Origin of the sequence: Sphingosinicella flava, from assembly GCF_016025255.1 — a bacterium.
GTDB lineage: Bacteria > Pseudomonadota > Alphaproteobacteria > Sphingomonadales > Sphingomonadaceae > Allosphingosinicella > Allosphingosinicella flava.
This window is the reverse complement of sequence record NZ_CP065592.1, coordinates 1,738,992-1,960,049: the sequence shown is the minus strand read 5'-3', so window position 1 is coordinate 1,960,049 and position 221,058 is coordinate 1,738,992. Positions and strand designations below refer to the sequence as shown.

The 221,058-nt window shown below is 64.7% G+C and carries 237 protein-coding genes, 2 tRNA genes, 1 pseudogene and 1 riboswitch (1 of these 241 cut by a window edge); of the genes and pseudogenes, 122 read left to right on the top strand and 118 right to left on the bottom strand.

Going from position 1 to position 221,058, the window contains the following annotated elements; all coding sequences use genetic code 11:
* On the bottom strand, positions 1–1,677 hold the 5' portion of the coding sequence (gene thrS, locus IC614_RS10055) for a threonine--tRNA ligase (protein WP_200971254.1). The gene continues 324 nt to the left of window position 1, outside the view; 1,677 of the gene's 2,001 nt are visible here — the first part of the coding sequence; the start codon lies at positions 1,675–1,677; its stop codon lies off the left edge, out of view.
* Positions 1,678–1,810: 133 nt separating this feature from the next.
* Between thrS and IC614_RS10050 the strand changes: the two genes are divergently transcribed.
* From IC614_RS10050 to IC614_RS10030, 5 genes are all read left to right on the top strand, one after another.
* A complete protein-coding gene (locus tag IC614_RS10050) occupies positions 1,811–2,917 on the top strand; it encodes a YjgN family protein (protein ID WP_200971253.1) in 1,107 nt (368 codons plus the stop codon).
* Position 2,918: 1 nt separating this feature from the next.
* Positions 2,919–3,980 carry a M48 family metallopeptidase gene (locus tag IC614_RS10045; RefSeq protein WP_200971251.1) on the top strand — a complete coding sequence of 354 codons (1,062 nt, stop codon included), beginning with the start codon at positions 2,919–2,921 and terminating at the stop codon, positions 3,978–3,980.
* Positions 3,981–4,077: 97 nt separating this feature from the next.
* Positions 4,078–5,394, top strand: coding sequence for a dicarboxylate/amino acid:cation symporter (locus IC614_RS10040; protein WP_200971249.1), 1,317 nt, complete (start codon positions 4,078–4,080; stop codon positions 5,392–5,394).
* A 109-nt stretch (positions 5,395–5,503) separates the two neighbouring features.
* Positions 5,504–6,241, top strand: coding sequence for an alpha/beta hydrolase (locus IC614_RS10035; protein WP_200971248.1), 738 nt, complete (start codon positions 5,504–5,506; stop codon positions 6,239–6,241).
* Positions 6,238–6,984 (top strand): tetratricopeptide repeat protein, encoded by a 747-nt coding sequence (locus tag IC614_RS10030; protein ID WP_200971246.1) that lies wholly within the window; start codon positions 6,238–6,240, stop codon positions 6,982–6,984. The genes IC614_RS10035 and IC614_RS10030 overlap by 4 nt, the downstream gene beginning before the upstream one ends.
* On the opposite strand, the gene IC614_RS10025 is transcribed toward IC614_RS10030, so the two are convergent.
* Entirely contained in the window at positions 6,972–7,679 is a 708-nt protein-coding gene (locus IC614_RS10025) for an SIMPL domain-containing protein (RefSeq protein WP_200971244.1), read from the bottom strand. The two genes, IC614_RS10030 and IC614_RS10025, sit on opposite strands and share 13 nt — an antisense overlap.
* Positions 7,680–7,768: 89 nt before the next feature.
* Between IC614_RS10025 and IC614_RS10020 the strand changes: the two genes are divergently transcribed.
* The 3 genes from IC614_RS10020 to IC614_RS10010 are packed head-to-tail and all read left to right on the top strand — an operon-like array spanning position 7,769 to position 9,320.
* Positions 7,769–8,182 carry a VOC family protein gene (locus tag IC614_RS10020; protein ID WP_200971242.1) on the top strand — a complete coding sequence of 138 codons (414 nt, stop codon included), beginning with the start codon at positions 7,769–7,771 and terminating at the stop codon, positions 8,180–8,182.
* Entirely contained in the window at positions 8,176–8,904 is a 729-nt protein-coding gene (gloB, locus tag IC614_RS10015) for a hydroxyacylglutathione hydrolase (RefSeq protein ID WP_200971240.1), read from the top strand. The genes IC614_RS10020 and gloB overlap by 7 nt, the downstream gene beginning before the upstream one ends.
* Before the next feature lie 14 nt (positions 8,905–8,918).
* Positions 8,919–9,320: a hypothetical protein gene (locus tag IC614_RS10010; protein ID WP_200971238.1), complete on the top strand. Its 402-nt coding sequence runs from the start codon at positions 8,919–8,921 to the stop codon at positions 9,318–9,320.
* 48 nt (positions 9,321–9,368) lie between these two features.
* Here IC614_RS10010 and IC614_RS10005 read toward each other — a convergent pair whose 3' ends face one another.
* From IC614_RS10005 to IC614_RS09995, 3 genes are all read right to left on the bottom strand, one after another.
* Positions 9,369–11,156 carry an AMP-dependent synthetase/ligase gene (locus tag IC614_RS10005; protein ID WP_200971236.1) on the bottom strand — a complete coding sequence of 596 codons (1,788 nt, stop codon included), beginning with the start codon at positions 11,154–11,156 and terminating at the stop codon, positions 9,369–9,371.
* A 60-nt stretch (positions 11,157–11,216) separates the two neighbouring features.
* Positions 11,217–12,884, bottom strand: a complete 1,668-nt coding sequence (ggt, locus tag IC614_RS10000) for a gamma-glutamyltransferase (protein WP_200973192.1) — start codon at positions 12,882–12,884, stop codon at positions 11,217–11,219.
* 102 nt (positions 12,885–12,986) lie between these two features.
* Complete coding sequence (locus IC614_RS09995) at positions 12,987–14,015, bottom strand: quinone-dependent dihydroorotate dehydrogenase (RefSeq protein ID WP_200971234.1); 1,029 nt, start codon at positions 14,013–14,015, stop codon at positions 12,987–12,989.
* Between the two features lie 85 nt (positions 14,016–14,100).
* On the opposite strand from IC614_RS09995, the gene IC614_RS09990 reads away from it, so the two are divergent.
* Positions 14,101–15,927 (top strand): DUF885 domain-containing protein, encoded by a 1,827-nt coding sequence (locus IC614_RS09990; protein ID WP_200971232.1) that lies wholly within the window; start codon positions 14,101–14,103, stop codon positions 15,925–15,927.
* Here IC614_RS09990 and IC614_RS09985 read toward each other — a convergent pair.
* Positions 15,924–16,379, bottom strand: a complete 456-nt coding sequence (locus IC614_RS09985) for a hypothetical protein (RefSeq protein WP_200971230.1) — start codon at positions 16,377–16,379, stop codon at positions 15,924–15,926. The genes IC614_RS09990 and IC614_RS09985 overlap by 4 nt on opposite strands.
* 179 nt (positions 16,380–16,558) lie before the next feature.
* Between IC614_RS09985 and IC614_RS09980 the strand changes: the two genes are divergently transcribed.
* The 8 genes from IC614_RS09980 (at position 16,559) to IC614_RS09950 (ending at position 23,274) form a co-directional block, all read left to right on the top strand.
* Complete coding sequence (locus IC614_RS09980) at positions 16,559–16,972, top strand: RrF2 family transcriptional regulator (protein ID WP_200971228.1); 414 nt, start codon at positions 16,559–16,561, stop codon at positions 16,970–16,972.
* On the top strand, positions 16,969–18,441 hold the full coding sequence (sufB, locus tag IC614_RS09975) for a Fe-S cluster assembly protein SufB (RefSeq protein ID WP_200971226.1): 1,473 nt from the start codon (positions 16,969–16,971) through the stop codon (positions 18,439–18,441). Before IC614_RS09980 ends, sufB begins: the two co-directional genes overlap by 4 nt.
* Before the next feature lie 327 nt (positions 18,442–18,768).
* Positions 18,769–19,596 (top strand): Fe-S cluster assembly ATPase SufC, encoded by an 828-nt coding sequence (sufC, locus tag IC614_RS09970; protein ID WP_200973191.1) that lies wholly within the window; start codon positions 18,769–18,771, stop codon positions 19,594–19,596.
* A 197-nt stretch (positions 19,597–19,793) separates the two neighbouring features.
* On the top strand, positions 19,794–19,925 hold the full coding sequence (locus tag IC614_RS12415; protein WP_264175496.1) for a hypothetical protein: 132 nt from the start codon (positions 19,794–19,796) through the stop codon (positions 19,923–19,925).
* Positions 19,925–21,133 (top strand): SufB/SufD family protein, encoded by a 1,209-nt coding sequence (locus IC614_RS09965; RefSeq protein WP_200971224.1) that lies wholly within the window; start codon positions 19,925–19,927, stop codon positions 21,131–21,133. The genes IC614_RS12415 and IC614_RS09965 overlap by 1 nt, the downstream gene beginning before the upstream one ends.
* Positions 21,133–22,383, top strand: coding sequence for a cysteine desulfurase (locus IC614_RS09960; RefSeq protein WP_200971222.1), 1,251 nt, complete (start codon positions 21,133–21,135; stop codon positions 22,381–22,383). The genes IC614_RS09965 and IC614_RS09960 overlap by 1 nt, the downstream gene beginning before the upstream one ends.
* Positions 22,380–22,847, top strand: a complete 468-nt coding sequence (locus IC614_RS09955; RefSeq protein WP_200971220.1) for an SUF system Fe-S cluster assembly protein — start codon at positions 22,380–22,382, stop codon at positions 22,845–22,847. Before IC614_RS09960 ends, IC614_RS09955 begins: the two co-directional genes overlap by 4 nt.
* Positions 22,848–22,920: 73 nt before the next feature.
* Entirely contained in the window at positions 22,921–23,274 is a 354-nt protein-coding gene (locus tag IC614_RS09950) for a HesB/IscA family protein (protein ID WP_200971218.1), read from the top strand.
* On the opposite strand, the gene IC614_RS09945 is transcribed toward IC614_RS09950, so the two are convergent.
* Positions 23,275–25,563, bottom strand: a complete 2,289-nt coding sequence (locus tag IC614_RS09945) for a S8 family peptidase (protein WP_207791112.1) — start codon at positions 25,561–25,563, stop codon at positions 23,275–23,277.
* A gap of 158 nt (positions 25,564–25,721) precedes the next feature.
* On the opposite strand from IC614_RS09945, the gene IC614_RS09940 reads away from it, so the two are divergent.
* Genes IC614_RS09940 through IC614_RS09930 form a run of 3 tightly spaced genes read left to right on the top strand, consistent with a single transcriptional unit; the run spans position 25,722 to position 28,020 of the window.
* Positions 25,722–26,396 carry a pyrimidine 5'-nucleotidase gene (locus IC614_RS09940; protein WP_200971214.1) on the top strand — a complete coding sequence of 225 codons (675 nt, stop codon included), beginning with the start codon at positions 25,722–25,724 and terminating at the stop codon, positions 26,394–26,396.
* On the top strand, positions 26,393–27,220 hold the full coding sequence (dapD, locus tag IC614_RS09935) for a 2,3,4,5-tetrahydropyridine-2,6-dicarboxylate N-succinyltransferase (RefSeq protein ID WP_200971212.1): 828 nt from the start codon (positions 26,393–26,395) through the stop codon (positions 27,218–27,220). Before IC614_RS09940 ends, dapD begins: the two co-directional genes overlap by 4 nt.
* Complete coding sequence (locus IC614_RS09930) at positions 27,217–28,020, top strand: hypothetical protein (protein ID WP_200971210.1); 804 nt, start codon at positions 27,217–27,219, stop codon at positions 28,018–28,020. The genes dapD and IC614_RS09930 overlap by 4 nt, the downstream gene beginning before the upstream one ends.
* 37 nt (positions 28,021–28,057) lie before the next feature.
* On the opposite strand, the gene IC614_RS09925 is transcribed toward IC614_RS09930, so the two are convergent.
* Complete coding sequence (locus IC614_RS09925; RefSeq protein ID WP_226372631.1) at positions 28,058–28,609, bottom strand: TlpA family protein disulfide reductase; 552 nt, start codon at positions 28,607–28,609, stop codon at positions 28,058–28,060.
* A 16-nt stretch (positions 28,610–28,625) separates the two neighbouring features.
* On the opposite strand from IC614_RS09925, the gene argH reads away from it, so the two are divergent.
* From argH to IC614_RS09895, 6 genes are all read left to right on the top strand, one after another.
* A complete protein-coding gene (gene argH, locus IC614_RS09920; RefSeq protein ID WP_200971206.1) occupies positions 28,626–30,002 on the top strand; it encodes an argininosuccinate lyase in 1,377 nt (458 codons plus the stop codon).
* Complete coding sequence (locus IC614_RS09915) at positions 29,999–30,232, top strand: hypothetical protein (RefSeq protein WP_200971204.1); 234 nt, start codon at positions 29,999–30,001, stop codon at positions 30,230–30,232. The genes argH and IC614_RS09915 overlap by 4 nt, the downstream gene beginning before the upstream one ends.
* Before the next feature lie 21 nt (positions 30,233–30,253).
* Positions 30,254–31,114 carry a UTP--glucose-1-phosphate uridylyltransferase gene (locus IC614_RS09910; RefSeq protein ID WP_200971202.1) on the top strand — a complete coding sequence of 287 codons (861 nt, stop codon included), beginning with the start codon at positions 30,254–30,256 and terminating at the stop codon, positions 31,112–31,114.
* Positions 31,115–31,118: 4 nt separating this feature from the next.
* Complete coding sequence (locus IC614_RS09905) at positions 31,119–32,075, top strand: CorA family divalent cation transporter (protein WP_200971201.1); 957 nt, start codon at positions 31,119–31,121, stop codon at positions 32,073–32,075.
* Positions 32,076–32,164: 89 nt separating this feature from the next.
* Complete coding sequence (locus IC614_RS09900) at positions 32,165–33,382, top strand: SAM-dependent methyltransferase (protein WP_200973190.1); 1,218 nt, start codon at positions 32,165–32,167, stop codon at positions 33,380–33,382.
* A 68-nt stretch (positions 33,383–33,450) separates the two neighbouring features.
* Complete coding sequence (locus tag IC614_RS09895; RefSeq protein WP_200971199.1) at positions 33,451–34,671, top strand: argininosuccinate synthase; 1,221 nt, start codon at positions 33,451–33,453, stop codon at positions 34,669–34,671.
* Here the strand turns inward: IC614_RS09895 and IC614_RS09890 are convergent.
* Positions 34,625–35,839 (bottom strand): glycosyltransferase family 87 protein, encoded by a 1,215-nt coding sequence (locus IC614_RS09890; RefSeq protein ID WP_200971197.1) that lies wholly within the window; start codon positions 35,837–35,839, stop codon positions 34,625–34,627. The genes IC614_RS09895 and IC614_RS09890 overlap by 47 nt on opposite strands.
* Positions 35,840–36,010: 171 nt before the next feature.
* Between IC614_RS09890 and IC614_RS09885 the strand changes: the two genes are divergently transcribed.
* Both IC614_RS09885 and IC614_RS09880 read left to right on the top strand, forming a co-directional pair.
* Positions 36,011–37,597, top strand: a complete 1,587-nt coding sequence (locus tag IC614_RS09885; protein WP_207791111.1) for a hypothetical protein — start codon at positions 36,011–36,013, stop codon at positions 37,595–37,597.
* Positions 37,594–38,619 carry a glycosyltransferase family 2 protein gene (locus IC614_RS09880; RefSeq protein ID WP_200971193.1) on the top strand — a complete coding sequence of 342 codons (1,026 nt, stop codon included), beginning with the start codon at positions 37,594–37,596 and terminating at the stop codon, positions 38,617–38,619. Before IC614_RS09885 ends, IC614_RS09880 begins: the two co-directional genes overlap by 4 nt.
* Here IC614_RS09880 and IC614_RS09875 read toward each other — a convergent pair.
* Together IC614_RS09875 and IC614_RS09870 are read right to left on the bottom strand one after the other, a co-directional pair.
* Complete coding sequence (locus IC614_RS09875; RefSeq protein ID WP_200971191.1) at positions 38,553–39,281, bottom strand: class I SAM-dependent methyltransferase; 729 nt, start codon at positions 39,279–39,281, stop codon at positions 38,553–38,555. The genes IC614_RS09880 and IC614_RS09875 overlap by 67 nt on opposite strands.
* Positions 39,281–39,694 (bottom strand): GtrA family protein, encoded by a 414-nt coding sequence (locus IC614_RS09870; RefSeq protein ID WP_200971189.1) that lies wholly within the window; start codon positions 39,692–39,694, stop codon positions 39,281–39,283. Before IC614_RS09870 ends, IC614_RS09875 begins: the two co-directional genes overlap by 1 nt.
* 77 nt (positions 39,695–39,771) lie before the next feature.
* On the opposite strand from IC614_RS09870, the gene IC614_RS09865 reads away from it, so the two are divergent.
* Positions 39,772–41,553, top strand: coding sequence for an AcrB/AcrD/AcrF family protein (locus IC614_RS09865; RefSeq protein WP_200971187.1), 1,782 nt, complete (start codon positions 39,772–39,774; stop codon positions 41,551–41,553).
* On the opposite strand, the gene IC614_RS09860 is transcribed toward IC614_RS09865, so the two are convergent.
* From IC614_RS09860 to gluQRS, 8 genes are all read right to left on the bottom strand, one after another.
* Positions 41,537–42,160 carry a MarC family protein gene (locus IC614_RS09860; protein ID WP_200971185.1) on the bottom strand — a complete coding sequence of 208 codons (624 nt, stop codon included), beginning with the start codon at positions 42,158–42,160 and terminating at the stop codon, positions 41,537–41,539. The two genes, IC614_RS09865 and IC614_RS09860, sit on opposite strands and share 17 nt — an antisense overlap.
* A complete protein-coding gene (folD, locus tag IC614_RS09855; RefSeq protein WP_200971183.1) occupies positions 42,157–43,044 on the bottom strand; it encodes a bifunctional methylenetetrahydrofolate dehydrogenase/methenyltetrahydrofolate cyclohydrolase FolD in 888 nt (295 codons plus the stop codon). Before folD ends, IC614_RS09860 begins: the two co-directional genes overlap by 4 nt.
* A gap of 4 nt (positions 43,045–43,048) precedes the next feature.
* A complete protein-coding gene (locus tag IC614_RS09850; protein WP_200971181.1) occupies positions 43,049–43,342 on the bottom strand; it encodes a YggT family protein in 294 nt (97 codons plus the stop codon).
* A 223-nt stretch (positions 43,343–43,565) separates the two neighbouring features.
* Positions 43,566–44,534: an L-histidine N(alpha)-methyltransferase gene (gene egtD / locus IC614_RS09845; RefSeq protein ID WP_200971179.1), complete on the bottom strand. Its 969-nt coding sequence runs from the start codon at positions 44,532–44,534 to the stop codon at positions 43,566–43,568.
* Positions 44,531–45,841 (bottom strand): ergothioneine biosynthesis protein EgtB, encoded by a 1,311-nt coding sequence (gene egtB / locus IC614_RS09840; protein ID WP_200971177.1) that lies wholly within the window; start codon positions 45,839–45,841, stop codon positions 44,531–44,533. Before egtB ends, egtD begins: the two co-directional genes overlap by 4 nt.
* An 86-nt stretch (positions 45,842–45,927) precedes the next feature.
* Positions 45,928–46,488: a cob(I)yrinic acid a,c-diamide adenosyltransferase gene (locus IC614_RS09835; RefSeq protein WP_200971175.1), complete on the bottom strand. Its 561-nt coding sequence runs from the start codon at positions 46,486–46,488 to the stop codon at positions 45,928–45,930.
* A gap of 8 nt (positions 46,489–46,496) precedes the next feature.
* Positions 46,497–46,694, bottom strand: a complete 198-nt coding sequence (locus IC614_RS09830) for an HIG1 domain-containing protein (RefSeq protein ID WP_200971173.1) — start codon at positions 46,692–46,694, stop codon at positions 46,497–46,499.
* A 114-nt stretch (positions 46,695–46,808) separates the two neighbouring features.
* Positions 46,809–47,675 (bottom strand): tRNA glutamyl-Q(34) synthetase GluQRS, encoded by an 867-nt coding sequence (gene gluQRS, locus IC614_RS09825; RefSeq protein ID WP_200971171.1) that lies wholly within the window; start codon positions 47,673–47,675, stop codon positions 46,809–46,811.
* 195 nt (positions 47,676–47,870) lie between these two features.
* Between gluQRS and IC614_RS09820 the strand changes: the two genes are divergently transcribed.
* Complete coding sequence (locus IC614_RS09820; RefSeq protein ID WP_200971169.1) at positions 47,871–48,437, top strand: HNH endonuclease; 567 nt, start codon at positions 47,871–47,873, stop codon at positions 48,435–48,437.
* Here IC614_RS09820 and IC614_RS09815 read toward each other — a convergent pair.
* From IC614_RS09815 to IC614_RS09795, 5 genes are all read right to left on the bottom strand, one after another.
* Positions 48,434–48,718 (bottom strand): HNH endonuclease, encoded by a 285-nt coding sequence (locus IC614_RS09815; protein WP_200971167.1) that lies wholly within the window; start codon positions 48,716–48,718, stop codon positions 48,434–48,436. The two genes, IC614_RS09820 and IC614_RS09815, sit on opposite strands and share 4 nt — an antisense overlap.
* Positions 48,715–49,071 (bottom strand): response regulator, encoded by a 357-nt coding sequence (locus IC614_RS09810; RefSeq protein WP_200971165.1) that lies wholly within the window; start codon positions 49,069–49,071, stop codon positions 48,715–48,717. Before IC614_RS09810 ends, IC614_RS09815 begins: the two co-directional genes overlap by 4 nt.
* Entirely contained in the window at positions 49,061–51,031 is a 1,971-nt protein-coding gene (locus IC614_RS09805; RefSeq protein ID WP_200971163.1) for a PAS domain-containing sensor histidine kinase, read from the bottom strand. Before IC614_RS09805 ends, IC614_RS09810 begins: the two co-directional genes overlap by 11 nt.
* 85 nt (positions 51,032–51,116) lie before the next feature.
* A complete protein-coding gene (gene rlmN, locus IC614_RS09800; protein ID WP_226372630.1) occupies positions 51,117–52,313 on the bottom strand; it encodes a 23S rRNA (adenine(2503)-C(2))-methyltransferase RlmN in 1,197 nt (398 codons plus the stop codon).
* 31 nt (positions 52,314–52,344) lie between these two features.
* Complete coding sequence (locus IC614_RS09795; RefSeq protein ID WP_200971161.1) at positions 52,345–52,824, bottom strand: hypothetical protein; 480 nt, start codon at positions 52,822–52,824, stop codon at positions 52,345–52,347.
* A 138-nt stretch (positions 52,825–52,962) separates the two neighbouring features.
* Here IC614_RS09795 and IC614_RS09790 point away from each other — a divergent pair, with 138 nt between their 5' ends.
* The 4 genes from IC614_RS09790 (at position 52,963) to gyrB (ending at position 59,073) form a co-directional block, all read left to right on the top strand.
* A complete protein-coding gene (locus IC614_RS09790; protein ID WP_200971160.1) occupies positions 52,963–53,643 on the top strand; it encodes an outer membrane protein in 681 nt (226 codons plus the stop codon).
* 147 nt (positions 53,644–53,790) lie between these two features.
* Positions 53,791–54,903: a DNA polymerase III subunit beta gene (gene dnaN, locus IC614_RS09785; protein ID WP_200971159.1), complete on the top strand. Its 1,113-nt coding sequence runs from the start codon at positions 53,791–53,793 to the stop codon at positions 54,901–54,903.
* 134 nt (positions 54,904–55,037) lie between these two features.
* The gene (locus tag IC614_RS09780; RefSeq protein ID WP_200971158.1) at positions 55,038–56,228 is read left to right on the top strand and encodes a DNA replication/repair protein RecF; all 1,191 of its coding nucleotides are present in this window, start codon (positions 55,038–55,040) and stop codon (positions 56,226–56,228) included.
* Between the two features lie 376 nt (positions 56,229–56,604).
* Positions 56,605–59,073, top strand: coding sequence for a DNA topoisomerase (ATP-hydrolyzing) subunit B (gyrB, locus tag IC614_RS09775; protein ID WP_200971157.1), 2,469 nt, complete (start codon positions 56,605–56,607; stop codon positions 59,071–59,073).
* Positions 59,074–59,106: 33 nt separating this feature from the next.
* On the opposite strand, the gene IC614_RS09770 is transcribed toward gyrB, so the two are convergent.
* From IC614_RS09770 to IC614_RS09740, 7 genes are all read right to left on the bottom strand, one after another.
* Complete coding sequence (locus IC614_RS09770) at positions 59,107–59,931, bottom strand: TraB/GumN family protein (RefSeq protein ID WP_200971156.1); 825 nt, start codon at positions 59,929–59,931, stop codon at positions 59,107–59,109.
* Positions 59,932–59,966: 35 nt separating this feature from the next.
* Positions 59,967–61,460 (bottom strand): RNA polymerase factor sigma-54, encoded by a 1,494-nt coding sequence (rpoN, locus tag IC614_RS09765; protein WP_200971155.1) that lies wholly within the window; start codon positions 61,458–61,460, stop codon positions 59,967–59,969.
* A 2-nt stretch (positions 61,461–61,462) separates the two neighbouring features.
* Positions 61,463–62,242: an LPS export ABC transporter ATP-binding protein gene (gene lptB, locus IC614_RS09760; protein ID WP_200973188.1), complete on the bottom strand. Its 780-nt coding sequence runs from the start codon at positions 62,240–62,242 to the stop codon at positions 61,463–61,465.
* A 110-nt stretch (positions 62,243–62,352) separates the two neighbouring features.
* Positions 62,353–62,886, bottom strand: coding sequence for an LptA/OstA family protein (locus tag IC614_RS09755; RefSeq protein WP_200971153.1), 534 nt, complete (start codon positions 62,884–62,886; stop codon positions 62,353–62,355).
* Between the two features lie 5 nt (positions 62,887–62,891).
* Complete coding sequence (gene lptC, locus IC614_RS09750) at positions 62,892–63,530, bottom strand: LPS export ABC transporter periplasmic protein LptC (RefSeq protein ID WP_200971151.1); 639 nt, start codon at positions 63,528–63,530, stop codon at positions 62,892–62,894.
* On the bottom strand, positions 63,523–64,143 hold the full coding sequence (locus IC614_RS09745) for a ribonuclease D (RefSeq protein ID WP_200971149.1): 621 nt from the start codon (positions 64,141–64,143) through the stop codon (positions 63,523–63,525). The genes lptC and IC614_RS09745 overlap by 8 nt, the downstream gene beginning before the upstream one ends.
* A gap of 31 nt (positions 64,144–64,174) precedes the next feature.
* Entirely contained in the window at positions 64,175–64,975 is an 801-nt protein-coding gene (locus tag IC614_RS09740) for a TerC family protein (protein WP_200971147.1), read from the bottom strand.
* Between the two features lie 220 nt (positions 64,976–65,195).
* Between IC614_RS09740 and IC614_RS12450 the strand changes: the two genes are divergently transcribed.
* Together IC614_RS12450 and IC614_RS09730 are read left to right on the top strand one after the other, a co-directional pair.
* Positions 65,196–65,957, top strand: coding sequence for a cold-shock protein (locus tag IC614_RS12450; RefSeq protein ID WP_200971145.1), 762 nt, complete (start codon positions 65,196–65,198; stop codon positions 65,955–65,957).
* A gap of 56 nt (positions 65,958–66,013) precedes the next feature.
* Positions 66,014–66,340, top strand: coding sequence for a hypothetical protein (locus tag IC614_RS09730; RefSeq protein WP_200971143.1), 327 nt, complete (start codon positions 66,014–66,016; stop codon positions 66,338–66,340).
* Positions 66,341–66,469: 129 nt separating this feature from the next.
* Here the strand turns inward: IC614_RS09730 and IC614_RS09725 are convergent, their stop codons facing one another.
* The 4 genes from IC614_RS09725 to IC614_RS09710 form a co-directional block, all read right to left on the bottom strand.
* Positions 66,470–67,246 (bottom strand): methyltransferase domain-containing protein, encoded by a 777-nt coding sequence (locus tag IC614_RS09725; protein WP_200971141.1) that lies wholly within the window; start codon positions 67,244–67,246, stop codon positions 66,470–66,472.
* 5 nt (positions 67,247–67,251) lie between these two features.
* The gene (locus tag IC614_RS09720) at positions 67,252–67,974 is read right to left on the bottom strand and encodes a hypothetical protein (RefSeq protein ID WP_207791110.1); all 723 of its coding nucleotides are present in this window, start codon (positions 67,972–67,974) and stop codon (positions 67,252–67,254) included.
* A gap of 64 nt (positions 67,975–68,038) precedes the next feature.
* Positions 68,039–69,637, bottom strand: coding sequence for a cisplatin damage response ATP-dependent DNA ligase (locus IC614_RS09715; protein ID WP_200971137.1), 1,599 nt, complete (start codon positions 69,635–69,637; stop codon positions 68,039–68,041).
* Positions 69,638–69,818: 181 nt separating this feature from the next.
* A complete protein-coding gene (locus IC614_RS09710; protein ID WP_200971136.1) occupies positions 69,819–70,844 on the bottom strand; it encodes an apurinic/apyrimidinic endonuclease family protein in 1,026 nt (341 codons plus the stop codon).
* 152 nt (positions 70,845–70,996) lie between these two features.
* Between IC614_RS09710 and rpmG the strand changes: the two genes are divergently transcribed.
* A complete protein-coding gene (rpmG, locus tag IC614_RS09705) occupies positions 70,997–71,164 on the top strand; it encodes a 50S ribosomal protein L33 (protein WP_106640541.1) in 168 nt (55 codons plus the stop codon).
* A 78-nt stretch (positions 71,165–71,242) separates the two neighbouring features.
* Here the strand turns inward: rpmG and IC614_RS09700 are convergent.
* Positions 71,243–71,602: pseudogene (locus IC614_RS09700) on the bottom strand (response regulator); the annotation flags it as partial.
* Positions 71,603–71,649: 47 nt separating this feature from the next.
* On the opposite strand from IC614_RS09700, the gene IC614_RS09695 reads away from it, so the two are divergent.
* From IC614_RS09695 to IC614_RS09670, 6 genes are all read left to right on the top strand, one after another.
* Entirely contained in the window at positions 71,650–71,916 is a 267-nt protein-coding gene (locus IC614_RS09695) for a DUF3572 domain-containing protein (RefSeq protein ID WP_404829126.1), read from the top strand.
* Positions 71,913–72,530 (top strand): HAD family hydrolase, encoded by a 618-nt coding sequence (locus tag IC614_RS09690; RefSeq protein ID WP_200971133.1) that lies wholly within the window; start codon positions 71,913–71,915, stop codon positions 72,528–72,530. Before IC614_RS09695 ends, IC614_RS09690 begins: the two co-directional genes overlap by 4 nt.
* Before the next feature lie 102 nt (positions 72,531–72,632).
* On the top strand, positions 72,633–73,559 hold the full coding sequence (locus IC614_RS09685; protein ID WP_200971132.1) for a retroviral-like aspartic protease family protein: 927 nt from the start codon (positions 72,633–72,635) through the stop codon (positions 73,557–73,559).
* A 50-nt stretch (positions 73,560–73,609) separates the two neighbouring features.
* Positions 73,610–74,074: a RidA family protein gene (locus IC614_RS09680; protein WP_200971131.1), complete on the top strand. Its 465-nt coding sequence runs from the start codon at positions 73,610–73,612 to the stop codon at positions 74,072–74,074.
* Complete coding sequence (locus tag IC614_RS09675) at positions 74,046–74,777, top strand: glycerophosphodiester phosphodiesterase family protein (RefSeq protein WP_200971130.1); 732 nt, start codon at positions 74,046–74,048, stop codon at positions 74,775–74,777. Before IC614_RS09680 ends, IC614_RS09675 begins: the two co-directional genes overlap by 29 nt.
* Complete coding sequence (locus IC614_RS09670) at positions 74,774–75,910, top strand: GNAT family N-acetyltransferase (RefSeq protein ID WP_200971128.1); 1,137 nt, start codon at positions 74,774–74,776, stop codon at positions 75,908–75,910. Before IC614_RS09675 ends, IC614_RS09670 begins: the two co-directional genes overlap by 4 nt.
* Before the next feature lie 5 nt (positions 75,911–75,915).
* Here IC614_RS09670 and IC614_RS09665 read toward each other — a convergent pair whose 3' ends face one another.
* Both IC614_RS09665 and panC read right to left on the bottom strand, forming a co-directional pair.
* Entirely contained in the window at positions 75,916–76,221 is a 306-nt protein-coding gene (locus IC614_RS09665) for a sel1 repeat family protein (RefSeq protein WP_200971126.1), read from the bottom strand.
* A 67-nt stretch (positions 76,222–76,288) separates the two neighbouring features.
* Positions 76,289–77,149, bottom strand: a complete 861-nt coding sequence (panC, locus tag IC614_RS09660) for a pantoate--beta-alanine ligase (protein ID WP_200971124.1) — start codon at positions 77,147–77,149, stop codon at positions 76,289–76,291.
* A gap of 94 nt (positions 77,150–77,243) precedes the next feature.
* Here panC and IC614_RS09655 point away from each other — a divergent pair, with 94 nt between their 5' ends.
* The 4 genes from IC614_RS09655 to IC614_RS09640 are packed head-to-tail and all read left to right on the top strand — an operon-like array spanning position 77,244 to position 80,312.
* Complete coding sequence (locus tag IC614_RS09655; protein WP_200971122.1) at positions 77,244–78,044, top strand: division plane positioning ATPase MipZ; 801 nt, start codon at positions 77,244–77,246, stop codon at positions 78,042–78,044.
* A gap of 3 nt (positions 78,045–78,047) precedes the next feature.
* Entirely contained in the window at positions 78,048–78,452 is a 405-nt protein-coding gene (locus IC614_RS09650) for a hypothetical protein (RefSeq protein ID WP_200971120.1), read from the top strand.
* Positions 78,453–78,480: 28 nt separating this feature from the next.
* Positions 78,481–79,869, top strand: coding sequence for a phosphoglucomutase/phosphomannomutase PgmG (gene pgmG / locus IC614_RS09645; RefSeq protein ID WP_200971118.1), 1,389 nt, complete (start codon positions 78,481–78,483; stop codon positions 79,867–79,869).
* Positions 79,869–80,312 (top strand): hypothetical protein, encoded by a 444-nt coding sequence (locus IC614_RS09640; protein WP_200971116.1) that lies wholly within the window; start codon positions 79,869–79,871, stop codon positions 80,310–80,312. Before pgmG ends, IC614_RS09640 begins: the two co-directional genes overlap by 1 nt.
* Here IC614_RS09640 and IC614_RS09635 read toward each other — a convergent pair.
* A complete protein-coding gene (locus IC614_RS09635) occupies positions 80,309–81,307 on the bottom strand; it encodes a ligase-associated DNA damage response exonuclease (RefSeq protein ID WP_200971114.1) in 999 nt (332 codons plus the stop codon). The two genes, IC614_RS09640 and IC614_RS09635, sit on opposite strands and share 4 nt — an antisense overlap.
* A gap of 68 nt (positions 81,308–81,375) precedes the next feature.
* Here IC614_RS09635 and IC614_RS09630 point away from each other — a divergent pair, with 68 nt between their 5' ends.
* Positions 81,376–81,561, top strand: a complete 186-nt coding sequence (locus IC614_RS09630; protein WP_200971112.1) for a hypothetical protein — start codon at positions 81,376–81,378, stop codon at positions 81,559–81,561.
* Positions 81,562–83,991, top strand: a complete 2,430-nt coding sequence (locus IC614_RS09625; protein ID WP_200971111.1) for a ligase-associated DNA damage response DEXH box helicase — start codon at positions 81,562–81,564, stop codon at positions 83,989–83,991.
* Here the strand turns inward: IC614_RS09625 and IC614_RS09620 are convergent.
* Positions 83,988–84,911 carry a DUF1349 domain-containing protein gene (locus IC614_RS09620; RefSeq protein ID WP_207791109.1) on the bottom strand — a complete coding sequence of 308 codons (924 nt, stop codon included), beginning with the start codon at positions 84,909–84,911 and terminating at the stop codon, positions 83,988–83,990. The two genes, IC614_RS09625 and IC614_RS09620, sit on opposite strands and share 4 nt — an antisense overlap.
* A gap of 197 nt (positions 84,912–85,108) precedes the next feature.
* Between IC614_RS09620 and IC614_RS09615 the strand changes: the two genes are divergently transcribed.
* The 3 genes from IC614_RS09615 (at position 85,109) to pdeM (ending at position 86,641) form a co-directional block, all read left to right on the top strand.
* Complete coding sequence (locus tag IC614_RS09615) at positions 85,109–85,591, top strand: Hsp20 family protein (RefSeq protein WP_404829124.1); 483 nt, start codon at positions 85,109–85,111, stop codon at positions 85,589–85,591.
* A 185-nt stretch (positions 85,592–85,776) separates the two neighbouring features.
* Positions 85,777–85,938 carry a hypothetical protein gene (locus tag IC614_RS09610; RefSeq protein WP_200971107.1) on the top strand — a complete coding sequence of 54 codons (162 nt, stop codon included), beginning with the start codon at positions 85,777–85,779 and terminating at the stop codon, positions 85,936–85,938.
* A 40-nt stretch (positions 85,939–85,978) separates the two neighbouring features.
* Positions 85,979–86,641, top strand: coding sequence for a ligase-associated DNA damage response endonuclease PdeM (pdeM, locus tag IC614_RS09605; protein ID WP_200971105.1), 663 nt, complete (start codon positions 85,979–85,981; stop codon positions 86,639–86,641).
* Here pdeM and IC614_RS12445 read toward each other — a convergent pair.
* On the bottom strand, positions 86,638–87,243 hold the full coding sequence (locus IC614_RS12445; protein ID WP_200971104.1) for an aminotransferase class IV: 606 nt from the start codon (positions 87,241–87,243) through the stop codon (positions 86,638–86,640). The two genes, pdeM and IC614_RS12445, sit on opposite strands and share 4 nt — an antisense overlap.
* Entirely contained in the window at positions 87,236–88,390 is a 1,155-nt protein-coding gene (gene pabB, locus IC614_RS09595; protein ID WP_200973186.1) for an aminodeoxychorismate synthase component I, read from the bottom strand. The genes IC614_RS12445 and pabB overlap by 8 nt, the downstream gene beginning before the upstream one ends.
* 81 nt (positions 88,391–88,471) lie before the next feature.
* On the opposite strand from pabB, the gene IC614_RS09590 reads away from it, so the two are divergent.
* Genes IC614_RS09590 through IC614_RS09580 form a run of 3 tightly spaced genes read left to right on the top strand, consistent with a single transcriptional unit; the run spans position 88,472 to position 91,067 of the window.
* Entirely contained in the window at positions 88,472–89,851 is a 1,380-nt protein-coding gene (locus IC614_RS09590; RefSeq protein ID WP_318962558.1) for an L-serine ammonia-lyase, read from the top strand.
* A gap of 46 nt (positions 89,852–89,897) precedes the next feature.
* A complete protein-coding gene (locus IC614_RS09585; RefSeq protein ID WP_200971102.1) occupies positions 89,898–90,557 on the top strand; it encodes an MBL fold metallo-hydrolase in 660 nt (219 codons plus the stop codon).
* Between the two features lie 57 nt (positions 90,558–90,614).
* Positions 90,615–91,067, top strand: a complete 453-nt coding sequence (locus IC614_RS09580; RefSeq protein WP_200971101.1) for a hypothetical protein — start codon at positions 90,615–90,617, stop codon at positions 91,065–91,067.
* Positions 91,068–91,095: 28 nt separating this feature from the next.
* On the opposite strand, the gene IC614_RS09575 is transcribed toward IC614_RS09580, so the two are convergent.
* The 3 genes from IC614_RS09575 to IC614_RS09565 are packed head-to-tail and all read right to left on the bottom strand — an operon-like array spanning position 91,096 to position 94,311.
* Positions 91,096–91,893, bottom strand: coding sequence for a tryptophan 2,3-dioxygenase (locus tag IC614_RS09575; RefSeq protein WP_200971100.1), 798 nt, complete (start codon positions 91,891–91,893; stop codon positions 91,096–91,098).
* On the bottom strand, positions 91,893–93,980 hold the full coding sequence (locus tag IC614_RS09570; RefSeq protein ID WP_200971099.1) for a RelA/SpoT family protein: 2,088 nt from the start codon (positions 93,978–93,980) through the stop codon (positions 91,893–91,895). The genes IC614_RS09575 and IC614_RS09570 overlap by 1 nt, the downstream gene beginning before the upstream one ends.
* Before the next feature lie 46 nt (positions 93,981–94,026).
* Positions 94,027–94,311, bottom strand: a complete 285-nt coding sequence (locus tag IC614_RS09565; RefSeq protein WP_200971098.1) for a CC_3452 family protein — start codon at positions 94,309–94,311, stop codon at positions 94,027–94,029.
* 106 nt (positions 94,312–94,417) lie between these two features.
* On the opposite strand from IC614_RS09565, the gene IC614_RS09560 reads away from it, so the two are divergent.
* A complete protein-coding gene (locus tag IC614_RS09560) occupies positions 94,418–94,894 on the top strand; it encodes a winged helix-turn-helix transcriptional regulator (RefSeq protein ID WP_226372629.1) in 477 nt (158 codons plus the stop codon).
* Between the two features lie 112 nt (positions 94,895–95,006).
* Here IC614_RS09560 and IC614_RS12285 read toward each other — a convergent pair whose 3' ends face one another.
* Positions 95,007–95,243 (bottom strand): hypothetical protein, encoded by a 237-nt coding sequence (locus tag IC614_RS12285; protein ID WP_207791108.1) that lies wholly within the window; start codon positions 95,241–95,243, stop codon positions 95,007–95,009.
* A 227-nt stretch (positions 95,244–95,470) separates the two neighbouring features.
* Here IC614_RS12285 and IC614_RS09550 point away from each other — a divergent pair, with 227 nt between their 5' ends.
* From IC614_RS09550 to IC614_RS09530, 5 genes are all read left to right on the top strand, one after another.
* Positions 95,471–96,814, top strand: coding sequence for a glycosyl transferase family protein (locus IC614_RS09550; protein ID WP_200971096.1), 1,344 nt, complete (start codon positions 95,471–95,473; stop codon positions 96,812–96,814).
* 407 nt (positions 96,815–97,221) lie between these two features.
* Positions 97,222–97,809 carry a hypothetical protein gene (locus IC614_RS09545; protein ID WP_200971095.1) on the top strand — a complete coding sequence of 196 codons (588 nt, stop codon included), beginning with the start codon at positions 97,222–97,224 and terminating at the stop codon, positions 97,807–97,809.
* Between the two features lie 64 nt (positions 97,810–97,873).
* The gene (locus tag IC614_RS09540; RefSeq protein ID WP_200971094.1) at positions 97,874–98,785 is read left to right on the top strand and encodes a sulfite exporter TauE/SafE family protein; all 912 of its coding nucleotides are present in this window, start codon (positions 97,874–97,876) and stop codon (positions 98,783–98,785) included.
* A 44-nt stretch (positions 98,786–98,829) separates the two neighbouring features.
* Complete coding sequence (locus IC614_RS09535; RefSeq protein ID WP_200971093.1) at positions 98,830–99,543, top strand: TIGR02186 family protein; 714 nt, start codon at positions 98,830–98,832, stop codon at positions 99,541–99,543.
* A gap of 100 nt (positions 99,544–99,643) precedes the next feature.
* On the top strand, positions 99,644–101,311 hold the full coding sequence (locus IC614_RS09530; protein WP_200973184.1) for an ATP-binding protein: 1,668 nt from the start codon (positions 99,644–99,646) through the stop codon (positions 101,309–101,311).
* A 99-nt stretch (positions 101,312–101,410) separates the two neighbouring features.
* Here the strand turns inward: IC614_RS09530 and IC614_RS09525 are convergent, their stop codons facing one another.
* Positions 101,411–102,913 (bottom strand): M23 family metallopeptidase, encoded by a 1,503-nt coding sequence (locus tag IC614_RS09525; RefSeq protein ID WP_200971092.1) that lies wholly within the window; start codon positions 102,911–102,913, stop codon positions 101,411–101,413.
* A 211-nt stretch (positions 102,914–103,124) separates the two neighbouring features.
* Here IC614_RS09525 and IC614_RS09520 point away from each other — a divergent pair, with 211 nt between their 5' ends.
* The 5 genes from IC614_RS09520 to IC614_RS09500 all read left to right on the top strand — a co-directional run bounded on the left by IC614_RS09520 (position 103,125) and on the right by IC614_RS09500 (position 107,547).
* The gene (locus IC614_RS09520; RefSeq protein WP_200971091.1) at positions 103,125–105,641 is read left to right on the top strand and encodes a helicase-related protein; all 2,517 of its coding nucleotides are present in this window, start codon (positions 103,125–103,127) and stop codon (positions 105,639–105,641) included.
* On the top strand, positions 105,634–105,939 hold the full coding sequence (locus tag IC614_RS09515) for an RNA-binding S4 domain-containing protein (RefSeq protein ID WP_226372628.1): 306 nt from the start codon (positions 105,634–105,636) through the stop codon (positions 105,937–105,939). Before IC614_RS09520 ends, IC614_RS09515 begins: the two co-directional genes overlap by 8 nt.
* 27 nt (positions 105,940–105,966) lie before the next feature.
* Complete coding sequence (fdxA, locus tag IC614_RS09510) at positions 105,967–106,305, top strand: ferredoxin FdxA (protein ID WP_200971090.1); 339 nt, start codon at positions 105,967–105,969, stop codon at positions 106,303–106,305.
* Between the two features lie 47 nt (positions 106,306–106,352).
* A complete protein-coding gene (locus tag IC614_RS09505; RefSeq protein ID WP_200971089.1) occupies positions 106,353–106,751 on the top strand; it encodes a DoxX family protein in 399 nt (132 codons plus the stop codon).
* 259 nt (positions 106,752–107,010) lie between these two features.
* Positions 107,011–107,547 carry a CarD family transcriptional regulator gene (locus IC614_RS09500; RefSeq protein ID WP_200971088.1) on the top strand — a complete coding sequence of 179 codons (537 nt, stop codon included), beginning with the start codon at positions 107,011–107,013 and terminating at the stop codon, positions 107,545–107,547.
* Between the two features lie 64 nt (positions 107,548–107,611).
* On the opposite strand, the gene IC614_RS09495 is transcribed toward IC614_RS09500, so the two are convergent.
* Genes IC614_RS09495 through ftsE form a run of 4 tightly spaced genes read right to left on the bottom strand, consistent with a single transcriptional unit; the run spans position 107,612 to position 110,425 of the window.
* Positions 107,612–108,316, bottom strand: a complete 705-nt coding sequence (locus IC614_RS09495) for a lysophospholipid acyltransferase family protein (protein ID WP_200971087.1) — start codon at positions 108,314–108,316, stop codon at positions 107,612–107,614.
* Positions 108,316–108,846, bottom strand: coding sequence for a YdcF family protein (locus tag IC614_RS09490; protein ID WP_200971086.1), 531 nt, complete (start codon positions 108,844–108,846; stop codon positions 108,316–108,318). Before IC614_RS09490 ends, IC614_RS09495 begins: the two co-directional genes overlap by 1 nt.
* Entirely contained in the window at positions 108,843–109,718 is an 876-nt protein-coding gene (locus tag IC614_RS09485) for a cell division protein FtsX (protein WP_200971085.1), read from the bottom strand. The genes IC614_RS09490 and IC614_RS09485 overlap by 4 nt, the downstream gene beginning before the upstream one ends.
* Positions 109,715–110,425, bottom strand: coding sequence for a cell division ATP-binding protein FtsE (ftsE, locus tag IC614_RS09480; RefSeq protein ID WP_226372627.1), 711 nt, complete (start codon positions 110,423–110,425; stop codon positions 109,715–109,717). The genes IC614_RS09485 and ftsE overlap by 4 nt, the downstream gene beginning before the upstream one ends.
* A 165-nt stretch (positions 110,426–110,590) precedes the next feature.
* Here ftsE and IC614_RS09475 point away from each other — a divergent pair, with 165 nt between their 5' ends.
* From IC614_RS09475 to IC614_RS09460, 4 genes are all read left to right on the top strand, one after another.
* Entirely contained in the window at positions 110,591–111,313 is a 723-nt protein-coding gene (locus IC614_RS09475) for an MJ0042-type zinc finger domain-containing protein (RefSeq protein ID WP_200971083.1), read from the top strand.
* 28 nt (positions 111,314–111,341) lie between these two features.
* On the top strand, positions 111,342–112,445 hold the full coding sequence (locus tag IC614_RS09470) for a 6-phosphofructokinase (RefSeq protein ID WP_200971082.1): 1,104 nt from the start codon (positions 111,342–111,344) through the stop codon (positions 112,443–112,445).
* 103 nt (positions 112,446–112,548) lie between these two features.
* Positions 112,549–112,635: transfer RNA gene (locus IC614_RS09465), tRNA-Leu, on the top strand.
* Positions 112,636–112,752: 117 nt separating this feature from the next.
* Positions 112,753–114,864, top strand: a complete 2,112-nt coding sequence (locus IC614_RS09460; protein WP_200971081.1) for a transglycosylase domain-containing protein — start codon at positions 112,753–112,755, stop codon at positions 114,862–114,864.
* Positions 114,865–114,868: 4 nt separating this feature from the next.
* On the opposite strand, the gene IC614_RS09455 is transcribed toward IC614_RS09460, so the two are convergent.
* The 3 genes from IC614_RS09455 to IC614_RS09445 are packed head-to-tail and all read right to left on the bottom strand — an operon-like array spanning position 114,869 to position 116,566.
* The gene (locus IC614_RS09455) at positions 114,869–115,528 is read right to left on the bottom strand and encodes a M48 family metallopeptidase (RefSeq protein WP_226372626.1); all 660 of its coding nucleotides are present in this window, start codon (positions 115,526–115,528) and stop codon (positions 114,869–114,871) included.
* A 28-nt stretch (positions 115,529–115,556) separates the two neighbouring features.
* Positions 115,557–115,988, bottom strand: a complete 432-nt coding sequence (locus IC614_RS09450) for a YcgN family cysteine cluster protein (protein ID WP_200971079.1) — start codon at positions 115,986–115,988, stop codon at positions 115,557–115,559.
* Entirely contained in the window at positions 115,985–116,566 is a 582-nt protein-coding gene (locus IC614_RS09445) for an SCO family protein (protein ID WP_226372625.1), read from the bottom strand. Before IC614_RS09445 ends, IC614_RS09450 begins: the two co-directional genes overlap by 4 nt.
* Positions 116,567–116,649: 83 nt before the next feature.
* Between IC614_RS09445 and IC614_RS09440 the strand changes: the two genes are divergently transcribed.
* Positions 116,650–117,249 (top strand): ankyrin repeat domain-containing protein, encoded by a 600-nt coding sequence (locus tag IC614_RS09440; RefSeq protein WP_200971077.1) that lies wholly within the window; start codon positions 116,650–116,652, stop codon positions 117,247–117,249.
* A 9-nt stretch (positions 117,250–117,258) separates the two neighbouring features.
* On the opposite strand, the gene IC614_RS09435 is transcribed toward IC614_RS09440, so the two are convergent.
* The 11 genes from IC614_RS09435 to IC614_RS09385 all read right to left on the bottom strand — a co-directional run bounded on the left by IC614_RS09435 (position 117,259) and on the right by IC614_RS09385 (position 124,166).
* Entirely contained in the window at positions 117,259–117,744 is a 486-nt protein-coding gene (locus IC614_RS09435; protein ID WP_200971076.1) for an MmcB family DNA repair protein, read from the bottom strand.
* 105 nt (positions 117,745–117,849) lie between these two features.
* The gene (locus IC614_RS09430; protein ID WP_200971075.1) at positions 117,850–118,479 is read right to left on the bottom strand and encodes a cell wall hydrolase; all 630 of its coding nucleotides are present in this window, start codon (positions 118,477–118,479) and stop codon (positions 117,850–117,852) included.
* Between the two features lie 238 nt (positions 118,480–118,717).
* A complete protein-coding gene (locus IC614_RS09425; RefSeq protein WP_200971074.1) occupies positions 118,718–119,059 on the bottom strand; it encodes a DUF1491 family protein in 342 nt (113 codons plus the stop codon).
* Positions 119,056–119,517 (bottom strand): PaaI family thioesterase, encoded by a 462-nt coding sequence (locus tag IC614_RS09420; protein ID WP_226372624.1) that lies wholly within the window; start codon positions 119,515–119,517, stop codon positions 119,056–119,058. The genes IC614_RS09425 and IC614_RS09420 overlap by 4 nt, the downstream gene beginning before the upstream one ends.
* On the bottom strand, positions 119,507–119,971 hold the full coding sequence (locus tag IC614_RS09415; RefSeq protein WP_200971072.1) for a PTS sugar transporter subunit IIA: 465 nt from the start codon (positions 119,969–119,971) through the stop codon (positions 119,507–119,509). Before IC614_RS09415 ends, IC614_RS09420 begins: the two co-directional genes overlap by 11 nt.
* A 67-nt stretch (positions 119,972–120,038) precedes the next feature.
* Positions 120,039–120,608, bottom strand: a complete 570-nt coding sequence (gene hpf, locus IC614_RS09410; protein WP_200971071.1) for a ribosome hibernation-promoting factor, HPF/YfiA family — start codon at positions 120,606–120,608, stop codon at positions 120,039–120,041.
* A gap of 47 nt (positions 120,609–120,655) precedes the next feature.
* Entirely contained in the window at positions 120,656–121,369 is a 714-nt protein-coding gene (dnaQ, locus tag IC614_RS09405) for a DNA polymerase III subunit epsilon (RefSeq protein ID WP_200971070.1), read from the bottom strand.
* A gap of 7 nt (positions 121,370–121,376) precedes the next feature.
* Positions 121,377–121,970: a dephospho-CoA kinase gene (gene coaE / locus IC614_RS09400; protein WP_200971069.1), complete on the bottom strand. Its 594-nt coding sequence runs from the start codon at positions 121,968–121,970 to the stop codon at positions 121,377–121,379.
* Positions 121,967–122,767 (bottom strand): shikimate dehydrogenase family protein, encoded by an 801-nt coding sequence (locus IC614_RS09395; RefSeq protein WP_200971068.1) that lies wholly within the window; start codon positions 122,765–122,767, stop codon positions 121,967–121,969. The genes coaE and IC614_RS09395 overlap by 4 nt, the downstream gene beginning before the upstream one ends.
* Positions 122,764–123,348: a Maf family protein gene (locus IC614_RS09390; RefSeq protein WP_200971067.1), complete on the bottom strand. Its 585-nt coding sequence runs from the start codon at positions 123,346–123,348 to the stop codon at positions 122,764–122,766. The genes IC614_RS09395 and IC614_RS09390 overlap by 4 nt, the downstream gene beginning before the upstream one ends.
* On the bottom strand, positions 123,345–124,166 hold the full coding sequence (locus IC614_RS09385) for a pyruvate, water dikinase regulatory protein (protein ID WP_200971066.1): 822 nt from the start codon (positions 124,164–124,166) through the stop codon (positions 123,345–123,347). The genes IC614_RS09390 and IC614_RS09385 overlap by 4 nt, the downstream gene beginning before the upstream one ends.
* Before the next feature lie 322 nt (positions 124,167–124,488).
* Here IC614_RS09385 and hemE point away from each other — a divergent pair, with 322 nt between their 5' ends.
* The 10 genes from hemE (at position 124,489) to IC614_RS09335 (ending at position 133,931) form a co-directional block, all read left to right on the top strand.
* Complete coding sequence (hemE, locus tag IC614_RS09380; RefSeq protein WP_200971065.1) at positions 124,489–125,514, top strand: uroporphyrinogen decarboxylase; 1,026 nt, start codon at positions 124,489–124,491, stop codon at positions 125,512–125,514.
* A 32-nt stretch (positions 125,515–125,546) separates the two neighbouring features.
* Positions 125,547–125,972: a CopD family protein gene (locus IC614_RS09375; RefSeq protein WP_200973182.1), complete on the top strand. Its 426-nt coding sequence runs from the start codon at positions 125,547–125,549 to the stop codon at positions 125,970–125,972.
* 143 nt (positions 125,973–126,115) lie between these two features.
* A complete protein-coding gene (rho, locus tag IC614_RS09370) occupies positions 126,116–127,372 on the top strand; it encodes a transcription termination factor Rho (protein ID WP_200971064.1) in 1,257 nt (418 codons plus the stop codon).
* A 25-nt stretch (positions 127,373–127,397) separates the two neighbouring features.
* Positions 127,398–128,111, top strand: a complete 714-nt coding sequence (locus IC614_RS09365) for a TerC family protein (RefSeq protein WP_200971063.1) — start codon at positions 127,398–127,400, stop codon at positions 128,109–128,111.
* Between the two features lie 107 nt (positions 128,112–128,218).
* Positions 128,219–128,449, top strand: coding sequence for a DUF6489 family protein (locus IC614_RS09360; protein WP_200971062.1), 231 nt, complete (start codon positions 128,219–128,221; stop codon positions 128,447–128,449).
* The gene (gene mnmE, locus IC614_RS09355) at positions 128,446–129,735 is read left to right on the top strand and encodes a tRNA uridine-5-carboxymethylaminomethyl(34) synthesis GTPase MnmE (RefSeq protein WP_200971061.1); all 1,290 of its coding nucleotides are present in this window, start codon (positions 128,446–128,448) and stop codon (positions 129,733–129,735) included. Before IC614_RS09360 ends, mnmE begins: the two co-directional genes overlap by 4 nt.
* Positions 129,736–129,788: 53 nt before the next feature.
* Positions 129,789–131,636, top strand: coding sequence for a tRNA uridine-5-carboxymethylaminomethyl(34) synthesis enzyme MnmG (gene mnmG / locus IC614_RS09350; RefSeq protein ID WP_200971060.1), 1,848 nt, complete (start codon positions 129,789–129,791; stop codon positions 131,634–131,636).
* The gene (rsmG, locus tag IC614_RS09345) at positions 131,636–132,265 is read left to right on the top strand and encodes a 16S rRNA (guanine(527)-N(7))-methyltransferase RsmG (protein WP_200971059.1); all 630 of its coding nucleotides are present in this window, start codon (positions 131,636–131,638) and stop codon (positions 132,263–132,265) included. The genes mnmG and rsmG overlap by 1 nt, the downstream gene beginning before the upstream one ends.
* A complete protein-coding gene (locus IC614_RS09340; protein WP_200971058.1) occupies positions 132,262–133,044 on the top strand; it encodes a ParA family protein in 783 nt (260 codons plus the stop codon). Before rsmG ends, IC614_RS09340 begins: the two co-directional genes overlap by 4 nt.
* Positions 133,041–133,931, top strand: coding sequence for a ParB/RepB/Spo0J family partition protein (locus IC614_RS09335; RefSeq protein ID WP_200971057.1), 891 nt, complete (start codon positions 133,041–133,043; stop codon positions 133,929–133,931). Before IC614_RS09340 ends, IC614_RS09335 begins: the two co-directional genes overlap by 4 nt.
* Before the next feature lie 4 nt (positions 133,932–133,935).
* Here the strand turns inward: IC614_RS09335 and holA are convergent, their stop codons facing one another.
* From holA to IC614_RS09315, 4 genes are read right to left on the bottom strand one after another with little or no spacing between them, the layout of a single operon-like run.
* The gene (gene holA / locus IC614_RS09330; protein WP_200971056.1) at positions 133,936–134,961 is read right to left on the bottom strand and encodes a DNA polymerase III subunit delta; all 1,026 of its coding nucleotides are present in this window, start codon (positions 134,959–134,961) and stop codon (positions 133,936–133,938) included.
* The gene (lptE, locus tag IC614_RS09325; RefSeq protein ID WP_200971055.1) at positions 134,958–135,449 is read right to left on the bottom strand and encodes an LPS assembly lipoprotein LptE; all 492 of its coding nucleotides are present in this window, start codon (positions 135,447–135,449) and stop codon (positions 134,958–134,960) included. The genes holA and lptE overlap by 4 nt, the downstream gene beginning before the upstream one ends.
* Positions 135,446–137,962: a leucine--tRNA ligase gene (leuS, locus tag IC614_RS09320; protein ID WP_200971054.1), complete on the bottom strand. Its 2,517-nt coding sequence runs from the start codon at positions 137,960–137,962 to the stop codon at positions 135,446–135,448. Before leuS ends, lptE begins: the two co-directional genes overlap by 4 nt.
* A gap of 23 nt (positions 137,963–137,985) precedes the next feature.
* Positions 137,986–138,459, bottom strand: a complete 474-nt coding sequence (locus IC614_RS09315; RefSeq protein ID WP_200971053.1) for a DUF3576 domain-containing protein — start codon at positions 138,457–138,459, stop codon at positions 137,986–137,988.
* 220 nt (positions 138,460–138,679) lie between these two features.
* On the opposite strand from IC614_RS09315, the gene IC614_RS09310 reads away from it, so the two are divergent.
* Positions 138,680–139,402 (top strand): hypothetical protein, encoded by a 723-nt coding sequence (locus IC614_RS09310; protein WP_226372623.1) that lies wholly within the window; start codon positions 138,680–138,682, stop codon positions 139,400–139,402.
* Positions 139,403–139,576: 174 nt separating this feature from the next.
* Here IC614_RS09310 and IC614_RS09305 read toward each other — a convergent pair whose 3' ends face one another.
* Positions 139,577–140,125 (bottom strand): thiamine phosphate synthase, encoded by a 549-nt coding sequence (locus IC614_RS09305; protein ID WP_200971052.1) that lies wholly within the window; start codon positions 140,123–140,125, stop codon positions 139,577–139,579.
* Between the two features lie 23 nt (positions 140,126–140,148).
* Here IC614_RS09305 and IC614_RS09300 point away from each other — a divergent pair, with 23 nt between their 5' ends.
* Complete coding sequence (locus tag IC614_RS09300; protein ID WP_200971051.1) at positions 140,149–140,817, top strand: YggS family pyridoxal phosphate-dependent enzyme; 669 nt, start codon at positions 140,149–140,151, stop codon at positions 140,815–140,817.
* Here IC614_RS09300 and ribA read toward each other — a convergent pair.
* From ribA to IC614_RS09285, 4 genes are all read right to left on the bottom strand, one after another.
* Entirely contained in the window at positions 140,814–141,902 is a 1,089-nt protein-coding gene (gene ribA / locus IC614_RS09295) for a GTP cyclohydrolase II (RefSeq protein ID WP_226372622.1), read from the bottom strand. The two genes, IC614_RS09300 and ribA, sit on opposite strands and share 4 nt — an antisense overlap.
* A complete protein-coding gene (locus IC614_RS12360) occupies positions 141,899–142,693 on the bottom strand; it encodes an exodeoxyribonuclease III (protein WP_226372775.1) in 795 nt (264 codons plus the stop codon). The genes ribA and IC614_RS12360 overlap by 4 nt, the downstream gene beginning before the upstream one ends.
* 212 nt (positions 142,694–142,905) lie before the next feature.
* Entirely contained in the window at positions 142,906–143,520 is a 615-nt protein-coding gene (locus IC614_RS09290; RefSeq protein ID WP_200971049.1) for a LolA family protein, read from the bottom strand.
* Positions 143,521–143,598: 78 nt separating this feature from the next.
* The gene (locus IC614_RS09285) at positions 143,599–145,905 is read right to left on the bottom strand and encodes a DNA translocase FtsK (protein WP_200971048.1); all 2,307 of its coding nucleotides are present in this window, start codon (positions 145,903–145,905) and stop codon (positions 143,599–143,601) included.
* 104 nt (positions 145,906–146,009) lie between these two features.
* On the opposite strand from IC614_RS09285, the gene IC614_RS09280 reads away from it, so the two are divergent.
* A complete protein-coding gene (locus IC614_RS09280; protein WP_200971047.1) occupies positions 146,010–147,218 on the top strand; it encodes an FAD-dependent monooxygenase in 1,209 nt (402 codons plus the stop codon).
* 14 nt (positions 147,219–147,232) lie between these two features.
* Here IC614_RS09280 and IC614_RS09275 read toward each other — a convergent pair whose 3' ends face one another.
* A complete protein-coding gene (locus tag IC614_RS09275) occupies positions 147,233–147,868 on the bottom strand; it encodes an LON peptidase substrate-binding domain-containing protein (RefSeq protein ID WP_200971046.1) in 636 nt (211 codons plus the stop codon).
* Positions 147,865–148,776 carry a tetratricopeptide repeat protein gene (locus IC614_RS09270; RefSeq protein WP_200971045.1) on the bottom strand — a complete coding sequence of 304 codons (912 nt, stop codon included), beginning with the start codon at positions 148,774–148,776 and terminating at the stop codon, positions 147,865–147,867. Before IC614_RS09270 ends, IC614_RS09275 begins: the two co-directional genes overlap by 4 nt.
* A 163-nt stretch (positions 148,777–148,939) precedes the next feature.
* On the opposite strand from IC614_RS09270, the gene IC614_RS09265 reads away from it, so the two are divergent.
* Both IC614_RS09265 and IC614_RS09260 read left to right on the top strand, forming a co-directional pair.
* Positions 148,940–149,014: transfer RNA gene (locus IC614_RS09265), tRNA-Gly, on the top strand.
* 15 nt (positions 149,015–149,029) lie between these two features.
* The gene (locus tag IC614_RS09260; RefSeq protein WP_226372621.1) at positions 149,030–150,328 is read left to right on the top strand and encodes a hypothetical protein; all 1,299 of its coding nucleotides are present in this window, start codon (positions 149,030–149,032) and stop codon (positions 150,326–150,328) included.
* Between the two features lie 9 nt (positions 150,329–150,337).
* Here the strand turns inward: IC614_RS09260 and IC614_RS09255 are convergent, their stop codons facing one another.
* A complete protein-coding gene (locus IC614_RS09255; protein WP_200971044.1) occupies positions 150,338–150,763 on the bottom strand; it encodes a DUF2141 domain-containing protein in 426 nt (141 codons plus the stop codon).
* Positions 150,729–151,484 (bottom strand): sterol desaturase family protein, encoded by a 756-nt coding sequence (locus IC614_RS09250; protein WP_200971043.1) that lies wholly within the window; start codon positions 151,482–151,484, stop codon positions 150,729–150,731. The genes IC614_RS09255 and IC614_RS09250 overlap by 35 nt, the downstream gene beginning before the upstream one ends.
* Positions 151,485–151,555: 71 nt before the next feature.
* On the opposite strand from IC614_RS09250, the gene IC614_RS09245 reads away from it, so the two are divergent.
* The 4 genes from IC614_RS09245 to IC614_RS09230 are packed head-to-tail and all read left to right on the top strand — an operon-like array spanning position 151,556 to position 155,684.
* The gene (locus tag IC614_RS09245) at positions 151,556–152,140 is read left to right on the top strand and encodes a hypothetical protein (protein WP_226372620.1); all 585 of its coding nucleotides are present in this window, start codon (positions 151,556–151,558) and stop codon (positions 152,138–152,140) included.
* Position 152,141: 1 nt separating this feature from the next.
* Positions 152,142–153,278, top strand: coding sequence for a lycopene beta-cyclase CrtY (crtY, locus tag IC614_RS09240; RefSeq protein WP_200971042.1), 1,137 nt, complete (start codon positions 152,142–152,144; stop codon positions 153,276–153,278).
* A 2-nt stretch (positions 153,279–153,280) separates the two neighbouring features.
* The gene (locus tag IC614_RS09235; protein WP_200973178.1) at positions 153,281–154,753 is read left to right on the top strand and encodes a phytoene desaturase; all 1,473 of its coding nucleotides are present in this window, start codon (positions 153,281–153,283) and stop codon (positions 154,751–154,753) included.
* Positions 154,737–155,684 (top strand): phytoene/squalene synthase family protein, encoded by a 948-nt coding sequence (locus IC614_RS09230; RefSeq protein WP_200971041.1) that lies wholly within the window; start codon positions 154,737–154,739, stop codon positions 155,682–155,684. The genes IC614_RS09235 and IC614_RS09230 overlap by 17 nt, the downstream gene beginning before the upstream one ends.
* Here IC614_RS09230 and IC614_RS09225 read toward each other — a convergent pair.
* Genes IC614_RS09225 through hemC form a run of 4 tightly spaced genes read right to left on the bottom strand, consistent with a single transcriptional unit; the run spans position 155,681 to position 158,688 of the window.
* Positions 155,681–156,181 carry a sterol desaturase family protein gene (locus IC614_RS09225; RefSeq protein ID WP_200971040.1) on the bottom strand — a complete coding sequence of 167 codons (501 nt, stop codon included), beginning with the start codon at positions 156,179–156,181 and terminating at the stop codon, positions 155,681–155,683. The genes IC614_RS09230 and IC614_RS09225 overlap by 4 nt on opposite strands.
* A 31-nt stretch (positions 156,182–156,212) precedes the next feature.
* Positions 156,213–157,088, bottom strand: coding sequence for a hypothetical protein (locus IC614_RS09220; RefSeq protein ID WP_200971039.1), 876 nt, complete (start codon positions 157,086–157,088; stop codon positions 156,213–156,215).
* Positions 157,088–157,783 carry a uroporphyrinogen-III synthase gene (locus IC614_RS09215; RefSeq protein WP_200971038.1) on the bottom strand — a complete coding sequence of 232 codons (696 nt, stop codon included), beginning with the start codon at positions 157,781–157,783 and terminating at the stop codon, positions 157,088–157,090. Before IC614_RS09215 ends, IC614_RS09220 begins: the two co-directional genes overlap by 1 nt.
* Complete coding sequence (gene hemC, locus IC614_RS09210) at positions 157,780–158,688, bottom strand: hydroxymethylbilane synthase (RefSeq protein ID WP_200971037.1); 909 nt, start codon at positions 158,686–158,688, stop codon at positions 157,780–157,782. The genes IC614_RS09215 and hemC overlap by 4 nt, the downstream gene beginning before the upstream one ends.
* A gap of 43 nt (positions 158,689–158,731) precedes the next feature.
* Here hemC and tsaD point away from each other — a divergent pair, with 43 nt between their 5' ends.
* Together tsaD and IC614_RS09200 are read left to right on the top strand one after the other, a co-directional pair.
* Positions 158,732–159,766 carry a tRNA (adenosine(37)-N6)-threonylcarbamoyltransferase complex transferase subunit TsaD gene (gene tsaD / locus IC614_RS09205; RefSeq protein WP_200971036.1) on the top strand — a complete coding sequence of 345 codons (1,035 nt, stop codon included), beginning with the start codon at positions 158,732–158,734 and terminating at the stop codon, positions 159,764–159,766.
* On the top strand, positions 159,763–160,743 hold the full coding sequence (locus IC614_RS09200; protein ID WP_200971035.1) for an NAD(P)H-dependent glycerol-3-phosphate dehydrogenase: 981 nt from the start codon (positions 159,763–159,765) through the stop codon (positions 160,741–160,743). Before tsaD ends, IC614_RS09200 begins: the two co-directional genes overlap by 4 nt.
* On the opposite strand, the gene IC614_RS09195 is transcribed toward IC614_RS09200, so the two are convergent.
* Positions 160,740–160,973: a hypothetical protein gene (locus IC614_RS09195; protein ID WP_200971034.1), complete on the bottom strand. Its 234-nt coding sequence runs from the start codon at positions 160,971–160,973 to the stop codon at positions 160,740–160,742. The two genes, IC614_RS09200 and IC614_RS09195, sit on opposite strands and share 4 nt — an antisense overlap.
* A gap of 120 nt (positions 160,974–161,093) precedes the next feature.
* Positions 161,094–161,264: a DUF1674 domain-containing protein gene (locus tag IC614_RS09190; RefSeq protein WP_200971033.1), complete on the bottom strand. Its 171-nt coding sequence runs from the start codon at positions 161,262–161,264 to the stop codon at positions 161,094–161,096.
* A 68-nt stretch (positions 161,265–161,332) separates the two neighbouring features.
* Here IC614_RS09190 and IC614_RS09185 point away from each other — a divergent pair, with 68 nt between their 5' ends.
* The 3 genes from IC614_RS09185 to IC614_RS09175 are packed head-to-tail and all read left to right on the top strand — an operon-like array spanning position 161,333 to position 164,019.
* Positions 161,333–162,259, top strand: coding sequence for a M48 family metalloprotease (locus IC614_RS09185; RefSeq protein WP_200971032.1), 927 nt, complete (start codon positions 161,333–161,335; stop codon positions 162,257–162,259).
* Positions 162,223–163,614, top strand: a complete 1,392-nt coding sequence (locus tag IC614_RS09180) for an RsmB/NOP family class I SAM-dependent RNA methyltransferase (protein WP_404829152.1) — start codon at positions 162,223–162,225, stop codon at positions 163,612–163,614. The genes IC614_RS09185 and IC614_RS09180 overlap by 37 nt, the downstream gene beginning before the upstream one ends.
* 51 nt (positions 163,615–163,665) lie before the next feature.
* A complete protein-coding gene (locus IC614_RS09175; protein ID WP_226372619.1) occupies positions 163,666–164,019 on the top strand; it encodes a gamma-glutamylcyclotransferase family protein in 354 nt (117 codons plus the stop codon).
* 10 nt (positions 164,020–164,029) lie between these two features.
* Here the strand turns inward: IC614_RS09175 and IC614_RS09170 are convergent, their stop codons facing one another.
* Entirely contained in the window at positions 164,030–164,476 is a 447-nt protein-coding gene (locus tag IC614_RS09170; protein ID WP_200971031.1) for a GNAT family N-acetyltransferase, read from the bottom strand.
* Between the two features lie 323 nt (positions 164,477–164,799).
* On the opposite strand from IC614_RS09170, the gene rpe reads away from it, so the two are divergent.
* Together rpe and purH are read left to right on the top strand one after the other, a co-directional pair.
* Complete coding sequence (rpe, locus tag IC614_RS09165; protein ID WP_200971030.1) at positions 164,800–165,459, top strand: ribulose-phosphate 3-epimerase; 660 nt, start codon at positions 164,800–164,802, stop codon at positions 165,457–165,459.
* 23 nt (positions 165,460–165,482) lie between these two features.
* Positions 165,483–167,072 (top strand): bifunctional phosphoribosylaminoimidazolecarboxamide formyltransferase/IMP cyclohydrolase, encoded by a 1,590-nt coding sequence (gene purH, locus IC614_RS09160; protein ID WP_200971029.1) that lies wholly within the window; start codon positions 165,483–165,485, stop codon positions 167,070–167,072.
* A gap of 7 nt (positions 167,073–167,079) precedes the next feature.
* On the opposite strand, the gene IC614_RS09155 is transcribed toward purH, so the two are convergent.
* Genes IC614_RS09155 through IC614_RS09140 form a run of 4 tightly spaced genes read right to left on the bottom strand, consistent with a single transcriptional unit; the run spans position 167,080 to position 173,973 of the window.
* The gene (locus IC614_RS09155; protein ID WP_200971028.1) at positions 167,080–168,654 is read right to left on the bottom strand and encodes a lipopolysaccharide biosynthesis protein; all 1,575 of its coding nucleotides are present in this window, start codon (positions 168,652–168,654) and stop codon (positions 167,080–167,082) included.
* A complete protein-coding gene (polA, locus tag IC614_RS09150) occupies positions 168,651–171,425 on the bottom strand; it encodes a DNA polymerase I (RefSeq protein WP_200971027.1) in 2,775 nt (924 codons plus the stop codon). The genes IC614_RS09155 and polA overlap by 4 nt, the downstream gene beginning before the upstream one ends.
* Before the next feature lie 9 nt (positions 171,426–171,434).
* Positions 171,435–173,051: an L-aspartate oxidase gene (gene nadB, locus IC614_RS09145; RefSeq protein ID WP_200971026.1), complete on the bottom strand. Its 1,617-nt coding sequence runs from the start codon at positions 173,049–173,051 to the stop codon at positions 171,435–171,437.
* Positions 173,044–173,973, bottom strand: a complete 930-nt coding sequence (locus tag IC614_RS09140) for an ABC transporter ATP-binding protein (protein ID WP_200971025.1) — start codon at positions 173,971–173,973, stop codon at positions 173,044–173,046. The genes nadB and IC614_RS09140 overlap by 8 nt, the downstream gene beginning before the upstream one ends.
* Before the next feature lie 81 nt (positions 173,974–174,054).
* Between IC614_RS09140 and IC614_RS09135 the strand changes: the two genes are divergently transcribed.
* The 3 genes from IC614_RS09135 to IC614_RS09125 all read left to right on the top strand — a co-directional run bounded on the left by IC614_RS09135 (position 174,055) and on the right by IC614_RS09125 (position 176,331).
* Complete coding sequence (locus IC614_RS09135; RefSeq protein WP_200971024.1) at positions 174,055–174,258, top strand: zinc-finger domain-containing protein; 204 nt, start codon at positions 174,055–174,057, stop codon at positions 174,256–174,258.
* 112 nt (positions 174,259–174,370) lie between these two features.
* Positions 174,371–175,798 carry a metalloprotease TldD gene (gene tldD, locus IC614_RS09130; protein WP_200971023.1) on the top strand — a complete coding sequence of 476 codons (1,428 nt, stop codon included), beginning with the start codon at positions 174,371–174,373 and terminating at the stop codon, positions 175,796–175,798.
* Positions 175,798–176,331 (top strand): DUF924 family protein, encoded by a 534-nt coding sequence (locus IC614_RS09125; protein WP_200973175.1) that lies wholly within the window; start codon positions 175,798–175,800, stop codon positions 176,329–176,331. The genes tldD and IC614_RS09125 overlap by 1 nt, the downstream gene beginning before the upstream one ends.
* Here IC614_RS09125 and IC614_RS09120 read toward each other — a convergent pair.
* The 4 genes from IC614_RS09120 to IC614_RS09100 all read right to left on the bottom strand — a co-directional run bounded on the left by IC614_RS09120 (position 176,315) and on the right by IC614_RS09100 (position 182,829).
* Positions 176,315–176,728: a TIGR01244 family sulfur transferase gene (locus tag IC614_RS09120; RefSeq protein WP_200971022.1), complete on the bottom strand. Its 414-nt coding sequence runs from the start codon at positions 176,726–176,728 to the stop codon at positions 176,315–176,317. The genes IC614_RS09125 and IC614_RS09120 overlap by 17 nt on opposite strands.
* Entirely contained in the window at positions 176,725–178,488 is a 1,764-nt protein-coding gene (gene recQ / locus IC614_RS09115) for a DNA helicase RecQ (RefSeq protein ID WP_200971021.1), read from the bottom strand. Before recQ ends, IC614_RS09120 begins: the two co-directional genes overlap by 4 nt.
* A gap of 90 nt (positions 178,489–178,578) precedes the next feature.
* Complete coding sequence (locus tag IC614_RS09110; protein WP_200971020.1) at positions 178,579–180,396, bottom strand: ABCB family ABC transporter ATP-binding protein/permease; 1,818 nt, start codon at positions 180,394–180,396, stop codon at positions 178,579–178,581.
* Positions 180,397–180,801: 405 nt separating this feature from the next.
* Positions 180,802–182,829, bottom strand: coding sequence for a TonB-dependent receptor plug domain-containing protein (locus IC614_RS09100; protein ID WP_200971018.1), 2,028 nt, complete (start codon positions 182,827–182,829; stop codon positions 180,802–180,804).
* A 290-nt stretch (positions 182,830–183,119) separates the two neighbouring features.
* Between IC614_RS09100 and IC614_RS09095 the strand changes: the two genes are divergently transcribed.
* The 3 genes from IC614_RS09095 (at position 183,120) to IC614_RS09085 (ending at position 184,803) form a co-directional block, all read left to right on the top strand.
* Entirely contained in the window at positions 183,120–183,977 is an 858-nt protein-coding gene (locus tag IC614_RS09095) for an SDR family oxidoreductase (protein ID WP_200971017.1), read from the top strand.
* 69 nt (positions 183,978–184,046) lie between these two features.
* Entirely contained in the window at positions 184,047–184,487 is a 441-nt protein-coding gene (locus IC614_RS09090) for a hypothetical protein (protein ID WP_200971016.1), read from the top strand.
* Positions 184,465–184,803 (top strand): DUF962 domain-containing protein, encoded by a 339-nt coding sequence (locus IC614_RS09085; protein ID WP_200971015.1) that lies wholly within the window; start codon positions 184,465–184,467, stop codon positions 184,801–184,803. The genes IC614_RS09090 and IC614_RS09085 overlap by 23 nt, the downstream gene beginning before the upstream one ends.
* Before the next feature lie 6 nt (positions 184,804–184,809).
* On the opposite strand, the gene IC614_RS09080 is transcribed toward IC614_RS09085, so the two are convergent.
* Complete coding sequence (locus IC614_RS09080; protein ID WP_200971014.1) at positions 184,810–185,562, bottom strand: DUF72 domain-containing protein; 753 nt, start codon at positions 185,560–185,562, stop codon at positions 184,810–184,812.
* Between the two features lie 68 nt (positions 185,563–185,630).
* Between IC614_RS09080 and IC614_RS09075 the strand changes: the two genes are divergently transcribed.
* Positions 185,631–186,161: a peroxiredoxin gene (locus IC614_RS09075; protein ID WP_200971013.1), complete on the top strand. Its 531-nt coding sequence runs from the start codon at positions 185,631–185,633 to the stop codon at positions 186,159–186,161.
* A gap of 22 nt (positions 186,162–186,183) precedes the next feature.
* On the opposite strand, the gene IC614_RS09070 is transcribed toward IC614_RS09075, so the two are convergent.
* Entirely contained in the window at positions 186,184–186,801 is a 618-nt protein-coding gene (locus IC614_RS09070) for a YbhB/YbcL family Raf kinase inhibitor-like protein (RefSeq protein WP_200971012.1), read from the bottom strand.
* A 98-nt stretch (positions 186,802–186,899) separates the two neighbouring features.
* Here IC614_RS09070 and IC614_RS09065 point away from each other — a divergent pair, with 98 nt between their 5' ends.
* From IC614_RS09065 to IC614_RS09055, 3 genes are all read left to right on the top strand, one after another.
* Positions 186,900–187,892, top strand: coding sequence for a cation diffusion facilitator family transporter (locus IC614_RS09065; protein WP_200971011.1), 993 nt, complete (start codon positions 186,900–186,902; stop codon positions 187,890–187,892).
* Positions 187,893–187,907: 15 nt separating this feature from the next.
* Positions 187,908–188,606, top strand: coding sequence for a uracil-DNA glycosylase (ung, locus tag IC614_RS09060; protein WP_200971010.1), 699 nt, complete (start codon positions 187,908–187,910; stop codon positions 188,604–188,606).
* Between the two features lie 61 nt (positions 188,607–188,667).
* Positions 188,668–189,102, top strand: coding sequence for a pyridoxamine 5'-phosphate oxidase family protein (locus IC614_RS09055; RefSeq protein ID WP_200971009.1), 435 nt, complete (start codon positions 188,668–188,670; stop codon positions 189,100–189,102).
* A gap of 82 nt (positions 189,103–189,184) precedes the next feature.
* Here IC614_RS09055 and IC614_RS09050 read toward each other — a convergent pair whose 3' ends face one another.
* Positions 189,185–190,063: a hypothetical protein gene (locus IC614_RS09050; protein WP_200971008.1), complete on the bottom strand. Its 879-nt coding sequence runs from the start codon at positions 190,061–190,063 to the stop codon at positions 189,185–189,187.
* A gap of 177 nt (positions 190,064–190,240) precedes the next feature.
* Here IC614_RS09050 and IC614_RS09045 point away from each other — a divergent pair, with 177 nt between their 5' ends.
* Positions 190,241–190,927: a hypothetical protein gene (locus tag IC614_RS09045; protein ID WP_200971007.1), complete on the top strand. Its 687-nt coding sequence runs from the start codon at positions 190,241–190,243 to the stop codon at positions 190,925–190,927.
* Between the two features lie 61 nt (positions 190,928–190,988).
* On the opposite strand, the gene IC614_RS09040 is transcribed toward IC614_RS09045, so the two are convergent.
* Genes IC614_RS09040 through IC614_RS09025 form a run of 4 tightly spaced genes read right to left on the bottom strand, consistent with a single transcriptional unit; the run spans position 190,989 to position 192,865 of the window.
* Positions 190,989–191,336 carry a GFA family protein gene (locus IC614_RS09040; protein ID WP_200971006.1) on the bottom strand — a complete coding sequence of 116 codons (348 nt, stop codon included), beginning with the start codon at positions 191,334–191,336 and terminating at the stop codon, positions 190,989–190,991.
* 17 nt (positions 191,337–191,353) lie between these two features.
* Complete coding sequence (locus IC614_RS09035) at positions 191,354–191,752, bottom strand: DUF1801 domain-containing protein (RefSeq protein WP_200971005.1); 399 nt, start codon at positions 191,750–191,752, stop codon at positions 191,354–191,356.
* Positions 191,749–192,348, bottom strand: coding sequence for a hypothetical protein (locus IC614_RS09030; protein WP_200971004.1), 600 nt, complete (start codon positions 192,346–192,348; stop codon positions 191,749–191,751). Before IC614_RS09030 ends, IC614_RS09035 begins: the two co-directional genes overlap by 4 nt.
* A gap of 58 nt (positions 192,349–192,406) precedes the next feature.
* Positions 192,407–192,865: a hypothetical protein gene (locus IC614_RS09025; protein WP_200971003.1), complete on the bottom strand. Its 459-nt coding sequence runs from the start codon at positions 192,863–192,865 to the stop codon at positions 192,407–192,409.
* 219 nt (positions 192,866–193,084) lie between these two features.
* Here IC614_RS09025 and IC614_RS09020 point away from each other — a divergent pair, with 219 nt between their 5' ends.
* Positions 193,085–194,143, top strand: coding sequence for a DNA-methyltransferase (locus IC614_RS09020; protein WP_226372618.1), 1,059 nt, complete (start codon positions 193,085–193,087; stop codon positions 194,141–194,143).
* On the opposite strand, the gene IC614_RS09015 is transcribed toward IC614_RS09020, so the two are convergent.
* From IC614_RS09015 to IC614_RS09000, 4 genes are all read right to left on the bottom strand, one after another.
* Positions 194,136–195,053: a HindIII family type II restriction endonuclease gene (locus IC614_RS09015; RefSeq protein WP_200971002.1), complete on the bottom strand. Its 918-nt coding sequence runs from the start codon at positions 195,051–195,053 to the stop codon at positions 194,136–194,138. The genes IC614_RS09020 and IC614_RS09015 overlap by 8 nt on opposite strands.
* A 93-nt stretch (positions 195,054–195,146) precedes the next feature.
* The gene (locus IC614_RS09010; protein WP_200971001.1) at positions 195,147–195,359 is read right to left on the bottom strand and encodes a DUF4287 domain-containing protein; all 213 of its coding nucleotides are present in this window, start codon (positions 195,357–195,359) and stop codon (positions 195,147–195,149) included.
* 53 nt (positions 195,360–195,412) lie between these two features.
* Positions 195,413–195,976 (bottom strand): lysozyme inhibitor LprI family protein, encoded by a 564-nt coding sequence (locus tag IC614_RS09005; RefSeq protein WP_200971000.1) that lies wholly within the window; start codon positions 195,974–195,976, stop codon positions 195,413–195,415.
* A gap of 116 nt (positions 195,977–196,092) precedes the next feature.
* Positions 196,093–196,506 (bottom strand): HindIII family type II restriction endonuclease, encoded by a 414-nt coding sequence (locus tag IC614_RS09000; protein ID WP_200970999.1) that lies wholly within the window; start codon positions 196,504–196,506, stop codon positions 196,093–196,095.
* Positions 196,507–196,771: 265 nt separating this feature from the next.
* On the opposite strand from IC614_RS09000, the gene IC614_RS08995 reads away from it, so the two are divergent.
* Complete coding sequence (locus IC614_RS08995) at positions 196,772–197,560, top strand: DUF4241 domain-containing protein (protein ID WP_200970998.1); 789 nt, start codon at positions 196,772–196,774, stop codon at positions 197,558–197,560.
* Positions 197,561–197,589: 29 nt separating this feature from the next.
* On the opposite strand, the gene thiC is transcribed toward IC614_RS08995, so the two are convergent.
* The 6 genes from thiC to bla form a co-directional block, all read right to left on the bottom strand.
* Positions 197,590–199,455: a phosphomethylpyrimidine synthase ThiC gene (gene thiC, locus IC614_RS08990; protein ID WP_200970997.1), complete on the bottom strand. Its 1,866-nt coding sequence runs from the start codon at positions 199,453–199,455 to the stop codon at positions 197,590–197,592.
* A 50-nt stretch (positions 199,456–199,505) separates the two neighbouring features.
* Positions 199,506–199,613: riboswitch (TPP riboswitch) on the bottom strand.
* A 40-nt stretch (positions 199,614–199,653) separates the two neighbouring features.
* The gene (locus tag IC614_RS08985) at positions 199,654–200,388 is read right to left on the bottom strand and encodes an endonuclease III domain-containing protein (protein WP_200970996.1); all 735 of its coding nucleotides are present in this window, start codon (positions 200,386–200,388) and stop codon (positions 199,654–199,656) included.
* Positions 200,389–200,469: 81 nt separating this feature from the next.
* Complete coding sequence (locus tag IC614_RS08980; RefSeq protein ID WP_200970995.1) at positions 200,470–201,444, bottom strand: YsnF/AvaK domain-containing protein; 975 nt, start codon at positions 201,442–201,444, stop codon at positions 200,470–200,472.
* A 43-nt stretch (positions 201,445–201,487) separates the two neighbouring features.
* The gene (locus IC614_RS08975) at positions 201,488–201,856 is read right to left on the bottom strand and encodes a YsnF/AvaK domain-containing protein (RefSeq protein WP_200970994.1); all 369 of its coding nucleotides are present in this window, start codon (positions 201,854–201,856) and stop codon (positions 201,488–201,490) included.
* Between the two features lie 132 nt (positions 201,857–201,988).
* Positions 201,989–203,074, bottom strand: a complete 1,086-nt coding sequence (gene dinB, locus IC614_RS08970) for a DNA polymerase IV (protein WP_226372617.1) — start codon at positions 203,072–203,074, stop codon at positions 201,989–201,991.
* A gap of 223 nt (positions 203,075–203,297) precedes the next feature.
* Complete coding sequence (gene bla, locus IC614_RS08965; protein ID WP_200970993.1) at positions 203,298–204,179, bottom strand: class A beta-lactamase; 882 nt, start codon at positions 204,177–204,179, stop codon at positions 203,298–203,300.
* 97 nt (positions 204,180–204,276) lie between these two features.
* Between bla and IC614_RS08960 the strand changes: the two genes are divergently transcribed.
* The 4 genes from IC614_RS08960 to IC614_RS08945 all read left to right on the top strand — a co-directional run bounded on the left by IC614_RS08960 (position 204,277) and on the right by IC614_RS08945 (position 208,235).
* Positions 204,277–205,149: a LysR family transcriptional regulator gene (locus IC614_RS08960; protein WP_200970992.1), complete on the top strand. Its 873-nt coding sequence runs from the start codon at positions 204,277–204,279 to the stop codon at positions 205,147–205,149.
* Positions 205,150–205,252: 103 nt separating this feature from the next.
* Entirely contained in the window at positions 205,253–206,452 is a 1,200-nt protein-coding gene (gene sucC, locus IC614_RS08955; RefSeq protein WP_200970991.1) for an ADP-forming succinate--CoA ligase subunit beta, read from the top strand.
* Positions 206,453–206,559: 107 nt separating this feature from the next.
* Positions 206,560–207,309: an electron transfer flavoprotein subunit beta/FixA family protein gene (locus tag IC614_RS08950; RefSeq protein ID WP_200970990.1), complete on the top strand. Its 750-nt coding sequence runs from the start codon at positions 206,560–206,562 to the stop codon at positions 207,307–207,309.
* On the top strand, positions 207,306–208,235 hold the full coding sequence (locus tag IC614_RS08945; protein ID WP_200970989.1) for an electron transfer flavoprotein subunit alpha/FixB family protein: 930 nt from the start codon (positions 207,306–207,308) through the stop codon (positions 208,233–208,235). The genes IC614_RS08950 and IC614_RS08945 overlap by 4 nt, the downstream gene beginning before the upstream one ends.
* Before the next feature lie 37 nt (positions 208,236–208,272).
* On the opposite strand, the gene IC614_RS08940 is transcribed toward IC614_RS08945, so the two are convergent.
* The 3 genes from IC614_RS08940 to IC614_RS08930 form a co-directional block, all read right to left on the bottom strand.
* A complete protein-coding gene (locus tag IC614_RS08940; RefSeq protein ID WP_200970988.1) occupies positions 208,273–209,562 on the bottom strand; it encodes a hypothetical protein in 1,290 nt (429 codons plus the stop codon).
* A complete protein-coding gene (gene nhaA, locus IC614_RS08935) occupies positions 209,559–210,800 on the bottom strand; it encodes a Na+/H+ antiporter NhaA (RefSeq protein ID WP_200970987.1) in 1,242 nt (413 codons plus the stop codon). The genes IC614_RS08940 and nhaA overlap by 4 nt, the downstream gene beginning before the upstream one ends.
* Positions 210,801–211,015: 215 nt before the next feature.
* Entirely contained in the window at positions 211,016–211,288 is a 273-nt protein-coding gene (locus IC614_RS08930; RefSeq protein ID WP_226372616.1) for a hypothetical protein, read from the bottom strand.
* A gap of 183 nt (positions 211,289–211,471) precedes the next feature.
* Here IC614_RS08930 and rpmB point away from each other — a divergent pair, with 183 nt between their 5' ends.
* Positions 211,472–211,762 carry a 50S ribosomal protein L28 gene (rpmB, locus tag IC614_RS08925; RefSeq protein ID WP_200970985.1) on the top strand — a complete coding sequence of 97 codons (291 nt, stop codon included), beginning with the start codon at positions 211,472–211,474 and terminating at the stop codon, positions 211,760–211,762.
* A 16-nt stretch (positions 211,763–211,778) separates the two neighbouring features.
* Here the strand turns inward: rpmB and IC614_RS08920 are convergent, their stop codons facing one another.
* The gene (locus IC614_RS08920; protein ID WP_200970984.1) at positions 211,779–212,759 is read right to left on the bottom strand and encodes an esterase-like activity of phytase family protein; all 981 of its coding nucleotides are present in this window, start codon (positions 212,757–212,759) and stop codon (positions 211,779–211,781) included.
* Positions 212,760–212,869: 110 nt separating this feature from the next.
* Here IC614_RS08920 and IC614_RS08915 point away from each other — a divergent pair, with 110 nt between their 5' ends.
* Positions 212,870–213,247, top strand: coding sequence for a glycine zipper 2TM domain-containing protein (locus IC614_RS08915; RefSeq protein WP_200970983.1), 378 nt, complete (start codon positions 212,870–212,872; stop codon positions 213,245–213,247).
* 218 nt (positions 213,248–213,465) lie between these two features.
* Here IC614_RS08915 and cobT read toward each other — a convergent pair whose 3' ends face one another.
* The 3 genes from cobT to IC614_RS08900 all read right to left on the bottom strand — a co-directional run bounded on the left by cobT (position 213,466) and on the right by IC614_RS08900 (position 217,126).
* A complete protein-coding gene (gene cobT / locus IC614_RS08910; protein ID WP_200970982.1) occupies positions 213,466–215,298 on the bottom strand; it encodes a cobaltochelatase subunit CobT in 1,833 nt (610 codons plus the stop codon).
* 70 nt (positions 215,299–215,368) lie between these two features.
* Complete coding sequence (gene cobS / locus IC614_RS08905) at positions 215,369–216,376, bottom strand: cobaltochelatase subunit CobS (RefSeq protein ID WP_200970981.1); 1,008 nt, start codon at positions 216,374–216,376, stop codon at positions 215,369–215,371.
* A 63-nt stretch (positions 216,377–216,439) separates the two neighbouring features.
* Entirely contained in the window at positions 216,440–217,126 is a 687-nt protein-coding gene (locus IC614_RS08900; RefSeq protein WP_200970980.1) for a winged helix-turn-helix transcriptional regulator, read from the bottom strand.
* A gap of 67 nt (positions 217,127–217,193) precedes the next feature.
* Between IC614_RS08900 and IC614_RS08895 the strand changes: the two genes are divergently transcribed.
* Genes IC614_RS08895 through IC614_RS08875 form a run of 5 tightly spaced genes read left to right on the top strand, consistent with a single transcriptional unit; the run spans position 217,194 to position 219,988 of the window.
* On the top strand, positions 217,194–217,622 hold the full coding sequence (locus IC614_RS08895; RefSeq protein ID WP_200970979.1) for a VOC family protein: 429 nt from the start codon (positions 217,194–217,196) through the stop codon (positions 217,620–217,622).
* 25 nt (positions 217,623–217,647) lie between these two features.
* Positions 217,648–218,382, top strand: a complete 735-nt coding sequence (locus IC614_RS12475) for a DUF1428 domain-containing protein (RefSeq protein ID WP_200970978.1) — start codon at positions 217,648–217,650, stop codon at positions 218,380–218,382.
* On the top strand, positions 218,379–218,858 hold the full coding sequence (locus IC614_RS08885; RefSeq protein WP_200970977.1) for a VOC family protein: 480 nt from the start codon (positions 218,379–218,381) through the stop codon (positions 218,856–218,858). The genes IC614_RS12475 and IC614_RS08885 overlap by 4 nt, the downstream gene beginning before the upstream one ends.
* A complete protein-coding gene (locus IC614_RS08880; protein ID WP_200970976.1) occupies positions 218,848–219,507 on the top strand; it encodes a glutathione S-transferase family protein in 660 nt (219 codons plus the stop codon). The genes IC614_RS08885 and IC614_RS08880 overlap by 11 nt, the downstream gene beginning before the upstream one ends.
* A gap of 16 nt (positions 219,508–219,523) precedes the next feature.
* Positions 219,524–219,988, top strand: a complete 465-nt coding sequence (locus IC614_RS08875) for an SRPBCC family protein (RefSeq protein ID WP_200970975.1) — start codon at positions 219,524–219,526, stop codon at positions 219,986–219,988.
* Between the two features lie 128 nt (positions 219,989–220,116).
* On the opposite strand, the gene IC614_RS08870 is transcribed toward IC614_RS08875, so the two are convergent.
* Positions 220,117–220,662: a J domain-containing protein gene (locus IC614_RS08870; protein ID WP_200973172.1), complete on the bottom strand. Its 546-nt coding sequence runs from the start codon at positions 220,660–220,662 to the stop codon at positions 220,117–220,119.
* A gap of 85 nt (positions 220,663–220,747) precedes the next feature.
* Between IC614_RS08870 and IC614_RS08865 the strand changes: the two genes are divergently transcribed.
* Positions 220,748–221,032 (top strand): BolA family protein, encoded by a 285-nt coding sequence (locus IC614_RS08865; RefSeq protein WP_200970974.1) that lies wholly within the window; start codon positions 220,748–220,750, stop codon positions 221,030–221,032.
* The last annotated feature ends 26 nt before the right edge of the window (positions 221,033–221,058 follow it).

Below are 221,058 nucleotides of genomic sequence, written 5' to 3'. Positions count from 1 at the left end.
GAAACGCCCGGCATGATGCTCGATGAGGATGCCGATGAACCGCTCGAACGTGCCGAGAATGGCGCGGTGTAGCATGACCGGACGGTGGCGCTGGCCGTCCTCGCCGACATAGCTCGCGTCGAGCCGTTCCGGCAGCACCGTGTCCGTCTGCAGCGTGCCGCACTGCCAGGTCCGGCCGATCGCGTCGGTCAGGTGGAATTCGAGTTTCGGCGCGTAGAAGGCGCCTTCGCCCGGCAGTTCCTCCCATCCGAATTCAGGCGTCGCGCGCCCGGTCGCCGCGACCGCGTCGCGCAAGCTCTGCTCGGCCCAATCCCACATTTCGTCCGACCCGAACCTTTTTTCGGGCCGCAGCGCCAGCTTGATCGCATAGCTTTCGAAGCCGAGATCCCGATAGACCGCGTCGAGCAGGTCGCAAAAGGCGCGCACTTCCTCGACCAGCTGATCCTGCCGGCAGAAGATATGCGCATCGTCCTGCGTGAATTGCCGCACCCGCATGATACCGTGCAGCGCGCCATGCGCTTCGTTCCTGTGGCAGCAGCCGAATTCGGCGAGGCGCATCGGCAGATCGCGATAGGATGTGATGCCCTGGCGGAAGACCTGGACGTGGGCCGGGCAGTTCATGGGCTTGAGCGCCATCCACGACGCCTCGCCCGAAATCACCGGTCCTTCTTCATCGGTATTGGGCACTTCGTCCGGCACCACGAACATATTCTCGCGATATTTGCCCCAGTGACCGGATTGCTCCCACAGCCGCGCGTCCATCAGCTGCGGCGTCTTGATCTCCTGATAGCCCGCCGCATCCAATCTGCGGCGCATATAGGCTTCGAGGCTCCGCCAGATCACCCAGCCCTTGGGGTGCCAGAAGACCGATCCCTGCGCTTCGGGCTGGAGATGGAAAAGGTCCATTTCCTGCCCGATCTTGCGGTGATCGCGCTTCGCCGCTTCCTCGAGCCGGTGAAGGTGCGCGTCCAATTGCTTCTTGTTGAGCCACGCCGTGCCGTAGATGCGCGAGAGCATCGCATTCTTCTGGTCGCCGCGCCAATAAGCGCCCGACACGCGCGTCAACTTGAACGCCTGCGGATCCAATTTGCCGGTCGAGGCGAGATGCGGCCCCCGGCACATGTCCATCCATTTGTCGCCCGACCAATAGACGGTCAGCTCCTCGCCCTCCGGCAGCTCCGCCGCCCATTCGGCCTTGAACGTCTCGCCCTGGGCCTTGAAGCGGGCGATCAGGTCGTCGCGTGTCCACACTTCGCGGCGCAGCGGCTGGTCGGCCCGGATGATCCGCCGCATCTCTTCCTCGATGGCGGGCAGGTCTTCGTCGGTGAACGGCCGGCCCTTGTGCGCGAAATCGTAATAGAAGCCGTCGTCGGTCGCCGGACCGAAGGTGATCTGCGTCCCCGGATACAAATTCTGCACCGCCTCGGCGAGGATATGGGCGAAATCGTGCCGGGCGAGTTCCAGCGCGTCCACCTCGTCGCGGCTCGTCACCAGCGCGAGATCGGAATCGCCTTCGAACGGCCGCATGATGTCGCGCAGCTCGCCGTTCACCCGCGCCGCGATCGCCGCCTTGGCGAGGCCCGGCCCGATCGCCGCCGCGACGTCTCCCGGCGTGGTGCCCGGCGCCACTTCGCGGACGGAACCGTCGGGAAGGGCGATCTTGAACATCTCGGACATGGGAAACCTTGGCGCTTTCATGCGGGAAAAGGGAATGGCCCTGCCATAAATGGGGGCGGAACGCTGTCAAGGAAGCTCTTGCCATCGCCGCCGATGCGGATCAGGCTGCCCGGACCATTTGGGGGGATGAGGAATGAACAGCGCCGAAGGGCAAATCGACGCCGCGAGCGACCGCCCCGTTTCGAGCTTCGCGTTCACGGGCACCTGGCGGGAATTCCTGCCGATCGCGCTCACCAATCTGGCGCTGACGATCGTCACGCTCGGCATCTACCGTTTCTGGGCCAAGGCGCGGGAGCGGCGCTATTTGTGGAGCCGCACCCGCTTCATCGACGACACTTTCGAATGGACCGGCACCGGCAAGGAAATGTTCGTCGGCTTCCTGATCGTGATGGCCGCCTTCCTGCCCGGCATCCTGGTCCTGAATGTCTTCGTGGAGGCGATGGTCCTGCGCGGCGAATGGCTGCTGGGCGGTGCGATCACCGCCTTCATCTATATCGGCCTGCTCTACCTCTTCAACGTCGCCCGTTTTCGGGCGCTCCGCTATCAGCTGAGCCGCACCTATTGGCACGGCATACGCGGCGGCAGCGCCGATCCGGGTTGGCGTTACGGATTGTCCGCGATGTGGCGTTACGGCGTCGGCATCGCGGCGATGGGCCTGCTGCTGCCCTGGTCGATGGCGAGCTTGTGGAACGCACGCTGGAACCGGATGAGCTTTGGCTCGCACCCCTTTACGGCCGACGCCCTCTTCGAGCCGCTGATGAAGCGCTGGATGCTCGTCTATTTCCTGCCGCTCGGCGTCTTTCTCGTGCTGACGATCGCCGGAGGCCTGGTCGCGGGAACGGCGGCGCTGGAGGGTTCGCCGGAGTCCGCCGTGCTTGGCCTTCTCATGCTGATGATCCCGGCCTTCGTCCTCACCTACGTCCTCTTCCTGATCCTCGGCCTCGCTTATTATGCCCTTCTCTACCGGATATGTGCGGGAGCAACGTCGGTCGCGGGCATCGACTTCCATTTCAACGCCCGCACCTGGGATTGGGTGAAGCTGATTCTCGGCAATATCGGCCTGGTGATCGTGACCTTGGGGGTCGGCATCATGTTCCTGTCCTACCGCAATTACAGCTTTCTCGTCCGGCATATGGAGGCTTACGGCCTGATCGACCTCGACCTTCTGAGCCAGTCGGCCATGCAGGCGCCGGGCGATGCGGAGGGCCTGGCCGACGCCTTCGATTTCGGCTCCTTCTAGGATGCAGGACGGCTGGCTCTACGACGGTCGGGTCGCCGTCCGCCGTGCTGCGCGGCTGGAGGAAAGCGGCCATGGCTGGCGGCTCGTCCTCACCGATACCGGTGATGCCGAGGCCCTCGATCCGTCGGCCCTTCGCGCGATTGAGAGCCGGGCCGATGCCGATGTCTATGGGCTGGATGGCCGTCCGGGCTGGCGCCTGGGCCTTGCAAAGCCCATCGATCCGGCCCTCGCCGCGCACCTCCCCGCATTGCGCGTCTATGGCGGCTGGATCGACCGGATCGGCCTGCCCAGGGCGCTGGCCGCCGGTCTTGCCGTCTCGGCGGCGGTCCTGTTTCTTGCCAACCGCCTGCCGGACCTCCTCGCGCCGATGGTGCCGTTTGCCTGGGAACAGCGCTTCGGCACATTGCTGCTCGGCGATCTCGACGCCAATATGTGCGCGACGCCGGAAGGGCAGCGGGCGCTCGACAGGCTCGCCGCGCGGCTCTCCCCCGATGCGGGGCGCTACAAGGTGCGCGTCGCCGACCTCTCCATGGTGAACGCCGTCGCGCTGCCCGGCGGCAACATCGTCATTTTCAAGGATCTCCTGATCGAGGCGCAGGGTCCGGACGAAGTCGCCGGTGTGCTCGGCCATGAAATGGCGCATGTCGAAAAACGCCACGTCACCGCGGCGATGATCCGCCATTTCGGCTTCAACCTGCTCCTCTCTTCGGTCGGCGGCAATACCGGCGGCAACGTCCAGGCCGTGCTGGAAACAGGCTATAGCCGGGATGCGGAAGGCGAGGCGGACGAGGGGGCGCTCCTCGCCCTGCGCCGCGCCGGCATTTCGCCCGCCGGAACCGCGGCCTTTTTCGAGCGGCTTGCCAAGGACGATGCGCGCCTTGGCCGGGCCGCCGACGCCCTCGCTTATCTTTCGACCCATCCCGCCCCCGGCAGCCGCCGCGCACGCTTTGCGGCGGCCGTCGAAAAAGGGCGGCATTACACGCCTGTCCTGAGCGCGGAGGAATGGCTGGCCCTGCAGGACATTTGCCAGCCGCCACCCAAAGGCCAGGCCGAAAAATCCTGAGCCGCGCATGGCCGGACGCTGCGGCGGGGAACGTTGCGCTTGACCTCCGGCCCGCAATCGCTTTCTTGGCCGCATAAAGATATTCAAGGGGCTGCCGGTGGCAAAGCGTTTAACCTATTATATCCTGGCGGGCCTCATGCTCGGCATCATCGTCGGCTGGGCGATCAATGCCGGCGTCGGCGGCGGAACGCCGGAAGGCCAGGCGCTGCTCAAGGACATCGCCGGTTATTTCTCCATCGTCACGACGCTTTTCCTGCGCCTCATCAAGATGATCATCGCGCCGCTCGTCTTCGCGACGCTCGTCACCGGCATCGCGCATATGGGCGACACGGCGGCACTGGGGCGCGTCGGCTTCCGCGCGGTCGGCTGGTTCATCTGCGCCAGCCTCGTCTCGCTCAGCCTCGGCCTCATCCTCGTCAATCTGTTCCAGCCGGGCGTCGGCCTCAACTTCCCGATTCCGGATGCGAGCGCGGCGAGCGGGGTCGAACGCGCCGCCTTCAACCTCAAGGATTTCATCACCCACCTTGTCCCCGCTTCGATGATCGAGGCGATGGCGACGAACGAGATCCTGCAGATCGTCGTCTTCTCGCTCTTCGTCGGCGTGGCGCTGACCGCCGTCGGCGAGAAGGCGGCGCCGATCGTCAAGGCGACCGAGGCTTTGGTCCACGTCATGCTGCAGATCACCGATTATGTGATGCGCGTGGCGCCGGTCGCCGTCTTCGCGGCCGTCGCGGGTACGATCGCCGAACGCGGCCCGGCCATCCTCGGCACCTTCGGCTATTTCATGGGCAGCTTCTATGTCGGCCTGGCGTTGCTCTGGATGCTGCTGATCGCCGTCTGCTTCCTGATCGTCGGCCCGCGCACAAGATTGCTCGTCCGCTACATCCGCGATCCGCTGATCCTCGCTTTCTCGACCGCCTCGTCGGAGGCCGCCTATCCGCGCACGCTCGAGGCGCTGGACCGTTTCGGCGTGCCGCCGCGCATCGCCAGCTTCGTGCTGCCGCTCGGTTATTCGTTCAACCTCGACGGGTCGATGATGTACATGACCTTCGCGACGATCTTCATCGCGCAGGCCTATGGCATCGATTTGAGCCTGGGGCAGGAAATCACGATGCTCCTCGTCCTCATGGTGACGTCGAAGGGGATTGCGGGCGTGCCGCGCGCCAGCCTCGTCATCATCGCCGCGACCCTCGCCTTCTTCGATATTCCCGAGGCCGGACTGCTGCTCATCATCGCGGTCGACCATTTCCTCGACATGGGCCGTTCGGCGACCAATGTCGTCGGCAATGCGGTGGCGAGCGCAGTGGTCGCCAAGTGGGAAGGCCATCTCGACCCCCTCGAACCGGCCGAGATCGTGCCGCCCAAGGCGCCGTCGCACATGCCGCCGCCGGTGGGCGACGAAAGCCTGCGCTGATGACCTCCTCCCCCGTCATTCCCGCGAAGGCGGGAATCCAGACGATGGTGGGAGCAGTCGCCAGCGCCGCTCTGGATTCCCGCTTTCGCGGGAATAACTGGGAAAAGGTATGACGGATCTGCAATTTCTCGATTCCAAAGAGCGCCGCCTCGCCTACCGCCATCGGGCGGGGACGGGCCCGACGCTCGTCTTTCTTCCCGGCTACATGTCGGACATGGAGGGAACGAAGGCGCTGGCGCTCGACGCCTGGGCGGCGGAAACGGGGCGCGCCTTCCTGCGCTTCGACTATGGCGGTTGCGGAGGAAGCGGCGGCGCGTTCGAGGATCAGTCGCTGCACGATTGGTGGGACGACGCCCTGCTGATGATCGACGAAATCGCGAAGGGCCCGGTCGTCCTCGTCGGCTCGTCGATGGGCGGGTGGTTGATGCTGCTGGCGGCGCTCGCCCGGCCCGGATTGGTCAAGGGCCTCGTCGGGATCGCCGCGGCGCCCGATTTCACCGATTGGGGGTTTTCGGACGGAGACAAGGCGACGATCCGCGGCATGGGCCGGATCGAGGAAGCTTCGCCTTATAGCGATCCGCCCATCCTCACCACGCGCGCCTTCTGGGAAAGCGGTGAGAAGCTGCATGTGCTGGACGCGCCGATCGCGATCGATTGTCCGATCCGCCTTCTCCACGGCTTGAAGGACGATGACGTGCCTTGGGCGGTGTCCCTCAATCTCATGGAGCGGCTGCGTTCATCCGACGTGCAGACCCTGCTGATAAAGGATGGCGATCATCGCCTGTCCCGGGACTCGGATATCGCTCTTTTGATCCGGACGGTAAGCGGGCTGCTGGAGGCCCTGTGATCCTTTCCCTTCTGACCGCCGCTCTCCTGCAAACGGCGGCCGTGCCGGCGCCGGACGGCGCTTACAAGAACTGCCTCGCAGAGGTCCGCTCCGCGCCCGCCAAGGCGGTGGAAACGGCGAGCGACTGGCGTGTGAAGGGTGGCGGCCTCCCCGCCCGCCAATGCCTGGGGCTCGCCTATGTCGCGCTGGAGCGGTGGCAGGATGCCGCCGTCGCCTACGAACAGGCGGCGCGTGAAGCGGAAGGAACGAAGACTCCGGCGGCCGCCGATTTCTGGACGCAATCCGGCAATGCCTGGCTGGCGATGAACGACGCCGTTCGTGCCCGCGCCGCTTTCGACGCGGCCTTGAAAATCGAAGGTACGGCACCCGAACTTACGGGCGAAATCCATCTCGACCGCGCCCGGGCGGGCGTCGCGCTCGGCGACATGTCCGGCGCGCGAGCCGATATCGATGCAGGCCTGAAACTGGTGCCGGGCGATCCCTTCGCCTGGTATCTGTCGGCGGCGCTCGCGCTGCGCGAAAATGCCTTGTCCCGCGCCGAAGCGGATATCGCCAAGGCGCTGGCGCTCGCACCCGATGATGCGGACGTGCTGCTGCAGGCCGGAACCATCGCCGGCAAGGCGGGCAAATCCGACGAAGCGCGCGGCTTCTACGAGCGCGCCGCGAAGGCCGATCCCAATTCGGAAGCGGGACGCGCGGCCAGCGCTGCTCTTGCGGACGGCGCGCCGCCTCAATCCAGATAGAAGTCGATGGTCGTGACGACCCTCACCTTCTGGAAAGGCGAGCCGCCGCCGCTTTCGCTTTCGTCGCCATCGCGGGCGCCGACCGAAAAATAACCCTGCGTCGCTTGCTTGATGGCGCCGACCTCCGCGCCGGAATCCTTGGCGAACTGCTCGGCGGCGCGGCGGGCGTCCTTGGTCGATTCCGCGATCATCGCGGGCTTGACGTCATTCAATTTGGTGAAGCTGTACACCATGCCCGATCCTTCCTGCACCGCCACGCCTGCGCGGATCAGGTCGGCCTGCCGCGCATAAGCGGCGCGCGCTTTCATGACGTCATTGGTGCGGAGTTGAAGGCTGCGGGTGACGGTGATGCGGTTCTCGCCCCGGTCATTGTCGAAATACTGGCTGACCCCGACGCTGGCCGTGCTGATCTCATTATCCTTGAAACCGGAACGGCGGAAGAAATCGGCGATGATGCGCGTGTCCTGGTCGCTCGCGGCCTGGACGGCGGCGAGATCGGTTCCCTGCGCGGAATAGGATATGGTCCAAGTCGCGAGATCGGCAGTGACGTCGCGCTCGGCGAGACCCCGCATCGTCACCGACCGGTCGGCGAGGCGCGAGCGCCTGAGCCCATCGCCCAGCAGATATCCGCCGAGCACGATGCCGAGAGCCAGAAGAGCCGCGGCGATCAATGCCGTACTGCGATCCTGAGTCATGCAAGCTCCTTCCCTGCTGGAACCCGGTCGTTCATCCCCCATATACAGCATCGACCCGCTTTCGCGCAGCTGAACGTTCCGGAGCCAATATGAAATATCTGCACACCATGATTCGCGTGTCCGATCCCCAGGCGACGATCCGCTTCTTCGAGCTTCTGGGCCTCAAGGAAGTGCGCCGGATGGAGAATGAAAAGGCGCGTTACACCCTGATCTTCCTCGCCGCGCCCGGGGACGAACAGGCGCAGGTCGAGCTCACCCACAATTGGGACGAGCAAGGCTATGACGGCGGCCGCAACTTCGGCCACCTCGCCTACCGGGTTGAAAATATCTACGACACCTGCCAGCGGCTGATGGACGCGGGCTACACGATCAACCGCCCGCCGCGCGACGGGCACATGGCTTTCGTCCGCACGCCCGACAACATCTCGATCGAATTGCTGCAGGACGGCTATCTTGAGCCCGCCGAGCCGTGGGCGTCGATGCCGAATACCGGCACATGGTAGACATCGTCCGCATTCCAGCCCTGTCGGACAATTATATCTGGCTAATGCACGATCCGGTGTCCGGAGAAACGGTGGTCATCGATCCCGCCGTTGCCGATCCGGTTATGGAGGAAGCGGCGGCGCGCGGCTGGCGGATCACCCAGATCTGGAACACGCACTGGCACCCCGACCACACCGGCGGCAACGAAGCGATCAAGTCCGCGACGGGCTGCACGGTCACCGGTCCCGCCGCCGAAGCGCATCGCATCCCGACGCTCGACCGGCAAGTGCGGGAGGGCGACACCGTTTCTATCGGCGCCATCGGCGCGCAGGTGATGGACGTTCCCGCCCATACCGCCGGACATATCGCCTATCATTTGCCGTCGGAAGGGATCGTCTTCGTCGGCGACACCTTGTTCGCCATGGGCTGCGGGCGCTTGTTCGAAGGCACGGCGGAGCAGATGCACGCCAATCTCCAGCGTCTGGCGCAGTTGCCGCCGGAAACGGCCGTCTACTGCGCGCACGAATATACGTTGTCGAACGGCCGCTTCGCCTTGAGCGTGGAGCCGGACAACAAGGCGCTTGCGGCGCGTATGGCGGATGTCGAACGTGCGCGAGCGGTGGGCGAAGCGACGGTGCCAACCACCATCGCTCTCGAACGCGCGACCAACCCGTTCATGCGCGCCAAATCGGCGGATGCGCTTGCGGAACGGCGCGCGGCAAAGGATCGTTTCACCGGTTAGGAAAGGAATTGCCCATGCGTGCCCTCCTCATTCCAATCGCCGCTCTTACCGCCGCTTGCTCGACCTATCCGGACGCGCCGCCCAACGCTGCCACCGATTCCGAATTGGCCACCGAACTGGCCGGACGCGCGGCCGAAGTCCCGCGCAGCTGCGTCAGCCAGCGCGACCTGCGGAGCAATCGCACCGTCGACAATGGCGCGGCGATCCTCTTTTCAGGCCCGGGGGACCGGATCTACGTCAACCGGCCCCCGGCCGGATGCCCGTTCCTGGATTCCGGACGAACTTTGGTGGCGAAATCGACCACGGGCCAATTGTGCCGGGGCGATATCGTCGACGTGGTCGATCTCACCTCCGGCATGCATTACGGCAGCTGCGGCCTCGGGGAATTCGTTCCCTACCGTAAGGCAGTTCAGTAAGACGCCGCTCTCTTCCGTCACCCGACGAAGGCCGGATGACAGGAAATTTCACCGCTTGTACAAAGCGTCGAGCCGCGGGCCGTAAATGTCCTTCAGCACATGCCGCCGGATCTTGAGCGTCGTCGTCATCTGCTCGTTCGCGGTGGTGAAGGGCTCATCGGCAATGATGAAGCTCCTGACCTTTTCGATCACCGACAACTCCGCGCTCACCCGGTTGACCGCCGCTCCCACCGCTTTCACGAAGTCAGGATCGGTCCTGAGCGTCGCCAAATCGTTCGGCTTGCCGTTGGCCTTGGCCCATTCGGCCATCCATTCGGCGTCCGGCATGACCAGGCCGACCAGATAGGGGCGGCGGTCGCCGACCACCATCGCCTGCGCGATTTCGGGCTGGAGGGTCAGCATGCCCTCGACGCGCTGGGGCGCGACATTGTCGCCCTTGTCGAGAACGATGATGTCCTTCTTGCGGTCGGTGATGACGATGCGGCCCTTGTCGTCGAAATGGCCGACATCGCCCGTGTGCAGCCAGCCATCGACAATGGTCGACGCGGTATGCGCTTCGTTGCGCCAATAGCCTTTCATGACGAGCTCGCCGCGCACCAATATTTCGCCATCCTCGGCGATCCGCACGTCCGTGTTCCTGACCGGCGGCCCGACCGTGTCCATCTTGAGGCCGACCTTGGGCCGGTTCGCGCTGATCACCGGCCCCGCTTCGGTCTGGCCATAGCCTTGAAGCAGGGTGAGGCCGATCGAGTGGAAGAAGATGCCGACATCGGGATTGAGGGGGGCGCCGCCCGAAATCATCGCCTTCATCCGCCCGCCGAACTTGGCGAAGATCTTCGGGCGAAAGGTGCGGTCGAGAATGAAGTCCATCGGCCGGTCCTTCAGCGGCACCTTCCCGGCATAATCCTTGGCGCCGATCTCCATCGCGCGCTTCAGCAGATATTGGGTCGCCTTGCCCTGCTTCTCGATCGTCTTGAGGATGCGGGCGCGCAGCACTTCGAACAGGCGGGGCAGCACCATCATGATGGTGGGACGCACCTCCTCGATATTGGCGGCGAGCTTTTCCAGGCTTTCGGCATAATAGATCTGCCCGCCCAGCCCCATCGGGAACATCTGGCCGCCGCTATGTTCATAAGCGTGGCTGGCGGGGAGGAAGGAGAGGAACACTTCGTCGTCCCAGCCGAAGTCTTCGGAGATGATCTCCGCCGCGCCTTCGCAATTGTGGAGGATCGCGCCGTGATGCTGCATCACGCCGCGCGGCGCGCCGCCGGTGCCCGATGTGTAGATGATGCAGGCCAGGTCGTCGCGGGTCAGGGCCTCCGCCGCTTTCGCGCAGGCCGCGACGTCGGCGCTGCCCGCCGCGACGAGGGCGTCCCAATCGTGGAAGCGCAGGTTCGACGCCTGGTTGCGGATCGGCTCCATGCCGATGATGTGCTCGCAGCCTGAACGAACGGCGGCGGGGAGCAGGGTCTTGGCGAGTTTCTCGCTCGACACGAAGATCGCCCGCGCGCCGCTATCGTCGATGATATGCTGGTGATCGCGCGTCGTGTTGGTGATGTAGGTCGGCACGGACACGCAGCCCGCCGCCATGATGGCGAGGTCCGCGATCAGCCATTCGGGCCGGTTTTCCGACACGATCATCACCCGGTCGCCGGGCTGCAAACCCAATGCCTTCAGGCTCGACGCGATGGCGGCGACGCTCGCGGCGGCCGTCGCCCAGGTCGTCGCCTGCCACGTCCCGTTCCTCTTCGCCCACAGAAAAGGCGCATCGCCCTTTTCCCGCGCGCGGGTGAAGAACATGGTGACGAGATTGTTGAAATGTTCGAGCTGGCGCATCTCTCTCCCCCAGCGCGGCTTTCCCGCGTCTGTCCGTGACGTTCCTATGCCGCTCTGGCGTCACTCGGCAAGGGCATTGCCTTCGCTGCGCGGATCGGCGGCGCCGCGCCAGGCGCCGTCCACATATTCGACGGCATTGACCTTCGAACCGAGATCGCTCGCGGTGACCAGCCCGTCATAACGTGTCATCTCACCCTGCATCGCGGCCAGGAAGGTGCCCTTTTCCACCAAGGTCGCGTCCCCGCCGAAATAGATGTTGGGGAGCGCGATCGCCTCCGCCACCGGAAGACCGAAGTCGATCCAGCCGATCAGCGTCTTCGCCACATGCATGATGATGCGCGGCCCGCCCGCCGATCCCAGCGCCAACACCGGCTTGCCGCTCGCGTCGTAGACGATGGTCGGGGACATGGAGGAGCGCGGGCGCTTGTTCGCCTCCACCCGGTTGGCGACCGGCGCGCCGTCCTTCTCCGGAGCGAAGCTGAAATCGGTCAATTCGTTGTTGAGAATGAAGCCGCCCGCGACGAGCTGGCTGCCGAAAATGCCCTCGACGGTCGACGTCATGCTCGCGACGTTCCCGCGTCCGTCGACCGCGACGAAATGGGTGGTGCTCGGCACCTCGCCGGACATGGCGGCGGTCCGCGGCGCGGCGCCTGGCGGCATGCCCGCCTCGTAACGGCCGAGGGGGCGGGCCGGCGAGATACCGGCGGACCGTTTCGCGAGATAGGCTTTGTCGATCAGCCCGGCGACCGGAACGTCGACGAAATCGCGGTCGCCCACCCAGGTGTCGCGGTCGGCATAAGCGAGCTTCATCGCCTCGGCGATCAAGTGCCAGGCGCGCGGATCGTCCTTGCCCATGGCCTTCATGTCGAACCGCTCGAGCATTCCCAATATTCCCAGCACCGTCGTCGCGCCGGACGAGGGCGGGCCCATGCCGCAGACCTTATAGGCGCGATAGGCCATGCAGACCGGCGGCCGCTCCTTCGCCTCATAAGCGGCAAGGTCGGCGCGCGTCATGTCCGCCGCATTGCGCTTCGATCCCTGCACGGCGTTAACAATGGCGTCCGCTACAGGCCCTTTGTAAAAACCATCCGGCCCCTCGGCGGCGATCCGGCGCAGGGTCGCGGCGAGCGCCGGGTTCCTGACCGTTTCGCCGGCCGCGAGCGGCTTGCCGTCCCTCCAATAAATCGCCTGGCTTTCCGGGAAATCCTTCCACGTCGGCGCGACCATGGCGAGATAGCCCGCCGTCGACTTGCTGACCGCGAAACCATCTTCCGCCAGCTTGATCGCCGGATCGAACAGGCGCGCCCAGGGCAGCCTGCCCCATTTGGCGTGGGTCTGCGCCATCAGGGCGATATTGCCGGGCACGCCGACCGACAGGCCGCCGGGCACGACCTGCATGAATGGACGCGGCTTGCCGTCCGCGCCCAAGAAACGCTCCGGTGTCGCGGCGGCAGGCGCTTTCTCCCGCCCGTCGATCGTCTGCGTCCGCCCGGTCGCGGCATCGTGATGGATCAGGAATCCGCCGCCGCCGATGCCGGAGGATTGCGGCTCCACCACGGTCAGCGCCAGCATCATCGCCATGGCGGCGTCGGCGGCGCTGCCCCCGTCGCGCAGGATCTGCTGCCCCGCCGCCGTCGCGCGCGAATCGGCCGAGGAAACGACGCCCTGCGCGCTGGTTGCCACCGGCATGACGAAAAGGGCGAAGAGCAGGAGGAAGCGGTTCAGCATAGCGCGTGACATAAGGCCAAATGTGCTCCTGCGAAAGCAGGAGCCTAGTCGTTCATGCCGCACCGCTGGGCTCCTGCTTTCGCAGGAGCACAAGAAGCTGGATTAAGCGTCCGCGCCCACAGCCTCGGCGAGCGTCGCGAAACCGTCGCGCCGCACTAGGGCACGCAGCTCCCGCACAATCCGCCGCGCGAGCCCGGGCCCTTCATAAACCATGGCCGAATAGATTTGCACCAGGCTCGCCCCGGCGCGGATGCGGGCATAGGCGTCGGCCCCGCTCTCGATCCCGCCTGCCGCGATCAGCGGAATCGCGCCGCCGGCCGCGCTGCGAAAATCGCGCAAGGCCTCCAGCGCGATGCACTTCAGCGGGGCGCCCGACAGTCCGCCTTGCTCCCGGCAGTGGAGCGAATGGAGATGCGGCCGCGCGAGCGTAGTGTTGGAAACGATCAGCGCGTCCATCTTCCGCGCGGTCGCGACCGCCACGATGTCGCCGATCTCGCTCCTGCGCAGGTCGGGCGCGAGCTTCAGGAAGACCGGCGGCCCGCCTGCTCCCCGCGCCTCCGCAACCGCCGCGAGCAATTCGTCGAGCGCGCCTTTGTCCTGCAACGCGCGCAGCCCCGGCGTGTTGGGGGAGGAGATATTGACGGTCAGGTAGCTGGCGAACGGCGCCATCTCCCGTGCACCCCGGGCATAATCGGCGATCCGGTCGGCGCTGTCCTTGTTCGCTCCGATATTGACGCCGACGATCCCGGGCCCGCGCCCGGCAAGCCGCTTCTTGGCCGCGTCCAGTCCAGCATTGTTGAAGCCCATCCGGTTGATCACCGCCCGATCCTCGACCAGCCGGAACAGGCGCGGCCTCGGATTGCCGCCCTGCGCGCGCGGGGTCAGCGTGCCGACTTCCGCGAAGCCGAAGCCGAGACGCAGCGCCTGGCCGAACACCTCGGCATTCTTGTCGAAACCCGGCGCGAGGCCGACGGGGTTGGGAAAATGCAGCCCCGCGACATCGGTAGCCAGAACCGGATCCTCGTCCGGCACTCCAGGCCGCAGCCTCTTCAACGCGGCGATGGTGAGGCCGTGCGCCCGCTCGGCGTCGAGGCGGAACAGCAAGGGACGGATCAGCGGATAAAGCGCCATGCCCCCGCCTATGGCAGTCATGGATGCACTGGTCAAAAGCCGCGAAGCCGTTACGGTGCGGCATCTATTCCTTGCGGAGACTATAATGCTGCGTTCCCTGCTTCTCGCTTCCACGCTACTTCTCTCGGCCCCCGCCATCGCCGCAGCGGCGCCTCAAGCCCCGGCTCCGGCCGCTGCGCCCGCGAAAAATGCCGGTCTCGCCGCTCTCTTCGAAGCGTACGATCAGGCCCAGCTCGCTTTGTCGCCCATTTCCAAATCCTATCGCGCGATCCGCGACGGCGATTATGGCAAGTGGGACGAGATCGGCGCCGCCGCCGATGAACGAAGCCGCGCGCTCGACCTCAAGACCCTTGCCGACCTGCGCGCCCGCTTTCCACGCGCTTCGCTGTCGCCCGAGGATCAGCTGAGCGTCGATATTTTCGAAAACCGCATCGCGCGGAGCGAGTCGCTCTGGCCCTATCGCGACTATGGCTATGTCTTCGACCAGATGAACGGCGCGCAAAGCGAAGGCCCCGCCTTCCTCATCAACATCCACCGCGTCGACAATCTCGCCGAGGCCGAGGCCTATGTATCGCGCCTCAGGACGCTGGACACCTATCTCGATCAGGCCATGGCGGAGGCGAAGGAGCGGGCGGCGCTCGGCGTGCTGCCGCCCAAATGGGTCTTCCCTTATGTGATCAGCGACGCGCGGAACGTCATCTCCGGCGCGCCCTTCGACACTGGCGCGGACAATGACGTCTTCGCCGACTTCAAGACGAAGGTCGGCAAGCTCGCCATCGCGGAGGGCGAAAAGGCGCGCCTGATCGAGGAGGCGCGCAAGGCGCTCGTCGAAGACGTGAAGCCCGCTTACGAACGCCTCATCGCGCTGATGCAGGAGCAGGAGAAGCAGGCCGGGACCGACGATGGCATCTGGCGGTTCAAGGACGGCGCCGGGCAATATGCGGCGCTGCTGCGCTCCTACACCACCACCAACCTCAATGCCGATCAAATTCACCAGCTCGGCCTCGACCAGGTCGACCGCATCCACAACGAGATGCGCGGGATCATGCGCCAAGTCGGCTTCACCGGCACCTTGCAGCAATTTTTCGAAAAGATGCGGACCGATCCGCAATTCTATTTCCCGAACACCGATGCCGGGCGCCAGCAATATCTGGACAAGACGCAAACCTTCAACACGGAGATGGAAAAGCTGCTTCCCGGCTATTTTGGCACCACGCCCAAATCCTCGTTGCAGGTGAAGCGGGTCGAGCCGTTCCGCGAGAAATCGGCGGGCAAAGCCTTTTACGACAGACCGGCGCCGGACGGCTCGCGCCCCGGCATCTATTACGTCAACCTCTACAACATGGCCGACATGCCGTGGACCGAGATCGAGGCGCTCTTCTATCACGAAGGCATTCCGGGCCACCACCTCCAGCTCGCCGTGCAGACGGAGCTTGGCGACAGCGTGCCGCCCTTCCGCCGGTTCGGCGGCTTCACTGCTTATTCCGAAGGCTGGGGCCTTTATGCCGAGCGGCTCGGCAAGGACATGGGTCAGTATAAGGATCCCTATAGCGATTTCGGCCGCTTGCAGCTGGAGCTGCACCGCGCCATCCGCCTCGTCGTCGATTCCGGCATCCACCACAAACGCTGGACCCGCGAACAGGCGATCAAATATGTCGAGGACAATAGCGCCGACGCCAAGGGCGGCATCGTCAAGGCGATCGAACGCTACATCGTCTATCCGGGCCAGGCGACGGCCTATATGGTCGGCAAATTGAAGATCGAAGAATTGCGCACCCGCGCGCAGCAGGCTTTGGGCGACAAGTTCGACATCAAGGAATTCCACGACGCCGTCCTGCTCTCCGGCCCGGTCCCGCTCGACCTTCTGGAACGGAATGTCGACCAGTGGATCGCGCGGAAGAAAGCGGCCTAGCCCTCCCAGTCCAGAACGAAATCCCGCAATGCCCGCGCATCGTGCAGGGCATTGTGGGGCACCTTGCTGTTCCGCGCGGTGCTGAAGCCGGGAGTGCGCAGCAGCTCGAACTTCAAATGATAGACGTCCGCGATGTCGCCGGGCCCGGTGACGAGGAGCTGGCAGAAAAGCGCGATATCCTCCGGCCAATCCGCGACGATCAGCGTGTCGTGATCGTGGGCCAAATAGCGTGCCACCTCATGCGGAGCCGATTCCCGCGTGGTGCGCCCGCCGGGGAAATCGTCGGGAATCATGTCGAGATAGGGGACGACGTGGCGCTCCACCCACTCATGCACCGTCTCCGGCAGCGGCAGGACGAGATACAATTCCTCGCCCCCATTCTCCGGCACGAGAGCGAGGCTGATCAATTCGCCGCCCGTGCCGTTATATTCGGTGTCGAGGAAATAGCGCATGGGGGGCTCATTAACCCGCCTCCCCCAAAAGCAACACCGTCATTCCAGCGAAAGCTGGAATCTCACTGCCTTCGTCACGGAAGATTCCGGCTTTCGCTGGAATGACGCAAAGGGGCGGTTGATTTCCTCGACTTCCGAGGCCACATGCCAATCGGAACGAATCAGTCCGATTATAAAAGATGCGCCTCACTTCCCTCGCCGATTATGCCGTCGTGATGATGGCCGCAGCCGCCCGCCATGGCGCGGGCGCGCGCCTCAACGCGACCCTGCTCGCGGAGGAAACGGGCGTGCCGCTCCCCACTGCGCAGAAACTGGTCGGGCGGCTGGCAAGCGCGGGTCTGCTCGCCTCGGCGCGTGGCGCTGGCGGCGGCTTTCAGCTTCTGAAAACCGCCAGCGAAATCAGCCTCGCGGATATTATCGAAGCGGTGGAAGGGCCGATCGCGATGACCGCCTGTGCCGAAACGGCGCGCTTAGAGTGCGCGCTGGAGAGCAGCTGCCAAGTGAAACCCCATATGAGCGCCGTTTCGGGCGCGGTGCGCGGCGCGCTCGCAAGCGTCAGCCTCGCCACTCTCAGCCAAGGTGAAGTAGCGTGACCGACGTGCGTAACCGCGATGCCCAGGAAGCCGCCGACCGCGCCTCCACCTATGAATGGGGCTTCTCCTCAGACATCGAACAGGAGTTCGCGCCCAAGGGCCTGAACGAGGACACCGTCCGCTTCATCTCCGCCAAGAAGGGCGAGCCGGAATGGATGCTCGAATGGCGCCTCAAGGCCTATCGCGCCTGGCTGGAGATGGAGGAAGTGAGCTGGGCGAAGCTCGACATTCCGGCCATCGATTTCCAGGACGCTTATTATTACGCCGAACCCAAGGCGAAGGAGAAATTGGGCTCGCTTGATGAGGTCGATCCCGAAATCCTCCGCGTCTACGAAAAGCTCGGCATCCCGATCGAGGAGCAGAAGGTGCTGGCCGGCGTCGAAGGCGCGCGCAAGGTCGCCGTGGACGCCGTGTTCGACAGCGTCTCGGTTGCGACCACCTTCCGCGAGGAATTGAAGAAGGCCGGCGTCATCTTCCTCTCCATCTCCGAAGCGATCCGCGAATATCCCGATCTGGTGCGGAAATATCTCGGCAGCGTCGTCCCGCAGCGCGACAATTATTTCGCCTGTTTGAACAGCGCGGTCTTCTCCGACGGCACCTTCGTCTACATTCCCGAAGGCGTCCGCTGCCCGATGGAGCTTAGCACCTATTTCCGCATCAACGCGGAAAATACCGGCCAGTTCGAGCGCACGCTCATTGTCGCCGACAAGGGCAGCTACGTCTCCTATCTCGAAGGCTGCACCGCTCCCATGCGCGACGAAAACCAGCTCCACGCCGCCGTGGTCGAGTTGGTCGCGCTCGACGATGCCGAGATCAAATACAGCACCGTCCAGAATTGGTATCCGGGCGACTCGGAAGGCAAAGGCGGCATCTACAATTTCGTCACCAAGCGCGCACTCTGCTCGGGCGACCGTTCGAAGGTCAGCTGGACGCAGGTCGAAACCGGCTCCGCCATCACCTGGAAATATCCGTCCTGCATTTTGAAGGGCGAGGGCAGCGTCGGCGAATTCTACTCGGTCGCGCTGACGAACAACATGCAGCAGGCCGATACCGGCACCAAGATGATCCACATCGGCAGGAACAGCCGCTCGACCATCGTGTCGAAGGGGATCAGCGCGGGGAAGTCCAACAACACCTATCGCGGCCTCGTCCGAGTGAATGCGGGCGCCGAGAACGTCCGCAACTTCACGCAATGCGACAGCCTGCTGCTCGGCGACCAATGCGGCGCCCACACCGTCCCCTATATCGAGGTGAAGAATCCCTCGGCGCAGATCGAGCATGAGGCGACCACCTCCAAGATAAGCGACGATCAGCTCTTCTACGCCATGCAGCGCGGCCTGAACCAGGAAGACGCCGTCGCCCTCATCGTCAACGGCTTCGCCAAGGAAGTCCTCCAGCAGCTCCCGATGGAATTCGCGGTGGAAGCGCAGAAGCTGCTGGGGATCAGTTTGGAGGGGAGTGTCGGGTGAAGTTCGAGGATGTGCCTCGAGGACAGGATTATTGGTATGCCCGAAATACAGCTTCTGAGATACTACGGAGCACCCTTTGTGGCTGCTACAATTGCCATAATGTGTTTCCACCGGCTCAGATTGACGAATGGTGCACCCTGGAAATCGATGATCCTCGTGCTGACGCGGACGGGTTCAGCGAAGTGCCTTTAAATGACGATTCGGAAGCCTATTGCCCCCTTTGCGGTACACCCTTTGTTTTGGGCAATGCACTCGGGTGGCCGGTAGCCGATCTGGAGTTTTTGAAGAAGGTTCGATTCAGCGTCGGATCATCGTGGAATTGGAATGATGCTCAAAATTGAAAACCTCCACGCCGAAGTTGACGGCAAGCAGATCCTGAACGGCCTCAGCCTCGAGGTGAAGGCGGGCGAGGTCCACGCGATCATGGGCCCCAATGGCGCGGGCAAGTCGACGCTCGGCTATGTGCTCGGCGGCCGGCCCGGTTATGAGGTGACGGAAGGCTCCGTTCTCTTCCGCCCTCGTCATTGCGAGGAGCGGAGCGACGCGGCAATCCATGGCGCCGAAGATGGATTGCTTCGCTCCGCTCGCAATGACGATGGATGGATAAACCTGCTCGCCCTCGATCCCGACGCGCGCGCCGCCGCCGGCCTGTTCCTCGGCTTCCAATATCCGGTCGAGATCCCCGGCGTGTCGAACGTCCAGTTCCTGCGCACCGCGCTCAATGCCCAGCGCCGCGCGCGGGGCGAGGAGGAGATCAGCGCAGGCGATTTCCTCCGCCTCTCGCGCGAGCAAGCGGGGGCGCTGGACCTCAGCATGGATATGCTGAAGCGCCCGGTGAATGTCGGCTTTTCGGGCGGCGAGAAGAAACGGAACGAGATGGTCCAGATGGGCATACTCGACCCCACATTCGCCGTATTGGACGAAACCGACAGCGGCCTCGACATCGACGCGCTGCGTGTCGTCGGCGAAGGCATCAACCGCATCATGCGCAAGGCCGACAAGGCCGTGCTCCTCATCACCCACTATCAACGCCTGCTCGACATCGTCGCGCCCGATTTCGTCCACGTCCTCGCGGGCGGCCGCATCGTCAAATCGGGCGGCCCCGAACTCGCGCTGGAGCTGGAACGCGAAGGCTATGGAGCAATCGCGGCGTGAAGCTCACCTTGTCCCTTGATGCATTAAAGCCCTCCCCCTTGATGGGGGAGGGTTGGGTGGGGGTGATGCTGGGGAAGGTCACTGCCTTACGCCAACCATCACCCCTCCCCAACCCCTCCCCATCAAGGGGAGGGGCTATGGGGCACTCGACACTTACGACTTTCCTACAGACCCCTGTTCGTGCTTGGCCTTCAACCATGCAGACCTTGTCGAACCTGCTGTTCCGGAGCGCCCTCCACGCCCCGGCTGCAGGCAAGGCCGGAAAACATCGCCACAGCATCATTTTCATCAACTTCCCCTCGAAGCGCATTTGGGCGGAGGCGCTCTGATGCTGCTCGATCTCCCCTCGAATCGGCTCGAAGGCTGGCGCTGGAGCGACCTGTCAGCGCTACCCGATATTGCCGCTAGGAGGCCGGGCGGCGCGACACCCGGCGATCTTCCATGGATCGCCTGTGACGGTGAAGGCCCGCGCCTCGTCTTTATCGACGGCAGGCTGGACGAAAGCCGCAGCACCCTCGGCCCGCTCACCATCGGTCCGGTCGAAGCGCGTGCCGACGATCATCCCCTCGCCCGCCTCACTGGACAGCAAGGCTGGTCATTGCGCCTCGGCCGGGATCACGCCCCGGCCGGGATCATCCAGGTCATCCACGTCTCGACCGGCGCCGCCGACCATCTCCCCGCCGAAATCGCGCTCGACGCGGATGCTCAGGCGAGCATCGTCGAAACCTATGTCGGCAGCGGCTGGACCAACCGCCTCACCGGCATCCGCCTCGCGAAGAGCGCCCGCCTGATGCTGAGCCGCCGTCTGATCGGCGAAAGCGGCTTCGTCAGCCTCACCGACCGTGCCACGCTTGGGGAAGGCGCCAGCCTCGTCTCCGTCACGCTCGCGGCGGGTGGCGCGGACACGCGCCTCGACGGCCACATCGACCTACAGGGCGAGGAAGGTTTCGCAGAAGCGGGCGGCGCCCTGCTCGCGCGCGGCAAACAGCGTCACGACGCCAACCTCGTCCTCCGCCACAGTGCGCCGCACGGCATGAGCCGCCAGGTCTGGCGCTCGGTCGCGGACGACCAGGCCACCTGCTCGGTCGCGGCCCGCGTCGAAGTGGCGCGCGGGGCACAGAAGACGGATGGCGAGCAATCCCTGCGCGGCCTCCTCCTCCAGCGTTCGGCGACGATCAACGCCAAGCCGGAACTCGAAATCTTCGCCGATGACGTCAAATGCGCCCATGGCGCGACGGTCGGCGAGCTGGACCGCAACGCCCTCTTCTACCTCGCCAGCCGCGGCGTGCCGCTTGAGGAAGCCAAAGCCCTCCTCACCCAGGCCTTCGTCGCCGACGCCATCGACCGGATCGGCGAGGAAAAGGTGCGCGATGCCTTCCACGCCGACGCGATGAAATGGCTTTCCCTAAAAGCCCTCCCCCTTGATGGGGGAGGGTTGGGTGGGGGTGATGTTTCCGGAAATACTCAGCCCTCCGACGTAGATCACCCCCACCCGGCCTCCCCCATCAAGGGGGAGGGGAAGGAAGGGCCGCGCTGATGAACGTGCCAACGCCCCTCGACTTCGCTCCGGACGAACGTCTTTCTGTAGCGGAATGTCCCCTCGACGTGGTCACCGACTTCCCGGCGATTCCGGAAGGCTGGCACTATCTCGACACCGCCGTCAGCGCGCAGAAGCCGAAGCCGGTGATCGAAGCGATCGACCGCGCCTATGCGCAGACCTATGCCTCCGTGCATCGCGGCGTCTACACGCGCTCGGCCGACATGACGGTCGCCTATGAAAAAGCCCGCGAACGGGTCGCCCGCTTCATCAACGCGAAGAGCCCCTCCGAAATCGTCTTCGTGCGCGGTGCGACGGAGGGCATCAACCTCGTCGCGCAAAGCTGGGGCGGCATCACGCTGAAGCCCGGCGACCGCATCCTCCTTTCCGTGCTGGAGCATCATTCCAACATCGTCCCCTGGCAGATGATCGCCGAGAAAACCGGCGCCGAGATCGACGTCGCGCCGCTCACTGCGGACGGCCGCATCGATCTCGACGCCGCCGAGGCCATGTTGACGGAGCGGCACAAGATCATCGCTTTCGCCCATGTCTCGAACGTCCTCGGCTCGATCCTCGACGCCAGGCGCGCGGCGCGGATCGCGCACAAGGTCGGCGCCAAATTGCTCCTCGACGGTTGCCAGGCCGTGCCGCGCCTGCCGGTCGATGTTCAGAACCTCGACTGCGACTTCTACGTCTTTTCCGGTCACAAGCTTTATGGCCCGACCGGCATCGGTGTCCTCTGGGCGCGCAGCGAACTGCTTGAGGCGATGCCCCCGATGCTAGGCGGTGGCGCGATGATCGACCGCGTGACCTTCGAAAAGACGACTTATGCCCCGCCGCCAATGCGGTTTGAGGCAGGCACGCCGCACATCGTGGGCGCGCTGGGGCTGGAAGCCGCGATCGACTATGTCGACGGCATCGGCCTTGAAGCCATTCACGCTCATGAAGCGGCCCTCGTCGCCCAGGCCCGCGAGGCGCTGTCCCGCATCAACAGCGTCCGTCTGCTCGGGCCGGAGGACAGTGCCGGCATCGTCAGCTTCGTGATGGAGGGGGTTCATCCCCACGATATCGGCACCATATTGGACGAGGCCCAGGTGGCGATCCGCGCCGGGCATCATTGCGCCCAGCCTTTGATGGATCAACTCGGTGTGCCCGCCACCGCCCGCGCCAGCTTCGGCGTCTATAACGGCCCGCAAGATGTCGAGGCGCTGGTGCAGGGCATCGAACGCGTAGCGAGAATTTTCGGATGAACCAGGAACGGAAGATTGAAGTCGAAGAGGTGACGGAAGCCGCGAAGCCGCCCAAGGCGCGCGTCGACGATGCGCCGCGCGAAGGCTTCGAGCGCAAGCGCGATTATCTCGCCGGCTTCCTCGCGCAGAAGCCGCAGGAGGAGCTGCCGACCGACCCCGGCGGGGATCTCTATGAAGCGGTGATCGACGCGCTGAAGGAAATCTACGATCCGGAAATCCCGGTGAACATCTACGATCTCGGCCTCATTTATGACGTCCAGATCGGCGCGGACAATCACGCCAAGGTGCTGATGACGCTGACGACGCCGCACTGCCCGGTCGCGGAATCCATGCCCGGCGAAGTGGAACTCCGCGTCGGCTCCGTCCCCGGCATCGGCCATGCCGAAGTCGAGCTCGTCTGGGATCCGCCCTGGGATCCGCAGAAGATGTCGGATGAAGCGAAACTCGAATTGGGGATGCTGTAATGGTGCAAGGCACTCTGGCGCCCCTTCCCCTTAAAGTCCCTCCCATCGAGGGGGAGGGCTTATCGGAGATCTCATGACCACCGTCACCCGCACTTGCCCCGCAGCCCTGACGCTGACGCCCGCCGCCGAGCAGCGCATCGCCGACCTGATGGCCCGCGCGCCCGAAGGCGCCGTCGGCGTCAAGCTCTCCACCCCGCGCCGCGGCTGCTCGGGCCTCGCTTATTCGGTCGACTACGTGACCACGGCCGATCCCTTCGACGAGCGGATCGACACGCCGGGCGGCACCCTGTTCGTGGACGGCGCCTCGATCCTTTATCTGATCGGCAGCCGCATGGACTGGAAGGAAGACGATTTCGCCGCGGGCTTCGTCTTCGACAATCCCAACGCCAAGGGCAGCTGCGGCTGCGGCGAGAGCTTTACCGTCTGATCACATCCCCAGGGTAAAGCGGATCGCCGCGCCGACATCGGCGCTCGCCGCCTGGATGTGCCCCGGCTGCATCCGGTAGAAGGCATTGGCGCTGAGGTGCCCGCCAAAGGTCGGCAAGCCGTAAGCCGCTTCGAAATCCAGTTCCCGTCCGGTCGGCGCGAGATTGAAGAACTGCCGTTCGTAGCCGACCGCGCCGGTCTTGTAGTCGTAGGAAACGGGCACATTCATCCCGAACCCGCCGACGCGCACCCGCAGCGGCTGCATGATCCGGAAGGCGAGGCTGTCGCCGCGCGCCCAATTGCTCCGCCGCGCCAGATCGAACGAGAAAGCGTCGCTCACCAGCGCGCCGCTGTCGGCAAGCGCGCCGGACACATTCATCCGCGTCCAGCCGCGCCGGTAATTGACGGCGGCGTTCCAGCCCGCGCCGACCGGATAGGCCGTGCCGATGTCGAGGAAATGCGTCTTCGCCCCGTTCGCGCCGAAGGCCGCGCCGAACCGGCCGCCGAGCACCGTGTCGCTTTCCTGCAGCTGAGACAGGCCGGCGGAAACGCTGGCCGGCCCGATCCGCCGGTCCACGGTGACGGCGGTCATCCGGTATTTCGAATCCGGAAGACCGAAGGAGGGGCCGGATTGATAGACCTGCCCGGCTTCGTTCGTCGCCGTGACACCGAAACCGGCGACATTCTGCCGGACGCCGAAACTGTTGGCGCCCTGGCCGTAAAAGCCGGTGCGTGTCATCGGATCGTGGGCGACAAGGAAGGCATTCTGCTCCGCGCCGGACAGCCGCCGCTGCAAGGCACGCCCGCTTTCCGAAAAGCCGAAGGCCGCCGCCGTCCTTGGCGTCACCTGGGCGATCGCCATACCGGCCACCGCCTTTGCCTCACGGCTGTCTGCATAAGTGAGCCCCGTTTGCGCGAGACCGACCTGCGCCTTGCCGGTAAAATCCCGCTCGACGGTCAGAGATACGGAAACCGGACCAGCCGACACCGCGCGCGTCCGGGTATTGCCTGAAAAGGCGCTTGAAAGCGGGCGCTCGGCCGGAATGCGAGACAAGGTCCGCGCGAGGTTCACAGCATAAGCGCGCGAATAGCCGTCGAGAATTATCACGCCCTTCATGGCCTGGCTGGCGTCGCCCATCGCGCCCGACGTCTGCCCGTTTGATGTCGTCGACACGGGGACGGCGCTGCCCGCCACCGTGGTCGTGCCCTGGGGCTGGAAAGCGCGCGCGATGTTGAGAATGCCCCGGCCGTAGACCGCATCCTGCCCGGCGGCTCCGGCATCGTCAGCCGTCTTCAGCAAAAGCTGGACGATCTGCGCGCCGGTCAGGTTCGGAAAGGCGCTGGCGAGGAGCGCGGCTGCACCGCTGATGACCGGTGCCGAAAAGGAAGTGCCGTTCCAATAATAGAGACCGCCATTTTCATCGGGAGCCAAGACGCGGCTGCCGAGTGCCGTCAAATAATGCTGCGCGCCCGTGCCCGCCTTGTTTGAAAAAGTGGAAAGCTGTCCCGTCGCATCGTGCGCGCCTGCTATAATGAGCAGCCCGTTGCCGTAGGCGGCGGATTGTAGAGCGAAGCCGCTTGGATTGGCCGTGCTTTCATTGCCCGCCGACATCACCACCACGATCCCGGCCGCCGTGGCGCGGCTGACGGCAGACAGCACGCTGCTTCCCGCGCCCTCGCCGCCCAGCGAGATGTTGATGACTCGCGCGCCGTTCTGGCGGGCAACATCGATCGCCCGCGCGATGTCGTTATCGTAATGCTTGCAGCCATCGTCCGCCGAACAATCGTTCGGGTTGGAGGTGTTGAGCGAAAGGATCGTCGATTCGAAGGCGACGCCCATGATGCCGCTGTCGTTGCGATTGGAGGCGATGACTCCGGACACCGCCGTGCCATGTCCTTCCGTGTCGCTGACGCCGCGGCTGGCGACCATGTCGCGGCTCGCGCTGTCGATGCGTCCGGCGAATTCGGGCAGGTTCGGGTTGATGCCGCTGTCGACGACGGCGACCTTCACGCCCTGGCCGCGCCCACCCGCATTATAAGCCGCAAGGGCGCCCGCGGAACTCGCGCCGTTCGAACGGCGATATTCCGACGTGTCGTAATTGACCGACGCTGGAGGGGGCGGAGGGGGTGGGGGCGGCGGAGGCGGCGGAGGCGGCGGATTGACCAGGGGCGGCGCGGGAAGAGGCGCGGGGCGCGCGCTGCCGCTATTCCCGCCGCCGCAAGCGGCGAGCGCCGCCGACAAAGCCGCCACCGAAAGGGCGTATGCCAATCTTCTGCCGCGATTGCTCATGCTGTAACCCGCTCTAAAAGAAAGACTTATTTGCCAATCGCCGATGAATTGAACATGAAGGATGAAGCTGCCTTACCTCGTCAGAAGTAAAGGTCCGGTTTAACGCCCCTTCCGTTTCCGCGCTTTCGTCTTCCGGGGCCCTCTCTTAAGAAAGGGCGATGCACGCCGATCTTGCCCATATCGACACCTGGATTTTCGATCTCGACAACAGCCTCTATCCGGCCTCAGCCAACCTGTTCTCGCTGATCGATATTCGCATGGGCGAATATATCGAACGCCTCCTGAGCTGCGATTCGGCCGAGGCGCGGCGGGTACAGAAGCGGCATTTCCTCGAACACGGCACGACTCTCGCGGGACTGATGGCGACCCACGGCGTCGATCCGCACGACTTCCTCGACTATGTCCACGACATCGACCTCGCCCGGATTTCCGCCGATCCGGCGCTGGTCAGGGCGATCGACCGGCTGCCGGGGCGCAAATATATCTTCACCAATGCGTCGGCCGACTATGCCGCCCGCGTTCTCGAAAGATTGGGCCTCGCCAATCTTTGGGACGGGATGCACGACATCCATGCCATGGACTATGTGCCAAAGCCTCATCCCGCTTCCTATGCCGCGCTGTGCGAAGCGCACGCTATCGATCCTTCCCGCGCCTTGTTCGTCGAGGACATGGCCCGCAATTTGAAACCGGCCAAGGCGCTCGGCATGACGACGGTGTGGATCGACAATGGCTCGGAAAGCGGCGGGCACGATGCCGATCCGGCCTTTATCGATTACCGGATCGCGGATATCGGCGTCTGGCTAACCGAAATCCTGGGGGACAAGAGACGATGACGAGCGCGCTGCAAGGGACGATCGAACAGGCCTGGGACGCGCGCGAGGGCATTTCGCTCACCACCACCGGGGCGGTGCGCGACGCGGTGAACGAGGCGCTCGCCCTACTCGACAGCGGCACGGCCCGCGTCGCCGAGCCGGACGGCGGGGGCGGCTGGACGGTCAACCAATGGCTGAAAAAGGCCGTTCTCCTCTCCTTCCGTCTCAACGACAACGCCCTGGTCGATGGCGGCGCGGCGGGCGCTCCGGCCTTCGACAAGGTGCCGTCCAAATTCTCCGGTTGGGACGAAGCCGCCTTCCGCGCCGCCGGTTTCCGTGCGGTTCCGGGCGCCGCCGTCCGCCGCGGCGCGTTCATCGGCAAAGGTGCGATCCTGATGCCGAGCTTCGTCAATATCGGCGCCTATGTCGGCGAAGGCACGATGGTCGACACTTGGGCGACAGTCGGCAGCTGCGCGCAGATCGGCAAGAACGTCCACCTCTCCGGCGGCGCGGGGATCGGCGGCGTCCTCGAACCGCTCCAGGCCAATCCGGTGGTGATCGAGGATGGCTGCTTCATCGGCGCCCGCGCGGAGGTGGCCGAAGGGGTCATCGTCCGCGAAGGCGCGGTCTTGTCGATGGGCGTCTATCTCGGCGCTTCCACCAAGATCGTCGACCGCGCGAGCGGCGAAATCTTCCGGGGCGAGGTGCCGCCTTACGCCGTGGTGGTGCCCGGCGCGCTCCCCGATCCGAACGGCGGCCCGTCTCTCTATTGCGCGGTCATCGTCAAGCGCGTCGACGCCCAGACCCGTGCCAAGACCGGCATCAACGAATTGCTGCGCGATTGAGTTTTCAGCCTAGCCTCGTTCCCATCCCTCTCTTTCTCGAGCGGCTCCGCCTTGGAGCAGGACGCCGCACGCTCGCCATCGGCTTGGCCCTTCTGGTCGAAGCGCTCCTGCTCCTCCTTTTGCTCTCGCTCGGCGCGGACAAGCAGCCCGGCCGGGAAAAGGAGAGCATGACGGTCATCGACCTCGGCGCCTCAGAAGCCCTGAAAGCCTCCGAGCCGAGCAGTCCTGAACGCGTGCAACAGGCGGATAAGCGGCCTGTCCCGCAGCAGACGGAAGATAAGCCTGTGCCCGTGCAGACTGCCGAGCCAACGTCCCCCATCGAAGCAAAGCCCGCACCGGTCGCTCCGCCTATCATCCCTCTGACACCGAACGAGCGGTTGCCATCTCCCGATATTCCCCGGAATGCCATCCAGCCGGCGCCGGCGCGCCGTCAGGTCTATGGCCCGCCGGACAAAGGCGGCTCCCCCCTTCTCCGCGACAGCGAACGGGTGGGGACGGCGCCCAATGGCGAGCCGCTTTATGCGGCGGCCTGGTATCGTAGGCCTCGTCCCGACCAGTTGCGCGGCTATTTGTCGACGGCCGACGGGCCGGGTTGGGGCCTGATCGCGTGCCGCACCGCGCCGGATTATCGGGTCGAGGATTGCGTCGGGCTCGACGAATATCCACGAGGATCGCAGATCACGCGCGCCGTCCTGGCCGCAGCCTGGGAGTTCAAGGTGCTGCCTCCGCGCCTGGGCGGCAAGCCGCTGGTGGGCAGCTGGGTCCGGATCAGGATCGATTACGGCATCGAGCGGCGTTAGCCCCGCCTGATCGAGCGCAGCCCTGACGCGAAACGGCCTAGCGCGCCTCGGCGATCAGGCTTGCCGCTTCCGCGCCGGACCAATCCTTCTCGCCGACCATCCGCCACACTTCCTTGCCTTCGGCATCATAGAGAATGGTGGTCGGCAGGGTCGAGGCGCCGAGCGCCGTCATCAACGCCGCGTCGGGATCGAGATGCGAGTCCAAAGCCTTGAGCGCCCGCTTGGCAAGAAAGGCGTCGACCGCTTCGCGCCCGCCCATGTCCTGGCTGACGAGCACCACCGGCACCGTACCCGCCGCGGCCAGCACGTCGAGCGTCGGCAGCTCCGCGATGCACGGCGCGCACCAGGTCGCCCATAGATTGACCAGCACCGGCTTGCCCTTGAAGGCGGCGAGAGTCACGGGCTCGCCGTCCGGATCCTGGAACGCCGCGTCCGGCGCCGCCTTCCCCTTATGCGATCGATCGATCCCAGCCGCCTGAGATGGCGCCGTTTCCGCCGCATTGCCTTGCGGCTCCGGCGCCTTTTCCGTATCGCACGCGCTGAGCGCAAGGGCGCCAAAGCCAAGGAGGAAAGTAATCGAAAGCCGCACGGGCAACTCCAATGCAATGTGGGGCGGGCGCTTCGCCGAAGGGCCCTCCGCTGTGATGCGTGAGATAAATGCCTCCATCCCCTTCGACAAGCGCTTGTGGCGGCAGGACATCGCTGCCTCCAAGGCCCATGTCGCCATGCTCGGCGCGCAGAAGATCGTCGGCATGGACGATGTGCATGCGATCCGCGACGGCCTCGACCGCATCGCCGCCGAATATGAAGCGAACGGCGTAGCCGAGGACTTGGCGCTCGAGGATATCCACATGCATGTGGAAAGCCGCCTCAAGGAACTGATCGGCCCCCCCGCCGGGCGCCTCCACACCGCCCGCTCCCGCAACGACCAGGTCGCCACCGATTTCCGCCTGTGGGTGCGCGACGCCATCGACGCGGTGGACGCCGGGCTCCTCGCCTTCCAGCGCGCCCTCCTCGCGCGCGCGGAGGAGCATGCCGACACCGTCATGCCCGGCTTCACCCATCTTCAGGTGGCGCAGCCGGTGACGCTCGGCCATCATTTGATGGCCTATGTCGAAATGATCCGGCGCGACCGCTCCCGCTTTGCCGACGCGCGGGCGCGGATGAACGAAAGCCCGCTCGGCGCCGCCGCGCTCGCCGGAACCAGCTTCCCGCTCGACCGGCAAGCCACCGCCGCGGCGCTCGGCTTCGACCGGCCGATGGCGAACAGCCTCGACGCCGTGTCCGACCGCGATTTCGCGCTCGATTATCTGATGGCCGCGGCGGGGTGCGCGCTCCATCTCTCCCGCCTTGCCGAAGAATTCATCATCTGGGCGAGCCAGCCCTTCGGCTTCGTCGCCCTCCCCGACGCTTATTCGACCGGCTCGTCGATCATGCCGCAAAAGCGCAATCCCGACGCCGCCGAACTGGTGCGCGGCCATTCGGGCCGCATCACGGGCTGCCTCACCAGCCTCATGATGACGATGAAGGGCCTTCCGCTCGCTTATTCGAAGGACATGCAGGACGACAAGCCGCCGGTCTTCGAAGCGCATGACCTGCTCGCCCTGTCCATCGCGGCGATGACCGGGATGGTCGAAACCGCGGCCTTCCGCCCCGATCGGATGCGCGCGGCGGCGGCGGCGGGCTTTTCGACCGCGACCGACCTTGCCGACTGGCTGGTCCGCGCCGCGAACGTGCCGTTCCGCGAAGCGCATGAGATTACCGGCAAGGCGGTTCGCGCCGCCGAGGAAAAAGGCTGCTTTCTCTGGGAGCTCGACCTTGCCCTGCTGCAGGCGATCGATCCGCGCATCGACGCATCCGTGTTCGACGTGCTGAGCGTCGAGGCCTCGGTCGGGAGCCGCACCAGCTTCGGTGGCACCGCGCCGTCGGGGGTCCGCGCCCGCATCGCCGATGCCCGCGCCGCTTTGGGAGACAGCGCATGAGAGCCGCGATCCTGATCCTTCCGCTCCTCCTCGCCGCTTGCGGTCAGCGCGAGGCGCTGCGCCCGGCGCCGGGCGAAAGCCTGCCGCCCGCCCCGCTCGGCGCGGCCGAACCGCCCTCGCCCTCGGAACTTCTCGAGCAGCCGACCATTGCACGCCCGCAACGGACGGAAGAAGCGCTCACCCGCTCGGAGGAGCGTGAAACCGACCGGTTCGATCTACCGCCCACCTGACATTACAGTCCTGGAGTCCTGATGAAACCCGTTCGCAAGGCAGTCTTTCCGGTCGCCGGCCTCGGCACCCGCTTCCTTCCCGCCACCAAGGCCTTCGCCAAGGAAATGCTGCCCATCGTCGACCGCCCGCTCATCCAATATGCGGTGGACGAAGCGCGCGAGGCCGGGATCGAGCAGATGATCTTCGTCACCGGCCGCGGCAAGGGCGCGCTCGAGGATCATTTCGACATCGCCTTCGAGCTCGAAACGACGATGGCCGCACGCGGCAAGTCGCTCGACGCGCTGTCGCCCACCCGCGTTCCTTATGGCGGCGTCGTGTCGGTGCGCCAGCAAGAGCCTTTGGGCCTCGGCCACGCCGTCTGGTGCGCCCGCGACATTGTCGGCGACGAGCCCTTCGCCGTCATCCTTCCCGACGATCTGATGTGGGGGCAACCCGGCTGCCTTGCCGAGATGATGGAGGCCTATAACCGCTTCGGCGGCAACATCATCTGCGTCGAGGACGTCGCCCGCGAGCGCACCGCGAGCTACGGCATCATCACGCCCGGAGCGCGTGACGGCAATGCCACCGAAATCACCGGCCTGGTCGAAAAGCCGAAGCCGGAAGAGGCGCCGTCCACCTTGGGCGTCATCGGCCGCTACATCCTTCAGCCGGAAGTGATGAAGGTGCTCGACAATCCGGTGAAGGGCGCGGGCGGCGAGATCCAGCTGACCGACGCGATGGCCGCCCTCATCGGCACCCAGCCCTTCCACGGCGTCACCGTCGCCGCCAAGCGCTACGATTGCGGCGACAAGGCCGGATTTGTCACGGCCAATATCGCCTTGGCGCTGGAGCGGGACGATGTCGGCCCCGCAGTCCGCGCCTTCATCGCGGGCATTGGTTAGAACGATGCGTTGCGTCGCTTTTCTCGCCGGCGACGGCCCGGCCCGCCGGATTGGCCGCGAGGAAGCCGCCGCTTATCGTGGCCCCGGCTTCGTCTGGCTGCACGCCGAGAACGGCGTCGACGAGGAAGTGCAATTGCTGGCGGGCGAGGAGGATATGCCCGACGTCGCGGCGAGCGCTCTCGTCGCCACCGAAACCCGGCCGCGCTGCGACCGGATCAGCGATGGCGCTCTCGTCAACCTGCGCGGCCTCGCCGAGGCAGGCGTTGAAAGCACCGACCGGCTCGTCTCGATTCGGTTCTGGGTCCGCCACGGCAAGATCACATCGGTCTGCCGCCGGCCGATGGCCGCGACCGCCACGGTGGTGAAAGAAATGGAGGCGGGCAGCATCCTCGATCCGGGAGACCTCGTCGCCGCCTTCGCCCGCACGATCAGCCGGGAACTCGATCCCCAGGTGGCCGATCTCGGCGACCAGCTCGACGATTGCGAGACGGAGCTGGAGACGCGGAGCATTTACCGCTTGCGCGCGCGAATCGCCGGAATCCGGGTCGAGGCCATTGCCTATCGCCGCTTCGTCGCGCCCGATCGCGACGCGCTTGTGAGCCTCGCCGCGATGGGCTTCGACTGGTTGGCGGAAGAAGATCAGCTCCACATCCGCGACGCCGCGGATCGCTTCGCCCGCATGGCGGAGGAGTTGGAGGCGGTGCGCGAGCGTGCCGCTCTCCTCCATGAACAATTGACCGACCTGCGCGCCGAGCAGCTCGACACGCGTTCGCTCATCATCGCCATCGTTGCGCTCATCTTCCTGCCTTTGACCTTCGTTACCGGTCTCCTTGGCATGAACGTGCGGGGCATTCCCTATGCGCAAGAGCCATGGGCCTTCTGGGGGGTGGTTGCCTTCTGCACCGCCATTGGCCTCGTCATCGCCGCTTATTTCGCACGGCTTCACTGGTTCAGGCGCTAAACCCGTATTTTCGCTGCCTTCGCAATGATCTATTCTGCACGCCGCGCAGCATGCGCATCCTTTCGCAAGGGGAGGTCATGATGGGTCCGATGCGGTTGATGGACAGGATGCTCGACCGGATCGTCCGACAAGGCGAGCTGACGGTCACCGGCGCGGATGGATCGACCCGCCGTTACGGCAGCGCAGACCCGTCACGTGCGCCCGTCGCCATCCGTTTCACCGACGCTCGCGTGCCCTTCGACATCGTCCGCGATCCCCGTCTCGGCGCGGGCGAAGCCTATATGAACGGCCGGCTGGTGATGGAGAGGGGCGAAATCCTCGACCTTCTGGATCTCGTTCGAAGCAACGGCCCGTGGGACCGAGGCAGTGGGCAGAGCGGCCTGCGCGAACGTGCAGGCGGGTTTTTGTCACGCCTCCACCACCTCAACTGGCAACGCCGTTCGAAACGCAATGTCGCGCATCATTACGACCTGTCCGATCGGCTCTACGATCTCTTCCTCGACGCCGACCGCCAATATAGCTGCGCCTATTTCACCGATCCGGCGAACGACCTCGATACCGCGCAGGCCGACAAGAAGGCGCATATCGCCGCGAAGCTCCACCTGAAGCCGGGGCAGAAAGTGCTCGACATCGGCTGCGGCTGGGGCGGCATGGCGCTCTATCTCAACCGGGTGGCCGATGTGGACGTGCTTGGCATCACCCTCTCGGAAGAACAGTTGAAGGTCGCCCGCCGGCGTGCCGAGGAAGCCGGGGCCGGGGATCGCGTACAATTCGAACTGGTCGACTATCGCGCTGTCACCGGCCGTTTCGACCGCATCGTATCGGTCGGCATGTTCGAACATGTCGGCCCGCCGCATTACCGGACCTTCTTCAGGAAATGCCGGGAGCTTCTGGCCGAAGACGGCGTGATGCTGCTTCACACGATCGGGCGGATGGGGGGACCGGGCGTCACCGATGCCTGGACGGCGAAATATATCTTCCCCGGCGGCTACAACCCCGCTTTGTCCGAAATCGTCGCGGCGAGCGAACGGGAGAAGATGATCGTCGCCGACGTCGAAACCCTGCGCCTCCATTATGCCCTGACGCTCGCGCATTGGTATCGCCGCGTCACCGAGCGGCGGGAGGAGATCGTGGCGCTCTACGACGACCGTTTCTTTCGGATGTGGCAATTCTATCTCGCCGGAGCCATCGTCGCCTTCCGCCACGGCGGGCTGGTCAATTACCAGCTTCAATATATCCGCCGCCGCGACGCTTTGCCTCTCACCCGCGACTATATCGCCGAGGCCGAACGGGCGCTCCGCGCCTGATCCACGTTAAATGCTTGAACACCGGCCCCGCCCTTGGCATTGCGCCGCGACTCTTTGAAAGGCGGGCGATGGCGCAGAATGTGAGCAAGGTGGTCTTGGCCTTTTCGGGTGGCCTCGACACGAGCGTTATTCTGAAATGGCTGAAGGAAACCTACGGTTGCGAGGTCGTGACCTTCACCGCCGACCTCGGACAGGGCGAGGAGCTGGAGCCCGCCCGCCGGAAGGCCGAGCTGATGGGCGTTCGCCCCGAGCACATCTTCATCGACGACCTCAGGGAGGAATTTGTCCGCGACTACGTCTTCCCGATGATGCGCGCCAACGCGCTTTACGAGGGCCTCTATCTCCTCGGCACCTCCATCGCCCGCCCCCTCATCGCCAAGCGCCAGATCGAGATAGCCCGTCAGGTCGGCGCCGATGCGGTCAGCCACGGCGCGACCGGCAAGGGCAACGATCAAGTCCGTTTCGAGCTCGGCTATTACGCGCTCGCCCCCGACATTAAGGTGATCGCCCCGTGGCGGGAATGGGATTTGACGTCCCGCACCAAGCTCATCGAATATGCCGAAGCGCACCAGATTCCGGTGCCCCGGGACAAGCGCGGCGAAGCGCCCTTCTCGACCGACGCCAACCTTCTCCACACCTCGTCGGAAGGCAAGGTGCTCGAGGATCCGTGGCAGGAGGTGCCGGACTATGTCTATTCGCGCACGGACCATCTCGAAGCCGCGCCGGACCAGGCCGATTATATCACGATCGACTTCGAGCGCGGCGATGCCGTGGCCGTCGACGGCGAAGGCCTGTCGCCCGCCGCCCTGCTTGCGAAGCTGAACGACCTTGGCCGCACCCACGCCATCGGCCGCCTCGATCTCGTCGAGAACCGTTTCGTCGGCATGAAGTCGCGCGGCATGTACGAGACGCCGGGCGGCACCATCCTCCACGCCGCCCATCGCGCGATCGAGGGGATCACCCTCGACCGCGGCGCCGCACATCTGAAGGACGAGCTTATGCCGCGTTATGCCGAGCTCATCTACAACGGCTTCTGGTTCTCGCCGGAACGCGAGATGTTGCAGGCCGCGATCGACCACAGCCAGCAAAAGGTGTCGGGCACCGTCCGCCTGAAACTCTACAAGGGCGGCGCGCACATTGTCGGCCGCAAATCCCCGAACAGCCTCTATTCGGAAAAGGTCGTCACCTTCGAAGACGACCAAGGCGCCTACGACCAGCGCGACGCCGAAGGCTTCATCAAGCTCAACGCCCTGCGCCTGCGACTGCTGGCACGGCGTGAGGCAAGGTAAAAGGGGCCGTTTTTACCAGCAAAGCGACAAATTGCATCGCGATGATTATTGGCGCTAGGGGTATATCGCACCGCCCAAGGAAGATCGTGATGAGCGGCAAAACGAATCCCAAGTAACCGGCCGCCCTCTGCCAAGGCCGGTCGTCTTGATGCATTTGAGTCAGCATGAGTGCGGCAGCGACATTCATGATCGTCATGTCGTAGATGAAGGCATAGGGCAGTACGAGGAAGGTGGCGCATGCCGTTGCGAAGCCTGCCCGTTCTGTATCCTTCGGCAAGAAGCGCAGAATTGCGGCGAACGCTCCCGCCGATACTATGGCTTGAATGGTCCAGATCAACGGCGCGGGAAGCTCCATCAGGAACAGGATCGGTGCGACTGTCGGCATCATCGTGACGAAGAAGGCCTTGATATCGTCCACCAATGAGGCCTGAAAAGAAGAGGTTCTGGTCACGTAAATGACCCAAGGTTCGATTCCGAAACAGACAATCGATATGGCAATGGCCGCTGCCACGGTCAGACCCGCATACACGAACGGAATCCAAGCACGCCGCCTTGCAAGGACAAAGGGCATCAGAATTGCCAGATGCGGTTTAACGATCATGAAGCCGACGAGCATGCCGGCGGTTCGCGGGCGGCTGTCAAGCATTCGCCAGGCACCTAGCCAAAGTGCTCCGAACAGAAATCCATAATGTCCGGCCCAGATATTGATGATCGACGCGGGAAGCAAAAGCGTTACCCATGCCGGCAATCCCGCTGTCTTCATGTAAGGACGCGCCGCCCATATGAAGGCTGCACCAGTCGCCCCAGTCCAAAGGATATACGATAGGATATAGGGGATTAACCCGAACAGCCAAACATAAAGGAACGACACTGGCGAGTAGGAATAATTATGTTCGCGGATTGCCCCTTCGAACAACCCAGTTTGGTAGGCTCGATAGCTCTCAATATCATAAATGATTGCAAGCTTATCTTCGATAAGAAGACGGCCTGCGGTAAACACATTGGCGAAATCGCGCCCCAGGATAACATCGCGCCCAACAGATAGGCTGAACTCCTTGAAGACGTTGTGGAGATCGTGATGAATGAAGACGAGAAGGGTCAAAAATATTGCAACGACCCAAAAAGCCGGGGACGCTCTTTCCTCCTTTTCTACTACCAATTCCGACATACTCTCCCCTTAAACACGCTGTTATATCGCCCTCAATCCAATGCCCGCTCCTAAATGGGCATGGTTTACAAAACCTTGACCACGGCTTGCAAATTTTACGGCAAACGTCATGCTTGGCCTGTTAGCATCTGCTGTTGCTCATTTCCGCTCCTCGAATGATATGCATCCTGGATGATCGCACAGGCTTCCTTTCCACGTTCGGGTCCAGAACGCCCGTTTTGGAAACACCCATGGCTAATCGCTGCACTCATTCTCTTGAGCGGGCTGCCTCTGCTGCTTCCGGAAATTCCGCCTTTGACCGATCTGCCGGGGCATATGGGCCGCTATCATGTGCAGATGGAATTGCCTCACTCGGCGACTCTCGCTCGTTACTACACTTTTGATTGGAGCTTGATCGGTAACCTCGGCGTCGACCTGCTTATCGTGCCCCTCAGCCATATATTCGGCAACGAGTTGGCTTCCAAATCGATCATTCTGTCCATTCCGGTACTTACAGCCGTCGGATTGCTGTGGGTGGCGCATGAGGTTCATGGGGAAATACCGCCCACGGCCTTTTTCGCTCTTCCTTTCGCTTTCAACTTCCCCTTTGCCTTCGGCTTCGTGAACTTCGCCTTGTCCATGGGCCTCGGCCTACTTGCCTTCGCCTTATGGCTGAGACTGGCGCGGCTTGGTCGCCTGAAATTGCGGGCAGCCCTCTTCGTTCCGTTGTCCATCGTCATCTGGGTCACCCATACCTTCGGATGGGGCACCTTGGGCGTTATGGCGTTTTCGGCCGAATTGGTGCGGCAGTGGGATATGCGGCGCGGCTTTTTCCGTGCCGGATGGACAGCCGGGCTTCACTGCTTATCACTGGCGCCTCCGATTCTCCTGATGTTGCTCTGGCGAAGCGGGGAGCATGTAACCGGCCAAACGGCGGATTGGTTCAATTGGACGCTCAAATGGCGCTGGGTGGAGATGGCGCTACGCGATCGCTGGTATTATTTCGACGTCGGCGCGCTTGTGGTCGTGGCCCTGCTGCTGGTAATTGCTGTTTTCCATCGGCGGCTCACTTATTCACGCAACCTCCTAGCCTCGGCGATTTTCCTGAGCCTGGTCTATATACTGCTGCCCCGCATCGTATTCGGATCCAATTATGCAGATATGCGGCTGGTTCCCTATGTGATGGCAGTTGCCACCCTTGCGGTTCGTTTCCGCCAAGGGGCTTCACGCCGCCTTGCAACTCTGCTCGCCGTCATGGGCCTCTCGTTTTTCGGCGCTCGCACCATTGGGTCGACAATCAGCTTCGCTCTTTTCGACAAGGAGTATGACCGCAATCTCGCGGCTCTCGATCACTTACCGCACGATGCCCGCCTCGTTTCCTTCGTCGGAACCACTTGCGTCAAACCTTGGGCGATGAGCCGCCTTGAACATCTGCCCGGTATCGCCTTGGTTCGACGGAATGCTTTTTCCAACGACCAATGGTCCATGCCCGGCGCGCAGCTCCTGCAGGCCACGTATCCCGATGGTGTTGGCTTCCGGCGCGATCCATCCCAACAAGTTGTCAGTCGGCGCTGCCGGTTCGAACAATGGCGGACGATGAATGAAGCTCTCGCCCAATTCCCGCGCCGAGCCTTTGATTATGTCTGGCTGATCAATCCGCCGCCCTATGACCCGGCACTGACGCGAGGACTCCAGCCAATCTGGCGCAATGGGTCGAGCGTGTTGTATCGGGTCGCGGACCGCACGCCGCCAGGGGCGTCTCCCAAGGAAGGCCAATGACCGGACCGCAGCTATCGATCGTCATCCCCTGCTTCAACGAGGAGGCTTGCCTGCCCGAGCTTCATCGTCGCGTCACAATGGCTGCACGGACGGCGGTGGTGGGGGAGGATTACGAACTCGTCCTCGTGAACGATGGCTCGCGCGACGGCAGCTGGCCGGTCATGCAGCGGCTTGCGGCAGGCGACCCCCGCCTGCTCGCCGTCAACCTGTCGCGCAATCATGGTCACCAGCTCGCCCTGACCGCAGGCCTCGATCTGTGTTCGGGCGAGAAGATTCTCATCATCGACGCCGATCTGCAGGATCCGCCGGAGCTGTTGGGCGATATGCTCGCCGCCATGGAGAGCCAGGAGGCCGACGTCGTCTATGCCGTCCGCCGCGCCCGGGCTGGAGAGACGGCGTTCAAGAAGGCGACCGCCTCCCTTTTCTACCGTCTCCTCGCCCGGCTCACCGATGTCGAAATTCCTCTCGACACGGGCGACTTCCGCCTGATGAGCCGCCGCGCGCTCGACGCCTTGCTCAGCATGCCCGAACAGGCGCGCTTCATTCGGGGCATGGTGGCGTGGATCGGCTTCCGGCAGGTGCCCTTCCTCTATGACCGGCGGGAACGGCATGCCGGGCACAGCAAATATCCCCTGTCCAAGATGCTCGCCTTCGCCTTCGACGCGATCACCGGCTTCTCGACCGCGCCCTTGCGCTGGGCCAGCCATTTCGGCCTCGCCTTGGTGGCAGTGTCCTTCCTGCTCGTCCTCTATATCGCTTATGGCTGGCTGGCCGGAAACGCGATCCAGGGCTGGACGTCGATGATGCTGGTCGTCGTCGTGCTGGGCGCGGTGCAGATGTTCGTGCTCGGCATGATCGGCGAATATCTCGGCCGTCTCTATATCGAGACGAAGCGCCGCCCGCTCTATATCGTCGCCGACGTGGCGGGCCGGGCGGGCGGGCGCCAGTCGCTCGGCTATGTCGCCGAAACCACCGCCACGATCGACACGCCGGGCGGGAAGGGCAGCCGCCCGACCGCATAGGCCTCCAGCCCGAACACGGCGTCGAAGAAGCGGTTGATGGGCGCGGGCGGCAAGGCGTCGTCGCTCCCTTCCTTGCCGGTCAGCCGGTCCTTCACCCGCGCGACGGCGGCGAGCGGGAAAAGGATCGAATTGAACCAGCTCATCATCTCGATCTTCAACCCCGCCTCCTGGATCGCGGCCTTGAGCGCGCCTTTCGTGTAGCGCCGATGGTGGTGGTTCGCGACGTCGTGCGCGCTCCACATCCAGGGGTGGGCGGGCACGGTAAGGAGCAACTTGCCCCCCGGCTTCAACCGCTTCGCCAGCGACCGCAACGCGGCACGGTCGTCTTCGACATGCTCCAGCACATCGAGCAAGGCGACAAGATCGTAGGCCCCCTCGGCAACCCCCTCGAGCGTGGGAAGCGGCGCGCTGCCGACCGCCTGGCCGAGCCTCTTTTCGGCGACGGCGCGCGCATCGGCATCGATCTCCACCGCGTCCACGGTCCCGAACTGGCGGAGCATCAGCACATTGTGCCCGGTGCCGCAGCCCACCTCCAGGATGCGCGCTTCCTTCGGTGGCCCTATCCGCCGCGCGATCAGGCTGGCGAGGACGCGGCGGCGGGCGCGATACCACCAATGCACCTCGTCGAGCTCCGCCATGCGGTCGTAAATGACGCGTTCCATCAGGCGAAGACCCAATGACGGTTCAAGGAAAAGGTAACGAGCGGCGTCACGAACAGCATCGGGATGGTCGGCCACCAATCGGGTCCGCCCAAGGGTCCGGTCAGCACCCAGACGAACAGGCTGTTCAAGGCCAGGCTCACCATCGACACGATGAAGAAGCGGCCGGTCGTCCGCACCGCATTGTCGCGGCGCCCATGCCCCCTGAAGCTGAAGCGGCTGTGGAGGACGTAGCCGGTCGTCACCGCCACCGCATAGGCCAGCACATTAGCAACGAAGGGCAGCACATCGAATTGCATCGCGGCGAGCAGATAAACGCCGATGCCGAGCAGGGTTACGAACCCGCCGGTCATACCGAACCGGATGAACTGCATCAGCAATGCCTGAGCTTCGCTGTCTTTTCGGGTGATATCCATTCTTCCGTCGCGCATTGCCCTTTACCCTTCAGCGACTAATGGCCCTATAGGCACTTGGGAAGAGCAAAGGGGCTGCGATGGCGGATGGGATCGAAGGCTGGGCGGGGCGGCACTGGCGCTGGCTGACGGCTCTTGCCTTCATCTTGGTGGCGGCCTGGCTCCTCTATCAGCGCTGGGCGCTCATCCAGGGATTCGCGCCGGTCGACACCGACGATCACATGCGGATCATGCAGGTGCGCGCCTGGCTCGCCGGGCAGGGCTGGTTCGACCTGCGCCAATATCGGATGGACCCGCCTTACGGCGCCAATATCCACTGGTCGCGCATACCCGACCTGCCGATCGCCGGCCTCATCCTGCTGCTGAAGCCCTTTTTCGGCGGGGCGATGGCGGAAAAAGCGGCGCTGTCGCTTGCCCCGTTCTTGCCGATGGCCGTCACGATGACTGCCATCGCCATCCTGGCGCGGCGCCTGTTGTCGCCACCCGCCTTCGCGCTCGGCATCGCCATCCTGTTCTGCGCCGCTTCCGTGCGCGGCATGTGGATGCCCTTGCGCGTCGATCACCATGGCTGGCAGCTCGCCTTTCTCAGCCTCGTCATGCTCGGCCTGGCCGACGATCGGCGGGCGCGGGGCGGGCTGACGGTCGGCATCGCCACCGCCCTGTCGCTCGCGGTCGGCCTTGAAATGCTGCTCTACCTCGCCCTCGCCGGCGCCGCGATCGGCCTGATGTGGGTGCGCGACGGCGGCGAGGCGCGGCGGCTCGCCGCTTATGGCGCCAGCCTCGCGACGGGGACGGCGCTCGGCTATCTGCTGTTCGCGTCCCATGCCAACCGGTTGCCGGTCTGCGACGCGCTTTCGCCGGTCTGGCTGTCGGCGATGAGCGCGGCGGGCGCCCTGTCCGTCCTGCTCGGGCTGTTCGTGCGCGGCGGGGCCCTGCAAAGGCTCGGCCTTGCCGCGCTTGGCGGGGCCGCGCTCGCCGCGGGCTTCGCGCTCGCCTGGCCGGACTGCCTGGGCCGGTTGGAGGGCGTGCCGCCGGAACTGCAGCGCCTGTGGCTCGACAATGTGAAGGAGGCGCGGCCGGTCTACACCCACAACCTTCAGACCATCGTCATGATGACGACCCTGCCCCTGATGGGCCTCATCGGCTACGCGATGATGCTGTGGCGGACGCGGCGGGATGGGCGGCGCCTGACACGCTGGGCGGCGCTGGCCGCACTCGCCCTCGTCGCCGCGGCGCTGCTGCTCTGGCAGACCCGCGCGGCGGCGGCGGCCCAGCTGCTCGCCGTGCCCGGCGCGGCGGCCTTGGCCTGGATCCTGGTGCCGCTCCTCCGCCGCCGCGCAAGCGTGGCGGTCCGGCTGGCCGGCGTCGCCCTGCTGTTCGCCCTGATCACCGGCGTGGGGCCGCAATGGATCGCATCCCGCTTCGCCGAAAAGCCGGGGCCCATGCGCCGCGCCGTTGGTGCCGCCAACACCCGTTGTCCCTCCATCGCCGCGCTAAGACCCATCGCGCGGCAGCCGAGGGGCTATGTGCTGACCTTCGTCGACCTTGGGCCCCGCCTCATCACGATGACCCATCACGATGCGGTCGCGGGCCCCTATCACCGCAATGCGGAGGCCATTCTCGACGTCCAGCGCGCCTTTCGCGGAAGCGCGGCGAATGCCCGGGCCACCGTCGCCCGGCGCGGCATCGATTATGTGCTGATCTGCCCCAACCTTTCCGAATCGACCATCTACAAGAACCAGGCGCCGAAGGGATTCTACGCCCAGCTCGCGGCGGGCGAGGTGCCGGGGTGGCTGCAGCCCGTTCCGCTGCCGAAGGACAATCCTTACAAGATGTGGCGGGTGGTCAAACCTGGAAGCTGACCGAAATGCCGTCGATCACGAACTGGGCGGCGAGCGCGGCGAGGATGACGCCAAGGATGCGGGTGATCATCGCCTCGACCTTCTGGCCGACGAGCCGCATCAGCGGCCCGGCGAGCAGCAGCGCGACGAGCGTCAGCACCAGAATCGCCGCCAGGGCGCCCAGCACGATAGCCGATTCCTGCGGGCCGTCCGAGCGCGCCATGAGCAGCATGATCGAAGCAATGGAACCGGGTCCGGCGATCATCGGGATCGCCATCGGGAAGACGGAAATATCCTCCGCTTCCGGCGTGGCGCTGATTTCCTGGGCGCGGCTTTCGCGGCGCTGGGTGCGCTTTTCGAACACCATTTCGAGTGCGATCAGGAACAGCATGATCCCGCCCGCAATGCGAAAGGCGGCGAGGCTGATGCCGAGCGCACCGAGCAATTTTTCGCCGAGCAGCCCGAAGAACAGAAGGATGCCCGCCGCGATGGACACCGACCGGATCGCCATGGCGCGGCGATGCGCGGGCGCCGTTCCGTTCGTCAGGCTGGCGAAGATCGGCGCGCAGCCCGGCGGATCGATGATCACGAAAAAGGTGACGAAGGCCGAGACGAAGAGGTCGATCACAATCCCTCCGGCGCCCCTAGGCCGGCGCGGCGGGACGCGGCGACGAGCGTGTTGCGGAGGAGGACGGCGATGGTCATCGGACCGACGCCGCCCGGCACCGGCGTGATCGCGCCCGCGACCGCCGCCGCGCCCGCATAATCGACGTCGCCGACGAGGCGGCTCTTGCCCTCTTCGCCCGGCACGCGGTTGATGCCGACGTCGATCACCGTGGCGCCGGGTTTCAGCCAGTCGCCCTTCACCATTTCCGGGCGCCCGACGGCGGCGACGACGATGTCGCCCCGCCGCACGACGGAGGACAGGTCACGGGTGCGGCTGTGGGCGATCGTGACGGTGCAGCTTTCCTGGAGGAGCAATTGCGCCATCGGCTTGCCGACGATGTTCGACCGGCCGATCACCACCGCCTCGAGGCCGGAGAGGTCGCCGAGGCGGTCCTTCAGCAGCATCAGGCAGCCGAGGGGCGTGCAGGGCACGAGCGCCTCTTCGCCAACGGCGAGCTTGCCGGAATTGATGACATGGAAGCCGTCCACATCCTTGGCCGGATCGATGGCGGCGATCACCGCTTTTTCGTCCATATGCCTGGGCAGCGGGAGTTGAACGAGGATGCCGTCCACCGCCTCGTCGGCATTGAGGCGCTCGACGAGTGCGATCAGGGCGTCCTGCGCGGCAGTGGCGGGCAGGCGATGCTCGAAACTCTCCATGCCGGCGGCGACTGTCGCCTTGTGCTTCGAGCGGACATAGACCTGGCTTGCCGGATCCTCGCCGACCAGCACGACGGCGAGGCCCGGCGCGCGGCCGGTCTGTTCGCGGAAGGCCGCAACGGCCGCGCCGACCTTGCCCCGCAGGGTATCGGCGAACGCCTTGCCGTCGATGACCGCCGCGCCCATCGGATCAGTAGGCGATGTCGAAGAGGAGGCCGCGCAGCAGGATGCGGATCGCGGCGATGATCAGCAGCACGACGAGCGGCGAGAAATCGATGCCGCCGAAGTCGGGCAGCAGGCGCCGCACCGGCCGGTAGAGCGGCTCGGTGATCCGGTCGAGCGCGGTCAGGAACTGGGCGACGAAGCCGTTGCCGGTGTTCACCACGTTGAAGGCGACGAGCCAGCTGAGGATCGCCTGGATGATGATGATCCAGGTGAGGACGGTCAGCAGCAGGTTGATGATATCGTAGATCGCGAACAGCATGGTTTCTCCGCCCCTAAGGTTCGTTACGCATGTAGCCATCCGCCGGTGAAGGGGCAATGGCGCCCGCCCGCTTCGAGGCGAAGTTGATGAAATTGAGGGCGTGGCGCGTTTTCACGACATGCAATCTTGCGCTGTCAACGGCGGCTTCGCGACGGGAATGAGCGGTCATCCCCCGCTGATGACAGATCGATGCCGAGTAGGAAAATGTTTCCGCTCCTGCGGATCACGGCGCGAAGCGGGGCGGTTCGGCTTCGGCGAGGAGGAGGGCGAATTGGTCCTTTTCGTCCGTATATTCGGCGCGCACGCCCCATCCGGCGGCGTGGAGGAGCAGGCGCGCGTCGCGGGGGCCATATTTGTGGCTGTTCTCCGTGTGGATCGTCTCGCCCTTCGTCATCGCAAAGGGCCGGCCTTCGACGGTGAAGTCGACATCCTCCAGCGCTTCGAGATGCATCTCGATCCGCGCCTTGCCGTCGTTCCACAGCGCGCGGTGGCGGAAGGCGCCGACCGGAATCGTGCCTTTGAGCTCGCGATTGATGCGGTGGAGAAGGTTGAGGTTGAACGCGGCCGTCACGCCTTGCGCATCGTCATAGGCCGGAATGAGGATCGATACGTCCTTGATCCGGTCCATGCCGATCAGCAGGAAGGCGCCGTCGCCAAGCGTGTCCTTCATCGCGCGGAGCAGGTCGACGGCGGTGCGCGGCACCATGTTGCCGATGGTGGAGCCGGGAAAGAAGCCGAGCTTGGGAAGGGTCGCGACGTCCCGCGGAAGCTGGATCGGCTTCATGAAATCGGCTTCCACGGGATGGATGGGGAGCGCCGGAAACGCTTCCTGCAAGCTCGCCGCCGCATCGCGGAGGAAGTCGCCCGAAATGTCGATCGGCACATACGCCGCCGGGTGGACGCAGTTCAGCAGGATCGGCGTCTTGGTCGAGGAACCGGAGCCGAATTCGATCACCGCGCCGCCCGTGCCCGTCACCGCCGCGATGTCCGGGCAATGGCGCTTCAGCAAAGCGACTTCCGTCCGTGTCGGATAATATTCGGGAAGCCCGGTGATCCTTTCGAACCATTCCGATCCGGCGCGGTCATAGAGCCAGCGCGCGGGCACCGCTCTGACCGGCGCCGCAAGGCCCGCCAGCACGTCGGCGCGGAATGCCGGATCGGCGTCGACCGAGGCGCGGGCCGCGTCCATCATAGGCTTTTCGCGAGGCGCAGGCCGGAAAACATCCAGCGCTGGTGGGGATAGAAGAAATTGCGGTAGCTGGCCCGGCTGTGGCCGCGCGGCGTGGCGCAGCTCGCGCCTTTCAGCACGAACTGCCCGCACATGAACTTGCCGTTATATTCGCCGACCGTGCCTTCGGCGGGCTTGAAGCCCGGATAGGGGAGATAGGCGCTCATCGTCCATTCCCAGACGTCGCCGAACATCTGGCGCAAGCCGGAGCCCGTGGCGGCCAGCGGCCGGACGGGCCCTGCGGCGTCGAGCTGATTGCCAGCGCCCGGATCGAGGGTCGCGGCCGCCGCTTCCCATTCCCCTTCGGTCGGCAGGCGGGCGCCCGCCCAGCGCGCATAAGCGTCCGCCTCGTAATAAGAAATGTGGCAGACCGGCTCGGCGGGATCGACGGGCTGCAGCCCGTCGAGGCCGAAGCGCTGCCAGCCCCCTGCCCCCTCCCGCCAGTAAAGCGGCGCGGCTGCCCCTTCCGCCTGGACCCATGCCCAGCCGTCGGACAGCCAATATTCGGAGCGCGCATAGCCCCCGTCGGCCATGAAATCCTGCCACTCGCCATTCGTCACCAGCCGGTCGGCGAGAGCGTGGTGCGCGAGCAAGAGCGGATGGCGCGGCCCTTCGCAATCGAAGGCGAAGCCGCGCCCGTCATGGCCGATATGGGCGAGGCCGCTCCGCCCCTCGATCCAGTTGATGTGCTCCGGCGAAGGCCGGAGCCCAGCGGCGCCGTCTTGTGAGACTGGGTTCCGGCCTTCGCCGGAACACTGTGGAGATGCCGGCCACATCGCCGGCGCCAGCGGATTTTCAGCGAAGGCCGCCTTCATGTCCATCAGCATCAATTCCTGATGCTGCTGCTCGTGATGGATGCCGAGCTCAACGAGTATCAGGGCCTCGGAAGGGAGATCAGGGAGCGCACCGGCGAGCGCGGCATCGACATGGTCGCGATAGGCCAGCACTTCGTCCAGCGCCGGGCGGCTCAGCATGCCCCGGCGCGGGCGGGCATGGCGGTCGCCCTCGCCATTATAATAGCTGTTGAACAGAAACGGCCACCGCGCGTCGAACACGCGATAGCCAGGCACATGGTCGCGCAGCACGAAGGTTTCGAAGAACCAGGTCGTGTGGGCGAGATGCCATTTGGCGGGCGACGCGTCCGGCATCGGCTGGATCGTCGCGTCGGCATCCGACAAGGGCGCGGCAATGGCGCTGGAGAGGGCGCGGGTGGCGCCGAAATCGCCGCTCAGCCGGTCGTTTTCGAAATGCGTGCGCGGATGGGTCGCCATGGCCGTCCTTCAGCCATTCCTAGTCGCACGAAAGACGCGCGGGCAGCCCGAATGTTCCGGACCCGTTTCGGAAGCGAAGCGTTCGTTCAGCGGGTGGCCCCGGGGCGCCAGAGGATCTCGCCGCCCGACCCCGTCGCCGCGGCGCGGGCCATCACGAACAGATGATCGGACAGGCGGTTGAGATAGGTGAGCGCGGCGGGATTGACGTCCCCGGCGGCGATCCCGTCGCGTTCCGCCCGGCGGACGATGGCGCGGGCGAGGTGAAGCGCCGCCGCGCCGCCGCTTCCGCCCGGCAGGATGAAACTGCGCAAGGGCTCAAGACCTTCGTTCATCGCGTCGATCTCGCGTTCCAGCCGCTCGACCTGGGAAGGGGTGATGCGCAACGTCATCCCGGACGGCGCAAAATCCGGGCCGGGCGTGGCGAGATCGGCGCCGAGGTCGAACAATTCGTTCTGGATGAGGCGCAGGCTGTCGCGCATCGGCCCGTCGGCCACCGCCTCGATCGCGACTCCGATGGCGCTGTTCGCTTCGTCGACCGCGCCGATCGCCGCCACCAGCGGGCTCGCCTTCGAAATGCGGGAGCCGTCGGCGAGGCCGGTGTCCCCGGCGTCGCCGGTGCGCGTGTAGATCCTGTTGAGCTTGACCAAGCGGCCGCTCAGCCCCGCGCCATCATCAGGAACAGGATGACGAGGATGATCGCCACCGCCTGGTACATGACGCGCTTGCGCATCAGGCCCTGGCTGCGCTGCCCGGTCAGATCCTTGCCCTGCGCCATGCCGATGACGCCGCGCACCAGCACGGCCAATGTCGCGAGCGCGACGAGGATGATGAGGATGAGAAGGAAGGTGTCCATGGCCTTTCTCTAAAGCCAGATTGAAAGGTTGAGAAGAAGGGTTGTGCTCCGGCGAAGGCCGGAGCCCGTTCATACAGGCGGTGCCGCTGGGCTCCGGCCTTCGCCGGAGCACAATCAAGCAGTGCAATATCCAGCAGGCAACCGCCCGGCGCGCAGGTCCGCGACGAGCGCGCCGGGATCAGCGCCCGCATCGCGCAACCCGGCAAGCGTCGGCGCGCCGCTGCGCTTGGCGAGACGGCGGCCTTCCCCGTCGGTCAGCAGATCGTGGTGGCGATAATGCGGCGTCGGCAATCCGAGCAAGGCCTGGAGCAGGCGATGGATATCGGTCGCGGCATAAAGATCGCGGCCGCGCACGACATCGGTGACGCCCTGCGCCGCGTCGTCGATCGTGACCGCGAGGTGATAAGAGGTCGGCGCATCCTTGCGGGCGAGGACGACATCCCCGAACGCCTCCGGCTCGGCCGGAACCTCGGTGTCGCCATCTTCCCAGTAAAGCGGGCCGGTGCGCGCGAGAGCGGATGTGACGTCAAGACGCCACGCATGGGGCCCCGCGGCGCACCGGCGCTGCCGCGTTTCCGGCGATAGGTTTCGGCAGGTGCCCGGATAAAGCGGCCCGTCCGGACCGTGCGGCGCGGCGGCGCTGGCCGCGATCTCGGCGGCGATCTCCGAACGGGTGCAGAAGCAGGGATAGAGGAGCCCCATCGCCTTCAACCGCTCCAGCGCTTCGGCATAAACCGGCAGGCGGCGGGATTGGAAGGTGACCTCACCGTCCCAGGATAGGCCCAGCCAGCGCAAATCTTCGATGATGCCCGCGACATATTCGGGCCGCGCCCGGCCGGGATCGATATCCTCGATGCGGAGCAGGAAGCGGCCGCCGCGCTGCCGGGCATAATCATGCGCCAGGACGCATGAATAAGCGTGGCCGAGGTGCAGCCGCCCGGTCGGGCTCGGCGCGAAGCGGGTGGTGACGGGTATCGGCATGCGTGAAATCACCCCTTGACCGCGAATCGCCGCTGGTGTGTCATGCGCCCGTCACCTTTCGTGGCGAAGAAGGTGGCGAACAGGAGAGGAAGGCTGCCCAAGGCCCATTCTCCCGCTATCTGAGTGCGACAGGTCCGGGGGCCGGCGTTTCGGGAGATCGTTCTTCCTTGCGAAACGGGAGCTTGTTGTCCGGCCATGTACCATCCCGATCTCATCCGACATCCCGAAGCCTGCCCAGCTTTGGTGCTGAACGCCGATTATACGCCGCTCAGTTATTATCCCTTGAGCCTGTGGCCGTGGCAGACCGCGGTCAAGGCGGTGTTCCTCGAACGGGTCGATATCGTTTCGTCCTACGAGCGGGAAGTGCACAGCCCGACCCGGGCGATGAAGATCCCCTCGGTGATCGCGCTCCGCCAATATGTGAAGCCGTCCGAATTTCCCGCTTTTACGCGGTTCAACCTGTTCCTGCGCGACCGCTTCTCCTGCCAATATTGCGGGACGTCCCGGGATCTCACCTTCGACCATGTCGTGCCGCGCGCTTATGGGGGGCGCACGACCTGGGAAAATGTCGTCGCCGCCTGCGCGCCGTGCAATTTGCGCAAGGGCGGGCGCACGCCGGCGGAAGCGCACATGCACCTCTATCGCACGCCGGTGCGGCCGACGAGCTGGCAATTGCAGGATCACGGCCGTCGCTTCCCGCCCAATTATCTGCATCAAAGCTGGCGCGACTATCTCTATTGGGACGTCGAGCTGGAAGCCTAGACTTTCCTGCGCCGCGTCGGCGCGTGGAAATCCGGATCCTTGTTCGCGACCCAGCGGATGAAGGCGGCGATATCGGGATGGGCGCGGAGCGCTTCGGGGGTGGCATAGCTGCGTTCCAGCGCCTTGTTGTCGAGCGTGGCGTGGATGACGCGGTGGCAGATCGGGTGGACCGCCGCCGTTTCGCGCCCGCCCCGGCTCTTGGGCACCGGATGATGCCACTCCACCCGTTGCCCGAGCGGGCGTCTGCACAAAAAGCAAAGCGGCGCGCCCGTTTCCGTCATTGCGCCGTCAGGTCGCGGATCGCCTCCTGCAGGTCGCGGGCGCGGAACGGCTTTTGAAGGACCGGCACCGATCCATATTCGTCGCGCACGCCCTTGCGGCCGTAACCGGTCGCGAAAATATAGGGGATGCCGCGCGATTCCAGGATGTCGGCGATCGGGAAGGACAAGTCGCCCGCGAGGTTGACGTCGAGCATCGCGAAGTCGATCGCCTCTTCCCGGGCCAGCTGGAGTCCGGCGTCGAGGCGGCTCGCGATCGCCGCGATCTCGTGCCCGCTTTCGACCAGCATGTCCTCGATATTCATCGCCACCAGCATCTCATCTTCGACGATGAGGATCCTGAGCTTATCGGCCATTCCTTTCCCCTTCCCGGGCGAGCACGGCGCTCAGCGGCGCTTCGATCGTGCATATGAGGCCATCCGGGTTAAATTCCAATTGCGCCCTGCCGTTGAGGTCGCCCGCCAGGCCGCGCTCGATGAGGCGCGACCCGAAGCCGCGCGCGGCCGGGCGCGAGACCGGCGGCCCGTCCCGTTCGCGCCATTCGATGCGGATCATGTCCCCTTCGATCCGCCACCGGACGTCGACATGGCCCTGCTCCGTGGACAATGCGCCATATTTCACCGCATTGGTCGACAATTCGTGGCAGGCGAGCGCCAGGGCAAGCGCAGCGCGGGGCGTGAGCCACAACGGCTCGCCGTCCAGACGGAAACGGCCTTTCTCGCTCGACAGATGGGCGAGCGAATCCGCGACCACCCGCCAGATGGGCGCGCCTTCCCAATTCTGCTCGGTCAGCAGATTGTGCGCGCGGGACAGCGCCAGGAGCCGCGCCTCGAACCGGCTGCGCGCTTCGGGAAGCGGCAGATCGCCCTTCAGGGTCTGGGACGCGATGGCCTGAACCGTCGCCAGCGTGTTCTTCACCCGGTGGTTGAGCTCGTTGATGAGCAGGCTTTGATGCTCTTCCGCCCGGTGGCGGGCATCGACATCCTCCATGACCCCGTACCACAGGCAAGGCTTCCCATCGGCTCCGTAACGCGGATAGGCGCGCGAACGTACCCAGCGATAGCCCTTGTCCCGCATGCGCACCCGATGCTCCATATCGAACGGCCTGGACGTGCGGAGCGATTCATCCCGCGCCGCAAAAGTAGGCTCGCGATCGTCCGGATGCATGGCAAGAGCCCAGTCATCGTTGAGCCCCGACGTTCCCGTCCACTCCACCCAGCGCCCCGACATGCGGTTGATCGGGCCGCCATCGGGAAGAGCGGTCCAGAACGCATAGGGACTAAGTTCGATGGCGTGCCGGTAATGATCTTCGTTTTCGCGCAAGGATTGTTCGGACCTCGCCCGTTCCACCGCATCCCAAGTCCGTTCCGCCGTATCGCGGGCGATCGCGACGTCGGATCCCTTCCAGAGGCGGGGCACGATGTCCTGAACATAAAGTGCGGCATGCATGACGCCTTGCCGGACGAGCGGCACGACGATGGCCGACGCGACGCCGATTTTCCGGAGCGCGACGGCGAAAGGCATGCCGCCATGCGGCTGGGCGGAAAGATCGTTGACCGTCAATATGTTGCCTGCGTCGAGCCAGGCCCGCGCTTCCGTTCCGAAGGCGTCGACCGGCAGCCCCTGGCCCGCGAAGCTCTGGATGGACGCATCGCGCGTCCAGTCGCCGTTGACGAGGAAGGCCTGCCGATCGTCATTGACCTCGGCATAGCCGCTGCGCGCCACGCCGAGCGCGGTGCCGAGCATGCGGGCGGCGATCGATTTCACTTCTCCGGGATCCATGCTCTCCCGCAGCGCATCGGCGAGGGTCACCTGATAGGACAATCTCTTTTCGGCGATCACGGTGCGGGTCACGTCATTGCCCTGGCTGAGCACACCGAGAACCCGGTCATTGTCCCCGATCAGCGGGGTCAAGCTGTACGTCCAATAGGTTTCGCGCACGGCGCCGTTGCGGACCAGCGGGATCAGGGCTTCGGTGGCGGAAAGGCCTTCGCCCGTGTCGCAGACCTGGTCGAATTGCGGACCGACTTCGGCCCAAATCTCGGCCCAGACCTCTCTGGCCGGCCGCCCTAGGGCCCAAGGATGACGGTCTCCGGCCATGGGAAGCCAGGCGTCATTATAGATCAGCCGGAGCTCGCGTCCCCAATAGACCGCGGTCGGCATGCTGGAATGTTCGCACAAATTGACGGCGAAGCGCAGCGGTTCGGGCCAGGCTTCGCGCGGTCCGAGCGGCGTCGATGCCCAATCGAACAGCCGGATTCTCTCCCGCATGCCACCCGGCGTATCGGCGACCTGGGGGGAAGCGGTGCGTGTCATGGTAGTCCCAAATTCGCGTTTCTCTCCAAGACCTAATACGGGCGCCGGGGGAGCGGAAGCGCGATTTAACAAATTCGGCGATCGTTCAGCCCAACGCCGCCAATTTCTCCTCCGCCAGCTTGTCGAGTTCGGCCCGGCTCTTCTTTTCCGCCGCCGATTTCAATTGCCCGCAGGCCGCCATGATGTCGCGGCCGCGCGGGCGGCGGATCGGGGCGCTGATCCCGCCTTCGAACACGATGTCGGAAAAACGCTGGACGCGCTCGTCCGACGAACATTCATAGGGCGCGCCCGGCCACGGATTGAATGGAATGAGGTTCACCTTCGCCGGCAATTTATACTTCTTGATCAGGCGGACGAGTTCGCGGGCATCCTCGTCGCTGTCATTCTTGTCCTTCAGCATCACATATTCGAACGTGATGCGGCGGGCATTGTTGGCGCCCGGATAATCGGCGCAGGCCTGGAGCAGCTCCTCGATGCCATATTTGCGGTTCAAGGGCACGATCTCGTCGCGCACTTCCTTGGTTACCGCATGCAGCGAGACGGCGAGGTTGACGCCGATCTCGGCGCCCGCTTTCTCCATCATCGGCACGACGCCGGAGGTGGACAGCGTGATGCGGCGGCGCGAGAGGCCGAGGCCGTCGCCGTCCATGACGATCTTCAATGCATCGCGGACATTGTCGAAATTGTAGAGCGGCTCACCCATCCCCATCATCACGATGTTGCTGAGCATGCGCCCTTCCGGCTGGCTCGGCCATTCGCCGAGCGCGTCGCGGGCGAGCATCACCTGGCCGACAATCTCGCCGGGCGTCAGGTTGCGGACGAGGCGCATCGTGCCGGTGTGGCAGAAACGGCAATTCAATGTGCAGCCGACCTGGCTCGACACGCAGAGCGTGCCGCGATCGGCGTCGGGAATGAACACCATCTCGAAATCATGGCCGTCGTCGGTCTTCAGCAGCCATTTGCGGGTGCCGTCGGTCGACACCTGCTGAACCACGGTATTCGGACGGCCGACCTTGAAGCGTTCGGCGAGCCAGGCGCGCTGCGGCTTGGCGATGTCGCTCATCGCGTCGAAATCCGTCGCGCCGCGATTGTAGATCTGGTGCCAGAGCTGCTTGGCGCGCAGCTTCGCCTGCCGTTCGTCGAGCCCGGCGTCGAGGAGCGCGGCGCGGATCGCGTCGCGCGACAGGCCCAACAGGTCCATGCGCGCGTCGTCGCTCGCCACTTCCGGGCGCGGAACGGGAACGGGGTCGATATGCCCCGGAATGGCCATTGCTGCTGTCATATGGCGCCCATGTAGGGGAAATGCGGCGATTTTACCAGCGCGCGCAGGCGAGCGCGGCGGCGTCGACCGCGGACGGGAAGCCGGCGAGCGCATAATCGTCGCGCAGGCGGGCGCCGCGCACCGACCTTGAAACGACCGTCATCGCGCTCGCGGTGCGCATCGCGGCGACGATGGCCGCACTCGCGCGGGGATCGGCGGGGACCGCGTCCCGTCCCCGCGCGACGAATTGAAAGCGCCGGTCGCCGACAGCCAACAGGATCGCCGAGCCCGGGCGCGGATCGGCGCGCAGGGAGAGGCTGAAGCGGGCGCGATTGCCCGCATCGGGCCAGAAGGCGACATAGGCCGCGCCGCCCGAGCCCTGCCGCCCGGCGGGCTCCGCCGCCGCGAAGCAACGCCTCGGCCGATCGTCGCGAAAGGCGCCCCAGCCGTGAAACTGGCCGATCGCCTGCCGCCCGTTGGGCGCCGCAGCGGCAAGACACGGTAAAATCAGGAGAAACAACAAGCGGCGCATGCGCGCGCCATCATGAAGAATAAGTGGCGATCATGCCACAAATAATCTCGTTTATCCTACGTTCATGAAACTTTTCATGGCGTTAGGCGCTGGACCGCCCGTTGCATCAAGGCAAAATGACCAATGGAGTTTGTGATCATGCGTACTATCGTTCTTGCCGCTCTTCTTGCCGGCACGGCCGCGACGCCCGCTTTTGCCCAGAACGGCGCGGCTTTTACAGGACCGCGCGTCGAGGGGATCGTCGGCTACGACAGCCTCAAATCCGGTAACGACGACGGCGACGGCGTGGACACCAGCGACGACGAGGGCGATGAATCGATCGACGGCGTCGCTTACGGCATCGGCGTCGGCTACGATTTCGACCTGGGCGGCGTGGTCGCCGGTGTCGAGGCCGAATATATGGATTCGTCCGCCAATCAGGAGGCCGATGAAACCACGCCGGACGGCCTCGGCTTTACCAGCCGGGTCGAGGCGGGCCGCGACATCTATGTCGGCGGGCGCATCGGCTTTCCCGTGACGCCGTCCACTCTGCTCTACGTCAAGGGCGGCTATACCAATACCAGCATCGAGGCCGGATACGAAACCGACAGCGATTCCTTTGAATTCGACACCAATGTCGATGGCTATCGCCTCGGCGCTGGCGTCGAGCAGAAATTCGGCACCAATCTCTACGGCAAGCTGGAATATCGTTATTCCAACTATACCAACATCGACTTCGACGACGATTTCGACCTCGACGACTTTGAATCGGAAGATGTCGGCGGCCCGATCGACCTCGACCGTCACCAGGTGGTCGCATCGATCGGCATGCGCTTCTGATCCTTCCCGGATCGCCACGGGCAAAGCGTTTGGGGCCGGGACGCCTGACGTCCCGGCCCCAGTTTTTTGCGCGCTAGCCTCTAGCGATAGTCCCAGTTCTGGCTATAACCCGGCGGACCGGCGTTTCATGCGGAATAGGGGTTATCAATGAAAGCGACGATCGAACGGGCCACGCTCCTCAAAAGCCTCGGCCACGTGCAGTCCGTGGTGGAGCGCAGGAACACCATCCCCATTCTGTCGAACGTGCTGATCGAAGCGTCCGAAGGCGGCGGCATCCGCCTGATGGCGACCGACCTTGATCTGCAGATCAACGAGACGGTCGAGGCCAATGTCCAGCAAGCGGGCGCGACCACCGTGTCGGCGCACACCCTGTTCGACATCGCCCGCAAGCTGCCGGAAGGCGCCCAGGTCGAGCTGACCGCGAGCGAGGGCAAGATGCAGGTCGTCGCCGGGCGCGCCCGCTTCAACCTCGCCACCTTGCCGCGCGACGATTTCCCGGTCATCGCCGAAGGCGATCTCCCCTGCGCCTTCGAGCTTCCGGCCGCCACCCTGCGGCAGATCGTCGACAAGACCCGCTTCGCCATTTCGACCGAAGAGACGCGCTATTACCTGAACGGCATCTTCATCCACGTGTCGGACGAAGCGCAGCCGGTCTTGAAGGCGGCGGCGACCGACGGCCACCGCCTTGCCCGCGTCACCGTGCCCCGTCCGGAAGGCGCGGCGGGCATGCCGGACGTCATCATTCCGCGCAAATGCGTGGCCGAACTTCGCAAGCTCCTCGACGAGGTCGACGGCACCGTGCAGATTTCGCTGTCGGAATCGAAGATCCGTTTCGGCCTCGGCAATGCCGTGCTGACCTCCAAGCTCATCGACGGCACCTTCCCGGATTACAGCCGCGTCATCCCGACCGCGAACGACAAGTTGCTGAAGATCGACCCCAAGAGCTTCATGGAAGGCGTCGACCGCGTCGCCACCATCGCCAGCGAAAAAACCCGCGCGGTGAAGCTCGCGCTCGACCGGGACAAGATCACCCTGTCCGTCACCAGCCCGGAAAATGGCACCGCCGCCGAAGAGGTGCCGGGCGATTACAATGCCGCGGGGTTCGAGATCGGGTTCAACGCCCGCTACCTGCTCGACATCCTCGGCCAGATCGAGGGCGACACGGTGGAGGTCCACCTCGCCGACGCCGCCGCGCCGACCCTGCTGCGCGAGAATGACAAGGCTCCGGCGCTCTACGTGCTGATGCCGATGCGGGTGTAAGCCCCACCGTCATTCCCGCGCAGGCGGGAATCCAGTCGCTGCCCGGGCAGGCAGCGGCCCCTCCCGGACACCCGCCTTCGCGGGAGTGACGGCAGGCATTGCTCGAGCATCCGGCAGGCGCGTAAGAGGCGGGAGTGCACCTCTCCCGCCTGTCCCTCACCGATTTCCGCTCTTATGCCGATGCCGTCCTGTCGCCGGGCCCGGGTCTGGTCGTGCTGACCGGCGAGAATGGCGCGGGGAAGACCAATATCCTTGAGGCCGTATCGCTCCTCACCCCCGGACGTGGACTGCGCGGTGCCAGCCTTTCGGAAATGGCGCGGCAGAAGGGTGCCGGAGGCTTTAGCGTGGCGGCGCGTCTTTCTTCTCCCCTCCCTTTCAAGGGAGGGGATCAAGGTGTGGGTGCGAGCCTCGCAGAGGCGAGCCCTACGATGTCGACCAGCCCCACCCCCAGCCCCTCCCCTGACGGAAAGGGGGGTGTCGAAATCGGCACGGGCACCCTCGCCACCGCCCCCGAACGCCGCCAGGTCCGCATCAACGGCGCTACCGCCTCCGCGGCCGCGCTCGGTGAATGGCTCTCCGTCCTCTGGCTCACGCCCGCGATGGACCGGCTGTTCACCGAAGGCGCGTCGGGGCGGCGGCGCTTCTTCGACCGGCTGGTGCTGGCGCTCGAGCCGTCTCACGCCACCCATGCCGCCCGCTACGAGGCGGCGATGCGGGCGCGGAACAAGCTGCTGGCCGAACCCGAAACGGCCGATCCCGCCTGGCTCGGGGCGCTGGAAGCCGGGATGGCCGAACATGGCGCGCGCATCGCCGAGGCGCGGGAACGGGCGCTTGCCTGGCTCGGGGAAAGGCTGGCCGCGCAAGCCGAAGGGCCGTTCGCGCGCGCCGGGCTCGCCTTGGGCGGCTGGCGCCCCGCCGACGATGCGGAGGGGGCGCTCCGGGCCGAACTCAAGGCCGGACGCGGGCGCGACGCGGCGGCCGGACGAACCCTTGCCGGGCCGCACCGCACGGACCTCCTCGTCACCCATCTCGCCAAGGGGCAGGCGGCGGAGGCCTGCTCGACCGGCGAGCAGAAGGCGCTCCTCCTCGCCATCGTCCTCGCCCATGCCGATCTCGTCGCCGACCATGCGGACCGGCGGCCGATCCTCCTCCTCGACGAAGTGACCGCCCACCTCGACCCCTCCCGCCGCGCGGCCCTGTTCGACCGGCTCGAAAGCGCGGGCGGACAAGTGTGGATGACGGGAACGGAGCGGGCGCTGTTCGATAGCGTCGGCGCCGGGGCGACGTGGCTGACGGTGGAAAACGGCGCGATACGGGAGAGCTGATCACCGCACCCGCTGACACGCTTCAACTGCTTTAGCCGCCCCGTTCCCCCCTAACCGTCATTCCGGCGAAAGCCGGAATCTCCCTTCCTTCAGAGCTCAAGAGCAGAGAGATTCCGGCTTTCGCCGAAATGACGCAGCATGTGTTGACGCGCAAAGCGAGGACGGGCGGCCACTTTCCATTTTCCTACACGGCCACCTTTTGCCATGCTCCCCGCCATGCCCAGCGCCTTGCCGCTTCGAAACCGGTGGAAATTGTCAAAGTTGATGGGAGCGGCGTGCGAAGGGCTAAATCCGGTCAACTTCCGCCCTGGTATTGGCCGTTGCGAATCGGCCGTTTTTCCTTGGGTTCCCCCCTGCGCCTCGCTATATCCTCGTCATGGCAACTTCTCCTTCTGAAAACAGCTACGGCGCGGACTCGATCAAGGTTCTGAAAGGCCTCGACGCGGTCCGCAAACGGCCGGGCATGTATATTGGCGACACGGACGACGGATCGGGCCTTCACCACATGGTGTTCGAGGTTTCCGACAATTCGATCGACGAGGCGCTGGCCGGCCATTGCGACCTGGTGAAGATCCAATTGAACGCCGACGGATCGGTGACGGTCGAGGACAATGGCCGCGGCATCCCGACCGGCATCCATGCCGAGGAAGGTGTGTCGGCGGCCGAGGTCATCATGACCCAGCTTCATGCCGGCGGTAAGTTCGAGAACACGTCCGACGACAATGCCTATAAGGTGTCCGGCGGCCTCCACGGAGTCGGCGTTTCGGTGGTGAACGCGCTGTCGGAATGGCTGGAGCTCACCATCTGGCGCGATGGCGAGGAACATTGGATGCGCTTCCGCCACGGCGATGCCGAAGCGCCCTTGAAGGTCGTCGGCCCCGCGCCGGAAGGAAAGAAGGGCACCCAGGTCAAGTTCCTGCCCTCGCCCGCCACGTTCAAGATCGTCGAATTCGATTTCGACAAGCTCGAACATCGTTACCGCGAACTCGCCTTCCTCAATTCCGGCGTCCGCCTGCTCCTCACCGACGCGCGGCACGAGGATGTGAAGGAGGTTGAGCTCTTCTACGAAGGTGGGATCGCGGCCTTCGTCCGCTATCTCGACCGCACCAAGACGGCGCTCATCCCCGAGCCGATTTCCGTCACCGGCCAGCGCGACGATATCGGCATCGACGTCGCGCTCGAATGGAATGACAGCTATTACGAGCAGGTTCTCTGCTTCACCAACAACATCCCGCAGCGCGACGGCGGCACCCATCTCGCGGCCTTCCGCGCCGCGTTGACCCGCACCCTCAACGCTTATGCCGACAAGAGCGGCATGATGAAGAAGGAGAAGGTGAGCCTCACCGGCGAGGACATGCGCGAAGGCCTGACCGCCATCGTGTCGGTGAAGCTGCCCGATCCCAAATTCGGGTCGCAGACCAAAGACAAGCTGGTTTCATCGGAAGTACGCCAGCCGCTCGAAAGCCTGATGGCCGACAAGCTCGCCGAATGGCTGGAGGAAAATCCCGCCCACGCCCGCACGATCATCCAGAAGATCATCGATGCCGCCGCCGCCCGCGAAGCCGCCCGCAAGGCGCGCGAGGCGAGCCGCAAGAGCGTGATGGGCATCGCCTCGCTCCCCGGCAAGCTCGCCGACTGCCAGGAAAAGGATCCCGCCAAGTGCGAGCTGTTCCTGGTCGAGGGCGACTCGGCAGGCGGATCGGCCAAGCAGGGCCGCAACCGCGAGGTGCAGGCGATCCTGCCCTTGAAGGGCAAGATCCTGAACGTCGAACGCGCGCGCTTCGACCGCATGCTGTCGTCCAAGGAGGTCGGCACGCTCATCCAGGCGATGGGCACCGGCATCGGCCGCGACGATTTCAACATCGAGAAACTGCGCTACCACAAGATCGTCATCATGACCGACGCCGACGTGGACGGCGCGCATATCCGGACGCTCTTGCTCACCTTCTTCTACCGGCAGATGCCGGAGATTATCGAGCGCGGGCATCTCTACATCGCCCAGCCCCCGCTCTACAAAGTCGCGCGCGGACGGTCGGAAGTGTATCTGAAGGACGACGCCAAGCTCGACGATTATCTCGTCGAGGCGGGCACCGAAGCGATGGTGCTGGGAACGGCGGAAGGTCAGCGCTCTGGCCAGGATCTGCGCACGCTCGCCGATCACGCCCGCCGCATGCGCACCCTGATGCGCTACGTGCCGCGCCGCTACGACCCGGCGATCATCGAGGCTTTGGCCCTCGCCGGCGCGCTCGATCCAGAGCTGAAGGACCGCGACCGCGAGGCCGCGATCCAGCGGGCCGCGGCGTGGCTCGACGGCGGCGACGCGGAAGGCAAATGGACGGGCGGTGCCACGGAAGAGGGCAATTATGCGCTCAACCGCCTGTGGCGCGGCGTCACCGACCATCATGTGATCGACCACAAATTCCTCGTTTCGGCCGAAGCGCGCAAGCTGCACGGCCTGGCTTCGGAACAGGCCGAGACCTACGCCAAGGCTTCGCGCCTCATCTCGGTCCGCGCCGCGAGCGCGAGCGAGGGCGAAGAGGGTGAGGAAGCGGCGGCGCCCGCCAAAGGCACGCACGTCACGCGGCCGTCCGAGCTGCTCGACGCGATCCTCGCGGCGGGCCGCAAGGGCCTGTCGATCCAGCGCTACAAGGGCCTTGGCGAGATGAACGCCGATCAGTTGTGGGAAACCACGCTCGACCCGTCCAACCGCTCGCTCCTGCAGGTCGAAGTCGCCCAGGCCGATGTCGCCGACGAAATCTTCACCCGCCTGATGGGCGACGTGGTGGAGCCGCGCCGCGACTTCATCCAGGAAAACGCGCTGAACGTCGCCAATCTCGACGTATAAGAAAGCGGATCGGCCCTGAGCTCCTCAGCCGCCTCACTTGCTCAATGCGGGCAAGGAGGCGGTATATTGCCCGCCGGTCGAATACAGGCCGTCAAATCCGCCGCGCAACGCCGGATCGAGCACGATCCCGCGTGGACGCACGGCTTCGCGCACCGCCATATCATAAGCCTTGCAGCCATTGGCCTCGCCGCCCGGCGACTGGCATCCCCAATATTGACCGCCGGGACGGGCAAAAGCGAGGGAGACGGTTTCACGCGGCGGAAGTATGCCGCCCGCCGCGAGGAAAGGCGGATTTTGGGAGGTCCATCCCTCCTTATCGGCATGGCCCGTGCCGGTCAGGGCCACGACCAGGCTTCCCGGAACCTTCCTTTGCGCGGCGGTGAGAAGCTCCGCCATGCCAGCCTCCCTCTCCTTGGAAATGAGCGGCTGGGGGATCTTGTCGAAGGCCACCGCCGACACTTTATATCCGCGGCTCGCCAGGAGGCGCGCCCTGTCGATGAGCGCCAGCACGGCATGAGTTACGCGCGCATCCTCCGCCGCATGCCAGGCGGGAGCGACAAGAAGGGCGGTGCGCGCGGCCTCCCCGCCGTCGGAAGACAGATAGGCGTCCAGATAGGGTTGGTTGGCGGGCGGGAATTCGAGCCCCAGGATGAGCGGACGCCCGGCCTTCGCGCCCGCGCACAGGGCATCGGCCGCCACCGCCGGCATCTCGGCCGTGCCATGATATTCGCCGATCAGCAGATAGTTGAAATCAGGCCGGTCGAGCAGCTGCTCGATCCCCGGCAAGGCGCCGCAGCTTGGCGGCAGGCCCGCCGGAATACCCGCGCCCATCAACGCGGCCAACATGGACAACATCATCTTCCCCTCCCTTGCGCGTAGCGCTTAGACTCCACTTATCTCTCGCCCTCAAGAGCGCGTTGGCGCCGCCGCTGCACCGACGAACCGATGCCGAGCGCTTCGCGATATTTGGCGACGGTACGGCGCGCAATATCAAAGCCTCTCGCCTTGAGGAGGTCGACAAGCTGGTCGTCGGACAGGATTTTGCCGCCTTCGCCCGCGATCAGGGTCTTGATATGGCTTTTCACCGCCTCGGCCGAAACGGCGTCGCCGCCGTCGGCGCTCTGGATGCCGCTGGTGAAGAAATATTTGAGTTCGAACAATCCGCGCTCGCAGGACAGATATTTGTTCGACGTGACCCGGCTGATCGTCGATTCGTGCATGCCGACCGCTTCGGCGATGGTGCGCAGGGTGAGCGGACGGAGATGGGCGACGCCGCGAAGGAAGAAATTTTCCTGCTGCTTCACGATCTCCGTCGCGACGCGCGTGATGGTGCGGGCGCGCTGGTCGAGCGCCTTCATCAGCCAGTTGGCGCTCGCCAGGCATTCCGACAGCCATGCCTTCGACTTCTTGTCCTGCGCGCCGCCGGAGAGTTCGGCATAATAAGTGCGATTGACGAGGAGGCGGGGCAGGGTGGCGCCGTTGAGCTCGACCGACCAACCCGCGCCCCTGCGCGAAACGAGGACGTCCGGCACGACCGCCTCGACGCGGCTGCCGCCCTCGAACCGGCAACCCGGTTTGGGATCATAGGCGCGCAATTCCCGAATCATGTCGGTCAGATCCTCGTCGTCGACGCCGCAAATGCGTTTCAGGGCGCTTAAATTGCCCTTGGCGAGATAGTTGAGATTGTCGATCAGCCGCGCCATGGCGGGATCGTAGCGGTCCGCATCCTTGGCCTGCAGCGCGAGACACTCCGACAGGCTGCGCGCGGCAACCCCGGCGGGATCGAAGGTCTGCACGGCCGCCAGCACCCGCTCCACCTCCGCCTTCGGCACACCGAGGCGGTCGGCAATGTCGAGAAGCGAGACGGTCAGGTAGCCGGTTTCGTCGATCTGCTCGATGATTGCGGCTGCGATCATCAAATCGGCGCCGGACAAAGCCGCGCCCGCTTGAGAGAGGAGATGGTCGTGGAGTGACGCTTCATCGCTCGCGAAACTGTCGAAATCCGGAGCGTCCACAGAGCCGCCAAGGCTGGTGCCGGTCAGGCCGAGGCCGCCGTCCGTTCCGCCCATTGCGTCGGCGGCGCTGTCCTGGTGGAGATTTTCGTTCGACACGTCGATGTCGAGCGCGCCGGCACCATCGCCCGCGCCGAGATGGTCGATGCTGTCGGGTTCCGGCACTTCTTCATATTCGTCGCGGACCGGCGCCTCGACGCGGTCGCGGACCTCTTGTCCTCCGGATTCGAGAAGCGGATTGCGCTCCAGCTCCTCGGCGATGAACGTTTCGATCTCGAGGTTGGAGAGCGCCAGCAGCCGGATCGCCTGCTGGAGCTGCGGCGTCATCACCAGCGACTGGCTTTGACGCAGGTCCAGGCGGGGACCGAGCGCCATCGCTACAGCTCGAAACTTTCGCCCAGATAGAGGCGGCGGACCTCTTCGTTGCGAACCAGTTCGTCCGGGCTGCCGGCGAACAGCACCTTGCCGCCATAGATGATGCAGGCGCGGTCGACGATGTCGAGCGTTTCTCGGACATTATGGTCGGTGATGAGCACGCCAATGTCGCGTTTCTTGAGTTCGCCGACAAGGTCTCGGATGTCGGAGATGGAGATGGGATCGATGCCCGCGAACGGCTCATCGAGCAGCATGATCGAGGGTTCGGCCGCGAGCGCGCGGGCAATCTCGCAGCGGCGCCGTTCGCCGCCCGACAAGGCCATGGCGGAAGCATCGCGCAGGCGCTGCAAGCCGAATTCGTCGAGCAATTGTTCCAGGCGCGCGGCCCGCGTGACCTTATCCGGTTCCGCGACCTCCAGCACCGCCATGATGTTCTGCGACACCGTCATGCCCCGGAAGATCGACGTTTCCTGGGGCAGATAGCCGAGGCCGAGTATCGCGCGGCGATACATGGGGAGGCCGGTAATGTCGCGCCCGTCGAGAAGGATGCGGCCGCTGTCGGGCTTCACCAGGCCCATGACGGAATAGAAACAGGTCGTCTTGCCCGCGCCATTGGGGCCGAGCAAGCCGACCACTTCGCCGCGGTCCACGCCCAGCGACACGTCCTTCAGCACCACTTTCTTGTCATAGGCCTTGGCGATGGAAAGAACCGAAAGGCCACCCTCCAGCGCGCCGACCGCGGTTTCCGGCTCAGGCCGTTCGATGGGTGTGACGTCGTTCATCATGCTTGTCCGTTCAGCGGAATCTAGGAGAATGGGCGCGACGCCTCAACTGGCAAGATTCCTGCATGCATATCGCGCCACGGCCGTGACGATCCGGCCACAACGCCTTATCAGTCTTTCCGCTGCGGCACGGTGAAAGTGCCGGTCACGCGTCCGCCTTGCGTCGACGTGCCTGGCCTTGCGGCGGCGCTGCCGTCCATCACGGCGCGGCCGCTGTTCAAATCAATGACCAGCCGGCCGCCATTCACGTTGGATTGGCCGCGGGTCAGCGTGACGTTGCCGATCAGGGTGATGATGCGGGCATTGAGGTCGTAAATGGCGAACTGGCCACGCGCGGTTTCGGACGGGCTGCGCAAGGTAACGCCGCCGCTCGCGTCCAGCCGTTCGATCTGAATGCCGCCCGCGCTCGAATAAGCGACGGTGAGGCGGGCGGCGGAAAGGGTCAGATCGGCCTGGCGGACGAGGACGTTGCCGGAAAAGATCGCGCGGTCGGCGCGGTCCTGCACCTCGATCCGGTCGGCGGCGACATCGACCGGCGCGTTGGTGTCGTGATTGCCGAGCGCGGACGCGCCGCCCTGCCCCTGCGCGGTCCCGGCGACGAGGGCGAGGAAGGGGAGGAGGGCGGCGATCCGAAGGCTTTTCATGGCGTTCATCTGGCGGCCCCCTGTTCGATATGCAAGCGCGCGCGGCCGGCCAGGGTGACGGTGCGGCTGCCGAGGTCCGCGCTCATCGTGTCGGCGCTGAACGATCCAAGCGGCATTTCGCCCGACACGCCATTGTCCCCGTGCATCGTGCGGGTGTCGAGATCGACCTGGACGTCGCGGGTTTCGAGCCGGTAGCCGTCCGCGGCGGCGAAGCGGACCGGGCCGTTCACCGCGACCGTTTCCTCCTCAAGATTGTAGCGGGCCTTGGACGCGGTGAGCGTCGCCGGGCCGTTTTCCAGAAGCATGCGCGCGGCCATGCCGTTGATGTCGACGATCGGATCGGCCGAAGTCGCCTGAATGGCCGAATCCGCACCGATGACGAAAGGACGGCCCTTGCTGTCCTGCCCGCGATATTGGGCGGAAAGGACGCGCATCCGCTCCTCCGCGACGGCGACTTCATTCTTATCGAGAAGGAAGCTGAATTCCTCGCCCCGGGTCAGTGGCGCGAGGGCGAGATAGGCGACGAGCATGCCGATCAGGGTCGGCAGCGCGATCTTCAAGATGCCCACGAAACGATCGTGCGCACTGCCGGGCACCGCCCAGTGGCGCTTCACCGTCCGTTCGCGGGTTGCCGCCTCAGACATGGGCGAAGATGTCCACCTCCGGCCACCCGGCAAGGTCGAGCAAGGCCCGGTGCGGCAGGAAGTCGAAGCAGGCCTGGGCGAGACCGGCGCGGCCTTCGCGGACCAAGCGTTCGTCCAGCTTCTCCTTCAGCTTATGAAGATAGCGCACGTCAGACGCGGCATACTCTTTCTGCGCGTCGGACAGTTCCGGCGCGCCCCAGTCCGAGGATTGCTGCTGCTTGGAAATCTCCTCGCCGAGCAATTCGCGCACGATCTCCTTAAGGCCGTGACGGTCGGTATAGGTGCGGATCAGGCGCGAAGCGGTCTTGGTGCAATAGACCGGCGCGGCCATGACGCCGAGATAAGCGTAGATGGACGCGAGATCGAAGCGCGCGAAGTGATAGAGCTTCAGCCGGCTCATGTCGGACAGCACGGCCTTCAGGTTCGGCGCGGCGAAATCGCTGCCCGCGCGGAAGCGGACGAGATGCTCGTCGCCCCCGCCGTCGGAAATCTGGACGACGCAGAGCCGGTCGCGGCCGGGCTGCAGGCCCATCGTCTCGGTATCAACGGCGACGGACGCGCCGGGGGCGAATAGGCCCGCCGGCAGATCTTCTTCATGGAAATGAACGGTCATGCGCCCCGCATAGGCGCAAGTGCCTGACTCCTCAATGACCGGCAGGCGTTTCCGCCGCCGCGCCGCGCGCCTTGCGGCGCCGGGCGACGATGTTGAGAATCTCCACACCAGCCGAGAAAGCCATGGCGGTGTAGATATAACCCTTGGGCACATGGACGCCGAAACCGTCGGCGATCAGCACCGCGCCGATCATCAACAGGAAGCCCAGGGCCAGCATCACTACCGTCGGATTCTTGTTGATGAAGTTGGCCAGCGGATTTGAGGCGAGCAGCATGACGACGACCGCGGTGATCACCGCGACGACCATGATCGGCAGATGTTCGGTCATGCCGACCGCGGTCAGGATCGAATCGATCGAGAAGACGAGATCGAGAACCAGGATCTGGGCGATCGCCGCGCCGAAGCTCAAGGTCGACTTGGCGGTGTCGAACACGTCCGCATTGGGATGGGGATCGACATTGTGATGAATTTCCTTGGTCGCTTTCCAGACCAGGAACAGGCCGCCCGCGATCAGAATGAGATCGCGCCATGAAAATTGCGTTTCGAACGTCGGCTCGCCATGCGCGCCTGGGGCACCGGTGATGCCGAGGTCGAAGACGGGGGCGGTGAGGCCGACCAGCCAGGCAATGCCGGACAGGAGGACGAGGCGCATGACGAGCGCGAGGCCGATGCCGAGGCGGCGCGCCTTCTGCCGCTCCGCTTCGGGCAGCTTGTTGGACAGGATCGAGATGAAGATGAGATTGTCGATGCCGAGCACCACTTCCATCACGATCAACGTGGCGAGCGCGGCCCAAGCGGCCGGATCGGCGAGAAGGGCGGGGATCGAGTCCATGATGCGAGGCTCCCTGGAATGAATTTTCGCCCAGATGCACGAACATGAGCGGCGAGGCTAGAGTGGATTCCCACACGTGAGCGAAACCGACTCGCGGCTGTGGATAATTTGGGTTATGGGAGTCGCGGGTGCGTCTTCACAGCGCGCCGGACCGATTGCGTGACGAGCCCCCCGCGCAAGGGTTTCAAATGGATCTAGGGCGCAAGAAAGTTTTGACTGCATGGGTTTTGACAGGGGTCGTCGCGGCGGACGCGGCAGCAAAGACAAGCGTGACAGCTTTGGTGACGAAAATTACGGCGGCTACAACGATCGCGGCAGCGGCGGCTTCGGCGGTGACCGTGGCGGCTTCGGCGGCGGTGGCGGATATGGCGACCGTGGCGGCGGATTTGGCGGTGGCGGCGGCGGTTTTCGCAGCGGCGGCGGTGGCGGCTTCGGCGGCCCGCGCGGCGGCGGCATGCCCCCCCAGGTTGTCGGCGAAGGCAAGGGCGTCGTAAAATTCTTTAACGGCCAGAAGGGCTTTGGCTTCATCGTCCGTGACGATGGCGGCGAAGACGTCTTCGTCCACATTTCGGCGGTCGAGCAGGCGGGCCTCACCGGCCTTGCCGAAGGTCAGCCGCTTTCCTTCACTCTCGTCGACCGTGGCGGCAAGGTGTCGGCCACCGACCTTAGCATCGAAGGCGATCCGCTTCCGGTGCCGGAACGCGCACCGCGCGAAGATCGCGGCGGTTTCGGCGGCGACCGTGGCGGTCCGCAGCGGCAGCTGACCGGCGAAAAGGCGTCCGGAACGGTCAAGTTCTTCAATGCGATGAAGGGCTTCGGTTTCATCAGCCGCGACGATGGCCAGCCGGACGCATTCGTGCACATCTCGGCGGTCGAACGCGCGGGCATGGTGTCCTTGAACGAGGGCGACCGGCTTGAGTTCGAACTGGAGGTCGACCGTCGCGGCAAGACCGCGGCCGTCAACCTTCAGCCGCTGCAATAAGAAGCGTGGGCCCGGCCTGGCGCCGGGCCCATCTTTTCCGGGGATAGGGGGATATCATGATTCTGACTTCGCTCGCGCTCATTGCTGCGCAGCCGGCCCTGGATGATGCGGCCTTGAGGCATGATGTCCGTTGCATGGCCGCGCTCAGCGCCGCCGCGGCCGCTGCCGAAGAGGCCGAGATGAAGAACAACATCACCCTCATCACCACCTATTTCATCGGCCGCGTCGACGGCCGCGCGCCCCAGGCCGATTTGGCGGCTCTGGTCGAGAGCGAGGCCAAGGCCTTGGAAACGGGTGACATGGAAGCCGTCATCACCGAATGCGCCGGTGTAGTCGAAAAGCGCATGGGCGAGATCGAAAAGCTCGGCCAGGACAAGTCTTAGCTCTTTAAGCGCCAATAAAGCAGGTCTTGACCCTCCGCTGCAATCGCTGGGCTCAACAGCTCCATTTGTTCCTTACTGTAAGCAACACTGTGAAGCTGGGCGCATTAAGGCGAGCCCCTAGCAATCCTGTCACCCCTTAGTGCCCAAGACCTTGAACTTATTGTAAAATAAGGTCGCGCCCGGTTGACCAAGGTGCGTCAAATATTCTTTTTCAAAATGTTGGGCTCCGGCAACGCCAAGCACCTCTTCCAAAGCTGGTGCAGCGAGACGAATACGTTGTTCAATAATCGCTTTCTCCGCATCCAAATCGGCGCCTTGGAAAGAATGCGCCTCCACGGACCATTTGATGTTTTGGAACCCTGCCTCGTGTAGAATCGACGGCAATTCACGCCCGATATAAAGATTGACCGGCAAGGCTTTGAGAAGGGATTGCCGCATTTGGTTCAGTTCCGGGCTGATCGGAAACAGGTTGAACATGAGCCCATCAAAATCCACCGCCAGCAATTTTCCGCCCGGCTTCAGCACTCGCAGAACTTCTCGCGCACAGGCGACTGGATTCTTCAGATGCTCGAATACGTAACGCGCAACAGCCCATTCATAACGATTGGCGTCCGTCGCGATGTTTTCGAGCGGCGACAAGAAAAAATGCACCGCGTTTTCCGCTGGCAAGAGCGCTTTGGCCTGGGCCAGACGCTGTTCTGAACCATCACATCCTTCAATCGTGGCATGGGGAAACTTGCGCTGCAATTCCCTCGAAAGAAGGCCGCTTCCGCATCCAAGGTCGATCAAGGCCTCGCCAGGTAAAAGATTGATGTCCCTCACTTCTCCCTGCATGTCATAGGCGGAAAGCAGGGCTTGCTGCTCAAGGCGTCGCGCTTCGTCGGGATGTTCAAGTACATAAGACATGCCACTTATTCCTGTTCCAAGGAAAGCCTTTGGCGCCAAAGGCTTTCATGCTCGTTGGCTAGAGACTGGGCTGTTGCCGAATGCTCTTGCAAATGCATCAATATGACTGGCTCTCCAGCCAGATTGCCAAGAGGGAATGGCGGCAATGGGCCTTCTTCATCTGTTAGAAGCTCATATCCTGCGGACGCCTCGATCCGCTCGGTTTTCAGTCGGGGCACGCCCAAAGCAATGCAACCGTCGAAGGCATGATCCTGTGCAAAACGCGCATGCATGCCGATGGCGATCTGGACCAGATGTCGCGCCGCGTCACGATCGGCCCGGACGTCCGGACGGCTTGTCCAGCTACCAATATAGCCGACACGCTTTCCTTTCCGCTCATAATCGCTGAGAAGCTGTCGCAACCGTTTTTCATGCCGGCTCGCGCAGGCCGATTTTGCGGCGGCAAGTGGCGGAAAATCTATTTTATAATGTGAACAAAGATCAGACGTGACCCATTTATACCCCATGAGAAGGGAGAGATCACCATCCTCTTCTTCCTGCGCAATGAGGACATGGGAAGCAATGAAATCAGTTGTGTCCACGGCTAAAGCGGTGGGCGGATATTCGCTGCTATAACCCTGAAGTTTCAAATCCACGATCTTAAGAAATATGTTCCGCACCGAGGAACAATGCCACTGGGCACTAGCATTTTTGATTGTAATGATTTTTAGGCGGTCGTTCTTTATCACGGAAGAATGCTAGCGACTTTCCGCTTGAATTGACAAGGGTCGTTTTGAAACCGTTTCAATTGCGTCAGGTCACCATCCTCCGGAGCGTTTCGATCCGGTCGGCCTCATGCGCCGGCTTGTCGCGGCGGATGCGCGCGATGCGCGGGAAGCGCATGGCGAGGCCGGATTTGTGGCGGCGGCTGTCGTGGATGGAATCGAACGCCACTTCGAGAACCAGGGTCTTTTCCACTTCGCGGACCGGCCCGAAACGCTGAACGGTATTGTTGCGGACGAACCGGTCGAGCCATTTCAATTCCTCATCCGTGAAACCCGAATAGGCCTTGCCGACCGGCAGCAATTCCCCCTCTTCGGTCCAGCAACCAAAGGTGTAATCCGAATAGAAGGATGAACGCTTCCCGCTGCCGCGCTGGGCGTACATCATGACGCAATCGGCGGTGAGCGGGTCGCGCTTCCATTTATACCAATGGCCGACGCGGCGCCCGGGAATATAGGGCCCGTCCCTGCGCTTTAGCATGACGCCTTCGATCGCGGCGTCCCGCGCGCCGTCGCGCAAGGTTTCGAGCGCTTCGAAACTCTCCGCTTCGATCACCGTCGAAAGGTCGAACCGGCCCGGATCGAGCCGCGCCACGAACGCTTCCAGGCGCGCCCGCCTTTGCGTCCAGGGCAAGGCCCGCAGATCTTCGGCGCCATCCATCAGCAGGTCGTAGAGACGAACGAAGGCGGGATAGTCGGCGATCATCTTGGCCGACACGATCTTGCGGCCCAGACGCTGCTGGAGGGCATTGAAGCTCGCCGCCGCGCCGCCATGCTCTTCTGCGCCCTGCGCCTCTCCCTTCACCAGCAATTCGCCGTCCACCGCGCCCTCCGCATCGAAGGCGTCGGCCACTTCCGGAAAGCTCCGCGTGATGTCGTCGCCCGCGCGGCTGTAGAGCCTGGTCTCGCCTGCGACACGAACGATCTGGACCCGAATGCCGTCCCATTTCCATTCGGCGGCATAATCGTCGAGCGAGACGCGCAAATCCTCCAGCGGATGGGCGAGCATGAAGGGCCGGAAGACCGGCACGTCGGCCAAAGTGGGCCGCTCGCCCTTGCCCTCCGCCCAGTCGAAGAGCCTATCGTAAGGCGGCGCGATCCCGTGCCAGACTTCCTCCACCGCATCGACGTCGAGCGCGAAGGCCTGGGCGAGAGCGAGCTTGGCGAGGCGGGCCGACACGCCGATGCGCAGGCCCCCGGTCGCGAGCTTCAAGAGCGCGAATCGCCCGCTGGCGTCGAGATGATCGAGCATCGCGGCGAGCGCGCCCGGCGCCTCGGCCCGGCCGAGCTTCATCAGCCGCTCGACGACCAAGGAGATGCGGAGCGTGCCGTCGTCGATGTCGTCGGGCTGATCGATCCGCTTGGGCCAGAGCAGCGACACGGTCTCGGCCATGTCGCCGACATAATCCCGGCTCATCGAAAGAAGCACGGGATCGACCCGTTCCTCGGCGATGGCGCGGATGACGGCAGGCTTCACGCCGGGAATGTCGATCTCTCCGGTCAGCGCGGCCAGCGCCCAACCCCGGTCCGGATCGGGCGTTTCCTTCAGATAATCGCCGATCAGCTTCACCTTCGCATTGCGCGAACGCGTGTAGACGAGGGCGTCGAGGAGCTTTGAAAAATCGCGCATCGGCAACGTAACGAGCGGAACGCTGCGCCGGGTTCCAACGGCAATGGAACAGGAGCAGCGGCGCCGGGTTACAGGATCATCACAATGGAGTGCGGATCATGTTGCGTGCGATCGGGTGCGTGGTTGTCGCCATCGTCGTCCTCGGCCTGTTGCTGGTCTTTGGTGTGCTGGACATCATCTTCTAGGCATTCGCGGTTTTCCGGACGTGATCGGCAAGCTGGGCGCTTGCCAGATTCTTCGCCTTTGCTTCGACTTCCACGTCGCACCAGACAAGGTGGCGCGCGACGAGATCGTTGACCGCCAGGTTCCACATCATGTCGCTATGGCCCCTGAGCTTGGCGGCCTTCAGGCCTTCCGCGCTCAACGCGAGAAAATCGGGCCGCTCCTCCGCCCCGACATGCGGTACCAGCACCTCTCTCGATACGGAGATATGGGCGGCCGGACGAACGCCGCGCCAGGACGCCTTGACCCCCTCGACCCGCGAGTCTTCGGGCTCGAGATATTCCCCTTGCGACCGGATCCAATGATGATGGAAATCGACGACGATGGCGACCTCCTCGGCGAGGCGGAGAAGATCGTCCAGTCCGAAGCTCATCTCGTCATTTTCGAGGGTGACGAGATCGCGCGCGGCCGCGGGAAGCTGGGAGAGGCCATGACGGATGCCCTCGACCCCCAGCGCCCCCGATCCGCCATGGATGTTCACATGGGCGCCCCAGGGATGCCAGCCGCCGCCATAGCCCAGCATCTCCATGATCGCGACATGGTCCATCAGGTCGGTAATCGCGTTGGCAAGGGCATCGGGACGGCTGGTGGCGAGGATCGTATGATGGCCGGGATGCATGGACAGGCGGATGCCGTTCGTGCGCGCATAATCCCCGGCCGCTTTGAGGCGCCCTTCGATAAGCGCCATCAAATCCCTGTCGTAGAATGGCGCGATGTCGGGATGGGAAAAGCCGGGGAAGATGCCGCTCAGGATCCGGAACATATGTTCGAGCGGCGGCAGCCCGGCGACGAAGCGGAGTTGGCCGTCGAGCGCGTCGAGATTGTGCGCCACGATGTCCGCCAGCCGGTCATAAGCGTCGGCGGGCGATTGGCGCTTCAGCCAGGAGATCGTCGTGGTCCGCATGTTCATGCGCTTTTCTTGGGCCGCATCGCCCGTCGGCGACTGAAAGGTGCAGCAGAAACCGATTCGCGCGTTGTCAGCCATGCCTTTCTCCTCGACCTGCAAGAACCCCGGACCGGGGGATCGGATGCCTCCCCTTGACAGAAGCGGAGCGGATCGGCAAAGGCTCACCCCGATTGGAGCGGCGGCGACGCCGCTTTTATTTTTCAAACCCTTTGAAGTGAGAAGAGGCTGCCATGGCCAAGCCAGCAACCGTCAAGATCAAGCTCGTCAGCTCGGCCGACACGGGCTTCTTCTACGTGACGAAGAAGAATCCGCGCAACATCACCGAGAAGATGACCTTCCGCAAATACGACCCAGTCGCGCGCAAGCATGTTGAATTCAAGGAAGCGAAGATCAAGTAAGCGGCTTCCCGCTCACCGCGATTCGCTTTGAACCCCGGCATTGCCGGGGTTCTGCATTTTGAGATCCGGCGAGTCGTCGAGCAGCGCTTCGACCGCCTTCACGAATTTCACCACCGAAATCGGCTTCGACACATAGCCTTCGGCACCCGCGTCGCGAATCCGCTCCTCGTCTCCCTTCGCCGCATAAGCGGTAACCGCCATGATCGGAATGGCTTTCAGGTCCGCGTCGGCCTTCAACTCCTCGATGATCGATAGGCCGCTGATATAGGGCATCTGGATATCCATGACGATGAGGTCGGGGCGGAATTCGCGCGCCCGTCCGACCGCGTCGCGCCCGTCGCGCACCGGCTCCGGCGCATAGTCATGCGCGCGCAGAAGGTCGCAAAAGAGCTTCAGATTAAGTTCGTTGTCCTCGACAACGAGGATTTTTTGTCCCACGCGACATGACCTCGTACAGGGAGTGCACTTTCTACGTTATGCCGACCATGGACGCCAGTAGTGAAGATTTCGCAACCGTTTATGCCCTGTCGGCGCTCGCCTGGATCCTGGCTGAGGACAGCCGCGCCCAGCGCCTGATCGCGCTGACCGGCCTGACGCCGGACGATCTGCGCCTGCGCCTGTCCAATCCCGCTGTCCTCGCGGCGGTGCTCGGCTTCCTCGAAGCGCATGAGCCCGACCTCATCGCCTGCGCCGCGGCGACGGGCGTCACGCCCGCCGATCTCGTCGCCGCACGGCGGAGCCTGGAGGGGTGAGCCGCCCGCTCCTCATTTCCGACTGCGACGAAGTGCTGCTCCACATGGTCGGCCATTTCGCCGACTGGCTGCGCGAGGATCACGGCCTCACCTTCTGCCTCGACACGCCCGGCTTCGTCGAGGCTGTGACCGATACCAACGGACGCCCCGTCCCCGCCGAAACGGTCTGGCCATTGCTCGACGGCTTCTTCGACGCGCAGATGCACCGGCAGAATGTCGTGCCCGGCGCCGCCGAAGCGCTCCAGGCGATCGGCGCGGTCGCGGACATCGTCATTCTCACCAATATCGGCGACCAATATCATGCGAACCGGGTCGAGCAGCTGGACCGCTTCGGCATCCGCCACCGCGTCCTCTGCAATCGCGGCGGCAAGGGACGGCCCGTGGCGGAGCTGATCGCGGACATGGCGCCGGGCCCCGTCGTGTTCGTGGACGACCTACCGGTCCATCACGAATCGGTCGCCAAACATGCGCCTGAAGTATGGCGGCTGCACATGATCGCCGAACCGCGCATTGCCACGCACGTGCCGCCCGCGCCGCATGCCCATGCGCGAATTGATTCTTGGGAAGAGGCGCTGCCCTGGATCCTGATGCGCCTCGAACGATTACCCATGTAATTAATCTTCTGGACAGCTTTGCCCCGGCACAATGACCCCGCATGTTCCGATCGTTTGAAGGGGAGATTTCAAATGGAAGCGCGTTACTTCCGCCATACAAAAATGACTTTGGCGGTAGCCATCAGTGTCGTGGCTTTCTCGCCAGCGCCCGCCGAACAAAAAGGACCAGCGATCCAATCCACTCCGCTTACCATGCCGCGCCGTCACCCAATGGCGGACGTGCTTTTGAATGGCAACGTCCCGTTGCGCTTCGTCGTCGACACCGCCGCGGGCGCAACGGTGGTGGACCGAAACATCGCGGAAAGCCTTGGCCTGATGTCCGGCGGCATGCGCCAGGAGGAAGTCCACGGCGCCAACGGCAGCGCCAGCCACAATTTGGTCAAGGTCAATCGCGTGACTTTGGCGGGGATGAGCCGTGAGAATGTCGATGCCGTCATTGTCGACATGGAGCGCGTTGCTCCCGGCGCCGATGGCATTATCGGCAATGACGTGCTCCGCCATTATGGCGTGCTGTTCGACATGCCGAACCAGAAACTTGTGCTGTCCAGCATGGAAGAGCCAGCGGCCACGGCGAAGGAATGCGCACCCAATGCGCGGCCGGGCCGCATGCCCGGCATGGCCGGATTCGCGCTTCTCGACGGAGAGCTGATCGGAGATGCCGGAAGCTCCGGCAAGGCGAGCGCGACGATGATTGTGGATACGGGTGCCGCACAGACGGTTCTCAACTGGCATGCGGCCCGTGCTCTCGGCCTGACGCCCCAAGATCCCCGGGTCCGCAAGCGCGAGAATGGCACCCGTGGCCTAGCGGCGGGCGCAGCAGGCATCGAAACCTATCTCTACACTTTGGGCGGAATGAGATTGCCGGGCTGGACCGTGCCGCCGTTAGAGGTGCGAATCGCCGACCTGCCGGTTTTCAAGGCCACGCAGCTCGACGCGGAACCCGCAATTATCCTGGGCGCGGATGTCTTGAAACAAAGAGCCTTTACGATCAGCCGGGGCGCGGGAAGAACCTGCTTCTTGGCTGCATGATCCGGGACTGGCTTGACCCCAGGGCGCCTTGGGTGCTTACGAGTCAAGCCATGACCAGCATCTCATCCCGCCTCGCCGACCTCGGCATTGTCCTTCCCGAAGCCGCCGCGCCCGTCGCGGCTTATGTTCCCGCCGTCGAAGCGGGCGGGCTTCTCCACATTTCAGGGCAGCTGCCGTTCGACGACGGCCAGTTGATGACCGGGCGCCTGGGCGAGGATCGCGACGTGGATTTCGGCCAGAAGGCGGCGATGCGTTGCGGCGTGATGCTGCTCGCGCAAATGCAGAAGGCGCTTGGCTCGCTCGACCGGGTGGAGCGGATCGTGAAGCTCGGCGTGTTCGTCAGCAGCGCGGGCCATTTCACCGATCAGCCCAAGGTCGCCAACGGCGCTTCGGAGCTGATGGAAAGGGTGTTCGGCGAGGCTGGCCGCCATGCGCGCAGCGCTGTCGGCGTGCCCGTCCTGCCATTGGGTGCCGCCGTCGAGATCGATGCGATCGTCGCGATCCGCCAGGACTAAGGCGCTCGGGCGGCATCCCTTTGCCCATCGCGGGCTGCACGGGGAAGGCCGCATCGAGAATAGCCGCGCGGCGTTCCTGGCCGCCATCGCGGCAGGACATGGGATCGAGCTCGACGTCCAGCTCAGCGGCGATGACGCGGCCATGGTGTTCCACGATGCGCGGCTGGACCGTTTGACGGATGACAAAGGCGCGTTGCTGGACCGCGATGCCGCCACCCTGGCCGCAGTCAGGATCAAGGGCACGGACGAAGGCATCCCGACACTTGCCGAAATCCTCGCTTTGATCGGGGGGCAAGTCCCCGTCCTCATTGAAATAAAGGCGCCGCGCCGCACGATTGGGCCGCTTTGCCGTGCCGTGGCTGGCGCATTGGACACATATCCGGGCAAGGCGGGAATCATGTCGTTCAACCCCGGGGTCGCCCGCTGGTTCGCGCGGGAACGGCCGGAGACGCTCCGCGGTCTCGTCGTCACGGAAGAGCATAAGCAAGGGCTGCGCGGCCGGATCGAAAGGACGCTGTCGCTGGCCTGGGCCAAGCCCGACTTTCTCGCCTATGACATACGCGACCTCCCCTCGCGTTTCGCGGCGGCGGCGCGGCGGTGCGGGCTTCCGGTCTTCACATGGACGGTGCGCAGCCCGGCGGCGCTGGAGATTGCGGCGGCGCACGCCGACCAGATCATCTACGAACTGCCTGTCCGGCCATGAATGAAAAGAGCATCGTCGCACGGATCGCGAATGGCGTTTCCACCCTCGATCCCGCCCAATGGGACGCGGTCGCGGGCGCGGACAATCCTTTCCTCAGCCACGCCTTCCTGTCGGCACTGGAAGAATCGGGCAGTGTCGGCGCGCGGACGGGCTGGCAGCCGGCGCCGATTGTCATCGATGGTCCGGACAGGCGCATCGCGGCCGCCTTGCCCGCTTACGCCAAGAGCCACAGCCAGGGCGAATATGTCTTCGATCACGCCTGGGCCGACGCCTATGAGCGGGCGGGCGGCGATTATTATCCCAAGCTGCAGATCGCGGTGCCGTTCACGCCGGTTCCGGGCCGGCGATTGCTGACGCAGAATCCCGCGCTGATCCCGGCCCTTATCGCCGGGGCCGAATCCTTGGCGAAGGGCAGCGGCCTTTCCTCCGTCCACGCCACCTTCATCGACGAAGGGGAGGTTGCGGCGTTCGAGGCGGCGGGCTGGCTGATCCGCGTCGACCGGCAATTTCATTGGCACAATGACGGCTTTGGCGATTTCGACGATTTCCTCGCCACTCTCGCTTCTCGCAAGCGCAAGGCAATTCGCAAAGAACGGGCGGCGGCGCTTGAGGGCCTCACCGTCCGCCAGGCTGGCGGCGCGGAGATCACAGAGGCCGATTGGGACGCCTTCTGGGCCTTTTATCAGGACACCGGCGCGCGGAAGTGGGGAAGGCCCTATCTCACCCGCACTTTCTTCTCGCAGATCGGCGCCAGCATGGCCGATCGGCTGCTCCTCGTCTTCGCCGAACGGGATGGCAGGCCCATTGCGGGCGCGCTCAACTTCATCGGCGGCGACACGCTGTACGGGCGCTATTGGGGCGCGACCGAGGAGGTGCAGCACCTCCATTTCGAAATCTGTTATTATCAGGCGATCGATTTCGCCATCGCCCAGGGGCTGTCACGGGTCGAGGCGGGCGCGCAAGGCGCGCATAAATTGGCGCGAGGCTATCGGCCGGTGCCGACATGGTCGGCCCATTATATCGCCGATCCGGGCTTTCGCGACGCCGTCGCGCGCTATCTCGAGGAGGAAAGGCGCGCCGTCGCCGACGACATAGCCGATCTGACCGAAATGACGCCGTTCAAGCGCGGATAGAAGGATCAGGCCGCAACCAGGCCCTGCATCGCCGCCGCGGCCAGCCAGCTGCGCGCGCGGCGCTGCGCCTCGGCGATTTCCCGCGCCGTCATCGTGTCGGCGATGTCGGCCCGGCAATATTTGGCTTCCTCGACGCCGTTGAGCGCGGCGAGATTGAACCATTTATGCGCTTCGACCGGATCGGCCGCCAGCGCCGCGCCGCCATTGGCATAAGCGAGGCCGAGGTCGAACAAGGCTTCCGCCTCGCCCCGCGCCGCCGCCTGCAACTGGCTTTCGATCACGAAAGCCTTGTGATTCTGAATGCCGCTCATCGTCCTGTCCCCTGCTGTTAAGAGCAGGATCGCCGAATGAGTGGAAAGAAATGGTTAACGACGCCGGTTACGCCTTGCCGGCAGGCAGAACGGGCAGATTGTCGATAAGGCGGGTGGCACCCATGCGTGCCGCGGCGAGGAGGCGGGCGGGCCGGTCCAAAGCGGCGAGCGGGACGAGCGTGTCCGCGTCGCGCAATTCGACATAATCCACGGACGCGAAACCGGCATCGGCGAGGGCCGCGCGCGCCGCCGCGAGAACGGCGTCCACCTCTTCCCCCGCTTGAAGAGCGGCGGCGGCGCGGCCAAGGGCGCGGGGCAGAGCGCGGGCGGCGACCCGCTCCTCCGGCGACAGATAGGCGTTTCGCGAGGAGAGGGCGAGGCCGTCCGCATCGCGCTGGGTCGGCACCCCGGCAATCTCCACGGCCAGGTCGAGATCGGCGGCCATGCGGCGAATGACGGCGAGCTGCTGATAATCCTTTTCGCCGAACAGGGCGAAATCGGGCTGCACCTGGTTGAGCAATTTGGCGACGACGGTCGCGACGCCGTCGAAATGTCCGGGCCGGCTCGCCCCGCACAGCCCTTCGCTGACGCCGCTGACGGTGATCCTGGTCGCCATCTCCGGCCCGCCCGGATACATGACCTCGACGCTCGGCGCCCATAGAAGGGTGCAGCCATTCTCTTCCAGCAGCGCGGCATCCCTCGCTTCCTGGCGCGGATAGCGGCTGAAATCCTCATTGGGACCGAATTGGGTCGGATTGACGAAGACGGAGGCGATCACGAAGCGCGCCCGCCGCCGCGCTTCCGCGATCAAGGCCATGTGCCCAGCATGAAGCGCGCCCATGGTCGGCACGAAAGCGATCTTGCCGCCTTCGGTACGAAGAGCGCCAAGCGCGGCGCGCAGGGCGGGGAGGTCACGGAGTGTTTGCACGGATTCCAGGCCTTCGGTAAGTGAGTTCGGGCGGGATATGGGGCGCGTCTTGCGTGCCGCCACCCCCAAGATCAAGAGGACGTTTCGAGGATCCATGGCAGACGCGCCGCACATCATCGTTTTCGCCAATGAAAAAGGCGGCACCGGCAAGTCGACCACGGCGGTGCACAGCGCGGTCGCGCTCGCCGCGGCCGGGCGGCGGGTGGCGGCGCTCGATCTCGACACCCGGCAGCGCACGCTGGGCCGCTATCTCGACAATCGCGCCAGGACGATCGCGCGCACCGGCGTGCCGCTTCCGATGCCGCGTCACGAGACGTTCGATCCGGCGAAGAGCGACGATTTCGACGGCCAGCTCGCCCGGCTGGCCGAGGATGCGGATGTGATCGTCATCGACACGCCGGGCCGCGACGATCCCTATGCCCGCGCCGCGATGCTGAAGGCGGACACGCTCGTCACCCCGATCAACGACAGCTTCGTCGATCTCGACCTGATCGGCGAGGTCGATGCCGAAACCTACAAGGTGAAGCGCCCATCCTTCTATGCCGAACTCGTCTGGAACAGCCGGACGCAGCGGGCGAAGGTCACCGGCAACAGCGTGGACTGGGTCGTCCTCAGAAACCGCATGCAGCATATCGAGGCGAAGAATATGCGCCGCGTCGGCAAGGCGCTGGACGAGCTCTCCCGCCGCGTCGGCTTCCGCGTCATTCCGGGCCTTGGCGAGCGCGTCATCTATCGCGAACTGTTTCCCAAGGGCATCACCCTGCTCGACCTCGCCCAGATCGGCGAGGTCGGCATCGCCCATATCGCGGCACGGCAGGAATTGCGCGAGATGATCGCGGGCTTTGGCCTGCCGGAGGCGGACGAGGCGCCCGCCCGCGCCCGCGCCGCGGGCTAAGCCGTGCCGCCGGTCCTCATCCTGCTCCTCCTTGGCCTCGGCGGCTGGGCCTGGTGGACCGGGCGGCTGAAGGGCGTCACCTATGAAGACGCCATCGCGGCGGTTCTCTTCCTCCTCGGCCTCCGGCTGCTGACGACCGGCCGGGTGCTGACCGGCGCGCTGCTGATGGGCGGCGCGATCCTGTGGGCCGCATATCGCCGCCGCCAATTGGAGGGGGCCGCCATGGCCGTGCCGGTCGCCCGCGCCATTCTGGGCGTCGGCGAAACCGCGACCCTTGCGGAGGTTCGCGCCGCTTATGCCGAGCGGCTGGCCGAAGCGGGGGAGGACGACGAACAGGTCGCGCGCCTCGATCGCGCGCGCGACACGATCGTCGCCGAAATGAACAAGCGGACGCCTCGCGCGTCTTGATGCCGCCTTTCCTCATCATGGAGCCGTTATGACCCATCGCTTTCACCCGACCTCGCTGCGCGAATATGACATTCGCGGGATCGTGGGAGAAACGCTGGGCGAGGCAGACGCCTATGCGATCGGGCGCGGCTTCTCGACGTTGGTCCGGCGCGGCGGCGGCACCCGGGTCGCGACCGGCTATGACGGCCGCGAAAGCTCGCCGGTGCTGGAAAAGGCGCTGGTGAAGGGCCTGACCGAAGGCGGCGTGTCGGTCGTCCGCGTCGGCCTCGGTCCCACGCCGATGCTTTATTATGCCGAGGCCGTACTCGAAGTTGACGGCGGCATCATGATCACCGGCAGCCACAATCCGGCCAATTATAACGGCTTCAAGATGGTTCTGTTCGGCCGCCCCTTCTTCGGCGCCGACATTCAGGGCCTGGGCACAATGGCCGAGAACGGGGATTGGGATGCGGCGGAAACGCCGGGCGACGTCGCCGATCACGACATTGTCGACCGCTATGTCGACCGGCTGCTCGAAGGCTTCGACGGGGGGGCGTTCCGCATCGGCTGGGACGCGGGCAATGGCGCGGCGGGGCCGGTGGTCGAGAAGCTGACCGCGAAGCTGCCGGGCGAGCATCATTTGCTCTATACCGATGTCGACAGCCGTTTTCCCAACCATCATCCCGATCCGACCGAGGAAAAGAATCTCGCCGATCTGAAGGTGCTGGTCGCCGAAAAAAGCCTCGATTTCGGCCTCGCCTTCGACGGCGACGGCGACCGGATCGGCGCGGTGGACGGCGAAGGGCGGGTGGTGTGGGGCGACCAGCTCCTGTCCATCCTCGCCGAACCGGTGATCGCCGACGTGCCCGGCTGCACGATCATCGCCGACGTGAAGGCGAGCCAGGCGCTCTACGACCGGGTCGCCGAACTGGGCGGCCATCCGCTCATGTGGAAGACCGGCCACAGCCTCATCAAGTCGAAGATGAAGGAAACCGGCGCCCCGCTTGCGGGGGAGATGAGCGGCCACATCTTCTTCGCCCACGATTATTACGGCTATGACGACGCGCTCTACGCCGCCGTCCGCCTGATCCGCGCGGTGAGCCGCATCGGCAAGTCGCTGACCCAATTGCGCTCCGACATGCCCGCCATGGTCAACACGCCCGAAATGCGCTTCCAGGTCGACGATAGCCGCAAATTCCCGGTCGTCCGCGAAGTGCTCGACCGCCTCGCGGCATCGGGCGCGGAAGTGAACGACACGGACGGCGCCCGCGTCAACACGGCCGACGGCTGGTGGCTGCTCCGTGCATCGAACACGCAGGATGTGCTCGTCGCCCGTGCCGAGGCCAGGGATCAGGCCGGGCTCGACCGCCTCATGGCCCAAATCGACGAGCAGCTCGCTTTGTCAGGGCTGGAGCGCGGGCCGCAGGCGGGTCACTAATGAACCAAAGCAAAGGGCACAATTCCTTATCGACAAAGATGCTCCTAACAGGTGCAGTAGGCTTTTATGAGGCAGCCTCAGCTTTACTTAAGAATGATGACATGTTCCATTGGCCAGCCTTCTTTGTAAACTTGTCCTATTCTTTTGAATTATCTTTGAAAAGCATGCTGGTGTACAGAGAAGTGGTCACCTACAATGATTTAAAAAAAATTGGCCACGATTTAAGTAAATCTTTAAGTATGGCCATATCCTTTGGCTACAAACTGCCAGACCCTAATATATCAGACTTGATAAGCATCTTATCTCCTCTTCATATGAGGAATGAGCTGAGATATATGAGGGGCGGCGTTGTTGAGATTCCCGATGCAGAACAAGCTCGGCAATTGGCTTGGCTTCATATTCAAGCAATTGGTGATCAAATCCCTATTAATGACCTGCCTTAATCGTCCTCATCCTCATAGCCGACGAGATTGAGCTCGCGCGCCTTGATCTGGTGCATGGCGCACCAGTGAATCAGCGCTTCCTCGCGGCCATGCGTCACCCACACTTCCTTCGGCGCGATTTCGCGCAGGGTGGCGGTGAGCTCGTCCCAGTCGGCGTGGTCGGAGATGATGAGGGGCAATTCGACGTTCCTCTGCCGGGCGCGCTGGCGGACGCGCATCCAGCCCGATGCCATGGCGGTGATCGGATCGGGCAGGCGCCGCGACCAGCGGTCGTTCAGGGCGCCGGGCGGGCAGAGGACGATCCGGCCCTTCAATTCCTCCTTCGCTATGCCGGTCGCGGGACGGATGTCGCCAAGTTCCACGCCTTGTTCCTGGTAAAGCTCGCACAGCCGCTGGAGCGCGCCGTGAATATAGATGGGATCGTGATGCCCCCGCCGCCTGAGTTCCATGATCACGCGCTGCGCCTTGCCGAGCGCATAGGCGCCGACCAGCACGCAGCGATCGGGATTGGCATGGAGCCGCTCTAAAAGCCGGTCCATCTCGCTCCCCGTATCCGGGTGGCGGAAGACGGGGAGGCCGAACGTCGCCTCGGTAATGAAGATGTCGCAGGGCACCGGCTCGAACGGCGCGCAGGTGGGATCGGGGCGGCGCTTGTAATCGCCGGAGACGACCACCCTTTCGCCCCGATGGTCGAGGATGATCTGCGCGGAGCCGAGGACGTGGCCCGCAGGCACGAAGCTCACGTCGACCTCGCTCATGCGGATTACGTCGCCATAGCCCACCGGCGATCCGTTCTGCGGCCCATAACGGCATTCCATGATGGCGAGCGTCTCCGGCGTCGCCCACACCTGACCATGCCCGCCGCGCGCATGATCGGCATGGCCGTGGGTGACGATCGCCCGCGCCTTGGGCTGGGACGGGTCCACCCAGGCGTCGGCGGGCTTCACATAAATGCCTTCGGGAAAAGGCTCTATCCAGGAACCGAGACGGGCCATCGGGAGCTATAATAAGCGAAGGGCGCTTCAGGCTCCATGCCGCGTGCGCGAAGACAAGGAGAGACACGATGGATTCAGGTGGTTTCAGTTGGAGCCTCATCACGATTCTCGGCCCGATCCTGTTGGCAGCCGTCCTCCTGTGGGCCATTGTCCGCAATCGCAAGGCGAGCCGCCGCGACATCGAGCGGACCGAGCAGGCGACACGCGATTTGTACAAGGCGGAAGATGCCAAGCTGGACGACGAGAAAATCTAAATGGCTTTGAAAGGCGGGGAGGCCCTGCCCCCTGCCATCGCCGCCTGGTTCGCCGACAAGGGCTGGGCGCCCCGGCGGCATCAGATGGAGATGCTGGAGGCCGCACGCGCCGGCCGCAACGCTCTGCTGGTCGCGCCGACGGGCGCGGGCAAGACGCTGGCGGGTTTCCTGCCGACCCTCGTCGAACTTACCGAGGCGGAAAATTTCCAGGGTCTCCACACCCTCTACGTCTCGCCGTTGAAGGCGCTCGCGGTCGACGTGCGGCGCAATTTGCTGACGCCGATCGAGGAGATGGGCCTTCCCGTGACCGTCGAGGCCCGCACCGGCGACACGCCCTCGGACCGCAAGGCGCGGCAACGGGTGAAGCCGCCGCATATCCTGCTCACTACGCCGGAATCGCTTTCGCTGCTCCTGAGCCACGAGGACAGCGCGATCCTCTTCGGCAACCTGCGTACCATGGTCGTCGACGAGGTCCACGCCTTCGCATCCGGCAAGCGCGGCGACCTCCTCTCGCTCGCCATGGCGCGGCTGCAAAAGCTCTCGCCCCGCCTCCGCCGCGTCGCTTTGTCCGCGACCGTGGCCGATCCCGAAGCCTATCAGGGCTGGCTCGCCCCCGATGCCGATATCGAGACGGTCGACGTGGTGCGGGGAGAACCCGGCGCGAAGGCCGACATCCGGATCATGCTGCCGGCGGACGAGCGCATCCCTTGGTCCGGCCACTCCGGGCGCTGGGCGTCGGCGCAGGTCATGAAAGAGATTGAGGCGCACCGCACCAGCCTCGTCTTCTGCAACACGCGCAGCCTAGCCGAGCTCATCTTCCAGGATCTCTGGGCGGTGAACGAGCAGACCCTGCCGATCGGCGTCCACCATGGATCGCTGTCCGTCGAGGCGCGGCGGAAGGTGGAGAATGCGGTGGCGGACGGGCGGCTGCGCGCACTCGTCTGCACGGCGAGCCTCGATCTCGGCGTCGACTGGGGCGACGTCGATCTCGTCATCCAGATGGGCGCGCCCAAGGGCTCCTCGCGCCTAACGCAAAGGATCGGCCGGTCCAATCACCGGATGGACGAGCCGTCCGAAGCGATCCTCGTCCCCGGCAACCGCTTCGAATATCTGGAGGCGCGGGCAGCCTTGGACGCCATTGACGGCGGCGAGCTCGATCCCGAAATCTTCCGGCCAGGCGCGCTCGACGTGCTTGCCCAGCACATCATGGGCCTCGCCTGCGCCGCGCCGTTCGATGAGGCGGAGATGCTGACCGAAGTGCGGTCCGCCGCGCCTTATGCGGGCCTCACCGCCGGCCTGTTCGGCCAGGTGCTCGCTTATATCGAGAGCGGCGGCTATGCCCTGCGCGCCTATGACAAGTTCAAGCGGCTGACGAGGGGGCCGGACGGGCTCTGGCGCGTCTCCCATCCCCGCTTCATCCAGCAGCATCGGATGAATGCCGGTATCATCGTCGACGCGCCCCTGCTCGACGTGAAATTCAGGAACGGGCGCAAGCTCGGCACGGTGGAGGATTATTTCGCGTCCACCCTGAGCCCCGGCGACACCTTTTTCTTTTCCGGCCTGGTGCTGGAGGTGGAAAAGATCGACGGCACCGACCTTTTCGTTCGGGCGACCGCCAAATCGGCGCGCATCCCAACTTATGTCGGCGCGCGCATGGCGATGACCACCAACCTCGCCGACCGCGTCCGCCACTTCCTCCACGACCGCGCTCAATGGCCGCGTTTTCCGGACGATGTGCGGGACTGGCTGCATGCCCAGGAACGCCGCTCGACCCTCCCGGCACCCGACCAATTGCTCGTCGAGACGTTCCCGCACGAGGGGCGGCATTATATGGTCATCTACAGCTTCGAAGGCTGGAACGCGCACCAGTCGCTCGGCATGCTGATCACCCGGCGGATGGAAACGATGGGGCTGAAGCCGCTGGGTTTCGTGTCCAACGATTATGCGCTCGCCTGCTACGGCCTGGAGCCGATCGCCGACCCCGCCGCCCTCCTGTCATCCGATATCCTGGAGCATGAATTTGTCGATTGGGTTCAGGGATCGAACCTCTTGAAGCGTGCCTTCCGCGAGGTCGCGGTGATCGGCGGGCTCGTCGAGCGGCATCATCCCGGCAAGAAGAAATCGGGCAAGCAGGTCACCTTCTCGACCGATCTCATCTACGACGTTCTCCGCCGTTACGAGCCGGACCATCTCCTCCTCCGCGCCGCCTGGGAAGACGCCAAGCAGCGCATGACCGATGTCGGCCGCCTCGCCCGCCTGCTCGATCGGGCCGCCGATACGATGCTGCATGTGGAGCTGGAACGGGTCTCGCCGATGGCCGTCCCCGTCCTCGTCATCGTCGGCCGGGAGCGCACCGCCACCGGAACGGTGGACGATGCGCTCCTCATCGAAGCCGAGAGCCTCGCCGCCGAGGCGATGCGGCTGGATTAGTCGCCGATCGCCGCGAGGATTTCCGCGTCGGTAATATTGGGATTGGTGAGCGGATTGGTGCCGTTCACCTGCCCATACCAATCGCGAACCGGCGCGGGCTTGGCGGGGGCGAAGCGCACCCAATCCACTTCCAGCGTCATGTCGACCGGCAGCTCCTTCGAAACCTGGCGGTTCGTCACCGCTGCATTTTCCGGTCCCGGCTTGGTATCCGGACTGGTCGTGTAGGCGATGAGCCCGACCTGCATGAAGGGCGATCCTTCCATGCGGTAGAAGCGGTCGCGCACCACCCAAGGGCTTTTGTCGTCGGGACGGACGAGGGCGAAGATCGCCATGCCGACGCGGACGAGGCGCAGTTCGACCCAGCCGCTTTGATAGGGGCGCAATTTTAGCGACGAATAGCTGTTATAGGTGCCCTTCGTCTCCGTCATCGTCTTGCCGGCTTCGAAGCCGACGCCGGTGGTGATGAAGTGCCAATTTTCGCGATTGGGCTGCCAGGTCGCTTCGGTGAGGCCGTTTGGCACGCGCGCCATCAGGCCTCCCAGGGACCAGGTGCCCGCCGGAATGTCGCCATTGGCCCCTTTTGCCCGGACCCGGGCGCGGACGTCGAAATCGCCCTGCAGAATCTTGTAGAGGAAAGGGGCGTTGAGATCACGCACCCACGCCGAATCATAAGGTTCAAGGTGCAGGGCACCCTGGGTCGTCTTGCCGACGTCCATGGCCTTGATCTTGTTCGGCCAGCCATTTTCGGCATGAAAGATCTTCCAGTCCGGCGACAGGCTATCGCCGTCAAATTCGTCGTTGAGCGCGGCCGACGGCGGCGCCGCGCCGGGCGGCGGCTGCATCCGCATCTGCGCCGCGGCAGGTTGTGCCGCCAGCATCGCCAAGGTCAAAAGCCCGCCTATGCGGCGGAAATTACGCATGAAAGTCATATATTAAACCCTCCCCGGTTTTGAAGTCCCGCTCTCTGCCCCAAGCCTTGGGCCGAAGCAAGGGAGCCTCCTTGAAAGCCCGACCTTTGCGCCTAGATGAACAGCGCCGGAAACGCTGGCTTTCAGGTTTCCGGACAGGCGGCGTCCGCACGGAGCCGCTTCACAGCATTTGTTGCTCAATGGAGGACATGATCATGCGTAGCCAATTCGATTTGACCCCGTTCCGCCGCTCCACCGTCGGCTTCGACCGGTTGTTCGATTTTCTCGAAACAGCCGGGCGCGGCGAGCAGGGCGACAATTATCCGCCCTTCGATATCGAGAAACTGGGCGACGACAGTTATCGCATCACGCTGGCCGTCGCGGGCTTCAAAGCTGGCGAGATCGATGTGACCGCGCGGCAGAATCTGCTGATTGTGACCGGTCGCAAGGGCGACATGCGCAAAGAAGGTAATTTCCTGCATATGGGCATTGCCACGCGCGCCTTCGAACGCCGCTTCGAACTCGCCGATTTCGTGCGGGTCGAGCGTGCCGATCTGGCCGACGGCCTGCTTTCGATCGAACTGGTCCGCGAGATTCCGGAGGCGATGAAGCCCCGCAAGATCGCGATCAACGGCGGCGAAAACACGCTGATCGAGGCCGATGATCGGGCGCGGCAGACCGAAGACGCCTGATTGAATATGCGCGGCCCGGCATTTTTCGGGCCGCGCAATCTTTTCGTTCAGCCGCCGTTATGTGTTTTAGCGCAAAAAGTGCGTGAAATTCGGATGATAGGCGCTTATCGGCGCAGCGCGCTTTAGCGGCGCCGGATCATCGCAGTAATTTGAAAGCAAGACCGCTCAGGCGGCAGGGGAATGACGTGACGACGCGTGGTTTGAAGAAGACGCTCAGCAATCCGTTCGCGCTGGTGGCGCAGGGCTTCGCCATGGGCTCGCTTCTCGTCTGGGTGACGATCCCCGCCGACGCGCAAGCCCAAGACCTTGCACGAACAACGGAAATCGCGGCCCCGCCGACGCGTTGATCGCCCTTGCGCCCGCCGTCCGTGCAGCTATAGCCGGACCATGGTTCCCTTTTCGTTCGTCGGTCACATCCTCATGGCGTTGCCCGATGGCGCGCTGTTCTGGCCGGATCGTGGGGCGCTCCTCGTCGCGGATTTGCATCTTGAAAAGGCGAGCTGGTTCGCCCGGATCGGGCAGATGCTGCCGCCTTACGATTCGATCGCGACGCTGACCGATCTGACCGCGATCGTGCATCGCACCGGCGCCCGCGAAATCTGGTGCCTGGGCGACAGCTTCCATGACAAATATGGCTGCGACCGGCTTCCCCTCCGCGCGCGGGAGCTGCTGACGGCGCTGACCGCGTCCACGCGCTGGACGTGGATCACCGGCAATCACGATCCGGGTTTTGCCGACCATTGCGGCGGCGCCATCGTGGAGGAGGCGGAAGTGGACGGCCTGCTGCTGCGGCACGAGGCGCAGCCGGGCGAGACGCGGCCGGAACTGTCCGGCCATTTTCATCCCAAATTGCGCATATCGCTGAAAGGGCGGCAAGTCGCGCGGCGTTGCTTCGTCGTGACCGAGCGCAAGCTCATCCTGCCCGCTTTCGGATCGCTGACCGGCGGGCTCGATCCCGCGCATCCCGAAATCGTCCGGGCGGTCGGCGGCCGCGCCGAGGCCTTGGTGCCGCTCGCCGACCGGCTGCTGCGCTTTCCCGTCGCGGCTTAGACCAGCCGGGCCGGGATCAGTCCGCGCAACGCGTTGCCGATCAGGAAGCCATTGGCCAGATCCTCCGGACGAAGGTCGGCCTCCACCGCTTCTCCCTCCTCGATCAGCCGCTGGCGAAGAATGCCGGGCAGCAGGCCGCGGGATAAAGGGGGAGTCAAAAGCGCCCCGTCGCGGTCGACGAACAGGGTCGTGAAGCTGCCTTCGGTCAGGAAATCGTCCGGATCGACGAACAGGACTTCGAAGGCTCCGCTCTTCGATCGAGTATCGTCGTAAAAGGCGCGATCGCTGGTTTTGTGGCGCAGCCGGAAATCGTCGGCCGGCACCGGCAAGGGCGCAATCGCGACGCGCGCCTCGGCCGGCGTGTCGGGTACCGGTCCGCCTTCGACGGCGATGATGCCCGAACGGGACAGCATCAATCGGATGCGATGCGGCTCGGTAAGCCGGAAGGTCGCCGCCTGCAATTCATTGCGCGCCGCGTGCCGGTCGAAGCTGAACCCCAAGGCGGTGGCGCTCGCCTTCAGCCGGGCCAGATGCCGTTCGGTATCGATCACGCCCGCCTCGGGGTCGAAGCGGATCGTCTCGATCAGGTCGAAGTCAGTCATCGCCCACGCTTACAAACGCCCCTTTGGCCAGGCATTCGCGCCATTCGTCGCCGGCGCGGCTGTCCGCCACGATCCCCGAACCGAGACCAAGGGAAGACATGCGGCTCCCGGCCGTGAGGGTCAAGGTCCGGATCGCGACGTTGAACGATGCCCGGCCGTCGGGGGCGGCCCAGCCGATTGATCCGGTATAGACGCCGCGCGGCTCCCGTTCCTGCTCCGCGATGATTTCCATCGCCCGAATCTTGGGCGCGCCGGTGATCGATCCGCAGGGAAAGATCGCCTCGACGATGTCGAATGCACCGATGCCGTCCTTTGCCGCCGCGGTGACGGTCGACGTCATTTGATGGACGGTCGGATAGGTTTCGACGGTGAAGAGATCGGGCACCTTCACGCTGCCCGGCCGGGATATCCGGCTCAAGTCGTTGCGGAGAAGATCGACGATCATCAGATTTTCGGCGCGCTGCTTTTCATCGCTCCTCAGCATCCGCATCGCTTCTGCATCCGACAAAGGGTCGGCATGGCGCCGCGCCGTTCCCTTCATCGGCCGCGCCGTCACTTGGCCATCCTCCAGCGTGAAGAAAAGTTCGGGCGAGAAAGACAGGAGCCAATGGCTGCCAATATGCACGATCCCGCCATGACCCGCGCGGGCACGGCCCCGGATCGCGGCATAAAGAGCAAGCGGATCGCCCTCTAACGGAACATCGGCCTGAAACGTGTAATTGGCCTGATAGATGTCGCCCGCCAGGATATGTTCCTGGATGCGGTGGACGCCTTCCCCATAGAGGCCGGGTTCGATGCGCGGCCGGGGCGCTCCGGCGCGGGCGGAAGCGGCGGGAAGGATGTCTTCGGCCCTGACGGCGCGCGGCGCATCGAAGAGCCCGAACCACAATAAAGGCGGCGCATCCTCTGGCGGCGGCGCGGCAAGCCGGGCCAAACGCGGCTCCAGCGCGTAACCGGCCTCATAGGACAGGAAACCGGCGGCATGATGGCCCGCGGCCTGGGCATCCCGCAGCCGGTCAAGACAGCCGCGCACCGCCCCCGGATCGCGCGTCTCGATAATCGCGAACGGATCCGCATATAACAGGGCCGGGCCACCCCCTGCGCGGGCATCGTCGAACAGGAGGAAGGGCCGGGCGGGATCGATCATCGCCCACCGTCTTGCCATTGTCCGGCAAGCCCGTCATGCCCCTTCAGTAAGGCAGGACGCTGCCAGTGAAGGAGAATGCCTGTGGTTTCGAGTGTCTTCGATCTGTTCAAGATCGGAGTGGGACCGTCCAGTTCGCACACGATGGGACCGATGAAGGCCGCGGCCCGCTTCGCCGGCTCGTTGCGCGAAGCGAATCTCCTCGCCCGGACCGCGCGGGTAGAAACGCGTCTTTACGGATCGCTGGCACTGACCGGCAAAGGCCATGCGACCGATCGCGCCATCCTGATCGGCCTCACCGGCATGGAACCCGACAGCCTGTGCCCGGACGAGGGCGAACGCATCGTGCATGCCGTTCGAGGGAGTGGATCGCTGGCGCTGGGCGGCACGCAGCCTCTCGATTTCGATGAAGCACACGACCTCCTGTTCCTGCAGAAGGAGCGCCTTCCCCATCATTCCAACGGCATGCGCTTTGCCGCGTTCGACGCGGCAGGCGCCGAATTGGCGAGCGCCATCTATTATTCGATCGGCGGCGGCGCGATCGTCGGAGAATCGGATATCGCCCGCAATGCGCCGCCCGAAGGCGGATGGGACTTGCCGTTCGATTATCATTCCAGCGCGGAATTGCTCGCCATCGCCGAGCGCGAGGGTCTCAGCATCGCCGCCATTGCGATGGCGAACGAACGGGCGGCGCTGGACAAGGATGAAATCGGCGCGCGGCTCGACGCCATCGCCGATGCCATGGCCGCCTGCATCGACCGCGGCATGCGCGGCGAGGGCATCCTGCCCGGGGGCCTGCAGGTCAAGCGCCGCGCGCCCGGCCTCCACCGCCTCCTCACCGACAAGGCCGAACGCGCCCTGTCCGATCCGTTGACCGTCCTTGATTGGGTGAACCTCTGGGCCTTGGCGGTGAATGAGGAGAATGCGGCGGGCGGCCGCGTCGTCACCGCGCCGACCAATGGCGCGGCGGGAATCGTGCCGGCCGTGCTGCGTTATTATCAGCGCTTCACGCCCGGCGCGTCGCGAGAGGGCGTCCACGTCTTCCTGCTGACCGCTGCCGCCATCGGTTCCCTGTTCAAGGAAAATGCCTCTATCTCCGGCGCCGAAGTCGGCTGCCAGGGCGAGGTCGGCGTCGCCTGTTCGATGGCCGCCGCGGGCCTGACCGCCGCCCTCGGCGGCACGCCGCAGCAGATCGAAAATGCCGCCGAAATCGGCATGGAGCATAATCTCGGCCTCACCTGCGATCCCGTCGGCGGCCTCGTCCAGGTGCCCTGCATCGAAAGGAATGCGGTGGGCGCGGTAAAGGCGCTCGAAGCCTCCCGTCTCGCCTTGATCGGCGACGGCACGCACCGCGTCAGCCTCGACCAGGTGATCGAGACGATGCGCAAGACCGGCCTCGACATGAACGAGCGTTATAAGGAAACCTCCTTGGGCGGTCTTGCGGTCAATGTGGTGGAGTGCTGATCCGCCGCGCTTGCATCCGCCGCCGGGCCGGGCCATCTCGACCGGCATGACCGATGCCCCCTTGAAGGCCGCCATCATTCCGGTGACGCCGCTCCAGCAGAATTGCACGCTCATCTGGTGCACGAAAACGATGAAGGGCGCCTTCACCGATCCCGGCGGCGATCTCGACCGGCTGAAAGCGGCGGCCGAGAGCCAGGGCGTCACCATCGAAAAGCTGCTCGTCACCCACGGCCATATCGATCATTGCGGATCGGCCAAGGTGCTGGCTGGCGAATTGGGCGTGAAGATCGAAGGGCCGCACCTCGCCGACAAATTCTGGATCGACCGGCTGGCCGAAGATGGCGCGCGCTACGGCGTTCCCGGCGTGCCGTTCGAATCCGACCGCTGGCTGGTGGATGGCGACACGGTGACGGTGGGCGCATTGACGCTCGACGTCTATCACTGCCCCGGCCACACGCCGGGCCATGTCGTCTTTCACCACGCGCCTTCAAGGCTCGCCATTGTCGGCGACGTGCTGTTCAAGGGGTCGATCGGCCGCACCGACTTCCCGCGCGGCAATCATCAGGATCTGCTGGACGCCATCCAGGCCAAGCTCTGGCCGCTCGGTGGCGACACCGCATTCGTGCCCGGCCATGGACCGATGAGCACTTTCGCCCATGAACGCCAGACCAACCCTTTCGTCGCGGACCAGGTCTTGAACCGTTAAGGTGGCGGAAAGCCGGGATGACTGATATCCGCCTCTGGAATTTCGAGGGGGAATGATATGCGTTTCAAGACGATGCTGCTCGTGGCCGCCGCCGGTCTGACCGCGACGGCGCACGCCCAGAATGACGATGCATCCATGCTTTCGATTGCCGTCAATTCTCCTCCCGGAGAGATACTCGACAGGCATGAATCGGAAGGGATCATCTCCGGTTCGGCCGTTTTCACCAAGAAACAGGAATCAAGCGGCGTAAAGATCATCGCCTGCGCCGCGCCTTTCGACGGCTGCGCCACCAAATATGAAGCGGACGATGTGACGCCCGCCGGCACCGTGGCGATTTACAACCTGATGGTGAATGGCGACCGCCTGTTCCTGTTCGCGTGGAAAGATATGGACGGCGACAATCAGCTGAGCGTTGGCGATTATGCCGGGGTCGCGAATGACGGCAAGGACGTGTCCTTCGTGTCGAACCACCGCATCCTGTTGCGGCCGGTGACCGCAGCGGATCTTTAAATCCGGAAGATTGCTTAAGGCGCTTTCCTCATAATTTGGTCCGCAGCGACCAGAGTTCCGGGAAGGCGCGCTTTTCGAGCGTGGACTGGAGATATTTGACGCCTGCGGTGCCGCCGGTGCCCCGCTTGAAGCCGATGATGCGTTCGACAGTGATGACGTGCTTGTGCCGCCAGGTCGCCATCGCATCGTCGAGATCCACCAGCTTTTCGGCGAGCTGATAAAGGGGCCACCAGCGCCTGGGATCGCGATAGACGCTCAGCCATGCCTCCTCGATCGCCGGGTCGGGGACATGGCGCTGCGCCCAGTCGCGGTCCGTCACATGCGCCGGCAGATCGAAACCTGCGCGGGCGAGGGCGCGATTGGCCTCGTCCCGGAGGCTCGGGCTTTCGAGCGCCTGGCGGAGCGCCTCTTGCTCCGGCGAACCCTTTTCCTGATATTTAAGATGCCCGCCATCCTTGAAGCCGAGCAGATATTCGACTTGCCGGAATTGGGCGGACTGGAAGCCTGAGCTGGTGCCGAGCACATCGCGGAAGCTGGAATAATCGGACGGCGTCATCGTCGCCAGCACGTCCCAGCTCAATGTCATTACCGATTGAATGCGCGAGATGCGGCTGAGGCTCTTGTAAACCGGAACCAGGGCGTCCGCGCGAATCATGTCGAGCGCGAGATGCAATTCCGCGATGATTTGCTTCAGCCACAATTCCTTGGTCTGGTGAATGATGACGAACAGCAATTCGTCATGATGCTGCGACAGGGGATGCTGCGCGGTCAGCAATCGATCGAGGCCGAGATATTGGCCGTACGTCATTCCATTCGGATCGCTCATCACAATCTCTCGGCGGTTGAAACGACATCGGTGGCCCGCAGCGCGGCCAGGATACGCATCAGATGCTGAACATCGTGCACCTCGATGTCCATTTGAAAGGTATAGAAGCTGCCGTCGCGGCTGGTGAGGTCCATGCTGACGATATTGGCGCCATGGCCGCCGAAAATCCCGGTGATCGCGGCAAGCGCGCCGGGCTCGTTCTTGAGCACGACCGACAGGCGCGCGGTGCCGCCGTCCGATTCGTCGCCCCAGGCGAGGTCCACCCAATCCGCATCGACGCCGGTCGCGAGATTTTCGCAATCGATCGTATGAACCTCGATCCCCTCGCCCTCCCGCCGCAGGCCGACGATGCGGTCGCCGGGCACGGGATGGCAGCATGATGCGAGGTCGAAGGCGACGCCCGGCGTCAGGCCCTTGATCGAAATCGCCTGGCGCTGCGGTGGCGGCTTGACGCCATCCTTGCCGGTGGAGCCTGGCATCAACGCTTCCATGACCTGCGTATCGCTGATCCGCTTCAGCGCGATGCCCTCCATCAGCGCTTCGTCGTCCGGCAGGTGCAGGCGCTTCAGCGCCTCGGTCAACGCCTCCCAGCCAAGCTGCATCGGCAGGCGCGCGACGATTTCGTCGTAAATCTTGCGGCCGAGCGCCACCGTCTCTTCCCGCTCCTTGGACTTCACGAAGCGGCGAACCTTGGCGCGCGCCTTGCCGGTGACCACGAAGGCGAGCCAGCCAGGCTGCGGATGCTGCGCCTTGGAAACGAGGATTTCGACCTGATCGCCATTGTCGAGCGGCGTGCGGAGCGGCATCACCCGTCCATTGATCTTGGCGCCGACCGTCTGGTCGCCAAGGTCGGTGTGGACGGCATAAGCGAAATCGACCGGCGTCGCGCCCTTGGGCAGCTGGATGAGCTCGCCCTTCGGCGTGAAGGCGAAGATGCGATCCTGGTACATGGCCATGCGGGTATGTTCGAGCAGCTCCTCCGCGCTCGCCGCATGCTCCAAGATTTCGATGAGGTCGGTGATCCAGGGATGCTGGGCCGTCGCCGCCGCCTTCCCTTCCTTATAGGCCCAATGGGCGGCGAGGCCGAATTCGGCCTGTGCGTGCATCTCGCGGGTGCGGATCTGGATTTCGATCCGCATATTTTCATCGTGGATGATCGTGGTGTGGAGCGAGCGATAGCCGTTCCGCTTCGGCGTCGAAATATAATCCTTGAACCGGCCGGGCACCATCGGCCAACGCCCATGGATCAGGCCCAAAGTGCGATAGCAATCGTCGACATTGTCCACGATGCAGCGAAACGCCATGATGTCGGACAGCTGTTCGAAGCTGACATGGCGTTCCGCCATTTTCCGCCAGATGGAATAAGGATGCTTTTCCCGGCCCTGGACTTCGGCCGTTATGCCATGCGCTTCCAGATGGGCGGTGAGGCCGTCCTGGATCCGCTCGATGGCATCGCCCCCGCCTTGGTTGAGCTGGTCCAGCCGCTTGCCGATCGACGCATAAGCGTCCGGCTCGAGCTCGCGGAAGGCAAGGGTCTGCATCTCCTTCATGAATTCGTACATGCCGATCCGCTCGGCGAGCGGGGCGTAGATATCCATCGTCTCCTTGGCGATGCGGCGGCGCTTCTCCTCGTTCCCGATGAAGCGCAGGGTGCGCATATTGTGGAGCCGGTCGGCAAGCTTCACGAGGAGAACGCGAATGTCGCCGGACATGGCGAGCAGGAACTTGCGCAGATTCTCCGCGGCCCGTTCGCTCTCGCTTTGCGCCTCGATCTTGGAGAGTTTTGTGACGCCGTCGACCAGCCGGGCGACATTCTTGCCGAACAGCCTCTCGATCTCTTCCGGCGTCGCGACCGTATCCTCGATCGTGTCGTGAAGAATGGCGGTGACGATCGTCTCGTCGTCGAGGTGGAGGTCGGTCAAGATGCCCGCCACCTCGATCGGATGGCTGAAATAAGGATCGCCGGACGCGCGCAGCTGGCTGCCATGCGCCTTCATCGAAAAGACGTAGGCGCGGTTGATCAGCGCCTCGTCCGCGTCCGGATCGTAGGACTTTATCTTGTCGAGCAGTTCATATTGCCTCAGCACCGGACCAACATGGGGTCCGGGCCACCGGGGTTGCAATTGGAAAATGTCAGGATTTGGCCCGGGCGTTGCACTTTTCGAGCGCTGCGGCGTCGAAATCGCGGCCCCCGGCGGCAAAGGCGCTTACCGCGCCCATCTTGCGCGCGAAGGAAGCACAGACGGTTTCGGGGCGGCTGGTTGTCGCCCCGGCCGTGCAGCCAGTGTCGCCGCATTGCCAGATAACACCGCCGAGCGGCACCTTCATGGCGGACTTGGCCACTGGAACGGCGACGTAATGGGCCGCCGCCGGTGTGGCGGATGCGACCAAAGCGACGGAAAGGATGAAGCTGCGCATAAAAACTCCCATTTAAGTTGCGATGAGCAACCTATAACGGAAGGTTTCTAAATGCAACTGGAAACTGCCCTTGGAACGTGCCATCTTGGCATCGAGAAAAAATGGATTGGATGCTGTTGTGATCGAACGCGATTATCAAAAGGCGGTCCTCGTCGAATGCGCCCTTCCCGCCGCGCTCGAAGCCGTCGGCGAGCGCTGGTCCTTCCTGATTCTGCGCGGCGTGTTCAACGGACTGCATCATTTCGAGGAATTTCAGGCGACGCTCGGCATTGCGCGGAACATCCTGTCCAATCGCCTGGGACGCTTGGTCGATCACGGCATATTGCAGCGCGAGCCGGATCCCGCCGACCGCCGCAAGGTCACCTATACGTTAACCGACAAGGGGCGTGAACTGTTGCCCGTCCTCATCGCCCTCCGGCAATGGGGCGAGCGCTGGGTATCCGGCGTGCCCAGCAACCCCGTACTGGTCGATAAGGCCAATCAGCGCCCGATCGCGCCCATGGCGGTGCGCGCCGACGATGGCCGCGCCCTTTCGCTGCAAGAACTCATGTGGGTCGACAAAAAGCAAATGCCGCCGTCCTGAACCCTGCAGCGCCTCATTGAGACAAAGAAAAAGCGCCCTTGTGAACCAAGAACGCTTCTAGAATGCAAACCGCCGCGGCCGATGGACCGCGGCGGCCGTATAGCATCAGAGCTTAGGCAGAAGCCGGCAGCTCTTCATCATCGTCATCGTCGGTGACTGCGACAACGAGGAGCGCTGCAAGAGCGACGCCCACAAGCGCGACGAGCCCAAAACCGCCGCCAAGGCCGTTTTCGTCCTGCATCTCGATACCCGAGCGCAGCGAAAGAGCGGAAGCCGGGCTGGCCGAAGCCATCACCGGGGTCGCGGTCAGGGCAACGGCCGCTGCTCCCGCGATCAGTTTCTTAAGCATGTTAGTTCCTCCTTGCGTTCTCCACACGTTCGCGTCGCGGGAGAAATGAACGCCATAAAGCTGTTTTTGTGCCGGCGCAACTTGGCGATTGTTGCAGGCAAATATTAAAATGCGATAAAACGCCTTCGCCGACGCCACTGAACAAATGAAGCCGGCTTTGGATCCATCATCCGGGCAAAGGGAAATATTCGCGCGTGCATGGAAGCGAAACAGCCCCTTTGATTGTGATGCGGGAACTGGCTCTCTTTGCCGGCAGCGGTTTCTTGATGCTCGGTCTCAACGAGCTTCTTGTCGACCTGATATGGTTTAAGACGTGCCTCGCCAGATTTTGGAAAAAAACAGGTTTCGAAAATCGGGGCTCCGATAAGATCGGCAGGTTCCCGGCCATACCATCACAGCCACGGCTCGCCGTTTTCATACCCGCGTGGCGCGAATCGGACGTCATCGGGGCGATGCTGACGACGACTCTGTCCCGACTGCATTATGAAAATTACCGTCTTTATGTGGGCTGCTATCCCAACGATCCGGAAACGATCGGCGCGGTAGAGGCGGTGGACGACCCCCGGGTCCGGCTGGTCGTCGGCCCCCGCCCTGGCGGCACGACCAAGGCCGATTGCCTCAACACGATCTGGCGGGCGATGAGGGAGGATGAGGCGCGGCAGGGCTATCCCTTCGCGGCGGTCGTTCTGCACGACGCGGAAGACGTGGTGCATCCCGATTCTTTCGCCTGGTTCGGGGCACTGATCGGCCGTTACGACATGATCCAGCTGCCTGTCGTCCCGTTGATCGATTCGCGGTCGCGCTGGATCGCGGGCCACTATGCCGATGAATTTGCCGAATCGCACTTGAAGGATCAGGCAGTCCGGCAGCATGTCGGCGCGGCCTTGCCCTCGGCAGGCGTCGGCTGTGCCTTTGCGCGGGACTGCCTCGCGGCCCTGGCGGGTCCGGGCGCGCCGGGGCCGTTCGATGCGGAAAGTCTCACCGAGGATTATGAACTCGGCCTCAAGATCGGGCGCCCCGGGCGAGCTCTTTTTCTCCGCTGCCGCGATGCGGAGGGAAGGCTGGTCGCGACCGGCGAACATTTTCCGGCTCATTGGCGCGCCGCCATCGCCCAGAAAAGCCGGTGGATCGCCGGTATCGCGCTCGCCGGGTGGGACCGCCTCGGCTGGCGTGGCGGCGTGGGCGAGCGATGGATGCGCTTGCGCGACCGCCAGCCGCTCCTGGTCGCACTCGTCACCCTGACCGGCTATGGCGTCGCAGCTGCCTGGCTCCTGCTGCAAGCCTTTGGGCGGGCGGAGGAAAGTCCTCTCGACCTGCCGGTCCTGGCCGGCCTGGCATGGGCGAATGCCCTCCTGTTCGCCTGGCGCCTCACGCTTCGCTTCTGTTTCACGGCGTCCGTCTACGGCTGGCGCGAAGGATTGCGCGCCGTGCCGCGCATGCTGGTCAGCACATTGATCCTCATACACGCCGCGCTACACGCCACTCGGCTCTATGTTCACATGCTGCGGAGCGGCGTGACGCGCTGGCACAAGACCTCCCACATCTTCCCGGCCGAATTGTCCGGCCGGTGAGGCTGCCGCCCGCCTTCCGTTTCCTGGTCGTGCTGATCGGCGGATGGGGCGCGGTACGCGCGAGCCTCATCCTGCTTCCTTTTTCATCCCCCCATCCGCTTCCGGCTCCACCAGACAAGGCCGGCAAAAAATCCGTTCAAATCGCAGCGGTCGCTCAGCCCGCCAGGCAGGTTCTGCGCGCGGGTGCAATCAATCCCCGAACATCCGCCGCCTGGTCTCCCTCACCCATGTTAGAACTCCTGGAAAACGCCTCCCCGCAGCATTCGATATCAACGGGCTCGCCTGGGAAAACGCGCGACTCCCTCCCGCCGACGCCCGCTGCGCCTGGCGCAGGCTGGTTGGCCTCGCCGGTCCCGGCAAAGGCCGGCGGGACCGCCATCAAACGGTGGTCCGCCGATTTTTGGGTCTTGGCGCGCGATGCCGGGGTTTCGGCCTTCCCGAGCCCGGCCTTGGGCGGAAGCCAGATTGGCGGCCGGATCCGGTACCGGCTGGCCCGCTCCGGCACGCTCTCGGCCAGTCTGCGTTTCTACGCGCCCGCCGATCGATTGAAAGCGGGCGATGTGGCGGCGGGTCTGGACTGGCGCCCCGTCGGAACGATCCCGGCCGGCCTTCTGGTCGAAAGGCGCCAGGCCTTTGGACCCGATGGACGCTCCGCATTCTCGCTGACGGCCTATGGCGGCATCAGCACGGCGGTGGGGCGGGCGGCGATCGATCTGTATGGACAGGCGGGGATCGTCGGCGCGAGAAACCGGGATATGTTCGCCGATGGCATTGCGGCCGTCCGGTTCCAGTTGGACGATGCACTTCCGGTCAAGGTGGGTGCCGGTGCCTGGGCCGCCGCCCAGCCGGGGGCGGCGCGCGTCGACATCGGCCCCACCATCGCCCTCCGCCCCGCCGATGCGCCGGTTACGATCGCGCTCGACTGGCGGCAAAGGATCGCGGGCAATGCGGCGCCAGACTCCGGCCCAGTCCTCTCCTTGGCGGTAGGCTTCTGATGCTGAAATAGGATGCCCGCCGCCCTTTCACGGCACGTGATTAGCCGCTAGCGTCCCCGTCAGCATGGATATCTACCTTCCCATCGCCGGTCTTTCGGTCAATGCGCTGGTGATCATCGGCCTTGGCGGGGCGGTGGGGTTCCTGACCGGTCTGATCGGCGTGGGCGGCGGGTTCCTGACGACGCCGATCCTGATTTTTTACGGCATCCCCCCCGCGGTCGCGGTCGCCTCGTCGACGACGCAGATCACCGGCACCAGCGTGTCCGGCGTCCTTGCCCACCGGCGGCGCAAGGGCGTCGATTATCAAATGGGCGGCGTCATTATCGCGGGCGGCGTGATCGGCGCGACGGCGGGCGGCTTCCTGTTCCGCCTCCTGCAAGGGAGCGGGCAGATCGATACCGTCATCGCCATCCTTTACGTCCTGCTGCTGGGCAGCATCGGTTTCCTGATGGCGCGCGAAGCGGCGGGCGCGCTCGGCCTGATCGAGCGAAAGGGCGGAGCGAAGCCGCTCCGGCGGCACAACCCATTGATCGCCGGGCTGCCGATGCGCTGGCGCTTCTACCGTTCGGGCCTCTACATCTCTCCGCTCGCACCGCTCGCGCTCGGCTTCGTGTCGGGCATGCTTACCGTGCTGCTCGGCGTCGGCGGGGGGTTCGTCGTGGTCCCCGCGATGATCTACCTGCTCGGCATGTCGGCGCAGGTCGTGGTCGGCACCTCCCTGCTCCAGATATTGTTCGTGACGGGAGCGACGACGCTCATCCACGCGACCACCACCAAATCGGTCGATATCGTCCTGGCGACCCTCCTCCTGCTCGGCAGCGTGGTGGGCGCCCAATTCGGAGCGAGGATGGCGCAGAAGGCGCGGCCCGAATTTTTGCGCATGGCGCTTGCGCTTATCTGCCTCGCCGTCGCCTTCCGCATGGCGCTCGGCCTCGGCTGGCGGCCATCGGAAATCTACACGGTGCAGCTGCTGTGAAGCGCCGGCTTGCCCCCCTCGCGCTCCTCCTGGCACCCCTGCTGATGGCCCAAGCCAAGCCGCGGCTGGTGCCGGACGTGTCGCAGCGCGATATCGAAATCCGCTATTCCTTCACCGGCGCCGAGCTGCTGCTGTTCGGCGCCATCATTTACCCCGGCGGCCGCGCGCCGGACGGTGGCACCGACATCGCGGTCGTCGTGAAGGGGCCGACCCAGCCCATCGTCGTGCGCGAAAAGCAGAAGGTGCTCGGCATCTGGATGAATGTCGAAAGCGAGCGCTTCCGGTCCGCCCCCGCTTTCTACGCCGTCGCCTCCTCAAAGCCCTTGTCCGCCCTCGTCGACGAACGCACCGCGGCGATTTACGAACTTGGCCTTCAAAATCTCCAGCTCTCGCCCGCATCCGGCACGACTCCGGAGCAGCGCCGCCGGTTCGAAGCGGGATTGCTCGATCTGCAGGAGCGGGGACAGCTTTATTCGGAAAATCCGCGCGGCGTGGAGATTAGCGAGAATGTGCTCTACCGCGCCCGCATCTCCATCCCGGCGCGGGTGCCGGTCGGCACCTATGTCGCGGAAACCTTCCTGATCCGCGACGGCCGCGTCGTCGCCGGCGCGGCGCGGGAAATCCGCATCGAGAAATTGGGCTTCGAACGCGCCGTCGCCGATTTCGCGGACGATTGGTCGCTGGCCTACGGCATCGTGTCGGTGCTGCTGTCGCTCGGGCTGGGCTGGGCGGCGAGCGCCGCCTTCCGCAAAAAATAAGCGCTTACCGGAGCCGCGCGCTGGAAAGAGCTTATTTACGCTTCCGCGTTAACCATCAGCCCGACACCATTCAGGATCTGCCATGAACGACCTTTCCCAAATGCCCTCTCCGCAGCATTCCGACGATCTCGGCCCCGTGCTGGCGCCGATCCGCGGCGCGGCGCCCGCCGCCGCGCTGCACGATCCGATCGGCGAGATCGTGGAGATTAGCGGGGGCGGCGCGCGCATCCGCATGGAAGGCGCGCGGCTGAAGGCGCTGCAGAGCGATCCCGATCCCAGCGTCGCCTTGTCGGGGCAGGTCGGCAGCCAGATCAAGCTGCAATCCGGGGGTAAATGGCTGCTCGCCAACGTCCGCAATTTGCGGATGGAGGATGGCGGCATGGTGACCGCCGAAATCGACTTCCTGGGCGAAGGCGACGAGGATGAGCAGACTGGCCGCCTCGTCCATTTCCGGCGCGGCATCACCAGCTATCCGATCCCGGGCGACAAGATCTTTCCGGTGACCGGCGCGGACTTGAAGCAGATGTTCGCCGCCGAAGACCGCGCCCATATCGAAATCGGCACCGTCTATCCGACCAAGGATGTGCGCGGCGCGCTTTACACCGATTCCCTGCTCGGCAAGCATTTCGCGCTGCTGGGCTCGACCGGCACCGGCAAGTCGACCTCCGCCGCCCTCATCCTCCATCGCATCTGCGATCAGGCGCCGGACGGCCATATCGTGATGATCGATCCGCACGGCGAATATTCGGCGGCGTTCAAGTCGAACGGCGAATTGTTCAACGTCGACAATCTCGCCATGCCCTATTGGCTGATGAATTTCGAGGAGCATTGCGAGGTGTTCATCACCTCGTCCGGCGCCGATCTGCAGCAGGATCGCGACATCCTCGCCAAATGCCTGCTCGCCGCCCGCGCCAAGAACCGCGCGGCGGAAGGGATCACCAAATTGACAGTGGATTCGCCGGTCCCCTACCTGCTGTCCGACCTGACGAATGCGATCAGCAACGAAATGGGGCTGCTCAACAAGGCGACGGACACCGCGCCGTTCATGCGCCTCAAGACCAAGATCGACGAACTGAAGCAGGATCCGCGCTACGGGTTCATGTTCTCCGGCATGCTGGTCGCCGACAGCATGAATACGTTCATCGGCAAGATCTTCCGCCTGCCCGCGAGCGGCAAGCCGATCTCCATCGTGGACGTGTCGGGCGTCCCGTCCGACATCACCTCGGTGGTGGTCGCGGTGCTGGCCCGGCTCGTCTTCGATTATGCCATCTGGTCGCGCAACGAACCGCAGCGTCCGGTCCTTCTCGTCTGCGAGGAGGCCCACCGCTACATTCCCGCCGACAAGACGTCGGGCGGGCAGGCGGTGCGCAAGATCCTGGAACGGATCGCCAAGGAGGGCCGCAAATATGGCGTGTCCTTGGGCCTCATCACGCAGCGGCCGTCAGACCTTGCCGAAGGGGTGCTGTCGCAATGCGGCACGATCATCTCGATGCGGCTCAACAACGATCGCGACCAGGCCTATGTGAAGTCCGCCATGCCCGAAGGCGCGCGCGGGTTCCTCGACGCCATTCCGGCGCTCCGCAACCGCGAATGCATCGTCTGCGGGGAAGGCGTGGCGATCCCGATCCGCGTCGCCTTCGACGATCTCGAACCCTATCGCCGTCCCGCCTCGGCCGATCCGCTCTTTTCAGAATTGTGGAAGCAGACCGGCGAAGAGGAAGCCATCATCGGCCGCATCGTCAAACGCTGGCGCAATCAGGGGCGGTAATTTCCAGCCCCGTCGTCACCCCGGCGAAAGCCGGGGCCTCATGTCGAAAAGATGTCTTCTCCGATCTGAGATTCCGGCCTTTGCCGGAAGGACGGAGGGTCAGGGCGCCTTGCGGGCGATCTGCGCCGCGCCGGCGGGTACATTCAGCAGTCCGCGCAGCTTCGCCCGAAAGCTAGCCAGCTCCGCCCCGCTCAATTGCGCCTGGCTGGTGAACTTGACCGACGCGGGGTTCACCGCCTGGCCGTTCCGGTACATTTCGTAATGGAGGTGCGGGCCGGTCGACAGGCCGGTCGAGCCGACATAGCCGATCACTTGGCCTTTGCGAACATGCGCACCGGGATTCGCGGCGATCCGGCTCATGTGCGAGTAGGACGTGGCGAGGCCGCCGCCATGGTCGATCCGCACCTGCCGCCCATAGCCGCCAGCCCAGCCGGACCGGGTGACCCGGCCGTCGGCGGCGGCGAGGATCGGCGTGCCGTGGCCAGCCCGGAAATCGAGCCCCTTGTGCATGCGGGTATAGCCGAGGATCGGATGGCGGCGGGTGCCGAAATTGGACGAGACCGCGCCCGGCACCGGCCGTTGCAGCATGCCGCTGGTCTTGCCGACGCCCGATGCTTCGAACCATTGCGCCTTGCCGCCTTGCGTCCACTGCATCAGCTGCAAATCCTTGCCATTGGCGCGATCGAGGCCGGCATAAAGCAGCTGCCCCGTTTCCGTCTCGCCGGTTTCGGCGCGGCGATGCTCGACGATGATGTCGAACCGGTCGCCGGCGCCGAGGCTGCCGACATCGGCATGCGTGCCGATCGCGCGCAGGAAGGATTGGATGGCCTGGGCCGGAACGCCGGAGGCGCGCGCGGAACGATAGAGACTGGAGCCGACGATGCCCTGAATGCGAAGCGGCGTGTCGTCGACGGAAATGTCGGTGCGCTGGAGCGCGAGCGCCCCGTTCACCCGGTTCACGGCGAGCTTCAGATCGAAGCGGGCGCGAAAATCGAGCGCGTCCAATGGACGCGGCATGTTGCGGCTGGCGCGGCGGCCAAGCGTGACGTTGAGCGCGGTCCCCGCCTTGAGGTCGTTGATCGGCATCACGCCGCCGATCAACGCCGCGACACGATCCGCTTCGGCCTTGGCCACGCCGGACCGGCGCAGCACATCAGCCAGCGTATCGCCCTGGCCCATCGTGGCGATCAGATCGATGCGCGGCCGTTCCGGCGTTTCGGCGAGCGCCTCGACGGCGCCGGTGGCGGCCATGCGGCGCCCGGTGTCGCCGCCATAAGCGAGCGGTGCGAAGGAAAGCGCGCGCGCCTCTTCCCATTGGCGGTCGTCGAGCGGCGCCGGAACGGCGGCCGTCCCGGCTTCGAAACTGGGCGCGAAGGACCATGCGGCAAGACACAGACCGAAACAGGTCGCGGCGCCGCGCAGCCAGTCCTTCGATCCGATATCGGCGCCCAGATCGACGACGAGGTCCATCTCGCCGGCGCGGATGTCGTTCAGCCTATCGGCAAAACCGCGCGCAAGGGCAGGCTGGCGGACCGGCGGGGCGGCACGCAGCACCGCGGTGCCGCCGCCCGAAATCTGGCCGAAATCGTTGAAACGATACAAGGCAGCATGCCCCCACGATGGTTTCGCCCCCGGCACGCCGATGCGGCCAGGTCGGGAGGGGTGTGGAGAAACAGGGTTAAAGTCAAATTAAAGCCCCGCCTTTGACGATCAGGCTGCGGCGGGCCGGGCATGAGCGGCGGTGAGCCGTTTGCGTGGGTGGGAACCGGCTTAAAACATTGCGCTTTCGCGCGAGAACCCCGATCTAATCCCGATGAACACCCACGACCGGGCGGCGGTGGTCGCCGTCCTCGGCCCGACCAACACCGGCAAGACCCACCTCGCCATCGAACGGATGTGCGCCCATTCGAGTGGCATGATCGGCTTTCCGCTGCGCCTCTTGGCCCGCGAGGTCTATGACCGCGTCGTCAAGCTGAAGGGGGAGGGGCAGGTCGCCCTCATCACCGGTGAGGAAAAGATCCTGCCGAAAGATGCGCGCTGGTTTCTGTGCACCGCCGAATCGATGCCGATGGATCGGGACTTCGCCTTCGTCGCGCTGGACGAGGCTCAGCTTGGCGCCGATCCAGAGCGGGGCCACGTCTTTACCGATCGCCTGCTTCATGCCCGAGGGCGGGAGGAGACGATGATCCTCGGCTCCGAAACCCTTCGCCCGATGATCCGTGCTCTCGTGCCGGACGCCGAGATCGTCACCCGGCCGCGTTTTTCGACGTTGAGCTTCGCAGGCGCCTGCAAATTGTCCCGCCTGCCACCGCGTTCGGCCATCGTCGCCTTTTCGGGCGAGCAGGTCTATGCCGTCGCGGAGATGCTGCGCCGCATGCGGGGCGGCGCCGCGGTGGTGATGGGCGCACTCTCGCCCCGCACCCGCAACGCGCAGGTCGCCATGTATCAGGCGGGCGAAGTCGATTATCTGGTTGCGACCGATGCCATCGGCATGGGTCTCAACATGGATGTCGCCCATGTCGCCTTTGCCGGCCTCTCCAAATTTGACGGCAGGCGGCGGCGACGCCTGGCGGTCGGGGAAATGGCGCAAATTGCTGGACGTGCGGGACGGCACCAACGCGACGGCACGTTCGGCACCCTCACTTTCGAAGGCGAGGCGAGCCCCGAATTCACGCCCGAAGAGATCGCCGCGATTGAGGATCACCGCTTTCCGGATCTCGACACCCTGTTCTGGCGAGAAGGCGATCCGGACACCCGGTCGATCGGCGCGCTGATCCGCGATCTCGAAAGGCGGCCCTCAGAAACCGTCCTCCGCCCCGCGCCCGAAGCGGTCGACCTCGCCGTGCTGAGGCGGCTCGCCGAGGATGCCGAGGTGCGCGCCCGCGCCGACACGCCCGAACGCGTGCGGCGGCTGTGGGCGGCATGCGGCCTTCCCGATTTTCGCAAGACCGGTGCCGAGCATCATGCCCGCCTCGTCGCCCGGCTCTATCTGCACCTCACCGAAGGCAATGGCCGCATCCCGCAGCCCTGGTATGCGGCACAGATTGCGCAGCTCGACAATGTTCAGGGCGATATCGACACGCTCGCCGACCGGATCGCGGGCGTGCGCACCTGGGCCTATATCGCCCATCGCGCCGATTGGCTGCTTCATCCCGAAGAGATGGCGGCGCGCGCCCGCGATGTGGAGGAGCGATTGTCCGATGCGCTCCACGAACGTCTCACCCAGCGCTTCGTCGACCGGCGCACGGCGGTGCTAATGCGCGATCTCGGCGCCAAGGGCGTCGGCGAATTCCCCGTCACGATCGATGCCGAAGGCGAAGTGAGCGTCGGCAGCCACCCCATCGGCCGGATGCAGGGCTTCGCTTTCGAAGTCGATCCCGCCGCGCGGGCGGGCGACCGCAAGATGCTGCTCGCCACTGCCGAGCGGCGGCTGGGCGGCGAATATGAGAAGCGTGCCACGGCGCTTGTTGCCGACACGGACCCGCATTTCGCCCTGCGTACCGACGCGGGGGCCTCCGTCGCCCTGTTGTGGCGCGGCCACGAAGTGGCGCGGCTCGCGCCGGGGAAAAATCTTCTGTCGCCGAACATCCTTCTCGACCGGCGGCTGGAACGCGTCTCGCAAAAGGGCCGGGAGGCCGTCGTCGAGCGATTGAAGGCCTGGATTGCGGCGGGGGTGGAGCGGCATCTCGGCCATCTCCGCCGGGCCGGCATGGCGGGGCGCGACGGCGCCGCTTCGCCCGCGCTGCGCGCCGTGCTCGCCATGCTGGTCGACAAAGGCGGCGTCATCGCGCGCGATGCCGTCGCCGGTCCCCTCGCGCGGCTGACCAAGGAGGAGCGGCGCGCCATTGGCGCCCTCCGCATCCGCATCGGATCGCTCGATCTGTTCATCCCCGACATGCTGAGGCCGGAGGCAAAGCGATGGCGCACGGCATTGCGCGCAGCCGCAGAGGGCACGGCGATGCCCCTTTTGCCGCCGGAAGCCGCCGCCGTGCTGCCCGCACCCAAGGAGCCGGAGCGCACCCGCATCGCCCGCCTTGGTTTCCGGGCCTTGGGACCGCAGATGGTGCGGGTGGACATGGTCGAGCGGCTGGCCGCGCATGCCCATGAGGCGCGGGCCGGAAAGCAGGCCGATGTCGTCAACGATGCTCTCGCAACCTCGCTCGGCCTCCAGCCGCAGACGGTGGCGAAGCTGATGCGCGATATCGGCTTTCGCCCGGCGGCAAGCGCGGTGGGATGGATTTGGCGCGGACGGATGCGCGAGAAAGAATTCGAAAAAACCCTCGATTCCGCCAGTCCCTTTGCTGCGTTGGCGAATCTGCGCCGTGGCTGACAGCTTGCGGCTCGACAAATTCCTCTGGTTCGCCCGCATCGTGAAAACACGCGCGCTCGCCCAGACGATGGCGGAAGACGGGCGGATCCGCCTGGGCGGCCGGGTGATCGATCGCGCCCACGCCCGAGTGCGCGTCGGCGATGTGCTCGCCTTCGCTCAGCGCGACACGGTGCGCGTCATCCGGATCGAAGCGCTGCCCGCGCGGCGCGGGCCGCCGGCCGAAGCGCGGCTGCTTTATGCGGAGATTGGCGGCGGGGCGGAAAGAGGGCCGTTGACGGAAGGAGTCGGCCCCGATTAGAGCAGGGCGGCTTAGGAGAAATCGACCATGACCTACGTCGTCACCGAAAATTGCATCCGCTGCAAATATATGGATTGCGTGGAGGTCTGCCCGGTCGATTGCTTCTACGAAGGCGACAATATGCTCGTCATCAATCCCAACGAATGCATCGACTGCGGCGTGTGCGAACCCGAATGCCCGGCCGAGGCGATCGTCCCCGATACCGAGGCGGGGCAGGAGAAGTGGCTGGAAATCAACGCCCAATTCTCCGCCGAATGGCCCAACATCACCCGCAAACGCGAGCAGCCCGCCGACGCCGATGCGCATAAGGGCGAAGAGGGCAAGTACGAGAAGTATTTCTCGCCGGAGCCTGGCCAGGGCGACTGAGCCCGTCATCCGGCGCTGTCTTTCGAAAAGGGGGAGGATAAGATGGCGTGAATGCAAATCTGACCGCCTGGCAGCCAAGGGTTCTCAGCCTGTTGCGGATCGTGTCGGCTTTATTGTTTCTTGAACATGGCACCTGGAAATTGCTCGGCTTTCCCGCCGGCGGGCCCGATGCGGTTCCGCTCCTGTCCATGATGGGTATCGCCGGCATCTTGGAAATCGTTCTGGGCTTGCTGTTGCTTGCTGGCCTGTTCACCCGCCTTGCCGCCTTCATCGCCTCCGGTCAGATGGCGGTCGCTTACTGGATGGCGCATGCGCCCAAGGATGCTTTTCCGATCAACAATGGCGGTGATGCGGCAATTCTGTTTTGCTTCATCTTCCTTTACATCGTCTTCAGCGGTCCAGGCGCCTGGAGTCTCGACGCGCGACGCGCCTCAAGACGGACCTGACAAGGCGAAAAGTCCGCCATTCCGCCGAACCGTTCCAAGCATGGGACGAATGACCGATCGTCCCTTTTCCGGACGGGGAGAAGCCGCGTCCGGCACTGGAATTCGAGTCACTTTTCTGTTATATGATAGTCCGTAACGGTAGGTGTAACGACGCCTGCCTCTGGTGATCACACGTTTCGCCGACAAATGGGGATGTTCGAGCCGCGGCAGGGGTGACGCGGGTTGGCTCGATTGACGGCGATCATAGAAAGGTGCGTCCATGGCGACCAAGGCGTTGAATTTCGACGTTGGCGATTATGTCGTTTACCCCAAGCACGGCGTTGGCCGTGTCGTCGAGCTCCAAAGCACCGACATTGCGGGCATGAAGCTGGAGCTGTACGTGCTCCGTTTCGAAAAGGAAAAGATGACCCTGCGCGTTCCGACCAACAAGGCGGAAAGCGTCGGCATGCGCAAATTGTCGTCCGACAAGACGATGAAGGAAGCCCTCGACACGCTGAAAGGCAAGCCGAAGGTCAAGCGTACCATGTGGTCGCGCCGGGCCCAGGAATATGAAGCGAAGATCAATTCGGGCGACCTCGTGTCGATCGCCGAAGTGACGCGCGACCTGTTCCGTGCCGACGACCAGCCGGAGCAGAGCTATTCGGAGCGCCAGATTTTCGAAGCCGCTTCCAGCCGCCTCGCCCGTGAGCTCGCGGCAATGGAGCAGGTGGATGAACCGACGGCTTTGAAGAAGATCCTCGAGATCCTCAACAAGGCAGCCGCGATCTACAATAAGGACAAGGCTGTCGAAAAATAAGCGCTTGCCCTAATGGTGACGATGAGAAGGCGGTCCGCGAGGGCCGCCTTTTCTTTTACAGCCATTAAGCGGCTGGCGGCACCGGCGGCTCCAAACTGTTGATCGCGGCGTGAATGCGCGCTTCGACCTCCTTGCGGGGCAGGCCGGGCGGAACAGGATCGTGAAAAACGAAACATATGTCGCCGGCCTGTTTGACGAACTTGCCCTTGGGCCAGACGCGGCCCGCATCCAGCGCGACGGGCACGACGGGAAGGCCCAAGGCTTTATAGAGACCGGAAAATCCGGCGGCGAGCGGCGGCTGTTCGCCAGGCTTGACGCGGGTGCCTTCGGGGAAAATGAGGATGGGACGGCCTTCCCGGATCGCCGCCTCCGCCGCGCGCAGCATGCGGCGGAGGGCGGCGGCGCCGCCCGCCCGGTCGACGGGAATGACGCCATAGGCCCGCGCCGCCCAGCCCCAGCCGGGAATGTCGGCCAGCTCCCGCTTCAAGACCACCGCCGGACGGTCGAGCATGAGGAGAAAATCGATGGCTTCGAACATCGACTGATGCTTGGCCGCGATCAGCACTGGCCCGGACGGGCAATGTCCCTCCGGACGCGCGCGGACGCCAAGCAAGGTTGCGGCGCACCAGCGATGAAAGCGCGCCCAGGCGAGGACCGCGCGAATAAGGGCCTCCCGCCCGAACAGGCCCCCGATAAAGGTCGCCGCCACGTACAAAGCCGTGCCGGGATAGAAGATGAGGGCGAACAGGGCCGAGCGGAGAACCGCCATCAGATGCCGACCAGCACCGCCGCATAACGCAGCAGATATTTGTTATATTCCTTGAACAATTGCCGGAAACTCGCCTTGCCTGGCACCGCGTCGGACAGAATTTCGACGTCTTCCGGTATATCGAGCGAAAATTCGAGACCCGCCCGCGGCATATGCCAATCATTGGTGACGAGACGCACCGTCTTGACCCCGTTTCGCTTCAGCCAGCGCGCGGTTTCGGTCGCATTCGAGCGCGTATCGATCGATTCCCGGCCAAGATCGATGCAACATTCGAAAAGAGCGATGTCCGCATCATATTCCGCCGCCAATTCCTGCGGCCGTACACTGCGTTCGACACCGGAAATCAGCATCCGGTCCGCCTTTTTGTTCGCCATCAGGTCGAGGCCGCGGGCCACCCGGCCCGGCCCGCCGGTCAGGACAACGATTCCGTCGGTGCGTTGCATGTCCGCCGGTTTCGGCAGCAGCACGACGAAAGCCGCATAGCCGAGCAGGTAGAGAAGCAACAGAAAGGAGAGCAGCCTGCTGATCATGGATCGCGCTTCAATGCCCGAAAAACGGTGATCCGGGCAACCAGCATCGCGAGGCCCGCGCTCGCCAGCGGCACGAAGAGCAGCGGCAACAGGCCCCAGGCCGGGGGTGCCGTCCCGCCAAGCAGTTCCGATCCCAAGTCCGCGGCGCGATCGCCGATCAGGAGGACGAAGAGGATCGCGCCGCCGCCGCCGATGACCGATCCCCACAAAGCGTCGAGCGCGATGCGGCGTTGCACCAGCCGGGCGATCTGCGCGTCCGTCGCGCCCATCGTGTGAAGGAGCGCGATCATCGGACGATGCGTGTCGAACACGGCCCGCGCCGCGAGCGCCACGACGGCGCCCGTCGCCGCCGTCATCAGGGCAAGGATAGCAAATCCCAGCCCGCTCAGCATCGCAATGAGGCGCGACAGGGGCGCCAGCCATTCGGCATCGGTGGACAATCGCGCGGACGGCGCCTTATCGGCCAGCGTCCGGCGCAGCTGCGCAATATCGACATCGCCCCTTCGCTCCGCCTCGATGATCGCGGGCAAGGGAATATCGGCTTGCCCAAACTCGCCAAGCCAGGGCTCCAGCATGGCCGCGACATCGCTGTCGGGGATGCGCCGGACATCGGCGACCTGCGGAGCGGCGCGCAGCACGGCCGCCGCCGCCGCCGCATCGGCTTCCCTTTTCGCCCCATCGGCGGTGACGATCTGGACGGCGATGCCCGTGCCTGCGCCGATATGTCGGGCTGTCCCTGTCAAAGCAATGCTTGCCGCCGCCGCGAGCGTGACGAGGAAGGTCATGACGGCGATGATCCACGGCGTCGGGCTGGCCACGCCCTGCGGCAGCAACCGGCCTTCACTCTCGCCGATGCGCGATAGCGCCCTCATAGCCCAGGCCTTTTCGGAGGATGGCGGAACATGCCGGTCGGGTCGGCCAGCCGGCCTTTGTCGAGCCGCATGATTTCGGCGGCGGGCATGCGCGCGATGAGCTGGATGTCATGGGTCGCGATCACCACCGTCGTCCCGATGCGGTTGAGCGCCTCGAACAAGCCGAGAAGGCGGGCCGCCATATCGGGATCGACATTGCCCGTCGGCTCGTCGGCGACGAGGAGCTTTGGCCGCCCGATGACGGCGCGAGCGATAGCAACCCTTTGCTGCTCGCCGCCCGAGAGGGTGGCAGGCCGCGCGCTCGCCCGGTCGGCAAGCCCCGCCCAGTCGAGCATCTCTCCGACGCTGCTCGCGATTTCACTCTCGCTCACGCCCGCGATGCGCAGCGGCAGAGCGACATTGTCGAATGCGGACAAATGACCAGCGAGGCGAAAGTCCTGGAAGACGACCCCGATTTTGCGCCGCAGTGCCGGCAAATCGGCACGACGGAGACTGCTTACATTCTCTCCGAACAGGCGGATCGCGCCCCGGCTCGGACTTTGGGCGAGGTAGAGGAGCTTCAGCAGCGATGTCTTGCCCGCGCCGGATGGGCCGGTCAGGAAGTAGAAACCGCCCTCGCGGAGCGAGAAATTGAGGTCGCGCAAGATTTCCGCGCCCATGCCGTAGCGCAGGCCGACATATTCGAATTGCACGATGCCAGAAGCCACCGCCGTCCTCGCCCCTTGAAGCCCGATGGAAGGCCTTCGCATGGACCAGCCCTGCCCGTAAAGCGACGACATTCGGAAAAGCCGTACCGTCACGCTTGCAAGGCGCGCAATGAACGTGCTTAGATTCAACGCAGAAGATCAATCCTATTGGGACGGCGCCGCGACATGATCCTTACCTGCCCAGCGTGCAAGACCCGTTATGTCGTTCCGGACAGCGCCGTCGGCCCCTCCGGCCGCCAGGTTCGCTGCGCTTCGTGCAAACATGGCTGGTTTCAGGAACCGCCTCCGGTGGAGGAGGAGGAGGAAGCCGCTGCGTTTGAAAGCGGCACGAATGCCGCTGCCCCGTCTCAACCCGAAGAGCACCTTGCCCGCCCTGCTTTCGAAGCAAGGTCGCCTGCGCCGGTGACGCCCCCCCCTAGCGTGACGGAAGAGCCCGCCTACGACGCTGCTCCCGATCCAACGGAACCTTCTCTGCCGCCGCACCGCACCCGCAAATGGCTGTGGGTCGCGATTGTCATCGCCTTGCTCGCGCTTGCCGCCGCCGCCTTCGTCTATCTGGGCGGCAATCGTGCCATTCCGATCGCCCGCGCCGGAACGACCGCTCTCGAACTCGAATATTCCGGAAAGCCGGAGCGGCGCATGATGGAAAGCGGCAATGAGCTGCTCACGGTTTCGGGCCGGGTCGTCAACCCCACCGACGAACCGCAAAAGGTGCCGCAGATCCTGGCCGAGCTGCGCGATGCCCAGGGCCGGGTGGTTTATGATTGGGCCATTTCCGCGCCGGTGCCCCGCCTCCAACCGGGCCAGCGCGCGACGTTCAACAGTGCGGAAGTCGATGTGCCGCAATCCGCCCGCGAACTGAAATTGCGCTTCGGGGCCATTTCCTGACGGGAGAGCGGCAAGCGGGAGGAGCCTGATGCGGATCGGCATTCTGACCGGCGGAGGCGATGTTCCGGGCCTCAATCCCTGCATCCGCTCGATCGTGTTGTCGGCCATCGATCTCGGCTGGGACGTGACCGGTTTCCGCAAGGGCTGGCAGGGTTTTCTCAACATCGATCCCGGCGATCCCGCCAGCATCGCTGCTTTTACCTACAGACTGGACCGGGAAGCCGTGCGCGGCATCGACCGGATGGGCGGCACCATCCTTCACACTTCGCGCACCGATCCGCGCACGGTGAAGGAGGGAGACCGGACCGATCACGTCCTCTGCGTCCTGAAGGCCCTCGGCATCGACGCGATGATCACCTTGGGCGGCGACGGCACGCTGCGTTTTTCGGCCCATCTGTCGGCGCAGGGCTTCCCCGTCATTTCCGTGCCCAAGACGATGGACAATGACGTCCACGGCACCGATTATTGCATCGGTTTCTCGACCGCCGTCAGCCGCTCCGTCGAGGCGATCAATGCGCTGCGCACCACCACCGAAAGCCACGAGCGCATCGCCGTCATCGAATTGTTCGGGCGCCGCAGCGGCGAAACCGCGCTTCTTGCGGGGTTTCTCGCCCAGGTCGACCGGACGATCATCGCCGAGGTGCCGGCCGATCTCGACATCCTGCTCCCCCTTCTCGCTGCGGACCGCGCGTCGCGCCCGTCCAATTACGCCGTCTGCGTGATTTCCGAAGGCGCCCGATTGTCGACCGATGCCGCCGCAGACGGCAGCGACATCGCGCAATCGGCGACGAAGCGCGGCAAGGCCGGCGTCGGCCAGCGTCTGGCGCGACAGATCGAGGAGCGCACCGGAATCGGCACCGTCGTGCAGGAGCTGGCCTATCTGATGCGCGCCGGAGAACCCGATGCGATGGACCGGATGGTCGGCTTCGCCTTTGGCGGCCTTGCCGTCCAGCTTCTCCAGCGCGGCGAATATGGACGGATGGTGGCGCTCATCGACGGCAATTATCAGCATGTGCCTATCGATACCCTGCTCGCCGGAACCAAATCGGTCGATGTCTCGGCGCTTTACGACAGCGGCGTCTACCGCGCCCGCCTGTTGCGCGTCGAAGGCATGCCGATGTTCCTCTATTGAGGCGCCACCGCTTTTCGCGATTAGCACGTTGCGCGGGCCCGAGAGCTTTGCTAGAGGCGCGGCCTACCGGACGCCGGGTGACCGGCGGTACCTAAAGAAATGTGCGGTCGTGGCGGAACTGGTAGACGCGCAACGTTGAGGTCGTTGTGGCCGAAAGGCCGTGGAAGTTCGAGTCTTCTCGACCGCACCATTTCCCCTTCAGAACAATCTTTTGGCGGCGGCGTCCCTTCCGCTTGGCGGCAATCGGCTCCCGCCCTCGCGACGTCTCTTGTTCATGGGCCAAACCCGCCTTATTCCTCGTCGCCCGATGGCCAGTCATGCTTCCTCGCCGCTGAAGCGGTTTTTCGTCACCTCCTTCAAGGTCGGGCTCTACACGGCCCTTATCGCCCTTATCGCCCTCGTCGTCGCGGTGGGCGTCGCGATGAGCCAACTGCCCTCCTACCAGCAACTCGTCCGCCGCGACGATCTGGGACAGATGATCCGGGTGCGGGGGGCCGACGGATCGATCCTGGTGTCGATGGGGCCAAGTTTCGGCGAATGGCTGACCTATGACGAAATTCCGCCGGTCATGCGCGACGCGATGGTGGCCGTCGAGGACCGGCGCTTCTGGTATCATCCCGGTGTCGACCCGGTCGGGACGCTGCGCGGCATCCAGGTCAGCCTGACCGAAGGCGGCGGGGTGCGCGGCGTTTCCACCATTTCGCAGCAGCTCGCCCGCAACGTCTTCCTCACCAGCAAGCGCAGCTATGCGCGCAAGCTGCGCGAGGCGATCTTGGCCCTCGCGCTCGAGAGGCGTTTCTCCAAGGAACAGGTGCTCGAACTCTACCTCAACCGCGTCTATTTCGGCGGCGGCGCTTACGGCATCGACGCCGCGTCCCGGCTCTTCTTCGGCCATTCCGCCGAACAATTGTCGGTTTCCGAAGCGGCGATCATCGCGGGCCTCGTCAAGGCGCCGTCCAATTATTCGCCGACCGCCGATGCGGAAGCGGCGCGGGAGCGGGCCAATGTCGTGCTCGACCTGATGGTCCGCGCGGAAGCCATCACGCCCGCCCAGGCCGCCGCCGCCGACCCCGCCGAGGTCAAGATCGTGCCGACCCCCAAGCAGAACAGCGTCCGCTATTTCACCGATTGGGTGTTGCCGCAGCTCGATACCCTGATCGACGAAACCAGCGACCCGATCGAGGTCTGGACGACGCTCGATCCGGCCATGCAGCGGGCGGCGGACGCAGCGATCAACGCCAACACGCCGCGCGGCGCGCAAGGCGCGCTCGTGTCGCTCGACCGCGATGGCGCGGTGCGCGCGATGGTCGGCGGCAAGGATTATGTAAGCTCAATCTACAACCGCGCGACCCAGGCGCAGCGCCAGCCCGGATCGGCATTCAAATTGTTCGTTTATCTGACCGCGCTTGAAACCGGCTACACGCCGGAGCAGACGGTCGTCGACCAACCGGTGACGATCAACGGCTGGTCGCCGCGCAACAGCAACCGCCGCTTCGCCGGGCCAATCAGCCTGCGCGGTGCTTTCTCACTCTCCTTGAACACCGTGTCGGCGCAGATCGGGCAGCAAGTCGGTTTCAGCAATATCGCGGACATGGCGCGCCGGTTCGGCATCACCACGCCGGTCAACACGCATCCGTCCATGGTGCTCGGCACGTCCGACGTGCGCCTGATCGACATGACTCGCGCTTTCGCCGCGGTCCAGCGCAAGGGCACGGCGGTCACGCCCTACGGCATCGCCAAGGTCACGCTCGCCGATGGCAGCATCCTCTATCAGCACCGGTCCGACGAAAATCGGGTGCTCATCGCGCCTTGGGTCGCGGCGCAGATGACGGACCTTCTGCAATCCGCCGTGATGACGGGCACCGGCCGCGCGGCGCAGATCGGACGCCCCGTCGCGGGCAAGACCGGCACGACCACGTCCAACAAGGATGGCTGGTTCGTCGGCTTTTCGAGCGGCCTCACGACCGGCGTGTGGATGGGCCGCGACGATGCGCGGCCCATTGCGGGCCTTCAGGGCGGCACCGCGCCGGCCCGTGCCTTCCACGATTATATGGTGCAAGCGGTGGCCAAGCGCCCGATCGAACAGTTCGAGATCCAGACCGAATTGCCCGACTGGCAGACAGAACCCGACGCGGAAAGCTGGTACGGGGCGCCCGAGGATTTCATGATGGTCGATCCCGACGGCAATCCGATCGGCACGCCGCAGCCCCAACCGGGATCGCCCGAGGAAGCGCCCATGGATGCCGAGCCAGCCCCGGGCGAGGAACAGCTCGACCAGCAATGGCTGGACCGCGCCATTGGGCGGGAGCGGCCGCAACAGCCGGGCCGCCAGCCCCGGGAACCGGTGCGGCGCCCGGAAACGCTGCCGCCCGCCCCCGGCCAGCGGCAGGCGCCGCAGCAGCAACCCCTGGATATTTAACGGCTCAGGTCCGGCCGACCCGATGCAGCGCAGCGCCATTGCGGCGAAGCCATTCGCGCGCGGGCGAAGGATCGGCGCCGAAAATCTCGGCAACCAGGGCGTGAAAAGCGGGCCCATGATTCATGTGAACGCGGTGGGCGACTTCATGGGCGGCTGTCGCTTGGCGCACCCAGTCGGGCGCCAGGATCAGGCGCCAGCTGTAGCGAATGTCGCCAGACGCGGAACAGCTGCCCCAACGGGACACTGTGTCGCCAGTGCCGACGCGGCCGACCGTTACGCCTGCGCGCCGGGCGAACAAGGCCGTATCGGCGGTCAGGATGTCGAGCGCCTGTCTCCTCAACCAGCGCAGGAGACGCGCCTCAACTGCGTCTTCAGGACCGCCGAGCCGGATCACGCCTTCTTCCGCGCAGGGGGTTCGGGCCAGGCGCGGATCCCAGAAGATGCGGTGCTCGATCCCGCGAAATGGGATGGGCGCGCCCGGCACCAGCGGCATGGCTGGCGGCACGGCCGCCTGGGTTCGCGCGATCCAATCGGCCTGCGTCGCGGCCCAGGCCAGCGCCCGCCGCGCCGAAATGCGTTTCGGAACGGTCAGCACCACGGCGCCGGTCCGGCTGTCGACGCGCAGGCGCATCGCCTTGGCCCGGGCGGAAACCTTCAGCGTCATGCCCTCGGGAACCGCCGGGCCGGGCCGCCTAAAGATCATGGTCGATGACGTGCTGCTCGAAATCGACCACGTCCGTCTCGTTGACGGTCCAGCCGCGTGTCGACATTCCCGCTTGGTGGATCGTCTCGCGGTCGCCGCTGATCAGATAATGCCAATCGGGCAACGGCTTGCCCTCCGCGCGCAGGCGATAGGCGCAGGTGGACGGGAGCCAATCCATCTCCGCGATCTTGCCGGGCGTCAGGCGGATGCAGTCGGGCACGAAGGCGTGCCGGCCCTTATAGTGGGTACAGCGCCCTTCGCGGCGGTCGAGGAGGCGGCAGGCGACATTGGTGTGGAACACCTCGCCGCTTTCCTCATCTTCCAATTTGTGGAGGCAGCATTTGCCGCAACCGTCGCACAAGGCCTCCCATTCGGCGCGGCTCAGCCGTTGCAGCGGTTGTTCCCAAAAGGATTCCGTCATCGCACCCAGCGTTCGAGTTCGGCGGCCACGGCGGCCGCACCCTGATCCTGCGGCAACAACGCGATCGGCTCCCCCTTGGGACCGAAAAGGACCGCCGATCGGCTATGGTCCATCAGATATTCGCTCGCTCCGGCTTCATCGCGACGCTGATAATAAACGCCATAGGCCTTGGCTGCCGCGGCCAGCTGCTCGGGAGTGCCGGTAAGGCCGGTCATGCGCGGATGGAAGGCCGCGACATATTGCTTCACCACCGCCGGCGTATCCCGTTCGGGATCGACGCTGACGAAGATCGGCCGCACCTTTGCCGCCTTGGCGGGGGCGGCCTTTTCGAACGCCGCATAACCCTGCGCGATATGCTGAAGGTCGACCGGGCAGACGTCCGGACAATAGGTATAGCCGAAATAGACGATGCGGTAGGCGCCGTCGAAATCCTTGTCGGTGACGGCCTTTCCGTCCTGGTCGGTGAGGGCGAACGGCCCGCCGATCGCAGCTCCGGCGAGCGGCGGCGCTTCGGCGGGCGCCGAACATGCACCCAGAAAAGCGAAAAAACCCAACAGGATAAGCAAAGAAGTCCGCATTTTACGAAATCCATTCATGGTTTCTCCAGCCATGCTTTGCTAAGGGGCGGGGATCAAGCATCGTTTGTAAAAGGGTGGGAATCGTGCGTGTGAGACTTTTGAGCCTGGCGGCGATGGGAGCGGCAATTTGCCTGACGGCGCCGGCCCCGGCGCAGCGCGTGTCGGACGGCTATACGTTCCTCAAGGCCATTCGCGAGGGTGACGGCGCCAAAGCCAATGCGCTTGTCACCGCTCCCGGCTCCATCGTCCTCACCTACAAGGATCCGTCGACGGGCGAGGCCGCCATTCACGAGGTGGTGAAGCGCCGTGATGTCGCGTGGCTCAACTATCTCCTGGGCAAAGGCGCGAAAGCCGATCTTCAGTCGCGCAGCGGCGACACCGCCTTCACGCTCGTCGCGCAAATGGGCTGGATCGGCGGCGCGGAGATCCTGGTCGCGCACCGGGCCAATGTGAACGCCACGGACAGCCGGGGTCAGACGCCGCTCATCCTCGCGGTTCAGGGGCGCGACCTGCCGATGGTACGCTTTCTTCTCGATGCCGGAGCCGATCCCCGGGTCAGCGACCGGATCGCAGGGTATAACGCGCTCGATTATGCCCGTCGCGACAATCGCGCCGAGGCGATATTGCGCCTGCTGGAAAATCCGAAGCCGAAACAGAAGGACATTGTCGGCCCGAAATTCTGACGCGCCGGCTCAATCCAATCCGTCCAACCCTGAATCGGCGGCGCCCATGATCCGGCGCGCGGCCCGACGCGCGAAACGCAGCATTTCGGCTTTGCGGCGCCCAGCGGAAAGCGTGCGCGTCGGAGCATCGCGCAGGATTGCCGCATCGTAGCGGTCGGCGACGATCAGTCCCGAAAGGTCCGGCCCGCAATGATCGCCGTCGAAAGGATCGAGCGCGAAGCCGGCCGGCACCGCCCAGAAGAAGCGGTCGCAATGGTCGAGATAATCGCGCCACTTGCAATCGCCGAGCAGATCGGCGCGGGACACCTTGATCTCGACGATGGTGAGCAGGCCCTTGGCGTCCACCGCCATCATGTCGGCGCGGCGGCCGTTGGGCAGCGGCACCTCGCACAAGGCGCAGAGATCCAGGCGGTGAAACAGGCGGGATACGCCGCGCGCGACATCCTGGGCGGCAAGCGGCGCGTCGAGGAAGCAGGAATCGGGCAGGCTCGCCATGCCCTTGCCCTAGAATGAAACGGGAACGGATGAAAGGCCGGCCCCAAGAAAAAGGGCCTGCGCCGAAACGGCGACAGGCCCAGATTTCCCCACCGCTTCAGGCGGTCAGCGATAAAAAACGTGATTCCCGACGGTCGCCAGGCGCTTCAGCTTCCAACCCGGCGATACGCGGCGGGCGTGGAAGAATAGGGCATCGTCGACCTTGCTGTCGGCCAGATCCTGCATCGCGACATGGGCGATGCCGACCGCTTTTTTCCAATGGGCGGAACCGCGCGCGATCGGCGGGAACTTGCCGCCGCGAACGAAGGAAAACTGCCCGCGCTGTTTCACGACGCCGCACAGGGTAGAGGCGAAACGTCCCGACTTCATGCGGTTGATGATGACCTCGGCGACGGCGAGCTGCCCTTCCAGCGGTTCGCCCTTCGATTCGAAATAGACGGCGCCGGCAAGGCATTCCATTTCGGCGTCGAGGCCATTGTCGGCAAGATCGTCGACCATCGCGCTCAGGGTCTTGGGTTGGGCGAGGGTTTTGCCCGCATTGTCGGATTCATCCGCTGCGTCGGCAGGATCCGTGATCGCGACGGCATGCTCTGCAATGGAAGCGGCAGGATCGGTGGAAATTTCAGTCGCGGCCGGAGCCAGCGTGTCGACATTTTGAACGCCGTCCTCGATGGCGGCGGCGGCATGGACCGCATAAGAGGCGGCCACCGGAGCCGCATCCGCCTCTTCGGCCATGGACGGCCGGAAGGTAGCGGTAAGCGCAACAGCAAAAGAGGCCACGGCAAAGGCCGCAGCGCGCACGGAAACAAGCATCTAAACTCTATCAAGTGCGGCGGTCGATCCAACGCCGGATGCCTGGAAAATGCATCCCTGATCGCCCTCCGTCTGCGTGGCCGCCGTGCCGAAACTCTGGCACGTTGCGCGGCCCTCCGCTTTGGAAGTGCCGCCCATTAGTTTCGGCTGCGTGACCGAGTCAATCGAACGCATTCATTTCAGCGGCGAACCGTTCGGCAGATGCGATGTCCAGTTCTATTAACCATAGATCGGGGTCGAAACGGCGGCGCCTGTCTATGAATTTAGAAAATTCACCTTCATTTTCAATGACTTGACCAGTCATTCCTTGCCAGGAATAAAGGCCGTCCGCCTGCAGAAACCTTTGGAAAACCCCCTTTTTCTGGCCGCGTTCGTTAAGAATTACAATGATTTCGCCCGCTTTTTCATCGCCTTTGAACAGCACTGCGCCGAAGCCGCCTTCATCCTGGGCTTTGCGCAATAATGCACTGACCAGCACCGAAGAGGCGAGGCGGGGCGTCAAGACCGATAGCCGGGAAGGGAGGCGAGCGGGATGTGGGAGCGCATGAAGGTGCCGGTGCCGCGCGCCGCTTCCTCCCCATCCGAATCGATGAGCCGCGCGTCGGCGACCATCACGCGGCGGCGACCGCTCGCCCAGCGGCCCTCCGCCACGACGCTTCCCCCTTTGAGCGGCCGGGTGAAGAGGAGGTTGAAGGCGGTGGTCAGCAGGAAGCGGTCCGACACCATGCTGTTGCACGCATAGAATGCCGCATCGTCCAGCATCTTGAAATAAAGGGTTCCATGCGCCGCGCCGGCCGCATGAAAGACGTGCCGATCCACGTCGAACCGGATGCGGGCGAACCCTTCCTCGACGATTTCAAGTTTCGATTCGAACAGGGTGTTGATCGGCGCCGCGGCATAAAGGGATTCGAGCGCGCGAAAGTGGGCTTCGGCCCCTGAAGCGCCCCCGTCAGGCCGCAAGCGACTCCACCCCGGCGAGAAGCGCATAGATCGCGTCATTGGATCTCGCGCCGCGCAATTTGGCGACGCAATTCTTGTCGCGCAACGCCCGGCTGACGCTGGCCAGCGCCTTCAAATGATCCGCCCCGGCGTCTGGCGGAGAGAGAATCAGGAAAACGAGATCCACGGGCAAGGCATCGACCGCCTGATAATCGATCGGACCGGTAAGCCGGGCGAAGAAGCCGTAGACATGGTCCAGGCCATCGATCTTGCCATGGGGAATGGCGATGCCGCCGCCAAAGCCCGTCGACCCCAATTTTTCCCGCTCCAGCAGGCAGGCGGCGATCGCCTTGGCATCGAGGCCCGTCTGGCGCGCGGCCGCACCGGCCAGCTGCTGAAACAGCGCCTTCTTGCTGGTCGCGCCCAGATGCGAGTCGATCGCATCGATCGACAGAATGTCCGACAAAATTGTCATACCGATAGAATACCTCGGCCCCCGGCGGAGGCCCTGTGCACCAAAAATGCGCGCCCGTGAAGCGGCGTCAGCCGCGTTCCGGTTCGACCCACCCGATGGTTCCGTCGCCCCGGCGATAGACCATGTTGAAATGTCCCGTCCCGCTGTTGCGGAAGAGAAGGGCGTTGGTGTTGCGAAGATCGAGCTGCATGACCGCATCCGACACCGATGCTTCGGGAATGTCGACCCGGGTTTCCGCGACGATCGGGGGGTTGTCCGAAGGCTCCGCCTCCTCGTCGCCGGATTCGAACACCGTATAACCGGCGTCCATTTCATAGGCCGCGCCGTTGAGGCCGCGTCCATGCTTGTCCTTGAGCCGCCGCATATAACGGCGCAATTGTTTCTCGATGCGGTCCGCGGCCTGATCGAAAGCCGGGTGCGCCTCGCTCGCCCGGGCCGACCCTTTAAGGACCACGCCTTGCATGACATGGGCGACGATGTCGCAGCTGAAATGGCCGAAAGGCGCTTTGCCGAACGTCACCTGGCTGGAAATAGCGCGGGAGAAATATTTATCGGCAATTGCTGCCATTCGATCCTGAACATGCTGCCGCAGGGAATCTCCCGTATCGACCTGATGACCAGAGACCAGAATTTCCATCGTCTTCTCCGTACTGGCAAGGTCGTCAAACTGGACCCGCTCCCATCTTACGTCAACCGCACCGCCTTCAGCCGGTTCCACAAGGGCTCGGTAATTTCCGCCAGAAAAGCGGCGTGGCGCGCCAATTCCTCCTGGCTCGCAGCATGCGGGCGCGGGGGGCGCACGGTGCGTGCGGCCGCCGCAATGACCGTGGCGACGGGTGCCGACGGCCCCGCTTCGGCCATCTCCGCGGCCAGCGAGAAACCGATCTGGCGGCCCCCGCACAATTCGACATAGACTTGGGCAAGAAGCTGCGCGTCGATCAAGGCGCCATGCTTGATGCGCAGGCTCCGATCGACGCCATAGCGGGTGCAGAGCGCGTCCAGGCTGTGCTTGGCGCCCGGATGGCGGGATCGCGCCAGCACCAGCGTGTCCACCATCCGCGTCATGGGGATGAGGGGCCTGCCGCACAAATCGAGCTCCGCGTTCAAAAAGCCGAAGTCGAAGCTCGCATTGTGCGCGACGAGGGGCGAATCACCGATAAACTCAAGCAATTCCTCGCAACTCTCCTCGAAGAAAGGCTTGTCGGACAGAAAGATGTCGCTGAGCCCGTGCACCGCTTCCGCCTCGGAGGGCATGGCACGCCGGGGATTGAAATAAGCGTGGAAGGTGCGTCCAGTTTCGACCCGGTTGAACAATTCGACGCAGCCGATCTCGACCATCCGGTCGCCGTTCAAGGGGCTGAGGCCGGTGGTTTCGGTATCGAAAACGATTTCGCGCATGGCGCGCTTATGAATCGGCCCCGCCGGTCAGGCAAGCAATGATGCGGCGAACCGATGACCGCGTGTCTTCGATCGGGCCGCCGGTCGGAATCACGAAATCGGCCAGGGCCCGTTTGTCCGCGTCCGGCATCTGAAGCGCCACTATGCGGGCAAACTTTTCGGGCGTCATGCCGGCGCGCGCGAGCACCCGGGCGCGCTGCACCTCGGCAGGGGCGGAGACGACGGCGATCTTGTCGGTCTGTCCGCTCCCGCCTTTTTCAAGCAGCAACGGGATATCCAGCACGACCAGCGGTGAATCCGAATGCGCCTCCAGGAACAGCCGCCTTTCCTTGGCGACGGCGGGATGAATCAGCCCTTCCAGCCTTTCGAGCGCCGCAGGGTCGCCGAGCACGCGTTCGGCGAGGCTGGTCCGGTCGACCCCCGCCGCGCCGGTCGTTCCCGGAAAATGCGCCTCGATGGCGGCGACGAGTCGCCCTTCCGGCCCCTGCAGCCGGTGGACGGCGGCGTCCGCGTCGAACACCGGAATTCCTTCGTCGGCGAACATCCGCGCAACGGTGGATTTTCCCATGCCGATCGATCCGGTCAGGCCAAGCACGATCATGACGTCAGCCTTTGCCGCAGGGCGGCGTCCGCGTCGCGCGGGGCGGGATGGCCGAAAAAGATGGGAAAGGCAGCGGCGGCCTGCGCGATCAGCATGTCGATGCCGTCGACGGTCGGCAGGCCGCGCGCCCGTGCCGAAGCCAGGAGCGCGGTCTCGCGCGGATGGTAGACCATGTCGAAAACGAGGCCCTGGGGCTCGACGGCGAGCGGCGGAAAACCGGCCATGCCGAGCGGCGAAGCGTTGATCAGAATATCGGCCCCCGCCAGGTCGTCGTCGTCCAACGCCCCTATGCGTCCTGAGTCGCCGAGCAGAGCCGCCGCCAGCGCGCTTGCTTTATCGGCGCTGCGGCCGTGAACGGTGATGCGGTGCGCGGAAATGCCTGCGGCGAGGCATCCGGCGATCGCGGCCCGTGCCGCGCCGCCGGTCCCGATGATCCGGACGGCGCCGTCCTTCCCGATTCCATGCCCGGTCAGCGTGTCCCGAACGCCCGCTATGTCGCTATTATACGCCGTTCCCGCCGAAGAGACGGTGTTGCACGCCCCCGTCAGCCGGACGCCCTCGGACTGGCTGGTGAGATAAGGCAGAATCGCTTCCTTCAACGGCATCGTGACATTGCAGCCCCGCCATGCCGGATCTTTCGCGCGAGCGGCGAAATAGGCGGGGAGGTCGTCCGCAACGAGCCGCAACGCCCGATAAGCGCCCGGCAAGCCGAGGCGGGCCAGCCAGAATGCGTGGATGATCGGCGACAGGCTGTGGGCGACCGGATCTCCGATCACTTCGGCATAGGGCACGCTCATGCCGGCATCTTTCCGCTGGTGCGCAGATGATCGAGCAAGGGCAGGAGCGGCAAGCCCAGAATGGCGAAATGGCTTCCCTCGATGCTCGAGAAAAGCTGAGCGCCGAGGCCCTCGATGCGATAGCCGCCGACGCTCCAGCGTATCGCCTCATATTCCCGGTCGAGATAGGACTGGATGAACGCGTCGCTGAGCGGCCTGACGGTCAGCGCTACACTTTCCGTCGCGCGCCACGTCACCGCCCCTCGTTCGATCAGGACGGCAGCCGAATGAAGCCTGTGCGTCCGCCCGGACAGCAGGCGAAGCTGGCCTTCCGCATCGGCCCGCGAGACAGGCTTGTCGAGCATGGTGCCGTCGTCGAGCTCAAGCGTCTGATCGGCGCCCAGGACCGGAAGAGGTGCCGCGGCAGCGCGCGCCTTCGCCTCGGCAAGCGCCAGAGCGAGCGAGGACGCGTCCATCCCATTCGCCCGGAGCCGTTCCTTGACCTTTTCTTCATCCAGCGGCGCGGAAACGACGTCGAAGGGTACGCCCGCCGCCGCCAGCATGCGCTGCCGCGTTTCGCTCCGGGATGCGAGGCCGATCATTCTTCCGCGGCGTCCAGCCGCTGATTGACGAGCTTGACGATCGCGAAGGCGGTTTCTTCGATCGAACGGCGGGTCACGTCGATGACCGGCCAGCCATTGTCTGCGAACAGGCGGCGCGCGAAGGCCAGTTCGGCGGCGACCGCTTGCTCGTCCACATAATCGGTTTCCGGCGCCTGGTTGAGCGACAGCAGCCGGTTGCGCCTTATCTGGATCAGCCGGTCGGAATTGGTGGTGAGGCCGACGACGAGCGGATGGTTGAGGGCGAACAGGCTGGGCGGCAGCGGCAATTCGGGAACCAGTGGAATATTGGCGACCTTATAACCCTTGTTGGCAAGATAGATGGACGTCGGCGTCTTCGAGGTGCGGGAAACCCCGGCCAGCACCACGTCGGCCTCTTCCCAATTCTCCCACCCGATCCCGTCGTCATGGGCGATGGTGAACTGAATGGCGTCGACGCGGGCGAAATAAGCCTCATCAAGGGCGTGCTGCCGTCCAGGCCGCGCCTTGGCTTGCTGACCGAAGGCGACGGTCAATGCGTCGATCACGGGATCCAGCGCCGAAACGGCGGCTATTCCCTTGCGGCGGCATTTTTGCTCCAGCTCGCGCCGCACCATGTTGTTGGCGAGGGTGAAGAGAACGAGGCCCGGCCGCCGCTCGATATCCTCCAGCACGCGATCGAGATGGCCTTCGGACCGGACCATCGGCCAGAAATGCTTGATCGTCTCGACCTCGTCGAATTGGGAAAGACAAGCCTTGGCAATCATTTCAAGGGTTTCGCCGGTCGAATCCGACAGCAGGTGGAGATGCAGCCGATTCATTCCCTATCCCGCCCGAACTGCTTGTGGAAAACCATGGGGATAGGGCTAGCGGAAGGCTTGGGATCGATTCAAGGAAAGCTTTTGCCCCCGCTTCCACAATTTCCATCCACACTTTGGCGAACATCGGAAAGGTTCCACGTTCATCCTGTGGATCACGGGGATAAATCCGGCGAATCCGCGCGCTTCCGCGGCCGCGCCAGAGTCAAACTGTTGGCAAGAACGGGGCAAGCCAATAAACCCCGGCATCCAGCGCCCTACTTCCTTCATCAGACTCTCTATAAATATAATATTATTTTTGGGACCGAGCGGAGCCAGCCTTGCCATGAGCGGAATATCGAAGCCTTTGCTGACCGTCCTGAATGGCGGAAATCCGGGCGTCCGGCCGATCTGGCTGATGCGTCAGGCCGGACGCTATCTGCCCGAATATCGCGCGCTCCGGGCGGCCAAGGGCGGCTTTCTCGACATGGCCTACGATCCGGAGGCGGCGGCCGAAATCACGCTTCAGCCGATCCGCCGGTTCGGGTTCGACGGCGCGATCTTATTCTCCGACATTCTCGTCATCCCCCATGCGCTTGGCCAGGATTTGACCTTTGTGGCCGGAGAAGGCCCGCGATTGACCCCACCTCTCGTCGATAGCGATTTACGCGCTCTGGAGGCCGTTTCCGGCCGTTTGCAGCCCATATACCGGACTGTGGAAAAGGTGGCGGCCGCATTGCCGGCGCAAACGACCTTCCTCGGCTTCGCGGGCAGTCCCTGGACCGTCGCGACCTATATGGTGGCCGGCCAGGGCAGCCGCGAGCAGGCCGAGGCGCGGCGTTACGCTTATCGCGACCCCCAGGCCTTCCAGGCGATCATCGACGCCATATCCGGCATGACCGTGGACTATCTGTCGGGTCAGGTGCGGGCAGGCGTGGAAGCCGTGCAGCTGTTCGACAGCTGGGCTGGAAGCCTGTCGCCGGAGCAATTCGAACGCTGGGTCGTCGTGCCGACCGCCGCCATCGTCGCCGCTTTCAAGGCACGCCATCCTAATGTGCCGGTCATCGGCTTTCCCAAAGGCGCGGGCGGCAAGCTCGCCGCTTATGCGCGCGAAACGGGCGTCGACGCGATCGGGCTTGATGAAACCGTGGATCCGCTCTGGGCGGCGCGGGAACTGCCCGCGACCCTTCCGGTGCAGGGCAATCTCGATCCTCTCGCGCTCATTGCCGGCGGAAACGCGCTTGAAAAGGCGGCGCGCCATATCATATCGGCCTTCGAAGATCGTCCGCACGTCTTCAACCTGGGGCATGGCATCTTGCCGGATACACCGATCAACCATGTCGAAGCCTTGCTGAGGATCGTCCGCGCGTGACGGACGGGCTCAACCTCGCTACGGCGCTCAGCATGACCTATGCGTGGATCAAGGCGGGCCACCTCATCTTCGTGATCTTCTGGATCGCGGGCCTGTTCATGCTGCCGCGTTATTACATCTATCATCAGGAAGCGGCGCCGGGCTCGGACGAGGAAGCGCGCTGGATCGACCGCGAGCGGAAACTTCGCAACATCATCCTCACGCCGGCGATGATCCTGGTCTGGGTCTTCGGTTTGACCCTTGCCTATACGACGGGAGCCTGGAGCCAAGGCTGGTTCCACGCGAAATTTGCGCTGGTCCTTATTTTGTCGGGCTATCATGGCTATATGGTGAGCTACGGCAAGAAGCTGGCGCGGGGCGAGCGCCCGGTCAGCGGCAAAGCGCTTCGCATTATGAACGAAGTGCCGGGCATCGCCACCGCCCTTATCGTTATTCTGGTCATCGTCCGGCCGTTCTGACCGGCGGCTTTCACCCGCTTGACTTGAAAAAAGCGGGAGCCTAACGGCAGGGCAAGTCGTTGCCTGCCAGTCCTTGGCGCGGGCTTTCCTCTTGCCGCTGTTCTGCCGCTTTCGGACGACACCTCCTTCCTTTGAGATTCCTCATGCATTTAAAAGACTTGAAGCAAAAAACCCCGGCAGAGCTCGTTGCGATGGCCGAAGAAATCGGGGTCGAAAGCGCCTCCACGCTCCGCAAGCAGGAGCTGATGTTCTCGATCCTCAAGGTCCAGGCCGAACAGGGCGACGAGATCATGGGCATGGGCACGATCGAGGTGCTGCCCGACGGTTTCGGCTTCCTCCGCTCGCCAGACGCCAATTATCTCGCCGGGCCGGACGACATTTACGTGGCGCCGAACCAGGTGCGCCGCTTCGGCCTGCGCACGGGCGACACGGTGGAAGGCGAGATCCGCGCGCCGAAGGACGGCGAACGTTATTTCGCGCTGACCCGCATCGTCTCGATCAATTACGACAATCCCGAAGCGGTGCGTCACCGCGTCAATTTCGACAATCTGACGCCGCTCTACCCGAACGAGAAGCTCCGCCTCGACACGCTCGATCCGACCGTCAAGGACAAGTCCGCCCGCGTCATCGACATCGTCTCGCCGCAGGGCAAGGGCCAGCGCGCCCTGATCGTCGCGCCGCCGCGCGTCGGCAAGACCGTTCTCCTTCAGAACATCGCCAAGGCGATCACCGACAACCACCCCGAAGTCTTCCTGATCGTGCTCCTCATCGACGAGCGCCCGGAAGAAGTCACCGACATGCAGCGCAGCGTGAATGGCGAGGTCATCTCCTCGACTTTCGACGAACCGGCGCAGCGCCACGTGCAAGTGGCTGAAATGGTGATCGAAAAGGCGAAGCGCCTGGTCGAGCACAAGAAGGATGTCGTGATCCTGCTCGACTCCATCACCCGCTTGGGGCGCGCCTACAACACGGTCGTGCCCAGCTCCGGCAAGGTGCTGACCGGCGGCGTCGACGCCAACGCCCTGCAGCGGCCGAAGCGCTTCTTCGGCGCCGCCCGCAATATCGAGGAAGGGGGCTCGCTGTCGATCATCGCCACCGCGCTCATCGACACCGGTTCGAAGATGGACGAGGTGATCTTCGAAGAGTTCAAGGGCACCGGCAACTCGGAAATCGTCCTCGACCGCAAGGTCGCCGACAAGCGTATCTTCCCGGCGTTGGACGTCGGCAAGTCCGGCACCCGCAAGGAAGAATTGCTGGTCGATCCGGCGACCCTGTCGAAGATGTGGGTGCTCCGCCGCATCCTCATGCAGATGGGCACGGTCGACGCGATGCAGTTCCTCCTCGACAAGATGAAGGACGCCAAGTCCAACGAGGATTTCTTCGCGTCGATGAACCAGTAAGGGCTTGGAGGCGTTCGGAGGGGCTATGCTGGACCTGTTTCTGACCTTCTCCGCCACGATCGGCGGCCTTGGCGACATCTGGGGGCATATCGTCGCCGATTTCTCCAATCTGGGTTCGCCCTCCGCTTTGTCCGCCTTCGGCCAGGTGCTGATGATCGACATCATGCTGGCGGGCGACAATGCCATCGTCGTCGGCGCGCTGGCGGCGGGTCTCCCGGCCGATCAGCGCAAGAAAGTCATCCTGATTGGCATCGTCGCCGCTCTCGTCCTGCGCATCATTTTCGCGCTGATGGTGAGCTGGCTGCTCGGCATCGTCGGGCTGGTGCTGGCGGGCGGATTCCTGCTGCTCTGGGTCGCCTGGAAGATGTATCGCGAAATCCGCCACACCGGCGAATCCGCGGGCTCGCCCGAAGTCGACGGCGACGAGCATACCGGACTCCGGTCCGCCAAGACCTTCGCGGGCGCCGCCTGGGCGGTCGCGCTGGCCGATGTGTCGATGAGCCTCGACAATGTCCTCGCCGTCGCTGGCGCGGCGCGCGACCATCCCGGCATCCTGATCATCGGCTTGCTGCTGTCGGTCGCCCTGATGGGCCTCGCCGCCAACGTCATCGCCAAATATATCGAACGCTTCCGCTGGATCGCTTGGGTAGGCCTTGCGGTCATCGTCTACGTTGCGCTGAAGATGATCTGGGAAGGCTGGCACGAAGTGGAGCCGGTGCTCGCGGCGACTCTGGGTTGAACGGCTGGTAAGGCACGGAGCCGGATTTCCGGCTTCGAAGCATCCGAGGATGGTTCTTCCCCCCGCAGTTCGATAAGCTGAATCCCTCGTCAGCAAAGGAGAGCGGCATGAAGGTTTCCGTCGACATCGATTGCACGCCGGAGGAGGCGCGGCGCTTTCTCGGCCTTCCCGATCTGACGCCCATTCACGACCTCTATCTCGAACAGATGCGCAAGGCGATGACCGACGGCATCGGCCAGGAAGCCTTTGGCGAGATGATGAAGAGCTGGGCGCCGCTGGGTGAGAACGGCATGGCCCTCTGGCGTCAGATGATGGACGGGATGAGCGGCAAGAGGTGAACGCCCGGCCCGACACCATCTATGCGCTGTCGTCCGGAACGCCTCCCGCCGCGATCGGAATCATTCGGGTGAGCGGCCCGCTGGCCGCCGGGGCGCTGGCGGCATTGGCCGGGCGGGTGCCGCAGCCGCGCCGGGCTTCCTATGCCCGGTTGAGGCATCCCAAAAGCGGGGATTTGCTCGACCACGCGCTCATCCTGTTCTTTCCTGGACCGCGCACGGCGACGGGCGAGGATCTGTGCGAGCTCCATGTGCATGGCGGCCGTTCGGTCGTGGCAGCGGTGCTGGAGGCCCTGTCAACGGTTCCCGGTCTGCGCGCTGCCGAAGCGGGCGAATTCACGCGCCGCGCATTCGAAAACGGCCGGATCGACCTGACCGAAGCCGAAGGCATTGCCGACCTGCTGACCGCGGAAACCGAGAGCCAGCGCCGATCGGCGCTCGCCATGGCGGGTGGGGCTCTCAGCCGTGAAATCCGGGGATGGCAAGAGCAGCTGCTTGCGATCGCCGCTCAGGTCGAAGCGGAGATCGACTTCTCAGATGAAGGCGATGTCGGTGCGGAGTCGGCTGAGCGCTGGCGGCCCGCCTTGGCCGAACTCGAGCGGGATGTCGCGCGAGCCTTGAAGCGCCCGTCGGCGGAACGGCTTCGCGACGGCATTCGGGTGGTGATCGCGGGTCCGCCCAATGCCGGCAAGTCGACCTTGATGAATGCGCTCGCCGGGCGGGATGTCGCGATCACCTCGCCTCTTGCCGGCACGACGCGAGACAGCATTGAAGCGCCAGTCTCTCTGGGCGGCTATCCTTTCATCCTGATCGACACAGCGGGATTGCGGGAATCGCAAGACATGATCGAAGCGATCGGCGTCGAAAGGGCGGAAGCGCATCTCGAGGCGGCGGATGTGATCCTGTGGCTCGGCAAGCCGGACGACCGACCTTCGGGCCCACGAATCATTCGAATCTCCGCGAAAAGCGATATTGCCCCGTTCGAGCCGGGCGCCGATCTCGCAGTGTCGGCGCTGGGTGGCGAGGGCCTGGACAGGCTCCTGGCCCTCCTTATTGAAATAAGTGCCGGCATGCTGCCCGCAGAGGGCGAAGTGGCGATCAATCGCCGCCATCGCGAAGCCTTTAGCCACGCTGCCGAAAGTTTGAAGAACGCGGCGCATGAAAGCGATCTCCTGCTTGTCGCCGAGGAACTGCGCCAGGTGCGCCTCCATTTCGACAGGGTAACGGGCCAATCCGGGGTGGAGGACATGCTCGATGCACTTTTCGGACGATTTTGCATCGGCAAATGATGTTCCACGTGGAACATTTTGACAGAATGGGTGGCAGACCGTAGCTGAGCTTCATGCGTCATTATGATGTTATCGTTGTCGGCGGCGGCCACGCCGGCTGTGAAGCTGCCGCGGCGGCGGCACGCATGGACGTGTCGACAATGCTGGTCAGCTTCAGGCGGGATATGATTGGAGCCATGTCCTGCAATCCGGCCATCGGAGGCCTCGGAAAAGGGCATCTCGTTCGTGAAGTCGACGCCTTTGACGGTCTCCTCGGCCGCGCCGCCGACCAAGCGGCCATTCACTACCGCATGCTCAACGCCAGCAAGGGAGCTGCCGTTCGCGGTCCGCGTATCCAGGCCGACCGGCGCCTGTTCAAGCGCGCCATCCACACCTTGCTCGAACGCCAGGCCAATCTCGATATCCTTGAAGGAGAGGCCCAATCGCTGCTGATCGAGTCCGGCAGAATTAACGGCCTGCAATTGGCGGATGGTTCGGCGATCCGGGCGCGCGCCGTTATCCTGGCAACGGGCACGTTCCTCAACGGCAAGTTGCATTTCGGGCTGCGCAACACGGCTGGAGGTCGGGTCGGCGAGCAGGCCGCCCGCGATCTCGGCATGCAATTGCGGCATCTTGATTTGCCGCTCGGCCGTCTCAAGACCGGGACGCCGCCACGTCTTGATGGGCGCGGCATCGATTGGGCGAGGCTCGAACGGCAGCCCTCCGATGATGGGCACTGGACCATGTCGGAGCTGAGCCCGGGACGATCCGCGCCTCAGCTTTTTTGTGCGATCACGCGCACAAATGCCGTTACGCATGATATCATCCGCGCGTCGTTGGATCGGTCCCCGCTTTTCTCCGGCGACATCGAAGGCGTAGGGCCGCGTTATTGTCCGTCCATCGAGGACAAGATTCATCGCTTCGGCGACCGCGAAGGGCATCAGATTTTTCTCGAGCCCGAGGGTTTGAACGATCCGCTCATTTATCCAAACGGCATATCGACCTCCCTGCCGGAGGACGTTCAATTGGCCATGGTGCGCTCCATGGAAGGCCTAGAAAATGTGGACATCGCCCAGCCCGGCTATGCCGTGGAATATGATTATGTCGATCCGCGCATTCTGGAACCCACGCTGGGCGTCCGCAACATTCCCGGCCTCTATCTCGCCGGCCAAATCAACGGCACTACGGGCTATGAGGAAGCTGCCGCGCAAGGGTTGGTCGCCGGCTTGAACGCAGCGGCATTCGCAAAGGAAACGGCTCCTATCCTGTTCGACCGCAGCGACAGCTATATTGGCGTCATGGTCGATGATTTGGTGTTGCAAGGCGTCACCGAACCCTATCGCATGCTGACCGCGCGCGCCGAATACCGCTTGCACCTGCGCGCGGACAATGCCGATGTGCGACTCACGCCCAAGGCCATTGCGGCCGGTTGCGTATCGGAAGAGCGTAAAGCCGCTTTCGACGCCAAGCAGGCCGATCGCGCTGCCTTGGAGACGTTGTTATCGGCCAGATATCGCGGTGCCGACCTTCAACGGGAAGACATTTCCGTGCGTGACGATGGAGTGCGGCGTCCCCTGACCGAATGGCTTCGCTTTCCCGAGGTGCATGAAGCGGCGATAAAGAGGCTCCTTCCTGAAGCCGGACAGTTTTCGACAAATCTGATCGAAACGGCAGTCCAGGATCATCGCTATGCGCCTTATCTCGAACGGCAGGCAGCGGAGGTTGCACGGCTACGGTCGGACGAAGCCGTACGTTTGCCGGCCGATCTCAATTACTGCGATATTGCGGGGCTCTCCGGTGAAATGATGGAACGGCTCCAGGCATCGCAGCCATCCACCTTGGGGGCGGCAAGCCGCATCAGGGGGATCACGCCTGCGGCATTGGCAGCCATTTTAGTCCACGTTCGCCGGAGAGCGGCGTAATGAACGGGCGGGCATGGGTTGAAAGACACTGCAATGTTTCACGTGAAACATTGGAAAGGATGGAGGCCTTTGTCGCGCTGCTCCGTTCAGAAAATGAAGTCCAAAATCTGATATCCCGCGCAACCCTGGATTCTATTTGGGAACGCCATATTTGGGACTCTGCGCAACTTTTGCGATTCGCGCCCGATGCCAAAAGCTGGATCGATCTCGGGACTGGCGCAGGCTTTCCTGGCCTGATTATCGCAGCGCTCTCTCAGGCAAAAGTGACTATGGTCGAAACGCGGCCGAAACGCGTCGATTTTCTCCGCCGTGCCGCCGACACGCTCGCTCTTTCAGGCAAAACGCAAATTCTGTGCGCCAAAGTGGAGCGGGTACCGCCGCGCCGCTATGACGTCATCAGCGCCCGCGCTTTTGCGCCCCTGCACACTATCCTGCCGCTCGGATTGCCGTTTTCGGATAAGGGCACGACCTGGATCTTGCCGAAAGGACGCAATGCTGCATCGGAACTGGAAGCGCAGGCGGGTTTGTGGCACGGTTTCTTCCGGGTCGAGCCCAGCCTGACCGATTCCGACGCTGGAATCATCGTGGCGCAGGGGGTTCAGCGGGCGAAGGGGACGAGGCGCACATGATCAAGCTCGCGGTCGCCAACCAGAAAGGCGGGGTGGGGAAGACCACCACGACAATCAACATAGCCACCGCGCTCGCCGCGACCGGCTGGAAGGTTTTGGTCGTCGATCTCGATCCGCAGGGCAACGCGTCGACGGGCCTCGGAGTCGATCATTCCCAACGCGAATCGTCCAGTTACGATCTCCTCCTCGGCAATGGCGGATTGGAGGACGTCGCGGTCGCCACCATCGTTCCCAACCTTCATGTCGTTCCCGCGACCGTGAACCTCTCCGGCGCCGAGGTCGAGCTGGTGGGCGAGCCCGACCGCACCCATCGATTGGACGCCGCGCTGAACGCGTCCGGCGCGGCCCGCTGGGACATTTGCCTGATCGATTGCCCGCCCTCGCTCGGTCTTCTCACCGTCAACGCGCTGGTCGCCGCGGAGTCGATTTTCGTACCGTTGCAGGCGGAATTTTTCGCTTTGGAAGGCCTAAGCCAGCTGCTCCGTACAATCGAGCTCGTCCGCGACCGCTTCAATCCGGGGCTTTCCGTGGTCGGCGTTGCCCTCACCATGTTCGATCGCCGCAACAATTTGTCCGGCCAAGTGGCCGACGATGTCCGCGCCGTGCTCGGCAAAACCGTGTTCGATACGGTTATTCCGCGAAATGTCCGCCTGTCCGAGGCGCCTAGCCATGGCATACCGGCGCTCATCTACGACATGCGTTGTCCGGGGTCCGAAGCCTATATGTCCCTCGCGCGGGAATTGATCGCCCGCTTGCCGGAGAAAGCAGAAGCCGCATGAGCGAAATTCCGATGAGAAAGCGCGCGCCGGGATTGGGCCGCGGCCTGTCCGCCCTGCTGGGCGAAAGCGCCCCCTCCGAAGAACGCCCCGGCGCCGGCAAGGGCGTTCAACTCGTGCCCGTAGCGAGCATCGCTCCCAATCCCGATCAGCCGCGCCGCCATTTCGACGAAGCCGCTCTGAACGAACTCGCCGAGTCGATCCGTGCGCGCGGCGTGCTCCAGCCGCTCGTCGTCCGTCCCCATGGCGGCCGGTATCAAATCGTTGCGGGCGAGCGGCGTTGGCGGGCGGCACAGCGTGCCCAGCTTCACGAAGTGCCGGTCGTCGTCCGCGAGTTCGACGATCCCAACACGCTTGAAGTCGCGCTGATCGAAAACATCCAGCGCCAGGATCTGAATGCGGTCGAGGAAGCGGAAGCCTATCAGCGCCTCATCGCCGATTTCGGGCACACCCAGGACGCGCTGGGCAAGATCGTCCACAAATCGCGCAGCCACGTCGCCAATCTCCTCCGCCTGCTCGACCTGCCGGCGTCGGTCCGCGCCAAGGTGGCGTCGGGCGAGATCAGCATGGGCCATGCCCGCGCGCTCGTTTCTGCGCCCGATGCCGAGCAGCTGGCGGATGATATCGTCGCGCGCGGCTTGTCGGTGCGCGACGTCGAGAAATTGGTCCGCGATGCGAAGCCGCGCAAGGCGGCGGGAGACCGGGTGCCGTCCGGGGGCGGCGCCAAGGATGCGGACCTTGCGGCGCTCGAGCGCCAGCTTGGCGACATGCTCGGCCTCAAGGTAGCAATCGGCTATCAGGACGGCGCGGGCGGCACGGTGACCCTCACTTATTCGACGCTCGATCAGCTCGACATGATCTGCCAGCGCCTCAGCAACGAACGGATATAAACCCTCAGCGCAGGCGCGCTGCCTGGCGCGCGATCGCGAACAAGGTTTCCTCGGCCGCGATGGGGCCGGGGCCTCCTGAACTTTTGACCAGCCGTTCGGCATCGAGAAGCCGCTCCAGGGCGCGGGCAAGCAATGCGCCCCGCCACCGGCCAAGCTGCTGCTGAACGGCGGGCTTTTCTTTCCAGAACAACGCCTTGCCTTCTGACGTCATGACGGCATCGAGGCTGTTTCCTCCCTCGACCGATGCCCGCATCCGGGCGAGCAGGGTGAAGCGGCGCAGCACCGCGCGCAGCAGGGCGATGCCCTCCACATTCTCGGTCGCCAAACGCGCCAGCTCGATTTTCAGCAGGGCCGGGTCGCCGCCAGCGACCGCATCGACGATCCGCGACAAATCGCCCTCGTCGCTGGCCGCGCCGACGGCATCGATCACGTCATGGTCGATTGCCTGCGGCCGATCCGGTTCGGCATCGGCATAGAGCGCATATTTGCGCATTTCCTGATCGATCAGCGCCCGGTTGCCGCCGGTGATGTCGGCGATGCGCTGGGCGACGTCGGGACGCAAGGTCAGGCCCTGTTCCCGCGCCAGATCCATCGCGACCCGGCCCGCATCGCGTCCCTCCGGCGCATAGCTGGCGAAGGCGAGGGCATTGGGCGCGGCGAGCGCGAGTTTCAGCAGGCGCGACGTTCCCTTGAGCGCGCCGCCGAGCAGCAGGACGGGATTGCCCGCCGCCGGGGCTTCGATCAGCGCTTCCACCGCCGCGGCGCATTCGTCGCCCGCCGGATCGACCTCGATATAGCGCGCGCCGCCGAACATGGAGATGGACGCCGCCTCATCGGCCAGCCGCGCAGGATCGGCCTTAAGCTCCGCGCCGCTGAGGTCGATCCGCTCGGCATCGCCGCCCAGCGCCTGGCCGAGGAGCTTGGCAAGCGCGCGCGATCCCGCATCGTCGGGACCGTGGAGCAGGATGAAGCGAGTATCCGGCCCTGGCGCCCGCAGCGCCTTTTCGACCTGCCCGCGATTGGCCTTCACGGATTTTCGCGCGCGGCGTAGAGCGCGACACGCGCCACGATCTGGTCGGCGAGCTCCGCCGACAGGCGCTCGAGCGCGGTTTCCTCGGCGGCGACCGTCGCATATTCGGAACTCACCACGTCGATGCCCGCATCCGACCCCGCCGTCGCATCGAGCAGCACGGTGCCGAGCGCGGCGTCGACGAGCTGGTAGCGCGCCCGCAAGGTCCGCCGCTCGCGCGTCGTGGCATTGTCGGCGCGGATGCCGTAGCCGGTAATCTCATCGTCCAGCACGATCTGCAGGCGATAGCGCGGCGCGGCGTCACCGGCGGCGCGGAGCCGGTCCTGGAGCGCGGTGCGTACCAGCCACCCGGCGCGTCCCGGGATCGGCGCGACATCGACCCCGCTCAACGTCCGCACCACCGCGCCTTGGCCTCCGCCCCCATAGAGCGGGCGCAAGCCGCACCCGCTCATCAAGAAAGCGGCGGCGAGGGCGATCGCGGTCCTCATGCGACGATGTTGACCAGCCGGTTCGGAACGACGATCACCTTGCGCGGCGCCTTGCCGTCGAGCGCGCGGGCGATCTTGTCGCTGGCCAAGGCGGCCTGTTCCAGCTCCGGTCCGGGCAGATCTTTCGCGACGGTGAGCGTGTCGCGCAGTTTGCCGTTGACCTGGACGGCGATGGTCACCTCATCCTCGACCAAAAGGGCGGCATCCACCTCGGGCCAGGCGGCGTCGGCGATCAAGCCCGGCTCGCCAAGCGCGGCCCAGGCCTCCTCGGCGAGATGCGGCACCATCGGCGCGACGATGCGCAGGAGGGCGCGGATGGCGGCGCTACGCGAGGCCGAAGGCGCCGCTTTCTCGATCGCGCTGGTCAATTCGTAGATATTCGCCACCGCCTTGTTGAAGGCGAGCGACTCAATGTTGGCGGCGACACTGGCGATGGTCTGGTGGAGCTTGCGGTCGAGCGCCTTGTCCTGCCCCTCTGCCGCCACATTCTCATCCGCCAGGCGCCACAGGCGCTGGACGAAGCGCCAGGCGCCTTCGATCCCCGCCTCGCTCCACGGCAGGTCGCGCTCGGGCGGGCTGTCGGACAGCATGAACCAGCGCACGGCGTCGGCGCCATATTGGTCGACGATCGGCTCGGGATCGACGACGTTCTTCTTGGATTTCGACATCTTCTCGACGCGGCCGGCGGTGACCGGCTGGCCGCTTTCGATGTGGATCCAATCGTCGCCTTCGCAGCGCACTTCGTCAGGGGACAGCCAGCTGCCGTCGCCCGCTCTATAGGTTTCGTGCGTCACCATCCCTTGCGTGAACAGGCCCTGGAACGGCTCGGCGACGTCCAGCTTGCCGATCCGCTGCAGCGCGCGCGTCCAGAAACGGGCGTAGAGCAGGTGCAGGATCGCATGTTCCACGCCGCCAATATATTGGGCGACGGGCAGCCAGCTGGCCGCGACCGCCTTGTCGAACGGCTTGTCGTCCGGCTGGCTGGCGAAGCGGATGAAATACCAGCTCGAATCGACGAAGGTGTCGAGCGTGTCCGTCTCCCGCCGCGCCGCCGCGCCGCATTGCGGGCAATCGGCCTTGCTCCAAGTGGGATGACGTTCCAGCGGGTTGCCGGGAATGTCGAAACTGACATCTTCCGGCAGTGCCACCGGCAGCTGATCCTTCGGCACCCCCACGGGACCGCACGCCTCGCAATGGATGATCGGGATCGGCGTGCCCCAATAACGCTGGCGCGACACGCCCCAGTCGCGCAGGCGCCAGACGGTCGTGCCCCGGCCCCAGCCGCCGTTCTCGGCGCGGGCGATGACGGCGGCCTTGGCGGCTTCGACGTCCATGCCGTCGAGAAAGCGGCTGTTGACGATCACGCCGCCGCCCGTTTCCGCTTCACCGCCGATTGGCTGGCCCGCTTCGTCAAGGCTCGAGGCAACGACGCGGTTGATGGGAAGCCCATATTTGGACGCGAATTCGAAATCGCGCTGGTCGTGCCCCGGCACACCGAACACGGCGCCGGTGCCATAATCCATCAGCACGAAATTGGCGATGTAGAGCGGCAAGTGCCAGTCGGGATCGAGCGGGTGGCGTACGCGGATGCCGGTGTCGAACCCCTTCTTTTCCGCCGTTTCGAGCTCGGCGGCGGTCGTGCCGCCCTGCTTGCATTCGGCGATGAAGGCGGCGACCTCGGGATTGTCCGAGAGGCCCAGCGCGATTGGGTGGTCGGCGGCGACGGCGACAAAGCTCGCGCCGAAGATCGTGTCGGGCCGGGTGGTGAACACCTCGACCTCGTCATGCCCTGTTATGGGCGATGCGAGCTGGAACCGGAAGCGGAGCCCCATGCTCTTGCCGATCCAGTTCTTCTGCATCAGCCGGACCTTTTCCGGCCAATCCTCCAGGGCATCGAGGCCGTCGAGCAATTCCTCCGCGAAATCGGTGATCTTCAGGAACCATTGATTGAGCTTACGCCGCTCGACTAAGGCACCGGAACGCCAGCCGCGCCCATCGATCACTTGCTCGTTGGCGAGCACGGTCATGTCGACCGGATCCCAATTCACCTCGCTCTGCTTGCGGTAGACGAGGCCCGCTTCATAAAGATCGAGGAACAGCGCCTGTTCCTGCCCGTAATAATCGGGCTCGCAGGTGGCGAGCTCGCGGCTCCAGTCGAACGCGAAGCCGAGGCGCTTCAGCTGCGCCCGCATCGTCGCGATATTGGCGCGGGTCCAGTCGCCCGGATGCACCTTCTTTTCCATCGCGGCATTTTCGGCGGGCATGCCGAAGGCGTCCCAGCCCATCGGGTGCAAGACCTCGAAGCCCTGCATGCGGCGATAGCGGGCGAGGACGTCGCCCATCGTGTAATTGCGGACGTGGCCCATATGGATGCGTCCCGACGGATAGGGAAACATCTCCAGCACATAGCTTTTGGGCTTGGGGCTCGTGTCGGACGCGTGGAACACGCCCCTTTCTTCCCAGACCCTTTGCCAACGGGCGTCGGCGTCGAGCGGGTTGAAACGCGCTGCCATGGATCAGCCTTTTGCTTGGAAGATTAGTTGACCACGGCTGCCCGGCGCAAGTCGCGGGCCTTGGTGAGGATGATCTCCTCCAGCTTCTGGACGGTCGCGGCGGCGACCGGCGCATCCACCCACTGGCCGTTCTGCGAAACCTGGCGCGACGCCGCGACGCGCAACGCGTCGGCGCGCAGATCGCGGTCGAGGATCGTCGCGGTCACCTTCATCCGCTCGGCCGGGCTGTTCGGGTTGGCATACCAATCGGTGACGATCACGCCACCGTTCGAATCGACCTGGGCGAGTGGCGCGAAGGACAAGGTCTCGAGCGCGGCTTTCCACAAATAGGCGTTGACGCCGATCGACGTCACCTGGCTGGCCGCCAGATCCGCCTTCTGCACCGGATCGGCCTGATCCTTGCCGAGGGATTTGTTGATGTCGTCCCGTATCCATTGGCAACCGGAAAGGGCGAGGGCGGCGGCAAGGGCCGCGCCAAGGTGGAGGGAACGCTTCATCGACTGACAATCCTCGACGCTGAAAATAAGGTTTCCCGCCGTTTATAGTTGCCCTCGCGCAACCGGCAAGCGCTGTTCGCGTTTGCCGTTCATGCTGGGTCAGTCCGGTTTGTGGGAAATGGGCAACATTGCGAGGAGATTCCCGTAAATTGTGCGTTGCTGCTATAGTGCCGGCACGGGAGTCGTTCTACAAACCATATCGTTACGGGAGACGAATGGCGTGAGCAGGCAGGCTTGGATGGTTGGAACAGGGGGGACGGCGCTCGCAGCGCTCGCGCTTCTGCTGTCGCCCGCCCTTGCCGCGACCGAATCGAAGGCGAAGAAGAATGTGCGGACCGCGCGGTCCTTCAGCCTCGCCGGCGTCGGTTCGTTCACGCCCGCCATCGCCGACCCCCGTTTGGCCGCCGAATTCGCGCGTCGCGGCGCCCGGCTCGGCAGCTATAGCTTCACGCCTTCGGCGGCGACCGAAAAGAACAAGGCGGTGCGCGTCGCCGTCCGCGCGTCGACCACGCGCCCGGTCCAGGATCGCGGCATTGCGGGCGAAGCCTCGGCCAGCGCGGTGACGGCCCTGACCCCCGTATCCTACAATCTCGGCCTGGCCGTGGGCTGGAAGCGTTTCGCGCTTTCCGGCGACGTCGCGCGCATTCAGGGCGGCGTGCTGCCCGGCGAACGCCAGGCCGCGGATATCGGCGTCTCCTATTCGGCGAAGAAATTCACCGGCCGAGTCGAAGTCGGCGCCGAACGCGCCACCAGCCCGCTGCCGCGCATCGTGGTGCCGGAGGAAAGCTATTCGCTCGGCGTCGGCGGTTCCTATTCGATCGCGCGCAACGTCGCGGTCACGGCCGGCGCCCGCTATCGCATCCAGCGCGACCGCCTGGAGCCGCTGGAAGACGATCGCCGCGACAGCCAGTCGGTCTACGTCGGCACCGCCTTCCGCTTCTAGGCGGCGCTTCCCCTTATCCTATAGCGTCTTCCTGCAAAGGCCGTTCATGCACTGGCCGGTTAAGGACCGCATCGGCCAGCAGCGTTGATTTGATGGAGAGACCTCCCCCCTCAACCGTCATTCCAGCGAAAGCTGGAATTTCGGCGATGCCGGTATCGCACCCAGGGGTCTCAATCAGCTCCACGCATCGATCCCCGCCCAGCCATAGGCGCCGAGACCTTTCATCCGCCGCCCTCGCGCCGCGTTCATGCCCCCCAACGCGATGACCGGAACCCTGGAACCCCGCGCCAGCAGGCCGAAACGCAGCGCTCCGATGCCTTTGGCGCCCGGATGCGAGCGGGTGGCGTAGACAGGGGAGAGAAAGACGATATCGGCGCCCCTTCGGCACGCCGCGATCACTTCCCGCAAATTGTGCGCGGAGGCGGTGCGGAAGCCGGCATGAATATGCGGCCGGCCGGTATGATTATGCACGCCGTCCAGGCGGGCTGTCGTCAATCCATCCGCAGCCGCCGCCACGAGCATGAGATTGCGGCGGCGGGCGATGCGGGCGACCTGGCCGAACATCTTCCGCCGCTCCGCCTTTGGCAGCCGATAGTGCCGGAAGACGATCCCGCTTCCGCGCGGAAGCCGTTCAAGTGCCGCCCACAGCCTGTCGCCCAGCCGCTCGTCGGTCATCAGCCACAGGCGCGGAATGGGCGGGGAAGGGGACTGGCGGCGGCGCATGGCCCTTCCTATAGGCAAAGCCCATGACCAGCGCATCTCCCGAAGCTCGCCTTGGCGCCGTGCGCGCAACGATCCTGAAATCCGCGAAGCGCGCCGGGCGCAAGCCCGAAGAGGTGACCCTGATCGCCGTCTCCAAGACGAAGGGCGTGGAGGAGATTCGCCCGTTGCTGGATGCCGGGCACCGTATCTTCGGCGAAAATCGCGTTCAGGAAGCGGCGGATAAATGGCCCGCCCTGCGCGCCGAACATTCGGATGTCGCGCTGCACCTCGTCGGCCAGCTGCAATCGAACAAGGCGGACGAGGCCGTGGCCCTGTTCGACGCCATCCATAGCGTCGACCGCCCGTCGCTGGTCGAGGCTCTCGCCAAGGCGATGGACCGGTTCGGACGCCGCCCCGGCTGCTTCATTCAGGTCAATATCGGCGCCGAGCCGCAAAAGGGCGGCTGCGCCGTCGACCAGCTCCCCGAACTCCTGACGTTCGCGCGCGAATGCGGCCTGCCTATCGCGGGGCTGATGTGCATTCCGCCCGCCGCTGTCGAGCCCGCGCCTTATTTTGCCTTGCTGGCGAAGCTCGCCAAAGACCATGGGCTCGACGGGCTCAGCATGGGCATGTCCAGCGATTTCGAAACGGCGATCATGATCGGCGCCACCCATGTGAGGGTCGGCACCGCCCTCTTCGGGGAACGCGCCTAAAGCTGGTGGCCGCTCCTGTCGCGTTTCGCGGCGAGATAGGCTTCGTTATGCGGGTTGGCGGCAATTTGCAGGGGCACGCGTTCGACGACGGCAATGCCTTCCGCTTCCAGCGCCGCCGCCTTGCGCGGATTGTTGGTGAGCAGCCGGACCTTGTCTTGCGACAGGAGCGTCAACATCCGCGCCGCGACGCCGAAATCGCGCTCGTCGTCGCCGAAGCCGAGGCGGAGGTTGGCGTCGACCGTGTCGAACCCTTGATCCTGCAGCGCATAGGCGCGGAGCTTGTTGACCAGGCCGATGCCCCGCCCTTCCTGGCGCAGATAGAGGAGGATGCCCCAGCCCGCGGCGCGGATCGCGTCCAGCGCGCCGCTCAATTGCGGGCCGCAATCGCATTTGAGTGACCCCAGCACGTCGCCGGTCAGGCATTCGCTGTGCAGGCGGACGAGCGGCGGGCGGCCGTCCGGGCTGCCGATCAGCAAGGCGACATGTTCGGCGGCGTCGCCCGTGGAGCGGAAGGCGACGATCTCTGCTTTCTCCGCCGCCGCGACCGGCAGCCGCGCGCGCGATGCGACGACGAGCGTATCGGATTCGCGATGGGACGCTATGTCCGCTGCCGCCACGGTCAGTTCCGTCTCGGCTGTTTCGCTGACGAACAATGCCGGCAGCAGCCCGGCGAGGCGTGCCAGCCGGATGGCCGCAGAGGCGGCATCGGCCGCCGGTCCGCCATCTTCCGCGCGCACGGCGTCAACATCCGCCAACATCGGGGGCATCGTCTGGAACGGGCCTTTCAGCGGCGTCGCAAGATCGAGCGCCGGGTCGGCAATCGCCGTGGCCTCGGCCAAATCGATCCATGGCGCGCGGGCGATCCGCACCGGCCCGGTCGGCGTGCCTTCTCGTTGATTGGTAAGTTTCAGCGTCGCGGCGCGGTTGCCCGAAATCAGGATATCGGCGGGCCGGTCCCCGTCGAAGGCGGCAAGACCCGCTTCATCCGCCGTCTCGATGGCGAGAATATAAAGGCCGTCCACCCGCACCGGCCAGCCGCGCCGCAGCGCGTCCACCGCCCGCGCGACCTGCCGTTCCTTCGTCACACGACGAACTCGGTGACAAGCGGGACGTGGTCGGATGGCCGTTCCCAGCTCCGGCACGGCTCGTGCACCTTGTGCGCGACGGCGAGCGCCGCGACCTCCTTCGACGCCCACATATGGTCGAGGCGGCGGCCCCGGTCGTTCTTCGTCCAGTCGGGCGAGCGATAGCTCCACCAGGTGTGAAGCCGTCCCGGCGCCGGGAAGAAATGGCGGCCAAGGTCGACCCAGTCGCCCGCCGCCTGGAGGCGGTTCAGCGCGTCGACCTCGACCGGCGTATGGCTGACGACGTTCAGCAGCTGCTTGTGGCTCCACACGTCGCATTCGAGCGGCGCGACGTTGAAGTCGCCGACGAGGATGGTGGGGCGGTCGCACGTCTCCGACCAGCGCGTCATCCGTTCGATGAAGTCGAGCTTCTGGCCGAATTTCGGGTTGAGATCGCGGTCCGGAATGTCGCCGCCCGCCGGAATATAGACATTCTCAAGCCGGATCCCGCAGGCGAGGTTCACGCCCAGATGCCGCGCCTCGCCATTGTCCTGCCAGTCGTGGCGGTGGTCCGCCTCGATCGGCAGCTTGGAAATGATCGCCACGCCATGGTGCATGCGCTGGCCGCACAGCATGATATGCTTGTAGCCGAGGCGGTGGAAGGCGGCGCGCGGGAAGTCCCCGTCCATCACCTTGGTTTCCTGGAGGCACAAAATGTCCGGCTGCTCCTCGATCAGGAAGCGCTCGACGATGCCGATCCGTGCGCGGACCGAATTGATGTTCCAGGATGCGATCTTGAGGTTCGGGGCCATGGAAAAGCGGCTGTAGCGTTCGGTGCGAAGACTGTCGATGGACATGGAAAGGCCCCCACTCCGGGGGCTTGGAGCAGGGGCCTACCAAACGCGGAGGTTCCGCGAGGTCAATTGCAGGCTCCCTGCCGGGCAACAGGGGGTAAACCCGGCGCGGAAACCCGCAATTGCGTCTTGGGATATAGAAAGCCGAACCTGTCGGCGCGATGAACGCGTTAACCTTTCGGCCCGCGCTTCCGCGGGTCGGCGTAGCGGAACAGGCTGTCGGCGACGTTCACGTTGAAGCGGTGGTTTGACAGGCGCACCGTCGTATTGTTGTTCTGCGCGTCCCGCGTCGTCCAACCGCTCAACAGCAAGCCGCCCGGCGCGCTCGCCACCTTGGCGAAAGAAAGGGTGATGGTGCCAAATTCCGGCTTTTTCGGGTCGCGCGCCTGGACCAGGATGACCTGGCCGTCGTTGCGCGTCACCTTGGCGACCTTGGACAAATCCTTGTTGGGGTCGAGCAAGACGGCGAGCGGCGATCCGCCGATCGGCCAGCTCTGCACCTGCTTCACCTCATAATCGACCATGGTGAGGCGGCGGCCGTCGCCGACGATCAGCATCGGCACGCCCTTTTGATATTGAAACCGGATCTTGCCCGGGCGCTTCAGCGACAAGGTGCCGGTCAGGGTCTGCCCCCGGCTCGACTGACTGAATGCGGCGGTCATCGTGTTGACCGCCTTCAAATGCGCTTGGACCTGCGACAGGCCGGACGTCTGCGCGGTCGCGGGCGCCATCGCGACAAGGGCGATGGGCGCGGCGGCAAGGGCAAGCGTTGTGAAACGCGGCATGAAAGTCTCCGTAGCTGTTTGCAGAGAAGATAGGGTTTCAGGCTTGAATGCCTACTGAACCTGCGGGTTCCCAATCGTTCAGATGGCGTGCCCCTCGGCATCGATCAGAACTTCGCGCCGCCCGACATGATCGGGGGAGGACACGATGCCGTCCTTCTCCATCCGCTCGATGAGCCGCGCGGCGCTGTTATAGCCGATGCGAAGCTGGCGCTGGATATAGCTGGTCGACGCCTTCTGGCTCTCGGCGACCGTCTGCACGGCCTTGCGGTAAAGTTGCGCCTCGGGATCGTCGTCGCCGGTCGGCTGGCCTTCGAACATATACCCGCCGTCCGCCGGTTCCTCGGTCACCGCTTGGATATAGTCCGGCGTGCCCTGCGCCCGCCAATGGTCGGCGACGGCGCGCACTTCCTCGTCGGACACGAAGGGGCCGTGGACGCGCGCGATCTGCTTGCCGCCGGGCATGTAGAGCATGTCGCCCTTGCCCAGCAGCTGCTCGGCGCCCTGTTCACCCAAGATCGTACGCGAATCGATCTTCGAGGTGACGGAGAAGGAGATGCGGGTCGGCAGATTGGCCTTGATGACGCCGGTGATGACGTCGACGGACGGACGCTGCGTCGCCATGATGAGGTGGATGCCCGCCGCGCGCGCCTTCTGGGCCAGGCGTTGGATCAGAAATTCGACTTCCTTGCCCGCCGTCATCATCAGGTCGGCGAGTTCGTCCACCACCACGACGATCTGCGGCAGGATGTCGAAATCCAGCTCCTCATTCTCATATTTGGGCTGGCCGGTTTCGGGGTCGTAGCCGGTTTGGACGCGGCGGCCGAGCGCTTGGCCCTTTCCCTTCGCCTCGCGCACCTTCTGGTTGAAGCTGGCGAGGGAACGGACACCGACCGACGCCATCATCCGGTAGCGTTCCTCCATCTGCTCGACCGTCCATTTGAGGGCGCGGATCGCCTTGGCCGGCTCGGTCACGACCGGCGAGAGGAGGTGGGGGATATCGTCATAGATGCTGAGCTCCAGCATCTTGGGATCGATCATGATCATCCGGCACTCATCCGGGGTCAGCCGGTAAAGGAGCGAAAGGATCATGCAGTTGAGCCCGACCGACTTGCCCGACCCGGTCGTGCCCGCGACGAGCAAATGGGGCATCGGCGCCAGATCCGCGACGACCGGGTCGCCCGCGATATTCTTGCCGAGGATGAGCGGCAGCGAAGCCTGCTGGTTCTCGAACGCATCGCTCGCGATCAGCTCAGACAGCGACACCGTCTCGCGCTTGGCGTTGGGGAGCTCAATGCCGATCACGGTGCGGCCCGGAATGGTCGCGACGCGGGCGGACAAAGCGGACATGTTGCGCGCGATGTCGTCGGCCAGCTGGATGACGCGGCTCGCCTTGATCCCGCTCGCCGGTTCCAGTTCGTACATGGTGACGACGGGGCCGGGGCGCACCTCAACGATCTCTCCCTTGACCGAAAAGTCCTCAAGCACCGTTTCGAGGAGGCGGGCGTTGCGCTCCAGGCTCGCTTTGTCGAGCGCATTGTTGACCGGCGGCGGCGGCGGATTGAGCAGGTCGAGCGTCGGCAACGCATAGGAATCGCCCAGCGCCAGCGACGTCTGTCGCTCGCGTTGCGGGCGCTTGCCGCTGTTGGGGGATTGCGGCCGGTCGTTGATGACGGTGCGGTTCGGCGGGGGCGGCGCCACCGGAGTGCGCTCTTCCGGCTCTTCGAAGAGATCGTCATCTTCGTAATCGGCAACGGCGGAGCGGAAGGTCTTGCGCCGTCTTCCGGCCATCCAGCTTTTCTCCTCAGGACGGAGGTCGAGGCCGAAAAACCACAGGGCCAAGCCGGTCAATGCGAACAGGCCGATCAGCACGATTCGGAAAGGCTCGGTGAAGCTCGGCTCGCGAATGGCGGCGAGGCCCATGTCGACGAAGGCGGCAAGCGACAAGCCGGTCGCGCCACCCCATCCGGCGGGCAGCCCGTTGATCGCGCCGCCCGATATGAGCGCGGCCGCCGTCCCGATGAGCACGATGCCGAAAAGTGTGAACAGCCCCGCCCTTAGGCGCCGTCCGGGAACGGCGCCGCGGGCGGTGCGCAAACCGGCAAGGAGGAGGATCGGCACGATCAGCCCAGCCGGGAGGCCGAACAGGCTGAGCAGCAAATCGGATGCGTAAGCCCCCGGCGCTGCCGCCCAATTGCCGACCGGGCCGCCGGCGGCGGTATTGAGCGAAGGATCGCTCGGCCGGTAGCTGATCAGGGCGCTTGCGAGGAGCAACGAGAGAATTGCCACGCTCCCCCCGGCCAGCACCGCGCCGGTGCGCCGTGCCCCCCGTTTCATGCCGTCGCCGATGCGGGCGATCCGCCCGTTGCGCGCTACCGATGCCGCCATAATGGCCCCCAAATGTTCCGCTTATTTACCATGCGCTCCCGCGGACTCCCAGGTCAAGGCGCGAGACGCTTGGTTCTTGCCGCGTCCGGGACTATTTCAGATGAATGGAACGCGCGGATGTGATCATTCTTGGCGGCGGGCTGGTCGGCCTGACCCTCGCCATCGCTCTCGACAGGCACGGCGTGTCGAGCCTGGTCGTCGATCCCGCCGATCCGGAAACGTCCATCTCGCCGGTCTATGATGGCCGCGCGACGGCGGTGTCTTCGTCCTCCTACCGCATGCTGCAAGCGATCGGCGTGGCCGAACGGCTGGAAGGGCATGGCTGCCCGATCCGGGCGATCGAGGTCAGCGACGGCCTTGCGCCCGGCGGCCTCACCTTCGATCCCCCCCAAGGCGACGACCCGCTTGGCATGATGTTCGAAAACCGGCTGATTCGGGCCGCGCTTCACGAAGCGGCAAGGGCCGCGCCGAACCTTCATTTTCTTTCGCGCACGCGCCCCGGCGCGGTGGTGCGCGACGGGACGGGTGTGCGCGTCGCGCTGGAGGATGGGCGCCTCCTAGAAGCACCGCTGCTCGTCGGGGCGGAGGGCCGGAATTCGCCGACCCGCGAGGCGGCGCAAATCCCGGTGGCGCGCTGGCGCTACGACCATGTCGCGATCATCCAGACGATCACGCACGATCGCCCGCACGGCAACATCGCCTATGAAATCTTTTATCCCGATGGGCCATTCGCGATTCTGCCGATGCTGCCCGGCACCCGCTCCGCCATCGTCTGGTCGATTCCAGCCGCCGACGCGCCCGCGACCCTGGGCTTGTCCGATCGCGCCATCGTGGCGGAGATCGAGAAAAGGATGGGCGGTTTTCTTGGGCCGATCGCGCTCGCGGGTCCGCGCTCGAGCTACCCGCTCGGCTTCCACCATGCCGCGACCATCACGGGCGAGCGGCTGGCGCTGGCCGGCGATGCCGCGCATGGCATCCATCCGATTGCGGGCCAAGGCCTCAATCTCGGCTTCCGCGACGCCGCCGCATTGGCGCAGGTACTGGTGGAGGGCGCGCGCCTTGGCCTCGATCTAGGCGATGCGCAATTGCTCGATCGCTATGCGCGCTGGCGGAGCCTCGACACCTTCATGGTCGCGGCATCGACCGATCTCCTCACCCGCCTCTACGGGGTGCCGGGCAAGGCCGCGTCCGCGGTGCGCCGCTTCGGCATGGGGATCGTCCACCGCGCCGGGCCGCTGAAGAACCGGCTGATGGCCGAAGCGCGTGGCGAAAGCGGCGATTTGCCGCTCCTGCTGCGCGGCCTCGCCATTTGATGGTCATATCCTGATTATTGCATCGTCTCCGGCATGTCCGCGCCGCCGGGAACCAGCACTTGGAATTGCATGAACTGGGCTAGGAGGTCGCCGCGCTCCGCGATGGTATCGGCTTCCAGCAACGCCTGTTTCGATCCGACGTCGAGCGGCGCGATCTGTGCAATGCCGTTCACCAGCATTTCGTCATCCAGGCGGCTGACCGCATTCCAGTCCACCGCATAACCCAACGCCTCGGCATAGCGCCGCGCCTCGCGCTCCAGGCTGGCGCGCTGGATGCTCGCCAGCGCTTCGGCTTCCTCGTCGTCGCGGACGAACGGCGCCATGTCGATCTCGATCTGGCGGTAAGGAGTCTCGACCGGTATCTCGCGCAGGATGCGGAAGCGTTTCACCCCTTCCAGCACGATGTTGAAGCGCCCGTCGTCCAGCGCTTCGGAATCGACGATCTGGCCGAGGCAGCCGATATCGAACAGGGCCGGGCGATCGCCGGTCTCGCGCGGCTGGACCATGGCGATCAGCCCTTCGCCGTCCAGCGCATCCTTCGTCATTGCCCGGTAGCACGGCTCGAAAATATGGAGCGGCAACTGGCTGCGGGGAAACAGCACCGCGCCCGCAAGCGGGAAAACGGGAACGCGGAACGGCTCGCCGCTCATGTGAACAGGATGGCGGACAGCCGCCGTCTCTGTGCCCCCGCCCAAGGATCCTCGAGACCGACGACGTCCAGGAATTGCAGCAGCCGCTTGCGCGCGGCACCCTCGTTCCAATCGCGGTCGCGGGCGATGATTTCGAACAATTGGTCGGCAGCGGCATCGCGCTCGCCGGCATTCATCAGCAAGCCGGCAAGATCGTATCGCGCCTCGAAATCCGCCGGATCGGCGGCGACTCGCGCCTGAAGCGCCCCGCTTTCCGCGCCGGACTGGCCTGCTGCGGCGAGGTCGAGCGCCGATTTCGCCCGCCCGACGGCCGGATCGTTCGCCGCCGCTTCGGGCATGGCCGCCAGAACGGCACGCGCCTCGTCGAGCGCCCCATCGGCGGCCAGCGCGCGAACCAGGCCCGCCATCGCCTCGACATTGTCGGGCGCCATGTCGGCGATCTGCCGGAAAATGGAAACGGCGCGCGGCGCGTCGCCACCCGCCAGCACTTCCTCGCCCATGGCGATCAGCGGCGCGATCTGCGCCTCGGCCTGCTGCGCTTCGCCCTCGACCGGAAGCTGGGCAAGGATCTGGTCGATCGCGCGGGTCAGCTGCCCTTCCGTGCGCGCGGGCGTCAGGTCGGCGACGATCTGGCCCTGGAACACGGCATAAAGGGTGGGTATGGACTGCACCCGGAACTGGGCGGCGATGGCGCGATTCTCTTCGACGTTGATCTTGACGAGCCTCACGCCCCTGGCCGCATAATCGGCGGCGATCTTGTCGAGGACAGGCGCCAATTGCTTGCACGGGCCGCACCATTCCGCCCAGAAATCGAGAATCACGAGGGACGTCATCGACGGATCGACTACGTCGCGCTTGAAAGCGTCCAGAGCCTCCTTGTCCGCTGCGCTCATCCCCAGGGTCGCCATATTCATCCTCTTCACATCCGCCGGCAGGCTCGGGCTTCTATGTGGGATCGGCCCGCCTCCTGCCAAGCCTCGATCCAAGAAAAGGAAAGGGGCTTGCCGCCCGCCTGACTCCCTGCTAGCAGCCCGGCACCCGAGCCGTTCGACAAGAAACGGCTCCGCCAGAGCGGGCGTAGCTCAGGGGTAGAGCACAACCTTGCCAAGGTTGGGGTCGAGGGTTCGAATCCCTTCGCCCGCTCCAGTTTTCAGCATTTTCTTGCCTCCATTCATTCCTTCGTTCAGCCTGCGTTTCGCGGCGATTTGCCATCGCATGCCGGTGGCGGCAGGACTTGGCGGATATTTGAAAGGATTGGCGGTGGGGCTCTTGATGCTCGCGCCCGCCTTTGCTCGCGCGCAGGATGCGCCCGCGCCCGCGGTTTTTGCCTCCCAAAGCGGGAAACTGATGAACGCGTTCGAGGCGTTGGCGCAGGACGCGCGCGATTATGCCGCGCGTTATGGCGTTTCCCATGCCGAAGCGCTCCAGCGGCTTCGCGCGCAGGAAGACAGCGTGGCGACCACCGACCGGATCAGGGAGGAGTATCGCGGCCGGTTCGCCGGCATGGCTCTCGAGCACCGCCCGGCGTTCCGGATCGTCGTCCTTCTGACCGGTGAAGAGGCTGTGCCGGACCGGCTGATCAAGGCTGCAGGCACGGACGTGCCCGTCCTCTTCCGCACCGGCGCCGCCGCGACGCAGGAGCAGGTGGTCGCCTCGATCCGCCGGGATCAGGCGGCGATCCGCGCCATGCTGCGCAATCCGCCGGGCCTCGGCCACGATCCGCGCACTGGCGCGCTGGTCGTCGCGGTGAGCGGTGCAGATGCGGACGATTATCGCGCCGCCGGCATGCAGGCGAGGCTGGAGGCGCTGACCGGGGTTCCGGTGCGGTTCATGGCCGTGGACCGACAGGAGGATCTGTCCGTCGAAGGCGGAGCGCGGCTCGTGGGCGTGGCGGACGGCAGGCGCTATACCTGCACCGCGGGCTTCGCCGTGACCGACGGCATCAGTCATGGCATCGTCACCGCCGCCCATTGCCCGGACGATATCTCCGTGATCGGCACGGACGGCGGTGCCACATCCCTGGCCTTTAAAGGCCAATGGGGGTGGAGCTATCGCGACGTTCAGGTCCATCTCAGCGCCACGCCGCTCAAGCCCCTTTTCTATGCGGACAGCGCGAAAAGCGTGATCCGCCCGGTGACGAGCTGGCGCAACCGCGCGAGCATGCGGGCGGGCGACGTGGTCTGCCATCGCGGGGAGACAACCGGCTACAGTTGCGCCGAGGTGGAATATACCGATTTCGCGCCATCGGGCGATCTATGCGGCGGCCCGTGCGCGCCGACTTGGGTGACGGTTGCCGGTCCGGTGTGCAAAGGCGGCGACAGCGGCGCGCCGGTTTTCAACGGCACTATCGCTTTCGGCATCGTGAAAGGCGCCAGCTACCGCAAGGACGGCACCTGCAACTTCTATTATTACATGTCGACGGATTTCCTGCCGGAAGGCTGGCGCCTGCTGCACGAATGAGCGGCGCGCTTACAGCATGTAGCGAAGCTTCACCTTCTGCTCGCTCTGCCCGGCACCCACCGAAAAACGGGCATCGTCATATTTGGGCGGGCCGAAGCGGATGACGGGATTGCGGGAAAAACCGAAGCCTTCGCGCGGCATGATGGCCATCTTGTCGAGCTTCCCATTGCCGTTTTCGTCATGAAAGGCGGACAGCGCATATTGGCCGGGCGGGATGCCGCGGAAATGCGCGATGCCATCCCTTGCCGGAATCAGCATCTTGCGGGCGGCGGGATCGTCCTTGCAGTCGGGAAAGTAGCGGGCGTTCTGGGTCAGGCAGACGCGCACGCTCCCTTTGCCGCTCCGCAAATTTTCGAAGCGGACGGTGAGGTCGCTGCCCGCCGGTGCCGCGGCGGCGAGGCTAGGCGCGAGAAGCGCGAGGATCGCGAGACGCATGATCGAATTCCCCAAGGCCCTTGTCGGTCCCGCACAGGCGGTCCCAGAAACGGAAATAGAGGCCGTAATTGCACTTATATTCGCGGTGATGGCGATGATGGTGGCTGGCCGTGATCAGCCATTTGCCCGCGCGACCCTGAACCAGCCATTGCGGAAACATCTCCCACCCCATGTGATTGGTGACGCCCATCACCGTCATGACGAGCAGGACGGCGAGCAAGGCGCCGGCATGAATGGGGATCAGGAAGACGAGGGCGGGGATCACCACCGCGCCGGTCAGCGCCTCGATCGGGTGGAAGCTCATCGCCGCCCAGGCGGTCGGCGGACGGCTGTCGTGATGCACCTTGTGCGCGACGCGGAACAGCTTCGGGCGGTGCATCCAGCGGTGGGTCCAATAGAACCAGCTGTCGTGGAGAAAGAGGTAGAGGAGGATGGAGAGGGGGATCCACCAAACCGGATAGGCCCCGGCATCGGTGTAGATTTGCGTCCACCCCCGCGCCTGCCAGCCCCAAGCCGCGATCCCCGCCGGAACGCCGTAAATGGCGGCGCTCGCCAGCGACCAGCGGATTTCCCGGTCGATCTGTCGCCGTTGTCCGCCGTACAGGCCGGGAAAGCGCCACGCCGTCAGCATTGCGAAGCCGCCGCTCACCACCAAATAGCGCCCCCCCACGATCAAGGTCATGGCGAGCGCGGAGAGGAGAAGGGCGGGAAGCGCATCCATCCGCTTTCATTAGCCGATCGCCGCCGCGCCAGACAGTTGAAAAGTCGCGCCCCATGCCGCAATAGCCAAGCGTGCGTCAGAAGCTGGAGTTTTTCGTGATCCAGGGTTTCAGGCCGGCGGTCCGGCTGTTCCTCGCCATCCTGTTCCTGCTGCCGGCCGCTGCGCCGGCGGAAGTGAAGGTCACGTTCCATTCCCGCGATCTGGGGGCAACCTTTCCCCATGCCTTCGTCAGCCTGAAGGGCGTTGTCGATGCAACCGGCGAGACCGTCGACACGGCTTACGGCTTTACCGCCAAGACGCTGAGCCCCGCCATTCTCGCGGGTTCGGTCTCCGGCAAGGTGCAGGTCGAAACACAGGCATACGTCAGGCACAGCAAGCGGCATTTCACGGTGACGCTGCCGGACGAACGCTATCATGCATTGATGGCGGTGGTGGAAAGGTGGCGCAACGCCGCGCAGCCCTCCTACAATCTGAACCGGGCCAATTGCGTTCACTTCGTCGGGGAATTGGCGCAGGCGGTGGGCCTTGACGTCACGTTCGACCCGAAACTCATGAAAAAGCCGAAATCCTTCCTGATCGCCGTCAAGGCCGGGAATGAGGCGCGCGTCGAGCCGCCATTGGGAGAGGATGGCGGCACCCTGACCGCCGCGCCCTGACATGGCGGGCGGGGGACGCCTCGTCATCGCGGGCGGCGGGCTCGCGGGCGCGCTCGCGGCGCTGGCGCTTGCCCAGCGGCGGCCGGACGTTCCCTTTCTCCTCGTCGAGGGTGAGGATCGGATCGGCGGCAATCACACCTGGTCCTTTTTCGACGGCGACGTGACGGCGGAGGATCGCTGGCTGATTGATTCCCTGATCCATGCGCGCTGGAGCCGCCATGACGTCATTTTTCCAAAGCGGCGGCGGACTCTGCCCTTCGGCTATAACAGCATCACGTCGGACCGCCTCGACGCCGCGATCCGTGAACGGCTCCGGCCCGATCAGCTTCGTCTCGGCGCGCCGATCGCGGCGATTGCCGCCGATCATATCGTGCTGGACGGCGGAGAACGGATCGATGCCGCCGGCGTGATCGACGCGCGCGGCGCCGCCAATCTCGACAGCCTCGACCTTGGCTGGCAGAAATTCGCCGGGCGCATCTATGCCTTTGACACCCCGCATGGGCTGGACCGGCCAATCATCATGGACGCCTGCGTCGATCAGGCGGACGGCTATCGTTTCGTCTATTCCCTGCCTTTCACCGACTGCACGATGCTGGTCGAAGACACCTATTATAGCCTGTCGTCCGATCTCGACCGTGGTGAAATCGCCGCCCGCATCGATGCTTATGCCGCGGATCGGGGGTGGCGCGCGGCGCGCATCATCGGCGAGGAATCGGGCGTGCTGCCCGTCGCCATGGGCGGCAGGATCGCGGACCTGTGGGAAGGTGTGCCGGTCGCGCGTCTTGGCCTGCGCGGCGGCTTCTTTCATCCGACCACCGGCTATTCGCTTCCGGATGCGGTGCGCAATGCCGCTCTTCTCGCGCGCCAACAGGATTTCGGCAGCGCGGCGCTTCATACTATTTTCCGCAAAGAAGCCGATCGGCTCTGGCGGCAGCGCGGCTTTTACCGCTTGTTGAACCGCATGCTGTTCCGCGCCGCCCCGCCGTCCGAACGCTACAGGGTGCTCCAGCATTTCTACCGGCTCGATCCGGCATTGATCGGCCGTTTCTACGCCGGACGCACCACCCTCCTCGACAAGGTCCGCACGTTGAGCGGCCGTCCTCCCGTTTCAATCATGAAGGCGATGAAGGCATTATGACAATGAAGAGCGCGGCGGTTATCGGATCGGGTTTCGGCGGCCTTGCCCTCGCCATCCGCCTCCAATCGGCGGGAATCGCAACGACGATCGTTGAAGCGCGCGACAAGCCCGGCGGCCGCGCTTATTTCTGGGAAAAGGGCGGCTACACCTTCGATGCCGGGCCGACCGTCATCACCGATCCCGATTGCCTGCGCCAGCTTTGGGCGCTCAGCGGCCACGACATGGCGGCGGATGTCGACCTGATGCCGGTCTCCCCTTTCTATCGCCTCAACTGGCCGGACGGCACCAATTTCGATTACACCAATGACGACGCGGTGCTGAACCAGGAGATCGCGAAGCTCGATCCCGCCGATGTCGCGGGCTATCGCCGCTTCCTCGATTATTCGGCGGGCGTCTACGCCGAAGGCTATGAGAAATTGGGCGCCGTCCCCTTTCTCGATTTCACGTCGATGCTGAAGGCGGCTCCCGCCCTCGCCCGCTACCAGGCTTGGCGCTCGGTCTATTCGATCGTATCGGGGTTCGTGCGCAGCGAAAAGCTGCGCCAGGCCCTCTCCTTCCACACCCTGCTGGTCGGCGGCAATCCGCTGACGACCAGCGCGATATACGCCCTCATCCACAAGCTGGAACGGGACGGGGGCGTCTGGTTCGCGCGTGGCGGCACCAACCGGCTGGTCGCTGGCATGGTGCGTCATTTCGAACGGCTAGGCGGCACGATCCGTCTCGGTGATCCGGTGGCGGAGATCGAAATGGCGGGCGGCCGCGCGACTGGGCTCCGCACCGCGAGCGGCTGGCGCGGGTCGTTCGACGCCATCGCTTCCAACGCCGATGTCGTGCACAGCTACGATCTCCTGAAGGATGCGGGGCGCAAAACCGCCGCGCGCCTCCGCAAGAAGCGTTTCTCACCCTCGCTCTTCGTCGTCCATTTCGGCGTGAAGGGGGAATGGCGGGACATTCCCCACCACATGATCCTGTTCGGCCCGCGCTATCAGGGCCTGCTCGGCGATATCTATAATGGGGGGCGCCTGGCGGACGATCCGGCGCTCTATCTCCATCATCCGACGGTCACCGATCCGGCCATGGCCCCGCCGGGCTGCTCAACCTTTTACGCGCTCGCGCCGGTGCCGCACCGGGGCAAGCTCGACGTCGACTGGGCGGTGGAAGGGCCGAAATATCGCGACCGCATCCTTGAAGTCGTCGAACAGCGCGTGGCACCGGGGCTGCGCGACAAGATCGAGGTCTGTTTCCACTATACGCCGCAGGATTTCACCAGCGATCTCGCCGCCCATCTCGGCTCCGCCTTCAGCCTGGAGCCGGTGCTGACCCAAAGCGCCTGGTTCCGCGTCCACAATCGCGACGACCATATCCCCAACCTCTATTTCGTGGGCGCGGGCACGCATCCCGGCGCGGGCATTCCCGGCGTCGTCGGCAGCGCCAAGGCGACGGCGGGATTGATGATCGATGACCTCGGCGGCTGATCGCGCCGCGATCGTCGCGGGGGCTTGGACGACGATCCGCGCGGGCTCCAAATCCTTCGCCAGCGCCAGCCGCCTGTTCGATCCGGCAACGCGGGAACGGGCCTGGCTGCTCTACGCCTGGTGCCGCGCCTGCGACGATTATGCGGACGGGCAAGTCCTTGGGCATAAGGCGCCTCTCCCGGAAAGCGGGGGGGCATTCTCCGCGATCGACCATATTCAATCCCAAACCGCCTTCGCTCTTTCCGGCCGCGACACTGGAGAGCTGCCGTTCGACGCCTTGCGCATCGTCGCCGCCGAATGCGCGATACCCCACGCCTTCATCCGCGATCATCTGGACGGATTCGCGATGGACGCGCGCGGCTGGCGGCCGCGCACCGAAGAGGATCTCCTGCAATATTGCTATCATGTCGCGGGCGCGGTCGGCTGCATGATGGCGGTGCTGATGGGGGTCGATCCCGCCGACGCCGACACGCTCGACCGCGCTTGCGACCTCGGCCTCGCCTTCCAGCTCGCCAACATCGCCCGCGACCTTGGCGAGGACGACGCCATCGGCCGCTGCTACCTGCCGCTCGATTGGCTGGCGGAGTTCGACATTCCGCCCGGCGAACATATGCGCCCGCATTACCGCCCCCGCATGGCTATCGCCGCGAAACGGCTTTCCCTACTCGCCGAACGCCATGAGTCGTCAGCGCGCACCGGGGCTGCACGCCTTCCCTTCCGCGCGCGTTGGGCGGTCCTGTCCGCCGCCAACATTTATGGGGCGATCGGCCGCGAAGTCGCGAAACGCGGGGCGCAAGCCTGGGACCGGCGCGTCGTCATCGGCAAGGCGGAAAAGCTCCGCCATGTCGCGGCAGCATTGAAGGAAGCCCGGTTTCCGGGGCGCGGCGGCGAGGTCAGCCGCGACGGCCTCTGGACCCGGCCGCGCGCCTAGCGGCCTTTCGGCGCCCGCATCCTCTTCGCGGCGCTCCGTGCCAGTTCCGCTTTCAGCACCTCGGCCCGCGGCGCCCACAGGAAACCGAAACTCACCGATCCCTCCTTCCCTTCCGTCGCATGGTGGAGGCGGTGGGCCTGCACGATGCGCTTCATGTAAGGGGAGCGTGGCACATAGCGGTGATCGACGCGGCGGTGGACGATGACGTCATGAAAACCGAAATAAATGGCGCCATAAGCCGCGATCCCTGCCCCGGCCCATATCGCCCATGCCCCCCAGCCGAGCTGCACGCCGCCCAACAGCAACAGGATGGACGGCACCGCGAAGATAACCGCGTAAAGATCGTTCGCCTCGAACAGGCCGGTGCGCTCGCGGTGGTGGCTTTCGTGCAGGAACCAGCCCGGTCCATGCATGATCCAGCGATGGGCGGCATAAGCGACGCCTTCCATCGCGGCGACGGTGGCAAGGAAGATCAAAAGTCCAGCGTTGATCGGCATGGTCTGCATATAGGTTCGGTGGCGCGGAATGTCAGGCGGGCGGCGGCACCGCGCCGGGACCGGAAGGGGTCACAGGCGGAGCGGCGGTTGCCGCGCGCGGTTCGAGAAGGGCTGCCGTCTCGATCGTGTCCAGCGCACGGCGCGCGGCGACGTAGCGGCGCGCATCGGCGATCCAGCCGGATGCCGCTTCATGCCCGGGAATGCGAAGCACTTCGGCGAGCGCGACGTCGACTTGCCCGGCCTCCAGCCGCCGCGTGGCGCGCGCCAGCCGGTCGCCCGGCACGGTGGAAGGGGTGCCGGTCTTGCGGACGGTGATCAGCGATCCGAGCTCCGCCTTGAAGGCGTGCCACCAATTCCGGTCGCCGCCGCCGCTCATCAGCGCCGGCCCGGTTTCTTGCAGGCCGTCCTGCAATTCCTGCAACGTGATCGGCTCGCGCGCGGCGGCGATGATCGTGCCGACGGCTTGTGGCTGGCTGGTGCCGAAACGCTGGCGCAACAGCCCTTCGAGATAGCCGAGCGCCACGCCCCGGTCGAGCGCGCGCCGCGCGGCGAAGGCGACCAGCAGGCCTTCCGCCCGGTCGGCGTTGCCGACGGCGGCTTGGCTCTGATTGGCGATGTCGGTCACCCGCTGTTCCAGCAAAGAGAGGCGCTGCGCGAGATAGGGATCGGCGGCCGGCGCGACACCGGGCGACTGAGGCTGGGGCGTTGCTACCGGCACGGCTATCCGCACTTCCTTGCGCAAACCGAGATAATCCGCCGCCGCATCCCAGCGCGTCAGAACCCAGCCCATGGCGGCAAGGCCGATGAGGAAAGCAAGGATCGCAAGGATCAGCGGGCCCAGCAGCCCGCCCCGTTTTCTTTGCGGCGGGGCGGCCGGAGCCTGGGGCGCGGGGTCGGTCATGTCCATCACGGAACCTTAACACCGCACAGCCGCGCGGCAAGTTCCAGCAGGCTTTCATCGCGCGGGTGCGCGGCAATGCTCTTCGCGGCCCATCCGCCGCCCGCCGCTTCGGCGGCCGCCGGACTGATGGCGGCCAGAGTCACGCGCGCCCGGTCAACACCGCCCTCATCCACCAATTTTCCGAAGGTTTCCGCCGCGCGCGGGGAATGAAGGAGGATGAGAGTGCCATCCATCAGCGCGCTCACCGCCCGGGACGGGAGGGAATCGGCGGCTTCGGCGGCGTAGACGGGGCAGGCCGTGACCGACAATCGGCCGCAGCTTAAGGGAATGTGATCGCGCCCGCATAAATGAAGGCCATGCCTGACGCCCTGTTCTTCCGCCATCCGGGCCAGGGCAGCGCCGTCGGCGGGCCCCGTGCGGATGTCGGAAAAACCCGCGAGCGCCGCCGCTTGGGCCGTCGCCGCGCCGACCGCGTAGCAGGGAAGGTCGAAAAAGGCTTCGAGCTTGGGCCCGCCCAGGCGCGCCGCGTTGGCGCTCGTCATAAGGACGGCATCGAAGGGAGGCCGGCCGGGCGGATCCCAGGGAATGGGTTTCGTTTCGAACAAAGGGGCGACGATTGGCTGAAGGCCCAGGCTCTTGGCCCGCAGTGCCGATTCCGACGCCGCCGGTTCCGGACGCAGGATCAGAACGTCCCTGGTCATCCCACGAACAGGCCGCGCAAGGCCGGGCTTGCCCTTTCGAGGAGCATGGCCGCGAGCCGTTCCGGAGCGGCGCCGTCATCGACGGCGAACAGGATTTCGCCCGCCTGCCGCTCCCGCCCGTCATTGGTCAGGATTTCGGCGCGCAGCAGGATCTCTCCATCCGCAATCGTGGCCAGTGCCGCGATGGGGGATCGGCAATCGCCGCCCAGCCGTTCCAGCAGCCGCCGCTCGGCGCGCACGCACAGGCTCGTCGGCCGGTGATCGATCGCAACGACGAGGGCGCGGACTTCAGCGTTGTCCGTCAGCACTTCGACTCCGACCGCGCCTTGCGACGGGGCGGGCAGCATGTCCTCGATCGCGACGCCCGCCGCCTCGTCCAGCCGGTCCAATCCTGCGGCAGCGAGCAAGGTTGCGTCCGCCTCGCCTCCAGCCAGCTTACGCAACCGCGTCGCGACATTGCCGCGAATGGGCACGATGTTGAGGTCCGGCCGCCGCGCCAGCACTTGCGCGGCCCGGCGTGGAGAAGAAGTGCCGACCCGGGCGCCATCCGCGAGTGCGTCGAGGCTCTCCGCGCCGATCAGCCGGTCGCGCACGTCGGCGCGGGGCAGCATCGCCGCCACGGTCAGCGCGCCGGGCCGGATCGTCTCGACATCCTTCATCGAATGGACGGAGAGATCGGTGCGTCCGTCGAGGAGGCAGCGGTCCAGTTCCTTCGTCCACAGCGCCTTGCCGCCGACTTCGGCGAGCGGCCGGTCCTGAATGATGTCGCCCGTCGTGGTGATCGGGACGATCTCGATATCGGCGTCAGAGAGGCCGTGCGCGGCCTTCAACGCATCGGCCGTCATGCGGGCCTGGGCAAGCGCGAGCGGCGATCCGCGGGTTCCGATGCGAAGGGGACGGTTCATCGGCGCTTGTGCTAGCGGCTAAGGCGGTGGCAGGGAAGAATATATGAGCCTCATTCTCGGCATTGAATCGAGCTGCGACGAAACGGCGGCGGCTTTGGTCACATCCGACCGCCATATCCTCGCGCAGCGCGTCGCGGGACAGGAAAGCGCGCACCGTCCGTTCGGCGGCGTCGTCCCGGAAATCGCCGCGCGCGCCCATGTCGAAATCCTGCCCGCCTTGATCGCGGACGTGCTGGCCGAAGCCCGGATCGCGCTTGCCGGCGTCGACGCCATCGCCGCGACGGCGGGCCCGGGCCTTATCGGCGGCGTCATGGTCGGGCTGATGACCGGCAAGGGCTTGGCCCTCGCCGCGAACAAGCCGCTCATCGCGGTCAACCATCTGGAAGGCCATGCCCTTTCGCCGATGCTGACCGACCCGAATCTCGCCTTCCCCTATCTCCTTCTCCTCGTGTCGGGCGGCCATTGCCAATTGCTCTTCGTCGAAGGCGTCGGCCGCTACCGCCGCCTCGCCACCACCATCGACGACGCGGCGGGCGAGGCGTTCGACAAGAGCGCGAAGCTCCTCGGCCTCGGCTTTCCCGGCGGTCCGGCGGTCGAAAAAGCGGCGAAGGACGGCGATTCTGAGGCCGTGCCCCTGCCACGCCCGCTCACCGGCACCGCGGAGCCGCATTTTTCCTTCGCGGGCCTCAAGAGCGCGGTGCTGCGCGCACACGACTCCGGCCATTATTCGGTTCCCGACATCGCCGCCTCTTTCCAGAGGGCGGTCGTCGATTGCCTCCTCGACCGCACGAAACGTGCCTTGACCCATGCCGCCGGTGCGACGGCGCTCGTCGTCGCTGGCGGGGTGGCCGCCAATCAAGCGGTGCGCGGCGCGCTTCAAGCGCTTGCCGACGCGCACGATCTGCCCTTCGTCGCGCCGCCGCTCTGGCTCTGCACCGACAATGCCGCGATGATCGCCTGGGCAGGGGCGCTGCGTTATGAAGCCGGGATGGTCGACGGATTGGACGCCGCGGCGCGGGCGCGCTGGCCACTCGATCCGGCGGCGGAAAAGGCACGGGGAGCGGGGGTCAAGGCATGAAACTGGGTGTGATCGGCGGCGGCGCCTGGGGCACCGCCCTGGCGCAGGTCGCGGCGGCGAAGGGGCAGGAAACCCTTCTCTGGGCGCGCGAGCCGGACGTCGTGGCGAGCGTCAACGCCGCGCATGAAAACCGCCTCTATCTTCCCGGCATTCCGCTCAACCCGGCGATCCGCGCGACCGGAGATCTCGCCGATACCGCGGACTGCGATGCCTTGCTCATCGTCACCCCCGCCCAGCATATGCGGACTGTGATTGCCGATCTTCCGCCGCGCGACGTCCCGCTCGTCCTGTGCGCGAAGGGGATCGAGGACAAGACCGGCCTCTTTCTCCACGATGTCGCGCGCACCATGCAGCCGCGCGGGGCGATCGCCGTCTTGTCGGGCCCCACCTTTGCCCACGAAGTCGCCGCCGGACTGCCCACCGCCGTCACCCTCGCGATCGAGGATCAGGCGATGGGGGAAAGGCTGCGCGACCGGCTCGCCGGACCTGCCTTCCGCCCCTATCTGTCCAGCGACGTGGCCGGCGCGGAAATCGGCGGCGCGGTGAAAAACGTCCTCGCCATCGCTTGCGGCGTTGTCGAAGGGAAGAGACTGGGGCAGAATGCCCGCGCGGCCCTTATTTCGCGGGGCTTTGCCGAAATGACTCGTTTCGGCCTCGCCAAGGGCGCTCGCGTCGAAACGCTGGCGGGCCTGTCCGGCCTCGGCGATCTCGTCCTTACCTGCTCGTCCATCAGTTCGCGCAATTTCAGCCTCGGCAAGGGCTTGGGCGAAGGCAAAAGCGCGGCGGAACTGATGGCCGACCGCCGCACCGTGGCCGAAGGCGCATTCACCGCGCCGGTGCTCCTGCGGGTCGCGAAGGCTGCCAATGTCGATATGCCGATCGCGGCGGCGGTCTGCGCCTTGCTTGCGGGGGACTGCACCGCCGACGAGGCGGTCGAGCGTCTCCTCGCCCGGCCGCTCAGGAGCGAAGGCGTTTAGGCGCTGATCGGCCCCTCGCCCTCGACCTTCTCATTGGCGAGCGCCAGCACCAGCACCGCGAGGGCGGCAAGGCCGATCAGCGGATAGAGTTCTCCTCTGGTGAGGCCGCTCTCCGCCTCCAGCACCGGTCCCGCCCGCGCGATCGACAACGCGCTCGCCGGATTGGCGATGGCGTGCGCGGGCAGCGCGACTATCAAGGCGGCGGCAACGGATAAGCGGATCGGGCGCATGCAAACCTCCTCAACGGCACGGGCGGTAGGGCCATGATGCCTCCGCTTGCCCTGTTCGTCGACCTGCGCATTCTCCGTGGGTAATTTCCGCCGGGCGGCGGGGTGATCCCGCCAACCGTCCTAAAAATCCCAGCAAATGCCCTTATTTTCCCAATCCCCGTAGCGTGTCGGCTCTTCGCCCTTGGGCCCGCCATGCTCCTCGGCTTCGGCCGCCGGTTGGGGCGCGGGCACCGGCGGGCTTTCCGACAGATGAGCGGGCGGGGTGGCGTGAGGCGGGCGCTGGCCGGGCATGGTCTTCTTTCCGTTGATAAGACGTGCTGTCGTCCCCACATTTCGGGTGTGGAGGGTGCAAAGGCAAGATGAACGGTTTGAGGACGATCCTGCTTCTTTCGGCGCTGACCGCCTTGTTCATGGCGTTGGGCTACACGCTCGGCGGCGCGGGCGGGGCCATGATGGCGCTCGCCTTCGCGGCGCTCATGAACCTCTTCACCTTCTGGAACGCGGACAGGATCGTGCTCAAGATGCACGACGCGCATGAGGTCGACGCCCGCACCGCGCCGCAATTCCACGCCATCGTGGCCGGCCTCGCCGCCCGCGCCGGCCTTCCCATGCCGCGCGTTTATTTGATCGACAGCCCCCATCCCAACGCCTTCGCCACCGGCCGCAATCCGGCCAACGCCGCCGTCGCCGCGACTACGGGCCTCCTCGCCATCCTCGATCGCGAAGAAGTCGCCGCCGTGATGGCGCACGAGCTTGCCCATGTGAAGAATCGCGACACGCTCATCATGACGATGACCGCGACCATCGCGGGGGCCATCTCCTTCCTCGCCAATTTCGGCCTCTTCTTCCGGGGCGGCGACAATCGTGGCAACGCGCTCGCCATGATCCTCGCCGTCATCGTCGCGCCCTTCGCGGCGATGATCGTGCAGATGGCGATCAGCCGCACCCGCGAATATTCGGCCGACCGGGGCGGCGCGGAAATCAGCGGCAATCCTCGTGCCCTCGCTTCGGCGCTGGCGAAGCTCGCGGGGGGCGCGGCCCGCATCCCCAATCCGGTAACGGCCCGCAATCCGGCTGCGGCGGCGCTCTACATCGTGCCCGGCGGGAGCGATAGCCTGTTCTCCACCCATCCCGATACCGGCAACCGCATCGCCGCCCTTCACGCCATCGCCGACGAAATGGGCTTGTCCTCGCCACCGCCTGTCGCCACAGCGTCGGGCATGACCGCCGTTCCCCCCAGTCGCCGCAAATCGAGCGCACTCGACCCTCACGGTCGGCGCCGCTGAGCGTGAAGGAACCTCAGGGCACGGCCTCGCGCCGTGCGGCCCTGCGCCTGATGGACGCGGTGTTGCGCAAGGGCCTGCCGCTCGAAGCGGCGCTCGACACCGCCGCCCGCGACGTGAAGCGCCCGGACGACCGCGCCTTCGCCCACGCCATCGTCGCCGAAGCGCTCCGCCGCCTCGCCGATCTCGACGCTCTGATCGATGGCGCGACGAAGAAGCCGCTGCCCGACGATTCCAAGGCTCGCGCGGCGCTCCGCATCGCGCTCGTCCAGGCGCTGGCGATGGATACGCCGCATCACGCCGCCATCTCGACCGTGCTGCCGCTGGTCGACGGTGGCCCCCGCCGCCTCGTCCACGGTGTGTTCAGCAGCGTAATCAAGAAGGGCGCGGCCCTCCCCGAAATCCCGAACCTCCCCGGAAACGTCCGCCACCGCTGGCAGCAGGCCTGGGGCGGCCTCGTCGTCGAAGCCGCCTCCCACGCCCTCGCCACGCCCCCGCCGCTCGACCTCATCTTCAAGGACGATGCGGCGCTGGAGCGTTTCAAACACGCATTGTGCTCCGGCGCAGGCCGGAGCCCAGCGGCGCCGGGCGAAGAAGCTGGACCCCGGCCTTCGCCGGGGAACGCAAGCGGAGTTGAAGAGCCCCTCTCCCTCATGCCCCGCCACCTTCGCCTCCCCGCCCGCACCCGCGTGTCCGACCTTCCGGAATTCGAAGCGGGCGACTGGTGGGTGCAGGACATTTCCGCCAGCCTCCCCGCTCGCTTGCTGGGGGACGGCAAGGGCAAGACCGCCCTCGATCTGTGCGCCGCGCCCGGCGGCAAGACGATGCAGCTCGCCGCCGCCGGATATGACGTGACGGCGGTGGATGCCTCCGCAAAGCGCCTCGAACGCCTCGCCGAAAATTTCGCCCGCACGAAATTGAACGCCACAACGATTGCCGCCGATGTCATGCATTGGCAGCCGAGGGAACAAGTCGACGCCATCCTGCTCGACGCCCCCTGCTCGGCGACGGGCATCTTCCGCCGCCATCCTGATGTCCTCTACCGCGCAAGGCCGCGCGTGATCGCGGAACTAGCGGAGGCCCAGAAAGCGATGCTGGCAAGGGCGGCGGGGTGGCTGAAACCCGGCGGCACCCTCGTCTATTCCGTTTGCTCGCTGGAGCCGGAAGAAGGCGAGAGAGTGGTCGAAGCCTTCCGCGAAGCCCACCCCGATTTCGAAATCCTCCCGATCCGCCCGGATGAAATGGCGGACGGCACGGCGCCCTCACAAGAAGGATATCTTCGTATCCTGCCTGGCGCACTAGCCGAACAAGGCGGTGCTGACGGGTTCTTCATGGTGCGGATGCGAAAGCTAAGATGAAGTCCAGCAGAAGGCATAACTTCCTTGTTTTTCTGATATGAGTTAGGCTCTGTGATCTGTAATCCGCAGCTGAATATTCCTCTCTTCTCCTACGGCACGCTTCAGCAGGAAAATGTGCAGCTCGCTACTTTCGGGCGCCTTCTGGAGGGGCGGGCGGATGCGCTCGCGGGCTATCGTCTCGAAGCTATAACCATCGACGATCCGGCGGTGGTCGCGGCGAGCGGACTTGCCGTCCACCATATCGCCGTCCCGAGTAGCGATTCCGCCGACCAGGTGCCGGGTACCGTCTTCCAGATCACGGCAGAGGAGCTGGCCGCATCCGACGCCTATGAAGTTGAAGCCTACACCCGCATCGAAGCGCCTCTTGCTTCGGGTAGCACCGCATTCGTCTATGTGCGCGCTTGAGCCGGAGGGCTCAGTCCGCCCGTTCGAGCGTCATCAGCAACTCGGCCACATCGCCCTCGCTTTCGTACCGCTCGACGAAGCGGAAGCCGGATTTCTCGAGCACGCGCAAGGACGGCCGATTATGTTCGGCGACGGTGGCGAAGACGGGGCGTTCGGGAAACAGGGTGAGGAATTCCGCAACCGCCCGGGCCGCGATGCCCCGGTCCCATAAGGCCCGGTCCAGCCAATAGGCGATTTCCCACCGGCCTTCCCGCGGGAAAGCGCAGACGTAGCCGGCAACGCCGTCCTCGACCTCGATGGTTCGGACCCAGAAGCCGGGATCATCCAGAATTTTCGCCCAATGGGCGTCGAACGCCTCCCGCCCGCGCGAAGGAAAAGCGGCGAGCTCCGTCGCGACTGGATCGCACTGATGTTCGAAAAAAGCCTGCAGGTCTTCTTGGCGAACGGTCCTCAGCATTTGGCCCTCCAGGCCTCCTCATGGATGCCGCCTTGCCACAATCCGGCGGGAAAGGATCCTACACCGTTCAATAACTCGGCCGCACCCTTTCCTACAGGCCCTTTGCCTCGTAAGCTGCGACCGCTCCTTCTCATTGCAATATTCCTCTTAGGCGAACGCTCTGCTCGACCCGATCCGATTTCCCTTTCTGGGCTTTTGAAAACATCGCCACACCCTCATTTTCATCAACTTCCCGGCGTAGAAGAGCCCAGGCTGCCGCGCTGCCATCGTCACCATCAAGCCCGATGGTTGCCCCTCGCCGCCCGAGCCGTTAAGGCCCAGCCATGCAGCAGCCGGTCCGCATCTCGCCCTCCATTCTCTCCGCCGATTTTTCGAAGCTGGGAGAGGAAGTGCGGGCGATCGATGCGGCGGGCGCGGACTGGATCCATATCGATGTGATGGACGGCCATTTCGTGCCGAACCTCACCATTGGCCCGGCAGTCGTGAAGGCGCTTCGCCCGCATACGGCGAAGCCGTTCGATGTCCATCTGATGATCGCGCCGGTGGATCATTTCCTAGAGGCCTTTGCGGAGGCCGGGGCGGACATCATCACCGTCCATCCCGAAGCCGGTCCGCACCTCCACCGCACGATCCAGGCGATCAAGGCGCTGGGCAAGAAAGCGGGCGTCTCCCTCAATCCGGCGACGCCGGCCAAGATGCTCGATTATGTGCTGGAGGAGGTCGACCTCGTTCTCGTCATGAGCGTCAACCCGGGCTTCGGCGGGCAGAGCTTCATCGACAGCCAGCTCCGCAAGATCGAGGCGATCCGCAAGCAGATCGACAAGACCGGCAAGCAGATCGACCTCGAAGTGGATGGCGGCGTCGACCAGTCCAACTGCCGCCGGATCGTCGATGCCGGTGCCGACGCGCTGGTCGCGGGCACCGCCACTTTCCGGGGCGGGCCGGGCAGATACGCAGAGAATATCAGAAACCTGCGCGGCTGAGGCCGCACGCACACGAGGATAAGATGGATCAGGTCAAGGTCACGCGCGCCCTTCTTTCGGTTTCGGACAAGACGGGGCTCGTCGAGCTTGGCCGGGCGCTGGCCGCGCAAGGCGTCGATCTCGTCTCCACCGGCGGCACTGCCAAGGCGCTACGCGACGCCGGTCTCGACGTGCGCGACATTTCCGACCTTACCGGTTTCCCGGAAATGATGGACGGCCGGGTGAAGACGCTCCACCCAAAGGTCCATGGCGGCCTCCTCGCCGTTCGCGACAATCCCGAACATGTTGCCTCCATGGAGGAGCATGAGATTGGCGCCATCGACCTCGTCGTCGTCAATCTCTACCCCTTTGCCGAGACGGTCGCAAAGGGCGCGGAGCGGGACGAGATTATCGAGAATATCGATATTGGCGGCCCGTCCATGGTCCGCTCGGCCGCAAAGAACCATGCGCATGTCGCCATCGTCACCGATCCCGCCGATTATGCGGAATTGATCGGAGAGCTGGAAGCGAATGGCGGCGCGACGTCGCTCGCCTTTCGCAAGCGCCTCGCCGCCAAGGCCTATGCTGCCACGGCGGCTTACGATTCCGCCATCGCCGGATGGTTCGCCCATGTCGATCAGGGCGAGCGCTTTCCCAACAGTGTCGCCATTCCGATGGTGAAGCAGGCGGAGCTTCGCTATGGCGAAAATCCGCACCAGATCGCGGCGCTCTATACGCAGGCGGCAGGCGGCGTGAACGGCATCGCCCAGGCGCGCCAGATCCAGGGCAAGGAACTCTCCTACAACAATTACAACGATGCTGACGCCGCTCTCGAACTGGTGAGCGAGTTTCGGGATGGGCCGCCGACCGTGGTGATCGTGAAGCATGCCAATCCGTGCGGCGTCGCTTCGGCCGATACGCTGATCGACGCCTACAGGCATGCCTTCGCTTGCGACACGGTTTCGGCCTTTGGCGGGATCATCGCCGTGAACCGTCCGCTCGATGGGCCCACCGCCGAGGCGATTTCAGGCATTTTCACCGAGGTCGTGGTTGCTCCCGATGCGGATGAGGCGGCGCGCGCCGTCTTTGCGCGCAAGAAGAATCTCCGGCTGCTCCTCACCGGCGATCTGCCCGATCCCGCGCGGCGCGGGCGCGTGATGAAGTCGATCGCCGGCGGGTTTCTGATCCAGTCGCGCGACAATGGCATGATCGGCAGAGACGATCTCAAGGTCGTCACTGACCGGGCGCCGTCGGAACAGGAGCTGGCGGACTGTCTCTTCGCCTGGACGGTCGCCAAGCATGTGAAGTCGAACGCCATCGTCTACGCCAAGGGCGGCGCGACGGCGGGCATCGGCGCGGGCCAGATGAACCGCCTCGAATCCGCGCGCATCGCCGCCTGGAAGGCCAAGGACGCGGCGGAAAAAGCGGGTTGGGCCGAACCGCGCACCATCGGCTCTGCGGTGGCCTCGGACGCTTTCTTCCCATTCGCGGACGGTTTGATGGCAGCGGTCGAGGCGGGCGCGACGGCGGTGATTCAGCCGGGCGGCTCGATCCGCGACGATGAAGTGATCGCGGCCGCCAATGAAGCGGGGCTCGCCATGGTTTTCACCGGCATGCGTCACTTCCGGCACTGAGCCGGGATCAGGCGGGGGCCGATCCCCCCGGCGGAGGCAAGGTCGGCTCTTCTGGTTTCTTCATCCGGAACAGCGCGCGATCCTCGTGCGTGAAACCCCAGCGCCAGACGATCGCGCCGAAGGTGAGGAGGATAAGCGGCACGCCCAGGATCAATTCGCTCCATTCCGGAATGCGCGTCACGCCATAGCCGATCAGCCCCGCCGCGAGCGCCGCCCAGACGAGCGGCCAGCGCCATGCCTGCACCGGCGCCCCGAGCAGGCGACCGAGCAGCCGCGACTTGAGGATGGACGCAAGGCCGACCGCCGCCATCAGCGCGATGGCGACACCGGCGGCGATGAAGGTCGATTGACTGTCCGGAATGGGATTGCCGGCCGCGTCGGTCATGTAGCGCGGGAAGAAGGGGCGGACCTCTCGCAACAGAAAGATAAGCGCGATCGAAAGCCCGGCCTGCACCGCCAGCATCAGCAGCGAGATCATCAAATTGCGATGCCGCGCGATGTAGACGAGCGCCGCTTCCGACACCACGGCGGTCGCGGCAATCGCTTCGGCAAAGAGGAGGAAGGCGAGCGCGCCCGTGCCGCCGGTGAAGCCGGGACCGACCAATCCCATGACCGCTTTACCCGGTATGGCGAGCGCCAGCGCGATGCCCGTCTGGGCGGCAATGATCCAGAATCCGACCTGGCGGACCTGACGTGCCACGGCGACCTTGTCGTCCTCCGCGAGCTTTTCGGTGATGACCGGGCCCAGGATCGGATCGAAACTGGTCTTCAGTTTCTGCGGCAGCGAGGCGACCTGCTGGGCGACATAGTAGACGCCGACGATGGCTGGCGAGAAGAACAGGCCGAGGATAGCGATGTCGAGGCGGCGAGACCCCCATTCGATGGCGTCGGCGGCAGCGAGCGGGGTGTTGCGCCGGGCAAGGTTCCACAAGGCGCCGGGATCGGGCCGCCAGCCGGTGGGCAGACCGTAGCTTTTGTAGAGCGGCCATAAGGAGGCGAGCAGGGCCGCCACCATCGACAGCACATAGGCGATAATGAGCCCGTCGCGCGACGAGAGGTAGGAGAGAGCGAAGGCCGCGATGCTGATCGTCCACGGCTCGACGATCGCGCGTGCCGTTACAGTCGCCTTCACGTTGTGGCGGTAGGCGAGCGCCGCCAGCGACACGTCGGACCCGGCGATCGCGAAGACGATCAGCGGCAGCAGCCATTCGAAGCCGTGGATCTGGCTGTTGGGAAACATGGCTTGTGGAAAGACGGCGAGAATGACGGTCGCGATGCCCGATGCGATGAAAGCGACGAGCAACGCATCCGCCACCACGCAGACATGCGGCTTGTCGGTATGGCTGAGCTGTTGGGCAAGGCCGCGCTTCAGGCCGAGGGTTGCGAGCTGCGCGGCGAATTCGACGATCAGGATGGCATAAGCGAAGCGGCCAAGAAGCTCGGGCCCATAGATCCGTCCCGCAATGAACAGGAAGGGCAGGCGCGCGGCGAGGCGGAGCAGGAAGCCGAAGAAATTCGTCCGGCCGCCGCGCGCCAGCGCGGCGATATCGTCGTCGGTCTCGGCCGGGCTTCGCGCCGTCAATGCGCAGCGCCCCAGTTCGGGCCGGTGCCGATTTCGACGCCCAACGGCACGGACAGGGTGACGGCCGGTTCGGCGGCGCCCTCCATGATCCGGCGGATGACGGTGCTCGCGCGTTCAACGTCATCCTCGGGCACTTCGAAGACCAGTTCGTCATGGACCTGCATCAGCATGCGGACGGCGCCGAGCCCTTCGGCTTCCAGCGCCGGGCACATGCGGGCCATGGCGCGCTTGATGATGTCGGCGCTGGTGCCCTGGATCGGCGCATTGATCGCCGCCCGCTCGGCGCCCTGGCGCTCATGCTGGACCTTGCTCTTGATGCTCGGGAAGTGTGTTTTCCGCCCGAAAAGGGTGGTCGTGTAGCCGAGGTCGCGGACCTTGTGGAGCGTATCGGCAATGTAGTTTGAAATGCCGGGAAAGCGCTCGAAATAGCGGTCGATCATCGCCTGCGCCTCGTCCGCCGTGATGCCGAGACGGCCGGCAAGCCCCCAGCGCGAAATGCCGTAGAGAATGGCGAAGTTGATCGTCTTGGCGCTGGCACGCGTGTCGCGGTTCACTTCGCCGAACAGTTCCTGGGCGGTGATGTTGTGAATGTCCGCGCCTTCGGAAAAGGCGTGCTTCAGCTCCGGCACATCCGCCATGTGGGCGGCAAGACGAAGCTCGATCTGGCTATAGTCGGCGGCAAGAATGACGTGCCCGGGCTCGGCGATGAACATATCGCGAATACGGCGGCCGACTTCGGTGCGGATCGGAATGTTCTGGAGGTTGGGATCGGTCGAGGACAGCCGTCCCGTCTGGGCGCCGGACAGGCTGTAGCTGGTATGGACGCGGCCGGTGTCCGGATTGATCTGCTGGACGAGCGCGTCGGTATAGGTCGCCTTCAATTTCGACAGCTGCCGCCATTCGAGGATCATGTTGGCGATCGGCACGCCGTCTTTGGCGAGACGTTCGAGCTCGTTGACGTCGGTCGACCAAGTGCCGGACTTGCCCTTGCGGCCGCCCTGCAGCTGCATTTTGTCGAACAGCACGTCGCCCAATTGCTTGGGGCTGCCGATGGTGAACTTGCATCCCGCTTCCTCGCAGATGCGGTCTTCCAGTTCGGCGATCTGGTGCGCGAATTCGGTGGAAAGCCCTTGCAGTCCTTCCCTATCGACCTTCACGCCCTCCCGTTCCATGCGGGCGACCACGGCGACCAGAGGGCGGTCGACCATCTGATAGACGCGCGTCACCCCTTCCGGCGCCAGCCGTGCGTGAAAGCGGGTCCAGAGGCGCAGAGTGACGTCGGCATCCTCGGCCGCATATTCGGTGGCGCGCGCGAGGGACACTTCGTTGAACGTGATCTGGCTTTTGCCGGTGCCGCAAACCTCCTTGTAGGTCAGGCAGTCATGGTCGAGATGCTTCTTGGCGAGATCATCCATGCCATGGCTGTTGAGGCCGCCCGCATCGAGATCGAAGCTCATGACCAGCGTGTCGTCCAAGGGCGCCACCTTGATGCCGCGCCGGTCGAGCACGACCCAATCGAACTTGAAATTATGACCGATCTTCAGCGTTGCGGGATCTTCCAGCAGCGGCTTCAGCTTCGAAAGAACCAGCGATGCGGGAAGCTGGTCCGGACGGTCGTTCAGCAGATCGTGGCCGCCATGCTCGAGCGGAATGTAGCAGGCCTTGCCGCATTCGGTCGCGAGGCTGATGCCGACGAGTGTGGCGCTGACGCAATCGCGGCTGTCGGTTTCCGTGTCGAGCGCGACCCTCCCTTCCGCGAAGGCAGCGGCGATCCAGCGGTCGAGGGCGGCTTCGTCCGTTACCGTCTCATAGGACGAGCGGTCGATCTCCGGTTCCGGCCGCACCTCCTGCTGCCTGGGCATCGCCGCGGGCGAGGTGGAATCGTTGGACGTTGCGCGCGCGCTCCCGCCGTCCAATTTGGCGATCAGCGACTTGAAGCCGTGATAGTCGAGAAATTCGCGCAAGGGCGCGTCCGGAATGCCCTTCATGGCGAGGTCTTCCAGCGGCTCGGGCAGCGGAGAATCGCAGACGAGCCGGACGAGCTCGCGCGACAGCCGGGCCGCGTCCGCATGCTCGATCAGATTGGCCTTGAGCTTGGGCTTCTTGATGTCCTCGACATTGGCGAGGACATTCTCGACCGTGCCGTAATCCTGGATGAGCTGCGAAGCCGTCTTCGGCCCAATGCCCGGCACGCCCGGCACGTTGTCGACGCTGTCGCCCATCAGCGCCAGCACCTCGCCCAATTGCTCGGGCGGCACGCCGAATTTCTCGATGACGTAGTCGCGGCCGATGCGGCGGTCGTTCATCGTGTCGAGCATGTCGAGCCCAGGCTCGATCAGCTGCATCAGATCCTTGTCGGAACTGACGATGGTGACGCTCCAACCCTGCTTCAGCGCCGCCTTGGCATAACAGGCGATGATGTCGTCGGCCTCAAGCCCTTCCTCCTCGATGCAGGGGAGGGAGAAAGCGCGGGTCGCGTCGCGGATCAGCGGGAATTGCGGCACCAGCTCCGGCGGCGGCGGCGGGCGGTGCGCCTTATACTGATCGTACATCTCGTTGCGGAACGTCTTGGCCGACGCGTCGAAAATGACCGCGAGGTGGGTCGGCCCGTCCGCCTTGTGCAGGCTTTCCGCGAGCTTCCACAGCATCGTCGTATAGCCGTAGACCGCGCCGACATTGAGGCCATGGCGATTGGTAAGTGGCGGCAGGCGGTGAAAGGCCCGGAAAATGTAGCTGGAGCCGTCGACCAGATAGAGATGCGGGGAAGCCATCGGGCGTGCTTAGCGCAATGATGGGGCCGATGGAACGTTTAGCGGCGTCAGCACGGTGTCCAGCGCTTCGGGCGCCAAATCCGGATGGTCGAGCGTGTAATGAAGCCCCCGGCTTTCCTTGCGGGCGAGGGCGCAGCGGACGATGAGGCCTGCCACCTCGACGAGGTTGCGAAGCTCGATGAGGTCGCTCGTCACCCGGAAATTGCCGTAATAATCCGCCGTCTCCTGCCGCAGCAGCTCCACCCGGTTCGCCGCGCGCTCCAGCCGCTTCGTGGTGCGGACGATGCCGACATAATCCCACATGAAGCGGCGAATTTCCTTCCAATTATGGTGGACGACCACTTCTTCATCGGAATCGGTGACGCGGCTTTCGTCCCACGGCCGGATGGCGGGCGGAGGCGGGAGATCGGCCCAGTTGCGATTGATATGCTCCGCCGCCGCCGTTCCGAAGACGAGGCATTCAAGCACCGAATTGGACGCCAGGCGGTTGGCGCCGTGCAGCCCCGACTGCGTTACTTCGCCCGCCGCATAGAGGCCGGTGAGGTCGGTTCGCCCATTCAGGTCCACCACAACGCCGCCGCACGTATAATGAGCGGCCGGGACGACCGGAATCGGCTCCTTCGTGATGTCGATGCCAAGCTCCATGAGCCGCGCATGGATGGTCGGAAAGTGGCCCTTCACGAAATCCGGATCGCGGTGGCTGATGTCGAGATGGACATAATCGAGACCCAATCGCTTCAGCTCATGGTCGATGGCGCGCGCCACCACGTCGCGCGGCGCCAGCTCGGCGCGAGGATCGAAATCCGGCATGAAGCGGTGACCGCTGCCCGGGATCTTCAGCTGTCCGCCCTCGCCGCGCATCGCTTCGGTGATCAGGAAATTCTTGACGTCATGATGGTAGAGACAGGTCGGGTGGAATTGGTTGAATTCCATGTTCGACACCCTGCAGCCCGCGCGCCAGGCCATGGCGATGCCGTCGCCGGTCGATCCCTTGGGGTTGGTCGAATAGAGCCAGGCCCGGCTCGCCCCGCCGGTCGCGAGCACCGTGGCCCGCGCTGCATAAGTGCAGACGCGGCCGGTCTTGCGATCGAGCCCATAGACGCCCCAGGCATGGCCGTCCGCCCCGTCGGGCACCGTATGGCGCGCAGTGATGAGGTCGATCGCGGCGACATCGGGGATGAGCGTGATGTTGGGATGATCGGCCGCGGCCTTTTCCAGCGCCTGCTGCACCGCCCAGCCGGTTGCGTCATTCACATGGACGATGCGGCGGTGGCTGTGGCCGCCCTCGCGCGTCAGATGCCAGCGTTCCTGATCGCCGGGATTGAAGGGAACGCCCAAGGCCGCCAGGCGCTCGATGGCGGCGGGCGCGTTGCCGACGACGAACTCCACGGCCTTGCGGTCGTTGAGGCCCGCGCCCGCGACCATCGTATCCTCGACATGGCTTTCGAACGTGTCGCCGGGCTCCAGCACCGCAGCGATCCCGCCCTGCGCCCAGGCGGTCGAACCGGCAGAAATATCGCCTTTCGCCAGCACGCCGACCTTCAAATTCGGCGCCAGGTTCAGCGCGGCCGTGAGGCCCGCAGCACCGGAGCCCACGACGATGACGTCGAAAGCGCGTTCAACCATTCGCGTTGGCGGCGCGAGTGAGGTTCAGGAACACGTCTTCAAGGTCCGCTTCCTTGGTCGACACGTCGACGATGCCGAGGCCGCGTTCCTGAAGCGCGGCGAGGACATCGCCCGCATTCACCCGATCCTTGCGGTAGGTGATGGACAAGGTGCGTTCGCCTTTCAGTTCGATCTTGTCGAAGCACGGTGCGTCAGGAGCGGCGGCGATATCCTTGTCGACGATCACCTCGACCACCTTTTCCTGCGCCATGCCGACCAGCGCGCGGGTCGGTTCGTTGGCGATGAGGCGGCCATGGTTGATGATCGCGATACGGTCGCACAATTCCTCGGCTTCTTCGAGATAATGGGTGGTGAGCACGACCGTCACGCCCTGCGCGTGGAGGGTGCGGACATAATCCCAGAGCTGCTGGCGAAGCTCGATATCGACGCCTGCCGTCGGCTCGTCGAGGACGAGAATGGGCGGCGCGTGCACCATCGCCTTGGCGACGAGCAGGCGGCGCTTCATCCCGCCGGACAGAGTGCGGGAATAGGCGTTGGCCTTGTCCTCGAGATGGACGGCCTTCAAAAGCTCCATCGTACGGCGCTGATCCTTGGGCACGCCGTAGAGACCAGCCTGCAATTCCAGCGTTTCGGCGGGCGTGAAGAAGGGATCGAACAGGATTTCCTGCGGCACGATGCCGATCGAGGCCTTGGCGTTGCGCGGATGCTTGTCGATGTCGAACCCCCAGATCGACACCGCGCCCTCGCTTTTGTTCACAAGGCCCGCGAGGATGTTGATGAGGGTCGACTTGCCGGCGCCGTTCGGCCCCAAAAGCCCGAAAATCTGGCCGCGCGGTACGTCGAGCGTCACACCGTCGAGGGCGCGCTTCCCGCCCTTATAGGTTTTCTGGAGATCGCGGATCGAAATGGCGGCGTCGGACATGCGCTTCGCATAGCGGCTAAGCGGCGCGCCGCAAAGCGCCGGAGATTGCGTGGGGCCATGGCCGTTGCTAGGAGGCGCGCCATGGCCACCGATCCGTTCACGCCCGAAACCGTCTTCGTCGATTCGCCCCGCGTCGCTTGCGACGGCGCAACCGACATTTCGCCCGCGCTCGGCCATCCGCGCGTCTATCTGCAGATCGACGAGAAGGGTTTCGCCGAGTGCGGCTATTGCGACAAGCGCTTCGTCCTGAAGGGCGGCCCGGCGGATACGAACCAAACGGCCTGATCATCAGTGTTCTTGCGAAAGCAGGAACCCAGCAGCAGCATTGGAACGAATGGACTCCTGCTTTCGCAGGAGCACGTCTGGCGCGCTTTCCCAAAGCGCCTATATTCATCGGATGATCAGCACCGCCGACTCCCGCCGCTTCCTCTACCGCAACGACCTCGATCCGGATGCTGCCTTGCGCCTCACCGCCGATGCGCTGCGCGCCTGCGATGACGGCGAACTCTACCTGCAATATATCGCATCGGAGAGTTTCGGCTTCGATGACGGGCGTCTGAAGACGGCGGATTTCAACACGCAGGCGGGTTTCGGCCTGCGCGGCGTGTCCGGCGAAACCACCGCCTTCGCCCATGCCAACGAATTGTCGCAGCATGCCATCACCCGCGCGGCCGAGACGATGGCGGTGCTCGATCCGGCGAGAGGCCAGCGCCCCGCGCCGCCGCGCCGCACCAACGCCAGCCTTTATACCGACGCCGATCCCTTGAGCCTCGTTCCTTTCGCCAGGAAGGTTGCGCTTTGCCAGGAAGTCGATGCTGCCGCCCGCGCCCGCGACCCGCGCGTGAAGCAGGTGTCCGTCACCCTCGCCGGATCGTGGAGCGTGATAGAAATCGTCCGTCCCGACGGTTTCGTCGCGCATGACGTGCGGCCCCTCGTCCGCCTCAATGTCCAGATCGTCGTCGAACAGAATGGACGGCGCGAAAGCGGTTACCACGGCATGGGTGGCCGCTACCTCTATGACGGCCTGTTCGAGCCGGAAGCGTGGAACCGCGCCATCGACATCGCGCTTGCGCAGGCGCTGGTGAACCTCGACTCCGTTGCGGCGCCTGCCGGCGAAATGACGGTGGTCCTCGGCCCGGGCTGGCCGGGTGTCCTCCTTCACGAAGCCATCGGCCACGGCCTTGAGGGCGATTTCAACCGCAAGGGCACTTCGGCTTTCTCCGGCCGCATCGGCGAGCGAGTCGCGGCGCCGGGCGTCACCGTGGTCGACGACGGCTCGATCGGCGCGCGGCGCGGGTCGCTCACCATCGACGACGAAGGCACGCCGACCCAATGCAATACCCTGATCGAGGATGGCATTCTCAAAGGCTATATCCAGGACCGCCTCAACGCCCGCCTGATGGGCGTCGCGCCGACCGGCAACGGCCGCCGCGAGAATTTCGCTTATGCCCCGATGCCCCGCATGACCAACACGTTCATGCTCGGCGGCAGGGACGATCCCGGCGAAATCCTCTCCCGCGCGAAGAACGGCATCTACGCCAAGAGTTTCGGCGGAGGCCAGGTGGACATTACCAGCGGCAAGTTCGTCTTCACCTGCACCGAAGCCTATAAAATCGAGAACGGAGAGCTCGGCAGTCCGATCAAGGGCGCGACCCTGATCGGCGACGGGCCGACCGTCCTCACCAAGGTCGCGGCGATCGGCAACGACATGTGCCTCGACGAAGGCATCGGCGTTTGCGGCAAGGGCGGCCAGTCGGTTCCGGCGGGCGTCGGCCAGCCGACCCTGCTGATCGAAGGCCTGACTGTCGGCGGAACCGCCGCTTGATGGAGCGGCAGGACGAAATTCTGGATTTCTGGTTCGGCCTGACGCGGGAGCAGTGGTGGACGCGAGACGATGCATTGGACGCCGCCATCCGCGTTCGTTTCCTCGAGCTGTGGAAGGCCGAGCAGGCGCATTCCCCCGATCATTTCACCGGCAGCCCGGACGCAGCGCTGGCGGCGGTGATCCTGTTCGATCAATTTCCGCGCAACATGTTCCGCGACGATCCCCGCTCGTTCGCCACCGACCCGCTCGCGCTCGCGATCACGAACCGGGCCTTGTCGAAAGGCTATTTCGAGGCGCTGCCGCAGGAACGCCGGGCCTTCCTCATCATGCCGCTCCAGCACAGCGAGGATCTGTCGGATCAGGAACGCTCGGTCGAACTGTTCCGCGCGTTGGGCGACGATTTCTCTCTCGGCTTCGCGATCAAGCATCGCGACGTCATCGCCCGCTTCGGCCGCTTTCCGCACCGCAATGCGGTGCTCGGACGGCAGAGCAGGCCGGAAGAAAGGGAATTCGGCCTCACCCCGCCCTGGTGAGGTAAGGGGCGATCGGCGTCAGATCGTATCCCGCCTCTGCCGCCTTCCGCATGATCTCCACGGCCTCTTCTCCGGCTTGGGCGCGGGTCAAAGCCCAAAGAAAGGTCGAACGCGTGCCCGAGCGGCAAAATGCGAGAACAGGTCCATTCGCGGCGCCAAGCGCTTCGCCCATGGCCGCCACCTGATCCGCAGAAAAGCCACCGGCAACCGGAATATGGCGACAGGCGATTCCCGCCGCTGCGGCTGCTGCTTCGATCTCGGCATGGGACGGCTGTCCAAGCTCTTCGTCATCCGGACGGTTGTTGACGATCATCCTCATGCCTTGAGCGGCAAATGCGGGCATATCCTCCGGCCGGATCTGACCCGCCACGAACAGGCACTCGTCGATTTTCCTCATTGATGATCCCTCACGACCGCGACGAAGGCCGCGCCATATTTCTCCAGCTTCGCCACACCAACGCCGGAAATGCGCGAAAGGGCATCCAGGCTTGCCGGTTTCAATTCCGCCATTTCGCGAAGCGTGCTGTCGTGGAAGATGACATAAGGCGGCACGTCCTGCTCCTTCGCGAGGTCGCGGCGGCACGCGCGAAGAGCCTCGAAAAGCGGATCGTGCGGGTAATCGGCCGCGTCGCGCCTTTTGCGGCGGCGTTCTCTTTTGGGCGGCAGGACGATCTCCACGGCCTCCTCACCCTTCAGGATCGCACGGGCGCCCGGGCCGAAGGAAAGGCCGCCATATTCGTCGGCGCGCAGCGCGTCGCGCGCCATCAATGCGCGCGCGACAGGCTTGATGAGCGGCAGTTCGTCCTCGCTTGCAATGCCGAAGACGCTCAGGCGGTGATGAGCGAAATTATGGATCTTGTCGGTTTCCTTGCCGGCCAGCACGTCGGTCAGGTGTCCGATGCCGAACCGCATTTCGGTGCGGAAGGCGGCGGAAAGCAACTTGCGGGCGATTTCGGTCGCGTCCACCGCCTGGGGCGGCTCCAGGCAATTGTCGCAATTGCCGCAGCTTTCGGGGGGCGTCTCTCCAAAGTGGCGGAGCAGAATCGCGCGGCGGCATCCCGCCGCCTCGACCAGCGCGCCCATCGCGTTGAGCCGCTGCCGCTCCCCGCCACGACGATCCTCGGGCACCTCGCTTTCGACCCGGGCGCGAGCGCGGGAAAAGTCTTCGGCTCCCCAGAAAAGATGCGCTTCCGATGGGTCTCCGTCGCGGCCCGCGCGGCCCGTTTCCTGATAATAAGCCTCGATGGACTTCGGGAGGCCGGCATGAGCGACGAAGCGCACGTCCGGCTTATCGATCCCCATGCCGAAAGCGATGGTCGCGACCATCACCATGTCTTCGCTCTGCACGAATGCCGCCTGCGCCCGTGCCCGCACCCCAGGATCGAGACCGGCATGATAGACCCCCGTGGGACGCCCCATCTTGCCGACCTGCTCCGCGATCTTTTCGGCCGCCGCACGGGTTGGCGCATAGACTATGCCTGCCCCCGGCTGGTTGGCGAGCAGGGTTTGCAACTGGCCCGACAGGCCATCGCGTGGCCGGATATGATAGCGGATATTCGGCCGGTCGAACCCGGCAACGATCAGCCCCTCATCGGGAATGCCGAGCTGGTGGAGAATATCCTCCCGCGTCTGCCGGTCCGCCGTCGCCGTCAGCGCCAGGCGCGGCACGCCTGGAAAGCGGTCGAGCAAAGGGCGGAGCAGACGGTAATCGGGCCGGAAATCATGACCCCATTCGCTCACGCAATGCGCCTCGTCGATCGCGATCAGCGCTAATGGCACTTGAGCGATCAGGTTGCGGAAGCTCTCGCTCGATGCGCGTTCCGGAGCAGCATAAAGGAGATCCAGTTCTCCCGCCCGGAAGCGGGCGAGCGTCTCCTGCCGGTTATCGTCGGCGGACGTCAGGGATGCGGCACGAATACCGAACCCTTCCGCCGAACGAATCTGATCGTGCATCAGCGCGATGAGCGGGGAAATAACCAGCGCCGTTCCGGGCCGGGCGAGCGCAGGCACCTGATAGCAAAGCGATTTCCCCGCGCCGGTCGGCATCACCGCGAGCGTATGCTGCCCGGCCATGACGCGATCAACGACTTGAGCCTGAACGCCGCGAAAATCGGAGAAGCCGAAGGTCGTGTGGAGAATGTCGAGAGGGTCTTGCACGCCACCCCCTTAGCGTCATTCCGGCGAAAGCCGGAATCTCATTTCCGTGCTTTCACGAGATTTCGGCTTCGCCGGAAATGATAGCCTGAATTACTCTGCCGCTTCCCGTTCTTCTTCCTCGCGCTCGCTCTGCTGGCGTTCCCACATTTCGGCATAGAGGCCGCGCTCGCGGAGGAGTTGGGCGTGGGTGCCTTTCTCCACCACCACGCCTTGGTCGAGGACGACGATCTGGTCGGCGTCGACGATGGTGGAAAGCCGGTGGGCGATGACGATGCTGGTCCGGCGCGCGGCGACGGCGCGCAACGTGGCCTGGATCGCGGCCTCGGTGCGGCTGTCGAGCGCACTGGTCGCTTCGTCGAGGATCAGGATCGGCGGATTTTTGAGCAGGGTACGCGCGATGGCGACGCGCTGCTTCTCGCCGCCGGAGAGTTTGAGCCCCCGCTCGCCGACGCGCGACTGATAGCCGTCCGGAAGCTCGGCGATGAAATCGGCGATGGCCGCGCCCCGCGCCGCCTCCTCGATATCCGCCTGCGTCGCGCCGTCCTTGCCGTAGCCGATATTGTAGCCGATCGTGTCGTTGAAAAGGACGCTGTCCTGCGGAACGATGCCGATGGCGGCGCGCAGGCTTTGCTGGCTGACCTGCGATATGTCCTGGCCATCGATGGTGATGCGCCCGGACAGCGGATCGTAAAAACGGAAGAGGAGGCGCGACAGGGTGGACTTGCCCGCCCCCGACGGACCAACCACGGCCAGCATCGTGCCCGGCGGTACGTCGAAATCGATGCCTTTCAGGATCGGCCGTTCCAACTCGTAACCGAAATGTACGTCCTCGAACCGGACATGTCCCTGGGCAACGTGGAGCGGCGGGGCATCCGGAATGTCGACCACTTCGGCCTTGGTGTCGACGATGCCGAACATCGCCTCCATGTCGATCAGGCCCTGGCGGATGTTGCGGTAGACCCAGCCGAGCATGTCGAGCGGCCGGAAGAGCTGGGCGAGAAGCGTGTTCACCAGCACCACGTCGCCCGGCGTGAAGCGACCGACCGACCACCCCCAGACGGTGAAGCCCATCGCGCCCGCCATCATCAGGTTGGTGATGAGCGATTGGCCAATGTTGAGCCAGGCGAGCGACGTCTCGTTCTTCACCGCTGCGTCGGCATAGCGGGCAACGGCCCGGCCGTACCGCTCCGCTTCCCGATCCTCGGCGTTGAAATATTTGACCGTTTCGAAATTGAGGAGGCTGTCCACCGCGCGGGCGACGGCACCGGTGTCAAGATCGTTCATCTCGACGCGCAGCCGCGCGCGCCAATCGGTGACGATCCGGGTGAATTGGATATAGGCGACGACCATCACGATCGTGGCGACGACGAGACCGATGCCGAACTTGATCCAGAAGAGGCCAAGCACGATGGCGAGCTGGATCACCGTCGGGCCGATGTTGAAGAGGAGGAAATACAGCATCGAATCGATGCTCTTCGTTCCCCGTTCGATGATCTTGGTCACCGCCCCGGTGCGCCGCTCGAGATGGAAGCGCAACGACAGGTCGTGGAGATGCCGGAAGGTCGTTTCGGCGAGCCGCCGCGTCGCGTCCTGCCCCACGCGCTCGAAAATGCCGTTACGCAGATTGTCGAACAAGACGCCTCCGAACCGTGCGGCGGCGTAAGCGGCGACGAGGGCGATCGCGATCTGCGCAGCAGCCTCCATCCCCGTCGTCATCCGGTTGACCGCCGCGCTGTAGGCGAGCGGCATGACGAGGGTGGTGATCAGGATCGAAACAATCACCAGCAGTAGCGACAGGATCACCCGGGCGCGCAATGCGGGCGCATGGCTGGGCCAGAGGTAGGGCAGGAAGCGGCGGAGCGCCGCCCAGCCTGCTTCGGGTTCGGTGGATTGGGAAGAAGACGCCATTGCGCCCAAGATAGGGACACTTTCGCGAGAACCAAATTACGCCTGCGTAAAGTTAGGAACGCCGTCCTACTTCAACGGTTTATCGCATCAGAGGCACAGGAGAGCGGGCGATGGGACCGGTTTATTTTGTCATGGCGATCTTAGGATGCGGTGAAGCCGACGGAGCTTGCCGGCAGGTCGCGACTCTCCCGGCCCGTTATGAAAGCGAAGCGGCTTGCAATGCCGCGGCCGAGGATGCCTTGGCCCGGCAGGGCGATATCCTTTTCCCTGTCGTCGTCGCGCAATGCGGCGAGGCAGGAACAGCTCCGGTCCTTGCCGCGGACGAGGTCCGGCTCCCCGAGCCTGACCGGATGAAAACGCGGCGGGCGGGGCTTGGAAAGCCGGCGCCCGCCAAGGGGTGAGCCGTTAGAATTTTCCGCTGATCGACAGCGTGAAGATCGGGCCGTAATCGCGGTCGCGAAATTCGGTGAACAGCACGGGGTCGGTGCGCCGCCCGTCATGGACGATGCGGGTAAATTGCTCCTGCGTGCCGAGCAAATTGTCCACGCTGCCGCGAATGGTGAGGCCCAGCACGTCCTTATTTTCGACGAAGATGCCGACGCCGCCGGGATCGTTGGATGGCCGCGACTTTTCGTTCAGGCGATATTGCCATTGATGTTCGAACTCATTGTAATAACTGCCATAAGCCCAATCCGTCCCCGGCACGTCGTGGCGGAATGAAATTTCGATCGACCGCGACATGGTGTCGTTGATCGGCCGGTGAATGCCGGTCAGCGGATCTTCGATCCGGCTATGCTGGAATTGGCCGGACAGATCGATTTTCGCGCCCTTGAGGCCGAAGGGATCAAGATTGAGCGTGCCTGTCCAGGATGTTCCGATGAGCGTTGCCTTGTCGAGATTGCCCGGCGCCTGTCCGTCATCGCCGATCGGCACATAGTCGAAGATATCCTGGTACAAGCGGCCGTAGAAACGCGCCGTCACGGTACCGTAAGCGCCGAAATTGCGTGTTGCCGACACCTCGCCGAGCCAGCTTTGCTGGGGCACGATCTCCGGATTGCCGGCATTGCCGGTTTCGGAGCCCACATTCACAAAAGCGACGAAGTCGTAGAAATTAAGCTGGCCGACCTCGCGTGCCACCTTGGCGCTGATATCGAGCCGGGGCGAGGGCTTCCAGGCGAGAGACACGAAGCCTTTGGGACGGTAGAAGGCGCGCGACAAGCCGTTGGCGCCGGTCTGGCTCAGCTTTGAATATTCGCCTCCCAGCGAGGCTTGCAACGTGAGCTTGCTGCTGAGCGGCCGCGTCAATGTGGCGCTCGCCTCAGCCCGCTTCTCCTCGACCCGGGCGACCGCATTGTCGAGCGACTGGGGCTGAAATACGCCATTTGCGTCCAGCAGGAACAGGCTACTGACGTTGTCGAGATAATTATAGGCGCCTTCCGCAGCGACCTGCAAATCGCTCTTGCCCGCGCTCCAACCATATTCGGCACGCAAGATCGATTCACCCTCGTCAGCCTTCTGCTCGAAGCGCTGGCCGGTTGGGGCGCGGTCATCCGCATAACGCGTGATGACGGTTTGCGAATAGGGGCTGTGTTCGAAGCGATGAAGGCCGATCATCTTCAATCGGCCCGGGCCGATTGCGAATTCATAATCGCCGCCAATCTCATAATTATATTCGCGCTCCTTCTCAAAGAAGCGCCGGTCGCGGTCGACTTGGTTCGGCCCGGATCGGAAGGACGTCTCGTCGGCATCCAAATTGAAAATCTGGTAGGAAGCGTTGAGATTGGCGAGCGCCCCCGACGCGCTTTTGTGCTTGAGGCCCAATGAAATCTTCGGCTGCTCGACGAAAACGTCGATCCGTTCGTCGCGGCGGTCGATGACATTGCCGTCGCGGTCGGTGACGATTTCCGGGCCGGCATTGCCGTTGACGCGGCTTTGATTGTCGAAGCCCAGGGTGAAATCGACCTTGCCGATCGCACCGCTCAACGATGCATTGCCGTTGGTGATGCTCGCGGGCGTGCGTTTGGCCCGGATTTGCGGATTCCAGCGGAACTGGCCGCTGAGCGTGTTGCGGCGCGTGTAATGGATGTTGGCGACTTCGCCGGACAGGCCGGGAACGTTCAGCGTCGCGCCGTCGATAATGTCGATGCGGACGACATCGGCAGCGGATATACGGCCAAGTTCGGCGACCACGTCGTTCGATTTGCCGGAAAAACGCTCCCCGTTCAGGAGGACGTTGGTGGAGGCTTGCCCCAAGCCGCGTTCCTGCGCCGTCACCCGGACGACGAAGCCCGGCACTTGGCCCAGCATGTCCATCGCGGTCTTGGGTGCAAAGCGGGCGAAGTCGGCGGGCGTGTAGCTTTTGGCGCCTTCCACCACGGCCGGAAGGGCGGGCACCGGCTGCGGCGCATCGCCCGTTTCCTGCGCCTGACTCAAACTCGGTGCAGACGCCAGCAAACTTGCTGTCGCCAGCCAAAGTGCACGCTTCCCGCGCATTCCCCTAATCGTCACGTCATGCTCCCTCAAGGTGTGTTATGTTTCTAACACTGCCACAGATGTAGCACATAGACAATGGGAAATATGAACGGCAGCCGAACGAAAAGCGTCCGGCAAGGCGGGGCAGGGGCTGGAACGGGCCGTGTCTTGGCCGGTTTATCGAAAGACGCCCCTCTTCCTTCAGGGACTTAGAGTCTTTGAGGGTAAGTTTAAATCGACGGAGAAAAATCATGAACGATACCGAAACCCTCGGCATGATTCACGAGGACGCCTTGCCCGGTCATGAGAGCAGGTTGGAGCCAAAGCCGGAATGGGAGCCCTTCTATCCGGGAGCGGGCCGTCTTGCGGGCAGGGTCGCACTCATCACCGGCGCCGACAGCGGCATCGGCCGGGCCGTCGCGGCGCTCTTCGCGCGCGAAGGGGCGGACATCGGGATCTCCTATCTTTGCGAACATGACGATGCGGAAGAAACCAAGGCCATAGTCGAGAAGGAAGGGCGCAGGGCGGTACTCCTGCCGGGCGATCTCGGTTCGAAGGATATTTGCGGCGCTGTCGTCCGGAAGACGGTCGACGCGCTTGGCGGACTCGACATTCTCGTCAACAATGCGGGGGAGCAGCATCCCGATCAGGATATTGCCGACATCACCGAAGAGCAGTTGAAGCGCACCTTCCAGACCAACATCTTCTCGATGTTCTTCCTGACCCAGGCCGCGCGTCCCCATCTCAAGGACGGTTCGGCAATCATCAATTGCACCTCGATCACCATGTATCAGGGCTCGAAGGAGCTGCTCGATTATTCCTCCACGAAAGGGGCGATCACTGCCTTCACGCGCAGCTTGTCGGAAAATCTGGTCGGCGAGGGCATCCGCGTGAACGGCGTCGCGCCCGGCCCGATCTGGACGCCGCTCAATCCCTGCGGCGGCGCATCGCCGGAGAAATTGAAGGATTTCGGCAAAAGCACGCCGATGGGCCGTCCAGGCCAGCCGAACGAGGTCGCGCCCAGCTTCCTGTTCCTCGCCTGCGACGATTCCCGCTATATGTCGGGGCAGGTTCTCCATCCCAATGGCGGCACGATCGTGGGCAGCTGAACGAACCGCCTTCTGCCGGTGCCCCATTGCCGCTATACTGATCCCGAAACGAAGCAGGGAGACGGTGGAATGCGGGAATTTGGCGGTCTTGTGGCCGGCTTGCTGATCGGGTTCGTGATCGCCCTCGCGGCGACCATCGTCGCCGTCCTCCTTTTCCCTTTCCCCGACGGCTTCAATCCCAAGAGCCAGGCCGATCTCGCCAATTACTATTTGAACGCGCCAATCGCGACCTTGGGTGCCATCGTCGCCGGCCGTTTCCTCGGGGCCTTGGGCGGCGGCTGGGCGGCGGTCGCGATCGGGGGACGGGGCTGGCTCGCATGGGTGATCGGGGTGATCCTCGCCCTCTATCTGCTCGTCGAGATGAGCAGCATCCCCCATCCGCTGTGGATGCAGATCGCCGGAATCGTCGGCCCACTGCTTGGCGCCGCACTGGCCCATCGTTGGGCGGGCCGGGCGCGGCGGGATGCCGTTGACGAAGAGGTGCCGCATGACGAGGTACACGAGCTTTAAGGCCTTCTGGCCCTTCTACCTTCGCGAACATGCGCGACCGGCAACGCGCGGCCTGCATTATGCGGGGACGAGCTTCGTCATTCTCCTTGCCAGCGCGGCGATCGTGACCGGAGAATGGCGGCTCCTTCTCGTCATGCCGCTCGCCGGTTATGCCTTTGCCTGGGCGAGCCATGCGATCTTGGAGCGGAACCGGCCGGCGACCTTCACTTATCCGCTCTGGTCGCTGATGGCGGATTTCAAGATGTGGTGGCTCTGGCTCACAGGCCGCCTCGGCCCTGAGCTCGATGCGGCGGGCGTGCGCGATAACGGAAACTGAGCCGGTTCAGGCCGAGGTTCGCAACCGATCGATGAGGGCCATTGCCGCCGCCGGGTTCCTCGCTTTCTCGCCCGCGATGAAAAACACGAATACGTCGCGGCCATTCTTTGCCCATTGCCGCGCCGTTTCAGCCCAACGGTCGAGATCCGCTGCCGGATAGCCCAAGGGTTCGGCCTCGACCGAGCCGAGCAGGCGAGCATAGGTGAAATCCGCTGTCTGTTCGGCAAGAGTCGGATATTTGGTGTCGGCATAGACGATCGCCGCATTGTGCCTCCGGGCCAGCGCGACGAAGCGCGGATCGTCGAAACTGTCGTGCCGGACCTCCAGCGCGTGGCGGAGCGCCACGCCGTCCTGCTTGTCCGGCAGAAGCGCGAGGAAAGCGGCAATGTCCGCTTCATCGAACGTCTTGGTCGCGGCGAATTGCCAGAGGATCGGGCCCAGTTTCGCGCCAAGCTCGGTAATGCCCTGGGTCAGGAATTTTTCGATCGATCCGCCCGCTTCGGCAAGAATCTTGCGATTGGTGCAGAAGCGTGACGCCTTTACCGTGAAGACGAAATCGTCCGGCACTGCATCGCGCCATTTGGCGAAGGTCTCGGGTTTTTGCGACCCGTAATAGGTGCCGTTGATTTCGATCGCCGTGACTTGGCGGCTGGCATGGTCCAGCTCCCGTGTCTTTGGCAGGCCCGGCGGGAAAAAGGTGCCGCGCCACGGTTCGTAATTCCAGCCGCCGATCCCGACCCGTATGCGCCCGTCCGCCATCTTTTGCTCCGTGGTGCAAACCTTTTTTCTTATGCTATGGCGGGCGCCGTCCAACAAGGAGCCCATTCATGCGTCCCCTGATCGCCTTCATCGCCGCCGTCACGATCGCCGCCCCCGCCTTCGCCTCGTTGAGCGTCGGGGCCAAGGCGCCCGATTTCCAAACCTATGCGGCGCTGGCGGGCAAGGTCCGCACGCTGAAGCTGTCGGACGAGTTGAAGAAGGGCCCCGTCGTCCTCTACTTCTTTCCCGCCGCCTTCACGCCCGGCTGCACCTTGGAAGCCCATGAATTCGCCGAAGCCAGCGACGATTTCCGGAAAATGGGCGCCCAGGTGATCGGCCTTTCCGCCGACCCCATCGACAAATTGTCCAAATTTTCGAGGGAAGCGTGCCGCGACAAGTTTGCCGTGGCGTCGGCCGGACCCTCGCTCATCGCCAAATATGACGTGAAGCTCCCCGCGCGCGAGGGGCTGTCCAACCGCACCTCCTATGTCATCGCGCCCGATGGACGGGTGACCTACGTCCACAGCGACATGAATCCGCGCGATCATGTGAAGAATACCCTCGCCGCCGTACGCGAATGGAAGGCCGCGCGACGTTGAGGATGGCGGTTCTGCCCTTTTATCAACCCGGCGCGGTAGCAGGGCGGAAAGCAGGGTCCGGCGCGGCTTCGTCGCGCGTATAGGTGCCGATGAGAAGACCGGCGGCGATCACATGACCGCGGATCGCGTCCAGAAAAGCGTTGCGGCCCGGGCTTGGACCCGGGTCGTGCGCGCCAGACAAGGCGAAGAGCTGGAAGGCATAATGGTGGAGGCCGTGTCCGTAAGGGGGGTCGGGCGGAAGCCAGCCTTCGCGGAGATAGGAGTTGCGCCCGACATCGCCCTCACCGCCGCCATCGCCATCCGCCACGATGTCGCCTTCCCCAAGGCGGTGCGCATCGGAAGCCATGCCCCAGATGATGGCGTGAACGAAAGGGTGAGGGGACGGCGCATCGAAATCCTCGACGATGAGCGCGAGGCTCTTCGTGTCTGGCGGCACCTCACCCCAAACGAGCGGCGGCGATAGGCCCGCGCCATCGGCGGTGAAGCGCGGCGGCAATGCCGCGCCATTCGCGAAAGCGGGGCTGGCGAGGTCGATATAGCTGAAATCGCCGAGATTGGGCTGGGTGATGGCGAGCTTGTCCGCCCCGGCGCGCACCGAGCGCAAGCTGGCGCCAAGCCAAGCGGGAATATGTTCGAGCATCGGATCTCCTTTCTCCCTCCCCGTTGAACCGGCGGAACCCAGGAAAGGTCCGGGCGCTAGCATCCCCGGCCCTTTGTCGGTTAAGGCGTTGAGCGAAAATGACCCAGCACCGCACCGGACACCACACTCACGCTCATCCTGGCTCCAGGGATGCCGCCCATGGCCATCACGGCCACAGGCATCACGGCCATGGGCATCAGGGTCATGTCCACGCGCCCGCCGACTTCGGACGCGCCTTTGCGATCGGAATCACGCTCAACATTCTGTTCGTGGCGGTCGAAGCGGTGTTCGGTTTCCTGTCCGGCTCCGTCGCCCTTCTGGCCGACGCCGGCCATAATCTGTCCGACGTGCTGGGCCTCGGCGTCGCTTGGGCGGGCGCGGCGCTGGCGAAGAAGCCGCCGAGCCGCCGCTTCACCTACGGTCTGCGCGGCTCGACCATTCTCGCCGCGCTCGCCAATGCCCTGCTGCTGATGGTGGCATTGGGCGCGATCGTGCTGGAGGCCGCGCAACGGATCGGCGATCCGCATCCCGTGGCCGGCCGCACGGTGATGGCGGTCGCGGCGGCGGGCGTGGCGGTCAATCTCGCCACCGCGCTCCTGTTCGCGCGCGGACGGAAGGGCGACATCAACATTCGCGGCGCCTATCTTCACATGGCGGCCGATGCGGGCGTGTCGGCGGCGGTGGTCGTTGCCGGCCTTCTCATCCTCACCACCGGCATGACGTGGATCGATCCGGTCGTCAGCCTGGTCGTCGCGGCCGTCATCTTCTGGAACAGCTGGGGGCTGCTGAAGGAGGCCCTGGCTCTTTCGCTTGGCGGGGTTCCGGCGGGCATCGACCCGGAAGCGGTGGAGGGCGCGCTGGCCGCCTTGCCGGGCATTTCGGCGGTTCACGATCTCCACATCTGGCCGATGAGCACGACGGAAACGGTGATGACCGCCCATCTCGTCATGCCCGGCGGCCATCCGGGCGACGCCTTCCTTCACGACGTGCAGCATTTGATGGAGGACCGTTTCGGCATCGGCCATGTCACGCTGCAGATCGAACTCATCGGGGATAGCCGTTGCCACATGCAGGCCGACGATGCGGTCTAAGAGAGGCATGATTCGATGACGGACGGAGTGAAGCTGCACGAAAGCTGGCGGGAGCCCCTCGCCGGGGAATTCGCGGCGCCCTACATGCAGGCGCTGAAAGGGTTCCTCGTCGCGCAGAAAGCGGAAGGGAAGCGCATCTTTCCCAAGGGCAGCGAATATTTCCGCGCGCTCGATCTGACGCCGCTCGACACGGTGAAGGTCGTCATCTTGGGACAGGATCCCTATCACGGGCTCGGGCAGGCGCACGGCTTGTGCTTCAGCGTCCAGCCCGGCGTCCGCACGCCGCCCAGCCTCGTCAACATCTATAAGGAGCTGGAGAGCGACCTCGGCGTCAAGCGGCCCCGCCACGGCTTCCTCGAACATTGGGCGGCCCAGGGCGTGCTGCTCCTCAACAGCGTGCTGACCGTGGAAATGGGTCAGGCCGCCTCTCATCAGGGCAAGGGCTGGGAACGCTTCACCGACGCCGTCATCCGGCAAGTCAACGGGCGCGAGGAGCCGGTCGTCTTCATGCTGTGGGGCAGCTATGCGCAGAAGAAAGCGGCGTTCGTGGACAGCGTCGACAAGGGCGGGCGCCATCTGGTGCTGAAGGCGGCGCATCCATCCCCCCTTTCCGCCCATAACGGCTTTTTCGGATGCCGCCATTTCTCCCGCGCCAATGCGTTCCTGGCCGATCACGGCCGGACGCCGATCGATTGGACGCTTCCGGACGTGTAACGGGAAACGGAGCCCCGACCGTGCGTTCGGCTTTTCGAAAATGCCAACGCAGGAGAAGACCATGCCCGACAAGACATTGGCCGACATCGCCGAAAAGCTGCGCGACATCGATTTCGCGATCCTGTCCACCCGGACCGAAAACGGCGCGATCGCGGGCCGGCCGATGAGCAACAATCGCGAGGTCGATTATGACGGCGATTCTTATTATTTCACCTACGATAGTACGCGGACCGTCGAGGACATCACCCGCGACGATCAGGTCGCGCTGAATTTCCAGGATAAATCGGGCATTGTCGGGCAGCGCCCCTTCTTCGTCGCCGTCGAAGGCCGGGCCGAACTGATCCGCGACAAGGCGCAATTCGCGGAGCGCTGGTCCAAGGGCCTCGACCGCTGGTTCGAGCAGGGGATCGACACGCCCGGCCTGGTGATGATCCGCGTGCGCGCGCAGCGGCTGCATTATTGGGACGGCATGGACGAAGGTGAAATCGCCCTCTGATCCCGCCAGCGATGAGAAAGAACGGAGCCGACCGTAAAACGTGCGGGCGGCTGTAGGACAGCGAAAAATCGTCCCCACCCGGTCAAAGCGGGGCCGCACAGCCCCGGCGGCGCTCGCCATTGACGAGGAGATCGGCGGCGAGCGGGTAGGCGGTGTCCGACATGCCGTCGGAGCAACCGGCCTCCGGCCGCAGGCGCAGTTCGAAGGCCCGGCCGTTCAGCGCGCCGGACCAGGTGCCCCCGCCCTCCGCGCCCGGCGTGTAGCGGGTCCAGACGCGGGTGCCCGCCTGATCTTCCGGATGGGAATAAGTGACGCAGCGGCCCTCGATCCGCGCCGCCCAGAACGGCTCCGTCCCGGCGGCGCGCAAGGGGGCGACGGCAAGGCGGGTTTCGCCCTGCATCATGCAGGGGCTGGCAGCCACAGGTGGCACCGGCTTCGGACTGTCCGGGGCGTCTTCTCCCGCGCAGGCCGCGACGAAACGGTCCGCGAAGGCGGCGGGGGGCGCGGGAAGGGGACCGCTCGTCTGAGAGCCGTAAGTCACCGCCACCGGTCCAGCGATCAAGGCGTCGAGATCGCTGGGCGCCGGGCCGGTGCCGCTGACGCCCCCGCGCCCGGCATCGCCGTGCGATCCGGCGACGAGAGCCGTCACGCTGCCGCCGCTGCCGAAAGACAGCCGCTCCTCGCTCCCAACTGGGCGGAAGGCGGGCACATTGACGACCAGGTTGCGTCCGCCCGCCGGGCAAAAAAGGCGAACGGCCGCGCTGCCATTCGCGGCAAGAAGGACCAGCGCGGTCCCGTCGTCCCGCGATTGCAGATCCCAACGGCTCGCGGCACTTGCCTTCGGGTCGGAAGATGCGGTGGGAGCCATTCCTTCACTCGCATTGCCGGAGAGCGCCGTCTCCTCCTCCGCGTTCCGGCAGGCACCAAGGAGCAGCAAAGCGATAAGGGCCGATGAGCGCATGATTTTCCTTTCAAAAGAAGGGCGTCGAGGTGCCGTGCCGGGCCGTCTTTTCAGCACAAGGCCGCTTTTGCTCGATTCCGCGCTCCGAGGCCACACTTCGCCGCGCCGGGCTAAACTATGTCCGCTGCCCGCCCGTTGAAGCGCGGAAGCATGGGGCGTTTCGAGTGGAGTAGAGAAATGACCAGAACCATCATGACCCTCGCCGCGGTGTCGGCCATCGCGCTGACCGGACCGGCGGTATCGCAGACCGCGAACGTCAACGCCAATGCCGGCGTCACCGCCCGCGTCAACCAGCTCCAGACCCGGCTGCAAACCGGCATTCAGGCCGGATCGATTACCCAGAGCGAAGCGGCGACGCTGCGCGAGCAGCTTCGCCTGCTGCGCCAGACCGAGCGGCGGTATAGCCGGGGCGGCCTCACCAGCACCGAACGCCGCGACCTGCAGGCTCGCATCCAGAATTTGCGCCAGCAGATCCGGATCGCGGAGCGCAACACCATGACCCGCTACGGCAGTTCCGGCTTCATCGACCGCAACGACGACGGCTGGGACGACCGCGACGCCAATCATGACGGGCGGCTCGACAGCGGCTATTACGGCCAGGGCGGACCGCTGGAGGATCTGGAGCCTTGCCCGAACCGCACCGGAATCGGCGGTGTGATCGGCAACATCTTCGGCGGCAACCGGAATAATGACTGTATCCTCCAGCCCGGCCAGCGCGCCACGAACAACCTGTACGGCGTGCCGGTCGACCTGCGCGACGAGTATCGCGACGACGGCGGCTATTATTACCGTTCCGACGGCCGTGTGATCTACCAGATCGACGCGCGGACCAACCTCGTCACGCGGGTCGATCCGATCGACTGACCCCTTTCCCCGAGCGGGAAGCCAAGGAGGCGCCCTGGCCCAGTGCCGGGGCGCCTTTTGCCTATCGGCTCGCCCCGTCGAAATGGGTGATGGCAAGGGCGTCCAGATCCACATCGGCGGCGCAGCGCAGGTTGATCATCACCGCCGGTCCGTTCGGCCCCTCCCCCTCGCCGAACGGCGCGCAGCCGCAGGTCTTGCAGAATTGATGGCGGATAGTGTGGCTGTTGAAGGTGTAGGCCTGGATATCGTCGCGCGAGCCGTGGAGCGTGAACTTGTCCGGCGTCGAGAAGTGGAGGAGATAGCCCTTGCGGCGGCAGATGGAGCAATTGCACGCCATCGCGTTCGCCGGTGCGTCCTCGTCCAGCGTATAAGTGATCTTGCCGCAATGGCAGCTTCCGGTCATCGGCATCGCATGTCTCCCTGTCGTCAGGCGCCCTTGGCGACGTTGAGTGCCACCGCGGCGCGGATGAGGGCCTTAAAGGCGTCCGCGTCGATCGCGGCGCCTTCCTTCACGTCGATGGCGCGGCGCGTGTTGCCGTCGAGGCTGGCGTTGAACAGGCCGGACGGGTCCGGCAACGCGGCGCCATAAGCGAAGGTCAGCTTCACATAGGTCTTGTAGGTCTCGCCGGTGCAGAGAATGCCCTGATGCTCCCAGACTGGAACGCCGGAGGGGTTGGAGGGCTTTCGCCACTTCACGGTTTCGACGACATCGGGATCGGCTTCCCGGATCAGCGCGCGAAGGCGGGCCAGCGTCTCGCCCCGCCAATCGCCCAAGCCCGCGATCTTCGCGTCGATCAGGGCGGAGGGGCTCTCGCCGCCGGTCATGCGCAGCCCTCCACATAGCCGAGGACCGGCATGGTGCCGACATGGATCAGGCTGACCTTGCCGTCCGCGCCGGTTTCGAAGCGCAAGGCGGGATCGCCGCTCTCCGCATTCGGGGCGGTGAGATATTTGGCGGGCGCCTCGACATAATGGTGGGGCTCTTCGCGAAAACCGGGGAAGGCGGCGCGGACTTCGGCTTCCGTCGCGCCGACGCCGATCCCTTCCGCGAGCGTCACGGTGGCGCGCTCCCCTTCGCCCACGGTGATGCGGCGCACGCGGCCGTCCTCGACGATGGCATAGATGCCGGGATAGGATGGGGAGGTGACGATGCGGCAGGTGTCGGACGCCTGCGCGCCGCGCTCCGCCCAGCCGCTGTTCGCCGGGACCGGCTGGCCGATCCTGAGCGGCCCGAGGCCCTCGAGCGTCAGCAGGTTGGCGGGCGCCAGGGCCGCGGGCGGCACCGGCGCCTTCGGTTCCCGCGCGGCGGAAGGAGGAACGGCGCTGTTCGTCGCGGCCGGCCCGGTTTCCTCATTCATGGGCTGTTCGGACGAGCAGGCGGCGAGGGCCAGCAACAAGGCGGCGGCGGGATATCGCGTCATGGCTTTCTCCGTTGAGGCGCGGAGGGCGAAGATGGAGCGAAGTTGACGGTTCAGCAAATCATTTCACCTGTGACCTTTCGGCCTTGCGGCGCGCCAGGCGGCGGATGAGCATGTCGCGCCGGTAGAGCTGCAGGGCCGCGTCGTTGCTCGACGAATGGAGCGTGGCGACATGCTTGCCGCCGCGCATGATGGGTTTGAGCGTGCCGTAGAAAGCGCGGTGGAAATTGGGTGACGGTGTGACCTTCCGGGGCCGGAGCCTCAAGCCGAGCACCGCATCCCAGGCGGCGGCGAAGCTTCCCGCGCCTTGCCTATCCCGCAGGCGATAGGCGCTTTCCCGCGTCATGCCGACATGGCGCGCGGCGGCGGCGACGGATTGGGTTTCGGCGAGAGCCCCAAGAAAATCCGCCTGCCGTCCCGGCGTCCAGCCGTCGGCGCGGTAGCGGAGCGGGACGGGCGCGAAGGCGGGCACGCGGGTATGGATGGCGGGCGAAGGGCGTGTGGTGCGGTGCTGCGTCATCCGGAAGGATGAATCACAAAAGGCCTGTGTAGGAAAATGAAATCTGATCGAAGTGATACTTCGATCAGGAGCTAATATCCTCCATGAGGCAAAGCCATTTTGATGGAACTAGGCGATATCTCGCCATACCTCAAAATTATGAGCGAGGCAGGTTTTACGTCTTAGACCGCGACCGAGAAAACTCTCGTGCTTTTTGCACTGGTGTTTTAAACATGGAACATGCTCCACAAGGATGTCCAACGCCGAATTGAATCGATCTTGACGGAATATGGCGAGGCCGGGCGGCAGCCAGATGTTTTCGACATCGAGCAATCAAGAGATGCAGTCAGCGCCGTTCCCCATCAATCGACGTTCGCCATGCAGCCGCATCCCGATCCCCGGAAGGGGGAAATCGTCGAAGGCGACTGCATCGCTGAGCTAAATCGCCTGGAATCTGAGTTTGTTCATCTCATCGTGAGCGATATCCCATATGGGATCGCCGCCGATCATTGGGATGTTCTGCACGATAACACCAATAGTGCTTTGCTCGGATCGAGCCCGGCACAGCAGAATGCCGGTGCAATCTTCAAGAATAGGGGTAAGCCGATCAATGGGTGGTCAGAGGCAGACCGGCAGATACCTCTACAATATCAACAATGGGTTGGTAATTGGGCGGGACAATGGTTTCGCGTTCTGAAGCCCGGCGCCAGCGCCTTCGTGTTCGCGGGTCGCCGTTTTTCTCATCGTTGCATTTGCGCAATGGAAGATGCGGGATTCTCTCTTAAGGACATGCTCGCTTGGGAGCGTCCACGTGCCGCGCATCGTGCCCAGCGGTTAAGCGAGGTCTTCAGGCGCCGGGGAGACATTCGCTCGGCCGATAAATGGAATGGATGGAAACTCGGAAATTTACGGCCGACATTTGAGCCGATCCTTTGGTTTGTGAAGCCTTACACGATTGGCGCAACCTTGGCTGACAACATGCTTCACCACGGAGTAGGTGCCTATAACGATGCGGCGTTCAGCAGGTACTGCGATAAATCCGAGAATGTACTGCGCATAGGCAATGCGCCTGGAGAAGGCGGCCTTCACCCCACGCAAAAGCCTGTTCGCTTAATGCAGGCGCTGATTGAGCTGGCCAGCCAGCCGGACCAAATTGTGCTGGACCCATTCGCTGGCTCGGGAACCACGGCGGTCGCCGCAGCACTTCTAAACCGCCGTTTCATCGCAATCGAGCAGGATGCAAGCTATGTAAAGATAGCGCGGAAGCGATTAGAGAATGAGCTTCCCTCGCTTATTTGATCAGCAACAAATCATTATCTGAGATAGCCTCAATCGTCTTCACGCGGCTGTCGAGCTTACGAAAGCGCATCAATTCTTGAACGGCCGCTTCGCGGCTCATGCGTTGGATACGATCGCGCTCTGCGTCGAGAGCTGTTAAACCTTCCTGCTTTGCGTAATACAGCACTTCCAGCGTTGCCGATTTCTCTTCCTTCCAAAGCACCTGCAGGGCTTCGGATCGCGACAACATGCTTCGGTTGATGAGCGTCCAGTAAAATACGGCGTCCTTAGTGGGGGATTGATTCTCTGCGCAGCGCATGGCGTCGACGAGGCAATTCAAGGCAACAGCCGGACTGGCGGAAACCGCGAGCGCGACCAGCGCGGCGAGATGACCATAAGAGATGATCGTCACGTCGCGATTAATCGCCGATTGGTAAATTTGGCTGGAGCGCATCGGCAATTGATAACTCGGGCATACCAGCAGCGCATGGCGGCGGTCGCGCTTCCAGCCGTGCATGGCCTCAACCTTGAAGTCTTTCTGGTTCTTTGCAGTCCGGCTTAAGCGGAAAGCCTTTGCATCCCCGACCAAAGCCCAATCATCGGCGACAGCCTCGACATCGGCTGAGTCGCCGCGTTCGACAAGCACGGCCGTGCGCAGGCCCAACTGCTCGAGTGCTTTGGCCAGGACGACATCCGTATATTTGGAGTAGAGCTTTTCTTCACTGGAATCATGCTCATAACGTTCTGGGATGTTTCCGCAAAAGCGAAGGTGATCTATCACGGCGATTGCGCCGTCACGATCCACTTCCGCTGCCAGCTCAGCTTGCAGCCTTGTTGAATCGGTCCCAAAATTATCGGAAAGTTGGACGATTTCTTCCAGCCAATAGCGGCGCCGCTCTACGGCTTTTGAAGTGATTGAACGCGGGGACATTTACATATCATCGCCCGGGATTGTTGTCCTGTAAAGTTGGCTGAAGCGCTTGCCTATTTCTGCCCTGTCCTGTTTCACCTCATCAGCCGCAACTCACCCCTTATCCTCGCTCAGCATATGCGCCACCAAAGCATTGGCGTGGCCGTGGCCCATGCCGTGTTCCTGCTTCAGCCAGTTGACCAGTTCCATATGCTTGGCGGGCGGGCGGGCGCGGAGGAGGGCTTTCCATTCGGCGATCGGGCGGCCGTACGCCTTTTCGATCGACGGGAAATAGGAGGCGGGGCCCTTGACCTTGTCTTCGCTCATGCGGGCATGGTGACGCAGGCGCGCGGGGGCCGTCAAGGCTACTGAAAGCCGTATCAGCCGCGAGATTGGGCCGGTCCCTCTCCAGCCCGCTTTGCCTGTTCCCAAAGCCAGAGGGTGCGCCGGACGATTTCGGTAAGTGCACAGTCTTGGCGCGTGATGATGTCGATGGAGCCGCCTTCGAGAAACGGCTCTACCTTCTTCTCGCAATAAACCTCCCTGTTCTTCAGCCACGCCGCCTGATCGCGGCGGAGGGCATTTTTCGACGCCGCATCCGGCAGGCGCTCGATCGCCTCGCTCAATGCTTCTTCCAAAGCGGAGGTCTGATCTTCATATTCGGCATAGTAGCAGGAGGCATAAGCACCCGTGGTCGTCACCGCGCTATCCAGGCAGTCCTTGAAGACCTGGCTTGTTTCGCCGCTGACCTGCTTTTCCGTGACCGAGAAGGATCGGTAATCGGCCAGGGTGAAGCTTGTGCCGGAAGAGCCGCCCAGGTCCGGCTTACCGGCAGGCGCTTGTACCGGATTGGAAATGGTCATGCCCTCACCGGCGGCAGGCTGGGTCTTTTCCTTCACCGGCTCTTGCGAACACCCGATCAGGCTCATCGTCATGAGAGCCATTCTGCAGGTGCGCCACATTCGCTCTTGTGTCGAAATAGCCACGCTTACCTCCTTCTGCCCTCCAACAGGATAATGCCTAGGTCAGCGACGCGCTAGGCCGGGCGATTGACAGGCGGCTATGCCCGTTCGTTATTCCGTGGGGGGGAGGTAGAGTGCGGACAGCTTAGCCGCGGCGCCAGGGCAGGCGCCACCTGTTCATCGGCGACAGCCTCGACATCGGCTGAGTCGCCGCGTTCGACAAGCACGGCCGTGCGCAGGCCCAACTGCTCGAGTGCTTTGGCCAGGACGACATCCGTATATTTGGAGTAGAGCTTTTCTTCACTGGAATCATGCTCATAACGTTCTGGGATGTTTCCGCAAAAGCGAAGGTGATCTATCACGGCGGTTGCGCCGTCACGATCCACTTCCGCTGCCAGCTCAGCTTGCAGCCTTGTTGAATCGGTCCCAAAATTATCGGAAAGTTGGACGATTTCTTCCAGCCAATAGCGGCGCCGCTCTACGGCTTTTGAAGTGATTGAACGCGGGAACATTTACATATCATCGCCCGGGATTGTGGTCCTGTAAAGTTGGCTGAAGCGCTTGCCTATTTCTGCCCTGTGCGCCACCGTGCATGGCGTGGCCATGGCCCATGCCGTGCTCCTGCTTCAGTCAAAGCGACCAATTTCATATGCTTGGCGGACACGCGGGCGCGGGCAGTCAAGGTTGGAGCCGCGACAAAAGGCGGGCGGAGCGAGGGTGGTAGCGGGCTGTTAACGCTCTCTCCTTTACGCCAAGCGCGGGGAACAAGGGGGGATCATGCGACTCATCATCATCTGGATCGCGATTTTCGCATGCGCGACGTTGGTCGCGCAATGTTTCAGCGGCCAGCCGGTGACGCGCAAGCCATTGTCGGAGACACACCGGCCGGAGGTTGTGACCGGTTTTTCGAAGCGGCTGGAGCTGGGGGTGTTCGAAGCCTTTACCGACGAAATCCTGCGTTCGATCGATCCCCCGCAGCGGCCTACCGGATTTTTCGTCCTCGCCGGCCCCCGCCTGCGCTTTCCGAGCGGCAGGATCGCCGCGGTCGACGGCCCCGGCTTTGAGGACCAGCAACTCGCTTTCGACTTTCCCAAAGGGACATTCGCCGTCGAAGTGCTGATGGCGCGTCAGCCGGGCACGCCAGCGCCTGGTAGTCCAGCGAGAGCCTATGACGATCCGCAAATGGGGGCGATCCTGTTTTCGGCCAAGCCGGTCGCGCGGTGGCAACCGGCCAGCTTCCGGGAGGATGGCGAGCCTGGGTGCATCGTGACGGACGGCGGCACCGTCGCGTTCATCGACAGCGGCGCTGTCCAGGATCTTGCCGATTATTTTTTCGCGTTACCCGACCGCCTGCCTCGATCCAAACGCCCGCGCCCGGACGGGGAGGTCGATCTTGTCATGACAGACTATCCGCTGGGCCTGCGCGCGCCCAAGGGCGACGCCTTTCTGATGCGAACGGGCGTGGGCGACGGCTGCTTCAACACATCTTACGGCCTGGCCGCAGACGGATCGATCGTGGCCTTGCTCGTCGACTTCACCGGCGTCGTGGAAGGGCACGAGGAGTAGCAGGGTCCGGAGGATTCGTTGTTACGACCTTATTTCCCTGCGGCGGGCAGGTAGAGCTCGCCGCCTTTTTCGCGGAATTTCTCGCTCATTTCGGCCATGCCTGCCTCGACGTCGCTCGGCACAGGCTTGTCGGCTTCGAGGAAAGCGTCGGCGCTCTGGTTCTGCTTGGCGGCGAAATCCCTGACTTCCTGCGTGATCTTCATCGAGCAGAATTTGGGGCCGCACATCGAGCAGAAGTGGGCGGTCTTGGCGCCTTCCGCTGGCAGGGTCTGGTCGTGATATTGCTCGGCCGTGTCGGGATCGAGGCTGAGGTTGAACTGGTCGCGCCAGCGGAATTCGAAGCGGGCGCGGGAGAGGGCGTCGTCGCGTAGCTTGGCGGCAGGGTGGCCCTTGGCGAGATCGGCGGCGTGGGCGGCGAGCTTGTAGGTGACGACGCCGACCTTCACGTCGTCGCGGTCGGGGAGGCCCAAATGCTCCTTCGGCGTCACGTAGCAAAGCATCGCGGTGCCGAACCAGCCGATCATCGCCGCGCCGATGGCCGAGGTGATGTGATCGTAACCCGGCGCGATGTCGGTGGTGAGCGGCCCAAGCGTGTAGAAAGGCGCCTCGCCGCACGCCTCCAATTGCTTGTCCATGTTCGCCTTGATCTTGTGCATCGGCACGTGGCCGGGACCCTCGATCATCACCTGGCAATCGTGCTTCCAGGCGATTTGCGTCAACTCGCCAAGGGTGGCGAGTTCGGCGAACTGGGCTTCGTCGTTCGCGTCGGCGATCGAGCCGGGGCGCAGGCCGTCGCCGAGGCTGAAGGCGATGTCATAGGCCTTCATGATCTCGCAGATTTCGTCGAACCGCTCGTAAAGGAAGCTCTCCTTGTGGTGGGCGAGGCACCATTTGGCCATGATCGATCCGCCGCGCGACACGATGCCGGTGACGCGCTTCGCGGTCATCGGCACGTAGGGCAGGCGGACGCCGGCGTGAATGGTGAAATAATCGACGCCCTGTTCGGCCTGCTCGATGAGGGTATCGCGGAAGATGTCCCAGGTGAGGTCTTCCGCGATGCCGCCGACCTTCTCCAGCGCCTGGTAGATGGGGACGGTGCCGATCGGGACGGGCGAGTTGCGCAGGATCCATTCGCGGGTGTCGTGGATGTTGCGGCCGGTGGAGAGGTCCATCACCGTGTCGGCGCCCCAGCGGATCGCCCAGACCATCTTGTCGACTTCGGACGCGACGTCGGAGGCGACGGCGGAATTGCCGATATTGGCGTTGATTTTCACCAGGAAATTGCGGCCGATCGCCATCGGCTCGGATTCCGGGTGGTTGATGTTGTTGGGAATGATGGCGCGGCCGCGGGCGATTTCGTCGCGGACGAATTCGGGGGTGACATAGTCCGGGATGGCGGCGCCGAAATCCTGGCCGTCGCGAATGTGTTCGCGGAGCTGCTCGCGGCCCAGATTTTCGCGGATGGCCACATATTCCATTTCGGGGGTGATGATGCCCTTCCGCGCATAGTGCATCTGCGTGACGTTGGCGCCGGGCCTCGCGCGGAGCACGGTTTTGCGGACGTTGGGGAAGGGCTGGACGCCGCCGGAGCGGTCGGGGCCGAGCTGGCCGTTATCTTCCGGGCGGACTTCGCGCTGGGCGACTTCCTCGACGTCGCCGCGCGACCGGATCCAGTCGCGGCGGAGTTCGGGGAGGCCGGCCATGATGTCGATGGTCGCGTTCGGATCGGTGTAGGGGCCGGAGCAGTCGTAGACGCGCAAGGGCGGCTCGCCGGAGGAAGGCTCGAGGTCGATCTCGCGCATGGCGACGCGGTGTTCGCCGACATGGATTTTGCGGCTGCCGCGGATCGGGCCGGTGGTGACCTTGAGTTCGGTGCGGGCGTTGATGTCGGCCATGTTCAGTCTCCAATCTTCTGGAGAGCGGCCTGCTCGGACATCGCCTAAGATGTCCTGCGCTACCCGCTCCCTACGCCGGTGTCAGCCGGATCAGGTTCGACGGGTCGCGGCCGGTTTGCCGCCTCTCAACCGCACGCGCGGTCCCCCGGGGAAGCGCGCCTTCTACTCCGATCGTCATTCCAGCGAAAGCTGGAATCCTTATGCGTCCGGATGGAGGGTGTGTTGAGACTCCCGCTTTCGCTGGAGGGACGCGTTTGGGCTGATGATTTTGGGACAAGAGGTGCTGAGCGGGCAGGCGGCGCAATCGGGGGATTCGAAGCGGCAGACCGTCTGGCCGAGATGCTTCAGGTGGATGAAGAAGCTGTTCAGCTCCTCGGCGTCGAGGCCGCTCGCGGTGACCTTTTCGCTGGCAGGGCGCGGCGTCGCGGCCCTGCCGATATAACCGAGGCGCTGGAGGACGCGGTGGACGTGGCTGTCGACGATGAAGACGGGGCGGCGGAGCGTGCTGGCGTTGAGCGTCGCGGCGGCGACCTTGCGGCCGACGCCCGGCAGCCGCTCCAGCCAGGCGAGCGCGTCGGGCACCGGCCAGTTCCCAAGGAAGTCGAGGCGCAGGTCGCCGCTTTCGCGGGCGATCATCCGCAAGGCGGCGGGAAGGTTGACCGCTTTCCGGTCGGCGAAGGTGACGTCATGGATCACCTTTTCCACGTGCGGCGGCGCGGCCCCCGCCAATTGGAGGGCGCTCGGCCACTTGCGGCCAAGGCGGCGGTAGGCGGCGAGCGACACGGCATCCTTCGTGCGGCTGCTGATCAGCGATTTGACCATTTGCGCATGCGGTGGGCGGCGCGGCACATCGGGGATCGGGCCAAAATGCCCGGTGAGGGCGAAGCGCCATGCGTCGATTTCGAGACGGGCGAATCCGAACGACTCCTGCATGTCCAAGCGTATAGAACATAACAAGAACATGACAAAACGAAAGAAAGGGCGGCATGGTGCGCCGCCCTTTCTCAACGAACCTTAATAGCGGCTCTTGTCGTCGCGTTCGAAATCGCTGCGTTCGCGGTCCATGTCGCTCTTCGACGCATCGCCCTTGAAACCGAAGGCAGGGCGGTCCTCGCGCAGGCCTTCGTCCACCTCGACCTCGGTGTTGCGCACCGTCTCCTCGATATCCTCGACACGCTCTTCGGCGGTCTTCCTGACGACCAGCTCCTCGCGCACGCGGGCTTCCTTGCCGACCACGGCTTCCTCGGCCGTTTCGGTCATTTCGATGTCATGCTCGCGCAGCATGTCGCCGCTGCTGAGATCGGCGGAGGAGAGGCGCTGGTCGACCGGGCGACGCTCGACGCTGACCTGCTCCTCGCGCAGGCTGACCTGCTCGTGAACCGGGGTTTCGCGGATGTAGGAGCGGACGCGGGCGCCGCCGCGGGCGACTTCGCGCTTGCCGACGCGAAGCTCTTCCTCGACGATCGGGATGCGTTCCTCCTCGACCGTCCGGCCGCTTTCATACTGGCCGCTTGTCATGCCGGAGCCGCTTTCCATGCTGGTGCCGCCCATGGCGGCCGTGCCGAGGCCCGAGGCGCCCATGCCCGCGCCGGATACCGCGCCGGTGTCGGTGCGGCCCGCCCAGCCGGTCCAGCCCTGGCTGCGCCATTCGTCCTGGCGCTGGTCGAAATCGACGCTCTCGGCTTCGTCGAGGATGCGGATCGCCTCGTCCGCCTCGTCTTCGTCCACCTGCGCGCAAAGGAGATAGCCGCCGCGGCTGATGCCTTCGCCATAAGCATGAGCGTCCTCGTCGGGGAGGAACATGTCCTTCAGCGAATCGAAGAAGCCCTTATTCTGGCCGCCCGCGCTGGAACTGGAACCGGTGCTTCCCGACGCATTCTGGTCGATGATCCGGATATTGTCCGCGTCGATGCGGCTGGAGGTGAGCCGCATCTTGGCGGCGTCGGCCTCGCTCTGGCTGTCGAATATGGCGGTGATGGTACGCGACATGGCATCTACTCCTTAAAGATTGTCGTGGTTGGTTCCCGCTCTCTCACTCACGCTCCACTTCGGCCCGCTGCGCGCGGACGGTCACGGATTGCGCGAATTCTTCGTGGCTGCGGGTGCGGCGGAAGCGGATTTCCTCGACCAGCACCCATTTCTTTTCGACGACGAGCACTTCCTCGACCACCGGCACGATGGTGACGTCGCCTTCCTGGCGGACATCGGGCACGGCATCGACCTCGACGTTCAGCGGAACGCGTTCGATCTCGACCTCGTCGCGAGCGAGGTCGGCCCGCGCCATTTCCTGCCGTTCCTCGACCCGGGTGCGCAGCCGCACGCGGCCGGTCTCCACTTCCCGCTTGGCGGTGGAGACGCGCTCCTCCACCAGCGGAATCACCAGATTCTGCTCTTCCGTCATTTCAGCTTCCGTTGTTCCGGAAAGCTCTTCAAGCGCAGCGCAAGGCGTAACGTTCCTGTCGTTTCGGAAGCGATTTCAGGCCTTTGGGAATGAAGCGCATGGTATGCGCGACGACCTGAGTCGGATTTCTTCCTAGAGCGGCAGAGCCAATTCCCGTTCCGGAGCAGGGGCGGCGTTCTCGCCGAGGTTGGAGAGGGTGAGGCCGAGCAGCCGGACGCCCTTCGGTACCGGCAAAAGGGTGCGCAGCAGCGCGCTGCCGATCTCCAGAAATTCCTCCCGCCCGCTCACCGCCCGGTCGAGGCTTCTGGCGCGCGTGACGATCCGGAAATCCTGATATTTGACCTTGAGCGTGACGGTGCGGCCGGAGATGCCACCCTTCTCGCCGATGCGGCGCCACACGGTCTGGCTGATGCGATCGAGTTCGGCGATCATCGCAATTTCGTCGGTGAGGTCGGAGAAGAAAGTGTCTTCCGCGCCGATCGACTTGCGCTCGCGGTTCGCCTTGACCTGGCGGTGGCAGACGGCGCGGGCGAGGTCGTAATAATAATCCGCGCTGCTGCCGAAATGCTGCGCGAGAAATTCGCGGGAGCAATCGCGCAGGTCGGCGCCCGTCACGATGCCGAGCCGCGCCATCTTTTCCGCCGTCCGGGGCCCGACGCCGTGGAAGCGGCTGACGGGCAGGGAGGCGACGAAGGCGGGGCCCTTGGCGGGGGTGATGACGCAGAGGCCGTCTGGCTTGTTCTGGTCGGACGCCAATTTGGCGAGGAATTTGTTGTAGGAGACGCCCGCCGAGGCGGTGAGGCCGGTCTCCGCCTTGATGCGGGCGCGGATTTCCCTGGCGATGTCGGTCGCGATGCCGATGCCCTTCAGGTCTTCCGTCACGTCGAGATAGGCTTCGTCGAGCGACAGCGGTTCGACGTGCGGCGTATAATCGTGGAAGATGGCGCGGATCTGGTTCGACACTTCCCGATAGGCGTCGAAGCGGGGCTTCACGAAGATGAGGTCAGGGCATTTGCGGAGCGCGGTGACCGACGGCATGGCGGAGCGGACGCCGAAGGGCCGCGCCTCATAGCTCGCCGCCGCGACCACGCCCCGGTGCATGCCGCCGACGGCGAGCGGCTTGCCGCGAAGCTCCGGATTGTCGCGCTGCTCCACCGACGCGAAGAAGGCGTCCATGTCGACATGAATGATCTTGCGGAGGGGGGCTAAGTCGTTCACGCCTTGTTCTTTAGCAAGGTGCGGGGCGGAGGGGAAGTTTCGTCCACCTCATCCGCCCCTGCTCCGTTCGCCCTTTCGTCATTCCAGGGTCATTCCAGCGAAAGCTGGAATCTCAATATGCGGGTGACGGCGCTGCCGAGACTCCAGCTTTCGCTGGAGTGACGCGGAGAGGTGGGAAGGTGTGAGTGGTGGTTTTAGAGGGGTTATGATCGGAGCGTCAGGATCAGAGGCTGGCGAGGACGGCGCGCGTTGCCCTGGCGTGGATCGCTTCGGCAGCGGCCCATTCGAGCGGGGTTTCGGCGAGATAGATGGCGAGCAGGATCGGCGCGCGGCCCGGCGGCTGGATAAGGGCGACGTCGTTATAATTGCCGTGGCCGCTGGTGCCGGTCTTGTCGGCGACCGTCCAGCCTTTGGGCACGCCCGCGCGGATGCGGCCGTCGCCGGTGAGGTTGCCGTTCATCCAGGCGAGGAGGCGCGCGCGCGAGGCGGGGGTTAGGGCATCGCCGATCAGGAAGCGGCCCAAATTGCCGACCATCGCGTCCGGCGTGGTGGTGTCGCGCGGGTCGCTTCCCTTCATGTCGTTCATCTGCGGCTCGATGCGGTCGAGGCGGGTGACGGGATCGCCCGCCGCGCGCAGATAGCGGGTGAAGGCAGGCGGGCCTCCGAGCGGCGCGAGCAGCAAATTGGCGGCGGCATTGTCGCTGCGTTGGACGGTCGCCTGGCAAAGCTCCGCAACGGTCGCGCTCCCGCCGACGCGCCCTTCGCTGAACGGGCTGTTCGGCACCATGTCGGTCTTGGCGATGGAAATGGCCCGATCGAGCGTCTCCACGCCCTTGTCCACGCGGGCGAGGGTCGCGGCAGCCAATAGAAATTTGAAGGAGCTGCACATGGCGAAGCGTTCGCCGCCGCGCCAGCCGGAGCGTTCGCCGCTGGCCTTGTCGAGCCAGGCCAGCCCAAGCCTGCCGCCGCTTTCGCGTTCCAGCGCGGCCATCGCATCGCCCAGCTTGTTGCCTGTTTTCGCGGGTTTTTTCGCCGCGCAGGCTGGAACGGTTGCCAGCAGCGCCGCGCTGGCCAGGCCGCCAAGAATGGTACGCCTCTCGATCATGGTCGTCTCCCTTTTCGAAGGCGAGAGTGCAGGCGCGCCGCGGACGCAACAAACGACGATTGTTCGCAGGAGCCATGAATTTTGCTAATGGCGGGCGATGGACCTGTCCCAGCTTCCGCTCAACGCCCTGCGCGCCTTTGCCGCGTCCGCCCGGCATTTGAGCTTTACCCGCGCGGCGCTGGACCTCTGCGTGACGCAGGCGGCGGTCAGCCATCAGATCAAGGCGCTGGAGGCGCGATTGGGCGTGCCGCTGTTCCGCCGCCTGCCGCGCGGGCTGGCGCTGACCGACGAAGGCGCGGCCCTCGTGCCGGTGCTGGACGAGGCGTTCGCGCGGATCGGCGCGGTGATGGCGCGGTTCGAGGGCGGCTATAGCGAGGTGCTGACGGTCGGGGTGGTCGGCACCTTCGCGACCGGCTGGCTGCTGCCGCGCCTGCCCGGATTCGAGGCGGCGCATCCGGCGATCGACCTGCGCCTCCTCACCAACAACAATCGCGTCGACCTGGCGGGCGAAGGGCTGGACCTCGCCATCCGCTTCGGCGACGGGGCCTGGCACGGGGTGGAGGCGACGGCGCTGATGGATGCGCCGCTGACGCCGCTCTGCGCGCCGGGCATCGCACGGCGGCTCAAGGCGCCGCAGGATCTGGCGCGGGAAACGTTGCTGCGTTCCTATCGCGCCGACGAATGGCCGCGCTGGTTCGCGGCGGCGGCGGCGGACGCACCGCATATCAGGGGGCCGGTCTTCGATTCCTCGCCCGCCATGGCGCTGGCGGCGGCGAGCGGGGCGGGGGTCGCCTTGCTGCCGGCGCGTTTGTTCGAAGGCGAGCTCGCGGCCGAGCGGCTGGTGCGGCCTTTCGCCGCGGAACTGGACGGCGGACATTATTGGCTCACGCGTTTGAAGTCCCGTCCGGAGACGGCGGCGATGCAGGCTTTCGCGGCTTGGCTGAGGGCGGAGGAGGCGCGGACCGGCTAGTGCCTGAACCGATCCAGCGCCTTGTTCCCTTCCCTGCCCTTCCAAAGCGGGGCCGTCTGTGCTTTAGGGCGCGCAAACTCTTTGCCAAAGGGAGTGCCTTTCCATGAACATCCATGAATATCAGGCCAAGGAATTGCTCGCCAAGTTCGGAGTCGCGGTGCCGCAGGGCTATGCCGCGATGAGCGTCGAGGAAGCCGTCGAGGCGTCGAAGAAGCTGCCCGGGCCGCTTTACGTCGTGAAGGCGCAGATCCATGCCGGCGGCCGGGGCAAGGGCAAATTCAAGGAATTGGGCCCGGATGCGAAGGGCGGCGTTCGGCTGGCCCGGACCGAGGACGAAGTGCGCCACGCGGCCGGTGAGATGCTCGGCAATACGCTCGTCACCATCCAGACCGGGGCGGAAGGCAAGCAGGTGCAGCGCCTCTACGTGACGGACGGCGTCGACATCGCGAAGGAATTCTACCTGGCGCTGCTCGTCGACCGCGCGACGGGCCGCATCGCGGTCGTGGCGTCCACCGAAGGCGGCATGGACATCGAAGACGTGGCGCACAACACGCCGGAGAAGATCACGACGATCACCATCGACCCGGCGACCGGCCTGATGCCGCATCACGGCCGCGCCGTGGCCGCCGCGCTGAAGCTGGAGGGCGATCTCGCCAAGCAGGCGGCGAAGGTGCTGCAGGGGCTCTACAACGCTTTCCTCGGTACCGATGCGAGCCAGATCGAGATCAATCCGCTCGCCGTCACCGACACGGGCCAACTGATGGTGCTCGACGCCAAGGTCGGCTTCGATTCGAACGCGATGTTCCGTCACCCGGACCTCGCCGAGCTGCGCGACCTCACCGAAGAAGATCCGATGGAGGTCGAGGCGTCCAAATACGACCTCGCCTACATCAAATTGGACGGCGACATCGGCTGCATGGTGAACGGCGCGGGCCTCGCCATGGCCACGATGGACATCATCAAGCTGCACGGCGCCTTCCCGGCCAACTTCCTCGACGTCGGCGGCGGCGCCAACAAGGAGAAGGTGACGGCGGCGTTCAAGATCATCCTGTCCGATCCGGCGGTGAAGGGCATCCTCGTCAACATCTTCGGCGGCATCATGCGCTGCGACATCATCGCGGAAGGCATCATCGCCGCGGCGAAGGAAGTGAACCTCGGCGTGCCCTTGGTCGTGCGCCTCGAAGGCACGAACGTCGAGGAAGGCAAGCGCATCCTCGCCGAGAGCGGCCTGCCCATCGTGGCGGCCAACGATCTGGGCGACGCCGCGCAGAAGATCGTTGCGCAGGTGAAGCAAGCCGCTTGACGTTAACGTAAGGGGCGGGATAGCTGCCCGCTCGATCATGTGCACCGGCGCAGGCCGGTGCCCAGTCTGGATCCCGGCCTTCGCCGGGATACGAGAGAGGAAAGAGCATGAAGCTGCTGGTCCCCGTGAAGCGGGTCATCGACTATAATGTGAAGCCGCGCGTGAAGGCGGACGGAACGGGCGTCGACCTGGCCAACGTCAAGATGAGCATGAACCCGTTCGACGAGATCGCCGTGGAAGAGGCGATCCGGCTGAAGGAAAAGGGTGCTGCGAGCGAGATCGTCGTGGTGTCGATCGGCCCGGCCAAGGCGCAGGAAACGCTCCGCACCGCGCTCGCCATGGGCGCCGACCGCGCGATTCTGGTCCAGACCGACGATGAAGTCGAGCCGCTCGCCGTCGCCAAGATCCTCCAAAAGGTCGCCGAGGAAGAGCAGCCCGGCATGGTGATCCTCGGCAAGCAGGCGATCGACGACGACAGCAACCAGACCGGCCAGATGCTCGCGGCGCTGCTCGGCTGGGGCCAGGGCACGTTCGCGTCGAAGGTCGAAGTGACCGGCGACAGCGTCAACGTGACGCGCGAAGTGGATGGCGGTCTCGAAACGGTGAACCTCAAGCTCCCGGCCATCGTCACGACCGATCTTCGCCTGAACGAGCCGCGCTACGCCTCGCTGCCGAACATCATGAAGGCGAAGTCGAAGCCGCTCGCGACCAAGAGTCCGGCCGATTACGGCGTCGACACCGCGCCGCGCCTCAAGACGCTGAAGGTCGTCGAACCGGCGAAACGCTCGGCGGGCGTCAAGGTCGGCTCGGTCGACGAACTGATCGACAAATTGCGTGAAACGGGAGTGGTGGGATGAAGACGCTCGTCCTTGTCGAACATGAAGGCGGCCAGCTGAAGGACGCCACCCTTTCCGCGGTGACGGCGGCCGCCAAACTCGGCGAAGTCCATCTGCTCGTCGCCGGACAGGGGGTCGGTGGCGTGGCCGAACAGGCGGCAAAGATCGCCGGCGTCGGCAAGGTCCATGTCGCGGACGACGCGGCTTATGCCCATGGCCTCGCCGAAAATGTCGCGCCGCTCGTCGCCGGGCTGATGGAGGGGCATGACGCCTTCCTCGCGCCCGCTACGACGACCGGCAAGAATATCGCCCCGCGCGTCGCGGCCCTGCTCGATGTCATGCAGATTTCCGACATCATCTCGGTCGAGAGCGACGACACCTTCACCCGGCCGATCTACGCCGGCAACGCCATCGCCACGGTACAGTCTTCGGATGCCAAGAAGGTCATAACCGTGCGCGGCACCGCCTTCGACAAGGCGCCTCGCGAAGGCGGAAGCGGCACCGTCGAGGCGGTCGGCGCGACCGGCGACAAGGGCCTGTCGAGCTTCGTCGGTCAGGAAGTCGCGCATAGCGAACGTCCGGAACTGACCAGCGCGAAGATCATCGTGTCGGGCGGCCGTGCGCTTGGGTCTGGCGAAGCCTTCCACCAATATATCGAGCCGCTGGCGGACAAACTGGGCGCGGCTGTCGGCGCATCGCGCGCGGCGGTGGACGCGGGCTATGTGCCCAACGACTATCAGGTCGGCCAGACCGGCAAGATCGTCGCCCCCGAAGTCTATATCGCGGTCGGCATTTCCGGCGCGATCCAGCACCTGGCGGGCATGAAGGATTCGAAGACCATCGTCGCCATCAACAAGGACGAGGACGCCCCGATCTTCCAGGTCGCGGACATCGGCCTGGTCGGCGATCTCTTCAAGATTGTGCCGGAACTGACCGAGAAGCTGTGATGAAATCCCCTCTCCCTTTGACGGGAGAGGGCAGAAATTATCGCCTCAACAAATCGTTCGGCAGCGTCGGTTCCGAGATCACTTCTTCCATCCTCTTCCAGCGGGCGTCGGATGACGGCCCGGCGGCTTCGACATAGGTGCGGACCATGTCCTGGCCGAGGCCGTAATTGATCACGTAGCTGCGATACTGGGTGGTGAAGTCGATCGACTGTTCGGCGCGCGCTTTTGACACCAGCTGGTATTTCTGGGTGAGTTCGACCGCCTTGGCACGGTCGATGCGGCCTTCCAGGAAATCGCGGGCGATGGTGAAGCGGGCGCCGGCGAGTTCGCTGGTGGCCTTGAGGAGTTCCAGATATTTGGCGGCGTCCGCGGTGGGGATGCCCGCGAGTGGATAAAGGGCTCGCGTCTCGAAGGCGAGGCGCTCGGGGCCGGGGAAGGCGAGGTCGATGCCGTAATTGGCCGAGCCCTCGGCGATCAGCGACTGGGGCGAATAGAGCGGATAGACGCTGAATTCGATCCAGCCCTTGCCTTTGGTGAGCCGCTCCTCGAGCAGCATGTTGAGCGCATGATGGCCCGGATAGCCTTCGTGGCAGCCGAGATCGACGGCGCGGCTGATGCGGATCGGCAGGTCGGTGTTGATCTGGATGAGGCTATGGGCGTTGCCCTGGTAGTAATTGTAGCCGGACCAGCTCTTGCCGGTGACGAATTCCATCTTGAAGCTCTCGTTCGCGGGCATCGCGATATGCACCGCGGTGCGGCGGCGGCATTCGGCGATGGCGGCGTCGAACACCGGCTTCAGGCGGTCCTTGGGAATGGTGAAGCGATCCTGGAAGGCGTCGACGCGCTCGGACAAGGGGCCAGTGCCTGGCACGAGGGTTTCGATGCGGGCGAGGATGGGATCGTAGGCGGAGAGTTCCTTCAATTCCGGCGTGACGCCGAACAGGCCCTTCGCTTCTTCGGCGAAGGAGAGCTTCTCGCCCTGCAGCATGCGCAATCGCGTCGTCGCGGCGGTGAGTTGCGCCAGGAGGAAATCGCGGCGACGCAGGCTCGTCGCGTCGAGGCCGTCCGTTTTCAGCGCGTTGACGCGGCCGGTGAGGCGGCGCGCTTCCTCGGCCAGGTCGGCGAGCGAGCGGGGCGCGGCCTTGGCGGCGTCCTGCCATTCCTTCGGCCCATAATAAGCGTCGACATAGCCGGGCTCGCGCTCGCCGATTTCCAGCGTCATCTGGACATAGTCGGCGGCGATCTCGCCCAGATTGTCCTGGCGGACGCCGTTCGACACGCAGCCGGCGAGGAGGAATAGGGAGAGAAGAAAAGCGGGGAGCTTCATGGGTAGGCGTCCTCGTGGCGGGCGGCCGTTGCGGTGCCGCGTGCCTGATGGGGATAAGGCGGAGCAAAGCGCAATATCGCATATCCGGCAAGGGCCGACAGCAACGAGCCTGAAAGAACGCCGATTTTCGCTTCCTCGATCAGCGCAGGATCGTGCGGGAAAGCGAGCGCGCCGATGAACAGGCTCATCGTGAAGCCGATGCCGCAGAGGACGGAGACGCCGTAGATCTGAAGCCAGGTCGCGCCCCGCAATTTCGTCGCGAAACCGGCCCTTACGGCCAGCCAGACGGCGCCGAAGATACCGATCTGCTTGCCGAGGAACAAGCCGAGCGCGATTCCGAGCGGAAGCGGGGCGAGGATGTCGCCAAGGCCGATCCCGGCGAGCGAGACGCCTGCATTGGCAAAGCCGAAAACCGGCACGATGAGGAAGGCGACCCAGGGCGCGAGCGCATGTTCGAGGCGGTGGAGCGGCGAATCGACGGCGTCCGGCGCGGCCTTGCTCGGCACGATCGGGATGACGCTGGCGGCGAGCACACCCGCGATGGTCGCGTGGATGCCCGAGAGGAGGATCGCATACCAGAGGGCGGCCGCGCCGATCAGATACAGCGAGAGGCGCGTCACGCCGCTTTTGCCCATCACATAGAGGATGAGCAGGATCGCCGCCGCCGCGCCCAGTGCCAGCGTATCGATGGCGGCGGTGTAGGCGAGCGCGATGATCGCGACCGCCCCCATGTCGTCGACGATGGCGACGGTGGCGAGGAAGAGCTTCAGCGAAGCGGGCGCGCGGCTGCCGAGAAGCGCGAGGACGCCGATGGCGAAGGCGATGTCGGTCGCCGCCGGGATCGCCCAGCCGCCGGCGAGCGCCGGATCGCCGCCCGCGCCCGCGAGGTAGAGCAAGGCAGGGACCGCCATCCCCGCCGCCGCCGCGACGACCGGCAAGCGGCGTTTTTCCCAGCTGTTGAGGGCGCCGTCCAGGAACTCGCGCTTGATCTCCAGCCCGACGAGCAGGAAGAAGACGGCCATCAGCCCGTCGTTGATCCAGAGATGGAGCGTCATCGGCCCGAGCTTCGGCGCCAGTTCGGGGCCGATCGGGGCGTGAAGGATGTGGTGATAGACGGATGCGAAGGGGCTGTTGGCGACGATCACGGCCAGCGCCGCCGCGCCCATCAGCAGAAGGCCGCCCGCCGCTTCGCTGCGAAGGAAGGCGCGGAGCGCGGATCGTTTGAGGGCCGGAGGCATGCGCCTTCCTATCGGGATGGAACCTTAGGGGAAAGGCGCAGCCTGCGATCAACCCCAATACATTCCCGCGAAGGCGGAATTCAGATTGACTCGAGGCAAGGCCCCAACATCGTCTGGATTCCCGCCTTCGCGGGAATGACTTTAAAAGAGAAGGGGATAGGGGAAGGCCGCCTTTCGCTTGGAAAGCACGGCCTTCTCCTTAAACGGCGCGGCTTTTATTCCTCGCCATTATCCTTGACGCCAACGACCGGGACTTCGACCTTCTCGGTCTCAGTTTCGATCTTCGGCACCTCCACATTGGTTTCGGTGGTGCCGACCACCACTTCCTTCGAATCGACGTCGAAAGCCGGGAGCTGGCCGCCCGAAGCGCTGACATTGACGTCGGGAAGCGCGCCTTCCCTGGTCTGGTCGACTTTCCAGAAACCGGTGGCGAAAAGAATGATGGCGACGATCACGAGGATCGCCAGCAGGATGAGAATTTTGCGCATATTTCCTCCGTCTGAACCTTCAAGGATGCTGGCGGACAACGAAAAGCGGGGAAGAGAGTTGCACGACCGGAACGAATGATGCGGCCGGAAGCGGCGCCAAGTGTTGACGAAATCCGCCCCGCCCGCTATCGGCGCACGCTTTGAAGGGGACATTGTCCCCAACCCAACAGAAGAGATTCGATCATGTCGCGTATTTGCGAGCTGACCGGCAAGGGCCGGCAGGTGGGCCACAACGTTTCCCACGCCAACAACAAGACGAAGCGCACCTTCCTGCCCAACCTGCAGACGGTCACCTTGATGTCGGACGCGCTCGCCCGCGGCGTGAAGCTGCGCGTGTCGATGAGCGGCCTGCGCTCGGTCGAGCATGTCGGCGGCCTCGACAACTGGCTCGCCAAGACGTCGGACGAGAAGTTGAGCCTGAATGCCCGTCGCCTGAAGCGCGAGATCGCCAAGAAGGCGCAGGCCGCGGCCTGATTCGGCGGGCGGCGGATCAGCCGCCCAGTTCGAACTTCAACAGCAACGTCCGCTGCAGCGGATTGAAATTATCGTCGGACGCCAGCCATAGGATCTGGCGTCCGTTTTCTTGGGTCAAGGCCAGCGCCTCGTAATTGTCGGTGACGACCGGCGGCGCGAAATGGGCGATCTCCCTTTCCACTTCAATCGACCCGCCCGCGATCCGCGCCATGACCAGTTTGGCGGTGAAGCCGCCGAACAGGGAAAAGCGCCGGTTGAGGATCAGCAACCGCCCATCGGCGAGGGCCGCCACGTCGACCGGACGATAGCCGGCGGGCGGACGATAGCGCAGCGCCGCCGTCTCCGTCGCCGGATCGGCGGGGTCGCCATTCATCAGTAGCGCCGCGACCGTGCCGTCCGCGCCCGCCGCCGCTTCTTCCAGAATCAGGAAGCGGCCGCCTGGCAGGCGCGCCATCGCTTCGGCCCCGGCATTGCGCCCCCAGCCCGCCATGGCGCGGGGCGCGGCGCGGCCCAGCGGCGCGAGGGTGAGCGGATCATAAGTCCAGATTTCATTGGCGCCTTCATAACCGATCCAGAGCCGGCCCTCGCCCGCGACCAATGATTCGCTGTCGCGGTTGCGCTTCGTGAAGGCCGCGCCCGGCCCTTGCGCGAGGGGCTGGATCGTGGCCGCGCCGCCGCCCAGCCGCCAGCGGACCAAATCGCCGCCATCGCTGAGCGCGATCGCATCGCCATCATCGACATGGAGGGCGGACAGGCCGCCGAACCGCGCGTCGGCGCTCTGCACCGCCCAGCCGCCCAGGTAGAGTAGTTCGCCGAGGCGGCGGCGGGCGGGATCGTCCGCATCCAGCGCGAGGGGCGTGAAGACGAGCTGCGCCTGGCGCGCCAGCAATTCGCCGCCATAGCGGGGCGGCTGGATGACGCTCGCGAGCAGCGGGAGAGCGATCAGCGGCGGCACGATCCGCCGGAGCCGTTTCAGGGCCGGAAGGACGTTAACCACGATTAACCATAGCTGTCGACGGCATTCAGACAAAGCTCAAGCGAATCAGCGCAGAAGGGGGACATGCCGGACATCCGGTATCTGTATCGTTTTTGTGAGGAGTGCGTACCATGTTCAAGAAGTTCACCCTTGGCGCTGTCGCCGCCGTCACCGCGCTGACCGCCCTTCCGACGGCGGCCGAAGCGGGCCACCGCCGCGGTTACAGCGACAATGGCTATTACAGCCAGTCCTATCGCGACGGCAGCCGTTACAGCCGGGGCGACCGTTACGGCCGTTACGACAACCGCGCCTATCAAGGCCGCTATTATGGCGACCGTTGCCGGAACGAAGGCACGACCGGCACCATCGTCGGCGCCATTGCGGGCGGCCTGCTTGGACGTGAGATCGCCGGGCGGGGCGACCGCACCGTGGGCACGATCATCGGCGGCGCCGCAGGCGCGCTCGCCGGACGCGCCATCGACAAGGATAGCAGCCGCAACCGCTGCTAAGCGTATCCCTCGAGTCGCGTAGCGAGGGAGGGGGCCGGAGCCTGCAAGGGTTCCGGCCCCCATTTGTTTTTGTATCTTCGCGGTATCATCAATCGTCATGCCGGCCTTGATCCGGCATCCCGGAACACGGACTTCTCCGGATAAAGCGGTGTTCATGGATTCCAGCTTTCGCTGGAATGACGGTCGGAGGGAAATGACGCCTAAGGCTTGAACGCCGGTTAGGCGCGCGCGTCGAACAGGCTGGCGAGTTGCTCGATCATCGTGCCGCCCAATTGTTCGGCGTCCATGATGGTGACGGCGCGCTGGTAATAGCGGGTGACGTCGTGGCCGATGCCGATGGCGGCGAGCTCGACCGGCGAGCGGTTTTCGATCCAGGCGATGACCTGGCGCAGGTGGCGCTCGAGATAGGTGCCGCTGTTCACCGACAGGGTGGAATCGTCGACCGGCGCGCCGTCTGAGATGACCATCAGGATGCGGCGTTCCTCCGTGCGGGCGAGGAGGCGGTTGTGCGCCCAAAGCAGGGCCTCGCCGTCAATGTTTTCCTTCAATAGCCCCTCGCGCATCATCAGGCCGAGATTCTTGCGGGCGCGGCGCCAGGGTTCGTCGGCTTTCTTGTAGAGGATGTGGCGCAGGTCGTTGAGGCGGCCGGGGAGCGGCGGGCGGCCTTCGGACAGCCATTTCTCGCGGCTCTGGCCGCCCTTCCAGGCGCGGGTGGTGAAGCCCAATATCTCCACCTTCACGCCGCAGCGCTCGAGCGTGCGGGCGAGGATGTCGGCGGAAATGGCGGCGATCGAGATGGGGCGGCCGCGCATGGAGCCCGAATTGTCGATGAGCAGGCTCACGACCGTGTCCTTGAACTCGGTATCGCGCTCGATCTTGTAGGACAGGCTATGCGCCGGATTGATGACGACGCGGGCGAGGCGGGCGGCGTCCAATAGCCCTTCTTCCTGATCGAAATCCCAGGAGCGGGCCTGCTGCGCCATCAGGCGGCGCTGGAGGCGGTTGGCGAGCTTGGTCACCGCGCCCTGGAGATGGACGAGCTGCTGGTCGAGATAGGCGCGGAGGCGCGTCAGCTCTTCCTCGTCGCAAAGCTCGGTCGCCTCGACCAATTCGTCGAAGCGGTCGGTATAGATTTGGTAGTCGAATTGGGGCGTGAGGTCGGATAGCGGACGGTTGGGACGGACGGGCATCATGCCCTCCTCCGCATCCTCGGCCAGGCCTTCGGCGGCGTCCGACATGTCCTCCTGCGACCAGTCTGTCTCGCTTTCCTCCTCCTCGCCCTTTTCCGGTTCGCCGCGTATCTCGGACTGGCCCTCGCCGCCGCCGGATTCGTCCTCTTCCTCCTCCTCGCTTTCGCCTCCTTCGGAAGTGTCGCCCTCCTCATCCTCCTCGCCTTGCTCCTCGGGGCGATCGGATTCGGGTTCGGCCTCGATCAGCTCGAGGTCGCGGAGCATCTTGGTCGCGAGGCCAGCGAAGGCGGCCTGGTCGTCAAGGGCGAGGCCGAGCGCGTCGAGGTCGGCGCCCGCTTTCTCCTCGATCCAGCCGGAGACGAGCTTCAGCCCTTCGCGCGCGGCTTGCGGCGGCGCGTCGCCGGTGAGGCGTTCGCGGACGATGAGCTGGACAGCGGTGGCAAGCGGCACTTCGGCGCGACTTCGAGCGCGCGTGATGGGATCGGTGCGGACCTTGAGATCGAGCGCGCTGGCGAGATTGGCGCGCACGCCTTCCATCGCGCGGGCGCCCAAAGCCTCGACGCGGGCCTGCTCGGCGGCGTCGAACACGGCGCGGGCGATGTCGTCGGCGGGGGCGCCCTTGGCGTGGAGCGCGGCGTCGTGGTGGCGGAGCTTCAGGGCGGCGGCGTCGGCATAGCCGCGCGCTTCGGCGACGTCGCGGGCGGGAAGGGTTCGGCTGGGAATGGGAACACGCACCGTCTTGCCGGACGCGCCGGAGCCTTCGGCGGTGAAGCTCAGTTCCAGTTCCGGCTCATGCGCCAGCGCGCGCGAAGCCCCGGCCAGCGCCTGGCGGAAGGTTTCGAGGGGGTTGTCGGGGGGCATGGCTAGCCCTTCCCTTCGATCTCAAAGCCCCTCCCCTCGATGGGGAGGGCTATTGGGCGAAGGGAGGGCCTCATCCCGCGCGTCCCACGATGCTTTCGGGGAGATCCTTGCCGAAGACGCGTTGGTAATATTCCGCGACAAGGGGCCGCTCCGCCTCGTCGCATTTGTTCAGGAAGGACAGGCGGAAGGCGAAGCCGACGTCGCCGAAGAGGAGGCTGTTCTGCGCCCAGCTGATGACGGTGCGGGGACTCATCACGGTCGAGATGTCGCCATTGATGAAGCCCTGGCGGGTGAGGTCCGCGACCTTGATCATGCGCTCGACTTCCTGGCGGCCGCCTTCATGATCATATTCGCCCGATTTGGCGAGGACGATGCGGGCCTCGGTCGCGGCGGGGAGGTAATTGAGGGTCACGACGATGTTCCAGCGGTCCATCTGGCCCTGATTGATCTGCTGCGTGCCGTGATAGAGGCCGGTCGTGTCGCCGAGACCGATCGTGTTGGTCGTCGCGAAGAGGCGGAACCAGGGGTTGGGGCGGATCACCTTATTCTGGTCGAGGAGGGTCAATTTCCCCTCCGTTTCCAGCACGCGCTGGATGACGAACATCACGTCCGGGCGACCCGCATCATATTCGTCGAAGACGAGGGCGGTCGGAGTCTGCAGCGCCCAGGGGAGGAGGCCTTCCTTGAATTCCGTCACCTGCTGGCCGTCCTTCAGCACGATGGCGTCGCGGCCGATGAGGTCGATGCGGCTGATATGGGCGTCGAGGTTGATGCGGATGAGCGGCCAGTTCAAACGCGCGGCGACCTGCTCGATATGGCTCGACTTGCCGGTGCCGTGATAGCCCTGCACCATGACGCGGCGGTTCTTGGCGAACCCTGCGACGATGGCGAGCGTCGTGTCGGGATCGAAGACATAGGTGGGATCGATATCCGGCACCCGTTCGTCGGCTTCGGAAAAAGCCGGAACCTCCATGTCGCTGTCGACGCCGAACAGGTCGCGCACCTTCACGATCTTGTCGGGCGCGTCCATCACCGTGGTCGCGCGGCTGTCTGGGTTGACGTTGGGAATGTCGGTCATCAGAAAATCCTGCCTCGGGCGTGTCGCCGCTCGGTAGAACGTCAGCCCTTATCCCGCAATCCTTCAGCCCGCTTTGTCCGGAAGCACGAACAGGGTGAGGAAGCGCGCGGCCAATGCTCTGTCCCCTTCAACGCGAAGCGCGCCATCCTGCTCCAGCGCGTCGAGCGGAACGCCGCCATAAGCGGCGGCGGCCAGCCCTTCGGCCCGCCCGATGAAATGCGCGCCGATATCCCTTGCTTCCTCCCGGACGACCGCGATTTCGCCGTCCGCGACGGTCGCGACGAAATCTTCGCTGCCGAGGGTAAAGCCAATCCGGGCGGAGAATTCCCCGGCGCGCTGCGCATCGATCATCGTGCGGAAGGAAAGAAGGATCGAGGCGGCGCTCAAGGGCAGGATCGGATCGTGGAGCGGCGAGGACGCGCCCCAGCGGCCGAGCACCTGAAAGATCGGCTCGGACTGATAGCCCCAAGGGGTGAGTTCATAGACCCAGGCCGAAGCGGGCGGCGGCAGGCGCTTGCGGGTCAGCACGCCATGCCCCTCCAGCCCCTCCAGCCGCTGCGTCAACACATTGGCGCTGATTCCGGGCAGGCTGGCCCGAATGTCGCTGAAGCGTTTCGGGCCGAACATAAGCTCCCGCATAACGAGGAGAGCCCAGCGCTCGCCCACGATATCCAGCGCATGCGCGGCGCCGCACGCATCGTGGTAGCGGCGGCGGGAAGACTTGCCTTCAGTTATCTTTTCTAACTGCATAGTTGCAATATATGACTCCTATGCTTAGGGTGCAACCATCGAATCGGAGAAAAGGGAGCAAAATCCGATGGCCAAGATGATTTTCGTGAACCTGCCGGTGACGGACCTGCAGAAATCCACCGCTTTCTATGAAGCCATCGGCGCGACGAAGAATCCGCAATTTTCGGACGACACCGCGTCCTGCATGGTCTTTTCGGACACGATCCACATTATGCTGCTCACCCACGACAAATATCGCCAGTTCACGTCGAAGCGGATCGCCGACGCGCATGAAACGAGCGCGGTGCTGATCTGCATTTCCGCCGACAGCCGCGCGGACGTGGACCGGATCGCCGAGGCGGCCCTCGCGTCCGGCGGACGCCAGCCGCGCGATCCGAACGATCATGGCTTCATGTATGAGCGCGCGTTCGAGGATCCGGACGGCCACACCTGGGAAGTGATGCATATGGACATGGAAGCGGCGGCCAAGGCGATGGCGGAACCCGCCGCGGCCTGAGCGGGACGAAACGAGGAGAGGTGAGATGAGCTATATCGAAGGTTTCGTGACCCCCGTTCCCAGCGCGAACAAGGAGGCATACCGAAAGCATGCCGAGAGTGCGACGGCGATGTTCAAGGATCTTGGCGCGACCCGCCTTTACGAAGGCTGGGGCGACGATGTCCCGGACGGCAAGCAGACCGACTTCAAACGCGCCGTGCAGGCGAAGGCGGATGAGACGGTGCTCTTCTCCTTCATCGAATATCCTTCGAAAGAGGTGCGCGGTGCCGCCAACAAGAGGATGATGGACGATCCGCGCATGGAGGATATGGCCAAGGACATGCCCTTCGACGGGATGCGGATGATCTGGTCGGGCTTTTCCCCCATCCTCGACAAGGGCGAGGCGGGCAAGGGCCGCTACCTGGACGGCTTCGTGGCGCCGATCCCGGCCGGGAACGAGCAGGCCTATCGCGACCTGGCGGAGGTCGGCGCGCAGGTGTTCACCGAATATGGCGCGACCCGGGTGGTCGAGACGTTCGGCGACGATGTCATGGACGGCAAGGTCACCGACTACAAGAAGGCCATCGAAGCGCGGGACGGCGAGACGATCGCTTATTCCTGGATCGAATGGCCGGACAAGGACACGCGCGACGCGGGCTGGAAGAAGGTGATGGAGGATCCGCGCATGCAGCCTGGCGACAAGCCGATGCCGTTCGATGGCAAGCGCATGATCTATGGCGGTTTTGCGACTTTGGTCGACAGCCTGGGAGGGATGGCATGAGCGACAAGATCATCCCCTGCCTGTGGTTCGACAAACAGGCCGAGGAAGCGGCGAACTTCTACGTGTCGCTGCTCCCCGACAGCCGCATCGACACGGTCAATCGCGCGCCGGACGATTATCCGTCCGGCAAGAAAGGCGACGTGCTGATCGTCGAATTCACGCTGGCCGGGCAATCCTATACGGCGCTGAACGGCGGGCCTTATTTCACGCCCAACGAGGCCGTGTCCTTCCAGATCATGTGCGACGACCAGGCCGAGGTCGACCGGCTGTGGGAGGCGCTCTCCGCCGTGCCGGAAGCGGAGCAATGCGGCTGGGTGAAGGACAGATACGGCTTTTCCTGGCAGATCGTGCCGAAGCGGATGAACGCGCTGCTCGCCGATCCCGATCCGGCGCGGGCGCAGCGGGCGTTCAAGGCGATGATGGACATGAAGAAGCTCGACATCGCGACGCTGGAGGCGGCGGCCGATGGCGCTTGAGCTCTTCGCCCACCCTTTCTCCTCCTATTGCCAGAAAGTCCTGACCGCGCTGTACGAGAACGGCACGCCGTTCGACTATCGCGCGTTGGGCCCCGACACGCCGGAGAATGGCGCCCGCTTTGCCGGGCTGTGGCCGATCGGCAAGTTTCCGGTGCTGGCGGACGATGGGCATATGGTCGCCGAGGCGAGCGTGATCGTCGAATATCTCGACCTGCGCTATCCGGGTCCGGTGCGCTTCGTGCCGGAGGACCGGGAGACGGCGCTGGAGGTTCGCATGCTGGACCGCGTCTTCGACAATTATGTGATGACGCCGATGCAGCGGATCGTCGCCGATTTCATGCGGGCGGAAGCGGAGCGGGACAGGCGAACCGTGACGGAGGCGAAGGCGTTGCTCGACCGGAGCTATGCCTGGCTCGACGCGCGGCTGGATGGCCAGGCATGGGCGGCGGGAGAGGATTTCACCCTCGCCGATTGTGCCGCCGCGCCGTCGCTCTTTTACGCCGATTGGGTGCATCCGATCCCGGCGGGCATGACCAATCTCAAGGCCTATCGCGCCCGGCTGCTGGCGCGGCCCTCCTTCGCCCGCGCGGTGGACGAGGCGCGGCCCTACCGCCCGCTCTTCCCGCCCGGCGCGCCGGACCGGGATTAAGAAGGAGGTTTCGAAGATGACCGATACGAACGGATTCGAATTGTCGATCACTCGCATCATCGATGCGCCGCGCGAGATCGTCTATCGTGCCTGGACAGAGCGTCTGCCGGAATGGTTCGCGCCGAAGCCTTGGACGACGAAAGTGATCGAGCAGGATTTCCGTGCCGGCGGTCGCTCCGCCGTCGTGATGACCGGCCCGAATGGCGAGACGTCGGAGGGGGACGGCGTGTTCCTGGAAGTGACGCCGAACGAACGGATCGCCTTTACCGATGCTTTCAAGGCAGGCTGGGTGCCGCAGGGGCCGTTCATGGTTGGGGTGTGCACATTCGAGGACGCGGAGGACGGCAAGACGCGTTACACGGTGACGGCGCGGCATTGGACCGAGGACGCGATGAAGAAGCATCGGGAGATGGGCTTCGAAGCGGGTTGGGGGCAGGTGGCCAGCCAGCTTGCCGAGATCGCGGAGGAGATGGCGCGCTAAACCCCTCCCCTCGATGGGGAGGGGCTGGGGAGGGGTGATGTTTTCGGAAGGAACGCGCTCTACGTCGTAGATCACCCCCACCCAACCCTCCCCCATCGAGGGGGAGGGCTCGAGAGGGATGAGAGGGCTTAAGCGAACGCGGGACGACCTTTTAGCTGCTGATAGGCTTCGATCACCGCCTGCAGCGCGCGTTCGTGGCTGCGGTCGCCGCCATTCCTGTCGGGATGGAATTTGTGGACGAGCGCGGTGTAGCGCTGGCGGAGCGCCTTGCGGTCGGCGTCGACGTCGAGGCCGAGGATGCGAAGGGACTTGCGGTCCTTCTCACTCAGCTCCTTGCCGTCTTTCCGCTCATGCGCGCGGCGCTTGAAGCGGGCGCCGATGGCGTCCAATGGATCGGAGAAGTCGGCCCATTTGGGCGGGGGCGTGGTGCCCGCGGTTGCGAAGGCGCGGGTTTCCCGGTCCCAGCCGCCATAGGGCGTTTGCGCCGCTTCGATCTCCTCCGGGCTCATGCCTTCGAAATAATTATAGCCGCTGTTGAAGGCGCGGACGTGGTCGAGGCAGAGCCAGCGCCAGTCGCCCGGCCCGTCGAAACTGGCGCGGCGATCCGCAGGCGCGCGGAATTCGCCGGGCTCAGCGCAGCCGGGGGCGGAGCAGGGCTGGCCGCGATTGTCCATCCGTCCGTGGAACCGTGCCCGCTTTCGTTCCGTCTCGCTCAAAACCCTGCTGCCTTTCACCAAGCAAACGGCCTATATGGGGATTATGTCCGAACCTTGCACCGGCCCCGTCGCCGCCGAAATCACGAAGCGGCTGACCGAAAGCCTCGATCCGTCGCACCTCGTCGTCCGCGACGACAGCGAGATGCACCGCGGCCATGCCGGCCACGATCCGCGCGGCGAAAGCCATTTCACGGTGGAAATGGTGTCGGCGCGGTTCCAGGGGTTGAGCCGCGTGCAGCGGCAGCGGCTGGTCAACGAGGCGCTGGCCGAATTGCTGAAGGAACGCGTCCATGCCCTCGCAATCAGGGCCAAGGCGCCGGGGGAGTAGCCGGTCATGCCGGACTTGATCCGGCT

Coding starts and splice junctions, on each gene's coding strand:
- IC614_RS10035 (WP_200971248.1), top strand. CDS start 5,504: ATGACGGATCTGCAATTTCTCGATTCCAAAGAGCGCCGCCTCGCCTAC.
- IC614_RS09980 (WP_200971228.1), top strand. CDS start 16,559: ATGCGCCTCACTTCCCTCGCCGATTATGCCGTCGTGATGATGGCCGCA.
- IC614_RS10045 (WP_200971251.1), top strand. CDS start 2,919: ATGCAGGACGGCTGGCTCTACGACGGTCGGGTCGCCGTCCGCCGTGCT.
- IC614_RS09250 (WP_200971043.1), bottom strand. CDS start 151,484: ATGGATGCGCTTCCCGCCCTTCTCCTCTCCGCGCTCGCCATGACCTTG.
- IC614_RS08880 (WP_200970976.1), top strand. CDS start 218,848: ATGGCGCTTGAGCTCTTCGCCCACCCTTTCTCCTCCTATTGCCAGAAA.
- IC614_RS08945 (WP_200970989.1), top strand. CDS start 207,306: ATGAAGACGCTCGTCCTTGTCGAACATGAAGGCGGCCAGCTGAAGGAC.
- IC614_RS09870 (WP_200971189.1), bottom strand. CDS start 39,694: ATGGATATCACCCGAAAAGACAGCGAAGCTCAGGCATTGCTGATGCAG.
- IC614_RS09770 (WP_200971156.1), bottom strand. CDS start 59,931: ATGATGTTGTCCATGTTGGCCGCGTTGATGGGCGCGGGTATTCCGGCG.
- leuS (WP_200971054.1), bottom strand. CDS start 137,962: ATGGCAGCGCGTTTCAACCCGCTCGACGCCGACGCCCGTTGGCAAAGG.
- IC614_RS08940 (WP_200970988.1), bottom strand. CDS start 209,562: ATGAAGCTCCCCGCTTTTCTTCTCTCCCTATTCCTCCTCGCCGGCTGC.
- IC614_RS09500 (WP_200971088.1), top strand. CDS start 107,011: ATGGCGACCAAGGCGTTGAATTTCGACGTTGGCGATTATGTCGTTTAC.
- IC614_RS12285 (WP_207791108.1), bottom strand. CDS start 95,243: ATGCTTAAGAAACTGATCGCGGGAGCAGCGGCCGTTGCCCTGACCGCG.
- cobT (WP_200970982.1), bottom strand. CDS start 215,298: ATGCCCCCCGACAACCCCCTCGAAACCTTCCGCCAGGCGCTGGCCGGG.
- IC614_RS09065 (WP_200971011.1), top strand. CDS start 186,900: ATGACCCAGCACCGCACCGGACACCACACTCACGCTCATCCTGGCTCC.
- IC614_RS08915 (WP_200970983.1), top strand. CDS start 212,870: ATGTTCAAGAAGTTCACCCTTGGCGCTGTCGCCGCCGTCACCGCGCTG.
- IC614_RS09875 (WP_200971191.1), bottom strand. CDS start 39,281: ATGGAACGCGTCATTTACGACCGCATGGCGGAGCTCGACGAGGTGCAT.
- IC614_RS09300 (WP_200971051.1), top strand. CDS start 140,149: ATGACCAGCGCATCTCCCGAAGCTCGCCTTGGCGCCGTGCGCGCAACG.
- IC614_RS09640 (WP_200971116.1), top strand. CDS start 79,869: ATGAACCAAAGCAAAGGGCACAATTCCTTATCGACAAAGATGCTCCTA.
- IC614_RS08930 (WP_226372616.1), bottom strand. CDS start 211,288: ATGCGCAAAATTCTCATCCTGCTGGCGATCCTCGTGATCGTCGCCATC.
- IC614_RS09110 (WP_200971020.1), bottom strand. CDS start 180,396: ATGGCGTCTTCTTCCCAATCCACCGAACCCGAAGCAGGCTGGGCGGCG.
- IC614_RS09715 (WP_200971137.1), bottom strand. CDS start 69,637: ATGCGCGATTTTTCAAAGCTCCTCGACGCCCTCGTCTACACGCGTTCG.
- lptB (WP_200973188.1), bottom strand. CDS start 62,242: ATGAACGACGTCACACCCATCGAACGGCCTGAGCCGGAAACCGCGGTC.
- IC614_RS09805 (WP_200971163.1), bottom strand. CDS start 51,031: ATGACACGCACCGCTTCCCCCCAGGTCGCCGATACGCCGGGTGGCATG.
- IC614_RS09680 (WP_200971131.1), top strand. CDS start 73,610: ATGACCAGCATCTCATCCCGCCTCGCCGACCTCGGCATTGTCCTTCCC.
- IC614_RS09285 (WP_200971048.1), bottom strand. CDS start 145,905: ATGGCGGCATCGGTAGCGCGCAACGGGCGGATCGCCCGCATCGGCGAC.
- IC614_RS09950 (WP_200971218.1), top strand. CDS start 22,921: ATGACCACCGTCACCCGCACTTGCCCCGCAGCCCTGACGCTGACGCCC.
- IC614_RS09460 (WP_200971081.1), top strand. CDS start 112,753: ATGGCCAGTCATGCTTCCTCGCCGCTGAAGCGGTTTTTCGTCACCTCC.
- IC614_RS09535 (WP_200971093.1), top strand. CDS start 98,830: ATGGCCCAAGCCAAGCCGCGGCTGGTGCCGGACGTGTCGCAGCGCGAT.
- IC614_RS09895 (WP_200971199.1), top strand. CDS start 33,451: ATGGCGCAGAATGTGAGCAAGGTGGTCTTGGCCTTTTCGGGTGGCCTC.
- rpmG (WP_106640541.1), top strand. CDS start 70,997: ATGGCCAAGCCAGCAACCGTCAAGATCAAGCTCGTCAGCTCGGCCGAC.
- IC614_RS09485 (WP_200971085.1), bottom strand. CDS start 109,718: ATGAGGGCGCTATCGCGCATCGGCGAGAGTGAAGGCCGGTTGCTGCCG.
- cobS (WP_200970981.1), bottom strand. CDS start 216,376: ATGACCGACATTCCCAACGTCAACCCAGACAGCCGCGCGACCACGGTG.
- gloB (WP_200971240.1), top strand. CDS start 8,176: ATGGTAGACATCGTCCGCATTCCAGCCCTGTCGGACAATTATATCTGG.
- IC614_RS08975 (WP_200970994.1), bottom strand. CDS start 201,856: ATGACGGAAGAGCAGAATCTGGTGATTCCGCTGGTGGAGGAGCGCGTC.
- IC614_RS09470 (WP_200971082.1), top strand. CDS start 111,342: ATGCGGATCGGCATTCTGACCGGCGGAGGCGATGTTCCGGGCCTCAAT.
- IC614_RS10005 (WP_200971236.1), bottom strand. CDS start 11,156: ATGCGCCAGCTCGAACATTTCAACAATCTCGTCACCATGTTCTTCACC.
- sufC (WP_200973191.1), top strand. CDS start 18,769: ATGCTCAAAATTGAAAACCTCCACGCCGAAGTTGACGGCAAGCAGATC.
- IC614_RS09850 (WP_200971181.1), bottom strand. CDS start 43,342: ATGCTGTTCGCGATCTACGATATCATCAACCTGCTGCTGACCGTCCTC.
- IC614_RS09135 (WP_200971024.1), top strand. CDS start 174,055: ATGGCCACCGATCCGTTCACGCCCGAAACCGTCTTCGTCGATTCGCCC.
- IC614_RS09725 (WP_200971141.1), bottom strand. CDS start 67,246: ATGTCTTATGTACTTGAACATCCCGACGAAGCGCGACGCCTTGAGCAG.
- IC614_RS09015 (WP_200971002.1), bottom strand. CDS start 195,053: ATGTCCCCGCGTTCAATCACTTCAAAAGCCGTAGAGCGGCGCCGCTAT.
- IC614_RS12475 (WP_200970978.1), top strand. CDS start 217,648: ATGAGCTATATCGAAGGTTTCGTGACCCCCGTTCCCAGCGCGAACAAG.
- tsaD (WP_200971036.1), top strand. CDS start 158,732: ATGAGCCTCATTCTCGGCATTGAATCGAGCTGCGACGAAACGGCGGCG.
- IC614_RS12445 (WP_200971104.1), bottom strand. CDS start 87,243: ATGACTGACTTCGACCTGATCGAGACGATCCGCTTCGACCCCGAGGCG.
- IC614_RS09085 (WP_200971015.1), top strand. CDS start 184,465: ATGACGAGGTACACGAGCTTTAAGGCCTTCTGGCCCTTCTACCTTCGC.
- IC614_RS09490 (WP_200971086.1), bottom strand. CDS start 108,846: ATGATCAGCAGGCTGCTCTCCTTTCTGTTGCTTCTCTACCTGCTCGGC.
- IC614_RS09730 (WP_200971143.1), top strand. CDS start 66,014: ATGATTCTGACTTCGCTCGCGCTCATTGCTGCGCAGCCGGCCCTGGAT.
- dapD (WP_200971212.1), top strand. CDS start 26,393: ATGACGAGCGCGCTGCAAGGGACGATCGAACAGGCCTGGGACGCGCGC.
- IC614_RS09530 (WP_200973184.1), top strand. CDS start 99,644: ATGCCCTCTCCGCAGCATTCCGACGATCTCGGCCCCGTGCTGGCGCCG.
- bla (WP_200970993.1), bottom strand. CDS start 204,179: ATGATCGAGAGGCGTACCATTCTTGGCGGCCTGGCCAGCGCGGCGCTG.
- IC614_RS09905 (WP_200971201.1), top strand. CDS start 31,119: ATGCGTTGCGTCGCTTTTCTCGCCGGCGACGGCCCGGCCCGCCGGATT.
- IC614_RS09070 (WP_200971012.1), bottom strand. CDS start 186,801: ATGCTCGAACATATTCCCGCTTGGCTTGGCGCCAGCTTGCGCTCGGTG.
- IC614_RS09630 (WP_200971112.1), top strand. CDS start 81,376: ATGGATTCAGGTGGTTTCAGTTGGAGCCTCATCACGATTCTCGGCCCG.
- IC614_RS09940 (WP_200971214.1), top strand. CDS start 25,722: ATGCACGCCGATCTTGCCCATATCGACACCTGGATTTTCGATCTCGAC.
- IC614_RS09030 (WP_200971004.1), bottom strand. CDS start 192,348: ATGACGCGATATCCCGCCGCCGCCTTGTTGCTGGCCCTCGCCGCCTGC.
- IC614_RS09900 (WP_200973190.1), top strand. CDS start 32,165: ATGCGGTTGATGGACAGGATGCTCGACCGGATCGTCCGACAAGGCGAG.
- IC614_RS09625 (WP_200971111.1), top strand. CDS start 81,562: ATGGCTTTGAAAGGCGGGGAGGCCCTGCCCCCTGCCATCGCCGCCTGG.
- IC614_RS09665 (WP_200971126.1), bottom strand. CDS start 76,221: ATGAGCGGCATTCAGAATCACAAGGCTTTCGTGATCGAAAGCCAGTTG.
- IC614_RS08960 (WP_200970992.1), top strand. CDS start 204,277: ATGGACCTGTCCCAGCTTCCGCTCAACGCCCTGCGCGCCTTTGCCGCG.
- IC614_RS09985 (WP_200971230.1), bottom strand. CDS start 16,379: ATGCGCTATTTCCTCGACACCGAATATAACGGCACGGGCGGCGAATTG.
- mnmG (WP_200971060.1), top strand. CDS start 129,789: ATGCGTCATTATGATGTTATCGTTGTCGGCGGCGGCCACGCCGGCTGT.
- rlmN (WP_226372630.1), bottom strand. CDS start 52,313: ATGACAGCAGCAATGGCCATTCCGGGGCATATCGACCCCGTTCCCGTT.
- IC614_RS09225 (WP_200971040.1), bottom strand. CDS start 156,181: ATGCCGATCAACGCTGGACTTTTGATCTTCCTTGCCACCGTCGCCGCG.
- IC614_RS09385 (WP_200971066.1), bottom strand. CDS start 124,166: ATGAATCGGCTGCATCTCCACCTGCTGTCGGATTCGACCGGCGAAACC.
- IC614_RS09675 (WP_200971130.1), top strand. CDS start 74,046: ATGCGATCGTCGCGATCCGCCAGGACTAAGGCGCTCGGGCGGCATCCC.
- IC614_RS09810 (WP_200971165.1), bottom strand. CDS start 49,071: ATGGCCGATAAGCTCAGGATCCTCATCGTCGAAGATGAGATGCTGGTG.
- IC614_RS08895 (WP_200970979.1), top strand. CDS start 217,194: ATGGCCAAGATGATTTTCGTGAACCTGCCGGTGACGGACCTGCAGAAA.
- IC614_RS08995 (WP_200970998.1), top strand. CDS start 196,772: ATGCGACTCATCATCATCTGGATCGCGATTTTCGCATGCGCGACGTTG.
- IC614_RS09580 (WP_200971101.1), top strand. CDS start 90,615: ATGCGTTTCAAGACGATGCTGCTCGTGGCCGCCGCCGGTCTGACCGCG.
- IC614_RS09305 (WP_200971052.1), bottom strand. CDS start 140,125: ATGCGCCGCCGCCAGTCCCCTTCCCCGCCCATTCCGCGCCTGTGGCTG.
- IC614_RS09475 (WP_200971083.1), top strand. CDS start 110,591: ATGATCCTTACCTGCCCAGCGTGCAAGACCCGTTATGTCGTTCCGGAC.
- IC614_RS09270 (WP_200971045.1), bottom strand. CDS start 148,776: ATGGCGACCCTGGGGATGAGCGCAGCGGACAAGGAGGCTCTGGACGCT.
- ggt (WP_200973192.1), bottom strand. CDS start 12,884: ATGCTGAACCGCTTCCTCCTGCTCTTCGCCCTTTTCGTCATGCCGGTG.
- IC614_RS09450 (WP_200971079.1), bottom strand. CDS start 115,988: ATGACGGAATCCTTTTGGGAACAACCGCTGCAACGGCTGAGCCGCGCC.
- IC614_RS09790 (WP_200971160.1), top strand. CDS start 52,963: ATGCGTACTATCGTTCTTGCCGCTCTTCTTGCCGGCACGGCCGCGACG.
- dnaN (WP_200971159.1), top strand. CDS start 53,791: ATGAAAGCGACGATCGAACGGGCCACGCTCCTCAAAAGCCTCGGCCAC.
- IC614_RS09745 (WP_200971149.1), bottom strand. CDS start 64,143: ATGACCGTTCATTTCCATGAAGAAGATCTGCCGGCGGGCCTATTCGCC.
- IC614_RS09375 (WP_200973182.1), top strand. CDS start 125,547: ATGACCTATGCGTGGATCAAGGCGGGCCACCTCATCTTCGTGATCTTC.
- nadB (WP_200971026.1), bottom strand. CDS start 173,051: ATGGTTGAACGCGCTTTCGACGTCATCGTCGTGGGCTCCGGTGCTGCG.
- polA (WP_200971027.1), bottom strand. CDS start 171,425: ATGGCTTCCCCGCATCTCTATCTGGTCGACGGCTCCAGCTACATTTTC.
- IC614_RS12450 (WP_200971145.1), top strand. CDS start 65,196: ATGGGTTTTGACAGGGGTCGTCGCGGCGGACGCGGCAGCAAAGACAAG.
- pgmG (WP_200971118.1), top strand. CDS start 78,481: ATGACCCATCGCTTTCACCCGACCTCGCTGCGCGAATATGACATTCGC.
- IC614_RS08980 (WP_200970995.1), bottom strand. CDS start 201,444: ATGTCGCGTACCATCACCGCCATATTCGACAGCCAGAGCGAGGCCGAC.
- IC614_RS09075 (WP_200971013.1), top strand. CDS start 185,631: ATGCGTCCCCTGATCGCCTTCATCGCCGCCGTCACGATCGCCGCCCCC.
- sucC (WP_200970991.1), top strand. CDS start 205,253: ATGAACATCCATGAATATCAGGCCAAGGAATTGCTCGCCAAGTTCGGA.
- IC614_RS09540 (WP_200971094.1), top strand. CDS start 97,874: ATGGATATCTACCTTCCCATCGCCGGTCTTTCGGTCAATGCGCTGGTG.
- IC614_RS09615 (WP_404829124.1), top strand. CDS start 85,109: ATGATCATGCGTAGCCAATTCGATTTGACCCCGTTCCGCCGCTCCACC.
- gluQRS (WP_200971171.1), bottom strand. CDS start 47,675: ATGCCGATACCCGTCACCACCCGCTTCGCGCCGAGCCCGACCGGGCGG.
- IC614_RS09415 (WP_200971072.1), bottom strand. CDS start 119,971: ATGACAATTTTGTCGGACATTCTGTCGATCGATGCGATCGACTCGCAT.
- IC614_RS09395 (WP_200971068.1), bottom strand. CDS start 122,767: ATGAGCGTGCCCTATGCCGAAGTGATCGGAGATCCGGTCGCCCACAGC.
- IC614_RS09435 (WP_200971076.1), bottom strand. CDS start 117,744: ATGGCGAGCCTGCCCGATTCCTGCTTCCTCGACGCGCCGCTTGCCGCC.
- ung (WP_200971010.1), top strand. CDS start 187,908: ATGACGGACGGAGTGAAGCTGCACGAAAGCTGGCGGGAGCCCCTCGCC.
- IC614_RS09575 (WP_200971100.1), bottom strand. CDS start 91,893: ATGAGCGATCCGAATGGAATGACGTACGGCCAATATCTCGGCCTCGAT.
- IC614_RS12360 (WP_226372775.1), bottom strand. CDS start 142,693: ATGGCCCCGAACCTCAAGATCGCATCCTGGAACATCAATTCGGTCCGC.
- IC614_RS09340 (WP_200971058.1), top strand. CDS start 132,262: ATGATCAAGCTCGCGGTCGCCAACCAGAAAGGCGGGGTGGGGAAGACC.
- IC614_RS09055 (WP_200971009.1), top strand. CDS start 188,668: ATGCCCGACAAGACATTGGCCGACATCGCCGAAAAGCTGCGCGACATC.
- IC614_RS09190 (WP_200971033.1), bottom strand. CDS start 161,264: ATGCCCGGCCAGCGCCCGCCTCACGCCACCCCGCCCGCTCATCTGTCG.
- IC614_RS09125 (WP_200973175.1), top strand. CDS start 175,798: ATGGAGCGGCAGGACGAAATTCTGGATTTCTGGTTCGGCCTGACGCGG.
- IC614_RS10010 (WP_200971238.1), top strand. CDS start 8,919: ATGCGTGCCCTCCTCATTCCAATCGCCGCTCTTACCGCCGCTTGCTCG.
- IC614_RS08950 (WP_200970990.1), top strand. CDS start 206,560: ATGAAGCTGCTGGTCCCCGTGAAGCGGGTCATCGACTATAATGTGAAG.
- rsmG (WP_200971059.1), top strand. CDS start 131,636: ATGAACGGGCGGGCATGGGTTGAAAGACACTGCAATGTTTCACGTGAA.
- IC614_RS08900 (WP_200970980.1), bottom strand. CDS start 217,126: ATGCAGTTAGAAAAGATAACTGAAGGCAAGTCTTCCCGCCGCCGCTAC.
- IC614_RS09815 (WP_200971167.1), bottom strand. CDS start 48,718: ATGACGGAAACGGGCGCGCCGCTTTGCTTTTTGTGCAGACGCCCGCTC.
- purH (WP_200971029.1), top strand. CDS start 165,483: ATGGATCAGGTCAAGGTCACGCGCGCCCTTCTTTCGGTTTCGGACAAG.
- coaE (WP_200971069.1), bottom strand. CDS start 121,970: ATGATCGTGCTTGGCCTGACCGGATCGATCGGCATGGGAAAATCCACC.
- IC614_RS09275 (WP_200971046.1), bottom strand. CDS start 147,868: ATGAGCGGCGAGCCGTTCCGCGTTCCCGTTTTCCCGCTTGCGGGCGCG.
- nhaA (WP_200970987.1), bottom strand. CDS start 210,800: ATGCCTCCGGCCCTCAAACGATCCGCGCTCCGCGCCTTCCTTCGCAGC.
- IC614_RS09170 (WP_200971031.1), bottom strand. CDS start 164,476: ATGCTGAGGACCGTTCGCCAAGAAGACCTGCAGGCTTTTTTCGAACAT.
- thiC (WP_200970997.1), bottom strand. CDS start 199,455: ATGGCCGACATCAACGCCCGCACCGAACTCAAGGTCACCACCGGCCCG.
- IC614_RS09185 (WP_200971032.1), top strand. CDS start 161,333: ATGAACGGTTTGAGGACGATCCTGCTTCTTTCGGCGCTGACCGCCTTG.
- IC614_RS09025 (WP_200971003.1), bottom strand. CDS start 192,865: ATGACGCAGCACCGCACCACACGCCCTTCGCCCGCCATCCATACCCGC.
- IC614_RS09945 (WP_207791112.1), bottom strand. CDS start 25,563: ATGAGCAATCGCGGCAGAAGATTGGCATACGCCCTTTCGGTGGCGGCT.
- IC614_RS09220 (WP_200971039.1), bottom strand. CDS start 157,088: ATGGACATGACCGACCCCGCGCCCCAGGCTCCGGCCGCCCCGCCGCAA.
- IC614_RS09315 (WP_200971053.1), bottom strand. CDS start 138,459: ATGAAGCGTTCCCTCCACCTTGGCGCGGCCCTTGCCGCCGCCCTCGCC.
- IC614_RS09095 (WP_200971017.1), top strand. CDS start 183,120: ATGAACGATACCGAAACCCTCGGCATGATTCACGAGGACGCCTTGCCC.
- IC614_RS09230 (WP_200971041.1), top strand. CDS start 154,737: ATGACCTCGGCGGCTGATCGCGCCGCGATCGTCGCGGGGGCTTGGACG.
- IC614_RS09865 (WP_200971187.1), top strand. CDS start 39,772: ATGGCGGATGGGATCGAAGGCTGGGCGGGGCGGCACTGGCGCTGGCTG.
- IC614_RS10020 (WP_200971242.1), top strand. CDS start 7,769: ATGAAATATCTGCACACCATGATTCGCGTGTCCGATCCCCAGGCGACG.
- IC614_RS10050 (WP_200971253.1), top strand. CDS start 1,811: ATGAACAGCGCCGAAGGGCAAATCGACGCCGCGAGCGACCGCCCCGTT.
- dnaQ (WP_200971070.1), bottom strand. CDS start 121,369: ATGCGCGAAATCGTTTTCGATACCGAAACCACCGGCCTCAGCCCCTTG.
- IC614_RS09755 (WP_200971153.1), bottom strand. CDS start 62,886: ATGAAAAGCCTTCGGATCGCCGCCCTCCTCCCCTTCCTCGCCCTCGTC.
- IC614_RS08875 (WP_200970975.1), top strand. CDS start 219,524: ATGACCGATACGAACGGATTCGAATTGTCGATCACTCGCATCATCGAT.
- tldD (WP_200971023.1), top strand. CDS start 174,371: ATGATCAGCACCGCCGACTCCCGCCGCTTCCTCTACCGCAACGACCTC.
- rho (WP_200971064.1), top strand. CDS start 126,116: ATGCATTTAAAAGACTTGAAGCAAAAAACCCCGGCAGAGCTCGTTGCG.
- gyrB (WP_200971157.1), top strand. CDS start 56,605: ATGGCAACTTCTCCTTCTGAAAACAGCTACGGCGCGGACTCGATCAAG.
- pdeM (WP_200971105.1), top strand. CDS start 85,979: ATGGTTCCCTTTTCGTTCGTCGGTCACATCCTCATGGCGTTGCCCGAT.
- IC614_RS09005 (WP_200971000.1), bottom strand. CDS start 195,976: ATGGCTCTCATGACGATGAGCCTGATCGGGTGTTCGCAAGAGCCGGTG.
- IC614_RS08870 (WP_200973172.1), bottom strand. CDS start 220,662: ATGGACAATCGCGGCCAGCCCTGCTCCGCCCCCGGCTGCGCTGAGCCC.
- IC614_RS09090 (WP_200971016.1), top strand. CDS start 184,047: ATGCGGGAATTTGGCGGTCTTGTGGCCGGCTTGCTGATCGGGTTCGTG.
- IC614_RS09360 (WP_200971062.1), top strand. CDS start 128,219: ATGAAGGTTTCCGTCGACATCGATTGCACGCCGGAGGAGGCGCGGCGC.
- IC614_RS09960 (WP_200971222.1), top strand. CDS start 21,133: ATGAACGTGCCAACGCCCCTCGACTTCGCTCCGGACGAACGTCTTTCT.
- IC614_RS09195 (WP_200971034.1), bottom strand. CDS start 160,973: ATGCGCCCGATCCGCTTATCCGTTGCCGCCGCCTTGATAGTCGCGCTG.
- IC614_RS09990 (WP_200971232.1), top strand. CDS start 14,101: ATGCTGCGTTCCCTGCTTCTCGCTTCCACGCTACTTCTCTCGGCCCCC.
- IC614_RS09255 (WP_200971044.1), bottom strand. CDS start 150,763: ATGCGTCTCGCGATCCTCGCGCTTCTCGCGCCTAGCCTCGCCGCCGCG.
- IC614_RS09080 (WP_200971014.1), bottom strand. CDS start 185,562: ATGGCGGACGGGCGCATACGGGTCGGGATCGGCGGCTGGAATTACGAA.
- IC614_RS09365 (WP_200971063.1), top strand. CDS start 127,398: ATGCTGGACCTGTTTCTGACCTTCTCCGCCACGATCGGCGGCCTTGGC.
- argH (WP_200971206.1), top strand. CDS start 28,626: ATGTGGGGCGGGCGCTTCGCCGAAGGGCCCTCCGCTGTGATGCGTGAG.
- IC614_RS09140 (WP_200971025.1), bottom strand. CDS start 173,973: ATGTCCGACGCCGCCATTTCGATCCGCGATCTCCAGAAAACCTATAAG.
- IC614_RS09520 (WP_200971091.1), top strand. CDS start 103,125: ATGAACACCCACGACCGGGCGGCGGTGGTCGCCGTCCTCGGCCCGACC.
- IC614_RS09655 (WP_200971122.1), top strand. CDS start 77,244: ATGGCAGACGCGCCGCACATCATCGTTTTCGCCAATGAAAAAGGCGGC.
- IC614_RS09335 (WP_200971057.1), top strand. CDS start 133,041: ATGAGCGAAATTCCGATGAGAAAGCGCGCGCCGGGATTGGGCCGCGGC.
- IC614_RS09995 (WP_200971234.1), bottom strand. CDS start 14,015: ATGGCGCTTTATCCGCTGATCCGTCCCTTGCTGTTCCGCCTCGACGCC.
- IC614_RS09910 (WP_200971202.1), top strand. CDS start 30,254: ATGAAACCCGTTCGCAAGGCAGTCTTTCCGGTCGCCGGCCTCGGCACC.
- IC614_RS09020 (WP_226372618.1), top strand. CDS start 193,085: ATGCTCCACAAGGATGTCCAACGCCGAATTGAATCGATCTTGACGGAA.
- IC614_RS09820 (WP_200971169.1), top strand. CDS start 47,871: ATGTACCATCCCGATCTCATCCGACATCCCGAAGCCTGCCCAGCTTTG.
- IC614_RS09495 (WP_200971087.1), bottom strand. CDS start 108,316: ATGGCGGTTCTCCGCTCGGCCCTGTTCGCCCTCATCTTCTATCCCGGC.
- IC614_RS09550 (WP_200971096.1), top strand. CDS start 95,471: ATGCGGGAACTGGCTCTCTTTGCCGGCAGCGGTTTCTTGATGCTCGGT.
- IC614_RS09565 (WP_200971098.1), bottom strand. CDS start 94,311: ATGCGCAGCTTCATCCTTTCCGTCGCTTTGGTCGCATCCGCCACACCG.
- IC614_RS10025 (WP_200971244.1), bottom strand. CDS start 7,679: ATGACTCAGGATCGCAGTACGGCATTGATCGCCGCGGCTCTTCTGGCT.
- IC614_RS09830 (WP_200971173.1), bottom strand. CDS start 46,694: ATGGACACCTTCCTTCTCATCCTCATCATCCTCGTCGCGCTCGCGACA.
- IC614_RS08865 (WP_200970974.1), top strand. CDS start 220,748: ATGTCCGAACCTTGCACCGGCCCCGTCGCCGCCGAAATCACGAAGCGG.
- IC614_RS09280 (WP_200971047.1), top strand. CDS start 146,010: ATGGAACGCGCGGATGTGATCATTCTTGGCGGCGGGCTGGTCGGCCTG.
- IC614_RS09955 (WP_200971220.1), top strand. CDS start 22,380: ATGAACCAGGAACGGAAGATTGAAGTCGAAGAGGTGACGGAAGCCGCG.
- IC614_RS09455 (WP_226372626.1), bottom strand. CDS start 115,528: ATGACGCTGAAGGTTTCCGCCCGGGCCAAGGCGATGCGCCTGCGCGTC.
- IC614_RS09010 (WP_200971001.1), bottom strand. CDS start 195,359: ATGAGCGAAGACAAGGTCAAGGGCCCCGCCTCCTATTTCCCGTCGATC.
- lptE (WP_200971055.1), bottom strand. CDS start 135,449: ATGAGGACCGCGATCGCCCTCGCCGCCGCTTTCTTGATGAGCGGGTGC.
- hemE (WP_200971065.1), top strand. CDS start 124,489: ATGAGCGGAATATCGAAGCCTTTGCTGACCGTCCTGAATGGCGGAAAT.
- lptC (WP_200971151.1), bottom strand. CDS start 63,530: ATGTCTGAGGCGGCAACCCGCGAACGGACGGTGAAGCGCCACTGGGCG.
- IC614_RS09795 (WP_200971161.1), bottom strand. CDS start 52,824: ATGCGCCGCTTGTTGTTTCTCCTGATTTTACCGTGTCTTGCCGCTGCG.
- egtB (WP_200971177.1), bottom strand. CDS start 45,841: ATGGCGACCCATCCGCGCACGCATTTCGAAAACGACCGGCTGAGCGGC.
- egtD (WP_200971179.1), bottom strand. CDS start 44,534: ATGATGGACGCGGCCCGCGCCTCGGTCGACGCCGATCCGGCATTCCGC.
- IC614_RS09035 (WP_200971005.1), bottom strand. CDS start 191,752: ATGACCGGCGGCGAGAGCCCCTCCGCCCTGATCGACGCGAAGATCGCG.
- IC614_RS09430 (WP_200971075.1), bottom strand. CDS start 118,479: ATGGCCGAAGAGGCGGATGCGGCTCCGGTGGCCGCCTCTTATGCGGTC.
- IC614_RS09620 (WP_207791109.1), bottom strand. CDS start 84,911: ATGCGTAATTTCCGCCGCATAGGCGGGCTTTTGACCTTGGCGATGCTG.
- IC614_RS09200 (WP_200971035.1), top strand. CDS start 159,763: ATGAAACTGGGTGTGATCGGCGGCGGCGCCTGGGGCACCGCCCTGGCG.
- IC614_RS09885 (WP_207791111.1), top strand. CDS start 36,011: ATGATCGCACAGGCTTCCTTTCCACGTTCGGGTCCAGAACGCCCGTTT.
- IC614_RS09670 (WP_200971128.1), top strand. CDS start 74,774: ATGAATGAAAAGAGCATCGTCGCACGGATCGCGAATGGCGTTTCCACC.
- IC614_RS09235 (WP_200973178.1), top strand. CDS start 153,281: ATGAAGAGCGCGGCGGTTATCGGATCGGGTTTCGGCGGCCTTGCCCTC.
- IC614_RS09040 (WP_200971006.1), bottom strand. CDS start 191,336: ATGCCGATGACCGGAAGCTGCCATTGCGGCAAGATCACTTATACGCTG.
- IC614_RS09050 (WP_200971008.1), bottom strand. CDS start 190,063: ATGCGCTCATCGGCCCTTATCGCTTTGCTGCTCCTTGGTGCCTGCCGG.
- IC614_RS09880 (WP_200971193.1), top strand. CDS start 37,594: ATGACCGGACCGCAGCTATCGATCGTCATCCCCTGCTTCAACGAGGAG.
- IC614_RS09000 (WP_200970999.1), bottom strand. CDS start 196,506: ATGTTCCCGCGTTCAATCACTTCAAAAGCCGTAGAGCGGCGCCGCTAT.
- crtY (WP_200971042.1), top strand. CDS start 152,142: ATGGCGGGCGGGGGACGCCTCGTCATCGCGGGCGGCGGGCTCGCGGGC.
- hemC (WP_200971037.1), bottom strand. CDS start 158,688: ATGAACCGTCCCCTTCGCATCGGAACCCGCGGATCGCCGCTCGCGCTT.
- IC614_RS09585 (WP_200971102.1), top strand. CDS start 89,898: ATGACCGATGCCCCCTTGAAGGCCGCCATCATTCCGGTGACGCCGCTC.
- IC614_RS09740 (WP_200971147.1), bottom strand. CDS start 64,975: ATGGACTCGATCCCCGCCCTTCTCGCCGATCCGGCCGCTTGGGCCGCG.
- IC614_RS09215 (WP_200971038.1), bottom strand. CDS start 157,783: ATGACCAGGGACGTTCTGATCCTGCGTCCGGAACCGGCGGCGTCGGAA.
- IC614_RS09445 (WP_226372625.1), bottom strand. CDS start 116,566: ATGCGGACTTCTTTGCTTATCCTGTTGGGTTTTTTCGCTTTTCTGGGT.
- IC614_RS09710 (WP_200971136.1), bottom strand. CDS start 70,844: ATGGCTGACAACGCGCGAATCGGTTTCTGCTGCACCTTTCAGTCGCCG.
- IC614_RS09890 (WP_200971197.1), bottom strand. CDS start 35,839: ATGTCGGAATTGGTAGTAGAAAAGGAGGAAAGAGCGTCCCCGGCTTTT.
- IC614_RS09635 (WP_200971114.1), bottom strand. CDS start 81,307: ATGGCCCGTCTCGGTTCCTGGATAGAGCCTTTTCCCGAAGGCATTTAT.
- IC614_RS08885 (WP_200970977.1), top strand. CDS start 218,379: ATGAGCGACAAGATCATCCCCTGCCTGTGGTTCGACAAACAGGCCGAG.
- IC614_RS09120 (WP_200971022.1), bottom strand. CDS start 176,728: ATGAGGAAAATCGACGAGTGCCTGTTCGTGGCGGGTCAGATCCGGCCG.
- rpe (WP_200971030.1), top strand. CDS start 164,800: ATGCAGCAGCCGGTCCGCATCTCGCCCTCCATTCTCTCCGCCGATTTT.
- IC614_RS09695 (WP_404829126.1), top strand. CDS start 71,650: ATGGACGCCAGTAGTGAAGATTTCGCAACCGTTTATGCCCTGTCGGCG.
- IC614_RS09290 (WP_200971049.1), bottom strand. CDS start 143,520: ATGCCGCGTTTCACAACGCTTGCCCTTGCCGCCGCGCCCATCGCCCTT.
- IC614_RS09915 (WP_200971204.1), top strand. CDS start 29,999: ATGAGAGCCGCGATCCTGATCCTTCCGCTCCTCCTCGCCGCTTGCGGT.
- fdxA (WP_200971090.1), top strand. CDS start 105,967: ATGACCTACGTCGTCACCGAAAATTGCATCCGCTGCAAATATATGGAT.
- hpf (WP_200971071.1), bottom strand. CDS start 120,608: ATGGAAATTCTGGTCTCTGGTCATCAGGTCGATACGGGAGATTCCCTG.
- pabB (WP_200973186.1), bottom strand. CDS start 88,390: ATGATCGATCCCGCCCGGCCCTTCCTCCTGTTCGACGATGCCCGCGCA.
- rpoN (WP_200971155.1), bottom strand. CDS start 61,460: ATGGCGCTCGGTCCCCGCCTGGACCTGCGTCAAAGCCAGTCGCTGGTG.
- IC614_RS09390 (WP_200971067.1), bottom strand. CDS start 123,348: ATGATCGGCCTCGCATCCCGGAGCGAAACGCGGCAGCGCATGCTGGCG.
- IC614_RS08985 (WP_200970996.1), bottom strand. CDS start 200,388: ATGCAGGAGTCGTTCGGATTCGCCCGTCTCGAAATCGACGCATGGCGC.
- IC614_RS09965 (WP_200971224.1), top strand. CDS start 19,925: ATGCTGCTCGATCTCCCCTCGAATCGGCTCGAAGGCTGGCGCTGGAGC.
- folD (WP_200971183.1), bottom strand. CDS start 43,044: ATGGGCGCGGCGGTCATCGACGGCAAGGCGTTCGCCGATACCCTGCGG.
- IC614_RS12415 (WP_264175496.1), top strand. CDS start 19,794: ATGCAGACCTTGTCGAACCTGCTGTTCCGGAGCGCCCTCCACGCCCCG.
- IC614_RS09045 (WP_200971007.1), top strand. CDS start 190,241: ATGACCAGAACCATCATGACCCTCGCCGCGGTGTCGGCCATCGCGCTG.
- rpmB (WP_200970985.1), top strand. CDS start 211,472: ATGTCGCGTATTTGCGAGCTGACCGGCAAGGGCCGGCAGGTGGGCCAC.
- IC614_RS09685 (WP_200971132.1), top strand. CDS start 72,633: ATGACTTTGGCGGTAGCCATCAGTGTCGTGGCTTTCTCGCCAGCGCCC.